At 49.2% G+C, this 230,686-nt stretch carries 192 protein-coding genes, 4 pseudogenes, 2 riboswitches and 1 other annotated feature (1 of these 199 cut by a window edge); of the genes and pseudogenes, 38 read left to right on the forward strand and 158 right to left on the reverse strand.

Going from position 1 to position 230,686, the window contains the following annotated elements:
* Positions 1-29 precede the first annotated feature (29 nt).
* The 49 genes and pseudogenes from DW826_RS00005 to DW826_RS00255 all read right to left on the reverse strand — a co-directional run.
* Positions 30-143: pseudogene (locus DW826_RS00005) on the reverse strand (Maff2 family protein); the annotation flags it as partial.
* A gap of 220 nt (positions 144-363) precedes the next feature.
* Positions 364-1,441, reverse strand: a pseudogene (locus DW826_RS00010) (TraM recognition domain-containing protein); the annotation flags it as partial.
* Positions 1,442-1,530: 89 nt separating this feature from the next.
* Positions 1,531-3,441, reverse strand: a complete 1,911-nt coding sequence (ltrA, locus tag DW826_RS00015) for a group II intron reverse transcriptase/maturase (protein WP_009005801.1) — start codon at positions 3,439-3,441, stop codon at positions 1,531-1,533.
* Positions 3,442-4,138: 697 nt separating this feature from the next.
* Positions 4,139-4,936, reverse strand: a pseudogene (locus DW826_RS00025) (type IV secretory system conjugative DNA transfer family protein); the annotation flags it as partial.
* Positions 4,933-5,433 carry a PcfB family protein gene (locus DW826_RS00030; RefSeq protein WP_002570687.1) on the reverse strand — a complete coding sequence of 167 codons (501 nt, stop codon included), beginning with the start codon at positions 5,431-5,433 and terminating at the stop codon, positions 4,933-4,935. The gene DW826_RS00030 and the pseudogene DW826_RS00025, both read right to left, overlap by 4 nt.
* 86 nt (positions 5,434-5,519) lie before the next feature.
* Positions 5,520-5,939, reverse strand: coding sequence for a DUF4313 domain-containing protein (locus tag DW826_RS00035; RefSeq protein ID WP_097785444.1), 420 nt, complete (start codon positions 5,937-5,939; stop codon positions 5,520-5,522).
* Positions 5,940-5,951: 12 nt separating this feature from the next.
* Positions 5,952-6,263 (reverse strand): DUF5720 family protein, encoded by a 312-nt coding sequence (locus DW826_RS00040; protein ID WP_007045765.1) that lies wholly within the window; start codon positions 6,261-6,263, stop codon positions 5,952-5,954.
* A gap of 22 nt (positions 6,264-6,285) precedes the next feature.
* Entirely contained in the window at positions 6,286-7,032 is a 747-nt protein-coding gene (locus DW826_RS00045) for a phage antirepressor KilAC domain-containing protein (RefSeq protein WP_097785443.1), read from the reverse strand.
* A 34-nt stretch (positions 7,033-7,066) separates the two neighbouring features.
* Positions 7,067-7,936 carry a DUF6017 domain-containing protein gene (locus DW826_RS00050; protein WP_007045763.1) on the reverse strand — a complete coding sequence of 290 codons (870 nt, stop codon included), beginning with the start codon at positions 7,934-7,936 and terminating at the stop codon, positions 7,067-7,069.
* Between the two features lie 67 nt (positions 7,937-8,003).
* Positions 8,004-8,189: a hypothetical protein gene (locus DW826_RS00055; protein WP_040917401.1), complete on the reverse strand. Its 186-nt coding sequence runs from the start codon at positions 8,187-8,189 to the stop codon at positions 8,004-8,006.
* Positions 8,190-8,218: 29 nt separating this feature from the next.
* On the reverse strand, positions 8,219-8,494 hold the full coding sequence (locus tag DW826_RS00060; RefSeq protein WP_007045761.1) for a DUF5720 family protein: 276 nt from the start codon (positions 8,492-8,494) through the stop codon (positions 8,219-8,221).
* Between the two features lie 12 nt (positions 8,495-8,506).
* Complete coding sequence (locus tag DW826_RS00065; RefSeq protein WP_062807364.1) at positions 8,507-9,433, reverse strand: ParB/RepB/Spo0J family partition protein; 927 nt, start codon at positions 9,431-9,433, stop codon at positions 8,507-8,509.
* On the reverse strand, positions 9,390-10,211 hold the full coding sequence (locus DW826_RS00070; RefSeq protein WP_024738648.1) for a ParA family protein: 822 nt from the start codon (positions 10,209-10,211) through the stop codon (positions 9,390-9,392). The genes DW826_RS00065 and DW826_RS00070 overlap by 44 nt, the downstream gene beginning before the upstream one ends.
* 478 nt (positions 10,212-10,689) lie before the next feature.
* The gene (gene rpsI, locus DW826_RS00080; protein ID WP_015553391.1) at positions 10,690-11,082 is read right to left on the reverse strand and encodes a 30S ribosomal protein S9; all 393 of its coding nucleotides are present in this window, start codon (positions 11,080-11,082) and stop codon (positions 10,690-10,692) included.
* A gap of 28 nt (positions 11,083-11,110) precedes the next feature.
* Positions 11,111-11,545: a 50S ribosomal protein L13 gene (rplM, locus tag DW826_RS00085; protein WP_015553390.1), complete on the reverse strand. Its 435-nt coding sequence runs from the start codon at positions 11,543-11,545 to the stop codon at positions 11,111-11,113.
* 181 nt (positions 11,546-11,726) lie between these two features.
* The gene (locus DW826_RS00090; RefSeq protein ID WP_181967940.1) at positions 11,727-12,095 is read right to left on the reverse strand and encodes a hypothetical protein; all 369 of its coding nucleotides are present in this window, start codon (positions 12,093-12,095) and stop codon (positions 11,727-11,729) included.
* A 419-nt stretch (positions 12,096-12,514) separates the two neighbouring features.
* Complete coding sequence (locus tag DW826_RS00095; protein ID WP_117551696.1) at positions 12,515-13,336, reverse strand: putative hydro-lyase; 822 nt, start codon at positions 13,334-13,336, stop codon at positions 12,515-12,517.
* 132 nt (positions 13,337-13,468) lie between these two features.
* Positions 13,469-14,566, reverse strand: a complete 1,098-nt coding sequence (locus DW826_RS00100) for a biotin-dependent carboxyltransferase family protein (protein WP_117551697.1) — start codon at positions 14,564-14,566, stop codon at positions 13,469-13,471.
* The gene (gene pxpB / locus DW826_RS00105; RefSeq protein WP_117551698.1) at positions 14,566-15,297 is read right to left on the reverse strand and encodes a 5-oxoprolinase subunit PxpB; all 732 of its coding nucleotides are present in this window, start codon (positions 15,295-15,297) and stop codon (positions 14,566-14,568) included. Before pxpB ends, DW826_RS00100 begins: the two co-directional genes overlap by 1 nt.
* A gap of 71 nt (positions 15,298-15,368) precedes the next feature.
* Positions 15,369-16,130, reverse strand: coding sequence for a 5-oxoprolinase subunit PxpA (locus DW826_RS00110; protein ID WP_015553386.1), 762 nt, complete (start codon positions 16,128-16,130; stop codon positions 15,369-15,371).
* Positions 16,131-16,224: 94 nt separating this feature from the next.
* Positions 16,225-17,436: an NRAMP family divalent metal transporter gene (locus tag DW826_RS00115; RefSeq protein WP_117471720.1), complete on the reverse strand. Its 1,212-nt coding sequence runs from the start codon at positions 17,434-17,436 to the stop codon at positions 16,225-16,227.
* A gap of 225 nt (positions 17,437-17,661) precedes the next feature.
* Positions 17,662-19,017 (reverse strand): sigma-54 dependent transcriptional regulator, encoded by a 1,356-nt coding sequence (locus DW826_RS00120; RefSeq protein WP_117551699.1) that lies wholly within the window; start codon positions 19,015-19,017, stop codon positions 17,662-17,664.
* Entirely contained in the window at positions 18,995-20,335 is a 1,341-nt protein-coding gene (locus DW826_RS00125; RefSeq protein WP_117551700.1) for a HAMP domain-containing sensor histidine kinase, read from the reverse strand. Before DW826_RS00125 ends, DW826_RS00120 begins: the two co-directional genes overlap by 23 nt.
* Positions 20,332-21,747, reverse strand: coding sequence for a sodium:solute symporter family protein (locus DW826_RS00130; RefSeq protein WP_117551701.1), 1,416 nt, complete (start codon positions 21,745-21,747; stop codon positions 20,332-20,334). Before DW826_RS00130 ends, DW826_RS00125 begins: the two co-directional genes overlap by 4 nt.
* Entirely contained in the window at positions 21,744-22,778 is a 1,035-nt protein-coding gene (gene truA, locus DW826_RS00135) for a tRNA pseudouridine(38-40) synthase TruA (protein ID WP_117551987.1), read from the reverse strand. The genes DW826_RS00130 and truA overlap by 4 nt, the downstream gene beginning before the upstream one ends.
* 156 nt (positions 22,779-22,934) lie before the next feature.
* Entirely contained in the window at positions 22,935-23,735 is an 801-nt protein-coding gene (locus tag DW826_RS00140) for an energy-coupling factor transporter transmembrane component T (protein ID WP_117551702.1), read from the reverse strand.
* Entirely contained in the window at positions 23,729-24,721 is a 993-nt protein-coding gene (locus tag DW826_RS00145) for an energy-coupling factor transporter ATPase (RefSeq protein ID WP_117504207.1), read from the reverse strand. The genes DW826_RS00140 and DW826_RS00145 overlap by 7 nt, the downstream gene beginning before the upstream one ends.
* Before the next feature lie 18 nt (positions 24,722-24,739).
* Positions 24,740-25,594 (reverse strand): energy-coupling factor transporter ATPase, encoded by an 855-nt coding sequence (locus DW826_RS00150; RefSeq protein ID WP_015553378.1) that lies wholly within the window; start codon positions 25,592-25,594, stop codon positions 24,740-24,742.
* Positions 25,595-25,809: 215 nt separating this feature from the next.
* A complete protein-coding gene (locus DW826_RS00155) occupies positions 25,810-26,862 on the reverse strand; it encodes an N-acetylmuramoyl-L-alanine amidase family protein (RefSeq protein ID WP_165859940.1) in 1,053 nt (350 codons plus the stop codon).
* 88 nt (positions 26,863-26,950) lie between these two features.
* Positions 26,951-28,222 carry an N-acetylmuramoyl-L-alanine amidase family protein gene (locus DW826_RS00160; protein ID WP_117551703.1) on the reverse strand — a complete coding sequence of 424 codons (1,272 nt, stop codon included), beginning with the start codon at positions 28,220-28,222 and terminating at the stop codon, positions 26,951-26,953.
* Between the two features lie 186 nt (positions 28,223-28,408).
* Positions 28,409-29,593 carry an ABC transporter permease gene (locus DW826_RS00165; RefSeq protein ID WP_117551704.1) on the reverse strand — a complete coding sequence of 395 codons (1,185 nt, stop codon included), beginning with the start codon at positions 29,591-29,593 and terminating at the stop codon, positions 28,409-28,411.
* The gene (locus tag DW826_RS00170; protein ID WP_117551988.1) at positions 29,577-30,329 is read right to left on the reverse strand and encodes an ABC transporter ATP-binding protein; all 753 of its coding nucleotides are present in this window, start codon (positions 30,327-30,329) and stop codon (positions 29,577-29,579) included. Before DW826_RS00170 ends, DW826_RS00165 begins: the two co-directional genes overlap by 17 nt.
* Positions 30,330-30,396: 67 nt before the next feature.
* Positions 30,397-32,160 (reverse strand): efflux RND transporter periplasmic adaptor subunit, encoded by a 1,764-nt coding sequence (locus DW826_RS00175; RefSeq protein ID WP_117551705.1) that lies wholly within the window; start codon positions 32,158-32,160, stop codon positions 30,397-30,399.
* A gap of 141 nt (positions 32,161-32,301) precedes the next feature.
* On the reverse strand, positions 32,302-33,396 hold the full coding sequence (locus DW826_RS00180) for an S-layer homology domain-containing protein (RefSeq protein WP_117551706.1): 1,095 nt from the start codon (positions 33,394-33,396) through the stop codon (positions 32,302-32,304).
* Positions 33,397-33,747: 351 nt separating this feature from the next.
* A complete protein-coding gene (locus DW826_RS00185) occupies positions 33,748-34,089 on the reverse strand; it encodes a DUF2752 domain-containing protein (protein WP_117471657.1) in 342 nt (113 codons plus the stop codon).
* Positions 34,086-35,297: a homoserine dehydrogenase gene (locus DW826_RS00190; RefSeq protein WP_117504193.1), complete on the reverse strand. Its 1,212-nt coding sequence runs from the start codon at positions 35,295-35,297 to the stop codon at positions 34,086-34,088. Before DW826_RS00190 ends, DW826_RS00185 begins: the two co-directional genes overlap by 4 nt.
* Before the next feature lie 4 nt (positions 35,298-35,301).
* Positions 35,302-35,748 carry an ACT domain-containing protein gene (locus DW826_RS00195; RefSeq protein WP_021905563.1) on the reverse strand — a complete coding sequence of 149 codons (447 nt, stop codon included), beginning with the start codon at positions 35,746-35,748 and terminating at the stop codon, positions 35,302-35,304.
* Positions 35,749-36,183: 435 nt separating this feature from the next.
* The gene (gene phoU, locus DW826_RS00200) at positions 36,184-36,846 is read right to left on the reverse strand and encodes a phosphate signaling complex protein PhoU (RefSeq protein ID WP_117469215.1); all 663 of its coding nucleotides are present in this window, start codon (positions 36,844-36,846) and stop codon (positions 36,184-36,186) included.
* A 2-nt stretch (positions 36,847-36,848) separates the two neighbouring features.
* On the reverse strand, positions 36,849-37,610 hold the full coding sequence (gene pstB / locus DW826_RS00205; RefSeq protein WP_117469214.1) for a phosphate ABC transporter ATP-binding protein PstB: 762 nt from the start codon (positions 37,608-37,610) through the stop codon (positions 36,849-36,851).
* 95 nt (positions 37,611-37,705) lie between these two features.
* Positions 37,706-38,584, reverse strand: a complete 879-nt coding sequence (gene pstA / locus DW826_RS00210) for a phosphate ABC transporter permease PstA (RefSeq protein ID WP_117485481.1) — start codon at positions 38,582-38,584, stop codon at positions 37,706-37,708.
* 3 nt (positions 38,585-38,587) lie between these two features.
* Complete coding sequence (pstC, locus tag DW826_RS00215) at positions 38,588-39,571, reverse strand: phosphate ABC transporter permease subunit PstC (protein WP_117485479.1); 984 nt, start codon at positions 39,569-39,571, stop codon at positions 38,588-38,590.
* Between the two features lie 167 nt (positions 39,572-39,738).
* Positions 39,739-40,695, reverse strand: a complete 957-nt coding sequence (locus tag DW826_RS00220; RefSeq protein ID WP_242994012.1) for a phosphate ABC transporter substrate-binding protein — start codon at positions 40,693-40,695, stop codon at positions 39,739-39,741.
* Positions 40,696-41,228: 533 nt separating this feature from the next.
* Positions 41,229-42,989: an LCP family protein gene (locus DW826_RS00225; protein WP_242994013.1), complete on the reverse strand. Its 1,761-nt coding sequence runs from the start codon at positions 42,987-42,989 to the stop codon at positions 41,229-41,231.
* A gap of 16 nt (positions 42,990-43,005) precedes the next feature.
* On the reverse strand, positions 43,006-44,424 hold the full coding sequence (locus DW826_RS00230) for an undecaprenyl-phosphate glucose phosphotransferase (protein ID WP_117469303.1): 1,419 nt from the start codon (positions 44,422-44,424) through the stop codon (positions 43,006-43,008).
* Between the two features lie 329 nt (positions 44,425-44,753).
* A complete protein-coding gene (locus DW826_RS00235) occupies positions 44,754-45,740 on the reverse strand; it encodes a glycosyltransferase family 2 protein (protein ID WP_117551707.1) in 987 nt (328 codons plus the stop codon).
* Positions 45,737-47,935, reverse strand: a complete 2,199-nt coding sequence (locus tag DW826_RS00240; RefSeq protein WP_117551708.1) for a glycosyltransferase family 2 protein — start codon at positions 47,933-47,935, stop codon at positions 45,737-45,739. Before DW826_RS00240 ends, DW826_RS00235 begins: the two co-directional genes overlap by 4 nt.
* The gene (locus tag DW826_RS00245) at positions 47,932-48,894 is read right to left on the reverse strand and encodes a glycosyltransferase family 2 protein (protein ID WP_117551709.1); all 963 of its coding nucleotides are present in this window, start codon (positions 48,892-48,894) and stop codon (positions 47,932-47,934) included. The genes DW826_RS00240 and DW826_RS00245 overlap by 4 nt, the downstream gene beginning before the upstream one ends.
* 265 nt (positions 48,895-49,159) lie before the next feature.
* Complete coding sequence (locus DW826_RS00250) at positions 49,160-50,113, reverse strand: NAD(P)-dependent oxidoreductase (protein WP_117551710.1); 954 nt, start codon at positions 50,111-50,113, stop codon at positions 49,160-49,162.
* 157 nt (positions 50,114-50,270) lie between these two features.
* Positions 50,271-52,247 (reverse strand): thiamine pyrophosphate-binding protein, encoded by a 1,977-nt coding sequence (locus DW826_RS00255; RefSeq protein WP_021905575.1) that lies wholly within the window; start codon positions 52,245-52,247, stop codon positions 50,271-50,273.
* Positions 52,248-52,746: 499 nt separating this feature from the next.
* Here DW826_RS00255 and DW826_RS00260 point away from each other — a divergent pair, with 499 nt between their 5' ends.
* Entirely contained in the window at positions 52,747-54,069 is a 1,323-nt protein-coding gene (locus DW826_RS00260; RefSeq protein WP_117551711.1) for a cell wall-binding protein, read from the forward strand.
* Positions 54,070-54,197: 128 nt separating this feature from the next.
* Here the strand turns inward: DW826_RS00260 and DW826_RS00265 are convergent, their stop codons facing one another.
* The 8 genes from DW826_RS00265 to DW826_RS00295 all read right to left on the reverse strand — a co-directional run bounded on the left by DW826_RS00265 (position 54,198) and on the right by DW826_RS00295 (position 61,017).
* Positions 54,198-54,389 carry a hypothetical protein gene (locus tag DW826_RS00265; protein ID WP_117551712.1) on the reverse strand — a complete coding sequence of 64 codons (192 nt, stop codon included), beginning with the start codon at positions 54,387-54,389 and terminating at the stop codon, positions 54,198-54,200.
* Positions 54,389-54,535, reverse strand: coding sequence for a hypothetical protein (locus DW826_RS18130; protein ID WP_015553355.1), 147 nt, complete (start codon positions 54,533-54,535; stop codon positions 54,389-54,391). Before DW826_RS18130 ends, DW826_RS00265 begins: the two co-directional genes overlap by 1 nt.
* Positions 54,536-54,942: 407 nt before the next feature.
* Entirely contained in the window at positions 54,943-55,800 is an 858-nt protein-coding gene (locus tag DW826_RS00270) for an HAD family hydrolase (RefSeq protein WP_242994014.1), read from the reverse strand.
* Complete coding sequence (gene tig, locus DW826_RS00275; RefSeq protein ID WP_181967941.1) at positions 55,745-56,932, reverse strand: trigger factor; 1,188 nt, start codon at positions 56,930-56,932, stop codon at positions 55,745-55,747. Before tig ends, DW826_RS00270 begins: the two co-directional genes overlap by 56 nt.
* A gap of 302 nt (positions 56,933-57,234) precedes the next feature.
* On the reverse strand, positions 57,235-58,626 hold the full coding sequence (locus DW826_RS00280; RefSeq protein ID WP_015553352.1) for an aminopeptidase: 1,392 nt from the start codon (positions 58,624-58,626) through the stop codon (positions 57,235-57,237).
* 141 nt (positions 58,627-58,767) lie between these two features.
* Complete coding sequence (gene dtd, locus DW826_RS00285; protein ID WP_015553351.1) at positions 58,768-59,223, reverse strand: D-aminoacyl-tRNA deacylase; 456 nt, start codon at positions 59,221-59,223, stop codon at positions 58,768-58,770.
* Positions 59,224-59,332: 109 nt separating this feature from the next.
* Positions 59,333-60,052, reverse strand: coding sequence for a GTP pyrophosphokinase family protein (locus DW826_RS00290; protein ID WP_021905580.1), 720 nt, complete (start codon positions 60,050-60,052; stop codon positions 59,333-59,335).
* A gap of 68 nt (positions 60,053-60,120) precedes the next feature.
* Positions 60,121-61,017, reverse strand: a complete 897-nt coding sequence (locus DW826_RS00295) for a S1 RNA-binding domain-containing protein (protein WP_015553349.1) — start codon at positions 61,015-61,017, stop codon at positions 60,121-60,123.
* A gap of 306 nt (positions 61,018-61,323) precedes the next feature.
* Between DW826_RS00295 and DW826_RS00300 the strand changes: the two genes are divergently transcribed.
* Positions 61,324-62,052, forward strand: coding sequence for a phosphatase (locus DW826_RS00300; RefSeq protein ID WP_117551714.1), 729 nt, complete (start codon positions 61,324-61,326; stop codon positions 62,050-62,052).
* A 130-nt stretch (positions 62,053-62,182) separates the two neighbouring features.
* Here the strand turns inward: DW826_RS00300 and DW826_RS00305 are convergent, their stop codons facing one another.
* The 3 genes from DW826_RS00305 to DW826_RS00315 all read right to left on the reverse strand — a co-directional run bounded on the left by DW826_RS00305 (position 62,183) and on the right by DW826_RS00315 (position 64,974).
* On the reverse strand, positions 62,183-62,626 hold the full coding sequence (locus DW826_RS00305; protein WP_117551715.1) for a hypothetical protein: 444 nt from the start codon (positions 62,624-62,626) through the stop codon (positions 62,183-62,185).
* 201 nt (positions 62,627-62,827) lie between these two features.
* Entirely contained in the window at positions 62,828-64,273 is a 1,446-nt protein-coding gene (locus DW826_RS00310) for a HAMP domain-containing sensor histidine kinase (protein WP_181967942.1), read from the reverse strand.
* Positions 64,270-64,974: a response regulator transcription factor gene (locus tag DW826_RS00315; protein ID WP_015553345.1), complete on the reverse strand. Its 705-nt coding sequence runs from the start codon at positions 64,972-64,974 to the stop codon at positions 64,270-64,272. The genes DW826_RS00310 and DW826_RS00315 overlap by 4 nt, the downstream gene beginning before the upstream one ends.
* A 380-nt stretch (positions 64,975-65,354) precedes the next feature.
* Between DW826_RS00315 and DW826_RS00320 the strand changes: the two genes are divergently transcribed.
* The 4 genes and pseudogenes from DW826_RS00320 to DW826_RS00335 form a co-directional block, all read left to right on the forward strand.
* Positions 65,355-66,800, forward strand: coding sequence for an amidohydrolase (locus DW826_RS00320; RefSeq protein WP_117551717.1), 1,446 nt, complete (start codon positions 65,355-65,357; stop codon positions 66,798-66,800).
* Positions 66,801-67,251: 451 nt separating this feature from the next.
* The gene (locus DW826_RS00325) at positions 67,252-68,397 is read left to right on the forward strand and encodes a glycerate kinase (protein WP_117551718.1); all 1,146 of its coding nucleotides are present in this window, start codon (positions 67,252-67,254) and stop codon (positions 68,395-68,397) included.
* Positions 68,398-68,465: 68 nt separating this feature from the next.
* Positions 68,466-69,434 (forward strand): D-2-hydroxyacid dehydrogenase, encoded by a 969-nt coding sequence (locus tag DW826_RS00330; RefSeq protein ID WP_117469199.1) that lies wholly within the window; start codon positions 68,466-68,468, stop codon positions 69,432-69,434.
* A gap of 217 nt (positions 69,435-69,651) precedes the next feature.
* Positions 69,652-69,816: pseudogene (locus DW826_RS00335) on the forward strand (sugar phosphate isomerase/epimerase); the annotation flags it as partial.
* Positions 69,817-69,989: 173 nt separating this feature from the next.
* Here DW826_RS00335 and DW826_RS00340 read toward each other — a convergent pair.
* The 15 genes from DW826_RS00340 to ftsH all read right to left on the reverse strand — a co-directional run bounded on the left by DW826_RS00340 (position 69,990) and on the right by ftsH (position 93,718).
* Positions 69,990-71,192, reverse strand: coding sequence for a pyruvate kinase (locus DW826_RS00340; protein ID WP_117551719.1), 1,203 nt, complete (start codon positions 71,190-71,192; stop codon positions 69,990-69,992).
* Between the two features lie 230 nt (positions 71,193-71,422).
* The gene (locus tag DW826_RS00345; protein WP_015553338.1) at positions 71,423-71,635 is read right to left on the reverse strand and encodes a FeoA family protein; all 213 of its coding nucleotides are present in this window, start codon (positions 71,633-71,635) and stop codon (positions 71,423-71,425) included.
* Positions 71,636-71,963: 328 nt separating this feature from the next.
* Complete coding sequence (tuf, locus tag DW826_RS00350; RefSeq protein WP_117471647.1) at positions 71,964-73,157, reverse strand: elongation factor Tu; 1,194 nt, start codon at positions 73,155-73,157, stop codon at positions 71,964-71,966.
* Positions 73,158-73,297: 140 nt separating this feature from the next.
* Positions 73,298-75,424: an elongation factor G gene (gene fusA / locus DW826_RS00355; protein ID WP_117551720.1), complete on the reverse strand. Its 2,127-nt coding sequence runs from the start codon at positions 75,422-75,424 to the stop codon at positions 73,298-73,300.
* Positions 75,425-75,439: 15 nt separating this feature from the next.
* Complete coding sequence (rpsG, locus tag DW826_RS00360) at positions 75,440-75,910, reverse strand: 30S ribosomal protein S7 (RefSeq protein ID WP_021905592.1); 471 nt, start codon at positions 75,908-75,910, stop codon at positions 75,440-75,442.
* A gap of 256 nt (positions 75,911-76,166) precedes the next feature.
* A complete protein-coding gene (gene rpsL / locus DW826_RS00365; protein WP_015553336.1) occupies positions 76,167-76,586 on the reverse strand; it encodes a 30S ribosomal protein S12 in 420 nt (139 codons plus the stop codon).
* A gap of 244 nt (positions 76,587-76,830) precedes the next feature.
* Positions 76,831-77,235, reverse strand: coding sequence for a PaaI family thioesterase (locus tag DW826_RS00370; protein ID WP_021905593.1), 405 nt, complete (start codon positions 77,233-77,235; stop codon positions 76,831-76,833).
* Positions 77,236-77,523: 288 nt separating this feature from the next.
* Positions 77,524-78,327, reverse strand: a complete 804-nt coding sequence (locus DW826_RS18920) for a hypothetical protein (protein WP_347472262.1) — start codon at positions 78,325-78,327, stop codon at positions 77,524-77,526.
* A 59-nt stretch (positions 78,328-78,386) separates the two neighbouring features.
* Positions 78,387-79,553, reverse strand: a complete 1,167-nt coding sequence (locus DW826_RS00385; protein WP_242994015.1) for a glycosyltransferase — start codon at positions 79,551-79,553, stop codon at positions 78,387-78,389.
* A gap of 262 nt (positions 79,554-79,815) precedes the next feature.
* Entirely contained in the window at positions 79,816-80,886 is a 1,071-nt protein-coding gene (locus DW826_RS00390; protein ID WP_117551722.1) for a hypothetical protein, read from the reverse strand.
* 238 nt (positions 80,887-81,124) lie between these two features.
* Positions 81,125-82,294, reverse strand: a complete 1,170-nt coding sequence (locus DW826_RS00395) for a cation diffusion facilitator family transporter (RefSeq protein ID WP_015553331.1) — start codon at positions 82,292-82,294, stop codon at positions 81,125-81,127.
* A 265-nt stretch (positions 82,295-82,559) separates the two neighbouring features.
* Positions 82,560-86,231, reverse strand: coding sequence for a DNA-directed RNA polymerase subunit beta' (gene rpoC, locus DW826_RS00400; RefSeq protein ID WP_117469196.1), 3,672 nt, complete (start codon positions 86,229-86,231; stop codon positions 82,560-82,562).
* A 19-nt stretch (positions 86,232-86,250) separates the two neighbouring features.
* On the reverse strand, positions 86,251-90,114 hold the full coding sequence (locus tag DW826_RS00405) for a DNA-directed RNA polymerase subunit beta (RefSeq protein ID WP_117469195.1): 3,864 nt from the start codon (positions 90,112-90,114) through the stop codon (positions 86,251-86,253).
* Between the two features lie 240 nt (positions 90,115-90,354).
* Entirely contained in the window at positions 90,355-91,566 is a 1,212-nt protein-coding gene (locus DW826_RS00410) for a hypothetical protein (protein WP_117469194.1), read from the reverse strand.
* A gap of 373 nt (positions 91,567-91,939) precedes the next feature.
* A complete protein-coding gene (ftsH, locus tag DW826_RS00415) occupies positions 91,940-93,718 on the reverse strand; it encodes an ATP-dependent zinc metalloprotease FtsH (protein ID WP_347472268.1) in 1,779 nt (592 codons plus the stop codon).
* Positions 93,719-94,110: 392 nt separating this feature from the next.
* Positions 94,111-94,347: a binding site (T-box leader), on the forward strand.
* Positions 94,348-94,545: 198 nt separating this feature from the next.
* On the opposite strand from ftsH, the gene DW826_RS00420 reads away from it, so the two are divergent.
* From DW826_RS00420 to DW826_RS00430, 3 genes are all read left to right on the forward strand, one after another.
* The gene (locus tag DW826_RS00420; RefSeq protein ID WP_015553325.1) at positions 94,546-95,643 is read left to right on the forward strand and encodes an ABC transporter substrate-binding protein; all 1,098 of its coding nucleotides are present in this window, start codon (positions 94,546-94,548) and stop codon (positions 95,641-95,643) included.
* Between the two features lie 293 nt (positions 95,644-95,936).
* Positions 95,937-96,827 (forward strand): ABC transporter permease, encoded by an 891-nt coding sequence (locus tag DW826_RS00425; RefSeq protein ID WP_015553324.1) that lies wholly within the window; start codon positions 95,937-95,939, stop codon positions 96,825-96,827.
* Positions 96,820-97,593 carry an ATP-binding cassette domain-containing protein gene (locus tag DW826_RS00430; protein WP_015553323.1) on the forward strand — a complete coding sequence of 258 codons (774 nt, stop codon included), beginning with the start codon at positions 96,820-96,822 and terminating at the stop codon, positions 97,591-97,593. Before DW826_RS00425 ends, DW826_RS00430 begins: the two co-directional genes overlap by 8 nt.
* A gap of 325 nt (positions 97,594-97,918) precedes the next feature.
* Here DW826_RS00430 and DW826_RS00435 read toward each other — a convergent pair whose 3' ends face one another.
* The 5 genes from DW826_RS00435 to DW826_RS00455 form a co-directional block, all read right to left on the reverse strand.
* On the reverse strand, positions 97,919-99,298 hold the full coding sequence (locus tag DW826_RS00435) for an MATE family efflux transporter (protein WP_117551723.1): 1,380 nt from the start codon (positions 99,296-99,298) through the stop codon (positions 97,919-97,921).
* Positions 99,299-100,817: 1,519 nt separating this feature from the next.
* Complete coding sequence (locus DW826_RS00440) at positions 100,818-101,594, reverse strand: IclR family transcriptional regulator (RefSeq protein WP_117551724.1); 777 nt, start codon at positions 101,592-101,594, stop codon at positions 100,818-100,820.
* A gap of 141 nt (positions 101,595-101,735) precedes the next feature.
* The gene (gene rho, locus DW826_RS00445) at positions 101,736-103,559 is read right to left on the reverse strand and encodes a transcription termination factor Rho (protein WP_015553319.1); all 1,824 of its coding nucleotides are present in this window, start codon (positions 103,557-103,559) and stop codon (positions 101,736-101,738) included.
* 334 nt (positions 103,560-103,893) lie between these two features.
* The gene (locus DW826_RS00450; protein WP_117551991.1) at positions 103,894-105,228 is read right to left on the reverse strand and encodes a replication-associated recombination protein A; all 1,335 of its coding nucleotides are present in this window, start codon (positions 105,226-105,228) and stop codon (positions 103,894-103,896) included.
* Between the two features lie 92 nt (positions 105,229-105,320).
* A complete protein-coding gene (locus DW826_RS00455) occupies positions 105,321-106,130 on the reverse strand; it encodes a polysaccharide deacetylase family protein (RefSeq protein ID WP_117471640.1) in 810 nt (269 codons plus the stop codon).
* An 871-nt stretch (positions 106,131-107,001) separates the two neighbouring features.
* On the opposite strand from DW826_RS00455, the gene DW826_RS00460 reads away from it, so the two are divergent.
* On the forward strand, positions 107,002-107,685 hold the full coding sequence (locus DW826_RS00460) for a helix-turn-helix transcriptional regulator (RefSeq protein WP_015553315.1): 684 nt from the start codon (positions 107,002-107,004) through the stop codon (positions 107,683-107,685).
* 112 nt (positions 107,686-107,797) lie between these two features.
* Here the strand turns inward: DW826_RS00460 and DW826_RS18925 are convergent, their stop codons facing one another.
* The 14 genes from DW826_RS18925 to DW826_RS00525 all read right to left on the reverse strand — a co-directional run bounded on the left by DW826_RS18925 (position 107,798) and on the right by DW826_RS00525 (position 120,381).
* Positions 107,798-108,058: a PD-(D/E)XK nuclease domain-containing protein gene (locus DW826_RS18925; RefSeq protein ID WP_347465592.1), complete on the reverse strand. Its 261-nt coding sequence runs from the start codon at positions 108,056-108,058 to the stop codon at positions 107,798-107,800.
* A 64-nt stretch (positions 108,059-108,122) separates the two neighbouring features.
* The gene (locus DW826_RS00465) at positions 108,123-109,280 is read right to left on the reverse strand and encodes an AAA family ATPase (protein WP_347472263.1); all 1,158 of its coding nucleotides are present in this window, start codon (positions 109,278-109,280) and stop codon (positions 108,123-108,125) included.
* 178 nt (positions 109,281-109,458) lie between these two features.
* Positions 109,459-110,418 (reverse strand): threonine/serine dehydratase, encoded by a 960-nt coding sequence (locus DW826_RS00470; RefSeq protein ID WP_015553313.1) that lies wholly within the window; start codon positions 110,416-110,418, stop codon positions 109,459-109,461.
* Positions 110,419-110,539: 121 nt separating this feature from the next.
* Positions 110,540-111,349, reverse strand: a complete 810-nt coding sequence (locus DW826_RS00475) for a carbon-nitrogen hydrolase family protein (protein WP_117551725.1) — start codon at positions 111,347-111,349, stop codon at positions 110,540-110,542.
* 229 nt (positions 111,350-111,578) lie between these two features.
* Positions 111,579-111,947 (reverse strand): hypothetical protein, encoded by a 369-nt coding sequence (locus DW826_RS00480; protein WP_117471638.1) that lies wholly within the window; start codon positions 111,945-111,947, stop codon positions 111,579-111,581.
* Between the two features lie 188 nt (positions 111,948-112,135).
* Positions 112,136-112,552, reverse strand: a complete 417-nt coding sequence (locus tag DW826_RS00485) for a PaaI family thioesterase (protein WP_015553277.1) — start codon at positions 112,550-112,552, stop codon at positions 112,136-112,138.
* A 68-nt stretch (positions 112,553-112,620) separates the two neighbouring features.
* Positions 112,621-113,091, reverse strand: coding sequence for a hypothetical protein (locus tag DW826_RS00490; RefSeq protein ID WP_117469300.1), 471 nt, complete (start codon positions 113,089-113,091; stop codon positions 112,621-112,623).
* Between the two features lie 14 nt (positions 113,092-113,105).
* Positions 113,106-114,167, reverse strand: a complete 1,062-nt coding sequence (locus DW826_RS00495) for a tRNA-dihydrouridine synthase family protein (RefSeq protein ID WP_242994016.1) — start codon at positions 114,165-114,167, stop codon at positions 113,106-113,108.
* A 300-nt stretch (positions 114,168-114,467) separates the two neighbouring features.
* Positions 114,468-116,045, reverse strand: coding sequence for a citrate lyase subunit alpha (gene citF, locus DW826_RS00500; protein ID WP_117551727.1), 1,578 nt, complete (start codon positions 116,043-116,045; stop codon positions 114,468-114,470).
* Between the two features lies 1 nt (position 116,046).
* Positions 116,047-116,952: an aldolase/citrate lyase family protein gene (locus DW826_RS00505; RefSeq protein ID WP_015553273.1), complete on the reverse strand. Its 906-nt coding sequence runs from the start codon at positions 116,950-116,952 to the stop codon at positions 116,047-116,049.
* A complete protein-coding gene (gene citD, locus DW826_RS00510) occupies positions 116,952-117,251 on the reverse strand; it encodes a citrate lyase acyl carrier protein (protein ID WP_015553272.1) in 300 nt (99 codons plus the stop codon). Before citD ends, DW826_RS00505 begins: the two co-directional genes overlap by 1 nt.
* 174 nt (positions 117,252-117,425) lie before the next feature.
* Positions 117,426-117,656, reverse strand: coding sequence for a hypothetical protein (locus DW826_RS00515; protein ID WP_117469187.1), 231 nt, complete (start codon positions 117,654-117,656; stop codon positions 117,426-117,428).
* A 13-nt stretch (positions 117,657-117,669) separates the two neighbouring features.
* Positions 117,670-119,052 carry a TRAP transporter large permease subunit gene (locus DW826_RS00520; protein WP_165859943.1) on the reverse strand — a complete coding sequence of 461 codons (1,383 nt, stop codon included), beginning with the start codon at positions 119,050-119,052 and terminating at the stop codon, positions 117,670-117,672.
* 414 nt (positions 119,053-119,466) lie between these two features.
* A complete protein-coding gene (locus DW826_RS00525; protein WP_015553269.1) occupies positions 119,467-120,381 on the reverse strand; it encodes a LysR family transcriptional regulator in 915 nt (304 codons plus the stop codon).
* Positions 120,382-120,787: 406 nt separating this feature from the next.
* On the opposite strand from DW826_RS00525, the gene citC reads away from it, so the two are divergent.
* Entirely contained in the window at positions 120,788-121,804 is a 1,017-nt protein-coding gene (gene citC / locus DW826_RS00530) for a [citrate (pro-3S)-lyase] ligase (RefSeq protein WP_117551728.1), read from the forward strand.
* A gap of 296 nt (positions 121,805-122,100) precedes the next feature.
* On the forward strand, positions 122,101-123,606 hold the full coding sequence (citX, locus tag DW826_RS00535; RefSeq protein ID WP_117551729.1) for a citrate lyase holo-[acyl-carrier protein] synthase: 1,506 nt from the start codon (positions 122,101-122,103) through the stop codon (positions 123,604-123,606).
* Positions 123,607-123,779: 173 nt separating this feature from the next.
* Here citX and DW826_RS00540 read toward each other — a convergent pair whose 3' ends face one another.
* From DW826_RS00540 to DW826_RS00555, 4 genes are all read right to left on the reverse strand, one after another.
* Positions 123,780-124,235, reverse strand: a complete 456-nt coding sequence (locus tag DW826_RS00540) for a prepilin-type N-terminal cleavage/methylation domain-containing protein (RefSeq protein WP_199537909.1) — start codon at positions 124,233-124,235, stop codon at positions 123,780-123,782.
* Positions 124,236-124,416: 181 nt separating this feature from the next.
* Entirely contained in the window at positions 124,417-126,717 is a 2,301-nt protein-coding gene (locus DW826_RS00545) for a molybdopterin cofactor-binding domain-containing protein (protein ID WP_117471635.1), read from the reverse strand.
* A complete protein-coding gene (locus tag DW826_RS00550) occupies positions 126,714-127,196 on the reverse strand; it encodes a (2Fe-2S)-binding protein (RefSeq protein ID WP_117471634.1) in 483 nt (160 codons plus the stop codon). Before DW826_RS00550 ends, DW826_RS00545 begins: the two co-directional genes overlap by 4 nt.
* A gap of 61 nt (positions 127,197-127,257) precedes the next feature.
* Positions 127,258-128,046, reverse strand: coding sequence for an FAD binding domain-containing protein (locus DW826_RS00555; RefSeq protein ID WP_117483752.1), 789 nt, complete (start codon positions 128,044-128,046; stop codon positions 127,258-127,260).
* A 194-nt stretch (positions 128,047-128,240) separates the two neighbouring features.
* Between DW826_RS00555 and DW826_RS00560 the strand changes: the two genes are divergently transcribed.
* The 5 genes from DW826_RS00560 to DW826_RS00580 all read left to right on the forward strand — a co-directional run bounded on the left by DW826_RS00560 (position 128,241) and on the right by DW826_RS00580 (position 132,839).
* On the forward strand, positions 128,241-129,347 hold the full coding sequence (locus tag DW826_RS00560) for an ABC transporter substrate-binding protein (protein ID WP_117551730.1): 1,107 nt from the start codon (positions 128,241-128,243) through the stop codon (positions 129,345-129,347).
* Positions 129,307-130,317, forward strand: a complete 1,011-nt coding sequence (locus DW826_RS00565; protein WP_117513713.1) for an iron ABC transporter permease — start codon at positions 129,307-129,309, stop codon at positions 130,315-130,317. The genes DW826_RS00560 and DW826_RS00565 overlap by 41 nt, the downstream gene beginning before the upstream one ends.
* Before the next feature lie 6 nt (positions 130,318-130,323).
* Entirely contained in the window at positions 130,324-131,127 is an 804-nt protein-coding gene (locus DW826_RS00570) for an ABC transporter ATP-binding protein (protein WP_015553260.1), read from the forward strand.
* A gap of 142 nt (positions 131,128-131,269) precedes the next feature.
* Positions 131,270-131,632, forward strand: a complete 363-nt coding sequence (locus DW826_RS00575; RefSeq protein WP_117551731.1) for a LysR family transcriptional regulator — start codon at positions 131,270-131,272, stop codon at positions 131,630-131,632.
* 334 nt (positions 131,633-131,966) lie between these two features.
* The gene (locus DW826_RS00580) at positions 131,967-132,839 is read left to right on the forward strand and encodes an NTP transferase domain-containing protein (protein ID WP_181967944.1); all 873 of its coding nucleotides are present in this window, start codon (positions 131,967-131,969) and stop codon (positions 132,837-132,839) included.
* Between the two features lie 141 nt (positions 132,840-132,980).
* On the opposite strand, the gene DW826_RS00585 is transcribed toward DW826_RS00580, so the two are convergent.
* From DW826_RS00585 to DW826_RS00615, 7 genes are all read right to left on the reverse strand, one after another.
* Positions 132,981-134,378, reverse strand: coding sequence for a nucleobase:cation symporter-2 family protein (locus DW826_RS00585; protein ID WP_117469178.1), 1,398 nt, complete (start codon positions 134,376-134,378; stop codon positions 132,981-132,983).
* Positions 134,379-134,661: 283 nt separating this feature from the next.
* Complete coding sequence (locus DW826_RS00590) at positions 134,662-135,690, reverse strand: transglutaminase domain-containing protein (RefSeq protein WP_117483748.1); 1,029 nt, start codon at positions 135,688-135,690, stop codon at positions 134,662-134,664.
* Positions 135,691-135,921: 231 nt separating this feature from the next.
* Positions 135,922-136,548, reverse strand: a complete 627-nt coding sequence (gene udk / locus DW826_RS00595; protein ID WP_015553255.1) for a uridine kinase — start codon at positions 136,546-136,548, stop codon at positions 135,922-135,924.
* 5 nt (positions 136,549-136,553) lie between these two features.
* Positions 136,554-137,474: a PfkB family carbohydrate kinase gene (locus DW826_RS00600; protein WP_117469175.1), complete on the reverse strand. Its 921-nt coding sequence runs from the start codon at positions 137,472-137,474 to the stop codon at positions 136,554-136,556.
* A 255-nt stretch (positions 137,475-137,729) separates the two neighbouring features.
* Positions 137,730-138,170, reverse strand: a complete 441-nt coding sequence (gene rpiB, locus DW826_RS00605; protein ID WP_015553253.1) for a ribose 5-phosphate isomerase B — start codon at positions 138,168-138,170, stop codon at positions 137,730-137,732.
* A gap of 314 nt (positions 138,171-138,484) precedes the next feature.
* Positions 138,485-139,612, reverse strand: a complete 1,128-nt coding sequence (gene aroC, locus DW826_RS00610; protein WP_117471626.1) for a chorismate synthase — start codon at positions 139,610-139,612, stop codon at positions 138,485-138,487.
* Between the two features lie 6 nt (positions 139,613-139,618).
* Positions 139,619-140,671 carry a beta-propeller fold lactonase family protein gene (locus DW826_RS00615; protein ID WP_117469173.1) on the reverse strand — a complete coding sequence of 351 codons (1,053 nt, stop codon included), beginning with the start codon at positions 140,669-140,671 and terminating at the stop codon, positions 139,619-139,621.
* Between the two features lie 315 nt (positions 140,672-140,986).
* Here DW826_RS00615 and DW826_RS00620 point away from each other — a divergent pair, with 315 nt between their 5' ends.
* Genes DW826_RS00620 through DW826_RS00630 form a run of 3 tightly spaced genes read left to right on the forward strand, consistent with a single transcriptional unit; the run spans position 140,987 to position 144,817 of the window.
* Positions 140,987-142,063, forward strand: coding sequence for an ABC transporter ATP-binding protein (locus tag DW826_RS00620; RefSeq protein WP_117469143.1), 1,077 nt, complete (start codon positions 140,987-140,989; stop codon positions 142,061-142,063).
* On the forward strand, positions 142,056-142,877 hold the full coding sequence (locus DW826_RS00625; RefSeq protein ID WP_117503628.1) for an ABC transporter permease: 822 nt from the start codon (positions 142,056-142,058) through the stop codon (positions 142,875-142,877). The genes DW826_RS00620 and DW826_RS00625 overlap by 8 nt, the downstream gene beginning before the upstream one ends.
* On the forward strand, positions 142,877-144,817 hold the full coding sequence (locus tag DW826_RS00630; RefSeq protein WP_117551733.1) for an extracellular solute-binding protein: 1,941 nt from the start codon (positions 142,877-142,879) through the stop codon (positions 144,815-144,817). Before DW826_RS00625 ends, DW826_RS00630 begins: the two co-directional genes overlap by 1 nt.
* 304 nt (positions 144,818-145,121) lie before the next feature.
* Here the strand turns inward: DW826_RS00630 and DW826_RS00635 are convergent, their stop codons facing one another.
* The 13 genes from DW826_RS00635 to DW826_RS00695 form a co-directional block, all read right to left on the reverse strand.
* Positions 145,122-146,804 carry a DEAD/DEAH box helicase gene (locus tag DW826_RS00635; protein WP_015553246.1) on the reverse strand — a complete coding sequence of 561 codons (1,683 nt, stop codon included), beginning with the start codon at positions 146,802-146,804 and terminating at the stop codon, positions 145,122-145,124.
* A 273-nt stretch (positions 146,805-147,077) separates the two neighbouring features.
* Entirely contained in the window at positions 147,078-148,271 is a 1,194-nt protein-coding gene (locus tag DW826_RS00640) for an MFS transporter (protein WP_015553245.1), read from the reverse strand.
* Positions 148,272-148,530: 259 nt separating this feature from the next.
* Entirely contained in the window at positions 148,531-149,337 is an 807-nt protein-coding gene (locus tag DW826_RS00645) for an HAD-IIA family hydrolase (protein WP_117513704.1), read from the reverse strand.
* 18 nt (positions 149,338-149,355) lie between these two features.
* A complete protein-coding gene (locus DW826_RS00650; protein ID WP_015553243.1) occupies positions 149,356-150,045 on the reverse strand; it encodes a response regulator transcription factor in 690 nt (229 codons plus the stop codon).
* A 30-nt stretch (positions 150,046-150,075) separates the two neighbouring features.
* Positions 150,076-151,563: a HAMP domain-containing sensor histidine kinase gene (locus DW826_RS00655; protein WP_117469139.1), complete on the reverse strand. Its 1,488-nt coding sequence runs from the start codon at positions 151,561-151,563 to the stop codon at positions 150,076-150,078.
* Between the two features lie 450 nt (positions 151,564-152,013).
* The gene (metK, locus tag DW826_RS00660) at positions 152,014-153,201 is read right to left on the reverse strand and encodes a methionine adenosyltransferase (protein ID WP_015553232.1); all 1,188 of its coding nucleotides are present in this window, start codon (positions 153,199-153,201) and stop codon (positions 152,014-152,016) included.
* 108 nt (positions 153,202-153,309) lie between these two features.
* A riboswitch (SAM riboswitch) is annotated at positions 153,310-153,427 on the reverse strand.
* Between the two features lie 193 nt (positions 153,428-153,620).
* Complete coding sequence (locus DW826_RS00665; RefSeq protein ID WP_117503629.1) at positions 153,621-154,913, reverse strand: UDP-N-acetylglucosamine 1-carboxyvinyltransferase; 1,293 nt, start codon at positions 154,911-154,913, stop codon at positions 153,621-153,623.
* Between the two features lie 121 nt (positions 154,914-155,034).
* Positions 155,035-157,512, reverse strand: a complete 2,478-nt coding sequence (locus DW826_RS00670; protein ID WP_117551734.1) for a cadherin-like beta sandwich domain-containing protein — start codon at positions 157,510-157,512, stop codon at positions 155,035-155,037.
* Positions 157,513-157,532: 20 nt separating this feature from the next.
* The gene (locus DW826_RS00675) at positions 157,533-157,877 is read right to left on the reverse strand and encodes a hypothetical protein (RefSeq protein WP_147327116.1); all 345 of its coding nucleotides are present in this window, start codon (positions 157,875-157,877) and stop codon (positions 157,533-157,535) included.
* 274 nt (positions 157,878-158,151) lie between these two features.
* Positions 158,152-159,072, reverse strand: a complete 921-nt coding sequence (locus DW826_RS00680; RefSeq protein WP_117469135.1) for a sugar phosphate nucleotidyltransferase — start codon at positions 159,070-159,072, stop codon at positions 158,152-158,154.
* A 236-nt stretch (positions 159,073-159,308) separates the two neighbouring features.
* The gene (locus DW826_RS00685) at positions 159,309-159,953 is read right to left on the reverse strand and encodes a chloramphenicol acetyltransferase (protein WP_015553227.1); all 645 of its coding nucleotides are present in this window, start codon (positions 159,951-159,953) and stop codon (positions 159,309-159,311) included.
* 152 nt (positions 159,954-160,105) lie between these two features.
* Positions 160,106-161,800, reverse strand: coding sequence for an AAA family ATPase (locus DW826_RS00690; RefSeq protein ID WP_117551736.1), 1,695 nt, complete (start codon positions 161,798-161,800; stop codon positions 160,106-160,108).
* 184 nt (positions 161,801-161,984) lie between these two features.
* Positions 161,985-162,641: an HD domain-containing protein gene (locus DW826_RS00695; RefSeq protein WP_015553226.1), complete on the reverse strand. Its 657-nt coding sequence runs from the start codon at positions 162,639-162,641 to the stop codon at positions 161,985-161,987.
* A 414-nt stretch (positions 162,642-163,055) separates the two neighbouring features.
* Here DW826_RS00695 and DW826_RS00700 point away from each other — a divergent pair, with 414 nt between their 5' ends.
* Positions 163,056-164,387: an MATE family efflux transporter gene (locus DW826_RS00700; protein WP_117551992.1), complete on the forward strand. Its 1,332-nt coding sequence runs from the start codon at positions 163,056-163,058 to the stop codon at positions 164,385-164,387.
* Positions 164,388-164,459: 72 nt separating this feature from the next.
* Positions 164,460-164,885, forward strand: coding sequence for a MarR family transcriptional regulator (locus DW826_RS00705; protein ID WP_181967945.1), 426 nt, complete (start codon positions 164,460-164,462; stop codon positions 164,883-164,885).
* Between the two features lie 125 nt (positions 164,886-165,010).
* Here DW826_RS00705 and ribE (DW826_RS00710) read toward each other — a convergent pair whose 3' ends face one another.
* The 4 genes from ribE (DW826_RS00710) to ribD all read right to left on the reverse strand — a co-directional run bounded on the left by ribE (DW826_RS00710) (position 165,011) and on the right by ribD (position 168,867).
* On the reverse strand, positions 165,011-165,484 hold the full coding sequence (ribE, locus tag DW826_RS00710; RefSeq protein WP_015553223.1) for a 6,7-dimethyl-8-ribityllumazine synthase: 474 nt from the start codon (positions 165,482-165,484) through the stop codon (positions 165,011-165,013).
* Between the two features lie 213 nt (positions 165,485-165,697).
* Positions 165,698-166,909: a bifunctional 3,4-dihydroxy-2-butanone-4-phosphate synthase/GTP cyclohydrolase II gene (locus tag DW826_RS00715; protein ID WP_117551738.1), complete on the reverse strand. Its 1,212-nt coding sequence runs from the start codon at positions 166,907-166,909 to the stop codon at positions 165,698-165,700.
* A gap of 127 nt (positions 166,910-167,036) precedes the next feature.
* Positions 167,037-167,735, reverse strand: a complete 699-nt coding sequence (gene ribE, locus DW826_RS00720) for a riboflavin synthase (RefSeq protein WP_117469129.1) — start codon at positions 167,733-167,735, stop codon at positions 167,037-167,039.
* 22 nt (positions 167,736-167,757) lie between these two features.
* Complete coding sequence (gene ribD, locus DW826_RS00725; RefSeq protein WP_117551739.1) at positions 167,758-168,867, reverse strand: bifunctional diaminohydroxyphosphoribosylaminopyrimidine deaminase/5-amino-6-(5-phosphoribosylamino)uracil reductase RibD; 1,110 nt, start codon at positions 168,865-168,867, stop codon at positions 167,758-167,760.
* 310 nt (positions 168,868-169,177) lie between these two features.
* A riboswitch (FMN riboswitch) is annotated at positions 169,178-169,292 on the reverse strand.
* Between the two features lie 202 nt (positions 169,293-169,494).
* Between ribD and DW826_RS00735 the strand changes: the two genes are divergently transcribed.
* Positions 169,495-170,679, forward strand: a complete 1,185-nt coding sequence (locus DW826_RS00735) for an iron-containing alcohol dehydrogenase (RefSeq protein WP_117551741.1) — start codon at positions 169,495-169,497, stop codon at positions 170,677-170,679.
* Between the two features lie 259 nt (positions 170,680-170,938).
* Here the strand turns inward: DW826_RS00735 and DW826_RS00740 are convergent, their stop codons facing one another.
* The 6 genes from DW826_RS00740 to DW826_RS00765 all read right to left on the reverse strand — a co-directional run bounded on the left by DW826_RS00740 (position 170,939) and on the right by DW826_RS00765 (position 179,905).
* Positions 170,939-171,949 carry an ATPase P gene (locus tag DW826_RS00740; protein WP_117551742.1) on the reverse strand — a complete coding sequence of 337 codons (1,011 nt, stop codon included), beginning with the start codon at positions 171,947-171,949 and terminating at the stop codon, positions 170,939-170,941.
* 139 nt (positions 171,950-172,088) lie between these two features.
* The gene (locus tag DW826_RS00745) at positions 172,089-173,525 is read right to left on the reverse strand and encodes a carbon starvation CstA family protein (protein ID WP_015553217.1); all 1,437 of its coding nucleotides are present in this window, start codon (positions 173,523-173,525) and stop codon (positions 172,089-172,091) included.
* 166 nt (positions 173,526-173,691) lie between these two features.
* A complete protein-coding gene (locus DW826_RS00750) occupies positions 173,692-174,507 on the reverse strand; it encodes a LytTR family DNA-binding domain-containing protein (protein ID WP_117551743.1) in 816 nt (271 codons plus the stop codon).
* A gap of 207 nt (positions 174,508-174,714) precedes the next feature.
* The gene (locus tag DW826_RS00755; protein WP_117551744.1) at positions 174,715-176,412 is read right to left on the reverse strand and encodes a LytS/YhcK type 5TM receptor domain-containing protein; all 1,698 of its coding nucleotides are present in this window, start codon (positions 176,410-176,412) and stop codon (positions 174,715-174,717) included.
* A gap of 259 nt (positions 176,413-176,671) precedes the next feature.
* The gene (locus DW826_RS00760; protein WP_117469123.1) at positions 176,672-178,009 is read right to left on the reverse strand and encodes a dicarboxylate/amino acid:cation symporter; all 1,338 of its coding nucleotides are present in this window, start codon (positions 178,007-178,009) and stop codon (positions 176,672-176,674) included.
* 234 nt (positions 178,010-178,243) lie between these two features.
* Positions 178,244-179,905 (reverse strand): hypothetical protein, encoded by a 1,662-nt coding sequence (locus DW826_RS00765; protein ID WP_117503644.1) that lies wholly within the window; start codon positions 179,903-179,905, stop codon positions 178,244-178,246.
* 309 nt (positions 179,906-180,214) lie between these two features.
* Here DW826_RS00765 and DW826_RS00770 point away from each other — a divergent pair, with 309 nt between their 5' ends.
* Positions 180,215-181,336 (forward strand): DUF362 domain-containing protein, encoded by a 1,122-nt coding sequence (locus DW826_RS00770; RefSeq protein WP_021904522.1) that lies wholly within the window; start codon positions 180,215-180,217, stop codon positions 181,334-181,336.
* A gap of 143 nt (positions 181,337-181,479) precedes the next feature.
* On the opposite strand, the gene DW826_RS00775 is transcribed toward DW826_RS00770, so the two are convergent.
* On the reverse strand, positions 181,480-182,928 hold the full coding sequence (locus DW826_RS00775) for a M20 family metallopeptidase (protein WP_117503681.1): 1,449 nt from the start codon (positions 182,926-182,928) through the stop codon (positions 181,480-181,482).
* A 398-nt stretch (positions 182,929-183,326) separates the two neighbouring features.
* Here DW826_RS00775 and DW826_RS00780 point away from each other — a divergent pair, with 398 nt between their 5' ends.
* Complete coding sequence (locus tag DW826_RS00780) at positions 183,327-183,788, forward strand: hypothetical protein (protein WP_015553212.1); 462 nt, start codon at positions 183,327-183,329, stop codon at positions 183,786-183,788.
* An 85-nt stretch (positions 183,789-183,873) separates the two neighbouring features.
* On the opposite strand, the gene DW826_RS00785 is transcribed toward DW826_RS00780, so the two are convergent.
* The 3 genes from DW826_RS00785 to DW826_RS00795 all read right to left on the reverse strand — a co-directional run bounded on the left by DW826_RS00785 (position 183,874) and on the right by DW826_RS00795 (position 186,549).
* The gene (locus DW826_RS00785) at positions 183,874-184,815 is read right to left on the reverse strand and encodes an AEC family transporter (protein ID WP_117551745.1); all 942 of its coding nucleotides are present in this window, start codon (positions 184,813-184,815) and stop codon (positions 183,874-183,876) included.
* A 156-nt stretch (positions 184,816-184,971) separates the two neighbouring features.
* The gene (locus DW826_RS00790; protein WP_015553210.1) at positions 184,972-185,418 is read right to left on the reverse strand and encodes a DUF1934 domain-containing protein; all 447 of its coding nucleotides are present in this window, start codon (positions 185,416-185,418) and stop codon (positions 184,972-184,974) included.
* 69 nt (positions 185,419-185,487) lie between these two features.
* Positions 185,488-186,549: a D-alanine--D-alanine ligase family protein gene (locus DW826_RS00795; protein ID WP_117551746.1), complete on the reverse strand. Its 1,062-nt coding sequence runs from the start codon at positions 186,547-186,549 to the stop codon at positions 185,488-185,490.
* Between the two features lie 257 nt (positions 186,550-186,806).
* On the opposite strand from DW826_RS00795, the gene spoIIR reads away from it, so the two are divergent.
* A complete protein-coding gene (gene spoIIR, locus DW826_RS00800) occupies positions 186,807-187,589 on the forward strand; it encodes a stage II sporulation protein R (protein ID WP_117551747.1) in 783 nt (260 codons plus the stop codon).
* Here spoIIR and DW826_RS00805 read toward each other — a convergent pair.
* The 5 genes from DW826_RS00805 to DW826_RS00825 all read right to left on the reverse strand — a co-directional run bounded on the left by DW826_RS00805 (position 187,579) and on the right by DW826_RS00825 (position 195,333).
* Positions 187,579-188,856, reverse strand: a complete 1,278-nt coding sequence (locus DW826_RS00805) for a TolC family protein (protein WP_117551748.1) — start codon at positions 188,854-188,856, stop codon at positions 187,579-187,581. The genes spoIIR and DW826_RS00805 overlap by 11 nt on opposite strands.
* A 12-nt stretch (positions 188,857-188,868) precedes the next feature.
* On the reverse strand, positions 188,869-190,101 hold the full coding sequence (locus tag DW826_RS00810) for a TolC family protein (RefSeq protein ID WP_181967946.1): 1,233 nt from the start codon (positions 190,099-190,101) through the stop codon (positions 188,869-188,871).
* Between the two features lie 231 nt (positions 190,102-190,332).
* Positions 190,333-193,389: an efflux RND transporter permease subunit gene (locus DW826_RS00815; RefSeq protein WP_117551750.1), complete on the reverse strand. Its 3,057-nt coding sequence runs from the start codon at positions 193,387-193,389 to the stop codon at positions 190,333-190,335.
* Positions 193,390-193,404: 15 nt separating this feature from the next.
* Positions 193,405-194,577: an efflux RND transporter periplasmic adaptor subunit gene (locus DW826_RS00820; RefSeq protein ID WP_117483722.1), complete on the reverse strand. Its 1,173-nt coding sequence runs from the start codon at positions 194,575-194,577 to the stop codon at positions 193,405-193,407.
* 105 nt (positions 194,578-194,682) lie between these two features.
* Positions 194,683-195,333, reverse strand: coding sequence for a TetR family transcriptional regulator (locus DW826_RS00825; RefSeq protein ID WP_117515126.1), 651 nt, complete (start codon positions 195,331-195,333; stop codon positions 194,683-194,685).
* Between the two features lie 529 nt (positions 195,334-195,862).
* Between DW826_RS00825 and sufC the strand changes: the two genes are divergently transcribed.
* The 5 genes from sufC to sufU are packed head-to-tail and all read left to right on the forward strand — an operon-like array spanning position 195,863 to position 200,842.
* The gene (gene sufC / locus DW826_RS00830; RefSeq protein ID WP_117551751.1) at positions 195,863-196,633 is read left to right on the forward strand and encodes a Fe-S cluster assembly ATPase SufC; all 771 of its coding nucleotides are present in this window, start codon (positions 195,863-195,865) and stop codon (positions 196,631-196,633) included.
* Positions 196,633-198,039, forward strand: coding sequence for a Fe-S cluster assembly protein SufB (sufB, locus tag DW826_RS00835; RefSeq protein ID WP_117551752.1), 1,407 nt, complete (start codon positions 196,633-196,635; stop codon positions 198,037-198,039). The genes sufC and sufB overlap by 1 nt, the downstream gene beginning before the upstream one ends.
* On the forward strand, positions 198,036-199,178 hold the full coding sequence (locus tag DW826_RS00840; RefSeq protein WP_117551753.1) for a SufD family Fe-S cluster assembly protein: 1,143 nt from the start codon (positions 198,036-198,038) through the stop codon (positions 199,176-199,178). The genes sufB and DW826_RS00840 overlap by 4 nt, the downstream gene beginning before the upstream one ends.
* Positions 199,165-200,379, forward strand: a complete 1,215-nt coding sequence (locus DW826_RS00845) for a cysteine desulfurase (RefSeq protein ID WP_117551754.1) — start codon at positions 199,165-199,167, stop codon at positions 200,377-200,379. The genes DW826_RS00840 and DW826_RS00845 overlap by 14 nt, the downstream gene beginning before the upstream one ends.
* Positions 200,372-200,842, forward strand: a complete 471-nt coding sequence (sufU, locus tag DW826_RS00850; RefSeq protein WP_015553198.1) for a Fe-S cluster assembly sulfur transfer protein SufU — start codon at positions 200,372-200,374, stop codon at positions 200,840-200,842. The genes DW826_RS00845 and sufU overlap by 8 nt, the downstream gene beginning before the upstream one ends.
* 344 nt (positions 200,843-201,186) lie before the next feature.
* Here sufU and DW826_RS00855 read toward each other — a convergent pair whose 3' ends face one another.
* The 8 genes from DW826_RS00855 to DW826_RS00885 all read right to left on the reverse strand — a co-directional run bounded on the left by DW826_RS00855 (position 201,187) and on the right by DW826_RS00885 (position 206,016).
* Positions 201,187-201,636, reverse strand: coding sequence for a threonine/serine exporter family protein (locus DW826_RS00855; protein WP_117551755.1), 450 nt, complete (start codon positions 201,634-201,636; stop codon positions 201,187-201,189).
* A complete protein-coding gene (locus DW826_RS00860; protein ID WP_242994017.1) occupies positions 201,633-202,415 on the reverse strand; it encodes a threonine/serine exporter family protein in 783 nt (260 codons plus the stop codon). The genes DW826_RS00855 and DW826_RS00860 overlap by 4 nt, the downstream gene beginning before the upstream one ends.
* Positions 202,405-202,764: a DUF3870 domain-containing protein gene (locus DW826_RS00865; RefSeq protein ID WP_015553196.1), complete on the reverse strand. Its 360-nt coding sequence runs from the start codon at positions 202,762-202,764 to the stop codon at positions 202,405-202,407. The genes DW826_RS00860 and DW826_RS00865 overlap by 11 nt, the downstream gene beginning before the upstream one ends.
* Before the next feature lie 768 nt (positions 202,765-203,532).
* Positions 203,533-203,898 (reverse strand): threonine/serine exporter family protein, encoded by a 366-nt coding sequence (locus DW826_RS00870; protein ID WP_117515137.1) that lies wholly within the window; start codon positions 203,896-203,898, stop codon positions 203,533-203,535.
* A complete protein-coding gene (locus DW826_RS18140) occupies positions 203,834-203,980 on the reverse strand; it encodes a hypothetical protein (protein WP_015553194.1) in 147 nt (48 codons plus the stop codon). The genes DW826_RS00870 and DW826_RS18140 overlap by 65 nt, the downstream gene beginning before the upstream one ends.
* Positions 203,981-204,024: 44 nt before the next feature.
* A complete protein-coding gene (locus DW826_RS00875) occupies positions 204,025-204,987 on the reverse strand; it encodes a TlpA disulfide reductase family protein (RefSeq protein WP_117551756.1) in 963 nt (320 codons plus the stop codon).
* Positions 204,984-205,877, reverse strand: a complete 894-nt coding sequence (locus DW826_RS00880) for a 4Fe-4S binding protein (protein WP_117551757.1) — start codon at positions 205,875-205,877, stop codon at positions 204,984-204,986. The genes DW826_RS00875 and DW826_RS00880 overlap by 4 nt, the downstream gene beginning before the upstream one ends.
* Positions 205,870-206,016, reverse strand: coding sequence for a CD1871A family CXXC motif-containing protein (locus tag DW826_RS00885; RefSeq protein WP_117503664.1), 147 nt, complete (start codon positions 206,014-206,016; stop codon positions 205,870-205,872). Before DW826_RS00885 ends, DW826_RS00880 begins: the two co-directional genes overlap by 8 nt.
* Positions 206,017-206,335: 319 nt before the next feature.
* Here DW826_RS00885 and DW826_RS00890 point away from each other — a divergent pair, with 319 nt between their 5' ends.
* Positions 206,336-207,355: a M42 family metallopeptidase gene (locus DW826_RS00890; RefSeq protein WP_117515143.1), complete on the forward strand. Its 1,020-nt coding sequence runs from the start codon at positions 206,336-206,338 to the stop codon at positions 207,353-207,355.
* A gap of 521 nt (positions 207,356-207,876) precedes the next feature.
* Here the strand turns inward: DW826_RS00890 and DW826_RS00900 are convergent.
* From DW826_RS00900 to DW826_RS00910, 3 genes are all read right to left on the reverse strand, one after another.
* On the reverse strand, positions 207,877-209,199 hold the full coding sequence (locus tag DW826_RS00900) for an AAA family ATPase (RefSeq protein WP_117551993.1): 1,323 nt from the start codon (positions 209,197-209,199) through the stop codon (positions 207,877-207,879).
* 125 nt (positions 209,200-209,324) lie between these two features.
* Positions 209,325-210,545, reverse strand: coding sequence for a Coenzyme F420 hydrogenase/dehydrogenase, beta subunit C-terminal domain (locus tag DW826_RS00905; protein ID WP_117551758.1), 1,221 nt, complete (start codon positions 210,543-210,545; stop codon positions 209,325-209,327).
* Positions 210,546-210,559: 14 nt separating this feature from the next.
* The gene (locus DW826_RS00910) at positions 210,560-211,693 is read right to left on the reverse strand and encodes a polysaccharide pyruvyl transferase family protein (RefSeq protein WP_117551759.1); all 1,134 of its coding nucleotides are present in this window, start codon (positions 211,691-211,693) and stop codon (positions 210,560-210,562) included.
* Positions 211,694-211,995: 302 nt separating this feature from the next.
* On the opposite strand from DW826_RS00910, the gene DW826_RS00915 reads away from it, so the two are divergent.
* Positions 211,996-212,277 carry a Mu transposase C-terminal domain-containing protein gene (locus DW826_RS00915; protein WP_242992133.1) on the forward strand — a complete coding sequence of 94 codons (282 nt, stop codon included), beginning with the start codon at positions 211,996-211,998 and terminating at the stop codon, positions 212,275-212,277.
* A 17-nt stretch (positions 212,278-212,294) separates the two neighbouring features.
* On the opposite strand, the gene aepY is transcribed toward DW826_RS00915, so the two are convergent.
* From aepY to DW826_RS00960, 9 genes are all read right to left on the reverse strand, one after another.
* Positions 212,295-213,452 carry a phosphonopyruvate decarboxylase gene (gene aepY, locus DW826_RS00920; protein WP_117503673.1) on the reverse strand — a complete coding sequence of 386 codons (1,158 nt, stop codon included), beginning with the start codon at positions 213,450-213,452 and terminating at the stop codon, positions 212,295-212,297.
* Positions 213,453-213,488: 36 nt separating this feature from the next.
* Entirely contained in the window at positions 213,489-214,784 is a 1,296-nt protein-coding gene (aepX, locus tag DW826_RS00925) for a phosphoenolpyruvate mutase (protein ID WP_117551761.1), read from the reverse strand.
* A 27-nt stretch (positions 214,785-214,811) separates the two neighbouring features.
* The gene (locus DW826_RS00930) at positions 214,812-215,987 is read right to left on the reverse strand and encodes a hypothetical protein (protein ID WP_117551762.1); all 1,176 of its coding nucleotides are present in this window, start codon (positions 215,985-215,987) and stop codon (positions 214,812-214,814) included.
* Between the two features lie 3 nt (positions 215,988-215,990).
* A complete protein-coding gene (locus DW826_RS00935; protein WP_117551763.1) occupies positions 215,991-216,734 on the reverse strand; it encodes a DUF6564 domain-containing protein in 744 nt (247 codons plus the stop codon).
* On the reverse strand, positions 216,731-217,720 hold the full coding sequence (locus DW826_RS00940) for an NAD(P)-dependent oxidoreductase (protein ID WP_117503685.1): 990 nt from the start codon (positions 217,718-217,720) through the stop codon (positions 216,731-216,733). The genes DW826_RS00935 and DW826_RS00940 overlap by 4 nt, the downstream gene beginning before the upstream one ends.
* A 5-nt stretch (positions 217,721-217,725) precedes the next feature.
* Positions 217,726-218,463 carry a metallophosphoesterase family protein gene (locus DW826_RS00945; RefSeq protein ID WP_117503677.1) on the reverse strand — a complete coding sequence of 246 codons (738 nt, stop codon included), beginning with the start codon at positions 218,461-218,463 and terminating at the stop codon, positions 217,726-217,728.
* A 482-nt stretch (positions 218,464-218,945) separates the two neighbouring features.
* Positions 218,946-220,739: a methyl-accepting chemotaxis protein gene (locus tag DW826_RS00950; RefSeq protein WP_117551764.1), complete on the reverse strand. Its 1,794-nt coding sequence runs from the start codon at positions 220,737-220,739 to the stop codon at positions 218,946-218,948.
* A 105-nt stretch (positions 220,740-220,844) separates the two neighbouring features.
* On the reverse strand, positions 220,845-221,675 hold the full coding sequence (locus tag DW826_RS00955) for an EAL domain-containing protein (RefSeq protein ID WP_117503679.1): 831 nt from the start codon (positions 221,673-221,675) through the stop codon (positions 220,845-220,847).
* Positions 221,668-224,103, reverse strand: coding sequence for a hypothetical protein (locus DW826_RS00960; protein WP_117551765.1), 2,436 nt, complete (start codon positions 224,101-224,103; stop codon positions 221,668-221,670). The genes DW826_RS00955 and DW826_RS00960 overlap by 8 nt, the downstream gene beginning before the upstream one ends.
* A gap of 190 nt (positions 224,104-224,293) precedes the next feature.
* Between DW826_RS00960 and DW826_RS00965 the strand changes: the two genes are divergently transcribed.
* From DW826_RS00965 to DW826_RS00985, 5 genes are all read left to right on the forward strand, one after another.
* Entirely contained in the window at positions 224,294-226,516 is a 2,223-nt protein-coding gene (locus DW826_RS00965) for a chemotaxis protein CheA (RefSeq protein ID WP_117551766.1), read from the forward strand.
* 15 nt (positions 226,517-226,531) lie between these two features.
* The gene (locus DW826_RS00970) at positions 226,532-226,999 is read left to right on the forward strand and encodes a chemotaxis protein CheW (RefSeq protein WP_117505533.1); all 468 of its coding nucleotides are present in this window, start codon (positions 226,532-226,534) and stop codon (positions 226,997-226,999) included.
* Positions 227,000-227,112: 113 nt separating this feature from the next.
* On the forward strand, positions 227,113-227,925 hold the full coding sequence (locus DW826_RS00975) for a protein-glutamate O-methyltransferase CheR (RefSeq protein ID WP_015553176.1): 813 nt from the start codon (positions 227,113-227,115) through the stop codon (positions 227,923-227,925).
* Positions 227,926-227,976: 51 nt separating this feature from the next.
* Positions 227,977-229,065: a chemotaxis response regulator protein-glutamate methylesterase gene (locus tag DW826_RS00980; RefSeq protein WP_347472264.1), complete on the forward strand. Its 1,089-nt coding sequence runs from the start codon at positions 227,977-227,979 to the stop codon at positions 229,063-229,065.
* A 72-nt stretch (positions 229,066-229,137) separates the two neighbouring features.
* Entirely contained in the window at positions 229,138-230,079 is a 942-nt protein-coding gene (locus tag DW826_RS00985; protein WP_242994018.1) for a C39 family peptidase, read from the forward strand.
* On the opposite strand, the gene DW826_RS00990 is transcribed toward DW826_RS00985, so the two are convergent.
* Positions 230,016-230,686 carry the 3' portion of a glycosyltransferase gene (locus DW826_RS00990; protein ID WP_117551768.1) on the reverse strand. The gene runs 658 nt beyond the window's last position, so only the last 671 of its 1,329 coding nucleotides appear in the window; the start codon falls outside the window, past its right edge — the gene reads right to left on this strand; its stop codon occupies positions 230,016-230,018. The genes DW826_RS00985 and DW826_RS00990 overlap by 64 nt on opposite strands.

The raw sequence follows: 230,686 nt of genomic DNA on the forward strand, positions 1-230,686 counted from the left end.
AAGCTTTTCACTTACGAACGTGTCGCACGGTTGTCGTTGCCGTAACCTTCCAGCAGGTTGATAACGCCCCAGATACCGAGACCGGCACCGAGCGCGATAACGAGGGTCTGAAGAACGGTGATTGCCTGTTCAAAAAATGCCATATAGTTTGTTAGCCGGAATCTGATTAAAAAATAGGTTTGTCATGTTTCATAGGCATACAAAAGCCGGAACAATCTGCCGCCCGGTTTCCGGGGGGCATGATTCCGGCTGTCCTCCTTTTTCATTATTTTTTCTTGCGATTGTCCGCTTTGTACGCCAATGGCCCATAGAGGGCAGGTGCGGCGAATAGATAAGATCACTCCCTTCTAAAGCGGAACGAAATTAAGCGCCCTTTGTGTCTACTTCATATACATCGCAGACCTCATTGGGCTTGAGTTTCAGCCTTGCGGACAAGAATGCTTCAATATCAAAAGCGTTCTTGTCATCCGCGTCGGCAGTGTACTTGAAATTGGGGTGCTTGGTGATGTCGTACTTATCCGAAAGGAAAGGACGCACACCGCGCAGCTGGAGGATACACTTGCCTCCATCCATAACAGCAAGCTCATCCTGGCTCATCAGCTCTTTCCCCAATTTTTGATAGTTGAGTGAATGGGAGGTTTCCCGTCCACGGCTCTCTCCGGTATTGTAGGTGTCGATGGTTTCCTTGCCCAGCACGGCAGCCAGCTCTTTGAGGGTAGTCGGCTCTTTACCGCCCAGGAAGATGGATGTATCCATGTTACCGATGATGGTATCTGCGTTATCCTTATAGATCGCCTTGAGCTGACTCTGTGCCTGCAACACCAGACAGGCAGAGATTTCACGGCTTCGGATGGTGGCCACCAGCTTTTCCAGTTTCGGAATCTGCCCGATGTTAGCACACTCATCAATCAAACAGCGCACATGAACCGGAAGCCTGCCGCCATACACATCATCGGCCTTTTCACAAAGCAGGTTGAATAACTGGGTGTAGCACATGGAAATGAGAAAGTTAAAACTGTCATCCGTATCACTCATAATGAGGAACAGGGCCGTTTTTCTGTCTCCCAGCGTATCCAGTTCCAACTCATCGTAGGATGTAACCTCGCGTAGCTCCGCAATATCAAATACGGCCAGACGCGCACCGCAGGAAATCAAAATCGACTTAGCGGTTTTGCCGGCTGCCAGCTTATATTTCTTATACTGCCGCACTGCGAAGTGGTTTGGCTTTTCCGATTCCAGTGCATCAAACATCAGGTCTACCGGGTTTTTGAACTCCTCGTCATCCTCCCGAACCTCCATGGCGTTGATGAACTCGATGAGGGTAGAGAAATTCTGCTCCTCTACCGGAGCCTCATAGTGGATATACCCAATCAGCGCGCAATACAGCAAGGTCTCTGCTTATAGTGATAGGTAATCCTTTGAAGTTATCGCCGGATTTTCCCCCACTCCACACCGGACGTGCGACTTTCACCGCATCCGGCGTTCCATCGGTTGTTTTCACAAGCATTTAATCAATCACCAAATGAAATGTTAGTTTTCTATTGCGGACAAACCAGCCTGCTGGCGCAGACTGTTCACTTTTAACATCAGTTCCTTTGTTGCCTTGAGCGTGTCGGCTATCTCTTTTAGCTCATTCTTAGGACACTCTTGCAGGAGTGGAAGAAATCTATTATGGAACAAAATCATATTTCGATAGCGTTCCTTGCCGCCCAATTCTGCCGGTGTTTTCAGCCAGCATACTATGTCAGCCGCATTTTCAAAGAGTTCCCCACTTAGCGCACATTTTCCACGTTGAGCCGAGAATAGTGAAATCCTGCTGTCAGTGAGTTCTGTGCTTCGCCCCATAGACGGTTGATTCCTCAAACCTGATAGAACAGATGAGTTCATACTTAGGTTCGTGTGTATCAATGCCCGTCCCTCTACCGTGTAACTGCAAACCGCCGCTTTCTTTGCCATCGGTATCTTGTTCTTGATGTATGCGATAGGGTAGATAGGTTGATCGATTCCAGATACATACCGTATCATTGCCGACTTTCCAAACCGTTCTTTTTCGCTCTCGGTCATTGCGCCGCCCTCTCGAACAAGTCTGCACCCGGTTTCTGTATTGAGCCGATTTGTTAAAACTGTCATGACCTGTCTGTGGATTTTCCTGCAATCAATGCTGATGCAGGTGGCAAGTTGAAAATAATTCTGTATTCCCAGAACCATTGAATTGTACAGCCGTATTTCGTCCAAAGGTCTTTTTCCCTCTGAAGGTCGGGCAATTCGTTTCGCCTGTTCCACCAGTTTTTGCCTTTCCAGTTCCAACTTTTTGTCACAGATATGAGATTGCACGATGTACTTCCTGCTTTTCGGTCTGACTCGTATCTTAAACCCAAGAAACTCTGAATAGCGTTTTCTAACATTGACTATCCTTGTTTTCTCTGGCGATACCTCCAACCTCAGCCTCTCGGTTATCCATGCCGTTACAGCCTCTTTCGTTCTCAAAGCGTCCTCTTTATTCCGGCAGAAAATTCTGAAATCATCTGCATATCTCACGATATACATTTCTTTCAACCCTGTTTTCCTCATTTTGAGGAATGCCTTGCTCCGGTCAAAAGTAATCGAGTTTCTGATTTTCCTCTCATACCCGTATTCCTTTACAAGAGGGTGGTTCTGCCATTGGCTCTCAACCCATTTGTCCAGTTCATTCAGCACGATATTGGCAAGCAACGGTGAAATGATACCGCCTTGCGGAGTGCCTTTGTCTGGAATGAGTGTAGTGCCGTCTGGCATTCTAATCGGTGCTTTCAGAATCCGCTTGATAATAAAAATCAACTGCTTGTCGTGTATTCCCATTGCCCATATTTGCCGCATTAGCTTGCTGTGATTTACGTTGTCGAAAAATCCTTTTATATCAAACTCAATCACATAATGCAGGTTCATGCGTTGAAGCATGGTGTAAGTTTTCTGCACGGCGTGTTCCACGGAACGGTTCGGGCGAAAGCCGTAACTGTTGTCGCTGAATTTCGCTTCGCAGATTGGCTCTATGACCTGTTTGATACATTGCTGTACCAGCCTGTCCCAGATACAGGGAATACCTAACGGTCTGGTTTTTCCGTTTGGTTTCGGAATGTCTTTGCGTCTTACCGGCTTTGGGCGGTATCCGTGCTGACTTCCTGTGACAATAAACCTCACTTTCTCTGCAACTGTTTCGGGCGGTAAACACCCGATGTCACTGATGTTTTTGTTGTCTGTTCCTGCTGTGTAGCTTCCTCCGTTTGCTTTGATGTTCCGATATGCCAGAAGAATGTTGTCCCGGCTCAGAATTAAATCCATAAGGTCGGTAAAATTTTCTCCCTCCAAACTTCGATGATAGAGTTCATCAAAAACTGGCTGCATACCGTAATACTCGGCATGACGTAAGTCATCTACACATAGAGTTTTGTTTTTCTTTGGCATAAGGCATCACCTCCTTTTTGCGAAAGTGACCCTTTTGGTCTTACTCGAATCCTTATGTTGGATTGAATAATGCCTGCTTATCTCAACCGACTTGTGACCATTCCTCCGTAGCTCACATAACGCAAGCACATCATAGGTTCGACCACTACTTTTCAGCAGCAGTTCGTCTGCTTATTGTTTTTCGTCAGACTATTCCTTGCGGAATCTGCTGCCTTTCCTCGTTCCGATAGTTCTATCTGTTCATACATACCCGTAGGTTCCTGCTATAGACCTGTCGGCTTGCCTGTGCCTGTAACACAGCATGGTCGTTCGTAGGATCAATTTCTACTAAACCACACCGACTGCGCATTAACGCACCCACACATTTCTGCGTGGTCTTCTTTTAGACCTGTACATTCGCAGGTTCGTCAGTCCGCCCGCCAAAGCGAACATTCTAACCATAGGTATCTTATAGACTCTCGGCTTATAGGTAACACAGTCTGCCTCCAGACCGCTTTCGACCACTTTAGGCAGTGGTTACGGTTACTCTCAGCCTTTGTCATGGGGCTTCGTACACCAGCCATTACAGCTAATGCACGCCCATCAAGGGTAGGCGTTTCAGGGCGTTACCCCGTCATTCCACCTATCAAACTACCAGTTCTCCGAACAACGGAAAACCGTTGCTCGTGCGCAGACTTTTTACCGTCTGCGAACGAGTCGCACTGACCCAAAAATCGTCCCCGGCCTTGCCTTCGCCTTTGGTATTGGCGATCAGCGTTGTGACCAGCTTCAAGATGTCCTTTTCGCTATGGATATAGGCGAAAGGGTTATAGTGCATTGATTTTCGGAAGTTGATGGTATTTAGAACCTTGATGCGGTACGGCTCATAAATGACCTTGCCGTGCTTATCCTTCATGGGCTTTCCGTCCTTTCCCAGTTTGGGTGCGCCCCTTTGGAGCATTTTCCCGCACTCCACCAAAATGGTTCCCTTCGGGTCTGTGACCACATAAGAACTGTGCATCTGCATCAGATTTGGTTTGAGCCAGAAACGGGTCTTACCGGAACCGGAGCCGCCGATCACCAGCACATTTTTGTTTCTGGCGGTCTTTGGGTCCTTGGGGCGGCTGTTCATGGTCAGGCTTTCGGTTTTTGTGAGAATGACATTGTTCTGGAACACCGGGTCGATGTAGGGAGCAATATCCTCACTGGTTCCCCAACGGGCAGAACCATACTCCATGCCATGACGGTACTTCTTGGCGTTTTTACTTTTGAGATACACCGCCAGACGCAGGCCAGCACCGCAGCACAGCCCCACCAGCAGATCCAACGGGTGCAGGCTGGGCCAGAAACTTTGCAGCGCCCCAGGCAGGACAGCAAACAGGGAAAGGAATTTCTCTGAAGCATTTGCCCCCTGTGCCAGCCGCCATGCCTCCCCGAAGTTGGTAGCAAACAGCCCCATCAGGAGATAGGGCAGGTTCAGCAAAACGAGCTTTTTGATGTCAAGCTGCTTTTTCATCGTTCCAGCTCCTTTCGCTTGGTGCGGTCCACCACGGCATTTTTGACCATCTCTTTGAACTGACTGAGTTTTGCCAGCACAGACGGGCGTTCCGTTTTCTCGGCCTTCTTGACCTTTTTGCTGGTGTACTCGGTAAATGCAGCGGTCAGCGCATCGGCGTCACGGCCTTTGAAAAAGATCAGGTACTTGGGCGGGGAGCTACTGCGGTCTTTCTTCACCGCATAGTCCACACCATATTTCCGGGCGATCTTCTCAAATTCCTTGATGGAAGGGTCTGTGATCTCGATATTGGAGATCCCCTGATTCTGACCAATGAGCTGCTTGACGGTCTGTTTGCCGTGAGGTGTCACAGGAGCGTCACGGCTTCTCTGCTTTTGCAGCTTCTTTTCCTTGCAGTGGGCCATGTACTTGCTGATGGCGGCTTTGAGCAGCCTGCCGGTGAACTTTGTTCCACTGACAACCAGCGTTAAAGTCCTGTTTTCCACTTCTTCCTGCATTTTCATCGCCTCCTTTCCACAAAATGTGCAGGGGTGGTGCATTTCTTTCTAAGGCGGGACCACCAGCCGCCGAAGAAAATATTTCTTCATCGCTCCATCCCGCGGCTCTTTTTCTTTACCGGCTTCTTATCCGGCAGATTCCACACTTCCCGAAACTCTGCCACACCTTTGGGATCAAATGCCTTCAACTTCTCCAGATCAAAGGCAACAGCAGAATATTTCCCATAACCGGACTGCACCTGATAGGGAAGCACCTTCCCCAATTTGTTCTCTTTGATGAATCGCAGCAAGTCCTTGCTGATGTCACCGGAAATAAACGCCTCTCCGGGGTCCAGGGAATACCCCGGAAGGTTCACCGTCATATCTGCAAACGGTTCTGCTCCATCTTCTGTATGGGTAATCATACCGATATAAAGCCGCTGATTATTCGCATACATCCCAAGTTGCAGCGATATGGTTTCTTCCCCATATTCCCACTTAAAGGGTACTTTCTTTTCCTCATTCATATCGGATTCCTCCTATCGTATCTGTTCTTTGTGGTCATAAAACAAATCTCCATTTCTGACCTTTGCATGGCTGAGAATCTTGATCTGCCCCTTTGCCTGACTGTCCAGAGCTTTTTCATAGCCTATCTCTGACAAAAACAGGCGGGTGCGTTCTCCTTTCCAGCCCACCGGGGAATCATGCGTCAGCACATCAAAAATAATCATGTGCCGGGTGTTCTCCGCAAACCGCTGGAGATCCATGTAGTCATGGCCGTGATAGTTCTGCGCCCCGGCTTTCTGGCGCATTTCCTCCATCAGCTGACCGATTGTTTTGCCTTCCTGCATAAAACCCACTTCCTTTCCGTTCTTATGAGACCAGCAAGATCATCTCCCGCAGCTGGGCAAAGTAGAGCTTCCCCTGGGGCGTGACCAGCGTGTAGGAACCGGTATGACCGTGATTGCAGTAGTCTTTGACGCAAAACAGCCCTGTATTTTTCACATTGGCATAAGGCAGCACATTGCCGGATGCTGTGCGGTACACAAACCGCCGTTCTATCAGAAACCGGACAAACCGGCGCTCCGGGACATCCAACTCTTTGGCGGTAGTCCTGAGATTGGTGCTGTGCTTTAAGTCGATGAACAGGTCATAGAAAGCGGCTTTGCCCTCCAGCTGTGCATTTTCCTTACGCAGAGAAATATTCGCTTCACGCTCAGCCAACAAGTCTGAGCAGAGCTTCATCAGAGCTTCCGGGGAAGTGGCAACCTCCCACAGCTTCTCTTTTGTGAGATAGGCCCCGTGCTTACGAATGGTAGGCAGGACCTCATCGAACACCCACCGTTCAAATCGTTCTGCCGATGGCAATTTGCTGTGAACGATTAGGCGGTACAAATCGCCTTCTGGGATAAAAGTCATACTGATTTTGCGGTCGAGGCTTTGTGGGTGAGGTGCGTCGCGTTTCACGACATACCTACAATGGCGGATAATTGCATCGCGGGGATTACTGTACCCCAGCGCAGCAGCCACATCCGTTCCGCTGAACAAGTATTTGCCGTTTTCCTCAATGACACGGATACTGCCAAACTCCGGGTTTTTGAAAATTTCCATCTGGTTCATGTCGTGCCTCCTTTGGCATGATAAAAGGCGGCCTTTACCAGCCGCCTGCGTGCATATCGTGATTGACCAGTGAAGTGTAGTGGTTATTCATGGTGGTAGGCGCATTGAACAGCACCGCAAGCAGGTACTGCTTCATGTTGCGTACCTGGGTGGTATTCTTTTGCAGACAGTCCATGACAAACTCGATGTGGGAGCTGTCCAGTTTCAAAAAACGGGAACGCACGATCTCGTGAGGGAAGTCTGCCCCAGAGATCCGGGTGGTCTTTCGTTTGGCACAGACCGTTTCGACCAACAGCTCTACGATCTCATTCAGGTCATCCAGGTAGAGAGGATAACGCTGCTTCATGCAGTCATACTCGATATTCTCCAAAATCAACTCCCGATAATTTTCTATCTCTGTGACAGACATCGCATCCCTTCCTTTCCGTTCCGGCGGTCTTTCCGCCGCTGTTTCCCGGAAGGGAATGGAATCGGTACTTGATCCATAAGTAATTGATTTTTCTGTATTTGATTTCTCTATATTTAATTCTGCGGGCTTTTCCGTATCCGGTTTTACCATATCCGGGTTTTCCGTATCTGGTGAAGCCGTATCCGGCTGGGACATATCTGGCTGGGGCTGTTCATAGATGACATACTCGGTATCTGTGATCCGCCCACTTTTATCGCGTCTCTGATGGCGCACGATATATCCGGCTCCTTCCAGTTCACGCAGGGCAGCACCGATGGCATCCACGCCCTCCTTACAGATCTTTGCAAGGCCACGGGTGGTGTAGTTCCAGTCCTCTGGCAAAGACAGCATCATGGAAAGCAGCCCCTTGGCTTTTAACGACAGGTTTGCATTTCGTAAATGATGATTGCTCATCACGGTATAATCACGGGTCCGTTCAATGCGAAAAACGGCCATCGACCTCACTCCTTCCGAATTTTGGGTACAAAAAAACCGCAATCCTCATTTCAAAGAATTGCGGTGTTCAGCGCTTTTCAAATTTTCTTGCATAGAACCAAAACAGCGGCTTTTGGGGACGCACCTCTGTAAATGGCTCCTCCTGGGCGAAAGGAAGTGTTTGCATCACGCGGTCAATATCTGTTGAATCCATGTCATGCTGAGATCTGCAATCTTCCCGGATTGCTTCTTGAATTTCCTTTACCGTACACATAGTCATTCCTTTCCTTTCGTTGTATGGGTTTATGAGCGGCGGCGTTTTCCCGGTTTGAAATCGAGGATATGTCCCTCAATCACACGAGCGTAACGCTTGATCTTGATCTCCCGGCGCTGCTGGCTTTGCAGGGCGGTCTGATACCCGTCCTCAGTCAAAAACAACCGCATTTCATCTCCGGGGCTTCCGTAAGCAGTGCTGGGACGCAGGACGGAAAACTCAATCATCCAGCGCGTGTTATCCCAAAACCTCTCTACGGCGAGAATGTTGTGTCCTTTCAGCTCACGGGCTGAAATATCCCTCATAGGCGGCTCCTTTCATCGTTCCTGGTCTCTCTGACGCTTTTTCTGCCATGCCTCCAGCAGCTTGATGATGGTTTCCTGCATCCGCTGGGGCGTGTAGCTTTTGGGGAAATACTTCCGCAAAGTGTCAGAGGTAAATGTCACTCGGTCCAGATCACTTTTCTTTTCCTCACCCATGATGACACGCATCATATCGAGGGTCAGATGCCCCTCTTGGCTGTATTTCTTGAGCCGCTGGGCTTGGGAAAGAGAAGGGGTAGCCTGTTCACTGTCCATCGCGTCCAGCAGGTCTACCTGTTCCTCCTTTTTGAGAAAGGACAACTCATAGGCAGGGTTCAGGGCAATCTTCTTTTCATCCACCATATCCATCAATTCAGGAATCAGCTCTGTCAGACGGATAAATCTCTTAATCTGTGATTTGCTATCTGGACTGTTCTCCGCGATTTTTTCTGCCGCAGTCAACTTCGGCCCAACTTGGGCCGAAGTTAAATCCGTCCTGGCTCCTTGGTGCTTAATGGCATCCAGCTTCATTTTATAAGCAAATGCTCTTTCACTGGGGAGCAGGCTTTCTCGTTGTAAATTGCTGTCAACCATAATGATTGTAGCGGCATCATCATCCAAATCCCGAACAATGACCGGCATGGTCTCCTTTTCTGCCAGTTCACTGGCTCTGTGCCGCCTGTGTCCGGCTACCAGCTCATAACCGCCCTCCGGGTCCGGTCGGGCAATGGCCGGAACCAGAACGCCATACTGCTTGATACTGTCAGCGGTCTCCATCATGGCTTCGTCATCCTTGACTTTGAATGGGTGGTTCTTGAACGGATGCAGTTCAGACAACGGAATTTCCTGAATCTTTTCCAGCTTTGCATCCTGGCGGCCTTCTTCGGTGGAGAACAGATCATCTACCGATGCCAGCTCTATTTTTTTCGCGCTGCTTTTCAAGTTTCAACACCTCCTTCGTCAGATTTTTGTAGCCCTCTGCCACCTTGCCGCCGGGATCATGGGCAAAAATGCTTTTTCCCTCGGCGCTGATTTCCTTTGCCCGGACAGAATGGGGAATCTCTGTGCCGAATACTTTGATCTTGCTGCCATAGGTCTCTCGCAAAAGTGCGGAAATCTCTTTGGCAAAGTTGGTTCGGCTGTCAACCATCGTCAGCAGGATACCGTCTATCTGGAGCTTGGGGTTGATCTGCCGCTTTACCTTGTTTACCGTGGAGAGCAGCTGTTCCAGCCCTTTGGCGGGCAGATACTCCGCCTGAACGGGAATTATGATCCTGTTTGCAGCGGCCAGCGCATTGACTGTGAGCATCCCCAGGGAGGGCTGGCAGTCGATGAGGATATGGGAGTATTGCCCCTTCAGCGTGTCCAGATATTGCCGCAAGATAGTCTCACGGCTCATGGCATTTACCAGGGATACTTCCATACCGGATAACTGGATGTCCGCAGGCATCAGGTCTACACCCTCTGGGTGGTGCAGGATACCCTCGCCGGGACGAAGCGGCTCATCCATCAGGATACGCCCCATAGCGTCCGACAGCGTAAAGGGCAACTTGTCCGGTTGTGGATTGCCCAGGCTGATCGTCAGGCTTCCTTGCGGGTCTCCGTCGATCAGCAGGACTTTCTTTCCGGCCTGCGCCAAACCGATTCCAAGATTGGCACAGGTGGTGGTTTTGCCAACGCCGCCCTTCTGGTTGGCAATGGCAATGATTTGCGTGTTCATTGACTTCACCTCATTTCTAATTGTTTCTGTTGCTTCTGGAAATAGAAAAAGCCGCCACTCCAAAATAAAAGGTGAAGTGACGGCTCTTTCTATCGCCGGAATACGAGTTCCTGAAATGAAAAAAGCACCCAGTCATTTTATACTGAGTGCTGAATCAAATTCATATTCAATTATTCAAATTAGGTCAAACTATGCCAAACTGCCACAGCCCAAAACGAGGGGAAGGCAGGCTGAAAAGCACCTCCAAAAACACCCCCAAAATCGGCTCTCGGTTAACCACTTTGGGCACCACTTGACCCTCTTTTTGCCCTCTTTTTGGCCGGTTAACCACTTGCGGACCACTAAAAATTGGGTGAAAACGGCTCTAGTTTTTCCAAATTTGGTCAAACTATATCAGCCCGTTTAGATACAGTAAAACCCCGGAAAACCTTGATTTTCCGGGGTTTTTGAACCATTTTGATACGGTCTGAACAGCAGATTATCTCTTGCTGAACTGAGGTGCACGACGTGCAGCCTTGAGACCGTACTTCTTTCTTTCTTTCATACGCGGATCTCTTGTTAAGAAACCAGCTTTCTTTAATACCGGACGGTACTCGATGTCTGCGTGAAGCAGAGCTCTGGAGATGCCGTGACGGATAGCGCCTGCCTGTCCGGAAACTCCGCCGCCGTGAACGTTAACGATAACGTCGAACTTATCAGCTGTCTCTGTTGCTGCTAACGGCTGACGAACGATGAGCTTTAATGTCTCAAGACCAAGATACTCATCGATATCTCTCTTATTGATTGTGATCTTACCTGTTCCCGGTACAAGATATACTCTTGCGATAGATTTTTTTCTTCTGCCTGTTCCGTAATATTTTGTGCTAGCCATTATGAATTTCCTCCTTTCAGACCTCTAATTAAAATTTGATTTCTAAAACTTCCGGCTTCTGTGCTGCCTGCTCGTGATCCGGGCCAGCGTAAACGTGAAGTTTTGTGATCATGCTTCTTCCTAAAGGTCCCTTCGGGAGCATTCCCTTAACTGCTAACTCGATAACCTTCTCCGGCTTCTTCTCGAGCATTTCTCTTAAAGTTGTCTCTTTCATTCCGCCTACATAGTCGGAGTGGCTGTAGTAGATCTTCTGGTCTAACTTCTTACCTGTAACTTTGATCTTGGAAGCGTTTGTTACGATCACGTAATCACCGCAGTCGATGTGCGGAGTGTAGATCGGTTTGTTCTTTCCTCTTAAGATCTTTGCTACTTCTGATGTCAGACGACCTAATGTATATCCTGTAGCGTCAACTACGTACCATTTTCTCTCAATTGTTGCTGGACTAGCCATAAAGCTCTTCATGGGTTGACCTCCTGTTTGTACTAAATCAATCAATGTTCCTTTATCGTAAAATACTGTTTCCGGGGCTTTGGCTACAGCATTTTCAACCGATGTCACAGTTATACATTATATTATACATGGCCGGGTGTGTCAACCGTTTTTCTTCAAAATTTCGATTAAATTTTTCCGAAAAACCTATATTTTATCGTGGTTTTGGCATGGTCCTCTTTATCGTTCCCCGATATACGATCTCAGCCACAACTGCTGCCGAAAACTCCGTGATCCAGAACGCATTCCAGACTGCTCCGCCGCCAAACAAATGACATAAAATAAAAGCGGATGGAAGGATGATCACAATGTAGCGGAGCAATGAGATCACCAGAGATTGGACGCCCATGCCGATTCCCTCGAGGGCGCCTGATGCTGTGACAGACACCGTGGAGACGATAAATCCGGTGCTGATGATCTGGAGAGCAGTGCCGCCCGCTATGATAGTCTCCGCATTGTCTGTGAAGGCTCCGATCAGCGTGCTGGCGATTGTAAGACAGAGATAAGTGTGACTAAGGAGCACGTAATCTTATCTTTATATAAACATTCATATAAAAAAGAATGTGCCTTGGCACATTCTCGCGCCTCGCGCGGTCGCTTGCGACAGTCTACATCTTCGCGCGAGTGCGCATCTTTGGCACGTCAGTGCCTTTTTATGTAACAGGGAATTCCTTGGAATTTCCTGTTACATAAAAAAACCACACAACCACCCATAAAGCTTTTGGGTGATTGTGTGGCGAAAAAAGTTCTTCTCTAAAAATCCACACGAGTTTTAACGTCTGGTAGAATAACATAGATTTTGGATCCTGTCAACTCGCGGAGGTCCCGACTATCTCACTCGCGAGGGCCCGAACATCTCACTTCCGCATCTGTCCGGCAAAATCTGCCATGTCCAATGCTGACAGCTGATCACGCATCTGCGATGCTGCGATTCCTTCTGTTTCACAGCGATTTCGTATCTTGTTTCTTTTTCTCCAGATAGTCATTCAACTCCGCGTTCTTCACATTCGTGATAAACATATGACCCGGAGCGTGGGTGATGACGATCGGCGGCTTCGCCCGCTCAACGGCGGCCTGTGGAGTCACGCCGCAGGCCCAGAATACCGGTATCTCGCCCTCGCGGATCTCCACTGGATCTCCATAGTCCGGATGGTCGATATCCTTGATGCCAATCTTTTCCGGATCGCCCATATGGACAGGACCACCGTGGACATTCGGGAATTTTTCTGTGATCTCTGCTGCCTTCTTTGCGTCCTCCGGCGTCATCGGACGCATGCTGCATACAAGTGGGCCTTCAAACACACCGGCTTTCTCGCACTCGATATTCGTCTTGTACATCGGCACGTTTCTTCCCATCGAGATATGACGCACGTCGATTCCTGCCTGTAAGAGCGCCTCCTCGAAGGAGAAGCTGCAGCCGATAAGAAAACCAACGAAATCATCCTGCCAGTATTCGGAAGCATCTGTCACTTCATCGACCTTCACGCCGTTTTTATAGATAAAGTACCGCGGAATATCGGTAACGATATTCGCTCCCTCGCCCATATCATGGACCAGCGGGGAGCCGTCCATGATCTCGAGGATCGGGCATGGCTTCGGATTCCTCTCCGCGAATTTTTTAAAGTCCTCCGCATATTTTTTTGGCAGGATCACAAGGTTTGCCTGTGCGTATCCCCCGCACATTCCGGCCGTCGGTTCTGTGATCTCGCCGTCACGGATCTTTTTCCAGATCTCTTCCGGTTTTGCCGTTCTGTAATCTCCCATTTTTCACTACCCCTTTCTCCTATGCCGTTCATTTCGTTTCCGGCATCTTAAGATTCCTGTTCCCCACGGCCCATTCTGCTGAAACGCTTCGTCGATCAGTTCTTTTCCCGATCTGCATCTCCATGTTTCTTCTTACCGGAATCTTACAACCTCTTTTTCAAGCTCCACAAGAAACTCTTTTCCATTTACCGAGATCTTATAGGTTCCCGCCTTTACCCATGCGGTCTTGTTCGCCTCAGATGCCGCCGCGATCGCCACCGCCTGCTCATCATCCGCCGGTTCCACCGGGGTATTCAGTCTCTTCGCAAGCGCGCTGAACTCTTCTTTTTCCTTACAGTAGAGCTCCTGCGCCTCATCCACCGTGACTTTCTCAAAATGGATCTTCATTCCCGGCATGCACTGGGCAAGCACCGGAAGATCCACAGAGATCACATTGGCGATCTTCGTGTAGCCGCCCGTTGTCTGGTGATCTGCCATCATGACAATGGGATTTCCGTGGGATGGAACCTGTACAGCGCCAAAGCTAATTCCGTCGGTGATGATGTCGCCGCCGTTTTTATGCTCGATCACATCGCCTTCCATGCGGCAGCCCATGCGGTCATACTCGTTGGAGATCGTGTAGGTGCTGTTTAAGAAGGTGTTGATTCCCTTATCTGTAAAACAGTCGTCCTGCGGCCCCATAACGACTCTGAGAGTCCATTCCTTTGCTCCGTAGGACGGGAGTTCATATACACGCCCGGACATATTCGGAAGCCAGGAGGCGGGAGCGCGAAAACCTATCTCATCGCCGGTTCCTAATTTTCTTCCCTCAAAGCCCCCGACCTTTGATTTAAGGTTCGTGGATCTGCTTCCCATGACTACCGGAATATCGAGCCCGCCCGCAAAGGCGATATATGCGCGGCTTCCGCCAAACATTCCCATAAAGCTTAAGGTCTGTCCGGCTTTTACTAAAACTGCGCGGTATCTCTCCACCGGCTTTCCGTCGATCTTTGCCCCGAGGTCGCCGCCTGTCACCGCGATGATCTCATCTTCTGTAAATTTCATGGTCGGTCCCATCATCGTGATCTCGATGACTGCCTCGTTCGCATCATTTCCGACAAGAATATTGGCGAGTGACGCTGCCCTGGTATCCATGACGCCGGACACGGACATCCCAGTCTCCTGATATCCGTAACGTCCCATATCCTGAATCGTTGTCAGGAATCCGCCGTTTATGATCTGAATGCCCATCACTCCGCCTCCTTATCATATACTACATACTGATATGTATTGTTCTCCACCTGTTTTTCGATGGCTTTGTACTCTTCTTCCGTCACCGGGCGGAATTTAATGTACTGTCCGGACTCCAGGAGCACCGGTTTTTCCCGCTCGGAATCATAGAGCTTTAACGGAGTTCTTCCGATGAGCTGCCAGCCGCCCGGGGATGCCACCGGATAAATTCCAGTCTGCTCTCCGGCAATTCCCACGGAGCCGCCCTCGATCTTTACGCGCGGACTCTTTAAACGCGGAGTCGCAATGCGCTTGTCCATGCCGCCAAGATATGGGAAGCCAGCAATGAAGCCTAACATATAGATCAGATATTCTTCAGAGGAATGGATCTTTACGACTTCTTCCTCCGTAAGACCGTTATGCTCTGCCACATTCGCAAGATCCGGTCCCATCTCCCCACCGTAAAGCACCGGGATCTCGATCACGGTTGGCGGCGGGATCTGGATGCTGCCCATGGAGGACAGAACCTGCTCAAATTTTTCTGTCAGTGCTGAGAACCGGATCACTTCCGGCTTGTATACAACAAGAAGGGAACGGTAGGTCGGCACCGTCTCTACGATTCCTTCGATCTGTTCTTTCTCTAACGCGATCTTGAACGCGCGGATCTTCCGGTTGATCTCCGGACTGATCTCATTTCCAAATTCCACGGTGACTGCACAGTCGCCGGAAACCAGATATCTTACATTTCCCACAGCGAGTCTCCTCTCTATACATTTGCGGCTGTTTGACATTTGTAAGATGTCAAACAGCTGCACTCTTTTCCCTATAAACTTAAATTTTTGATCTCGACGCCTTCCGCGATCAGTGTCTCACGGATATTCTTTACGAACTCCAATGCCTTTGGGTTATCTCCGTGAACGCAGATAGAGTCTGCCTTGATCGCGATATCGTTTCCGTTGATGGACTCGACTTTTCCTTCTTTTACCATACGGATCACACGTTTGATCGCGAGGTCTTTGTCCTTGATCACTGCACCCGGAAGCTTTCTTGATACGAGAGTTCCGTCATCGTTGTAAGCGCGGTCAGCGAAGACCTCACTTGCAGCGCGGAGACCGACTTTTTCTGCTGCCGTGATCATCTTGGAACCTGCAAGGCCCATGAAGATGATGTCCTTATCCACCTCATAAACTGCCTCACACATCGCGATGGCTAACTTCTCGTCAACAGCTGCCATATTGTAAAGAGCGCCGTGCGGTTTTACATGCTGGATCTTTACTCCGTGGGCGGTACAGAACGCCATGAGAGCGCCGAGCTGGTAGCGGACATACGCTTTCGCCTCGTCCGGCGTCACTGCCATATTGCGGCGGCCGAAGCCCACAAGATCCGGGAATCCCGGGTGTGCGCCGACGGCTGTTCCGAACTCTTTCGCCAGAGCAACTGTCTTTTCCATCACCATCGCGTCGCCTGCGTGCCAGCCACATGCCACGTTTGCGGAGGAGACGTATTTTAAGATCTCCTCGTCCATTCCGATCGTATAATTTCCAAAGCTTTCTCCAAGGTCACTGTTTAAATCTACACGGTACATAATATTTCCTCCTTGCTTTCGTTGCCGGTATTTTTCAATCTTTCTACCTACTATTTTAAACGACTTGCATCACAATCTCAATACCTAATTAGCCTTAGCCGAACATCTTTAAGATTCCCGGAAGAGCTTTGATTCCGGAGAATCCTGTGAGCAGTACCACGCACACGCCTAAAACGATGAGGATCGTCGGATGCTTGTAATCCTCGCCGACGATCTTCTTGTTTCTGCTCGCGAGAAGGATCGTTAAGAGGGTCAGCGGAAGGATCAGTCCGTTCAACGCGCCTGCAAGTACAAGGAGCGCTGCCGGCTTTCCGAGGATCGCCATGATCAGTGTGGAGGCTGTGATAAATCCGATCACGAACCACTTTTCGTTCTTCATGATAAACGGATGAAGAGTCTTTAAAAATGAAACCGATGTATAAGCCGCGCCGATGACGGATGTTGTAGCGGCGAAGAAAAGGACAAGACCAAAGATCTTATATCCGATCACGCCCGCTCCGAGACGGAACGCGTCTGCTGCTGGGTTTGAAGCGTCAAGTGTCACATCTGGATTTGCTGTCACGACACCGAGAACCGCAAGGAACAGCAGGATCCTCATGATTCCAGAAACGCTGACACCCATTAAAACAGACTGGCGTACATGCGGAAGATCTTTCTTTCCGGAATATCCGGCGTCAAGAAGACGGTGCGCACCGGAGAATGTGATATATCCGCCGCAGCTTCCTCCAAGAAGCGTGATGAGCGGAAGGACAAGAGCCCCCACATCGCCCGGATGGAAAATACTGCTCACAGCGTCCCCTACCGGAGGTTTGGATTTGATTGCCACATAGAGAACAACGATGATCATGATGCTTCCAAGATATTTTGTCAGCTTATCCATGCTGGTCTTCGCGTCCTTGGAGAGGAAGATCAGGATTCCGATGATTCCCGCGATAAAGGTTCCAACCGTCGTCGGAATTCCGAACAATACGTTAAGTCCCAGGGCGCCGCCTCCGACATTTCCGATGTTGAATGCCAGACCGCCAAGCGCAACCATGAATGCGATAAAATACCCGAGTCCCGGAAGGACTTTATTTGCAATATCCTGTCCGCGCATGCCGGACACACCGATCACCGACCAGATATTTAACTGTGTCGTCACATCCAACAGGATCGTACAGACGATCACAAGCGCGAAAACGCTTTTATACTGAGCCGTAAATGTGGAAGTCTGTGTCAGGAATCCCGGTCCGATCGCGGATGTCGCCATCAGGAACGCAGCTCCCATCAAGGTCGTCATGTTGCTGTGTTTTTTCTTTTCCCCCATAAATGAGTACCCCTTTCGTATCTTTTCTACAACTGATGCCTTGATTTTATCTGACTTTTTAGCGATATTCAACTGTATTTTTCAGTTTCGAAAAATCTTTTTGAAATTTTCAAAAAAATCGTGCGAATCCGCTCAGTTTTAGCGAGCGATTTCGCACGATGTGAATTTTTGCACGTTTTCAATTGTTCAGCAGGTCTGCCACCTTGCCGTGCGGGCCGTAAGATTTCAGTCTTCCTTATCAAGTCTTCTCTTCATGGAGAATCTCGTGATCCCCAAAAGGGCCGCCGCTTTTGTCACGTTGTTTCCGCAGAGCTTCAGGGCCTGGTCCATGTAGATCTGTTCCAGCATGGAGACCTCCTGATCGAGACTGATCGGTCCTTTCCGAAGATCCTTTAACGCAAACGGCTCTCCTGTCCGGGTATCATCTTTCCAGTCTACCCGCTTTAATTCCACATGTTTTTCAAGCACGTCCCCCTGACAGAATAAGAAGCAGCGCTCGAAAATATTTTTCAGTTCCCGAACATTCCCTTTCCAGTCATACAAAAGCAGCTCCCGCATAAAATCAGGATCCACATGGGTGATATTCTTTCCAAACATGCCATTATAATATTTCAGGTAATAATCGCATAGCGCCGGAATATCCTCTCTCCGATCCCTCAACGGCGGGATCACAAGCTCCATGACATTGATCCGGTAGAAAAGATCTTCCCGGAATTCCCCCTGCTTTACGGCATGTTCCAGATTCCGGTTTGTCGCCGCGATCACCCGGGCATCCACTTCGATGTCCTCCAGACCACCCACACGCTTGAACTTCTTATGGTCCAGGAACGTGAGGATCTTTGTCTGCATGGAGAGGGGAAGTTCCCCGATCTCATCCAAGAACACGGTTCCGCCTGCTGCCAGCTCGATCAGACCCTTCTTCGTCTTCATCGCGCCCGCAAAGGCCCCCCGCTCATAGCCAAAGAGCTCGCTCTCCATCAGATGTTCCGGAATTGCGCCGCAGTTGATGCGGACCATCAGGTGGTCCCGCCGGTCGCTGCAGGCATGGATCAGGGACGCTGCAACCTCTTTTCCGGTTCCGGTCTCGCCCCGGATCAGAACATTCACCGTGGAATTCTTTCCGAGAAGTCCGATGTGGCGCCGGATCCGCATCGCGGCATCGCTGACTCCGATAAATTCCTGCGTTTTTCCCTTTAGGAACTCCAGGGATTCCCGATCCTGCATCTGGCCAATGCAGCGGCTGGCGATCCGGTCGATCTCGTCAATATCAAAGGGCTTTAAAATATAGTCGTAAGCGCCGCGCTTCGTCGCCTCCACCGCCTGGGCAACAGAGCCGTACGCCGTCATCAGGATCACCTGGACCTCCTCATCGGCGGAACGGAACGTGGAGATCTCGTCGATCCCGAGGCTGTCCTGCAGGCGGTTATCCAGGAGGATCACCTGCGGATGGAACGTTTTCATCTTCTCGAGAGCGTCCTTCACCGTTTCCGCCGACTGGGTCTCGTATCCCCGGTCCTTCAGGCCTTCCTCCAGTGTAAACCGGATCAGAAATTCATCATCAACGATCAGTACCTTTTTCATGTTCATCCCTGCTTTCAAAAATCAGGCGCACCGTTGTTCCGCAGCCCGGAGCGCTTTCCATTTCCATTTTGCCGTGGTTCTGCTCGATCAGCCGGTTTACGATCGCCAGACCAAGCCCGACGCCGTTAATGCTCTTCGTGTAGAACGGTTCTCTTGCACGTTTCAGTTCCTCTTCATTCATTCCTTTTCCGTTGTCGGAGACGCAGAATGTAGTCATACCTCCGTCGGAAGACACTGAGAGACAGATCTTCCCCGTTCCGTCCCGGCTGACCGCCCGCATGCTGTTTGTCAGAAGATTGTACAGCATCTGGCGCATTTCATTCTCATCGGCAAACACCTCACATGCCGTGCAGTCTGTCTCGAACGCGACATTCTGCTGCTCGCACTCCTTCGCGTAGATGGATGCCACCTCCCGCAGCACCGCATCCGCCGGAAAGACATGTCTGTTGTTTTCCTTCTTCACCGACAGCGTAAACAGGTCATTGATCAGCCCGGTCACCCGGTCGATCTCATGGAGCATGCTGTCGCAGAGAAGCTTTTCATTCTCCTTCACTGCCCGCCCGCCAAGGACCTGGATCCCGGACCGGATCCCGGCCAGCGGATTTTTGATCTCATGGGCCAGTGCCGATGACATCCGGCTCGTATACTCCATTTTCGTGTAGTTATCAAGGTTTTTCAGAAGATTCTCAAAGGTTCTCGCCAGCTGGCCGATCTCGTCCTTTCTCGCTGTTTCCAGGAAACGGTACTCCCGGAACCCGTCCTTGTTCTCATCGAGCCTTTTACACGCCGCGCTCATGCTGCGGATCGGTTTTGTGATACTCCAGGCGAGGAACACGCTGACCTGTACGATGATCAGGAGACTCGCCACAGCGCCCACAATGACGTAATTCTGTTCTTCCAGGATCGCGCTCTCAAATGACTTTTTATCCATCCAGTATTCCAGACGCCACCCCAGGGAATTTCCACTGTCCGTGTACAGGAGTTCCATATTTCCGTCCGAAATCTCCTCGTTCCCCGTGATGATCGTGCCGTCGGCAGCCAGGATCCGCACCGCCGGATCATGATAGAACTTATACTTCTGCCGGATCTCCTCTTCACTCAGTTTTCCATGCAGATAGTAGATATCCGCCTCCATGCTGCGGATCGTGGTCCTCGCGTACTCTTTTCTGTCCTTAAGCTTTTCTGTATATCCATTACACACCGAAATAGCACAGAATGCACAGACCACCAGGATCCCTACCATGATGAACGGCAGCATGACCTCATGCTCGATCCTGCAGAACCATGATCGAAACAGCTGTTTTTTCTTTCCGCTCATTCTTCTGCCCCTCTTTTCTTCTCAAACATCGGGATCACAACATAGACTGCCGCCGCGCACAGTGTTGCCGGAAATGCCCAGTATATCCGGAGATCCATTTTCCAGAACAGGACAGAGCAGATAAGTCCCGTAAAGAACGCTCCCACCGCCCCGGCTTTCGTTCTCTGTTTCCAGTACAGTCCCCCGTAGATCAGAGGGGCAAGCGCTGCCGAGAATAATCCCCAGATATCCGCCCCGAAGGACAGCATGTCCTTCGGCGGATTTACGGATAAGATCAGTGCAGCCGTGCCTCCCATGAAGATACATACCCGCGCCAGGGTGAGAATCTGCTCCTCCGACATCTTCTTTTTTGTGAGCTGGGCAGCCACATCGTAGGACAGCATGCAGCCGATCAGGTGAAGCTGGGAGTTCGCCGTTGAGACACAGGCGCCGATCACGCTGATCAGGAAGAAACCGCTGAACGGTGTGTTCATGAGATTGACCACTGCATAGATAAATACGTCATCCGCGGAGCAGTAATTTTTCAGCTGTGGAAAGAGGATCCGCAGTCCGAGACCGATCTGGGTCAGTGCAAAGTACAGCACGCACAGGAATATCAGTGCATGCAGGATCATATGTTTTGCGGTTTTTTTATCCTTCGCCGCCAGGATCCTGACCATATACTGGGGATTCGACGCCAGTCCCATTCCCCAGCCGAAGAACATGGAGATATATACGAAGATTCCAATCTCCGCTGTCTGATTTTCAAAAACGCCCTTGCTCTTTATGAGTTCATGCACAGTCTGATCCGTCAAAAACCAGTGTCCCGGAACATTTTTTACGATAACCAGATACAGAACCCCGATGCTCACAGAGAGCATAATCAGATTGAGGCAGTCCGACTTCGTGACGGAGTTAAAGCCGCCGAAGCTCGAATAGAGGATAAAAAGATAGACAAGAAAGACAGCTACCTTGTAATTGATATTCAGCAGGCTGGATACCGCGATGCCAAATCCCTTGATCTGGATCATCAGATAGAAAATATAGCCGCAGATCATAAAAATGGCCGATGCTGTTTGCAGAAATTTAGAATCATGCTTTTTTCCAATCAGCTGTGGGATCGACAGGACATCATTCTCATATAGCCGGTCCGTCATCAGATACAGGAGACCCGCGCCGATAAACCACGGGATGACCGACGACGCAATGACAGAGAGTCCGCTGTGGTATACGTTTCCCGTAAATCCCAGAATCGTCGCCGCGGAGACCCAGGTTCCGACAAATGTGAAAAACAGGCGTTTTTCGTCATTTTTTCTCTCACCGACGAAAAACTTGGAGAGAGAATCGCTTTCCGAAAAGGAGAGCTTTCCGATGACCAGGAACACAACGGAATAGATAACAAAATAGATCAGCTGGATCAGTACCTGGTTCATAGCGCCCTCCCCGTATATTCCGTTCCGTAGCTGCCGTCATCCAGCCTGCGGAGTCGGTAATATCCATAACTTTCCGTCTCCGACACCTCATATCCATCCGGAATCGTCACAAACACCTCCTCCGCCCCATTCCGGTATGCCTGATGCACCATGCGGCGGATCAGGCGGGGGAGTTCTTCGGGTTCGGAGAACCTGATCCGCACGCGGGAAACTCCGTCGGATTCCAAGCTGGTCTGGTCCAGAACAGCGTCCCAATGTTCATTTCTCGAGGTGATATCCTTTGGGATCTCCCTCTCATACTCGATTCCCACAAGTGTCAGCCCCTTCGCCGGAGCAGTCTGTCCCGCCTCTTTGCGGTTTCTTGCCTCCAGTACCTCTTTCACATGTTCCGGCTCCCACTCACCGGTTCCGACTTTTAACAGGGTTCCCGCGATGATCCGCACCATGTTGTAGAGGAATCCGCTGCCGCAAAGGCGAATCGTTACGATGTCCTCATCATTCTTTTTCACCTCGGCCCCGTAGATCGTCCGGACCGTCTCCTCCGCCTGGTGGTTTGCGGCGCAGAAGCTGATGAAATCATGTTCCCCGATGAGATATTTTGCCGCCTCATTCATCTTTTCCACGTTTAACGGGTAATAGCAGAAATGGGCGTAGAGGCGTCTTGTCGGGATCTCGATCTTACAGTTTAAGATCTGATACTCGTAGGTCTTTACGCAGTTCTGCTTTCTCGGATGCCAGTCCAGGGGAACTTCCTCGGATTCCACCACACGGATATCCTCCGGAAGTCCGCGGTTTACCGCGTAACAGAATTTATCTCCCGGGATCCGGCTCTCCGTGTCGAAGACCGCCACGTTTCCGCGCGCATGGACGCCGGAGTCCGTCCGGCTTGCCCCAATGACGCAGACAGGCTCTTTCAGAAGATCCGAAAGAGCCTTATTTAACATCTCCTCTATGGTAACGCCATTGGGCTGGAGCTGCCAGCCCTTGTATGCGGTGCCGTCGTAGGCCACCGTCAGTTTGATTCGTCTCATAGCTTTATTGTTTTCCTTCTGCTGTCCGGAAAATCCGGGCAATTCTATTTCTCTGAATATCAAGTTCCCGATTTCGACCATTTTCCACGCGGTGCTGTTCCCCGTCATATCCGGGCTTTAGCGCTGCTTTTCATCGAAACCGGAGTTAATCATCTTCTACAGCAAAACCTTCAGCACGATCGCCGCCGCAAAATACACCAGATACGCCCCATAAACCATACGGTCCCTCTTCGCGTACTTAAGCGGTTTCATCTTTGTTCTGCCCTCGCCGCCGCGGTAGCATCTCGCCTCCATGGCCATCGCGAGGTCCGTGGCACGGCGGAATGCGGATACGAAAAGTGGTACAAGAAGCGGTACCATGGATTTCGCCTTCTGGATCAGGTTTCCGCTCTCGAAATCAGCGCCTCTCGCCATCTGCGCTTTCATGATCTTATCTGTCTCCTCGATCAGGATCGGGATAAACCGGAGCGCAATGGACATCATCATGGACACCTCGTGGACCGGAACGCCGACCTTCTTTAAAAAGCCAAGGCTCTTTTCCAGACCGTCTGTCAGCTGGTTCGGCGTCGTTGTGAGCGTCAGGATCGTGGATCCCATAACGAGGTAAACAAGACGGATCGCCATAAATGCCGCAAACCGGAGACCTTCCCAGGTCATCTGCAGGAAACCGATCTTAAAGATCGGGGTACCCGGCGTCAGGAACAGGTTGAAGCTGACGCTGATGAGAAGCAGGAACACGATGGATTTTAAGCCGCGCACCATGAATTTTACCGGGACATTGGAGAGCTTGATCGCCGCGATCAGAAAGATCGTCGCCGCAAGGTATGCCCAGATATTGTCCGCAATAAATAGTGTTACAATGTATACAAGCGTTCCAAAGAGTTTTGTTCGTGGATCCAGCCTGTGAAGAAGGGAATCTACCGGGTAGTACTGTCCAAGCGTGATATCTCTTAACATGTCGTTTCCTCCCCGGCTGTCTTTTCTGTGCTGTCTGCCTTCTCAGAGGCTGTTCCAGTGGCGTTCCCATGATCTGCGTTCTCGGAATCCGCTCCGGCTGCGCTTACCTGCGCTGCATTTCCGGAACTTTTTCCATACTTTTCGCGCCAGATCTTAAGGATTGCATTCTTCGCCTCTTCCACCGTCGTGATATCCGGATCCAGCGGGATCCCCTTGTCGATCAGCTTGTGCACCACATAGGTGATCTGCGGTGCCGCAAGGCCGATGGCTTCCAGCTCTTTATAATGGCGGAATACCTCCTTCGGAGTTCCGTCGAAGACCTTCTCGCCGTGGTTCATGACCACAAGACGGGACACATATCGCGCCACATCCTCCATGCTGTGGGAGACGAGAATGATCGTCAACCCCTGCTCGTTATGGAGCTTTTGTACGAGTCCTAAAATGTCGTCGCGTCCTTTCGGGTCGAGACCGGCTGTCGGCTCATCTAAGATCAGGACCTCCGGTTTCATCGCCAGAACGCCTGCGATGGCCACTCGGCGTTTCTGACCTCCGGAAAGGTCGAAGGGAGACTGCTTATAAAAGCTCTCATCGAGTCCCACCATGTCCAGCGCCTCTTTCGCGCGCTTCTCGATCTCCTCCTTCGGGAGTCCCAGATTCTTCGGTCCAAAGCAGACATCTGAGAATACGTCCACCTCAAACAGCTGGTGCTCCGGATACTGGAAAACCAGCCCCACATGGCTGCGGAGCTCTTTCATGGAATATCCCTCTTTATAAATACTTTCTCCGTTATAAAGGATATCTCCGCTCGTTGCCTTTAAAAGTCCGTTTAAATGCTGGGTCAGGGTTGATTTTCCGGATCCGGTATGACCGATGAGGCCGATAAACTCGCCATCATGGATCGTAAGATTTACATCCTTTAAGGCATACTGCTCAAAGATCGTTCCCTGCCCGTATATATGATTCAAGTGTTTAATTTCGATTGCCATATTTCCACCATTTCTCCACTATTTTAAGAGCGGAACAAGTTCATCCACAAGCTCGTCGATGGAAAGAATTCCATAAGGAAGATCCATTCCGGCTTCCTTTAATTCATCTGCCAGTTCCGTTACCTGCGGCACATCGAGGCTGTATTTTTTCAGTTCCTTGACTCTGGAAAAGACCTCTTTCGGGGTTCCGTCCATCACGACATGTCCACCGTCGATAACGACCACGCGGTCTGCGTCAATGACCTCTTCCATATAGTGGGTGATCAGAACTACCGTGATCCCTTCCTGACGGTTCAGTTCATGAACCGTTTTAATGACCTCGCGGCGTCCGTTCGGGTCTAACATCGCTGTCGGCTCGTCCAGAACGATACACCGGGGCTTCATCGCCATAACGCCAGCGATGGCCACGCGCTGTTTCTGTCCACCGGAAAGCTTATTCGGAGACTGAAGTCTGTATGCTGTCATCCCCACCGCCTCAAGGCTCTTGTCGACCCGCGCCCAGATTTCCTCCGTCGGAACTCCCATGTTCTCCGGTCCGAATCCAACGTCCTCTTCCACCACGTTTCCGATGATCTGGTTATCCGGGTTCTGGAATACCATTCCCGCCGTCTTTCGTACATCCCAAAGATGCTCCTCGTCGTCCGTCCTCATTTTAGAAATATAGACGGTTCCATCCGTTGGAAGCAGGATTCCGTTCATCAGCTTCGCGAATGTGGATTTTCCGGATCCGTTGTGTCCTAAAATCGCTACGAAATCGCCTTCCTTGATGTCCAGAGAGACGCCCTTTAACGCATGGCTGACCTCATCCTTGTCTTCCTCTTCATCGTGCCTGATATAGTCAAAGATCAGGTTCACTGCTTTAATGATTCCCATAGAAATCCTTTCTCGTTTTTCATAAACTTCAAGTGACTGCGGCGCCGCATACACCTTCAGGCTGCCGCGACAAATGTTTACACGTTTCTAAATTTTAGTTGATATCTCATAGTAAGTCAAGTGTTTTCGCATGGTTCCAGGAGCTTACCTTTTCAGATATGTGAAAACGGCATGCCACAGGATTTCTCCCATGACATGCCGCCCATCATTCCTTTCTAACTTACCCAGAGCCCCGATGCATCCAACGTATATCCGTCGATCACAGTGGACGCTGCCATCACTCCGTTCGCGTTCAGGTAATACCACTGTCCCGGTGCAGTCTGACGCCAGCCTGTTGCCATCGCTCCGTCGGCATCCATGTAGTACCAGACACCGCCAACCTGCTTCCAGCCGGTCACCATCTTTCCGTCACTTTCGAGGTAATACCACTTATTATTGACCAGTCTCCATCCCGTCACCATGTATCCGTTCTCGTCGAAATAATACCAGGTTCCAAGGATCCGGTACCACTGGGAGGTCACGATCTGACCATTCTCGTCCACATATTTCTTTCCATCCGCGTAATTCTTCCAGCTGCCCTCCGTGTCACCCAGGTCATCCAGGTAGCGGTCGGAGGAGACGATATACTCGCTGCTCTTGCGGTACTTCGCATCGTTCGTTGTCTTTCCCACCGCGCGGATCTCGTAATAGTAGTTTCCCTCTCTTCCCATATACTCGGAGAGGTCCTTGCTGGTTCCCGTCGCATCGATGGTCCGGAGATAATAGTCATCCCGGTACAGGCGGATCTGATATCCCGTCGCGTAATCGACTTTCTTCCAGACCGCTTTCATATGATTCGAAGCGCTCCATCCGGCTTCATCCGGAGTTTCCAGCCAGACTACCGGGTAGTAAGTGACTGTGACCTTCAGGTCATCATCCACTTTCACTGCCTTACTCAACGTCGCACCGGAGATCTGGCAGGACTTTGAACCGTAGCTGGAGGAGAACTCTCTTCCGCTGGAGGAAAGAATCAGCGTTGCCGTCACTTTCGTTCCAGGATTCCATTTTTCTACATCCTTGCTCCACTCCACGGATGTGATCTCGATCCCGTAGCTGCCGCAGCTGATCTCCGGCTCCTCGATCACGCCGGGATCTTCATACTTGTCTTTAAAGGTGATCCTTATAGAATTCACCGTCGGCGCAGCCAGTGCAGGAAGAACCATCCATATCGTCATCGCCATCAGAATTCCTGCTGCCGCAAGCCATTTTCCAAAAGTTTTCTGTCTCATAAGGTGCTCCTTTCCTGTATTTTCAGTCTGCTGGAAAATATTCCGACGATTTTCACCGCATAACCGCATGCCCTGCAGGTTCAGATCTTTACTGCGGTTTTCTCCAGATACCGTCCTGATCTACATAGAAGGTATCGATCACTTCATTGACCGCCTTATGTCCATCCGGATACAGGTAGTAGATCTGTCCGTCGATGTTCTGCCATCCTGTGAGCATTCCGCCGTCGCCGCCGAGGTAATAAGCCTTATCACCCAGCGTTATCCAGCCGGTCACCATAGCTCCGCTCTCGGAGAGATAATACCAGGTATTGTTGTAGAGAAGCCAGCCCGTCTGCATCTTTCCGTCACCGTTCATGTAGTAATAAACGCCGTTCTTCATCTGCCAGCCGGTGAGCATCATTCCGTTTGCGTCAAATAAGTACCAGATATTTCCGATAAATCCCCAGCCGTTCTTTAAATAAGTTCCGTCCGGGTAACGATAATACCAGCGGTTTCCGTCGAGGATCCAGCCGACCACATTCACATTTGACGGGGCCTGCTGGGAATTTCCGGAATTATTTGTGCTGCTGTTGTTGCCGCTTGACGGCTTTTTCTTTGCCGCTCTCGCCGCGTCATTCTCATCGATATAGACCTCATCGGATATGGTCCAGTCGCTCTTTGACGCGTACTTGGATACCTCATCGTTTGACGGGAGCGCGCGCACCTTAAAGGTGTAGGTTCCCTTGGAGCTCATATACGAAAAGAGATCACAGCTGCTGGTGTGGATCTCGCCGCTCTTGTAGACGTTCTTGCTGCCGCGGTAGAGGTACACCTCGTAGGACGCGTCCTCAACGGCCTCCCACTTCGCGAGTCCGAGATCGGAGCTTCCGGACTTTGTGGTCTGCCAGTATGCCTCGCCCGGCGCGTCAAGATCGCCCTTTGCCGGTTTTGTCTTTACGGTAACCACCAGACGGTCGGAAGATGTTCTCGAAGCGCTGACAAAAGTTCCGTTCTTTACCTTTACCTTTGAGGAAGTGTAGGAGCTGCTGCTGAACCTATAGTCATTTAAAGTCTTTAAAGTAACTTTCATGGTGTAGGTTCCGCCGATCTTCACGTCGTTCTTTGTGGAAGACCACTTTGCGGATACGATATCATATTTATCGTTGTTCGGGATCGATACCTCGCAGTTATCAGAATTGTATCCCACATCAAGATCCGGCAGGGATTCCCCCACCGTCGGTGTCACATCCAGCGTGATGCTGACACTATTCACATAACTGGTCGCCGCAAACGCTGTCTGCGCCCCGGATACCGCAAACACGACCGCCATGACCCATGCGGCCATCCATGTACTTATTTTTTTCCATTTTCTTTCTGCCATAGGATTGCCTCCCCTCAAGTATCTTTCTTTAACTATATTATAAGGTTGGACAATATCTCCCGTCAACTTACGATATTCTGTCTTTTATCGGCAAATCCGTGGCAGTTTGAGGCTTAGAATCTGCATTTTCCTATTATTCTTCCATTTTCCATATTTACCGTTGATCCTGTCATTTTCTGCGTAGTTTTAGTCTGTCCTCAGTGCGTCGATCGGATTCAGCTTCGCCGCCCGGCTCGCCGGCATGTAACCAAAGATCAGTCCGATGGCAACAGAAACGCTAAACGAGATCACAACTGCTGTCATGGTTGGCGGCGCGTCGATTCCCATGATGGCGCCGATTCCTGTACTTGCTAAGGCACCGATCATGATCCCGATAATTCCGCCGATGGAGCTTGTGACCAGCGCCTCAATGACGAACTGCTGCATGATCACGCTTTTCTTTGCGCCGAGGGCCTTTCTGATACCGATCTCCCTGGTTCTCTCTGTCACGGAGACCAGCATGATGTTCATGACACCGACCCCTGCAACTAAAAGAGAGATCCCGGCGATACCACCTAACATCATGCTCATCATGGCAATCTGCTCGTTCAGGGAATCGAGAAGGGAGCTCATAGCTGTCACCGTGTAGAGGTTTTCGCTCTTCATCTTTTCATAGAGAAAATTTTCAAGCTCTGTCGTGCATGTTTCCGTGTCGTTGATGTCCCGCGATGTGAAGATATAGTTGTTGATCACAGCATTTCTCGCCATCTTCACAGCTCTGGAATACGGGATCCACACAAAGTCATCCATACATCCGTCATCGAACTCAGAGCTGCTCTCCGTCTGCCGTTCCACAACGCCTACAATGGTGTAGCTGTCACCGTTTAACTTGACCATCTCGCCCACGGCGTTCTGGGAGCCGCCGTAGAGCTCCTCCGCCACGTAGGCGCCGATGACCGCGACTTTTCTCCTTGCCTCCATGTCAGAGTACTGGAGATTTCTGCCATACTCGATCTCGTAGTCCTTGATTGCGAGATAATCCTCACTGTAGCCGCCGACACTGGTGGAATCCATGGTGTCAGAGTCATGTTTTACCGTGACGCTGACGGACACGTTCGGGGACATGTTCTCGTAGAGGTCTGAATGTTCCTCGTAGAACTCATAAAATTCGTTCACATCAATACTTCTGGATGCCACCGCCTTGTACTGGACCGTGATCTGATTGACGCCCATGGAAGAAAAGCTCTCCACCATGTAGGACATATAGCCGTTGACGATGCTGACCAGGATGATCACCGACGCGACTCCAATGATGATGCCGAGCATCGTCAGAAAGGACCTCAACTTGTTGCCCCAGATACTTTTTAACGCCATTTTAAATGATTGCAGCATACTCTTTCACATCCCCGTCGAAATTGATCTTTCCGTCATGGATCCGCACCACCCGCTTCGCCTCCAGGGCGATGGAGCTGTCGTGGGTGATCATGACGATCGTGTTTCCTTCTTCATTGAGTTTCTTTAAAAAATCAAGCACCTCCCGGCCTGTCCTGGAGTCCAGGGCACCCGTGGGCTCATCCGCCAGGATCAGGGACGGGTCCCCTGCGAGAGCCCGCGCGATGGAGACTCGCTGCTGCTGGCCGCCGGAAAGCTGGTTCGGAAGATTCTTCCATTTTTCGTCGAGACCGACCTTTTTTAAGGAATTCATGGCCCGCTCCCGCCGTTCTTTCTTGTCGTAACCGGCGTAAAGGAGCGGGAGTTCCACGTTCTCTAAGAGATTTAACTTTGGAAGCAGGTTATACTGCTGGAAGATAAAGCCGATCATGCGGTTTCTGATCTCCGCCAGCTCGTTGTCGGACATATACGCCACGTCCTCGCCGCCGAGGAAATATTCGCCCTTCGTCGGGACATCCAGGGCTCCGATGATGTTCATCAGGGTTGATTTTCCGCTTCCGGATTTGCCGACGATGGCGACGAACTCGCCTTTGTTGATGGAAAGGCTGATGCCGTCGTTGGCGTGGACTTCCTCGTCGCCCATGTAGTAGATCTTGTAGATATTGCGCAGCTCTATCAGAGGTTCCTGCTTTTCCAACTTCTCATGAACTTTTGAAACTGCCTCTTCCTGTTTCATCGGCTCTTCTGCGGTATCTATTTGTATTGAGAATTCAGTCTTTTCCATACAATTTATCTCCTATGCACTACTGGGATCTTCGTCCGCTGCCGTTGCCGCCGCCATTTCCGCCGTTTCCGCCAGGACCGCCCGGTGCGCCTCCGCCCATATCACCGCCAGGACCGCCCATGCCGCCCATCTGCATCTGATTGGTCTGCGTCGAGCTTCCGGAATCGGAGGAAATGTAGACCTCGTCCCCCTCAGAGAGACCGGAAAGGATCTCCACATAATCGTCGTTGATGATTCCAGTTGTCACCTGGACCGCCTCGAAGCCGTCCGGGACGTTGCTGCTGCCGGATTTTCCGGAGCCGGAACTCTTCTTCACATACACTCTGTTTCCACGCATCAGCGCACTGGCCGGGATCACCAGCGCATTCTCAGAACTGTCGAGAATGATCTTCGCATCCACGTTCATGCCCGGAAGAAGACTTCCCGTATCATCCAGAGTCACTGTCACCGGATAGTTTGTGACACCGTTGGAGTAGCTGCTCTGCAGACTCACATTTGTGACGGTTCCTGTGAATGTCTCACCTTCCACCGCATCCGCCGTGATCTCCACAGACTGGCCGACCTTGATGCTTGAGACATCGAGTTCATCCACGGACATCTCCAGTGTCATGGTTGACAAGTCATAGATCACCGCCATGGTGCTCGTTCCGCTGGAGCTCTTGGAGATCTTATCCCCAACCTTCGCGTTTTTCGTGATCACTGTCCCCGAGATCGGCGCTGTGATCGTGTAGTCATCCACGCTGTCCTGGGTATTGCTCAGTTTGTTCTCCGCGTTTTCCAGGTTGTCATCTGCGCTCTCCACTGCATCCTTGAATTCCTTTAAATACTCTTCCGCCGTCTTTGTGGTCACCTGGAACAGCTCGGAGTTTTTCTCCACATAAGAACCTTCATGAATCAGAAGGTTCTCGATCTCAAGGCTCTTGTTTCCGGAGATTTCCACGCTCAGGGTCGTCTCCGTCTTCGCGGCGAATGTTCCCTCGGCGCTGCAGACAAATCCGTCAACGGTCACGGATGCCGCGGTGTCTGTCGTGAGTCCGCCTGGGTTTGATACCTCGACCGTCACGTTCTTCACGAGACGTCCTCCGGAGAGTGTCTCCTCCATGCTGCTGACAACCGTGACGGTTCCGGAGATCTGCTCGCCGGTGTCCTCCAAAGTCACTGCCGCCTCGTCACCTACGTTGATCTCCGCCGCCTCGCCTGAGAGGAACGGGACTGTGATCTTCATAACGGAGTCATCATAGAGATCCGCGATCTTCGTTCCATTATTTACCTTATCGCCCTCTTTGATATAGAGAGTCTTGATATATCCGGACGCTGTGGAGCGGTATGTATTTCCGGCGATCCGCGCTATCTCCTCGGCGTAATCGGACTGTGCCGTCTGGGCACTTTCCTTCGCGCGCTGGAGACTTGTCTCTGCGGAGCTCAGGTCAGAGTCCATGGAAGACGCGTCGATCCGGTAGAGGACCTGACCTTTTTCTACAACATCGCCTTCCTCAAAGTTCGCCTCGATGACCTCTCCTTCCACCAGGGATGTCACCTCGTAGGTGTCCTTCGGTGACAGGGAGCTGGACGCCGTGAGCTCTGAACTGATGTCCGTCCGCTTCACTGTCGCCGTTGACACAGACTGGTCACCCTGACTTTTCTGGCTCGAGGTCTTTTTCTTATAGAGGAAAAATCCTCCAAGCAGCGCTGCCAGAACCACTATAAGCACGATCACGATCCTTCCGCTTTTTCCTTTCCGTTTTTTCCGTTTCTTCTCTACGTCCACCTTTTCGTTCTCCATACTCGTTCCTTTCCTGTCTATTGAAATCTTCCGCTTCTCTTAACTATGTTCCAGATCTGAATTTCCTTGCCTTAATTTTCTCTACCCGCATTCCTTCTGCGGTATTTCTATTTCATGTATTATATGTATATTCGTAACTAATCAATAATCTCCAACAACATCTACAACCGTATAAGTCGCATTTTCGTCGCTTCCGCTCTTCTCCCACACGATGGCAACCTTGTCATCCACCTCAAACTCTCCGTAGACGGAGAACAGATACTGGAGCTCCGACCCGCTGATCTGGAACTCATCGCCCTCACCGCCGTTGTCCTGGTAATCGGTGTTTAAGACCACCTTCACCGGTGTGAACGGATCACTGGAATCGTAGTAGATCGCCTTGATCCGGCCCTCCGTGGCGCCTTTGTTCTCGCCGCCGTTGGAATAGGCGAAGATCATCTTTGTCTCCTCGTGGTAATAGATCACGGTGGCGTAATCGTTGATCTCGCTCTCATCGGACACCTCGCCGTTTAAAAACATGGTAGCGTCTTTCAGGGAAAACGGAACAAGACTCTTTAAGTTCCGGCTGTCATTGTCTAAGATCTTCGGTCCCTTTAAACTGTTATCCAGGATCGAGGATGTATTGATCTCGCCGTCGGAATTGTAGGTCAGGTCAAATATCTTGCTGCCGTACTGGTTTCCTTCTTTTGTCTTCGCCTTCATCAGGTTATAGAACAGGTTGATGCAGTCTTCCCTCGTGAGGACCTCGTCGAGATCACGATAGATCCCAGAATCCAGGGACAGGGACTTGAACTTCGCAAGGCGGCTCTCCTGAAGACTTCCGGAGAAATCCTCGTTTGTGTATCCTAAGACTCCCAGGACTGCCTTGATGGCATCCCGCATCGTAACTCCCTCGTCCGGCTTAAAGTTTCCGCCGAGATAACCGGACATCCAGGAGTTCGTCGCCGCCGTGCGGATCGCCGCAGAATACTGGGATTTTGAGGAGACATCCGCGAATACAGATACGGTTCCCGCCGCGTTTGCCGCCTCCTTGTAGTCCGATGCCTTTACGAGGAGTTCCGCAAATTCACCTCTCGTCACATTCGCCTGGTAATTACTCGTCGTTATAATTCCAAGCAGGCTCACCGCTTTCTTCCTCATTTCAAATGTGGTGCTGGCCGCGTAAGCGTTCACCGTCATTCCGGCCCCCACCGCACAGACCGTCAGACTGACCGCTATTATCTTTCCTCTTCTCATTTCCGTTCTCCTTTCATCCGCCTTGACCGCCAGATCATCAGCCCCTGCAGGTCATCTCTTTCCAGATCCATTGCCTGATTTCCATTGACTGCTGCGTACACTCGTCATCACGGGATCTTTGTACTTTTAAAGTACATATACTCCTGGTTCCTTGCATTTTTCTTACTGTTTATTACGTTTCTGCAATAAACTCTATCAGAAACTTGTGATTCCTCTGTGTTCGACCTGTGTTCAAACTGTGAAGGATGTCACACAAAACAGGGCATATCTGCGGCAAAATTGTGGCATGAAACAAAAAAGACCCAGAACAGATACCACTTTCGGTACCCGCTCCAGGTCTTCTCCCTATTCTCACACCCCCGGCAGCCGCCCGATCACATCGATCCCGGCGAACACCAGAAGTCCGTTTTTTATGATAAAATTTAAGATCACGATCCCCGCCGCTGCGTAAGCGATCCGGTCATCCAACTCCGGTCGGAATCTCCTGTTTCCCGTGGCAAAATACAGGATCCAGGAAGCCGCAGCCCACACAGCTACCGATGCCATATACGGCACCACCGGATGGTACAGAAAGCTTAGTACCGGATGCCCTGAAAGGAGTGCCCGGACGGCTCTCGTTCCCCCGCATCCCGGACAGTAAAGCCCGGTCATCATCTGAAACAGGCATGGCATCCGGAACCATGTCGGGATCATAATCTGGCTGCGATCTTCTGGCGCAGTCCACCGACCTTTGCTGCTGCCGAGTCGAACTCTCCCCCTGTCATCTCACCGGTCAGAACCGCGAACTCATCTGTTCCTTCCAGTGTCACAAATTTCACGTCACCGAAAGCTGCCGCAACGGCCTCTTTCTTTGCTCTCTCAGAACCCTCAAACCGTGCAAAGTACTTTCTGGAAAGCTCAGCCGCCGGATGTACCTCAAGCTTCTCGCTGCTCCAGCCGATCTTCTCCGGCTCATCGCCGAAACGGACTGCGGAGATCATATCCCCGACAACGGCGCTGGCTGTCGGCAGTTTCCCTGCTCCGCTTCCATAGAACATGGACGCGCCCAGCATATTCCCCACAACGAGGATTCCGTTGAACACATCTGTCACCGCATACAGCGGGTCCTTCGCGTCCACGAGGACCGGCGCGACCTCCAGATAGATCTTTCCATCTTTATTCACGCTGGTTCCGAAGAGCTTGATCGCCGCACCCATATGTGCCGCGTAGCTGGAATCCATGGAAGTGATTTTTGTGATTCCCTGGGTCGGGATCTCCTCGTAGTTTACTTCTTTTCCCGTTGCGACCGCAGTCAGGATCGCGATCTTTCTGCAGGTGTCATATCCTTCAATATCCGTCTCCGGGTTGCGCTCCGCGTAGCCCAATTCCTGAGCGCGCTTTAACGCCTCCTCGAAGCTCCATCCCTCCTCATTCATCTTTGTGAGGATGTAGTTTGTGGTTCCGTTTAAGATACCGGAGATTTCTAAAATCTCCTCACCGCCGAGACACTCCACAAGCGGGCGGATGATCGGAATACCGCCGCCGACACTCGCCTCAAACAAGAAGCTGATGTTCTTTTCCGCGGCGATCCGGATCAGTTCTGTCCCATTGGCCGCAACCAGTGCCTTATTGGAAGTCACCACATGCTTTCCCGCGAGCAGGCAGCGCCTTACAAACTCGTAGGCCGGTTTTGTTCCGCCCATGGTCTCCACAACGATCCCGATCTCCGGGTCATTTACGATCTGTTCCACATCATGGATCACAAGCTTCTCCACAGGACTTCCCGGAAACTCCCTGAGATCCAGGATATATTTTACTTCTATCGGCTCTCCAGCCTTTTTTTCTACGCTTTTGCAGTTCTTATCAAGAACCTCATACACGCCGGAGCCGATGGTTCCGTATCCCATAATTGCCGCTTTCATCCGTCTATTTCTCCACTCCTAAAATTTTCACATTCTGTACGCCTTTTAAGTGCTCGATCTCCTCAACCATACCGGCAACATTTCCCGTGTCGGAGAGGACTTCCACACTGAGCGTTACCGTCGCGGATCCGTTTACCGGGATCGTCTGGTGGATCGTAAGGATGTTCGCTCGGTAATCCGCAACGATGTGGAGCAGGTCAGACAGAAGCCCCGGCTCGTCCATCATCTGGGTCACAAGAGTCACGGTCTTTCCTCTCGTGTTGTCGGAAAACGGAAGAATATCATCCTTATATTTATAGAAGGAACTGCGGCTTAATCCCACCTGCTCCGCCGCCTCCTGCACCGTCATGTTCTTGTCCGCCTCAAGCAGACGTTTCACCTCAACGACTTTTTGAAGGACTTCCGGCAGCGCTTTGTCACGTACCACATAATATTTGTTTTTTTTCTCCATATATCAGACCTCGCAAGCTAAAAATTTCTTTTTTATTACCGAAATCATACGTTTCATCGATTGCTCTGGCACGTTACCATATGTGCGTCCCAGAAAAACATGTGTACGCAAGAATCTTAGCATATTTTGGATACTTATGCAAGCAGATGTTCGCTGTCTGGCAAAATCCACAGTTATTGCGTTACTGTACGCGCATGCGTGTACAGTAACGTGATTTTGCCGATGCTTCGCATTCCAAATCGGCAAAATCTGCTACCAGAAGTGTATCGTACGGAATTTTCAGTTCAGAAAATTCCTACCCGTGTACAGTAACGTTATTGCTCTTAAAACAAGAAGGGAGAACCTGCAGATCAGGTTCTCCACTTTTTTATTCAACTTTCAGATCATTTTTAGCAATTTTTCAGTTTTAATTCCGGTTTCGGAATTTTTCTCTTTTTACAGATGCTCTTCCAGCTCACTGTTCCTATGTACCCCAGTGATCGCATACTCTGCCCACTCCGCGATATTTGTGGCGTGGTCGCCGATGCGCTCGTAGTATTTGGCGATCATGAGGATGTCCAGGATCTGTTCCTGGGTGGCCTCGCCGTTTAAGATACCGTTTGCCAGTTCTTTCTTCACCTGGGAGAACATATCGTCGATCACGTCATCGTAGGCGATAACTTCCTTTGTCTTCTTGAGGTCCTCGTTTGCGAAGCTCTCAATGCTCTCGCGGACCATGGACGCAACGGCTTTTGCCATCTCGCCAAGTCTTGTCGCCTTTACCGGCTCTAAGAGGTCTGTGGTCTTGATGATCTCCGCGATATCGCCCGCCTGGTCACCGATACGCTCCAGGTCTGTGATCATTTTTAATGCGGAAGAGATCTTTCTTAAGTCACTAGCCACCGGCTGCTGCTCTAAGAGAAGCTTCAAGCACTTGCTCTCGATATCTCTCTCCTTTAAGTCCACGTTCGCATCGTCTTGCAGGATCTTCGCCGCCTGCTCCCGGTCCATGTGCATCAGTGCCTCGTAAGTCCCGTCGATCATTTTCTCGCAGAGCAGTCCCATCTCCGCCAGCATCTTATGCAGCTCTTCCAATTGCTTTAAAAACGCGTCTCTCATAATCAGCCAAACCTCCCTGTGATGTAGCTTTCTGTCCGTTCGTCCCTCGGGTTCGCAAACAGATCACTTGTATTATTGTACTCGACGACCTCACCTAACAGGAAGAACGCTGTCTTGTCAGAGATACGCGCCGCCTGCTGCATGTTGTGGGTGACGATCACGATGGTGTATTTATCCTTTAATTCCATCGCCAGGTCCTCGATCTTCGATGTGGAGATCGGGTCCAGGGCGGAAGTCGGCTCATCCATCAAGATCACCTCCGGCTCCACCGCCAGGGTTCTCGCGATGCAGAGTCTCTGCTGCTGTCCGCCGGAAAGTCCCAGGGCGCTTTTATTTAAGCGGTCTTTAAGCTCATCCCAGATCGCTGCCTGACGCAGGCTTCTCTCAACGATCTCGTCGAGATCCGTCTTTCTCGTGATCCCGAAGATCCTCGGGCCATAGGCGATGTTGTCGTAAATACTCTTCGGGAACGGGTTTGGCTGCTGGAATACCATGCCGACCTTGTGGCGCAGCGTGATGGCGTCCATATCCTTAAAGATGTTCTGTCCGTCAAGCTCCACTTTTCCGTCGATCTTTACATTCTCCACAAGATCGTTCATTCTGTTCAATGTCTTTAAAAATGTCGATTTTCCGCAGCCGGACGGTCCGATGAACGCGGTGATCTCATGGGCGCTGATCTGCATGTTGATGTCCTTAAGCGCATGGAACGAGCCGTAATGCAGATTCAGCTTTTCGATATCAAATTTCGGTTTCATATCAGTCATATATGTTTTCCTCTCTAAAACTCTCATATGCCATCCTCAGAGTTTCATTACTTCTTCCTCAAGAATCGTCATTGAGGTCCTTTTCCGAATATTTCTTACGCTGCCTCGCCAGAGCTCTTTTTCTTCAGATGATGGCTCCAAACATTCGCACCGATGCTGAATGCCAGAACCAGGATCATAAGGACCGCGGAGGCGGTGTTCGCCAGTGCCTTATCCTGACCGTTTACCTGAAGGTTCCAGATCTGGATCGACAATGTCTCTGCCGGGCGGAAAGGGTTGAAGGGGCAGGTCGGGGCTGCCAGGTTCCAGTTGCCCCAGCGCAGGTCGCTTCCGGATCCTGTGGTGTAGAGGAGCGCCGCCGCCTCACCGAATCCACGTCCCGCCGCCAGGATGACGCCTGTCATGATGCGTGGGAGACATGCCGGGAGAAGTACATAGAAGATGGACTGCCATTTTGTCGCTCCAAGTCCTAAACTCGCCTGAAAATATCCCGCCGGGAGTCCCTTGATGGCATCCTCGGTGGTCGTCGTGATAAGCGGAAGTGTCAGGATCGATACGGAGAGTGCCCCCGCCATCAGACTCTTTCCCATTCCGAAGAATACAAGGAATACCAGGTATCCGAACAGACCCACAACGATGGACGGAAGGGAAGAAAGTGTCTCGATACACATTCTCAAAAACTTTGTCATTTTTCCCTGTTTCGCATACATGGCCAGATAAATTCCGGCGCAGACACCGAGGGGGATGGATACCAGCAGGGAGATAAATACGAGATAGATCGTGTTGAACAACTGGTTTCCGATGCTTCCTTTTCTCGCGAAGCGGAACATCTCCGGTTTTGCCCCCATGAGACCGCCGATGATGACCTTACCCGCAAAGCCGATCAGAAGAGCGAAGAAGAAGATCGCAACCAGGTAGAAAATGACTGTCATAACACGGTCCACATCGCGTGAACGTCTGATCTTACTTTCCATGGTCTAATTTTCCCCCTTTGCTGCGAACTGCTTTACCGGCACCGCGGTCGTGCTTATTTTCACAGAAGTGCTTGTTTTTTCTTCTTTCTCCGGCTTCACCGCTGTCACATGATGGATCAGGAAGATGAAGAACAGGGAGATTGCGAATAACAGCAGTGCCATGGTCCAGAGTGCGGATTTCATCTCGCCGCCCTCCATGGCGTTGCCCATCTGGGCCGCGATCTCGGTGGTCAGAGTCTTTGTCGTTGAAAAAATGCTTGTGGGAAGCGCTGTTGTCTGACCGATGACCATGGCAACCGCCAGGGCCTCACCGAAGGCTCTCGCGAGACCTAAGATCACGCCGGAAATGATTCCAGGCGCTGCCGCCGGAACTACGATCCGGTATATGGTCTGCCAGCGGGTGGAGCCAAGTCCGTACGCTGCCATTCTGCATTCCTTCGGTACGGAGTGAAGGGCATCCGCCGCAACACTTGTGATCGTCGGGAAGATCATGACCGCGAGGACCAGCCCCGCTGCCAGGATAGAATGTCCCACCTGACGGTCAAACACGGTCTTGATCGCCGGTACAAGCACTGTGAGTCCCACCCATCCGTAGACAACCGATGGGATTCCGGCAAAGATCTCGACTACCGGGCGGTAGAATTTCTCTCCGAACTTCGGGGAGATCTCCGTGATGAAGATCGCTGATCCCAGGGAAAACGGAGTCGCGATAAGAAGTGCCAGGCCGCAGGTGCAGAGCGACCCAGCGATGAAGATCAGCGCACCGATGCTGCCGCCGCCTGCCATATTATCTTCCGGTGCCCAGTCTGCAGATCCTAAGAATTCCAGGAAGGAATGTCTGTAAACCAGGAATGTGGATGATCCCTTGTATACAAGGAACGCGCCGATCACGATCGTCAGAAGAATTACGAACAGTCCACAGACGGTCATCAGATCCCGCCACAGATATTCTCTGACGAACATGCTTTTTTCTTTACCATTCTTCATAAGTCCTCCTGCTTCCTATATTCGAAGCAAATTCTATCATAAATCATATCGGGGCGGGCCAGATTCGTCTGCCCCGCCCCTGTTTCGCAGCTCTCTTGTCCATGTCCTCTTTTTTCTTTCATCCGGTCGGATCATGGCTCACTGCCCGGTCTTAAGTTTTGTCTCAATTAATGCTCAGTATTTGTCATCTTGGAAGATACGCCGTATCCTAAGGATTCCATCTTTGCGCCGTACTCATCGGACATGATGTAGTCAAGGAATGCGCTTACAACTTCGTCCGGCTCACCCTTTGTATACATATGCTCAAATGTCCATACCGGATATTTTCCAGCGTATGTATTTTCAAGTGTCGGCTCTGCGCCATCGATCGCTACAGTTGCAACTCCCGCATCACCTGTCAGATAGGAAAGTGCTACATATCCGATCGCACCCTTTGTATCTTTTACATTCTGAAGAAGAACACCGGAATCATCTGTTTCCATGGAAGTATTGGAAGCTTCCTCGTTTCCGTCGAGAGCGTATTTCTGGAAGGTTGCTCTTGTACCGGAAGATGTCGGTCTTGTTACAAGGACAATGCTCTCATCCGGTCCGCCAACCTCTTTCCAGTTTGTTGTCTTTCCTGTGAAGATGTCGATGAGCTGCTGTTTTGTAAGATCCTCAACACCGCCTTCTTTTACATCGTTGTTTACGATCGGAGCCATTGTGACTACGCATACCTGATGATCAACAAGCTCTTTTGCCTGTGTCTCGTCAAGCTTTGCGGAGGCCTCAACATCGGAGTTACCGATATTTACGGTTCCCTCGGAAACCTGCTTTAAGCCCTCTCCGGATCCTCCTGCGTCGATCGTGATGGAAACGTCCGGGTATTTCTCGATAAACATGTCTGCTGCATCGTCAACCAGCGGTTTTAATGCGGAAGAACCTGCCGCTGTGATCGATCCTGTAAGATCTGCTTTTTTCTCTGCTGCTGTTGTCGCTGCTTCTTTTGCTGTCTCTGCTGCTGCCGCAGTTGTTGTCGTTGCTGCTGTCGTGGATGCTGTACTACTGCTGCTTCCGCATCCTGTCATCATGCTGACTGCTAATACTCCTGCACCTGCAAGTGCCATTACTTTTCTTGTTTTCATAATTCTTTTCTCCTCCTCAAAGGTCTTTGTTTTTGTTTTTTCGTAACTGTTCAGTAGGTCTGCGCACTTGCTGCGCTGACCGTAAGAAAACATAGGCTGGAAGGCAAAAATCCCATCAGCGAAGCTGATCTGGAATGGATTTTTGCACGTAACTATGAAGGTACTGAATAGTTACGTTTTTTCTTTCTCTGTACAGTATTATTTTTATCACGAATCCCCGAAACCAAAAACCATGGTTCGGTAACTACTTTGTATAATCTATGTAAATTGTAAATTCAGATTTTCGTTTGAAAATATAGCCGGGTAAAACCTTTCCACTGTGCCGGACTACCGCGAATTCAAAAAAATCAGCCATTTGTCGAGATTTTTCACAGTAGTACCGTTATCGCACAGGTATGGATATGGCCCGCTGCACGCAAAAAAAGACGCACCATCTGGTAGTCTGGAATATTTCTTCCAAATCAATCAGACGATGCGTCTTGATCCTTAAGATCCTATATTTCCTTTATAACCTTTTTGCCTGGCCCTTGTTCCTAAACTCCAGCAGCCGGACCTTCCGGTACAACTGTTCCGCCTGGAACAGTCACAGAACTCGGTCCTTCTGTCTGGGCTGCCGGGCCGGCGCTTGTGGTCGCCTCCGGAACAGCGGTGGACTTTTCATATCCCGGTCCCACCGGATTCTCCGCTGTGGTCTCCTGCGGATTTGACGGACGGAACTCCTCCGTGGAAGTCTCCGCCTCATCTGTCGGGCTCACTGCGTGACTCTCTGTCGGCTTCACATAGATATTTCCATGCTCATCCGTCTCATAAGCGGCGCTGGTCTCATGGCTTCCGGAAGAAGTTTCGATCGGCTTGCCGTCCGGTCCTGTCTCAGTTTCACCCGTGCTCTCAGATTCCTTCTTGGATTCTTCGAGCATGGACTCCATCTGGGATTCTTCCTGACTCTCCTTCTTACTCTCCTCTTCAGCGGAAAGTGTCGTGGCCTCCGTCTCGCCCTTCGGGATATATCCCTGATCCGTCGCTACATGATCGATTTCCTTGCCAGCCTTATTCAGTCCAGTAAGTTCAGCGATCTTATTGCTGATCGTCTGGACCGTGCTGGATGGCTTGTAGTCCTCTTCACCATAGAGGAACTTGTGAAGGCTTGTAACATTGCTCACGAGTGTCTGCGGGATAACACAGGACAATTTCAGCTTGCCGATCTTCATCTTCTGCTCTCCGCGGGCTGCCGGGAATCCGGTCGTCTCACCGAGATGGTATTTCGTGACATTCTTCGCCATCGGAAGGATATCATTCATATTGATATTTGTCGCGCACATCGCGGACATATTGCCGATCAGGCTGTTTAATGTCGCAAAGTCTGCCTTTTTCGCCTTCTCGAATGCCTTCTGGATTACAAGTCTCTGGCGCTCTGTACGCGCATAGTCACTGTCCATCAGACGAAGACGTCCATAGGCAACGGCCTGTACGCCATCCAGATGGTTCACACCTGCTTTCTTCAACTGTACAGAACCAATTCCGGTACCTTTTACCGTCTCTGTGATGAACGCGTTGATGTAGTAGAACTCGGACTTACTGATATCGATGTCGACACCGCCGAGGATGTTGATCGCTGTTGCGACTGCCTTCCAGTTGAACGCTACATAGTGGGTGATGTTGAGATCCAGATTCTTATTCAGGGCTTTTACGGCCTGTTCCGGACCACCCATCGCATATGCCGCGTTGATCTTATTGTATGTGTTCTTGTCGCTCACATTCAGGTAAGTGTCGCGGAATACGGATGCCAGCTTGATCTCTCCGGTCTCACGATTTAAGTTCACGATCATGATAACATCGGACTGGTTGCCTTTTCCTGTGGAATTGTCACGGGAGTCCAGGCCAAATACCGCAATGGTCCAGTAGCCTTTTTCCATCTTATCTCTCATTTCCAGAGAGATGTTCTCATTCCGAACGTCCGCAATATCAAAATTATTCTGTCCGTTCATCTTTCCGAAGTTGTGCTGGATATAGCCGTATACCGCTGCGGCAAACCCCAGGACCAGAACGATCAGGGCGATCAGAACACCGATGATGATCTTTTTCTTCTTGTTTCCGTTTTTCCGTCTTCTGTGATTGTGGGAAGCTGCCCCATGGCTCTTTGCTGCGGCACGGCCTGCACGGCTTCCCGGGTCAGCACTCATGGAATACAGATCTTCCGTCCTGTGAGTGCGGCGTTTTGCGGACGTCTCACTCTCGCTCTCACGCCGTCTGCTCTTTCTGGCGCGGGAACGGTCTAATTCGTCTTCATAATTCATGTCATTTGTCCTCGTCTTAGTAAGCGTTTTTATTGATGAATCCCTTGAAAACCGTTAAGAACATGATCTTGAAATCAAGACCAAGTGTCCAGTTCTCGATATAATAGAGATCGTGCTCGATCCGTTTAATGATCGAAGTGTCTCCACGGTAACCATTCACCTGCGCCCAGCCGGTAAGGCCCGGACGGACCTGATGCTTGATCATATATCGCGGGATTTCTTCCTTAAATTTTTCAACGAAAAATGGCCGTTCCGGTCTCGGACCCACAAGACTCATATCACCAATCAGGATATTAAAGAACTGCGGCACCTCGTCGATGCTTGTACGGCGGATAATTTTTCCGATGAGAGTTACACGGGCATCTCCCTTTGTTGTCCAGCGGCTCTTCTCCTTGCCCGGATCCTGAACCGTCATGGAACGGAATTTATACATTTTAAACGGCCGGTTGTGAAGGCCGACTCGTTCCTGACAAAAAATGATCGGTCCCGGAGATGTCAGCTTGATGAGCACTGCCACGATCAGCATGATCGGGGAGAAAAGTACGATCCCCACGATCGCACCCACGATATCGACGGCTCTCTTTACCATCGCATTCATCGGATCATTCAACGGAACGCGGCGGATATGGATCACCGGCAGGCCCTGGAGATCTTCCATATACGGGATCGTCGGGATAATGTTCCCGTAATCCGGGATAAACTTCGTGTGCACGCCGGATTTTTCACAGAGAGCAACGATATGGCGGAGTTTTTCATACTCGCTCAGGCTCAGTGTGACGGCGATCTCATCGAGACTGTTCTGCTCTAAAATATAGTCGAGGTCCTCGATGCAACCGATGACCTTTACTCCCTTATACTCACTTCCGCGTTCCTTCGTATCATCAATGATCCCGCGGATCGTGTACCCCCATTCCGGATTCTTGTTTACCCGGTCGATAAACCCTTCCGCTGCGGAAGAGTAACCAACTAACAGGATATGTTTCTGATTGTATCCTTTTGAGCGCATGGAACGAAGCACGATCCGGATTCCATTCCGCTCAATGGTCATAAACGCCACGTTCAGCACATAGAAATATACGACCAGTCTCTGGGAGAAGTTGTAGAGATGCGGCTCTTTTCTTCCAAAGTACAGGATCAGACCAAAAATAAGGAGTCCGATCGTGTTTGCCTTGAATATCTTTCCGAATTCATTTCTGCGTCCGAGTACACGCTTCGGCGTGTACAGTCCAAAAAAGGAGTACAAAAGCAGATACGCCGGAATAATGACAAGGAGCGCGCCAAAATAAAAACCGACCTCAAGTGTCCGTTTTCCGAGCAGGTTCGCCCATCCGCTTCCGATTACGATAAACCATGCAAGCAGATAAGAGAATGCGGTCACGAAGGCGTCAAGCACAACGTGAAAACGGTTGAGGCTCTTCTGATTATCTTTGATCATATAATTTTCACCCTGTTTTCCAAGGAACATGCCGGTCAGAATTCTTTCCGTGATCAGCGCATGCACAGCCGCGCCAGCCAATTCCCCCGGCAGGTATTTTCAACTATACCATGCCCCGTCAGACTGCCTTTCTCAAGTCACTCCCCCCGGACATAGTACCGCCATCATAAAAAATATGCATACATAGTATACATAAAATTTACCCATTTGCATATAAACGATTTCTTAAGAAAATCTGAGATTTCCGTAAATTATTCGTTTATTTTGCATAAAAGCAGCCGTTCAGCCTATCCGCACTGAGCCGGCCGCACAGCGTCCGGCGAAGAATCTCAGGCTTTCGCTCCAAGCTTCGCCGCCTGTCTCCTGGAAAACTCATAAACATAGACTGCGGTTCCGGCGATCAGCTCAAGCTGGATCCCGATCTCCCGCTGTATTCTTCCTTTAAAGGAAGGGACGCGTTTACAGTTCTTTAATGTTCTGATCCCCTCAAGGAATCCGGACACATAGTCTTTTCCGAATCCCATCTTTTTAAAAAACAGGAACTTTACAAATGTTCCCGCGAGAAGACACGGAGAATTTAAAAGTAACTGCCAGGTGCGCATATTTTTGTAATTCAGATACACATTATTCCTCGCGGCAAGCTTCACCTTAAAGGAATTATACTTCGATCCGCTTGTCCCGCTGCCTACATGGTACACCACAGCTTCCGGGCAGAATACGTTGTCATATCCGTAAAGCTTCGCCCGGTATCCCACATCGATATCCTCGAGGTAGGCGAAATGCATCTCATCGAAGTATCCGATGGTCTCAAACACTTCCCGGCGGTAGATTGCCGCACCGGCACACGCCGTAAAGACGCGGCAGCTCTTTTTATAAAGCTTTTCCGGACGCCCGACGCCCCGCTGGAACGCCCAGCCGAGGACGCTGTACATGTCTCCGGCATCGTCCATGAGGTCCGGATGGTACATCTGGATCATCTTGCTGCTGACGGAAAAGATCTTCTCCGACCGGTCCATGGCCCTCTCCAACGCTTCGACGTAGTGGGGAGCCACTTTTGTATCATTATTTAATAAGATCACATAAGGCGTATCTGCCGCCCTGATCCCCACGTTTACCGCACCGGAAAAGCCAGTGTTTTCCGGAAGAAAGATCGACGGGATCTCCCGCTCCTTCAGCCACTCCACGCTGCCGTCCGTGGAACCGTTGTCCACCACCAGGATCTTGAAATCCTTTGTCGTCTGCTTTTCCAGTGCCTCAAAGCACAGTTCCATAAACGAAAGTCCGTTGTAATTCGGAATTATGATCGTTGTCTTCATTCGTCTAACGGTACCTCCAGTTTATATGGTTCCCCGATTTTTTCCTTTTTCAGGTCACGCAGCGCAAAATTTGATTTTCTCAGTGTCAGGTTCGGATTGTAGTACGGATCTCCGTCTCTCAGGATCTCCGGCCAGCGCTTCGCGAAGGTGGCGATCTCACGGTTAAATCGCTCCACCTTCTCCGGTGTGTCCTCAAGTCCGCGGGACTTGGATTCATAGTGGTGAAGCACCGCATAAGGCGCGTATACTACAAGTTTTCCGAGCTTTCTCACCTTCATGCAGTAATCAATATCATTGAAAGCCACCGCGAGCTCTTCTGTAAATCCCCCCACAGCGTCAAATACGGAACGCTTGCTCATCATGCAGGCCGCTGTGACCGCGCTGTAATCCTGGGCACACATCGCGCGGTTGAAATAGCTGTTCTCGGATTTATGAAGTCCGATAAACGTATGACCGGCGATACCGCCGAAACCGATAACAACACCGGCGTGCTGGATCGTGTCATCCTCATAGAGCAGTCTCGCTCCGGCGATCCCCACGTCCTCCCTCTGGACAAAGCCAAGCATCTCTTCCACAAAATTCTTTGCGATCAGTTCGATATCGTTGTTCATAAACAGAAGGTACTCGCCCTTTGCGTGCTGTACGCCGAAGTTGTTGATCGCGGAATAGTTGAACTCTCTTTCCCAGCGGACAACATGCACATTCGGGAATTCCTTCTGGATCTTTTCATAGTAATCCCAGGTCACCTGCTCTGTACTGTTGTTCTCCACGATGACGAACTCCAGATTCTTATAGGTTCCCTCCGTCAGCATCGGACGAATACAGTTGTCAAGATCCACGGTGTGGTCCTTGTTTGGGATAATTACAGATACCAGCGGAGCATCCTTGATCTTAAACGTCGTGTGATAGATCCCGTAATCCACACCCTTTTCTACCTTTTCTGCCTCAATTCCCACTCTTTTATAGTGGTCCATAATGGCACGGGAACCGGCTGTGAAGGCATAAAGCTTGCTCTCCGGGTTGCTTGCCGTGGAATTTGGGTGGCAGCGCCAGTGATAGAGCACCTTCGGGATATGGCAGATCTGCTTTGCATTCTCTGTACAGCGGAAAATAAAGTCGTAATCCTGGGCTCCGTCATATTCCGGCCGGAAACCGCCGACTTTATCGAGCAGTTCTTTTTTCACCACAAACAGATGGCAGATATAGTTGACGCTCGTCAACAGGTCCGGATTGAAATCCGGCTTGAAATGCGGGTCGAACAGTTCATCCCCATCCATGTCAAGCTTGTCCTCATCGGAATAGAGGACATCGCAGTTTTCATTCTCATTCAGTTTTTTCGCGCACTCAAAGAGCGCGTTCGGTGTCAGACGGTCATCATGATCCGCAAGAACAATGAAATCACCTTCTGCCATCTCAAGGGCGGCATTCGTATTTCCGGAGATACCGCGGTTTTCCCCCAGTACCTGATAGCGGATTCTTGCATCTTTCTCCGCATATTTCTTTAAAACATTCCCGACACTCTCACCCGCCGGGCTGCCGTCCGCGATGCAGAGTTCCCAGTTCGCGTAAGTCTGCTCCACGATGGAGTCCAGCATTTCCTTCAGGAATTTCTCCGGAGTCTTATAGACCGGGATCACGATCGAAAATTTCGGCATATAATCGAACTTCTTTTTCTTCTGCTCTTCCAGTTCTTCCTCCGACGGTTTCGTGAGATTCCACCACTCTGCGTAGTCGTAATCGTCGTCAATTCCCTGGATCTTGTGCTTGGATTTTAAGATCAGGGCCTTCAGGCCATTTTCCTTTAAGAAGTCCCAGGCAACATGGACTGTCTCCATGTTCATAAGGTTCATGAGCTTCTGTACCTTGCGATTTGCCGCTCCGGTCTTCCTGCGGATCGCCATATCGCTGTATTTCACACGGGTCGTCTTCTTCCCGCCGCAGATCACAAGATAATAATTCTTTCCATGTTCATACGGAAAACGGATATCAAAGCCGAGATCACGGTCGATGATCTTCTTATAATAGATCTGGCTCACGTCATCTCTTCTCGTCGGAACGATCTTTGCCTTCACCGGCTGTCCCGCTTCATCCTCGACCCGGTAGGTGATCACGGAATCCGGGTTGCTCTCAACAGCCCAGCCATTTAACTGGATCGTCTGCTCCCGGACTCTCATCACTTCAACACTGTACTTCATACTTCCTCCTGTGCACCGGCCGGTGTATCAAAATTGATGCGCTCCTCCTCCACAACGAGCGGGCGGTGCATCACACGGGTATTGATGCTCATGATATACTCGCCAAGCAGACCGATAAAAAAGATCTGGACAGAACCAAGAAAGCACATTCCGATGAGAAGCGGTGCCATACCTGCCATAAAGCGGTCCCAATATAAGAGTTTCATGATCAGATATATGACTGCTACGATAAAGCTCACGCCGCCGCAGAAGGCGCCGAAAAAGGTTGCCAGGCGCAGGCCCGCTTTTGTGTAGGACGTAAAGCTGAGCATCGCCGCGTCATATAATTTATAGAAGTTATTGTGGGTCTTTCCCGCGCGGCGCTTCGGCTGCTCGTACGGGATCTCTTTTCTCTTAAAGCCTAACTCCGCAACGATCCCGCGAAGGAACGGGGTCGGATCGTTTAAGTTTCTTAAGACCTCGATAAACTGTCTGTCGTAGAGTCCGGAGCCTGTAAAGTGCTCGATCTGCTCCACATCAGATAATTTCCGGATCAGTTTGTAGTAGCAGCTTCTGAGCCAGTACATAATCGGGTTCTCTTTGCTGCTCGTCTTGATTCCGATGACGATCTTATAGCCATTCTCCCACTCGTGGACATACTTCGGAATCAGTTCCACCGGATCCTGGAAATCCGCCACCATGGAGATCACGCAGTCACCGGTTACCTGAAGGATTCCATAATACGGAGAATTGAACTGTCCAAAGTTTCTCGCGTTGAAGATCGCCTTGATCTTCGGATTCTTCGCGCAGAGCATGCGGAGCAGTTCTCTTGTCTTATCGGTGGAGTCGTTGTCGATGAAGACCAGCTCATAGTCGTACTGAGGCAGTTCTTTTGTGATAATGCCGATGACCGCTTCGCTGATCGGAACGACATTCTCCTCCTCGTTATAGCATGGAATCAAAACGCTGATTTTTTTCATGTTATATTTTCTTCTTCCTTAAATTTTACCTGACCGGTACCTTCGGGCACCTTTTTCAGTTTCTTTCAGCAGTGCGGCGGACGCCGATCTGCTGAACTTTTTTTCTAAATTGTTGCCTAGTCTTTAACTTTTATCATTGTAACCATTTTTTCTGTTTTGTCAATACTCGACGTATTTCGCGGCATTTTTTCCCAATCTGTGATCGGTCTGCATTTTCAACTGATTGCTGCCCTCTCTGCCACCCCAGAATTGCTTTCTTGTTCAGTTAAATGGTTCTCTTTCTGAGCGCGATCATCCTTGTAATTCCGGTCTTGAAATCGACCTCTGGCTTCCATCCCGTCACCGTCTCCAGCTTTTCGATGGACGGCATCAGATTGATCAGACCTTCGGCGTTCTCCCCGCGGGTGTTGTATTGGCTCTCGCCCTGTCCGCCGCAGAGTTCGTGGATCTCCTCCACGAATTCCTTTAATACCTTTGTCTCAGCACCGCCGAAGTTAAATACAGGATTTTCAAGTCCCTCAAACGCACTTTCCGAAGCTTCGCAGAGCGCCGCCATCCCTCTAGCCAGATCGTCGATATAGAGGAAATTCCACTTCTGGGTACATGCCCCCAGGGACATTTCCTTATTGTTCAGGAATGCGTCCAGGCATGACTCCACGAGAGTCCACGGGTGGTCCCCGGGGCCGTAGGCGCTGAAAATCCTGGCGTGAATGTACCGCAGTCCCAGTTCATCACAGAGTTTTTCTCCCTTTTCCCGCATGGCAAGCTTCGCCTCTCCATACAGGGATTTCGGCTCGCAGACCGTGTCCTCCGTGATCAGATCCTGGTGCATTCCGTACTCCGCCTGGGAGCCGGAGAACAGGAACTTTTTACAGCCTAGGGCTTTCGCCGTCCGAATCGTCTCCAGAGAGATCTCCATATTCTTCTCCTGAAGCGCCTTGTCCGTTCTTGACGCGCTCCCGGATCCTCCCCAGCCGAAATGGCAGAACACGTCCTGCGGTTTTGTCACTTTTTCTAAAAGCTTTTCCGGCTCGGAAAGATCATTTTCCGTCACGAGAAGACGCCCGGATAAAAGTGCCTCCTCATTTCCCTCAAGGATCGTATCAAGTTTTGAGGATTTGGGGCGCACAATGGCGGTCACCGTGTGCCCTCTCCGTAAGAGTTCCCGCACCGTTGCCGCGCCGACAAAGCTCGTCGAACCTGTCATGATGATATTCATATTCTGCTGCCCCTTTCCTCATTTAACACTGATCAATCATCCATCTTATTCCCGATTGCCAGTATATTGTACATGATGTTACTGTATACGGGTAGGAATTTTCTGAACCATCTTGCATTTTCTTCTAAGTTCCATGTCCCAGGCACACTGAACCTTCTTATTTATTCTCTACTAACGGAATAATCATATTTTCCTTCAGCTCTTCCTCCGGAAGGAACGGAGCCAGATCCTCCAGCGGTACGGATACCATGGTTCCGTCCGGCAGCATCTTTGCGGCTGCCTTCGGCTCGAAGCCCTGTTTCATATCCACGAAGATCTCACAGATCACCGGACCGTCCATGGCAAGTGTCTTCTCCACCGCCTCGCCGAGCTCGCTGTTGTGGTGGGCTGCCACATACGGATAACCGTATGCCCACGCAAGCTTCTCCATGCTCGGGAAGCTTAAGTCGTGGCTGTCCACGCCGATTCCCACTAACGGCTCATGGAAGTGGGTCTTCTGGGTCTGGCGGATGGAGTGGTAACCACCGTTGTTGATCAGGAAGATCTTGATTCCCATATGATGGTGAACGATGGTCTGGAGCTCCTGAAGATTCATCTGGATACTTCCGTCACCTGTCACAAGGATGATGTCCTTTGTATGGTCTGCGACCCAGGCACCGATGGCTGCCGGAAGATCGTAGCCCATGGACGCGATGGCAGAGTTGCTGATGAACCGCTGTCCTTTCTTCATCTCGTAGGCATGTCCGCCTACTACGCACGCGGAGCCATTTCCCACAACGGTGATCTGATCTTCCTCTCCGCGCCTGCTGATCTCCTTGATCGCCGCGTAAACATTTGCAGGCTCGTCATCTCCGGCCTCATAGTGTTTCGGAAGAACGACCGGGTATTTTTCTTTCCATTCCTGGCAGCGTCTGATCCACCAGTCCACGGCTTCTTTGTCCTTTGCTCCACCGTTCGGATCGAACTCTTCCTCGTCGAGGACGAGCTCCAGCTTTTCGAGGAGGTCCCTGACGTCCGCATGGACCGGCATGTCAACATGGACCGTCGGTTTCTTTAACTCCTCGGCGTCGATATCATTGTAGATCACATAGGCCTCTCTCGCCCAGGTCGGGTAGTTATAGCCCACCTGACGGATCGAGAGACGGCTTCCCAATGACAATAAGAGATCGCTGTTCTGTACCGCAAAGTTTCCGGCACGGTCACCCATATGTCCGGCACGTCCCACATAGAGCGGGTCTGTGTCATACATGCAGTCGATGCTGTTCCAGCCGGTGACAACCGGGATTCCAAGCTTCTTTACGACTCTCGCGAATACATCGAATGCCTTTCCGATTCGGATTCCGTTTCCGGCGTTGATCACCGGGCGCTTCGCCTCGCGGACCTTCTTTAAGATTTCTCTCGCCTGCTCTACCGTCACAGGATCCGGCAGTTTCACACGTTTTTCGCCCTGTCCGCTCACATCGGACGGGATCATTGCCGGTTTCCCTTCAACTTTATTCATCATGCAGATCGTACATCCGGAACATCCGGTTCCGTGACCGGACCAGCCGGTTCCGCCTGCTTCGTAATCGTCCTTATCAAATCCGAGAAGCGCTTCCGTCTCAATGTAAGCCCCCTGAACATTCAACGGAATATCGAGCCAGCACGGTCCCGGTCTTCCTGTCTGCGCCAGATAAAGCGATTTCTCCAGACAGAAACGGATCCGCATCGGGTCCAGCACCATCTCGCTGTACTTTGTCATGCAGTCGATCGCCTTTGTGATCTCGAATTCCTGATCCCCCATCGCACGGATCCCCAGTCCTGTGCTGTGGGCGGTCGTGTCATAGCGGACCTGTCCGGATAAAACGAGCATCGGGATCGAGTCGAGCCATCCGCCGACAACGCCTGTGATCGCGTTTGTTCCGCCGGGACCTGTTGTCACGCAGAGAGCCGCAATCTTGTTATGGATCCTCGCGTAGGCCTCAGCCGCGATGGCACAGGCCTGCTCGTGATGGTTAAAATAGCAATGCAGTCCCGGCTGATGTCCAAGTCCGTCATCCAGGTGCATCGCGCCGCCGCCCGTTACCATAAACGCGTCGGTGATGCCCTCGTCTACCAGCTTCTGGGCAATATAATCAGAAACCTTCATTCTCATAAGTGAAACCTTCTCCTCTCTCAAATCGACAAATTCAACCCTACAACTCTTCTCGTTTTCATTTACCTGGGTGCATGGCTGAATTTGTACCAAATATACCTTTCTAGATTATACCATGCGGACCGCATACCGTCCAGTAGATCATATTTTTGTAAGGTTTTCAGTAACTGTTCAGTAGGTCTGCGCACTTGCTGCGCTGACCGTAAGAAAACCTAGGCTAAAAGGCAAAAATCCCATCGGCGTAGCCGATTTGGAATGGATTTTTGCATGTAACTGTGAAGGTACTGAACAGTTACGGTTTTCGCAGGTCTTCCCCGGCGGCACTCTTCGCCTTAATTTTCCGCATTTTCCATCCCATGAAATGCTTTCCACGGCGTTCCAGATATGCCAGGAACCTACACTGGAATTCGGCCTCCACAGCCTGTTATAATCAGCCCGTAAACGAAAACACCACGGCAAAACATTTCAATTTTCATATCAAAAAGGAGAGAAAACGATTATGAAAAAACAGACAAAGATCGCTGCGGCCTTATCCGCGGCAGCATTTATGATGATGGTCTCCGGCCTGCCGGTCTATGCGGCATCCTACGGCTGGGTGACAGAAGGCGACGCAAAGGTCTACTACGATGAGGACGGGTACCTCACCACCGATGCCTGGAGAAAGCGTGGAGAAGACTGGTTCTATCTCGGTGAAGATGGACAGATCGTAAAAAGCAAGAAGATCGACGAGTACTATGTGGATGACGAAGGAAAGATGGTCACAAACGCATGGGTGGAGTTAAAGAATGAGGAAGATCCGGACTCCCCGGAGACACCGGATACCTTCTGGTACTACTTTGAGAAGGACGGGAAGTCCGCTGTCTCCAAGTGGGTGAAATTCGACTCCAAATGGTACTATTTCGATGAATCCGGCCATATGGCAACAGGAAAGACGGAGATTGACGGGGCGACCTACTACCTCGGAACAGAAAAAGACGGTTTCATGCGGACCGGCTGGATCCGTTTAGAGGAAAACAGCCACGCACCGGGCGCTTCCGAGAGCTGGTACTACTTCAATTCCGACGGCAAAATGGTGACCACCCAGTACGATAAGAAGATCGACGGAAGCTACTACACCTTCATCGACGGAAAGATGCAGACGGGCTGGGTCCTGATGCCGTCCAAGTCTGACGTAACAGACAGCAACGCCGCATCCCCGAGGATCACCGACTACCAGTACTACGGAGCAGCCGGGGACGGAAAGCGCGCCGAAGGTTTCCGCTCCATCGAGGGCATTTCCGGGATCCACGCTGCAGATGAGGTCTACACCTTCTACTTTAAGGCCGGAAAGCCGTATGTTTCCGATAAAAAGGGAAATTCCCTGTTCACCATCAACGCGAAAAAGTATGCGTTCAGTGACCTGGGAATCATGCAGACAGGCAGACAGATCGCGAACGTGGCGAACGATGAAATCGCAAACTTTTACTTCGGTGAGGACGGTATCGTAAAGACCGGAAAACAGGCGATCTACAACGAGGAGACCGGTGAGACCGAGAACTGGTTCTTCCACACCGACGGTGACAAGAAAGGGCAGGGCTACCACGGTCTCCGCGACGGCATCCTCTACGTCTACGGAAAAAGACAGGACGCCACCGCCGACCAGAGATATGCACCGGCTGATTTAAACGGCGTGACCTACCTCGTAGGGACCGCCGGAAACATGCAGAAAGCATCCGCTTCCTCCACTTCCTCCGCGAAGCCGGAACTGGGACGCGGATATAAGGACATCAAAGACGCGAACGGCAAGATCTGGACCGTGGATACGGCCGGAATCGTGCAGTAACGCTGACCATCCACACCATAGATAAAGTTTGAGTCCTCTGGGACTCTTACAAAATGCATAATTGCAAAGGTGCCGGACTCTCTCGCTCAGAGTCCGGCACCTTTTATCTCTATACTGTAATTATCCTTTTATCTTCCTGCTTCTTCATCCCAACTGCCGTCCTCTTTTACAAGCCAGCCGTCCGGAGTTCTCTTCCTTGCGCACATAATTCCTCTGGTTCCGTCGGAGACAGGATTCAGATAATACCACCTTCCATCGATGAACTGCCATCTTCCGCTGATCTTCTCCCAGTGATACCCGCCTGCGCTGCCTTTCCTCACTATTTACTTTCCGTAATATACTCTTTCACCAGGCGGTTCAGTGTGCATTTCATCTGTACCACAATGTCCATCAGCCTGTCGTTCTCTTCGCGAAGCCTTTGGTTTTCTTCTTCCAGAGCATTTTTGCAATGTCTCTCCATGCTCATTGTTTTCGTCCCCCTTACGCCTCGTCAGCAGCCGCCCTTTCCTGCGTCCACTTCCTTTTACTTAAATATATAATACATTTTCCGGCAATTGAAAAGTGGTTTTTGAACGCAAGTTTCGACACGGTTCGAAGGACACACGGTATGCATGGACAAGAGCCCATGCCGCAAGACTCCTGCTGCCCCAAGCAACAGACCTCGTGCAACAGCGAAATCAATATAAAAAAGAATGTGCCTTGGCACATTCTCGCGCCTCGCGCGGTCGCTTGCGACAATCTACATCTTCGCGCGAGTGCGCATCTTTGGCACGTTAGTGCCTTTTTATGTAACAGGGAATTCCTCGGAATTTCCTGTTACATAAAAAAGCGGCAGTCCCGCCAAAAAAAGCAAGACTGCCGCCAGATTTTCTCTTATATGATATGAAGCTGCTCAAACGCCCAGGCGATCCCGTCGTCTTCGACATCTTTGGTGATGAAAGTTGCGTAGGGCTCAAGCCCCTTCGCATGTTTCTCCATAATAATGCTGTTTCCGGCATACCGGATCATCGCCAGATCGTTCATGCTGTCCCCAAAGGCATAGGAATCTTCCCTCGCGATCCCATATCTCTTTAAGATCACTTCCATCGCCGTCGCCTTATCGTACCCCGTCGGCACGCACTCGTAGAGTCCGTGTCCCCGGTCGATGGCGGTCACGTCCGGCGCCAGGATCTTTAAAAAACCTTCCTCGTCACTGTTCTCGTCCGCAAGAACACAGAACTTATCAAAATCCACCAGCTCCGTATTCCAGTCCGCGCTGGCCAAGCCCTGGTTCTTGTAGACCACATTTTTCACATGCTCGATCTCATCCATGTGGGAGACACCGGTCTGCACCGTACATGCCTTCGGTCCCTCTAAGATTCCGTCAAGTTTACACTCGAGGATCGCCTTTTGGAGCTCCCAACGGCGTTTTGCGGAGATTTTTCTGTGGAGCAGGGCTTTTCCCTCCGCCTCTATGTAGGTTCCACAGCCGCAGAGGTAACCGTCCACCGGTACTTTCCCCTCAACATCCTTCATCAGACATCTCGTCCTCCCGGAGTTGATGAAAACCAGGTGTCCGGCGCGGCGCGCCTCTGTTAAAGCAAGCGCCGCACTCTTCGGGAGCTCCTTCGACGCATCCACCAGGAGCGTCCCATCGATATCAAAAAATAATGCTTTTCTCTTCATGATCTCCGTATTAGTTTGCTGCGGAACTGCTCTCGCTCTCCTCCGCAGCAGTCTCTTTCTCTTCAAGAATATTCTCAGCCTCTGTTGTCCCGGCTTCTGTCTCCGGTGCCTCTACATATGTGGAGTTGTCGATCAGGTAGTAGTAAACAGCGCCCATGTCGAAAATCTGCTTTGCGGAATCCTCGCCGTAGGTCGTGATCATCTGCGCCGCGTTCTTGAAGTAGTTCATAACAGCGAGCTTATCTTTCTGTTCATCTGTCGCAGAAAGGTTCTCCTCTGCCTGGATCGCGTTTAAAATGATCTGCTGTTTTACAAGGTTCTCTGCTGTGTCGCGGAGTCCGTCCTCGTCCGTTCCCAGGAACATGCTGAGGAACTGATCGAACTCAAGTCCATAGCTGCTTGCATAGCTGGAATATGTGTTCTTTAACTGGTTGAACATATCATCAACGGCATCCGGGTCAGCTGTAACCTCGGAGTTGTTGATGACCTCGTTTAAGAGCTCACTTCCTGCCGCGTTGAAGAACTGGCTGTCAGCCTCTGCCTGAAGCTCCGCACGTACTTCCTCTTTTAACTGGTCAAGAGTCGCTGTATCGTCGTTGTAGTAACGTTTTGCGAGATCATCATCCACCTTGCTGTCGGCCTCAGATTTTAACTGGTTTAATTTTACATGGAAGACGACTTCCTGGCCTGCGAGGTCAGCGCTGCCGTAGTTGTCCGGGAATTTTAAGTTTAAGTCTTTCTCATCTCCGACATTCATGCCGATGACGCCGTCCTCAAAGCCGTCGATAAATGTGCCGCTGCCAAGCTTCAGGTCATAGCCCTCTGCGGTTCCGCGTGCAAATGCCTCGCCATCCTTTGTGCCGGAATAGTCGATATTTGCGGTGTCACCTTCCTGAGCCGGGCGTCCCTCGATGGTTACCGGGTACTCCGCGCAGAGTTCTTTTAATCTTGTCTCGATCTTGGCGTCAGTAACTTCCTCTTCCTTTGCGGAGAAGGTCAGGTTCTTGTAATCTCCGAGAGTGACGCTCTCCTCGTCGTGAAGTTCTTCCTCAGATTTTGTCTCAGTCTCAGTTGGCGCGGATGCTGTCTCCTCTACAGCCGCGGAGCTGCTCTCAGCATTCTGATTCTTATTTCCGCATCCTGTCATGATCATTGCAGCTGCAGCAACACAGATGCCTGCTTTTATAATTTTTTTCATGTTCTCGTTTCCTTCCATTCTGTCTCTATTTCCCCGCGCACCGCCCATTTTCCGGGTCACCCGCGCGTGATATTTATTCTAACATACCGCCACGCGAAAAAAAAGGGTGTTCACAGAATTTTAAGATATTAGTGTCCAAAGGTCTGAAGTCCGCCGCAAGCTTGCTTGCAGGAGGATTTTGGATCTTGGTATCAGAGAGGTCAAAAGACTTTTTGACCTCAACATCATTTTAAGAGAAAATCAAAAAGCATCCTGTAAGGATCATATCATCATGATCCCGCCAGGATGCTTTTTACTATCTCTTATTTGTAGAACGCACAAAACGCCTTATATGTATTGTACACATCAAGCTTCGAAGCCAGCTCAAACGGCGCATGCATGGAAAGGATCGGAACACCGAGATCCACGACATCCACATCCATCATCGCCACAAACTGGGCGATGGTTCCGCCGCCACCCGCGTCAACGGCGCCGAGTTCGCCAGTCTGCCAGTAAACGCCATTCTCTTCCATGATACCGATGACCTTCGCCATGGTCTCCGCGCTGGCATCACTGCTGCCGGATTTTCCTCTCGCGCCTGTGTACTTTGTGAGCACACAGCCTTTGTTTACATAGCTGGAGTTTCTGTTCTCGTAAACGCTTGCGAATGTCGGATCATATGCCGCGTTTACATCGGAGGAGAGGCAGATGGAATGGCGCAGAACGGTCTTTGTGTCCGCCCCAAAGCTCTCCGCAAGATCCTCAACCGCATGGTGGACGTAGTCAGAGTGAAGTCCCGTATTTCCGACGGAGCCGATCTCTTCCTTATCTGTAAGGATCGTGAATGTGGTGTGTTCCGGGTTCTCCGCAGCAATCTCCGCCATCAGCGCTGTATACGCGCACACACGGTCATCCTGTCCATAGGAACCGATGAGGCCGCGGTCCAGTCCGATATCAACGGCCTTGTATGCCGGAACCATCTCGATCTCCGCACGGGTGAAATCCTTCTCCGTGATTCCGTAGCGGTCATTCAATAACTTCATCGCAAGGAGCTTCGCCGGATTCTTGATCTTCTCGTTCTCCTCGTCATGGTACGGGATGGAGCCGATGATGATGTTCAGCTCCTCGCCCTTTAAGCCCTCGCCGAGCTTTCTTCCGTTCTGCTCTGCCGCAAGGTGCGGGAGAAGGTCTGTCACGCAGAACTGCGGGTCGCCTTCTTTCTCGCCGATGGAGACCTCAACAGTCTCTCCGTCCGCCTTCATAACAACGCCGTGCATGGATAACGGCACAGTGCCCCACTGATATTTGCGGATTCCGCCGTAGTAGTGCGGCTTTAAGTAGGCGATCTCGTCCTTTTCAAATAATGGGTTCGGCTTTAAGTCCAGGCGCGGGGAATCGATATGGGCGCCGTTCATGCGCAATCCCTCGTTCAGATCCTTTGTTCCGATGGTGGAAGCGATGATCGCTTTCTTTCGGTTTACCCAGTAGATCTTGTCGCCCGGCTTGTAGGACGCCTTCGGGTCAAATTCCTTGTATCCGGCGTTCGTTAAGAGCGATACCGCTTTTTTCACACATTCTCTCTCGGTCTTTCCCTCATTTAAGAATGTCTTGTATCCCTCGCAGAAATTCTGCGCCTCCGGAATCTGTTCCGGCGCTTTTTCTCCGATGTGCGGAGCTTCCCAGAGAAGTGCTTTTTCCAGATCTTTGCCGTTCATGCTAAAAACCTCCGTATGTGTATTTTATGAATTATAACAACTCACTCACGCTGCCTGGTCCGAATCAGTCTGTTTTATGGAAACCATTTTCGACCTGGACACATGTTCCAATTCCTGCATGCAGCTGTCGTGTCTTATCTCTTACTTTGTAAGCAGATCTTTACTGTCGAGCATCAGTGTAAATGGACCATCATTTAGCAGGTCCACCTTCATATCTGCCCCGAACTCCCCATGTGCCACCTTCTCCACATGCATCCTGCACCGCTCCATAAAATATTCATAGAGGCGGTTCGCATGATCCGGCGCTCCAGCGTCAGTAAAGCTTGGGCGGTTGCCCTTTCTGCAGTCCGCGTACAGCGTAAACTGGCTCACAACAAGGATCTCGCCGTCCACATCCTGGAGCGAGCGGTTCGTCTTTCCGTTCTCATCCTCAAAAATGCGGAGCTTGCAGATCTTGTCCGCCATCTTGTCCGCAATGCTCTCGTCATCCGTGTCGGAGACGCCGAGAAGGATCAGGAATCCCTGTCCGATGGATCCCGTCTCCTGTCCGTCCACATGGACCGACGCGTGTTTTACTCTCTGTAATACGACTCTCATGTTTCCTCCGGCGCTCTGCCTGCACTCCATTTTCCGTACCGGCAGATCCGCCCACAAATTTTATATTTTCGCTGCTGGAATTCCCTGTCTTAACAAGAGCGGAAACGGCCTACGTTGGACCGTTTCCTGCAAGTTCTTCCTGTCTTTTTTCTGCCTTTTCCCGCTCGCGGCGCTTTTCTTCCTCAACACGCCGCTCTTCCTCCTCGACCGCCATGATCGCCTGGTTTAAGGAGAACATCTTCATGTCCAGCATATCCACCATATCGGCACAGGACTTCAACTCCCGCTCCAGATAATCCGGCGCTTTTCCTTCAAATTTATAAGCGATCTTGTGCTCTAAGGATGCCCAGAAGTCCATGGCGATAGTCCGGATCTGGATCTCGACCTTCGTGTCCCGCTTTCCTTCCGACAGATAGACCGGGATCGTCACTACCATATGATAGCTCTTGTATCCGTTCGTCTTCGGGTATTTAATGTAGTCCTTGACGTGCAGGACCGTGATATCCGCCTGTCTTGCGATCATATCCGCGATCGGATAAATGTCGGACATAAAGGAACAGATGATCCTGATTCCCGCGATATCATTTAAGTGCTCCACCATATTGTCGATCGAGACTTCACATCCATCATTCTTCAGCTTTTTCACAATACTCTCCGGTGTCTTCAAGCGGGAAGTGATATGCTCGATCGGATTGTAATTGTACAACTGGATAAATTCATTGTTTAAGATCTCGATCTTCGTGTTGATGGATTTTAACGCGGAGCTGTATAAAAACATTGTTGATTTCCACTGATCGATCTGATCAAAGCCTCCAGACTCTTTCGTCATGCTGACGCCCCCTTTCTTTGCAGCCGGGAACGTTCCGTCCATGCGACCATGTCTTCACGCGTTCTCTGCTACAGCTTCAGACCCTTTAAGAGATCCGCAAGACCTGTGCTTGCCTGACCTTCTTCCTTATATCCGTAGGTGTCCTCAGCTTCTCTCTCCTCTTCCTCCTCGATCAGCTCCTTCATAGACAGACTGATCTTGTTGTTTGCGGTGGAGATAATTTTTACACGTACTTCCTGTCCCTCTTTCAGAACAGCGCCCGGATGTTTGATCCTCTTTGTGCTGATCTGGGAGATATGGAGGAGACCGGTAAGTCCGTTCTCAAGCTCTACAAATGCGCCGTAGTCCTTTAAGGTCTCGACGGTACCCTTCATGACAGCGCCGACTTCGCATTTTGCTATTTTTTTGTTTGTCTCTTCCTGTTTCTTCTCTCTGGCTGCCTCGCGGCCGGATAATACGAGGCGGTGTGTCTCCTCGTCGGCGGTGATAACGGTTACCTCGATGGTCTTTCCGTCGAATTCCTTTAAGTCTTCCACATACTCGTCGCTCAGACGGGAAGCCGGAATAAATCCGCGGATCCCTTCCAGGTACGCAACAGCGCCGGCGTTTACGATCTCAGCGATCTTTACCGGGACAACAGTGCGCTCTTCCATCATATTTTTCAGCTTATCCCACGCGAGGACCTGATTTGCTTCCTTCTTTGAGAGGACCATATTTCCCTCGCCGTCGTTTGTCGCCATCACGGTGGCTGTGATCTCGTCGCCCGGATGGATCATCTCTGCCATGTTGAAATCAGGATCTTCGCTCAGGTCGTCCTTGCGGATCACGCCGTCCGCGTAAGCCTTCAAGTCCACGATCACCGCGTCATCTGTCACATCGATCACGGTACCTGTCACAACATCGCCAACTCTAATTTTTTTAAGGGAGGCTTCCAGCTCCTCTTTGTAATCGTCCATGGATTCCATATGTCATCTCTCCTTTTCTCACCATCTGCCCTTACGCCGTTGGACGGCATAATTATGAATAGTAATTCCTTTCTCTATTTAACCATATTCTGTGAATATTTGCCATAGTTTTCACAAAAAAATCATGATAAAATGTGCATAGTAATTACTGTACACGGGTAGGGATTTTCTGAGCTGAAAATTCCGTACAATACAGTGGCGGTAGTGGATTTTGCTGATCTGGAATGCGAAGCATCGGCAAAATCAGTTACTGTTTGCGCAAAGCGTGAGCAGTAACGCATAGTATATATTTTGGAGGCACTCACCATGAAAGATTATGCTGACCTGCATACCCATACCATCGCCAGCGGACATGCCTATGGAACCATCACGGAGATGGTCCATGCCGCTGCTTTAAAGGACCTGCCGATCCTCGGCATCACCGAACACGCCCCGTCCATGCCTGGAAGCTGTGGGGAGATGCAGTTTTGTAACTTCAAAGTGATCCCGCCGGTCTTAGAGGGCGTCCGCCTTTTATTCGGCTGTGAGTTAAATATCGTAGACTATAAAGGAAGCATCGACCTGTCGGAGAAGATGTTAAAGCGGTTATCCTACACCGTTGCCAGTCTCCATGATCTCTGTTTAAAGCCGGGAACAAGGGAAGAAAACACCTTCGCTGTCGTCACAGCATTAAAAAATCCATATGTCACGATCCTTGGACACCCGGATGACGGAAAATTCCCGCTGGACTACGAGGCGGTGGTGAAAGCCGCAAAGGAACACCACCGGATGATCGAGCTCAACAACACATCCCTGACCCCGGGCGGATCCCGCATCCACGCATACGAAAATGACCGGATCATTCTTCCGCTCTGTGCAAAATACAAGGTTCCGGTTATCATGAACAGCGATGCCCACTTTACGACGGCTGTCGGGGAACATGGACGGGCGGAGGCCCTCTTAAAGGAGTTAAACTTTCCGGAGGAACTGATCGCAAACTATCATCCGGAGATCCTGAAGGAATATATTCCGGATTTAGCTGACTTCCGGGGTTGAAACATCTGATAAAAGGGGGCTTGCCTTTACTGCTGGCAGCATATTTCAGCTGTCTGACAGCACAAAAAACGGCTGCGAAGTTTTATTTCACTTCACAGCCGTTTCCTCTTTCGTAAAAATCATTCCAGAATTACTTCAGCAGTTTGTCGACCTTCGCCCACAGTGCCTGCAGTTCCTTCTGATCGCTCAGACGGTCTTTCTGGATCCGGATAATATTCTCCAGCGCCGCATTCGCGCCGTCCGCATTTAACTTCTCGTCACAGGTCTTCTTCGCCTTTGTGTACGGGTCCATGCTCTCCTGATCCTCTTCCTGCTCTGCCTGGAGCTTCCGGATCTTCTCCACAAGCTTTACCACCTCGTCCGACGGGTTCTTTACATCCTGCCAGTTTAAAAGGTGGGTATTGTTCTCCGCGTTGATCGTATCCAGTGCAATACTGTTCTTTAACATCGTTTTCCAGTTGTCCGAGATCGCCGTCTCATACGTCTGCTTCGCAGTCTTATTATCCGCAAAAGCTGTCAACGGCATTCCCGCAAGACATACCAGAAGACCGAATAAAAATAAAATCCTCTTCATCTTCGTGTCCTCCTCATTGCAAGCTGATAATCAATCTCTTGACACTTTCGTGCTCCCGAGATACTAAAACATCTGAAACCCGCCCGATTTTACTTTTTATTCAATCGGTGGATATTTTCCATGTTCCGTTCATTCAAAGAATATCTGCAAATGTCTGCTTATCACACTTACAAGTCCACTCTCTGAACTGTTATCATCTTATCACACTTCTGTCCATTCTTCTACGGCAAAGCTGCGGCAATCCTGCGGCAGTATGATCGTAAATATGGCACCTTCCGGCGAGGCTTTTGCCGCAATATCGCCTCCCATGTACTCCATGGAGCGTTTTGCGATGGAAAGCCCCAGCCCGTGATTTCCGTTCTTCCCTTTATAAAAGCGATCGAACAGATGAGGAAGATCGTCTTCTAGGATTCCCGGCCCGTCGTCCCGGATCGTGATCTTTAGCTGCTCCCCGTTCTCCTCCACTGAGATCCAGACCATCTCCTTAGCGTAGCGGATACAGTTTGATGTCACATTCGAGAACGCCCGGCCTAAAAGCATCACATCCGAGATAATCTTATGCTCATCCCCCGGCAAAAATTCCAATTTTATTTTTTTCTGGTACGCAAGTCCCTCGAGGCGCTCGATCTGGTCCTCGATGTACTCCCGGATCCCCAACTCCACCGGCACGACCTGGTACCGCATCTGGTCCATTCTCGTCAACGTCAGGATCCCGTCAACAACTTCCGTCAGGCGGCTGCTCTCGTCCAGGATCACGCCTGCTGCCTGGGAGACATCCTCAAAGACGCCTCTCTGGATTCCCTGGGCATAACCGCTGATGGACATAAGCGGCGTTCTGAGCTCATGGGACGCGTTCTGGAAAAACACACGCTCCGCCTCGTCCGCCTTTAAGAGATTGTCCTGCATCTGGTTGATCTCGTTCTCCAGCTCGTAGAGCTCCTTTACGTTAGTCCCAGTCTCGACTTTCTTAAACTTCTTCTCACCGATTCCCCGGGCTGCTTCGCAGAGACGGCTCACCGGAGTCGAAATACTTCCCGCAACGAACCAGAACAGCACAATGGACACGCCCGCCATCGCTCCCATGATCATGAGCACCAGTCTCGACACCTCATTTAAGATCACGCTGGTATCGTGGATCGGACAGTATAAGAGCACATTCTGGACATGACCGGGCCGGTTCTGACCCACATCCAGAAAATAGAGCATATATTTTGTGTCACCGATGGTCTCCTCCGTGATCTCCCCGCTCTCGAACGCCGGATCATTTCCGGTCATTCTCGTCAGGAACTCCGAGTACATCTGGGTCATCTCCGGCTGGTCATCATAGTTTTTCGGATACAGCACCCGGTACTTGTTTCCGATCACCAGCATCTTCGACTCCCCGGACTCCGTCTGGGCCGCGTTCCGCAGGGCATTTAGGAGACTTCTCCTGTCATCCTGCGCATTTGTCTCGTCCGGCACGTCCAGGTTCCTGTACTCGTCCGCCAATTCCTCCACCGTCTTCACCATCTGCCCCAGGTCACGCTTCGCGTTGTAGTTCATATGTCCGTCCAGCGCATAGCTGAACACGAACCACGCCGCAACCGGGAACGCGATCAGAAGAAGCATCACCGGAAGGAATATCTTCATCCGGATACTTAATTTCATGCCTCTCCTCCACTCGTCAGGCGGAATCCGTAGCCCCATACGGTCTCGATCTTCACGGTGCTCTTCTGGTCCTTCAGTTTCTTCCTGAGACGCTTCACCATGTCATCCACGGCGCGGGTGTCAACTTCCCTGCTGTCCACCTTCCAGAGAGATTTTAACAGGTCATCACGGCTCGCCGCATGTTCCTGGCGCTCCAGCATATGGCACAGGAAGTCGAATTCCAGCGGTGTCAGGGCAAAATCTTCGTCCTTTAACTTCGCGGCACGGCGCTTCGGGTAGAGCTTGATATCCCCGATCTCATAGGAATCCTTCGCCTCTTCCTCCTGTCCGGAGAATGTGTCCACGCGGCGGAATAACGCCTTGACTCTCGTCACAAGTTCCAGCGGCAGGAACGGTTTTACCATGTAATCGTCGCTTCCGAGAGTGATTCCGGTGATCCGGTCTAACGGGGAATCCTTTGCAGAGACAATGATGATCGGAACATGGCTCGTCTTCCGGATCTGGGTGCAGACCGTAAGGCCATCCATCCCCGGCATCATGATATCGAGGATGCAGAGATCCGGCGCTTTTTTCTGGAACGCGTCAAGAAGGGACTCGCCATCCCCGAAGCACTCCACCTCATATCCCTCTTTTTCCAGGAAATTTTCTATCAGAAAACAAATGTTTTTTTCATCATCCGCCACATAGATCAGCTTTGGCATAATTTTCCCTCCTGTATTTCTATTATCTGCCAGAATGCGCAGCCCATTCCGCCGCCTTTCGGCAGTCTGCGTTCCCGAGTTTTAACTTCTTTGTTAACGCCCATTATACCATGCCTTTCCTTGCATGGTAAATACCTGCCGCAGAATTGCCGCACGACCGCCCGGACCCGCGTCTCATTCTAATCATCTGAATATTTTCGATTTCTGCTCCTTCAGCCCGGAACAGAGGACAAAACTTCGCAGAAAATTTTCCGCAAAACTCCTTTTTCCATTGTACTTTTCAGCAAACTGTTGTAAACTAACTCTATATCACAGCGCAGTGCGAAAGAAATGATTTTCCCACTCGCCATCCTAAATTTTCAGAAAGGAAGGAATCTCACATGAATAAAGACCTGGAATTTCTCACCCGCGTGATCGACGAAAAATCCGCGAAGATCCTGGATGCCAACGATAAGATCTGGGAGTATGCCGAGCTGGCGTTCCATGAGACAAAATCGGCTGCCCTGTTAAAATCAATCTTAAAAGAAGAGGGCTTTACCTTGACGGAAGGTGATGCCGGAATCCCGACCTGCTTTACCGGAACCTTCTCCTACGGAACCGGAAAACCTGTGATGGGAATCCTCGGCGAGTACGATGCCCTGTCTTCCCTGAGCCAGAAGGCCGCTGACCCGCACAAGGAACCGTTAAAGGAAGGCGCTCCGGGACATGGCTGCGGTCACTGCGCACTGGGTACCGGCGCTCTCGCAGCTGCCCTGGCTGTCAAGGAATACCTGATCGCCAACAAGAAGGACGGAACCATCATCTACTTCGGCTGCCCGGCTGAAGAAGGCGCAGGTTCCAAGCAGTTCATGGCCCGCGCAGGCATGTTCGACGATGTCGATTTCGTATACTCCTGGCACCCGGCAACAAAGAACGCCGTCGAGTGCAATCACAGCAACGCCATCATGGGCGCAAACTTCTATTTTAAGGGTGTTGCCTCCCATGCAGGCGCAACCCCATACCTCGGAAGAAGTGCCCTGGACGCCGTTGAACTCATGAACGTGGGCTGCAACTACCTGAGAGAGCACATGATCCCGGAAGCGAGGATCCACTACGCTTACATCGATGCCGGCGGAACCGCCCCGAACGTCGTACAGGATCACGCGACGATCCGCTACGAGGTCCGCTCTCCGTGGGTCTACCAGGTAAAAGAGCTCTTCGAGCGCGTAAAAAATGTTGCCCGCGGCGCATCCATCATGACCGATACCACCTTTGAGTGCGAGCTTTCCATGGCGTTCACCGAATATCTTCCAAACAACGCCCTGGCGGCGGTTGCGGACGAGTGTTTACAGGAAGTCGGCGCTCCGAAATGGGATGACGCGGATTACAGGATGGCAAAGGAATTCTTAAATACCTACCCGGCGACCACCCTGGAAAACATCAAATCCCAGATCATTGAGACTTACGGGGAAGACCGCTTAGAGGAGATTCTTGAAAGGCCGCTGGATTCCGAGATCCACCCGTTCAACCCGGATAAGATCAAGCTGACCGCCGGCTCTACAGATGTGGGTGATGTCGGATACGCCGCCCCTACCTTAAATATCAATATTGCCACCGCATGTGTCGGAAATGTCGGACACTCCTGGCAGATGGTTGCCCAGTCCTGCAGCCCGTTAGCCCACAAGGGACTCCTGACCGCAGCAAAAGTCCTGGCTCTCTCCTGCATCCGCACCATGGACCGCCCGGATGTGATCGAAGCCGCAAAGAAAGAACTCCACAAGAGAAACGGTGGACACTATACCTGCCCGCTGCCGGATTCTGTTGAGCCGCCGTTAGATACATACTAAACCGTCGATTCACGGTTCTCCGCAGACTCCATCTTTCACAATTTGAAACTGCTTTATCTGTAAAATCTTGTCTGCGTGAGTTCAGTCTTTCATACAAAAAACGGATATTTTGTTACAGTTCAGCCATGCGCTGGTTTGAATGAGAAAGTGTGTTGCAAGCTTGCTTGCATAAGCACTTTTTCATCCAAATCAGCATATGGTGGAACCACCAAGCTTCTTGTTTTCATGAATATGAAAACAAGAAGATGTAATGGCTGAACTGTAACGATATTTTTCAGTAAGTTGATCAGGGTACATGTTCGTACCCTGATTTTCTGTTATAATGATAATATTTCAATAGCCTGTTCCTATACGGAACTAACCGGAAAGTATAAGCTCTCGACTTAAAATCCATGCTTTATCAGCCACTCAATACAGTGGTTCTACTGTGTATACAAGGGAGGAATGGAACATGAACATACTGATCGCCGCAGATTCCTTTAAGGGAAGCTGCTCTGCCAGACAAGTGACCGATACCATTGAACGTGCCGCAAAAAATGTAATCCCGGATGTGACCATCACAAAGATTCCTGTCGCTGACGGCGGAGAGGGAACCGTTGATGCCTTGGTTGCTGCCATGAAAGGAACAAAAGTCAGCGTTCCTGCCCATGATCCTTTGGGGCGCCCAATAACCGCCGAGTATGGACTTCTCCCGGACGGCAGCGCCGTGATCGAGACCGCTGCGGCGTCCGGACTTACCTTATTAAAACCTGAGGAGCGGGATGCCCTGCACGCGTCCACCTTTGGAACGGGCGAGCTGATCCGTCACGCCCTGGAACATAGAGTTAAAAAGATCATCTTAGGTCTCGGCGGAAGCGCCACCACCGACGGCGGCGCCGGGCTGGCAGGCGCCCTTGGAATCTCGTTTCTCGATAAGGATGGGAAGGAACTGGAACCAGGCGGTGTCCACTTAAGGGAACTTGCCTCGATCTCCACGGATGGGCTTTTGAGGGAAGCCGCCGGATGCGAGTTTTTGGTTGCCTGCGATGTAAAAAATCACCTTTGCGGAGCCCTCGGAGCAGCTACCGTGTTCGGACCTCAGAAAGGGGCTGATGAGGAGCAGGTGAAGATTCTTGACGCGGCGCTCGCTCACTATGCCGCAGTTTTGAAGGATAAACTCCACTGCGCTGCCGCCGACACCGACGGGAGCGGAGCGGCAGGCGGCCTGCTCTGCGGAATTCTCCCGTATTTCCCGGTGACGATCTGCTCGGGAATCGACCTGGTTCTGGATCTCACGGATTTCGATGAGCATGTGAAGCAGGCGGACCTTGTAATTACGGGCGAAGGACGGATTGACTTCCAGTCCGCGCTGGGAAAAGTTCCTGTCGGTGTCGCGGAACGCGCAAAAAAAGTCAGGAATGTTCCGGTGGTTGCCATCGCCGGGGCGAAAGGCGACGGATGCGAAACGCTTTATAATTTCGGGATCGATGCGATCTTCGACACGGTTCCGGGCGTCATGTCGTTGGAGGATGTGATGAGTCATGCGGAGGAGAATCTGCTGAATACTGCAGAGAATGTGCTTAGACTGTTTCAGATTGGAAATATTTTCACTTTCTGAGCCTTTTGGCGGATACTCTTCTGTGTTTTATCTGCCCACAATTTTTTCAAAAAAGGAGACGATTATATATGAAGCTTGTAGTTTTAGATGGATATACAGAAAACCCGGGCGATTTAAGCTGGGACGCGTTAAAAGAATTCGGTGACCTCACCGTCTATGACAGAACTTCCTTCACAGAATCACCTCTGATCACTGAACGTATCGGTGATGCCGAGATTATCATCACAAATAAGACCCCGATCTCCCGTGAGACCATCGACAAGTGTCCGCGTATCAAGCTGATCGCGGCTCTCGCCACCGGCTACAATGTCATCGACTATAACTACGCCGCTGAAAAGGGAATTCCTGTCGTAAATGTTCCGACATACGGAACCGCATCTGTCAGCCAGTTCTCCATCGCTCTTCTCCTTGAGATCTGCCATCACATCGGCCACCATGACAAGACTGTCCATGAAGGAAAATGGGCTGAAAACATTGACTGGTGCTACTGGGACTATCCGCTGATCGAGCTGGAGGGAAAGACCATGGGCATCATCGGCTTCGGGCGCATCGGTCAGGCTGAGGGACGCATCGCGAAAGCTCTCGGCATGAACGTCATCGCCTATGACCTCTACCCGAATGAATCCGGCCGCGCGATCGCGGATTACGTTACCCAGGATGAGCTTTTCGCGAAGGCTGACGTGATCTCCCTGCACTGCAATCTGACACCGGAAAACGCAGGACTCATCAACCGGGAAAATATCGCGAAAATGAAGGACGGCGTGATTCTTCTGAACAATGCCCGCGGGCAGCTTGTCAACGAGGTGGACCTCGTAGAAGCGCTTGCTTCCGGCAAAGTCGCTGCCGCCGGTCTCGATGTCGTTTCCACTGAGCCGATCAAGGCTGACAACCCGCTCTTAAAAGCTCCAAACTGCATCATCACCCCGCATATTTCATGGGCTCCGAAGGAAAGCCGCAGGCGGATCATGGACTGCACTGTGGAGAATATCCGGGCGTTCTTAAACGGAAAACCGGTTCATGTAGTGAACATGAAATAATTTTGACTGGGCATATCAGGCTTTTTAGCGCCACTGTGTCACAGGAAATTATCTGGAATTTCCTGTGACATTTCATTTCAAAAATTCCTGTCGTCATTTGCTATCCAGGAGAAAGGAAATGTTCCGTTCCTTACGATACTGAACTACATTTAAAATTATGAATGAATCGATCCACAAATATTTCCGCGTCGGTGCGCTCCAATGGATGAGTTTTCCCGACAAAGCCTCCCTCGTGGAACCGGCTCCATACGCGGCAAAATTCGGCGCCGAGATGCGGATGACCCACAACAATTTCGGTCTTCTCGTAGATCTCTCCCACATCCCGGTCACCCATGAGACCAGCCAGTTCGTCTTCCGCACGCTCCGCCCTTACATCACCCATTTAAAAATACGTTCCATCCCGGTGTGCCAGCGGTTCTTTCTAAGCTCTGGATGAAAGAATCGTACCTGCCGTAGATGGAACGTATTTTTTCGCTTTCTAGTCGTTCTACTTATTTTTTCTTTCTGGATTTTTCGCACGTCAAGTGCATAAATTTGTTAAACAATTGCAATTGTTTATCTATTTTCTTCCTTCTCCGCGCTTCTCACCGTATTCACCATATACCGGATGACTTCCACCGGGTAATCTCCGACCGCAGTCTCCCCTGTCACCATGATTGAAGCAGCGCCATCCATCACAGCATGGAAGATATCATTTACCTCCGCACGGGTCGGGACAGGGCTGCGCTCCATGGAGGCCAGCATCTGGGTCACTACCATGAACGGCTTTCCCGCCGCCCGGCACTTCTCGGAGATCTGGCGCTGGACACCCGGAAGGTCCCAGAGATGAACGGCATTTCCAAGGTCACCCCTGGCGATCACGATCTCATCCGCCGCCGGAAGAAGTTTCTCCAGTTTCCGGACGCCATCCATGTTTTCGATCTTCGCGAAGAGCCTGATATCCTCCGCTCCCGCCTCCCGAAGCACCTCTTTTACGCGCTCCAAATCACTGTGATCTCTCACAAATGGCTGCATGACACCGGTCACGCCCATCTCGTTTGCGATCTTAATGTTTGCAAGGTCAGAATTTGTCAGCGTCGGCGGATAGATCTTCGCGCCCGGAAGAGCCGCACTCTTTCTGCTCTTTAGGAGACCGCCCCAGAGGACCTTTGCGAAATAACGCTTTTCCTGAGTGTTTTCTCCACCATTCTCGGTCACATTTTCCGCTTTTTCCACAATTTTTAAATGGATCTTCCCATCGTCCAGAAGAACTTCCTGACCCGGAATCAGGTATGGGAAGGTGAGTTCCGGCAGCATGATCTTCGCATACTCTCCAGGTGCTTTCACATGGTCACGTTTATTTTGGGACCGATCAGCGTTTCCAGAACCTTTTCCAAATGTATTTTTCTCAGCTGGTATTTTCTCGATATCTTTATTTTCAGATTTCTGTGCGATTTCTTTTCTATCTGCCCCACTTACTGAGGAATCCTTCACTTTTTCTGGGATTCCGCATATCTCTACAATGTCCCCATTCTTCAACGAAACAGGCTCAGAGATGGTTCCAGTTCGCAGTTCCGGTCCCTGAAGGTCCACGAGAAGCTGCGGTTTTACCCCGCATTTTTCTGCTGCGCGCTTCATCTTTCCAATCAGATCCCCTGACTCTGCGAGCGTAACATGGGACAGGTTCAGCCGCATTCCTGTCATTCCCAGTGAAAACATCTCCGCCAGCACCTTCTCGCTTGCGCACGCCGGTCCCAGCGTTCCGTATATATTCACCATCTAAACGTCCTCCTGATCCTTATTCTTCCTCAAGCATATCATAAGGCGGCGGGATTGTCATCCAGTTTCCCGGCGGGAAGAACTTTTCCCGACTTTCCTGGCTACAGAACCTGCCACCGGCAGCTTTTTCCAGATGCATGGCAATATAAAAGGTGCGCCAGACCTTTTTTCTCTGTCCGCCACACCTTCTTTTATCGAAGATCCCATTCTTTATTTATCTTTCAAAAACCTTAAACCTGGATTCTATCCGCAACTTCACATCCGATCGCGACTCTGCACATGTCATTTCCAATGATCATCCAGTCATTGTTCCGTAGGATCACATCGATCGGGTTTCCCTCGCAGAAATCGTGGCGATGAAGAAAATCCATCACCTTCTGGTTTCCGAGCATCCACTTAATTGTATAACGTTCCCCTGATTTTGCCGTTGATAAAGCCTGCATAATAACGCCCCCTGATCCTATGCTTTACAATTGTTTTATCGGATATTATCTGTAAATTTATATGAATTTATTCATTTTGTATCTTCTTTTTATAGAATACTCCTCAAACTATTGGTTAGTCAAGCGTAAAATCAGTTAGGTGCATGTAATCTTTTCGTCTACGGCAAAATCACAAATTCGGTACTGCTAACATAGCATATATTATTTTTGTAACAGAAAAACCCGCAGAACAAAGTTCTGCGGGCATCTTGCGCTTGGACACAAATATCTCACGGAGATACTATATTTATTTTTTCGGTGCAAAGCACCTCGGTATTAGATTCGTTGATTACTCGATGATTGTAGCAACTCTACCGGAACCAACAGTTCTGCCGCCCTCACGGATAGCGAAACGAAGACCCTGCTCCATAGCTACCGGATGGATAAGCTCGATTGTCATCTCAACGTTGTCGCCCGGCATGCACATCTCTGTACCTTCCGGAAGCTCGCAAACGCCTGTAACGTCTGTTGTTCTGAAGTAGAACTGCGGACGATAGTTGTTGAAGAACGGTGTATGACGGCCGCCCTCGTCTTTAGTAAGAACGTAAACCTGAGCTGTGAATTTCTTGTGGCACTTTACAGAACCCGGTTTAACAAGGCACTGTCCTCTCTGGATTTCAGTTCTCTGAACACCACGAAGAAGAGCACCGATGTTATCACCAGCCTGAGCCTGATCAAGAAGTTTACGGAACATCTCGATACCAGTTACAACTGTCTTACGAGTCTCCTCGTGGATACCAACGATCTCAACCTCATCGTTGAGTTTAAGAGTACCACGCTCTACACGGCCTGTAGCAACTGTACCACGACCTGTGATTGTGAATACATCCTCGATCGGCATAAGGAACGGCTTATCTGTGTCACGAACCGGGTCCGGAATGTAGCTGTCAACAGCGTCCATAAGCTCCATAACCTTGTCGCCCCACTCGCCCATCGGATCCTCAAGAGCCTTAAGAGCAGAACCCTGGATGATCGGAGTGTCGTCGCCCGGGAACTCATACTCGTTAAGAAGATCTCTGATCTCCATCTCTACGAGCTCAAGAAGCTCCGGATCGTCAACCATATCGCACTTGTTCATGAATACTACGATGTACGGTACGCCTACCTGACGGGAAAGCAGGATGTGCTCTCTTGTCTGAGCCATAACACCATCAGTAGCAGCTACAACGAGGATAGCACCATCCATCTGAGCAGCACCAGTGATCATGTTCTTTACATAGTCAGCATGGCCTGGGCAGTCAACGTGTGCATAGTGTCTCTTCTCTGTCTCGTACTCAACGTGTGCAGTAGAGATAGTGATTCCACGCTCTCTCTCTTCCGGAGCTTTATCGATGTTCTCGAAATCTGTAGCTGTATTACCTGCAACTCTTGCTGCAAGAACTTTTGTGATTGCTGCTGTTAATGTTGTTTTACCATGGTCAACGTGTCCAATGGTACCAATGTTACAATGCGGTTTGGTTCTGTCAAACTTAGCTTTTGCCATTTTAAAACGTCCTCCTTAATTTTGCGCCCATTGGGCTATCATATTTAACTTAGGCTGAATACTATTATATTCTATTCGAAAAATTTTTTCAAGCCTATTCTTGCTATATGCAAGAGGAAACCGGAAATAATCCCGTGGGATTATTTCGCAGCGCCCTTTCTCTCAGCGATGATCTTCTCCTGAACGCTCTTCGGTACCTGCTCGTATTTCTCGAAGAACATGGAGTAGTTACCACGACCCTGTGTTCTGGAACGAAGGTCTGTGGAGTAGCCGAACATCTCAGCAAGCGGAACATATGCTTTAACCATCTTGCCGCCGCCGATATCTTCCATACCCTCGATACGTCCACGACGTGCGTTAACGTCACCGATAACGTCGCCCATGTACTCCTCAGGCATTGTAACCTCTACCTTCATGATCGGCTCAAGAAGTACCGGGTTACCTTTCGCCATAGCATCCTTGAATGCCATGGAACCAGCGATGTGGAATGCCATCTCGGAAGAGTCGACCTCATGGTAAGATCCATCATATACATCTGCAGCTACGCCGAGTACCGGGAATCCGCCAAGGATACCGGCCTTTGTAGCCTCTTCGATACCTTCGCCGACAGCCGGAATGTATTCCTTCGGAATAGCACCGCCGACAACGGAAGAAGTGAACTTGAATGTTTCTTCGCCGTTCGGATCCATCGGTGTGAAGTGTACTTTACAGTGACCGTACTGTCCACGACCACCAGACTGCTTCGCGTACTTGCTGTCTACGTCAACAGCCTTAGTCATTGTCTCTTTATAAGCAACCTGCGGAGCACCAACGTTAGCCTCTACCTTGAATTCACGAAGGAGACGGTCAACGATGATTTCCAGATGCAGCTCACCCATACCGGAGATGATGGTCTGGCCTGTTTCTGTATCAGTATGAACACGGAATGTCGGGTCCTCTTCAGCAAGCTTTGCAAGAGCCTCGCCCATCTTATCCTGTCCGGCTTTTGTCTTCGGCTCGATTGCGATATCGATAACCGGCTCCGGGAATACCATGGACTCAAGGATTACCGGATGCTGCTCGTCACAAATTGTATCACCAGTTGTTGTGGACTTGAATCCAACTGCAGCGGCGATATCACCGGAGTAAACCTTGTCAAGCTCGTGTCTCTTGTTCGCATGCATCTGAAGGATACGGCCAACACGCTCTTTTTTATCTTTTGTTGCGTTTAATACGTAGGAACCGGAGTTCATTGTTCCGGAGTAAACACGGAAGAATGCAAGTTTACCTACGAACGGGTCTGTCATGATCTTGAATGCAAGTGCGGAGAACGGCTCATCATCGGAAGAATGACGAACTACTTCGTTGCCCTCAAGGTCAACGCCCTTGATCGGCGGGATGTCAAGCGGAGACGGCATGTACTCGATGATCGCATCAAGGAGCTTCTGTACGCCTTTGTTTCTGTATGCTGTACCGCAGCATACCGGAATTGCCTGACACTCGCAGGTTGCTTTACGAAGAACCTTCTTCATCGCATCAACGGTCGGCTCCTCACCCTCAAGATACTGCATCATGAGGTCATCATCGAGCTCGCAGATCTTCTCAACGAGTTCGCTGTGGTAAAGCTCTGCATCATCTGCCATATCTTCCGGAATGTCTGTTACGGAGATATCATCGCCCTTATCATCATTGTAGATGTAAGCCTTCATCTCGAAGAGGTCGATGATTCCCTTGAACTCGTCTTCCTTACCGATCGGGAGCTGGATGCAGATCGCGTTCTTGCCAAGTCTTGTACGGATCTGATCTACACAGCCGTAGAAGTTTGCACCAAGGATATCCATCTTGTTGATGAATGCCATTCTCGGTACGTTGTAGGTATCAGCCTGACGCCATACGTTCTCGGACTGCGGCTCTACACCACCCTTTGCACAGAAAACGCCAACAGCGCCATCAAGTACACGGAGGGAACGCTCAACCTCAACAGTGAAGTCTACGTGGCCTGGTGTATCGATGATGTTGATACGGTGCTCAAGTGCGCCAGCCTTCGGCTTTGTCTTTTCCTGAAGTGTCCAGTGACAAGTCGTAGCTGCGGATGTGATCGTGATACCTCTCTCCTGCTCCTGCTCCATCCAGTCCATGGTAGCTGTACCTTCGTGAGTATCACCGATCTTATAGTTAATACCAGTATAATAAAGGATACGCTCTGTCGTTGTTGTCTTACCAGCATCGATATGAGCCATGATTCCGATATTTCTGGTTCTCTCTAACGGATATTCTCTTCCAGCCAAGGATTTTTCCTCCTATTAGAATCTGTAGTGAGCAAATGCCTTGTTAGCCTCAGCCATCTTATGCATTTCCTCTTTCTTCTTTACAGATGCGCCAGTGTTGTTAGCTGCATCCATAATCTCGTTTGCAAGTCTCTCTACCTGGGTCTTCTCGCTTCTCTTACGGGAATAGAGAGTGATCCAGCGAAGGCCTAATGCCTGTCTTCTCTCCGGCTTAACCTCGATCGGTACCTGGTATGTTGCACCACCGATACGTTTTGCCTTAACTTCGAGAACCGGCATGATGTTGTTCATAGCCTCTTCAAATACTTCTACAGCGTCCTTACCGGTCTTTTCAGCGACCTCTTCGAAAGCGCCGTAAACAATTTTCTGAGCAACGCCCCTCTTACCATCAAGCATGATGTTGTTGATCAGCTTGGTTACAACTTTGTTGCTGTAAAGCGGGTCTGCTAATACGTCTCTTTTCTGAGTATGTCCTTTACGTGGCACGTTACTTCCCTCCTTAATTATAAAAATTATATCATCGGTACTCACATGTTTCCATAAAATGTGTTCGCGCGCGGTTTTCTATCTATCTCCTGCAACCACAGGTCAAATACCACCGGCACTAATATGCGTTGTACGCATTCACTTTATTCCTGTTAGTGATCCCTATGCGGTTGTTCAAGTTTCTATCGACCGCCACTTAAGACGGGAAACTCGAACTCCGCTTCGCTACGTTTGAGTAGCAATAATTGCTTCGCAATTATTTTTTATCTTTCGGTCTCTTTGCGCCGTACTTGGAGCGAGCCTGTCTTCTGTTGGCAACGCCTGCAGTATCAAGAGTACCTCTGATGATGTGGTATCTGGTACCCGGAAGGTCCTTAACACGACCACCACGGATCAGAACAACGGAGTGCTCCTGAAGGTTATGTCCCTCACCCGGGATATAGCTTGTTACTTCAATACCGTTGGAAAGACGTACTCTGGCAATCTTTCTAAGAGCGGAGTTCGGCTTCTTAGGAGTTGCAGTCTTAACAGCTGTGCACACACCTCTCTTCTGCGGAGCAGATGTATCTGTGGCTTTCTTATGAAGGGAATTGTATCCTTTCTGGAGTGCCGGAGCTGTAGATTTCTTTACAGATGTCTCTCTACCTTTTCTTACTAACTGGTTAAATGTTGGCATTCTTTTCACCTCCTGTGATATTGACTGTTGGTTGCTGCTTATCAGCCTTTATGCGCACAAAAAACGGGACGTACCCGATGCACGCCCCATTATTATATACAGAGTTTTTCTGCATGTCAAGGAGAAACCTTAAATTTTCTTTGAAAATACGGCGTTTTTCGACTATGACACGCCTGGGTGAGTTGTCTCAAATTCTTCTCTTGTGATTTTGACAGGTTTGGCCTGTTTTTCTCCTTCCGGGAGACTACTCTCCAAGACAGAACATGTCCACGGTCACATCGGCGAGAAGATTTCCCTTTTCATCCGTCACTTCGCTGCGTACGATGGTGATGGATCTGCCGCGGCGGATCAGGATGCCTTTTGCATAGACCGTTCCTTCCGATACGTTCCGGATAAAGTTTATATGGGCGCTCTGGGTCACATATTTTCTTCCGTCGGCTCTGGCCGTGAGGCCTGTTACCACATCTGCCAGAGCATAGAGCATTCCGCCATGGACCATGCCCATCAGGTTTGTCACGCCGTGAGTGATCTTCATACTGATCTCACTGCATTCCGGGGAGATCTTTTCAATCTTCATATTGGTATATCCCATAAATGGATTGTGTTTTACATACTCGTCCGGGTCGAGGACGTTCCATGTTTCTTTCATGACTTTTTCCTCCTTCTGCGTTCCGGCAGTGTCAATAATCCCATCGCACAGCCGGTCCGGAATAGATTTTTGCCCGCAACTGCAAAGGTACTGAACTGTTACAAGCACTGTATATTTTCAGACAGGATTTTACCATACCGGAAATTTTCATGCAAGACCCCCGATGCGATTTAGTCCACATCCGATACACATTCTGGAACGATACCGCTCCCGGGCTGAACCGTTACAAATCTCTTTCGATCCTGAGGGAGACCGCATCTGCGGTCTCCTCTTTTAATCTATCCTTCGTTAGGGATTGGGTGCCAGAAGTCCAGCCGTTCTCAGATTTGCAAGTAATTCATTAAACTGATTCACCACGTTCTCCGAGTCTGTGGCATTTGCCACCGGAGCGGCCGCTGTCACTGTCCCTGCGGGACCTGTCGGACCGGTTGGCCCCTGTGGACCCATCGCACCTGTCGCTCCCACTGCTCCTGCCGGACCCATCGGGCCCATCGGACCTGTCGCTCCCACTGCTCCTGCCGGACCTATCGGACCCATCGGACCTGTCGCTCCCACTGCTCCTGCCGGACCCATCGGGCCCATCGGACCTGTCGCTCCCACTGCTCCTGCCGGACCCATCGGGCCTATCGGGCCTGTCGCTCCCACTGCTCCTGCCGGACCCATCGGGCCCATCGGACCTGTCGCTCCCGGCGCTCCTGCCGGACCCATCGGGCCCATCGGGCCTGTCGCTCCCGGCGCTCCGTCAAATCCCGGAAACCCCTGTGGACCTCTCGGCCCTTCAGGCCCCGGGCATCCCTGAGGGCCTCTCGGACCCTGCGGTCCCCGGCAGCAGCAGGTTCCGTGTCTCCAGCCATATCCCCAGCCGCTTCCGCAATTTCCGCCACAGCCGCCTCTTCTGTTTCCTCCGCAGCCACAATTTCCACCGCAGCCACCTCTTCCATCTCCGCCACAGCCCTGCGTTCCGTCCCAGCGGTCTCTTCCATCTCCGCCACAGCAACAGTTCCCATCCCAGTGTCCTCTCTCGTCTCCGCCCCGGCAGCTCTCTGCTCTGCAGTCCTCGTTCTCCCAGAAATCATATCCACAATTACGCATGATCAATTCCCCTTTCAGCATATTTTCCTGGCGGACATCCCATACAGGTTGTTCGCTTACTATAATCTATGCTGCCCGTCCGAAACTGCTACTTCTGCGATTTTTTGTCCAAAACTCCGGCTGTCACCTCTCTGTCTCCGTTCAATTTGCTGCGCTTTTCTTTTCTCAAAATATTTCCTGTTTAACTGGCATGTCTCCGTCCCCGGCCGGCACCTCTCCGCCAGTTCATTATACCGTTCCGCCGTTTTCCATTCCCCCAGCCTGTCATAGCAGACACATATCTGCAGATATGGAACATATCCCCGGCACTCCGGCATCACAAAACCGTCCTCCCCGGTCCACCTTCCGGTCTGAACTGCCTGCCCGTACCAGAAAATTGCGTCGCGATAGCGCCCGGCCGAAAAGAACCACCATCCGAGATCACAGCAAAGCTCCGGCTTCGGGATCCCCTCAGAAAGTCCGGAAAGCAGAAACTTTAGTGCCCGGTCCCGGTCCCCGATCCGGTACATACAGTACGCCCCATGCCTGCAGGCATCCACCCGGTCTTCCCGCCAGCCATCCGGCAGTTCCAGATATTCCGAAAATACAGAAACAGCATCCCGATACCTTCTGTGGTAATATAATTCCTTTCCGTAATAATACTGATCCCGCGGAGATAGTTTCCCCTTCTCCCGGAGCATCTGCTCAAATATCCGAAGATTCCTGTCCGGATCCCCTATCCCCACTTTCCGGTGCTCGATCATGATATCTTCCCGCACTACTTTCCCAAAGGGTTCCACCGCCTCATGGATGCGCCCTTTCCACACTGCTTTTCCGCACCGTCTTAAAAGGCGTTCTCTATAAAAGAAAAATGACGGTGCGCCATCCCCGTCATATCCAACCGCGTATTTCATCATCACTACATCCGGCCGTTCCATATCCAGCCGTCTTTTCAGATCCATCAGTTTTCTCCACTCTTCCTGCCTTATCACATCATCTGCATCCAGCCAGAACAGGTAATCCCCCGTTCCCCTGGAAAAAGCAAAATTTCTCGCCGCTGCAAAGTCATCCTTCCATTTAAAATCATAAACCTTGTCCGTAAAAGAAAATGCGATCTCCTTCGTCCGGTCCGTAGATCCCGTGTCCACAATTATGATCTCATCCGCAAATCCCTGCACGCAGGCCAGGCATCTTCCGAGGACCTTTTCCTCATTGCGCACGATCATGCATAGGCTGATGGATACCATAATCTCTCCCTCTTTGTCCTGTTTCTTCTATCTTAATATATGAGAGATGCTCCAATCTGCTATTCTCCCAGACGCAGTAACGGGCAGATCTCATTACAGTTGAAACTCCATTTCTGCAAAGCCTGCCGCTTCCATCTGTGAACAGGGATTTCCTGTGGCACAAAAAGGCGCTGATCTGCCATGACCTCTCAGCCATACGCAAACCAGCGCCCATTTACACTTCACTTTTTAACGAGCCAGACCGGTTCCGATTCTACTGCCCCTATTCCGCATCTGCCACATAAGCCACAGCAATATCTTCGTAGCCATCTGTAGATGGGATCTCAAAATAAACTTCCTTGCCCGGATTCTTATATGTCATATTGATATCCATCTTATAGTTCATCTCATCAGCTTCGGATGTTGTATGATCTGTGACACTCATTCCGTAGTCCATAAACATCTTCATAGCCTCGCAATAGCCATCTTTGTTGACCGTCATCTCGCCGTTCGACTCATTGATCTTCATGTCCAGAGTGACCCCAAGCTCCTCGTAGGTCTCTGCGGTCGCGCTGGTAACTGCGGTCAGGATCTCGTTGATCTTCTGGTCATCAATAGTAAATGCAAGTTTCCTTGTGTCACCGCTTGTATACATTCTCAAGCCTTTGACAACATCCGTATCCAGATCCATGTTGATCTGTGTGGCCTGAGCTTTCGCAGCTTCCAGATCCATGGCCTGCCTGTACTTGATGCCCATAGTGTTCACATACATGTATCCGTCTGTGTAGAACATATCGATCGGCACTGCGGTTCCAAGCGTATCCGCGGTACCCTTGCATACAAACTGCATGTCTCCGTTCGCGTCCTCTTTCATCATCAGCTTCATATTCATGGACATATCAATATTCTGTCCGAGATAAGACATGGTGATCGTATAGTCCACATCGATATTCGCGCTCGGGAGAGACTCGCTAAGCTGCTGTGCTTCCTCATAGACCTTCAGCGCCTCCGGATCGTTCTCCGCGACAGCGGTCGGAACTGCCTTTACCTGGGTAACACCATTTACGCTCCAGGCACCATTTTTGTCGATCTCATATCCGTCCGCATGACCCGTATTTGTCTGCGCATATCCGGCATTCATCTGCAGATAACCGGAATTTCCAAAATAATAGCACTGTGCCCAGCCATCATGATCACCATCGATCCAGTCCCAGCCGTTCCGGCAGTAGGAACCGTCATCGTTCTCATACCACCTGCCGTTCATATCCTCGTGCCATTCTCCCGCGAATGCTGGGAAGGACAGTGCCATTGCTAACGGCATCGCTGCAGTAAGGATCATTTTCCACTTTTTCATAAGAGAGACCTCCTTAAAATTCAACAACCGCGTCGGTCATCTGCACAAGTTTCCAGATGCCGGAGCGCCTGTTCTGTCACCCATCTGCCCACATACTTCCGTGAGTTCCATATCTCAAGTATAGCAGTTCAACCATGCAATCGCAAACCCTTTTTCCTGTAGACTTCTTACGTTTTCTTTAACTGCAAAAATCCGGCAAAGCGCTTCTGCACACTCTGCCGGATTCAATCTTTTTTCTTTATTCCAGATATGACTGCTCTGCCTGTATGACTGCGTAATAATCATCCCATTTCTCTGAGATCAGTTTCTCGATCCCCTGTTTTACCTCTTCGTTCGTTTTCCCATACTGGAATGGGACCACCGCATCGAAGATCAGGTTCGTATGGGTTGGACCCTGGATCATGCGGAAATCATGGATGGTGACGCCCGGAAAATGTTCGTTGATCATGTCAACAACTTCCTTTTTTGTCTCATTGATCGCCTCGTTATTCACCACGATCGGATCCATGTGGATCACGGCCTCACAGCCAAGTTTTTCCTTCAATTCTTTCTCGATCCGATCGATCACATCGTGGATCTCGAAGATATCGCAATCCCCGGACACTTCCCCGTGAAGGGAGATCATGCGTCTCCCCGGGCCGTAATCGTGGACCACTAGATCATGGATCCCAAGGATCTCAGGATGAGCCATAACGATCGTCCTGATCTCATTTACAAATTCTCTGGAAGGCGGTTCTCCGAGAAGCGGATTCAGGGTATCCTTCGCCGCGCCAAATCCTGCATACAATACAAAGCATGCCACAAGGCAGCCACACCATCCATCGATACTAATGCCTGTCACATGGGCCACAGCCATGGAGATCAGAACCGCCGTTGTCGCGATGGAATCGCTCATACTGTCCATAGCCGTCGCTTTCATTGTCTCCGACTGGATCTTTTTGCCGACTGTCCGATTGTAAAAGCACATGTATCCCTTTACACAGATGGAGACCACAAGGATCCCCACCGCCAGAGCACCAGTCTCCACCGGCTCCGGATGAAAGATCTTCTCTATGGAAGTTTTGAAAAGCTCGATTCCCATGAGAATGATGACCATGGAAACTCCAAATCCGGAGACATACTCGATGCGCCCGTGTCCAAAGGGGTGATCCGCGTCAGCCTTCATGCCGGAAAATTTAAATCCCACAAGAGATATAAAGGATGATCCTGCATCTGACAGGTTATTGAATGCATCCGCCGTAATAGCGATGGATCCACTGATCACACCCGCCAGATATTTTCCGGCAAACAGAAATACATTGAGCGCGATGCCCACAATACTGCAGAGCATGCCGTAGGCACGGCGCACATCGCTGTTCCCGAATTGATCTCTGTTTTTAATAAATAAGCCGGACAGTATCGTAATCATGTAAAACACCTCCATCGGTCCGCACACTTGCCGCGCCAAGCCAAAAATCAAGAAATTGTAATTCAGGTCTTCTCACATTCAGCACAGAAAGCCCATCGGCCCGCCGAATCGTTACAAGTTGCTTTCTTCTAACCATCTGTATACTCAAACAGCGAGGAAAAACATGATCTTTCATGTTCTCCTCGCTGTTCTTATATGCCTCAGCATACGGAAAAGTTCCTGTTTCCAGAAAGCTTTCCGATATATTTATTTGTCAAAATACCGATCACTCATCGACATCCTGTGTATCATCCTCGTTGAGAATGATTTTATCTGCTTCCTCAAGCGGAGCATCCGTCTCCTCCTGCGGCTCTTCAGCAACCGGTGCTTCCTGCTCCTGGATCTTATCCTCGATCTCGCCTGTGCTGAGCTTGATATTGCGGTAACGCTTCATTCCGGTACCAGCCGGGATCAGCTTACCGATAATAACATTCTCTTTCAGACCGATCAGGTGATCGACCTTACCGTTGATCGCAGCCTCAGTAAGAACCTTTGTGGTCTCCTGGAAGGATGCGGCGGATAAGAAGGAATCGGTTGCAAGGGATGCCTTTGTGATACCGAGCATGACCTGTTTGCCCTCTGCCGGCTGTTTGCCTGCAGCGATGAGCTCCTCGTTCATCTCGTTGAAATCAAGAACATCCATGGATACGCCCGGAAGAACGTCGGAATCGCCGCTCTCCTCGACACGGATCTTCTTTAACATCTGACGCACGATCATCTCGATATGCTTATCGTTGATCTCTACACCCTGTAAGCGGTAAACACGCTGTACCTCACGGATCATGTAATCCTGTACGGCACGAACGCCCTTAACCTTTAACAGGTCGTGCGGGTTGATGCTACCCTCTGTAAGAACGTCGCCGGCCTCGAGAACCTGTCCGTCCGCAACTTTGATTCTGGAACCATAGGGGATCAGATAAGTCTTGGAGTTTCCTGTCTCCTGGTCCGTAACGATGATCTCACGTTTTTTCTTTGTATCTTTAATTGTAACAACACCACCGAATTCAGCGATGATCGCAAGTCCCTTCGGGCGTCTGGCCTCGAAAAGCTCCTCGACACGGGGAAGACCCTGTGTGATATCGCCGCCGGCAACACCGCCGGAGTGGAATGTACGCATGGTCAGCTGTGTACCAGGCTCACCGATGGACTGTGCGGCAATGATACCAACAGCCTCTCCGACCTGTACCGGTTGGCCTGTCGCCATGTTTGCGCCGTAGCACTTGGAGCAGACACCGATATGGCACTTACATGTCAGGACTGTACGGATCTTAACAGTATTTCTGCCGAGCTTCTCAAGAACCTTGATAACGGCTGCGGCACGTTTCGGTGTACACATATGGTTAGCCTTAACAACAACTTCTCCGGTATCCGGATCTGTGATCGTCTCAGCGATATATCTGCCTGTCAATCTCTCCTGCAGCGTCTCGATGGTCTCTTTACCGTCCGTAAAGCCCTCGATCTCCATGTACGGGATCGTTCCCTTGCTTTCACAGCAGTCTGTCTCACGGATGATAAGGTCCTGGGATACGTCAACAAGACGTCTTGTCAGGTAACCGGAGTCGGCTGTACGAAGAGCGGTATCGGACATACCTTTTCTCGCACCATGTGCGGAGATGAAGTACTCAAGTACGTCAAGACCTTCACGGAAGTTGGACTTGATCGGGAGTTCGATCGTGTGACCGGTCGTATCCGCCATGAGTCCTCGCATACCGGCAAGCTGCTTGATCTGCTTATCGGAACCACGGGCTCCGGAGTCCGCCATCATGAAGATGTTGTTGTATTTATCAAGACCTGTCAGAAGGTCATGTGTCAGCTGGTCATCGGTTGCTTTCCATACATCGATAACTTCTTTGTAACGCTCTTCCTCTGTGATAAGACCACGGCGGAAGTTCTTAGCGATACGGTCAACGGTAGCTTCTGCGTCTGCGAGGAGCTGCTTCTTTGTTGCCGGGACAGTCATATCGGAAATAGATACGGTCATAGCTGCTCTTGTGGAGTACTTGTAACCGATCGCCTTGATATCGTCCAGGGTGATCGCTGTCTGGATCGCTCCGTGTGTATTGATGACTTTCTCGAGGATCTGCTTTAACTGTTTCTTCTTTACGAGGAAATCGATCTCCGGCTTTAACTCGTTGCCCGGGATCGTTCTGTCTACAAATCCAAGATCCTGCGGGATGATCTCGTTGAAGAGGATACGTCCGACAGTTGTATCAACGATACCAGTCATGGTTCTTCCATCCGGAAGAGTCTTTGTCACACGGACTTTGATTCTTGCGTGAAGAGTAACGGCACCGTTCTCATATGCAAGAAGTGCTTCGTTCGGGCTCTTAAAGAACATTCCCTCGCCCTTTGCGCCCGGTCTCTCCTGTGTCAGATAATAGATACCGAGGACCATATCCTGGGAAGGAACGGCTACCGGACCACCATCGGACGGTTTTAACAGGTTGTTCGGGGAGAGGAGAAGGAAACGGCACTCTGCCTGAGCTTCCATGGTAAGCGGAAGGTGGACCGCCATCTGGTCTCCATCGAAGTCCGCGTTGAATGCGGTACAAACAAGCGGATGAAGCTTGATCGCCTTACCTTCTACAAGGATCGGCTCGAACGCCTGAATACCAAGACGGTGAAGAGTAGGAGCACGGTTTAACATAACCGGATGCTCTTTGATCACATCCTCAAGCACATCCCAGACCTCTGTCTGGAGACGCTCAACCATCTTCTTCGCGTTCTTGATGTTGTGCGCGGTTCCGTTAGCAACGAGTTCCTTCATAACAAACGGTTTGAAGAGCTCGATCGCCATCTCCTTCGGAAGACCGCACTGATAGATCTTAAGTTCCGGTCCAACGACGATAACAGAACGTCCGGAATAGTCAACTCGTTTACCGAGAAGGTTCTGACGGAAACGTCCCTGTTTACCCTTTAACATATCGGAAAGGGACTTTAACGCACGGTTTCCAGGGCCTGTAACCGGTCTTCCGCGTCTGCCGTTATCGATCAGGGCATCAACGGCCTCCTGAAGCATTCTCTTCTCGTTGCGGACGATAATATCCGGAGCACCGAGCTCAAGAAGTCTTGCAAGACGGTTGTTACGGTTGATGATTCTTCTGTATAAGTCGTTTAAGTCGGATGTCGCGAAACGTCCGCCGTCAAGCTGAACCATCGGACGGATATCCGGCGGGATAACCGGAATCACATTCATGATCATCCACTCCGGTCTGTTTCCGGAGCTGCGGAATGCATCTACGACCTCAAGGCGTTTGATGATTCTCGCTCTCTTCTGGCCGGATGCCTCCTGAAGAGCTTTTCTAAGCTCTTCGGAGTCCTTATCCAGATCGATATTCTTTAAAAGTTCCTGAACAGCCTCAGCACCCATTCCCACACGGAATGTGCCGTAGCCATACTTTTCAACAGCATCGCGGTACTCTTTCTCAGAAAGGACCTGCTTTAACTGAAGACCGGTGTTTCCGGCATCCAGAACGATATAGGAAGCGAAGTACAGGACTTTCTCGAGGACTCTCGGAGAGATATCCAGGATCAGGCCCATACGGCTCGGAATACCTTTAAAATACCAGATATGGGATACCGGAGCGGCAAGCGCGATGTGTCCGATACGTTCACGGCGGACGCTGGATTTTGTTACCTCAACGCCGCAGCGGTCACAGATAACACCTTTATATCTGATTTTCTTGTATTTACCACAATGACACTCCCAGTCCTTGGTCGGTCCAAAGATTCTCTCACAGTACAGACCGTCTTTCTCCGGCTTTAAGGTTCTGTAGTTGATGGTCTCCGGTTTCTTAACCTCACCATGGGACCATTCCAGAATCTTTTCCGAAGAGGCAAGTCCGATACGGATCGCGTCAAATGTCATCGGCTGATAAGTTTCATTTGTCTCAGGCATGAACGGTACTCCCTTCTAATTATTTGTCGTCATCCTCGGTATAATCGTCATCGACATAGTCGTCTTTGGCACCGTCGTTTGTATAGTCATCTTCTTCCACATTAACGAGCTCGTCGCCCTTGAATTCCTGTTTCTGGAATCCATAGTCGGATAAGTCTTCCTTATCGTTGTAACGGCGGTCTCCCTCGATGATGGAACGAAGGTCATAGTTGGTATCGGAGTAGTCGATATTCTCAGACATATCGACCTCTTCACCGTTGTCACGCAACACTCTTACGTCCAGTCCGAGAGACTGTAACTCTTTTAAGAGTACCTTGAAGGACTCCGGAATACCCGGCTCCGGAATGTTCTCGCCCTTGATGATCGCCTCGTAGGTCTTTACACGTCCTACAACGTCATCGGACTTCACAGTCAGGATCTCCTGAAGGGTGTAAGCCGCACCGTAAGCCTCAAGAGCCCAAACCTCCATCTCACCGAAACGCTGTCCGCCGAACTGTGCTTTACCACCTAACGGCTGCTGTGTTACCAGTGCGTATGGACCTGTGGAACGGGCATGGATCTTATCATCAACCAGGTGATGCAGCTTCAGGTAGTGCATGTGTCCGATCGTAGTCGGACCATCGAAGTATTCACCTGTACGTCCGTCGCGGAGCTGTACTTTACCGGTACGGCTGATCGGAACGCCTTTCCAGAGAGCACGATGGTCAAGGTGCTCGCCGAGGTATTCCATCGCATCCGGACGAAGGATATCCTTATACTTCTCCTGGAATGCATCCCATTCCATATTTACATAATCATTTGCAAGCTCCAGTGTATCCTGGATATCATTCTCGTCCGCGCCATCGAATACCGGTGTGGAAACGTTAAAGCCGAGTGCCTTTGCAGCAAGGCTTAAGTGGATCTCGAGGACCTGTCCGATGTTCATTCGGGACGGCACGCCTAACGGGTTTAATACGATATCGAGCGGACGGCCATTCGGAAGGAACGGCATATCCTCTACCGGAAGTACACGGGAGACAACACCCTTGTTACCATGACGGCCGGCCATCTTATCACCGACAGAGATCTTACGTTTCTGTGCGATGTAGATGCGGACTGTCTCGTTTACGCCAGGAGCAAGCTCGTCGCCGTTCTCTCTTGTGAAGAGTTTTGCGTCGATGATGGTTCCGTAAGCGCCGTGCGGTACTTTTAAGGATGTATCGCGGACTTCTCTTGCCTTCTCACCGAAGATTGCGCGGAGAAGTCTTTCTTCTGCAGTCAGCTCGGTCTCTCCCTTCGGAGTTACCTTTCCGACTAAGATATCACCGGCACGTACCTCAGCGCCGATGCGGATGATTCCTCTCTCATCCAGATCTTTTAATGCGTCCTCACCAACGCCCGGAACGTCTCTTGTGATCTCTTCCGGTCCTAACTTGGTGTCACGGGATTCGCATTCATATTCTTCAATATGAACCGATGTGTAGACATCGTTCATAACAAGCTTTTCACTTAAGAGAACCGCATCCTCGTAGTTGTAACCTTCCCAGGTCATGAATCCGATCAGCGGGTTCTTACCAAGTGCGATCTCTCCGTCCTTCGTGGACGGTCCGTCTGCGATAACCTCGCCCTTCTCTACATGGTCTCCCTTGTAAACGATCGGCTTCTGGTTATAGCTGTTGGACTGGTTGCTTCTTGAGAACTTGATCAGACAGTAAACATCGCGGTTTCCGTCAGAATCGCGTTTGATCACGATCTCATTGGATGCGGAGCGCTCAACAACGCCGGCATTCTTTGCAACAACGCAGACACCGGAGTCAACGGCAGCCTTGCCCTCGATACCGGTACCAACGACCGGAGCTTCTGTGGAAAGAAGCGGTACAGCCTGACGCTGCATGTTGGATCCCATCAGGGCACGGTTCGCGTCATCGTTCTGTAAGAACGGGATCATGGATGTAGCGACAGAGAATACCATTCTCGGGGATACGTCCATTAAGTCGATCTGTCTCTTCTGGAAGGAGGAAGTCTCCTCACGGAAACGACCGGATACATTGTTGTGGATAAAGTAACCGTTCTCATCGAGCGGCTCGTTCGCCTGTGCTACGATGTAGTTATCCTCTTCGTCCGCGGTCATATAAACAACTTCATCGGTAACACGCGGGTTTGCCGGATCAGTCTTATCTACGACACGGTACGGAGCCTCAACGAAACCGTACTGGTTTACCTTTGCATAGCTCGCAAGGGAGTTGATCAGACCGATGTTCGGTCCCTCAGGAGTCTCGACCGGACACATACGGCCATAGTGGGTGTAGTGTACATCTCGAACCTCGAATCCTGCACGTTCTCTGGACAGACCGCCCGGTCCTAACGCGGAGAGACGTCTCTTATGCGTAAGCTCGGATAACGGGTTGTTCTGGTCCATGAACTGGGATAACTGGGAGCTTCCGAAGAACTCCTTCACTGCTGCGGTTACCGGTTTGATATTGATCAGGGACTGCGGAGTGATTCCGTCGATGTCCTGTGTTGTCATTCTTTCGCGTACCACACGCTCCATTCTGGAGAGACCGATGCGGTACTGGTTCTGAAGCAGCTCGCCGACTGCACGGATACGACGGTTTCCAAGATGATCGATATCGTCTTTTACGCCGATGCCGTACTCAAGGTGCATATTGTAGTTGATGGAAGCAAGGATATCTTCCTTCGTGATGCACTTCGGAACGAGCTCGTGGATGTTGCGGTGGAGTTCTGCTTTTAACGCTTCCTCGTCATCCCCTGCTTTTTCCAGAATCTCTTTTAATACCGGGTAGTATACTAATTCCGTAATACCTACTTCTGCCGGATCAAATGTCACATATGCGGAAAGGTCTACCATGAGGTTGGAGAGGACCTTCTCTACGCGCTCCTCAGTCTGGATCCATACGTACGGGATCGCTGCATTCTGGATCGCGATCGCCTGGTCCTTTGTGATTGCCTTTCCTGCTTCAGCAAGGATCTCACCTGTAGATGTATCGACGATGTCCTCAGACGGAATCTGTCCTACGATACGGTTCTTCATGTGGAGCTTCTTGTTGAATTTATATCTTCCGACCTTCGCGAGATCATATCTTCTCGGATCGAAGAACATACCATTTAACAGGCTCTCAGCGCTGTCAACAGACAGCGGCTCGCCCGGACGGATCTTCTTATATAATTCAAGGAGACCATCCTGATAGTTGTCGGATGTATCCTTTCCAAAGCTTGCGAGAAGCTTCGGCTCCTCACCGAAGAGATCGATGATCTCGGCGTTTGTTCCATATCCGAGCGCACGAATCAGGACTGTAACCGGGACCTTTCTCGTACGGTCTACACGGACATAGAACACGTCGTTGGAATCGGTCTCATACTCTAACCATGCTCCACGGTTCGGGATCACGGTACAGGAGTATAATTCCTTACCGATCTTATCATGATCGATTCCATAATATATACCTGGGGAACGTACCAACTGGCTGACGATAACACGCTCGGCACCGTTAATAACGAAGGAGCCGGTATCTGTCATTAACGGCAGATCGCCCATGAAAATCTCATGTTCATTGATTTCATCTTTATCTTTGTTGCAGAGTCTCACCTTAACCTTTAAAGGTGCCGCGTAAGTCGCATCACGCTCTTTGCACTCTTCGATCGTATATTTGATGTCATCTTTGCACAGCGTGAAGTCTACAAACTCCAGGCTCAGATGGCCAGCAAAGTCAGCGATCGGAGAGATATCGTCAAAGACCTCTTTCAGGCCCTCGTCGAGGAACCACTGATAAGAATCCTTCTGGATCTCGATCAGGTTCGGCATCTCAAGAACTTCTTTCTGTCTTGAGAAGCTCATTCTTACGCTCTTGCCGGCCGGCACCGGACGCATTCTGCTTTTCTCCATTTGACGTTTCACCCCTGTTTTCTTTCTCTATAATCAATAGCCAATTTTGGGCATACTGGTACCATATGCACATGATACCACAATAGTGCACATTTCATACTACCATGGGGTTGTCAATCTGTCAAGCACTTTTTTACAAGGTTTTCCTGGACGTTGTTCACGTAAATAAAAGATGTGCTGCAGAATCTTTTAGATGATCCTGCAGCACATCTTTTATCAGTCTATATAATTTTTACCATTCTACTCTACGCTTGTGTAATACCCCGGCGCATACATCTGGATCGAATAAAAATCATCCCCTGACGGGCTTTCTTTACTTGCAAAAATCTCCGGTCCATAAGCTGTGGTAAATCCGTTGACACTGTCATCTGTCTTACTAACGATCATATCCTCGGTATTGATCAGTTCCTGATATACCTCCTGTCCGCTTAGATCCGTATCCAGATAGCCGAATTCCTGGAATGTGGCTTCCAGCACGTCCACGATCTGGTAAAAGGCCTCCTCGTCGCTGCTGTAGGCACCGATCCCATGGAGATCATCTGTTGCCGTGTCGGCGTAGATGGTAATGCTTCCCACATACTCCCCGTCACGACTCAGATAACAGGCCTGATCTGTGTTGTACCAGCTCATATCGTCCGAAGCATAGTTGTAGCTGTATGTGTCCTCCATCGACCACTCAGAAAATCCGTACTGCGGCAGGAGCCGGTCCAGGGCGGCCGTCACATCCGCAAGCTGGGCGTCATAGTGACCGTAGTTTGTACAGTTTGTTCCGATGGCCCGCACCTCCTCGTCGGAGAGCTCGCCCTCTCCAAGGACCTCCACGGCATTGGAATCTGCAGAGGACCAGAGATCGCCGCTGGACGAGTCGAATATGTTCTCGATCCCGTAGATCGATTCCCTGATCGCATGGGTGATAAGAAACAGCAGGTTTCCGCCGACGGAAAATACCAGCCAGATGATCACGACGATCAGAATGCCGGTAAACGGCTTCTTCCGTCCACGTTCGGAGTTTACGCGGTCCATGATGCTCTTCGCGGACTGGCTGCTGTAAGTTCCACTCTGGCAGGTGTCTGCCTGACCGCGGTACTGTTCAAGCTGGCTCTTCATATGTTCGAACGCATTTCGCTGTCCCGCCATCCGGTTTCCCATATTCTGGAATGGATCCGCTGCTTTCTTCTCCCGATTTGTCTTTTTCTTTCCGCCCTGTGTGCTGGTCGATGTCCCATTTCCTTTAAATACGCCCGCGTACGAATCTGTACCGGACGCGCTGCTTCCCGGGTATTCGCTTCCGCCATCATGGTACAGGCAGTCTGACTCATGCTGTGGATGTCTCTCATTTAAATAGTAATCCACATCCTGTACATATGGATGCCACACGATCCTTTTGCATCCGCTGCAGTATAGACCCGATGTCATTTTCTGGTCGCAGTATGGACAATATCTCTGTTTCATCCGTAGTTCCTCCTGTCGGTATTCCTCTTTTCAGGTCATTTTAATTTTGTATTTTAAGCCCAACATCTAAATTTCTACTCTCATTTTAACATAGGTTTCCAGTGCACACAATCGAGATTTCACATCGTCAGCCCAATACCTGATTCTTGTTACAGTACACGGGCACTCCTTGCCCGCGCACTGTAACAGGATTTTGCCGATGCTTCGCATTCCGAATCGGCAAAATCCACTACCACCACTGTATTGTACGGAATTTTCAGTTCAGAAAATTCCTACCCATGAAAAGTAACTGATTCTTTTCCCAAAACGAAAAAAAGACTCAGAGCAGCCACTTTGCATGGTCTCTGAGTCTTCTCACATTGATATACTGCTTTTACCGGTTCAGGATCTCCATAAATTCTTCCCCTGTGATTGTCTCCTTCTCGAGAAGATATCCGGCAAGTTCGTTTAATTTTGCTGCATGGTCTCTTAAGATTCCCATTGCCTTCTCGTACTGTGCCTTCACGGTAGCGATCACCTCGTCATCGATGGCTTTCGCTGTCTCCGGTGAGCATGCGAGGGAGGTGTCTCCGCCAAGGTACTGATTCGTCACGGTCTCAAGGGCAACCATACCGAACTGGTCGCTCATACCGTAGCGGGTCACCATAGCGCGGGCAAGCTTTGTGGCCTGTTCGATATCGTTGGAGGCACCGGTCGTGATAGAGTGGAACATAAATTCTTCCGCCGCACGGCCGCCGGTCAGGGTTGCGATCTTGTTAAGTGCCTCCTCCTTGCTCATAAGAAGGCGCTCGCCGTCCTCCACCTGCATCGTATAGCCGAGAGCACCCGATGTTCTCGGAATAATTGTGATCTTGTGGACCGGAGCGGAATTGCTCTGGCACGCAGCCACCAGGGCGTGGCCGATCTCGTGGTAAGCGACGATCCGGCGTTCATTCTCAGATACGGACGCATTTTTCTTCTGGTAACCGGCAATAACGGTCTCAACGCTCTCCTCCAGATCAGCCTGGGATACAACGCGGCGTCCCATGCGGACGGCACGGAGCGCGCCCTCGTTGATAATGTTCGCAAGCTCGGCACCGCTGGCTCCGACAGTTGCTCTCGCGATGGCGTTAAAGTCAACGGACTCATCCATCTTGACATCTTTTCCATGTACCCGAAGGATCGCCTCACGGCCTTTGAGGTCCGGGAGCTCCACCGGGATCCTCCTGTCGAAACGGCCCGGTCTCAAGAGGGCCTTATCGAGGGTCTCCGGACGGTTTGTGGCCGCCAGGATCACAACACCCTTTCGTCCGTCGAATCCGTCCATCTCTGTAAGAAGCTGGTTTAAGGTCTGCTCACGCTCATCGTTTCCACCCATGCCGCTTCCGTCACGCTTTTTACCGATGGTATCGATCTCATCGATAAAGACGATACACGGAGCTTTCTCATTTGCCTGCTTGAAGAGGTCCCGGACCTTTGCGGCACCCATGCCGACGAACATCTCAACGAACTCAGAGCCGGAGATCGAGAAGAACGGAACGTGCGCCTCACCGGCAACAGCCTTTGCAAGTAATGTTTTACCTGTTCCTGGAGGGCCTACGAGGAGCGCGCCCTTCGGAAGTGTGGCACCGATATCGGAATATTTCTTCGGGTCATGAAGGAAATCAACGATCTCCTTTAAGGCGTCTTTCGCCTCCTCCTCACCTGCGACATCCGCAAATGTCACGCCGGTCTCGCTCTCCGCGTAGATCTTTGCATTCGATTTTCCAAATGTCATCGCGTTTCCGCCCATGCGCTTCGCCATGCTGCGGCTTAAGAGCTGTCCGATCGCGATCATGATCATGAACGGAAGGATCCAGTTCACGAAAATATTCATGATCGCTGACTCTTTTCTCGGAATCACTTTATCGAATGTGACGCCCTTGCTGTACAGGCGATCTGTCAGATCCGGGTCATCCCAGAGTCCTGTCTTGTAGACCTGCTCTTTTCCATTGCTGTCTTTCGCGATAAACATGTACTCGCCGTTCGTGTCATCTTTCTCTACCTGTGTGACCTGGTTATTGTCTACCATAGCCAGAAATTCGTTGTAGCCGACTTCCTTTACCTGGCTTTTCAGTGCGGACGGGAATACGAGTCCATTCAACAGGACCGTGATGACCAGAATCATGATCATATAATAGAAAAATCCCTTAAATGAATTGAGATCATTCGGGTTCGGCTTTTTTCCGCCGTCTTTTGTACCCATACGTCTGCCTCCTTGATTTTCATTTTTCTGCAGAGCTTTTCATCGCATCCGAGCCTCTGCTGTTACTTTTTCTGCCTTTTACATGCTTTGTTTTCTGAAGATCTGCGTGAGATGACACCCTGTCATTTCATGTGATATTTATCCTATATCAGGAAACATTGAAAGTCAATGGAATTTATGGAAGTTTCTGAAATGTTATATTTTTTTTAGAAATTACCATTTTTCTTTCTGTCCGGCAGAGTTTGCAGGTTTCCAAACTTTTTTTATTGTTCTTCTTGACAAACAATCCTTTTCGTACTATGATACCCATAACCAAACAAGAAAAACCGTTGAGAAAGAGGAGTACATTTTCGATCGTGTTTTCACAGAGAGCTGCAGGCGGTGGGATTGCAGTATTGCACTGGAAATGGAATGGACTTTCGAGGGCAGTCCTGAATTTTAGTATGGACTGACGGCTACCGCAGTCGTTAAGAGAGCGGCGTATATGTTGGTATACGAAAAAAGCGGACCGAAAGGTCAAATTGAGTGGCACCGCGGATATGAAATTCGTCTCAAGCATCAGATTTTAAATCGATATCTGATACTTGGGATTTTTTTTTTACAAAAATAAGTACTCTGCACCGTACAACATCCCGATCCCCAAAAACCTTCGCTCCACACCTCCAACAACTACTCGGCAAAACGGCGGTCACCGCAACAGGACCTGCCGCAGCTGCAAAACATCTTTATCAAAAGTAGAAGAGGAGAACAAAATTATGAAAAAATCAATCAAAGCAATCATCGCAGCAACCTTCACCGCAGCACTCCTTGCAGGCTGCTCTTCTAACACAGCTTCCACCACAACAGCTGCTGAGACAACGACAGCCACAGCAACAGAAGCTGCCGCAGAGACAACAACGGCTGAATCCGCAGACGCAGCAGATACAGCTCTTGCAGACGGTTCCTACACCATCGGCATCAACCAGTTCGCAGTCCACGGCTCTCTCGACAACTGCCGCGAAGGCTTCCTCGAGGGGCTTGCAGAGAACGGTATCGTTGAAGGAAAGAACCTTACCGTATTAGAGGAGAACGCGCAGGCTGACCCAGGGTTAGCAGCACAGATCAGCACAAACTTCGCCGGACAGAAGGTGGACCTCATCTGCGCGATCGCAACACCGAGCGCCCAGAGCGCATACAGCGTCGGCAGAAAGAACGACATCCCGGTCATCTATACAGCCGTTACGGATCCGGTTGCAGCTGAGCTTGCAAACGCTGACGGAACTCCGGTTGGCGAAGTGACAGGTACCAGCGACAAGCTTCCGGTCGAGCAGCAGCTCGAAATGATCCGCGCGATCCTTCCGGATGCGAAAAAGATTGGAATCATGTATACAACAAGCGAAGTAAACTCCGCTTCCACTCTGGCTGAGTACAAGGAAAAAGCCGCTGACTACGGTTTCGAGATCGTTGAGTCCGGCGTTTCCTCCACAGCAGACATTCCACTCGCTGCTGACAGCCTCTTAGAGCAGGTCGACTGCTTAAACAACTTAACAGATAACACCGTCGTTGCCTCCCTTCCGCTGATCCTTTCCAAGGCAAATGCGAAAAACATCCCGGTATTCGGAAGTGAGATCGAGCAGGTCAAGATCGGCTGCCTCGCTGCTATGGGACTTGACTATGTAGATCTTGGAAAGCAGACAGGACGCATGGCTGCAGAAGTTTTAAAGGGCGAGAAGAAAGCAAGTGAACTGAACTTCGAGGTGATCGAGACTGCTGCTTTCTACGGAAACTCCAAAGTCGCTGAGGATCTTGGAATCACTTTCCCGGAGAATCTTGCTTCCAACGCAAAAGAGTTATTCACTGAGATCACACAGTAATCCAACAAATTTCGTAACTGTTCAGCAACTCACGGTTACGCGCAAAAATCCATTCCAAATCGGCTGTGCCGATAGGATTTTTGCCTTATAGTCTGAGTTTTCTTACGGTCAGTGCAGTAAATGCGCAGACCCACCTGAACAGTTACCAACTTTCATCCACTTTTAATAAGGAAGTCGGATGATCGGCAACATAAACCATCATGGTCCGGCAAAGCGATTTTCCGCTTCTGCCGGACTTTGCAGCAACATGTAACTGCGGGATTTTCCCCAGTTACTGATTTTCGGAGGATATCATGGCAATCTTATTAGGAATCTTTGAGGAAGGGCTGATCTACGCGATCATGGCCCTGGGCGTTTACATCACCTACAAGATCCTGGACTTCCCGGATCTGTCGGTTGACGGAACTTTCCCTCTGGGCGCAGCGCTGACCGCGGGACTGATCGTAAAAGGAGTTTCCCCTGTATGGGCACTTCCGCTCTCCTTCTTTGCGGGTGTTCTCGCCGGATGCGTGACCGGTGTCATTCATGTAAAATGTAAGGTCCGCGACCTGTTTTCCGGTATCATTGTCATGACAGCTCTCTACTCCGTAAACTTAAGGATCGCCGGAATGAAGGCAAACCTTCCCTTCCTGTCCCAGGATACGATCTTTGACAATGAGTGGACCAGGAACAGTCTTCCGGCATCCGTAAGACCGTACATTGTTGTGATCATTCTGGCTGTGATCGCTCTGATCTGCAAGTTCGTTCTCGACTGGTACTTAAATACGAGATCCGGCTATCTTCTCCGGGCAGCCGGTGACAATGATGCTCTTGTTACATCTCTGGCAGAAGACAAAGGCCGGGTGAAGATCATCGGCCTTGCGATCGCCAACGGATTCGCCGCTCTCGCAGGCGGAGTGCTCGCCCAGAAGCAGGCGTTCTTCGACATCTCCATCGGAACCGGAACCATGGTCTTCGGTCTCGCAAGCGTGATTCTCGGAACACAGCTGTTCCACCGCTTCGGAAAGCTGAAGGCAACCACCGCTGTTATCGCAGGCGCAATTCTCTATAAAGCGTGTGTCGCTTTCGTTATTTCCATGCGGATCGTAAAGGCGACCGACCTGAAACTTATCACTGCGGCAATTCTTCTTCTGATCCTGATCGTCAGTGATTCCATGAAGAGAAAGGGGGCACACCATGCTTGAGTTAAAAAACATCAGTAAATATTACAACGCAGGCACTGTAAATGAAATGTGCCTCTTTAACGATTTCAACCTCAGCATTGATGACGGCGAGTTTGTTTCCGTTGTCGGCAGCAACGGATCCGGCAAAACATCCATGTTGAATCTGATCTGCGGCAGCATTCCGGTGGATTCCGGCACCATCGTCATGGGCGGAACCGATATCACAAAAATGCCGGAGTACAAGCGCCAGCGCCGCATCGGCCGCGTCTACCAGCACCCGGCGATGGGAACCTGTCCGAATATGACGATCCTCGAGAATATGGCTCTCGCGGACAATAAGGGAAAGCCGTTCAATCTTCTCCCCGGAACAAATAAGGCCCGCATTGACTTCTACCGCGACCAGTTGAAAATCCTCGGTCTCGGTCTTGAAGATAAGATGGGTGTAAAAGTCGGTGTTCTCTCCGGTGGACAGCGTCAGGCGATGGCTCTTTTAATGTCAACCATGACTCCCATCGAATTTCTGATTCTTGATGAGCACACGGCCGCCCTCGACCCGAAGACGGCAGATATCATTATGGAACTGACCGGAAAGATCGTTGCGGAAAAGCACCTGACGACCATTATGGTCACACATAACCTCCGGTTCGCTGTAGAGTACGGAAACCGTCTTCTGATGATGCATCAAGGGCATGCGGTCATGGATAAAAAAGGCGAGGAAAAGGCGAACACGAAGGTGGATGATATCCTTGACATGTTTAACGCGATCAGTATTGAGTGCGGCAACTAATGCGCACCTCGCGCGGACGCTTGTGACAGTCTACATCTTCGCGCGAGTGCGCATCATTGGCACGTTAGTGCCTTTTGTGTAATAGGGAATTCCTCAGAATTTCCTGTTACACAAAAAAGAGCTGTATGCGGCTGGAACTGGGATGACCAGTTTTCGAGGCATATGGCTCTTTTAGTTTTTTGGGGTGTTGACTCATTGAGTCGAATCGCTCACTCGCAAACACGCGCTTCGCGCTCGTTTGTCTGCTTCGCAGACAGTTTGCTCGTTAGCGGCGCAGGAAAAACAAATGTCGCCGGAGGCGCCGCTTGTTTTTCCTCTGCGCTCGCTATATCTTTATTTTCGTCCACTTTCCACTCTTAAATCTCCAGTTCGTCAGGCACACTCTCACGATCTGGTCGCACACGATTCCGAGCCAGATACCGACAACTCCAATCTCCAGTACATAGCAGAACAGGTACGCACAGGACGGGCGGACGATGGTGATGCTGAGGGTCGAAGCACAGGTGGTGAACACCACATCTCCCGCACCCCTGAGGCAACCCATGTAAATGACCTGGGAGATCTGCAGGAGTACGATCACAGTCATGACCTGCATGATCCGGACACCCATGGCGATAATATCTTCCTCAACAAAGTACAGGTGAAAATACCAGTTTCCTAACGTCAGGTACAGGATCGACAATACGATGGAGATCATGTTTCCGATCCTCTGGCAGATTGTTCCATACATGACCGCCAGATCCGGGCGCTTCTCCCCGAGACTCCGCCCGCAGAGCGCAACGGCAGCCACCTGCATGCCGTCGCCGAAGGAGAATGACAGGTTCATGACATTCATGGCCACCTGGTGCGCCGCGTAGGCCGAGGTTCCTAGTCTCGCCGCCATGATCGATACAAGAAGGAAACCGGTCCGCATGAACACCTGCTCGATGAAAACGCTGGAGGCGATCTTTGCCATATTCTTTGCCGGTTCCAGGGTGATGCGGACGCGCTCTTTTATAATGTAGGGAATGCTGACAAAATTGTCTTTCGGGATCAGGGAGCAGATGCTCATAATGCAGGCAACCACGGTTCCAAATACAGTCGCCAGAGCCGCGCCCGCGATTCCCATCGCCGGAAAGCCAAGATGACCCTGAATCAGGAGATAATTTCCGATCATATTGACCACGTTAGAAGTCACGTTGGTTCGCATGGCGATCTTCGTGTTTCCGGCACCGCGCTGGGAGGCGTTGATGGCCATGGAGATGATATTGAAGATCATGCCGCCCATGATGATCCGGAAATACAGGACCGCGCTCTCCTGAGTGTCCTCGTTGGCACCGCAGAAGCGGATGATCGGTTCCGCAAAAACCACCGCCGCTATGCTGATCAAAATTCCGACAACGACTGTGAAGATCAGCGCCATCAGGAGAACCTGGTTCGCGCCGATCCGGTCTTTCTCACCGCGACGTCTCGCCACCAGGGCAGATACGGATACATTCATGGCGATAAAGATACACAAGCCGATGAATTTCGGCTGCGTTGTCAGACCTACTGCCGCCACCGCGTATGCGCCGATGGAGCTCACCATCAGCGAGTCCACCATGCCCGCCAGGGCAATAAAAAAGGACTCCATCACCGCAGGCCAAGCCATCTGGAATGCGATCTGGTATCCTTGTTTTCCTCCACCCATAAATTTCTGAAGTCTCGTCTTTTCGTTTTCCGGCATTCTCATCACTCCTGTATGTCTGCTTTTGGCATCTTTAAAATATTTTTCGGTGTGTTGCTCTGATTCTTATTAGATTTATTATACAATACGGTGAATGTAAAATCAAAGTAAAAATTAGTAACTGTGAAGGTACCGAATTTCTAACATTGAGGGCGTAAACAGTAACGGTACCGAACAGTTACAATAAATATAGTTTTATGGTAACTATTCAGTACCTTCATAGTTACGTGCAAAAATCCATTCCAGATCAGCTTCGCTGATGGGATTTTTGCCTTCCAGCCTATGTTTTCTTACGGTCAGCGCAGCAAGTGCGCAGACCTACTGAACAGTTACGTTTTATGTAATCTTGCTTCATCAGCACTTTTATCGTACAATTATTATGTTGTCCAACCGATACCCGGCAACGGGAGGAGGTGGGTCTTTTGAATTTGATACTTTCGTTTCTTGTCTCCTGTGCGGCTGGTGTAGCCTGCCACTACATCATCAAATGGTTAGATGGAGACAAGTAGGGCAACACTAGCCTGGTGGTTTCTTATCCACCATAAAAAATAAGAAGAACCCCTCAGTATTCGCGGTACTGAGGGGTTCATTCTTTTTTGTCCTTTGAATCTGATACTTTCTTTGCCTAACGGCATTATATCATATGTGTTTTTTATTTGCAATATTCCAACACACGTTTAAAGCTGTATTTTTATATGCAGTGTTACTGTACACGCATGCGTGTACAGTAACGTGATTTTGCCGATGCTTCGCATTCCAAATCGGCAAAATCTGCTACCAGAAGTGTATCGTACGGAATTTTCAGTTCAGAAAATTCCTACCCGTGTACAGTAACTATGCAGTTACTGTTCCTCCTTGCGCAAACAGTAACTGATTTTGCCGATGCTTTCCAGATTGGCATAATCCACTGCCACCGCTGTATTGTATGGAATTTTCAGTTCAGAAAATTCCTGCCCGTGCACATTGACCGGTACCAAACAGTTACAATAAATATAGTTTTATGTAATCTTGTTTCATTTGTGGTTCTACCGTATAATATTTATGTTGTCCAACCGATACCCGGTAGCGGGAGGAGGTGAGCTTTATGCAGTTTTTATTTTCATTTCTTGTCTCCTGTGCGGCTGGTGTAACCTGCCATTACATCATCAAATGGTTAGATGGAGACAAGTAGGGCAACACTAGCCTGGTGGTTTCTTGTCCACCATAAAAAAATAAGAAGAACCCCTCAGTATTCGCAGTACTGAGGGGTTCATTCTTTTTTGCTATATGCAGTTTTTATTTTCTTTGCCTAACGGCATTATATCATATGTATTTTTTATTTGCAATATCCCAACACACGTTTAAAGCTGTATTTTTATATGCAGTTACTGTTCCTCCTTGCGCAAACAGTAACTGATTTTGCCGATGCTTCGCATTCCAGATCGGCAAAATCCACTGCCACCATTGTATTGTACGGAATTTTCAGTTCAGAAAATTCCTGCCTGTGTCCAGTAACTATCTGCTGCCTGCACCATTATTCTCAACTTCTGGAAAATCCCAGTGTCTTCTCCAGATCCTTCTTAAACGTCAGCACATCTGTGGAAAGCTCCGCGATCCGGGCATCAGTCATGCGGCTTACAGGGGCGGAGATGCTGAGGGCATAGACCGGTTCCTTGTGGTAGTCCGGGATGCTGACCGCAATACAGCGTACACCTTCCTCGTTCTCCTCATCGTCCATCGCGAATCCGGCTTCCCGAACCCCGCGGATCCGATCCATGAGATCTGACAGACTCGTCACTGTATACGGTGTCAGGGAGGTGATCTCAGAACTGTTCCAGATATCTTCGATCTCAGGATCCGGCAATTCCGCAAGCAGCGCTTTGCCGACACCGGAGCAGTATAACGGGATCCGGCTCCCAACTCTCGACACCATGCGGATCGAGCTGACTGTGGACTCCACTTTATCGATATACACGGCCTCCGTTCCCTCTCTGCGGACCAGATGCACCGTCTCTCCCGTCTGCTCCGAGAGCTTCTTCAGAGACGGATGGATCAGGGACGCCATATTCGTCTGTTCCAGGATCTTACTTCCGATCTCCAGAAATTTTAAGGACAGCGCATATTTTAAGGATTCCTCGTCCTGACGGATATAGCCCATGTACTGGAGTGATGTCACGAGGCGGTGCGTCGTGCTCTTATGAAATCCAAGCTCAGCGCTCAGATCCATGATCCCCATAGGGCCATTTTCCGCCAGACGCTCGATCACCTGGAACAGGCGCTCTGCGACATGGATCGGATTTTTTCCTGTTTCTTCCATTCTGCTTGTTCTCCTATCTAACCCGGCAGATCATTCCTGCCAGCCGGGTATTCGCGCAGATATAACTGCAGCTTCCTGCACAATTTCTTAATTTGTGCCTGTTTGGCAAATCTGCAGGATTGCCGCGCAGTCCACTGCCGATCATATAAACCGTGTCTTCTTCGTCATTTCCACGAACTCTCTGTTCGTCCTTGTGCGGGCAAACATATCCAGGATCTTCTCCACAGATTCTTCTGCCTTCATGGAGTTTGTCGCCTTGCGAACGATATCCACAGCTTCCGCTTCCTCGCTCGTAAGCAGGAGGTCGTCGCGTCTTGTGCCGGACTTTAAGATATCGATGGCCGGGAAGATCCTCTTCTCGGAAAGTTTTCTGTCGAGTACAAGTTCCATGTTGCCGGTACCCTTAAATTCCTCGTAGATCACGTCATCCATACGGCTTCCGGTATCGACGAGGGCTGTCGCGAGGATCGTTAAGCTTCCGCCCTCTCTCATGTTTCTCGCTGCACCGAAGAATCGCTTCGGCATGTGGAGAGCCGCAGGATCAAGACCGCCGGAAAGTGTGCGTCCGCTAGGCGGAACAACGAGGTTGTAGGCTCTCGCCAGTCTCGTAATACTATCCAGAAGGATCATCACGTCGCGTCCATGCTCTACAAGACGTCGCGCGCGCTCGATCACCATCTCAGAAACGCGTTTGTGGCGCTCCGGGAGCTCGTCGAAGGTGGAATAGATGACTTCCACGTTCGGTCCCACAACGGATTCCTTGATATCTGTGACTTCCTCCGGACGCTCGTCAATCAGGAGGATGATCATATGCATGTCCGGATAGTTTGTCGTCACGGCTTTTGCCACCTGTTTTAACAGGGTCGTCTTACCTGCCTTCGGCGGGGACACGATAAGACCACGCTGTCCTTTACCGATGGGGGCGAGAAGATCCATGACTCTCATGGCCGTCGTATTTTTTCCGCCTCTGACTTCCAGATTCAATCTCTGGTTCGGGAAGATCGGGGTCAGGTCCTCAAAGTTCGGGCGGCGTTCCACGACACTTGTCGGGTAGCCGTTGATCGTCTTCACATAGAGGAGTGCCGCAAATTTCTCTGTTGCGGATTTCACTCTGCGGCTTCCGCGGATGATATCACCGGTCTTCATATTGAAGCGGCGGATCTGGGACGGAGCTACATAGACGTCGTTGTCGCCCGGGAGGAAGTTCTCGCAGCGGATAAATCCGAAGCCATCCGGCATAACTTCCAGGATTCCGTTTGCCTCGATGCCGCTGTCAAGGTCCTGGAGGTCGTTCTTCGGGTCCGCAGTGTAGCTCTGGGTTCCCTGGTTTCTTGTCTGGTAACCTGCCTGGTAGGTTCTTGTGCTCTCCTGGATGCCCTGGGCGTCCTGGACACTGTTCTGGCTCTGGCGGTCCTGATAGGAAGTGCCCTGTGTCTGTGCATCCTGGCCTGCGGACTGGCTGTTCTGTCTGTCCTGATAACTGCCGCTCTGACGGTCCTGATAGCTGCCCTGACGGTCCTGGTAATTATTCTGGCGTTCTCTGTAGTTATTCTGGCGGCTCTGGTATCCGCCCTGGCGGTCATTTCTCATCTGGCGCTCGCCGCGGTCCTGACGATCAGATCTCTCATAGCGTTCGGTTCTCTCCTGACGTCCTGTATGTTCCTGACGGTCTGCACGCTCTGATGCCGCAGACGCCCTCTCCGGTGCCGCGCTTTCCGTTCTCGCGCTTCCAAAACCGTTTCCAGAAGCTGCTGCCTCTACAGCTGTCCCCTGTGCCGGCACTGCTGTACTTTCTCTATTTTCACTGTTTCCCGCCGCTGCCTTTTGGCTGTCGGCGCTCTCCGCTGTCTCGCAGAGACGGTCAATTAATTCTGCTTTTCGTAAGCCGCTGATATTCTTGATTCCCTGGCTCTTTGCCAGCTCTTTTAACTGAGTCAGCGGTAATGTCGCTAATTTTTCACGCATAATGGATACTCCTTCATTCTTATTCCGGTTTTATCGTCTCGTTGGGAATCATAAAAGATTGTAACAGCCTCTCCGTCCCCGGACCGGCTGCCTTTGAACCATTAGATTTGAAACTCTTCTCCGATGGGATCACCGCAATTACGCAGTATCGGAGGATCAGTATATCTCATTATAACGCACACATTATAAAAAAGAAAGAGGGAATTTTACAGATTTGGAATACGAAGCATCTGCACAGTTCCCTCTTTCTTTATTGTCTGCAGCATCTACAGCTTAATTGTCTTACCGCGTATACAGCGCTCAGGCAGCTCAGCGAATTATTTCACAAAATTCCTTATTCTGTCTCCCCGGCTTCTCTCTTGATAAACTCCATATGCTCCCGGATCTTCTTCTCATACCCGTTCTCCGACGGCTCATAAAACCGCATTCCCTCCATTCCGTCCGGCAGGTACTGCTGGGTGACATAGTGGTTCGGGTAGTCGTGGGCATACTTGTAGCCGAGACCATGTCCAAGCTTTTCAGCGCCCTTGTAGTGCCTGTCCTGAAGATGGGCAGGTACCGGCATGGTCCGCGTATCCGCCACGGTCTTCATCGCTTTTGCGATCCCCATGTATGCCGCGTTGCTCTTCGGCGCGGTGGCGACATAGGAAGCGGCCTGTGAGAGGATGATCTGGCTTTCCGGCATGCCGATCCGCTCAACGGCCTGGGCCGCGCTCACCGCCACCACCAGGGCGTTCGGGTCCGCGTTCCCCACGTCCTCCGACGCACAGATCATGATCCGTCGGGCAATAAATTTCACGTCCTCGCCGGCATACAGCATCCGCGCCAGGTAGTAGACCGCAGCGTCCGGGTCAGAACCACGCATGCTCTTAATGAACGCGGAGATCGTATCGTAGTGGTTGTCCCCGTCATGGTCATAGCGCACCACCCGTTTCTGGATACATTCCGCCGCCACATCGATCGTGATATGGATCTTTCCGTCATCGGATTTATCTGTCGTCAGGATTCCCAGCTCCACTGCGTTCAACGCCGCTCTCGCGTCGCCGTTCGCCACATCCGCCAGGAAATCCGCCGCCTCGTCGGTAATATCGGCGCTGTAGGTTCCCATTCCTTTTTCCGTATCATAAACCGCCCGCATCACAAGTTCCCGGATATCCTGCTTTTCCAGCGGTTTTAACTCAAAGATCCTGGATCTTGACAGCAGGGCGTTGTTCACCTCAAAGTACGGATTCTCCGTTGTCGCGCCGATCAGGGTGATCGTTCCATCCTCAACAAACGGAAGCAGATAGTCCTGCTGGGACTTATTAAAGCGATGGATCTCGTCCACGAAGAGGATCGTCTTCTGCCCGTACATACCGATGGAATCCTTGGCGTTCTTTACGATCTCTTCCATATCTTTTTTCCCGGCTACAGTCGCATTGATCTGCTCGAACCGGGCACTTGTCGTGTTTGCGATCACTTTCGCCAGAGTCGTCTTTCCCGTTCCCGGCGGACCGTAAAAGATCACGGATCCAAGCTTATCCGCCTTGATCGCGCGGTAGAGGAGCTTGTCCTTCCCGATAATATGTTTCTGCCCGACCACCTCGTCCAGAGTCGTCGGACGCATCCTGGATGCTAACGGCGACTCCTTTTCCATCGTGTTCGCTCTCATATAGTCAAATAAATCCATGGCTGCTGCCTTTCTGCGTTTTGCAGCGCTCCGTTTCCTCATGAAATATCACCATCTGCGCGCTGCATCCATTACCGCTCTTTTTGCAGGTCTTAATCGACCATCAGTTCGTCTACTGTAACAAAAGTATACCCTTTCGCTGTCAGGTTGTCAATGATCCGGAACGCCGCTTCCACAGAGGTTTTGAACTCGTCATGCATCAGGATAATGTCCCCGTCCTCCGTATCTTTCACCACTTTTGCGGTGACTTTCTCCGTATTTTTCAACCGCCAGTCGATGGAGTCCACATCCCAGAATACGGGAATCATGTCCACAGCCTCCTCCAGCTTCGCATTCCAGCTCCCATATGGCGGACGGACATACTCCGGCCAGTCCCCGGTTACTGCCCGGATCTTCTCCCGTGTGTCACAGAGTTCTTTCGCTGCGTCGGAAAGCTTCTCTTTTGTGAGGTCTTTGTGGGTCAGGCAGTGAACACCGATGAGATGTCCGTCCTTTGCCATCTGCTTTACGAGATCTTCATTTCCGTCGATGCATTCGCCCACGAGGAAAAAGGTCACGCGGATTCCGCGTTCCCTGAGGCCGTCTAAGAGCGGCTTTGTGTATTTGGGATTCGGGCCGTCATCAAAGGTGAGTGCCGTATACTTTTTTGCGATGTCTTCCTGCTGGCCGTACAGATCTGATACAGCCTTTTCCGATCGTCCGGCTCCGCTGTGATCATGTCCCGAAACCTCAGTGGTCATCCCTTCGCCCGGCACAGGGATTCTTCCCGTATCGACCGGTTTTCCCTCGTGCGTATCAAATATTTCCCCTCTTCCCTTCCACATCCGCACTGCCCCCCAAGCCAGGATCATATCCACGATCAGGATCACAATAAAAATAAAAACTTTCTGTTTGAATTTCATACGCTCCTCCAGCTGCATGTATTACCGATACGTAACTGTTCGGTACTCACAGTTACGCGCAAAAATCCATTCCAAATCGGCTGTGCCGATAGGATTTTTGCCTTCTATTCTAAGTTTTCTTACGGTCAGCGCAGTAAATGCGCAGACCTACTGAACAGTTACATCGATACAATATATGCGGCCGTCCTACACTTTACCGCTCTGTTTTCTCCCTCAAAAAAGACAAAGCCCCTGAAACAGCTGTATTGGGGATAAGCTGCTTCAGGGGCTCTGCCTGCTCAATATGTACCATAATATTTCCCTTTTCAGGGAAATCCACACCGGGAACATGGATTTTTTCGCCGTGGCGAGACAGCGGGCCTCCCGGCCTTCCATTTTCCTGGCAGGCATCCAATCTGCCAGAAAACCGGTCTCTATCGCATCCACCACAATGTGATTCTGCAACGATCCGGCGTCTTCATAGCTGCATGATCTCGTAACTGTTCAGTACCGCTATCATTGCATGTTTTCTATAACAAGGAGTGAAATACATCTGTCTCAAGTGGGTGGACTCGGGATCCCTGTGAGTGGATCCCTGGTCCGGAAAAGGATGGGTATTTATAACTGAAAGTTTGTTTTCCTTCCTTTTTGTTTGCTGTCTTCATTATATGCCATACTATATGGAATGTCAATAGTTATTTCAAACTTTTTGTTTGCATTAATGTTATTTTGTTGACAAACAGTTTGTCATATGCTATTCTGAACTTACATCGAAGCCTGCAGAGGCATTTCTTTATACCTCTGTTTTGTTATTTTTTTCACATAGCGTATATACGGCGAACACCCCGGGGGAGATGTCCGTTTTTGACGCTTATCTTATGGGGGTACATTTATGGAAATTTCCCAGTATCTTGACTTTGACTTTCTGATCCGTTTTCTCGAGGGACTCCAGAAATTTTTAGGCGAAAACAGTGAGATCCTGATCCACGATTATCGGAAAGGATACGATCACACCATCGTTTACGCCTTAAACCCGGCAGTCAGTGGCCGTGCGGTTGGCGGTTCACCGAAGGGCGGAATGATCACGCAGCTCGGAAAAGATATCGAGCCGATGAAAGACAGCATTCAGACCTTCTCCAATGGACCGAAAGACCGTTTCTATAAATCTTTCACCACGCTGATCCCGGACGAAAACGGAAAGATCGTTGGCTCTGTCTGTGTGAATCTGGACGTCTCGGATCTCCTGAATGCGCAGCGTGCGCTGGGTGCTTTTGTTCAGTACCCGATGACCCATCACGCGCCGACAAATGATATCGATGCCCTGGCCACAAAAAATGTGGATGACATTCTTAAGTACTACATGAAACAGGCGGAGCTTCTGGTCGGAAAACCGATGGGACTGATGAACAAGGAGGAAAAGATCCGCGCATTGGACTACCTCGACCAGAAGGGTGTCTTCAAAATTTCCAAGACCAGCGTTCTTCTCTGCGAGACGCTTCAGGTATCAAAATATACGCTCTACAACTACCTTGAGGAAGCACGGAGCGGACGTGGGGATAACAGCAGCGAAGAATAGCTCGCTTCTCATAAAAAACCGGAGTACAGGCATCTTGATATACTTGTACTCCGGTTTACATTTCTCGCAACTGTTCAGTACCTGCATAGCTGCAAACAAAAAGCCCATTCTATTAGAGCTGTTTCTGTGCCACCTCAATAACACATTCATGTTTCTTAGTCACTCTGTCATAATTAATTCCAACCAATAGCAGATTTCCCTGATAATCTTTTAAAGCACTTCCATAATTCTTTTCTTTGATCTGGTTCAGCGCACCGGCTGCGCTTTTATCCCACTTCAGTTCAATCACCACCGCCGGTTTATCCAGATGCGTCTTGCGCGGAATCATACATATATCAGCAAAACCTTTTCCTGAAGGTAATTCGCGGATCATCGTATAGTATTCCCGTGCAAAATAGAATGCAAGATTGACCGTGCAACTGAGCGAATTCTCGTCATTATATTGAAGAGTTCATTGTACTGATCGCATTTACATACTCCTGTGAAACCTCTTTGTTTGGTATCGCTGCAGTTTCTCTGATACTGTCATAGGTTAAATATCCAAGATGAACCAGTAATGTCAGAATATCATCTTTTGTCGCAAATGTGGTCATATCATTGCTGAATGTTCCAATATTGATTGATACCGACTCACCTGCAAGCATTCTCACCACTGAATCCTGCAGACCATCCATATCCATTTGGATATAAATCTTCAGAGCTTCATATGTTTCTGTCTGATTCCAATAAGTACCGAATTTGTGCCGCAGCATGGCTTCAACAACAGACTTTGGACTGTACATGGAGTAATATCTGTCACCCGATTGATGATGAGCAATCAGATCATATCCATCATACCACTGTTTTGCCTCATCGAAACTCATTTGATACTTTTTACACAGGTCCGATACTTCCTGCTCTGTAAATCCAAAATATTCTGCCATATCACCAGGATCTGTCATGGAATACTCAGTAAACATGTTAAGTGCCGAATGGGATCCATATTTTTTTATAGGCAGAATTCCTGTCATATAAGCCAGAGCAACATAATCCTTGTCCTTAAGCCACGCGCGAAGAAAATCCAGATATTTTTTCTGCGCATTCTGATCCTGCTGATACTCCCGGAAAAGGCAGTCCCACTCATCGATCAGAATCACAAAAGAACGCTTTGTTTTCGCATAGATATCTTTCATCACCTGAATCAGATTATTTTCATCCCGGAACCGAATATCTCCAAAATGTTCCACAAGATCAAACACCAGGTATTTCTGCAGCATGGCCAGCATATCATCCATGTCGTGGGTCATGCTGAGAAACTCCTGCATATTGACTTTGATGACATCATATTGGTTCAGATGAACATGGTAAGAAGCTGCCCCGCTGATTTTTAGAGACGCAAACAAGCTGGAGGAATCCTCTCCCCGGTCATAATACGCAGCCAGCATATCTGCTGCCATTGACTTTCCAAAACGCCTTGGCCGACTAACACACAGGAACTTCTGCCGGGTATTCAGAACCGCATTTGTCTTCTCGATCAGTCCTGTTTTATCCATATAAATTTCCGAGTTTAAACTTTCCTGAAATCCTTTGCTTCCCGGATTCAGATAGCTTCCCATGTGACTCCCTCCCTGCGAAATATATTTATATTACTCTTATTATACCTGATTCTGATTGAGATCACAAGAACCGTCCGTCTTTATGCCTTATGAAACCCCTTCCGATAACAGAGTGTCCTGATCACGAGCTACCGATGATCAGCCGAACGTCTGCCAGACCGGCAGGTTCAATTTTCTGTCAGATCGTCACATCCTCCAGCACCTTCAGCTGATCCAGCCCCGCGCTTCCACCTGAGATCAGGAAGCAGACCTTCTCATCCTTTTTCACCTTCGCAAGTCCCTGTAAGACCGCACCGACGGTGATGGCGGAGGACGGCTCGCAGAAGATCTTTCCCTCTGTCAGGAGCAGCTTCCATGCTTTTAACAGATACTCATCCTCCACATCAAAAAATCCGTCCACGTTCGCCGCCACATACGGATAGCACTGGTCTCCCGGCATCTGGGACACAAGAGCGTCCGCGATAGACTTCTTCTGTTCAACCTTCACCGGCTTTCCGGCCGCCAGACTTGCGCTGTATCTCGGAAGCGCTGCCGGCTCTGCCCCGTAGACCTTAACACTGTTATCCATACCCTTTACCGCCGTTGAGACACCGCCGATGAGTCCGCCGCCGCTGACCGGAACGATGATCGTATCGATCTCCGGACACTGTTCCAGAATCTCGATTCCCGCGGTTCCCTGTCCGGCCATAATCTCCTCGTCGTTGTACGGCGGAACCATGGTCGCATTTTTCTCCCTGCAGATCCGCTCCGCAACGTCAAACCGCTCAGATGTCTCACACTGAACGACCTCCGCTCCCAGCTCTTTGATCGCATTTACTTTAATAGCCGGTGCCGTATACGGCATCACGATCGTCGCCTTTGCACCAAGCTTCTTTGCAGTATACGCCACTGCCTTTCCGTGGTTTCCCGAAGATGCCGCGACGATCCCGCAGCTTAACTGCTCCGGTGTCAGCATCCTGATCTTGTTGACCGCTCCGCGGAGCTTAAATGCGCCGGTGATCTGCATGCACTCCGCCTTCAGATACACCTGACAGCCAAGGTACTCGTCCAGCTTTTCCAGACGGATGAGCGGTGTTCTCGTCGTGTACGGGGCGATCCTGTTTTTCGCTTCAAAAATCTTTTCCAAGGTAAGAGACATATATTTTTCCTCCTCTGCGTTGATGCTTTGATTGTACCATCCGAAACCCCAGATGTAAAACAAAAGAGGAGCCAGATTTCTCTGGCTCCCAAAAAGGGGTATTTAAACATATGCGATTGAACTAAATATAAAGGGCAGGTCTTCTGTCTTTAAAGGATGGAAGTTTGCTCTCCACTTCCTTGATCCGATCCGTATCCACATATACCGGAATCAGTTCTTCTCTTTCATTTCCAGCTGCAAAGGCAACTCCCATCGGATCGACTGCTACACTCTCACCCATCGCTGTGCCTCCGCACTGATCGCACGCAAATACGAAAAATGTGTTTTCCAGTGCTCTGGAGGTAATCAGTGTACGGAACTGATGACTCTTTAAATCGCCTTTGAACCATGCAGTCGGCATGATGACGATCTCAGCTCCTTTGGCCTTCTGGTAACGTGCTACTTCCGGGAAACGAACTTCGTAGCAGACAAATAAACCGAGTTTTCCAAACGGAGTATCTACTGGCTCAAAGAACTTGTCTCCAGCTTTATACTCATTGGATTCCTTGTATCCGAACGCATCATATAAATGCGTTTTTCTGTAAGTCTGTACGATTTCTCCCTTGTTATTCACCATAACAACTGTATTGTAACAGCGATGATCAGCCGGATCCTCAATGGTCTCCTTCATTCCGAATATGAGCCATACATCATGATCTGCGGCTAATTTTTTCATTCCCTGCACAAATTCTCCGTCCAGCGGTTCCGCAACCGCATTTGCTGTTGCAATGTCTGTACCAGCCGGAAAACGGCTCATAAAAGTTTCTGGAAAAATAATCATACCCGGATGATATTTTTCTGCTGCTTCCTTTACTAAGCTGTCAGCTTTCTCGAGATTATCTTTTGGATATTCAGTTGGTGCGACCTGTGCCATAACAAATAAGCTTTCCATGTCTTTCTCCCACAGAATTTATTTCCCTTATCATACTACATATCACACACTTTTTCTATATACAGATTCAGTGTTTTATTTGGCCCTAAAAAGCCATTTTTTAGATTCCGACAGAATACAGAAAGAGACAGGCATCCCCGTCTCTTTCTTATCGTCCACAATTCTTTCCCCCATTATCAGCTCTTTACGATCAACCGATTATCTTTATCCCCACACCATCTTTCTTTTCCTACTTAACCCACTTTTCAACCTTTTCCACATGGAATCCAACAGCATGGGCTATCTGCTCCAGCGGCAATCCTAGTTTTCGAAGATTTATGGCCGTCAATTCAGCCTGCGTCTCTCGTCCTTCCTCATAACACTCTTTTTCCACCTCATCCATTGTCCGGTACATCTCGTTCACTCCCTTCGAATTTTCCTTGAGATACCTTGTTCTTTCTGCCAGCAATCCGTAATGCATGTCATCTGCATCTGCGCAGTTGAAATCATGCATCAGCTTTCCAATGGCGGAATCGTCACGGTACTCTCCGTTCACATATAGAATATGTGCCCCATCACCAAACGGTTGGTTTAATGTCTGATTCATATTCTGGATCATATACACCGCCTTTCCCGCCTGATAATAATCCTTTTCTGTGATAAAAATCCCCCCCTCAAATTGTATTTTTTCAACAATCCTAAAAAAGCGGATCTGATATGAACTGTTGATTGTGTGACTTTTCCCCGTAGGGCTCGCCGAGATAGGTTTCGAAAACACGTGTTATTGCCGGATTTTTGTTTTTATCCCTACTCACCCATACAATAAAACGTAAATTCTCCTTCTGCCAGGAGCTTCCCCGTATCGGTCTCCACGACCTCGGCTTTTGTAAAGCAGACGGTCTTCCCGCGCTTTGTGATCTTCGCCAGCCCCTGAATGTTTTTTGCGCTGCTGCCGCGAAGGAAACGGAAAGAGCTGTCCAGAGTCACATATTTTCTTCCGTCATTCCTCGTTACAAGTCCCGCGGCAACCTCCGCCATCACGAACATCAGGCCGCCGTGGACGGTCTGCATGGCATTCAGGGAATCCTCTGTGATCTCAGCCCGGACCTCGGCCCGGTCTTCCGATAATGCGACCGCACGGATCCTGTTGTGAAGCATAAATGGGTTTGTTTGATTCACACGCTCCATCTGTTCTACATACGTTTCTTTTCCGGGATTCTCCATATCATTTCCTCCATATTTCTACTTCTGTTCTTCTGCTTTTTCACATGATCTTCTGTCTGTGACGATGATCATTTATTCGTGCAGTTTGCAGCATCGATGGCGATCGCCAGCATCAGTGCCATAATTTCGTCCTTCGGATCCAGAATGTCAATCACATAGGTATCGCCCCAATGGAACGGCTTCTTTGAAATATGAACCACCGCACAGCACTCCTCATACACATCGTAGTCCCAGGCCAGAAAATCGCCCTCACACCGCCATCCGTTGTAATCCAGTTCATACCGCGGCTTAAAGAAGGTAAACTCTTTCTGCACACTTCCGAATTCTTTTCCATCGATCTCGATATCGAATGCCGGAAGCAGGGTAAGGAGGCGTTGTTTCACCATGCCGACTTCCCGTCCGCTCTTGTCGTATACGTGGATCTGATGCCCCAGTGCAAAAAATTCCGCTTTTACAAAATATTTCGGTTCTTCCTTCTCATCATACACGTCATATGTATCGGTCCATGAAAAAACTCTTTGTTTGATCAGCAGCTGCATCGTTTTCTCCTTTCTTAAAACGTCCGCTCCCATCCCGCAAACGCCTCATCCACCGCCGCCAGATATTCCGGCACATGCTGGGATTTGCGGATCTTTTTGGCTAATTTTTCACTGTCCGGAACCTCCTCTAACATATAGCTCCAGAGGTCTTTCATACGGAAAAGAAGATTTCTGTCGCCGGACATGGTCTCGCGGTAATATTCAAAGATCTCATCGTGGAAGGCACGGATCCGGGGCATGAGATTGTCTCCCGTGTTTCTGGACTCCGGTACTGTCTTTTCCGCCTGCTCCGGTGATGTCTCTTTGTTTCCGTTTTCTGTTCCTGCACAGACCTGGGCATTTTCCACACCGGCTTCTTCTATTTTTATCAACTCTGCCAGGGCCGGATTTCTGATGAGTCCCCTCCCGATCATCACGTTTTCCACCGTCGGGAATTTCTCCCGAAACTTTTTCATATGCTCTGCCGTGAACAGATCTCCGTTGTACACGATAGGATTCCGGCTTTCCTTTAAAATATCCGCAAATACATCAAGATGCGGAACACCTTTATAAAACTCCTTCTGAATCCGTGGATGCACTGTCAGCTCGCTGATCGGGTACCGGTTGTAGACCTCCATGATCTCCGGCCACTCTTCCACTTCATTCTTTCCGATCCTGGTTTTAACAGAGATCTGGAACTCCGCATTTCTCGCCGACGCATCCGAGAACACTTCATCAAAAAAACGATCCAGATCATCCGGGTAAAGTAAAAAACCGGAACCTTTTTTCTTCGCTGTGACCGTCCCTGAGGGACATCCAAGATTCAGGTTGATCTCCCGGTATCCCATCTCTGCCAATTTCTTTGATGCCAGAAGGAAATCTCCCGCCCGGTTCGTCAAAATCTGCGGCACCACCGGTACCCCCGCATTATTCTCCGGCAGCACATCCCGCATCTCCTTCACGCTCATCCCCTGCTCCGGTCCCGGTGCCAGAAACGGTGTAAAATATTTGTCCACACCACCGAAATACTTGTGGTGCAGATTCCTGTATGGATATGTTGTGATTCCCTCCAATGGGGCGAAATATAGATGCAGCATGTCATGTTCCTCGTATCTTTTCCATAAAATCTTCGATTTTTCCAGACTGCCATTCCGGCATTCCCTGAAAAACGCTTTTTTATTATCGTACCACATTTAAACTTCGAGAGCAAATTTAAAATATCCACAGAACTGCCACCGACTGTTTCTTTCTGCTGTATGGCAGAAAAAAACACCCGCCAGCATCGATCTCCATTCTCTGGATGGCTGTGCCAGCGGGTGTTTTTATGGGGTATAAAGATATAATGAGGGTAACAAATATTGTCGACAGAACTGTCTGGGATATACAGCCCTGTTTTTTTACTTTTTGATCTCCTTGATCACATCGATCACGGTACCATCACGGTACTCGACGATGCAGACTACGCGGTCTGTCGTCTCAATCGGCTTCGGAACGCCCGTTAAGGACTCTGCGAGCTGCTGCAGGTACTCAATGTTCACAAGCTTTAAGTTTGCGTTCTCTAAGTCTTCCTTCAGATCTGCATAGTATTTATGCTTCGGGTTCAGCGCAATGCCGGCCTCTGTGACAACAGCAGCTACGGTCTCACCAGGAGTACAGCAGGTGAAGACTTTTTTTGTGATGGAAGGAGTTCTTCCGCGGACTACCGGCAGGCAGACGATGGAAATGTCGGATCCGGCTGCCACATCAGGTCCGCCGCCGAGGCCGCCCATCATCTCACCGGAAGATCCGGTCAGAATGTTGACGTTGAAGTCTGTATCGACCTCCAGCGCTCCGAGAACGCCGAAGTTTAACTTATCCAGCATGGACCCCTTCGTGAACGGGTTGGAATAGACCGCGTTGTCGATCTCCACAATTCCCGGCTCCTCAGCGATAGCTCTCGCCGCCACCGCGTCGAAGGACTGGCTGCACTCTAAGACTCTTACGAGTCCCTTCTTATACATGTCGACGATGGCCGCGGTCATGCCGCCGAGAGCGAAGCTTGCCTTCACGCCTTTCTCCTCCATGCGGTCTGCCAGATAATTCGTGCAGGCGATACTGATGGCACCGGCACCTGTCTGGAAGGAGAAATTCTCCTTGAACATTCTGGAAGCTGCCATAACGTCTGCCGCCCGCTCCGCAATCAGAAGATCCCTCGGGTTCTTTGTCATTCTGGCCGCACCTTTTCCGATCTTATCCGGATCGCCGATACGGTCAACCTTTACGACATAATCTACATACTGCTGGGAGATACTTGCCGGGCAGCATGGATAATCCACAAGATAATCGGTAATAACAACAACTCTCCGCGCATTCATGGCATCCACAAAGGAATATCCAAGGGAACCGCAGGCATTCGGTCCGATCTGACCAGTGGCGTTGCCGTACTCGTCCGCCGCGGAAGCGCCGATGAAAGCCACATCAATCTGAAGCTCTCCTGCCTCGATGGCTCTCGGTCTGGAACCGTGGGTTCTTAAAATAACCGGCTTTTCCGTCAGTCCGTCAAGAACTGCGTCACCTAATTCGCCTCGAATACCGCTGGCCTCGATGCGGTCGATGGTTCCGTCTTTTACAAAGTCCACGATGGACGGATTCTTGATATTGACAACGGCACTCGGTGCGAAACGGAGTCTCTTGATCCCAAGCTCGCGGATCGCGGTCAGAACCTGTCCGATGATCTCATCGCCCTCACGGAAGCTGTGATGGAAGGAGATCGTCATCCCGTCTTTTAAGCCGGTCTTTACGATCGCATCCTTTAAATTCTCCGCCATCTTGCAGTCTCCGGAAACGTGCTTTCCTGCTGTGCGGAGTGTGTGTACCGGCGCATCGGAGGGAACGGTCGTGTAAGCGCCCGTGTACGGTTTTACGACATAATTTCCGATCTGCTTCGGGATCTCGCGTCCCACTGCGTTGATATAAGTCTCTCTGCTCTGTTCCATCCTATATCACCATCCCTTCTGTGCGGATACCGGCTGCCTTCGCCTGGGCTAATGTCGTGAGAGCCCGAAGCTCCATCGGCTTATCGATCATGCCGCCGTCAAGAGTCACAGCACCTTTATGCTGCTTCTTTCCTTCCTCCACTGCCTGTAAAACGCGGAGCGCATACTTGATTTCCTTCATACTCGGCGTGAAGAAGGAATTGACCGTGTCGATCTGTCTTGGGTGGATGCAGGTCTTTCCGTCGAAGCCAAGGTTCTTTGCGAGAGCCGTGTCCTCCTCAAGACCCTCTTTGTCATTGATATCAGAGAATACGATATCAAGGGCATCGATTCCCGCGGAACGGCATGCCATGAGGACCGCATTTCTCGCATAGAATACTTCCAGACCTTTCTTCGTTCTCTGGGCCTTCAGGCTTGCAGTCAGGTCCTCTGCACTGACGGCCATCGCAACCACACGGGGATCAGAGTGGGCGATCTCCATGGCGTTGATGACACCCATGTAGGACTCAATGTTGCAGATCAGCTCGATCTTTCCGACTTCAAGACCGATCTTCTCCTCGATGGCTGCGATTCTTCTTGAGATATCCTGTACCTCTCTCGCGTACTCCACCTTCGGAATACGGATGCAATCCGGGTTGGCTCTGACTGCCGCCTGTAAGTCTTCCTCCAGGTATTCGGAATAGATACCATTTACACGGATGCAGACATATTTATCCTTCGGTCTGTGGTTTTTTACCATGTTGTATACAAGGAATCTCGCCGCGTCCTTCTCGACCGCCGGAACGGAGTCTTCAAGGTCGTAGATCAGCATGTCCTCATTGTAGAAAATCGCCTGGATCATGTTTACCGGGCTCGCACCACTGGCATACAGGCTGGTGCGTTTTAAGTGGATCGTCTTCTCAGCCATTATCTCGCATCCTCCTTTGTCCAGTCGTATTTCTCCTCTGCGCCGCGGCAAATCACGCATTCCATTCTCGCCTTGATGACGCAGTCGAGAGCGCCCTTGTCGCGGATCTCCACGTAGGCGTCCTTGACACCGAATTCTTCCAGTGTATTATTGACAGTTTCCCTGATGGAATCGCCGAACATGACTGCAACATCGCTCTCTAACTCGATCTCGATGCCCTCACCGCCGTTCGGACGGATCACGATCTGGCAGTCGCTCGATTCTAAGGTTCCGGCCACTGCCGGTTTCTTGATCTCCATAGATCATACCTCCTGTTTTCTAATTACTTAGCATAACTGTTCCATACCTTCACAGTTATACGCAAAAATCCGCCCCAGATCGGGGGACCGATGGGATTTTTGCTTTCTCAACAACATTGTGGCGGACATACAGACGGAACATCTGCACGACCGCCACTCTGGATGATCACTTACTTATTTCTTTTTTTCTCTCACATAGCTCATGATGAAACCGGAGAATGCGCATACACTTGCTACCCATACGGAGTAAGTTTTGATCGCGTTGTTCAGTCCGAGAACGATAGCACCGTTTCCCATCAGCGCTCCGATCAGCTGTCCGAATACAAGAACCGCACCCATGAGCAGGAATAACGGAAGTGTGATCTCAAATACTACCATACAAATGTTGTAAATCGTCTTTTTCATGATCTTTCCCTCCTTAAGCGCCTACTACCGGGAAGATACCCAGCATGATAAGAATTGCGATGAGGACAACCGGAAGCGCGTAGTGGAACAGCAGGTTCTTAAAGATCCTGGACGGTTCATTCAGTCCGGAAATACCGCTTGCGATATAGATCGGCGCGGAGTTCGGCGGGATGCATCCCTCGTTGGAAACAAGAAGCAGGAATGCTACGCAGCATGCCACCGGTGCAAGCCCGAGGGAGCGCAGTGCTGCATAGGCAAGAGCACCAAGGGCAGTTGTGGAAGCAGTTCCTGTGAACGGGCCAACCATCAGTGTGGTGATCACCGCGATCATGATAACTACAAGGACCGGAGATTTGCTTCCGAGTGTATCAAATACTGCAGTAAACTCATCCTGAAGACCAAGCTTTGTCAGTACGCTTGCGGCTGCGAAAGCGAAGAATAACAGACAGCCAACCTCGCTGTACTTCGGCGCGGACGCTTTGATCATGTCCTTCCAGCCTTTCAGATCGTGGGGCAGATATTTCCAGCCCTCAACGATTGTAAAGAAGGTCATCATGATCGGGATCCACATTACTAAAGAAATTGCCTTAAAGGATTTTTCTGTGTGGGCGTTTAATGTCGCTTTGATCGCGTTTCCGGTCGGTCCCATCTGGAACAGAAGCGGAATGATGATTCCGAGGAAAATGATCAGGGAGGAGGCATTCTTTGAGAATGCTGCTCCGAGACTTTCACCTGTTCCTGCGGATGCCTTTAAGCCGTCCTTCTTTGCATAGCAGAATACAACAAAGAGACGATATACAAGGATCACAAGGCCGGTACACATAAGACCTACATATAAGGTGTTGCTTTCAAGCTCAGCAGCGATCGCTTCCATACCGAGTAAAAGGAGCATGGAAGAGGATGGCGGGAAGATCATTCCCAGACCGGCATTACCGGCTACGATCGTTGTAGCGCGTTCAGTGCTCCATCCACTCTGTTTCATCCACGGGATCGTGATAGAACCAACCGCAGACGCGTTACCGGAACCAGATCCGGAAACCATGCCGAACAGGGCGCTTGCGATGGTGGATACATATCCGGAACCGCCCGGAAGGCGTCCGAGTACACTGTTTAAGATTTCAACGAGTCGTCCGATAACGCCCGTTTTATCCATCATAAATGCCATAAATACGAATGCCATGGAAGCATACACAACTTCCTGTTTTGCCGCTGCCTTGATACCTGTCTGGGCTAATGTGAACACGTTCTGTCCAGCAAAGATTCCACCCATCGCGAGGATGATCAAGAATGACCACATCATGGCCTCTGCCATTTTTCTCTTGAGGACCATATTGATCACAAGAATGGCGGCAATGTAAACAAGTAAGGAAATAATTCCAATTCCAATACCGTTCATGTCCGTTCCCCCTTCATGTTTTCGTTGACCGCTTCCCATGGATGTTGGGGAATAGCGGCCGGTTTTCTTTATCATTCTGCGCGCAGTCAGGTTTTTCCTGATGGCTTCATTATAGTAAAGCGGGGGATATTTGTTAAATATGGAAACTATGTTGAGGTCATAAGTAAAAAATATGGTAACTATTCAGTACCTTCATAGTTACGTGCAAAAATCCATTCCAGATCAGCTTCGCTGATGGGATTTTTGCCTTCCAGCCTATGTTTTCTTACGGTCAGCGCAGCAAGTGCGCAGACCTACTGAACAGTTACAAAATATGTCTGTTAAAAAATCAGCAGACTGCTGCGGGCGGATCTTCCAATTATGCCTGTATGCACTTTTGTCTGATATCCAATAATAAAAAGGACCTTCTTGTACTTAGAAGGTCCCGCGAATCTCTTTTAAAAACTCCACCAGCTTCTCCGCCGGAGAGGAAAGATATGCATTTTTTAAAACTGCTACATTAAATGTGTAGGGCACGCTGTAAGCCGGGTCGATCTTATAGACACCGCGCCGTCTCAGAGCATCCGACAGCTGTTTCGACGGAAGAAGCACGGTTCCATAGTCCACCTGCGCCAGTGCATCCAGAGTACTCAGATTTCTGGACACCTGTTTGATCGGTGGGTGAAAGCCCATCTTATCAAAGATCTGCTCGCAGACCATCCGGCTTCTCTGCCAGGACTGAGTCACGATAAGCGGCTCATTTCTTAAAAATTCCGCGTCCAGATACGGCATCGGATCGTCATCCCGGTAGTAGATCATCTTGTGATACCGGCTGTTGCTTCTCGGCACGATCACCATCTCATCATGGTTGATCTCAAAATACTCCAGTTCTTCCCTTAAAAGCGGCGGGTGAACAATTCCGACCTCCACCTCACCTTTGATGAGCTTCTCCTCGATATCCTCGCTGGTTGCTTCTGTCAGGACCATGTCAATAGAAGGATACTTTTCCTTAAATTGCGGCAGAAAATATGGAAGAACATACATGGCCTGCATTCCCGTAAAACCGAGCTGAACAACACCCCGGTCAGAATTCTGAAGATCAAGCAGTTTTTTCTCCATTGTCTTCTGCTCCGTCAACGTTTTCTTTGCAAATTCCAGAAAGCATTCGCCTTCCGCCGTCAGCTTCACTCCGTTAGGCTGGCGGTGAAAGATCGTCACGCCAAGCTCCTTCTCCACCTTCTGGACGCACTGGCTCAAAGCCGGCTGTGCCATATACATCTTCGCAGCGGCGCGCGTAATGCTCTGTTCCTCCGCAATACTCACAATATATGCCATATCACGCGTTGTCATATCATCACTCCCTTATCACTGTTCCCATACACGATACTCATGTACGTTTTGCCCATCGATTTTTCTTATCAGTAATTTCTCCTGAAAAGCAATTCAAATTCAAACGTAAAACTCTACGAAATGCTTATAATTATACTATCCTTTTATTTGCATGTCAATTTCTTAACAATCAGAAGGTCATGTATACATGATCCTCTGGTCTTCCCCTTTTCCTGTCATGTATTTTCACCCTTATTTTCATCTCTTCCCATATATTTTTCTTATGTCCCGCATCGTATTTTCCTTTTACAATTTTCCCTTTTTTTCTCTGCCTTTTCTCTGGAAAACTATCCTTTTTTCATCTATACTATATTCATAGTCCCATTACGACATCATTGCTGTTTATCTCATTTGGAGGTGCTTTTATATGACAGAACTCAGTATTCATGAATTATCCCTTGGTTTTTCCCATGACAGACAGATGCTTGTGGAGTTTCTCGCAAAGCATCATTTAAATTATGAGGACGATATCGAAGCGGCGTTCGGCGTGTTTGATTCCGATGACAATCTCACCGGATGCGGATGCTGCGCAGGAAATCTTTTAAAATGCTTTGCGGTGGATGAGAGTCTCAGAGGTCAGAATGCTCTCGGAAGTCTCGTGTCCAGACTTGTCGAAAACCGGTTTGAGGCAGGGCATTACGATCTTTTTGTGATCACCAGACCGAAGAACAAAGTGCTTTTCACATCCTGCGGATTTTATCCTCTGGCAGAGACAGAAGCTGTCCTGATGCTGGAGAATAAGAAATCCGGACTGGACAACTATTATAAGAAATTTCTCGCTGGGACAGATACCGATGAGAACGTGGGCTGTATCGTCATGAACTGCAATCCCTTCACGAAAGGTCATCTCGCCCTGATCACTTACGCCGCTAAGGCATGTTCCCTGCTCCATATCTTCGTGGTTGAGGAGAACCGGTCCAGGTTCCCGTTTGCGGACCGTCTGAAGCTTGTCCGGGAAGGTACGGATCATCTTCCGAACGTCATTGTACATCCATCAGGACCATATATGATCTCCAACGCTACATTCCCGACCTACTTCTTAAAGGACTGCGAGGACGCGGCGAAGATCCAGAGTGAGCTCGACATCACACTGTTCGCGTCGAGGATCGCTCCGATCCTTCATATTACAAAACGTTTCGCCGGAGAAGAGCCTTTTGATCCGGTAACAAGACGCTACAACGAGGCAATGATCCGCATTCTCCCAAAATACGGCATCTCCTTCATCAAGATCGACCGGATCACCACAGAGGGACCGGATGGAAAGCCGGAGGTCATCAGTGCTTCCAGAGTTCGGAAATTGTTGGATGAGCAGGGCGTGACCGACGAAGTTCTGTCGCTGGTGCCGGAGTGTACGGCGAAGTATTTAAAGGAAAGCTTTAAGTAACTGCGAATTCTCCTGCAGATCCTGTTCTCTGACGTTTTTTCAGATGCATGATAGCTGAAATGCTGTGCAAAAGTAAAGCGGACATTCGCAATCCGCTTCGCTACTTGCTCATGAACGCAGTCGCTTCGCGCTCTGTCAGTGGGAGCTTTCAACACCCACTGACATAAGCATCCCACTCACCGCTTAGTGCTCCGCGCACTTGAAGCGGGGGAATGCTTATCTGCGTTCAAAAAGTCTTTGCACAGCATTTTCTGCATTTAGGAAGTTCGAACTAAATTCCAAATGGAGTGTTTTTTATGAACCTAAATAATGTAATTACCGGCTCACCGGTGACTTCCGGGGAACTTCGCGCCGTCAGAGACCAGCGTGTCCTGAAAAAATGGGAACTTCTTACCCCCGGCGGGGAGATCTGTCTTGTGGAGTTTTCCTTAAATATTGCCGGGACAGTCAAGACGTTTCCCTTCGCCCGGGCGGCATTCCGGGAGGAAGTACGGGAACTGTCTGACCGCCTCTCCCGTTTCTCTGTTCTGAAAACGGAGGTTTATGAGAAAAATACCGGTGACTGCGCGTTCTTTCTTTTAAAGTCCCAGGCCATACAGGTCAAAAAATTTCTCGTCTCCGTCGAGGAAAGCCACCCTTTGGGCCGTCTCTTCAACCTTGACGTCTGCGGTCCCGATGGAATTTCCGTAAAGCGGCATGATCTCGGACTTCTCCCCAGAACCTGTCTTGTCTGCGGGGAAGATGCCCATGTCTGCGCACAAAAAAAGTCCCATTCCATGGAGCTGATCCAATGGCAGACGGCAAAGCTCTTCCATGAATTCTTCCGGGACCGGGCGGCTGATCAGGCGGCTTCCGCGGCGGTACGGGGACTGCTCTACGAGGTTTCAACCACCCCGAAGCCGGGACTGGTGGACCGGAACAACTCCGGCTCCCACAAAGATATGGACTTTTTTACATTCCTTGACAGCAGCGCCTCCCTGATCCCGTGGTTCCGGGAATTCTTCTGCCTGGGATGGGATCACAGCAGTGAGTCGGACAGGCAGCTTTTTGAGCGGCTGCGCTACGCCGGACAACGGGCCGAAGCCGCTATGTTCTCCGCCACGGGCGGGATCAACACCCACAAGGGGCTTGTCTTTGCCTCGGCGATCCTCTGCGGGGCGCTTGGAAAAGTTCACGCGGGTCAGGAGCTTCCGCCGCCGTTGGAGAATGTGCTTCAGGAATGCAGGAAGTTAGGGGAGTGCTCTCTCGCAGATCTGCATCGACTTCCGAACGTGCAGACTCCGCTTCCCGGTTCCGAAATCCAACATATTTCCGGACATACACCTGACAAGATGCAGTCCGATCCGCAAAGCGCTTCTGCCCCCGACGTCAGAACACATTTCGTATCACTTTCTACGAACGGGGAACGCATCTTTACCGCCTACGGTATCCAGGGTGCCCGCGGTGAGGCGGCTGCCGGTTTCCCATCCGCAGTCCAGATCGGTCTGCCATCCCTGAAAAAATGGCTTTTCTCCGGTTTCTCTTTAAATGACGCCGCCGCCATGGCTCTTCTCACCCTGATCTCTGAAGTTGACGACACCAATATGGTTCACAGGGGGGGGCCGGAGCTTGCGAAAAAAAGCAAAGAGCAGGCAAAGCGCCTGCTCTCCACTGTCACAAAAGAAAATTTTAAAGAGACCCTGAACTCCCTGGACCATCAGTACATCACAGACAACTTAAGTCCCGGCGGCTGCGCAGACCTTCTCGCCGTCAGCCTGATGTTCTATTTTCTGGAATCTGCCGGTATGATTGCGGATATTTAAGATGGTCCAAAGGCGCTGCTCATGCCGCGTGGGGACCGCTTCTTTCCACCCTGCCAGTAATTTCTTCTGAGTATGTGAGACCGGCAGCTTCCACCGTTGGCAGCTTCTTCTAAATACCTGACTGCCGAAAAGGCCAGCAGCTCTGCTTATCTAAAGAGCTGCTGACCTTTTTCTTACTCCATCGTTACCTTCACGCCGTCGTCCTCAGTCCATCTGATCTCATACGTATCTGCAGTGTAGGTAAATCCATTGATCTCCATTTTTCCATCTCCGGTATTCTTGAAGGAAAGGGTGAAATCAGTACAGTCATCCGTGTCTTCTCCCACATACAGATAGAGCGGGCTGTCCGGATCATTCGGCTTTTTCATTATATTTCCGATTTCTTCTGCCATCTCACGCTTATCGAATTCTCCGGAAAGACCATGTTCTGCTTCACAAATTTTAAACGCTTCCGCGATCCGATGTCCCTTTTCATAGAACACTGCGCTCCTCGCGCGATTTACGTAACCATTATAAACTCCAATGCTCACAGAAGCCAGGATCACCATGATGACAATTACCACCATCAGCTCTACTAACGAGTATCCTCCATGATCCAGTCTCTTCATTTTCTGCTTTCTTTTCGCCATACACATCCCCAGCTTTCTTCGTTGAACCGGGGTACCCGATGACATTTTCCGTTATTCTGTTATTCCCCGGCTGGTTATTTGTTACATTGGGTACTTGTAACTGTAAAGTTACAGACAATTGTACTCTTTGTTTATAACATATGGTCACATGGCGTTCTATTGTCCAAATTATGTCACCAGATCAGGCCTGTTCTTTCTCCCGTTCTGCCACTGCCATGGCGATCTTTTCCGGTGTGATCGGGAGTTCGTAGAACCTGGTTCCTGTGGCGTTAAAGATCGCATCCGACACAGCCGGAAGCGGTGTATTGATCACGACTTCACCGATGGATTTCGCGCCAAACGGTCCCGCATCCTCGTAGCTGCTCTCAAACTCTACACAGATATGTCCGATATCGATACGGGTCGGGATCTTATACTGCATCAGGGAGTTCTCCGCAAGTTTTCCCTTCTTATTATAGGTAATATTTTCTGTCAGTGTCATGCCGATTCCCTGGAGAATACCGCCTTCCGCCTGGACTCTCGCAAGGTTCGGATTTACGGGTGTTCCACAGTCTACCGCAGCCGCGTAATCGATGACCTTCGCCTCTCCGGTCTCAAGATCCACCTCAACCTCCGCAGCGCCGACCATAAACGGCGGCGGAGAAAGCGGGGAGCTGTTCGTCACGGTGGCTTCCAGGGCGATATTGTTGCCGCACTGGGAGGCGGTGGCGATATCTGTGAGGGAGACCTGTATCTCCTTTGAATTCTCGTGCTTCACAAATTTTCCATCAAACACGACTTCACTTTCCGGACACTTTAACAGTTCCGCGCCTAGCTTGCAGATCTGCTCCCGCACCTTCAGCGCACACTGTTCTACTGCCTTACCGGTAACATACGTTGTGCTGGACGCATAGGATCCGGAATCGTAAGGCGATGTATCCGTGTCTGCGCCGAATACCGTGATCTCATCGATGGAACAGTCCAGGACCTCCGCCGCGATCTGAGCCAGGATCGTATCGCAGCCTGTTCCCATGTCCGCCGCCCCGATGGCTAATGTATAAAATCCGTCGTCATTCACCTTGATCGTCGCACTTCCCACGTCAACCGATGTGATACCTGAGCCCTGCATCGCCATTCCCATGCCGACGGCCCGGACCTTTCCGTTTCCCATATCGCGGACCGGGTACTTATTATCCCAGTCGATCATCTTCTTCACGCGCTCCAGACACCGGTCCAGGGCACAGCTGGTGTTTACCTGCCCGTAGTACGCCGGCATCACATCGCCCTCTTTGACGATGTTCTTCATCCGCAGTTCAAACGGATCCATATGCAGCTTCGCCGCCAGCTCATTCACGGCAGACTCCACAGCGAAAAGACCCTGGGTGGCACCGTATCCGCGGTAGGCGCCGGCGGACATCACGTTTGTATACACGACATCGCTGACGAATCGGAATGCCTTCGCCTTTCCATAAAGCGGGATGGATTTATGTCCGGAAAGTCCCACGGTCGTCGGTCCATGTTCACCGTAGGCACCGGTGTTGGACAGCGTGTACATGTCGATTCCGTTGACGATTCCGTCCTTGCTGGCGCCGAGGCGCACATGGACTTCCATCTCGTGCCGCGGAGTGGAGGCGGTCATGCTCTCCTCCCGGGTGAAGATGATCTTCGACGGCTTCTTCGTCATCCATGTCACATATGCCGGGTAGACTTCACTGATGGAAGTCTGCTTCGCCCCGAATCCGCCGCCGATCCTCGGTTTGCTGACACGGATCATGGATTTTGGAATATGCAGGGCGTTCGCGAGGATCCTTCTGCAGTGGAACACGATCTGGGTGGAGCTCACCACGTTCAGACGCCCGTAGGTGTCGATGGTACAGAAGGTCCTGAACGTCTCCATCATAGTCTGCTGACATGCCTTTGTGTGGTAGACGTGGTCGATGATCACATCGCTGTTCTTTAAGACTTCCTCGATATCCCCGGATCCAGTCTCGTCGTGGGCACAAAGATTTCTCTTATTGTCCGCCCCAACCGGAACAAGGCTCTCCCAGTTGTCTTCCGGGTGTACTAAGATCTTATTGTCCTTCGCCTTGTGGAAATCCAGAATCGGCTCAAGAACTTCATACTGGACCTTGATGAGCTTCAGCGCCTTGTCCACGCACTTCTCATCCCGTCCTGCCACGATGGCGACCACATCGCCCACATACCGGACATGGCGGTCCATGATCAGGCGGTCATAGGGACTCATCTCCGGGTAGGTCTGGCCTGCCTGTGTGTAACGTCTTCCGTCCTGCGGGATATCCTCCCAGGTGTAGATCGCCTCGATGCCGTCCACCTTCATCGCCGCGATTTTGTTGATAGAAGTCACGATCGCATTTGCGTGGGGCGAGCGGAGAAGCTTTACGATCAGGCAGTCCTTCGGCGCGATATCATCCATGTAGACCGGCTTTCCGGTCACGAGCTGCATAGCGTCTTTTTTGCGCACCGGCTTGTTTACATATTTCATGCCTCCGCCGCCTCCTTTCCGTTCTTTTCCTTCTTCCATTCCAGGAACGCCTGGATGCCGCGGAGCTGTCCCTCGTAGCCGGAACAGCGGCATAAGTTGCCCGCCAGATATTCCTTGATTTCGTCCTCATTCGGATATTCTATTTCCCGGAACAGCGCCAGGGCGTTCATGATAAATCCCGGGTTGCAGAATCCGCATTGTTCCGCTCCCTGGTCGGCGATAAACGCACCGAATTCTGCCGCCTCTTCCTGGAGGCCTTCCAGTGTTGTAACCGTTCTTCCATCCGCTCTCGCCGCCAGCACAGAGCAGGAGAGAACAGGTTTTTCGTCTAAAAATACGGTGCAGAGACCACAGTTTGATGTCTCACAGCCGCGCTTCACGCTGTAGCATCCGTGATCCCGCACAAAATCGATCAAAAGCATGTCCGCGTCGATGTCGGCGGAGATCTTCTTTCCGTTTAATGTCATGGTAATGTTCATGATATAATTCCTCTATAAATTTTTTTCACTTTCATCTGATTGATCCGGCTGGAATTCTTTCTTATTTTCCCGCCAGCTTACAGACAGCTCTCCTTACCAGAACTCCCGCCAGGTGTTTCCGGTACTCCGCGCTTCCTCTCGTGTTGGAGCCGGTCTCGACCTGTTCTTTTACACATTTCGCCGCATTTTCTGCCATGTTTTCCACATCTGCGGCTTGAATATCCGCGTCTGCAAGTTCAAAAAGTACTGCCTTTCCAGGTCTCGCCCCGATGGAAAACCGGTATCCTGCCTCCGTCTTTGCCGCCGCGCAGGTCAGTACCGGAAAGTCTGTCTGGCTGTTGCGGACAGACTGGTAATCGAACGCTGCCTTTTCTTTCTTCACGATGAGCCGCACCAGGATGTCCCTGTCATACGGCATCTTCGCATACTCCTTTAACGGAATGATCCCGCCTTTATAAAGCTCCACATAGCTGTCCATGGTCAAAAACATCGTCAGCACATCGGAAAATCCGTATCTTCCATAAATACTTCCACCCACTGTCGCGAGATTCCGGAACTGGACCCCGACGATATGGCGCACGGACTCCCTCGCCGCGCCGTCCGTGTATGAATTGAGTCCCGGATCAAGCTCCAGGTCTCTCAGTGTCACCATGCAGCCGATCCGGAATTCCTCCCCCGTCTCCTCGATGGTGTCAAGTCCGAGACTGGAGAGGTCGATCGCCGTACCGATCTGCATCTTTCCCATTTTCAGCCAGACCATACCGCCGAGCACGCGGTTGCTCTTCTTCTGATTTAACTGCCATGCCTCTTCCAGGCTTTCCGCACGTTTATATTCCCTGATAACTCTCATTCTTTGCTCCTTGTCGCTACAAAAACTTCATATCTGTCCAGCATTTTCACAGCCTGCGCAGACAAGCGTGTAATCCCTATCGAACAGTTGTAAAATATACTTTAATTTTAACATACTTTCTGTTATAATTCCGTTGTAGTTAAAAAAACATAACGAAATTTCAACACAAAAATATTGAAAGAGGACAAAAGATCATGAAAAAAAATCTCAAGAAGCTTTCCGCCCTGCTCTTAGCTCTCGCATTATCCGTGAGCACAACTGCATGTGGAAACAGCACTGCATCCACGACGACCGCGGCTGAGACAGCTGCTGAAGTTACCACAGAAGCCGCATCCGAATCCGCAGCTGAGACATCCGCGGCGGCCGGCGACGAAATGACTGTCACCTATCCAGTCACCATCACTGACCATCTTGGCCGTAAGGTTACGATCGAGAAACATCCGGAATCCTTCGTCAGCGGCTACTATATCTCCACAAGCCTGATGATCGCCCTTGGTCTCGATGACCAGTTAGTCGGCGTTGAGGCAAAGGCCGACAAGAGAAACATCTACAAATTAAGCGCTCCGGAACTCACAGAACTCCCGTCTGTCGGAACAGCGAAAGAGTTTGACCTTGAGGGCTGTGCCGCATTAAAGCCGGACCTTGTGATCGTTCCGACAAAGTTAAAAGATTCCATCCCGGCTATGGAAGAGCTTGGTCTCACCGTAATCGCTGTAAATCCGGAAGACCAGACAAAGTTATTCGAGACCATCGACATGATCTCCACAGCCGCAGACGTAGTTGAGAAAGGCCAGGAGCTGGAGTACTGGATCTCCGACGCTCTTGAGAGCTTAAAGAAATCCCTCGACGGCGTTGAGACTCCGTCCGTATACCTTGCAGGCAACAGCGCTCTGTTACAGACCGCTGGTCCGGAGATGTATCAGTCCACCCTGATCGAAAACGCCGGCGGCGTGAACGCGGCTTCCGACATCACTGATACATACTGGGCAGATACTTCCTACGAGCAGATTCTCTCCTGGAACCCAGACTACATCGTACTCGCTGCTGACGCTGACTACGATGTTGACTCTGTTCTGAACGATTCCGCTCTCGCTGACTGCACAACTGTAAAAGAAGGACACATTGCCCAGATCCCGAGCGACATCGAAGCTCTCGATTCCCCGGTACCGGCAAGCTTTTTAGGCAGCTACTATGTCGCTTCCATTCTTCACCCGGACGTTGTAACTGAAGACGATTTCAAGACTACAGAAAAGAATTTCTATGAAACATTCTATGGCTTCACTCCGGAAAGCGCAAACTGATTCCAACCGGACAATGGCAATTTTAACTCTGGCGATGACATTTCTTGTCATCGCCTTTGTTTCAGCACTGACTACCGGAAAGTACCCGATCTCCCTGGCGGATCTTTGCGCAGGGGAACCAATGGCGGTCCGCACTTTTACCATACTCCGCCTGCCCCGCGCCCTCATGGGACTCGTCGGCGGCTTTGGCCTCGGTGTGGCCGGGTTCGTCTACCAGACGGTCTTCCGGAACCCGCTGGCGTCCCCCGATATCATCGGCGTCTCTTCCGGTGCCAGCGCAGGTGCCGCCTTCGCAATCCTTTTTACCTCCGCTGCATCGCCGTCCACCACGGTCTTCGCGTTTGTCGGCGGACTTCTCGCAGTTTGTCTGTCCCTTGGACTCACCGCCCTTTCCCCAGTAAAGGAACACTCTTCCATTGTTCTCGCGGGGATCGCGGTCCACTCCCTGGCGCAGACATTTCTCATGGTGCTGAAGCTCATGGCTGACCCGGAAAAACAGCTGGCTTCCATCGAATACTGGATCATGGGAAGTCTTGCGGGCGTCACTGCCTCGAAGATCCCGTTCCCTGTTGTGATCATTCTGTTTAGCTCCGCCGTTATTTTCCTGCTCCACCGCCATATACTGGCGCTGTCGGTGCAAGAGGACGAGGCACGAATGCTGGGTGTCTCTGTCCAGAAGACCAGGTTTTTCGTGCTTTTCCTCGCGACACTCACGGTGGCTGCCGCAGTCAGCGTCACGGGGCTTATCAGTTTTATCGGTCTTCTCGCCCCGCACACGGCGAGACTTCTCACCGGGCACAACAGGCGGTCATCCTGTCTTTTGAGCGGGATCATCGGAAGTGTCCTGCTGCTCACTGCGGACGTATTGGCGAAGTCCCTGACTGCGGTGGAATTGCCTGTGAGTATCTTCACATCGCTTCTCGGTGCACCGTTTTTGATCTATCTGATTCTCTCGGAAAGGAGGAGCTGAGTCAAAATGGCTGATTTTTTTTCTGTTCAGGATATCTCCCTCTGTCTCGGCGGACGGCAGATCCTGGATCATGTCTCCTTTTCTGTTGACACACCAGGGCGTGTGATCGGACTTCTGGGGCCAAACGGAGGTGGAAAGACCACACTTCTCCGGGCCATCTGCGGGGAATTGCCCCATGACGGGCATGTTTTTCTTGAAGGTGCTGAGCTCGCCGGACTGCGTTCAAAGGAACTGGCACGGCGAGTCAGCTATATTCCGCAGCAGAGCGGGATCTCGATCTCCATGAGTGCCATAGATGTGGTGCTGATGGGATTTTATCCAAAATTAAAGCTGCTCAGCCAGCCGTCCGCGGATATGAGAGCGGCGGCACTCCGGGCTCTGGAACAGGTCGGGATGGCTGGTCTCGCAGACCGGGATTATCTGACACTCAGCGGTGGAGAAAAGCAGCTTGTGATCCTGGCCCGGACGCTGGTGGAAGACACGAAGCTACTGCTCTTCGACGAGCCGGACAGCTCGCTGGATCTCGGAAATAAGTACCGGATGGTGCGGATGATCATGGAATTAGTGCATGGGCGTCCTGGAAAAGCTGGTCTGATCTGCCTTCATGACCCGGTTCTGGCGCTTGCCTGCTGTGACACGCTGATGCTTTTAAAAGATGGCCGCCTGATCTGCACGCTGCAGCCAAAAACTGACTCTGTCCATGATATGGAAAAGGCGTTTTCTGAAATTTATGGGGCGGTAAGACTTGTTGCTGTTGCGGATCCGGAAATCTCGAACCATAAGCGGCTCATCCTGCTTCCCCTTCTGTAATTATTCTGCTGCGGATCTTTCTCCCGCAGTGCTGAATAATTTTACTGTTTCCAGATTGGCATTTATGATATTATGGTAACTGTTCAGTATCCTCACAGTCACATATTATGATCATAATAATTCTTGAAAGAAGGTGTTCTCCATGATATCCGACATCCGAGTTTTTCTCTGCGACGATGACCACTTCCGATTCTTTGGTGAAGGTCCCTGCCGTCTGCTCCATCTGATCGAGGAGACCGGTTCGCTGCGGGCGGCGGCGATGTCTATGGGGATGGCGTATACGAAGGCACTTGCCATCATGAGGCGAGCCGAAAAGAATCTCGGTTTTCCGCTCACGGCCCGCCGGATCGGCGGAAAAGGCGGCGGAGGAAGTGTCCTGACGCCGAAAGCAAAGGAGTTTTTACATGACTATGAAACCTACCGTGACGCCTGTATTCAGAGCAGCCGCGAACTCTATACTCAGATCTTTTCTAAATATGCAGATGGGGGAGAAGACGGGGAATAAATTTGTGTCTGAAACAGCGGCAGCTGCAGGTATTCATAAAAAACGGCATTTGGTCATAACTGGCAGCCGGGGAATCGGGAAGAGCACGCTGTTGAGAGAAATTCTGGCACTGCCGTACTTTTCTGATTTAGGACCATTTCCAGGATTTACAACGCAGGCGTTTCCGCGCGACCGTGTGGAATTGACAGATAATCTTACTGGTGAAACTGCGAGAATCGGATCCTGCCATCCACCTAAGTCCTTCGCTGTTCCAAATTTCCCTGCAAATAGTTTTGTACAAAAAGCTTGTGCTGCTGATTCTGCGCATCCTGATGCTCAACGATCCGGCAACCAAATGACACCGGCTATGGATGGCTTCCTTGGGCTCGGCATCACTTCTATAACCCGCGCCATTGAGTCCGCTTCCCAATGGGCGGTAATCGACGAACTCGGCTATCTGGAAAGCTCCTGCCCGGAATTCTGCGATGCTGTTTTCCGTCTTTTTGACCAGAAACAGGTCATCGCTGTTCTCCGCAGCCAATCCACACCGTTTCTCGATGCACTGCGGGCACGGAACGACGTGTTCCTTTACGACCTGGAGCATCCGCTTCTGCCCATCGGATGCGTGATCATGGCGTCCGGGCTTGGAAAAAGATTTGGTTCCAATAAACTTATGGCAGATTTCAATGGAAAGCCAATGATCTACCGGATCTTATCCGCCACCGACGGTGCACTTTTTGCTGCCCGGATCGTTGTGACGAGATCCAGGGAAGTTGAAGCATTTTGTCGAGAGCGAAAGATTCCGGTCCTTCTGCATGCAATGCCCTACAGAAATCACACGGTCCTTCTTGGACTGTCTGCCTTATTGAAGGAATATCCGGAACTTGCGGGGTGTATGTTTGCGCTGGGGGATCAGCCGCTGTTAACAAAAGAGACACTTGAAGCTATGGTAATAACATTTTCGCAGTATTATCAAACTGCCTCTCCGATTTTCCGCCTGGCAGCTATCGCTGAGGATGATTCTATAATTCCTGGAAACCCAATTCTTTTCGGGAACCGATATTTTGAGGAGCTTCTCACACTCCCGGACAATCACGGCGGCAATGTTCTGCTGAAAAAATATCCCGACGTTGTCCGGTATTTCCCCGCAGGTGATCCTCTGGAACTCGCTGACGCGGACACCCCGGCAGAACTGGAGCAACTAAAAAAAGCGGAATTTAACCGGTAAGCGACACCTCGGTATCGCCCGGATAAATTCCGCTTTTTTATTAACCCTGCGCACAGATTTCTTATCAAAAAATTTTCAACGTACTTGATCGGGTCATTTTAACGATTTCAAGTATTTTATAATCGTTCAGCGCAAATCCCATCATTTTTTATCATTTGGAAGCACAATATTCAACAAAATCGCAACCATAGCCGCCGGAACAATTCCGGAACCGCCGAAGATCAGCTGGATCGCCTGCGGGGTCTGTGCTAAGATTGCCGTGTTCGCTCCCATTCCATAACCAACTCCAAGCGCTACAGAAACGATAGTCAGGTTCTTCGCTGTCATCTTCTCCTTTGTGACCAGCTGGATTCCGCTGATCACGATGGATGAGAACATCATAACGGCTGCGCCGCCGAGAACAGCCTGCGGCATAATAGAAACGATGGCGCCCAGCTTCGGAACAAGACCGCAGAGGATCAGGAATACTGCGCCTGTCGCGAGAGCGGTACGGTTCACTACTTTTGTCATCGTAACCAGTCCGACGTTCTGGCTGAAGGAGGTATTCGGAAGAATTCCAAACAGTGCCGCGAAAGAAGATCCGATACCGTCGCAGATCACGCCGCCGGAAAGCTCCTTGTCTGTCGCCTCACGGTTCATTCCGCCTTCAATAACACCGGAGATATCTCCGACCGTCTCAACAGCTGTTACGATAAACATGATGAGGATCGGCGCGATGGCACGGGCATCAAACACCGGCTTCACCGGAAGAAATTCCGGAATGCTGATCCAGCTTGCCTGGGCGACTTTATCCCAGTTCAGTACCCATGCTTTCGTGTACTCGGCTCCGTCTGCCGTGATTCCCGTTGTCGGAAGAACCAGGCTCATAACAAATGCCGCAATATATCCCGCAATGATTCCGATGAGAATTGCGGAGTTGCTTGCCATTCCGTTGGTCCAGTGTTTCACAGTAAGGATCACCACAAGGACAAAGATCGCCAGGAGAAGGTTCTCCATAGAGCCAAAGTCCTTCGCGCCGCTTCCGCCGCCGAAAGAATTGATCCCGACGGAGATCAGGGACAGTCCGATGGACAATACAACCGTTCCCGTTACAACCGCCGGGAAAAATTTACGCAGCGGCTTGATAAAGAATCCGAGAACACTCTCAAAAAGACCGCCGAGAATTGACGCTCCCATGATCGCGCCATAGGTGGCGAGTCCGCCGCCCATAGTGTCCGCCACACTCTTGAAAACTCCGATGAAACCGGAGCTGGTTCCCATGATGATTGGAACTTTACCTCCGATCGGACCGATCGCATAGAGCTGGACCAGAGTCACAACTCCCGCTACAAACATCGCGTTCTGTAAAAGACAGACCTGAAGATGGGCGAACTCCTCGCTTCCACTGATTCCGCATGCGCCGCAGATAATAAGAAGCGGGGTCAGGTTTCCGACAAACATCGCCAACACATGCTGGAGTCCAAGTGGAATCGCACGTTTCAACGGCATTTTTCCATAGAAATCATACATCGCCTGATCCGTTATCTTTTCTTTTCCCATACGTTTTTCTCCCCTGATGTAAATTTTTTCAGCTGCCTGTGTATGTACAGCCGTAATTTTCCACTGTCCCATCTGAATTCCGGCACGATTGCCATCGACAGGTTCACTTATTAACAGTGATTATTTTTTGTACCGTCATTATAAGCAAAAAAAGACAGCATGTAAATATGCTGTCGAAAATTTATATGTTCTTTTTTCGTTCTGGATCGTCAGTGCCGGATGCCTCCGCTGCAGCATGCAGGCTTTTCAGTTCGGAAATCCTTATCTATGTGGAGTAACGAGATCAGGACTCTTCCCCCTCATTGGCTTCTTCCATGGTGACGACAGCCTGGGATCTTTCATCCGTATAATGGATCCGCAGAACTGCCTGAGGCCAGTTGAGCTGGATATGAGCGGTCTTGTTCTGCTCGGCTCCGGCTTTTTCGATAAGTTCAATGAGTTCTTTCAGAACCTCACGGGTCAGGTAGCCGCCGCGCCAGTGGAATGTAAGTGTTTTATTCTTCTTTGCAGTCTGCAGGGAGCGCTTGTAAACTTCCTCCGTCTTTGTGAAGGAAAGTTTTTTCTCTTTATAGTAAAAGTGATCACCGTCCGTACAGGCCGGGGCGGGGGCGATCAACGGCTCATGGTCGCGGAAGACCGCCTTATCGTCCAGATTGAAGTAGTCGTAGCGGATCTCACCGCCGGTCTCAACGCATTTTCCAAGGCTGTTGTCGAAGGTGGCATCCAGGTGATAGCAAGTCTTACCGATCTTCACGATATTCCATGTATGGCGGTACTTGATCCCTTTTTCCGGATTGTTTCCGCATAAGGCGATCATACACCAGATTCCAAGCGCGTCGCAGAGGATCTTGACCGACTTTGCGATCCCCTCGCAGACGCCGACACCATGACCCAACGGTCCGATAATTTCATGGGAATAGGGCTTTTTCAGTTTATCGTAGTGGATATTCTCACAGATAAAATCGTGGATATACTTTTCCTTTTCCAGCTCCGGGAGCTTTGCCGCCGGTCTTGCGAGCTTTTCCACCCGGGCATTCATGGCTTTCTGGTGGTCTTTGATTTTGCTCTTCTCAAAAAGGTATTCCGGGATGAAGATCAGATTCGGGGAATCCGCGAAATACCGGTATTTAAAGCTGGACACCCAGAAAATCTCCGGGTGGTCAAGGCGGAGCTCAAAAAAAATATCGCTTAAGGCGTGACCGTCGATCCGGGGGATCTGGAAAGAGTCAGCAAGGCTTAACAGTCCCTGCTGCATGGCACGGTAAACAGCCTGTCGCTCTTTGTCCATGTGATTATAATAAAATGGTTCCATGATAGTTGTGATCCTTTCAAATCTCTAAAAATTTACCCGACTCAGTATAACGTATTTGTAAATGCTTTTCCAGTTAAATTCTGCGGAAAAACATTAACTGTACAATCGTTGTAAGGTTTAATATTTTTGTGCGCCAGTGCGTCAACGCAGAATTGGCTCGTGCGTCCGCGCAAAGCGAAAGAAGACCGCCCATCACCAGCACAACACTGACAACAGGCGGTCTTCACATATTTATATTTTATTCCCCGCACTCTCCAGCAGCTGCCCGATCTTCGAAACAAACAGATCGAACGCAACATCGTTCTTTCCGCTGTTGATAACGATATCGGCGAGAGCCCTCGTGGGCTCTACATACATGTAGTGCATGGGTTTTACGGTTGTTAAGTACTGAGTGATGATTCCTTTCAGGTCGCGGCCGCGCTCCTCTACGTCGCGGACGATGCGGCGGAGGATCCGCTCGTCAGCGTCGGCTTCCACATAGACTTTGATGTCCAGGAGGCTGCGGATCCGCTCGTCGGCGAGAAGCAGGATGCCCTCAACGAGGATGATCGGTCTCGGCTCGATCTTGATGATCTCGCTGGATCGGTTGTGCTGGCTGTAGTCGTAGACCGGACACTCGATGGTCTTTCCGGCTTTCAGCTCCTTTAGGTGCTCCACCAAAAGATCTGTCTCCAGGGAATCCGGATGGTCATAGTTGACCTTCACACGCTGCTCAAACGGGATCCCGTCCTGTCTGCGGTAATAGTTGTCGTGGTAGATCACGACAACATCATCCCCGAAGTACTGCCTGAGCCTGTTCGTAAATGTCGATTTTCCTGAGCCAGACCCCCCGGCAATTCCGATAATAATAGGTTCCATATCGATTACCTCGTAAGTCCAAATTCTTCCGGCATGAATCTCGGACAGATATTCTCTGTCGTGCAGATCACCGTTGCCGCAAGTCTTGTGCCGATTCTGCATGCCTCCTGCAGCGTCTTGCCGTAGGTAAGTCCGATGCAGACGCCGGAAAAGAACGCATCCCCGGCTCCCGTCGTGTCCACGATATCTACCTTACGTCCCGGATAAATTCCGGTGTGCCCGTCCGAATCAACAAAGACAGATCCGTCTCCTCCCATGGTGACCACCATGCGGGAGATCTTGGCGGAACGGATCCGGTCCGGAAGAATTGCCGCTAACTCTGCCGGAGTCATATGGTCATAGTCTTCCGAGAACAGGATTCCCGCCTCCTGCTGATTGCACACAAAACATGCAGTTCTGCGGATAAAATCTCTTCTCTCCACAGCGATCGTCATATTGGATACAAGCGCATAGACCTCTTTGTGATACTTTTCCGCATACATGAAGGTCTTTTTCACGATCTCCTTGTCTGTATCGATCTCGATCGCAATGCTGTCCGCATCCTTAAAGATCTCGTCCCCATGCTCATCTAAGATCTGCTCGATGGGCTTGTGGTCCGGTCTCTTTGAGATGGATGCCACCACGTCTCCCTCATGATCAAAGACGGCCAGCCAGGTTCCCATGCCGTCCTTGACCTTCTTCATATACTTCGTTTCGACTTTATGGCGTTTCAGCTTCTGGATCACATCGTCTCCCATGGCGTTGTCATCCACCGCACTGATAAATGTCGGTTTCAGCTCGATATTTGCGATGTTCTCCGCCACGTTTCTCGCAACGCCGCCGTGGATCTGGATCACAGTTCCGGCATTTCTTCCCTGCGGAATATAAGGGGACAGGGAATACCCCTTAATATCTATAAACACATCTCCGATTACTACAATTCCCATCGTAATTCTCCTTTATCTATGTCCTTTATCTCTGACCTTTATCCTGTTGGGTCATTTGGGATATGATCCTTTGTGGTGTAATCTTAACACATGTTAAAATGCGTGGCAAGAGTCAGTTCTGTCATGGTCTTCTCTCTTGAGGTCATATCCAAAAAAGATCCTGACCGGAGGCATTGCTGCTTCCAGGCAGGATCTTTCTTCTATATAAAATAAGATTCCGTGTAACTGTTCAGTACCCTCACAGTTACGATTCAGTTACTTGTTCTCAATATCCATGATCATATCAACACGTCTCTGATGACGTCCGCCCTCGAAGCTTGCGCCAAGCCACTCGTCGACGATCATCTTTGCCAGTTCGCTTCCAACGACGCGTGCCCCAAACGCGAGGATGTTGGAGTTGTTGTGCATTCTGGAAAGCTTTGCTGTGTACGGCTCGCTGCAGACGCATGCGCGGATGCCTTTTACCTTGTTTGCTGCCAGGGAGATACCAACGCCTGTTCCGCAGATAGCGATTCCGAGGTCTGCCTCGCCGTCAGCGACAGCACGGCCGACTTTCTCACCGTATACCGGATAGTCACAGCTCTCCGTGGAGTCGGTTCCGAGGTTTAATACTTCGTAGCCTTTGCTCTCAAGATGCTCTTTGATGATGTTCTTCAGCTCTACTGCAGAATGGTCATTTGCGATTGCGATTTTCATTTCTTTCTTCTCCTATGATTGTGATAGTGTAACCGGAAATTATTTTGCCAGTTTTATAATATGATGTTGGGGTCAAAAGGTATTTTGACCCCTATGATACCGGATTGCTCCGTACTTCGTACTCCCGCAATCATCAAAAACATTCATAATTCGCTCATTTTTCTGCGAAAAATGGCTACTTATTCATGTTTTTGGCGGGTCCCAAGGTCAAAAATTCTCCTGCAAGCAAGCTTGCGTCGAACTTCTGACCTTTTGACCCTGGTATCATAATATTTTGAATCCGTCCAGAAAACTGTCCGGCTTCATGCAAATATTTAATTATCGCCGTCATCCGCATTCTCAACCTGAAAGAATATCTGGATCAGGTCGAGTCTGGATGTCATGGACACTAAGAGCATGTCCATAGCGGTGATAGCGGCCATGGATTCCACCACAACGACAGCTCTCGGAACAACCACCGGGTCGTGGCGCCCGTGGATCACGAGATCGATATTCGCGCCGTCCTTTGTGACGGTCTCCTGGGACTTTGCGATAGACGGGGTCGGTTTGAAGGCCGCCCGGAATACCACATCGCTCCCGTCGCTGATTCCTCCGAGAACGCCGCCAGCATGGTTCGTCTCCTTTACGATCTTGTCCCCGTCCATTCGGAACTCATCGTTATTCTCAGATCCGCATGCCTTTGTTGCGGCAAAACCGTCACCGATCTCAAAGCCCTTGACGGCACCGATGGAGAGGATTGCCTTTGCGAGGTTCGCGTCCAGCTTCTCAAATACCGGCTCGCCGAGGCCTACCGGAAGACCGGAGATCACGCACTCGACGACACCGCCGACGGAGTCGCATTCCGCGATCTTCTGGTCAAGATAATCCTCTGCTGCCTTTGCTGCCTCCGCATCCGGAAGACAGAAGCGGTTATTCTGGATCTCAGCGAGATCCATCCGCTCCGGGGAGACTTCCACCGGTCCGATGGACTTCGCGTATGCGGTCACGGAGATATTCAACTGTTTTAAGAACTTCTCTGCGATGGCACCTGCTGCGACGCGGCCGATGGTCTCCCGGGCGGAGGAACGTCCGCCGCCGCGGTAGTCGCGGAACCCGTATTTTTCCTCAAAGGTATAATCCGCATGACCCGGGCGGAAACAGGAAGCGATATTGGAGTAATCCCTGGATCTCTGGTCCGTGTTCCGGACGATCATGGAGATCGGTGTTCCTGTAGTCTTTCCCTCGAAGACACCGGAGAGGATCTCGACCTCATCGCCCTCTTTTCTCTGGGTCGTAAAGCGGCTCTGGCCAGGTTTTCTGCGGTCTAAGAGCTTCTGGATATCGGATTCGTCCAGTGGAAGACCCGCCGGGCAGCCGTCGACGACAACTCCGATGGCCTTCCCGTGGGATTCTCCCCAGGTCGTTACTTTAAATATTGTGCCGATGGTAGAACCTGCTGCCATGTTATGTTAATCTCCAATCTTTACAATTTCACAGCAGTTTGGCTCATTGACCGTAATGCTGCGGTCGCTCATGACGAGAAGACCTTTTTCATAGTCGATCTTAAAGAAGGAAATACTTCCCTCGTGGTTGATGGATGCCAGATGCTTTCCGTCCGGGAAGATCGCGATGTCCTTCGGGTAATCACCGCTGATCGGGAGACAGAAGCGCATTGTCAGCATGCCGGTCTCATCATCGCGGTCGTACATGGATACCGTATTGTCTCCGGCGTTGCTGCAGAATAAGTGCTTCTCATCCGGGGAGAGGTGCATCGCGCAGGCTGCGGTCAGCTGGTTCGGCTTGCTTCCTGTGGAAGGAATCGTCTGGATCTTCTCCACGATCGGAACGCGCTCACCCTCCTTATAAGAATAAACCTCGATCATATTTTTCAGCTCATAGAGAACATAGAAGAAACGTCCGTCGGAGCTGAACATAAAGTATTTCGGAGCGGATTCCAGCTCGCAGCGGATCGTGTCCACGAGAGTGATCTTTCCGTCCTTGTGGTCAAAACGGTAGACCTTGATCTGGTCGATTCCAAGGTCCGCCACCATTAAGAAACGCTCGTCCGGAGTCAGGCGGCTGCAGCTCACATGCGGGCGGAAGCTGCGCTCCGCAACGGATCCGAGGCCCTTGTGGAAAACGCCGTCGGCGATCTGGCCCACGGCGCCGTCCTTATTCAGGTTGAGGACCGTGATCTTTCCGTCATGGAAACCGGAGATAAAGATATAGTCGTCGGCTTTGCTTGTTGAGAGATGGCATCCGCGCATGCCCCTGATATTTGCGCTGTTTAAGCGGGCAAGGCTTCCGTTCGAAAGAACGCGGAACGCCACAACACCCTCATCGGCGATGGAGTAGAGGATCTGTCCGTTCTGGGACGCTTTCAGATAGGAAGAATTATCGACCTCCACTTCGCAGCGGTAGATGAATTTTCCAGCCTCAACATCCACATCATATACAGTGATTCCCTTTGCCTTTCCCGTGTAGGAATAAGAACCCACATAGGCCATGTATTTTCCAGTCATAGGTAATTTCCCCTTTACTTTCAATTCTCCGAAAATGCCTCGTCCGGCAGCGTTTCGGAATTTCATAGATATGCTCATTTTATCATAATCTGCCACGTTTGTTAATCGAAATCTGAAAAACTCCGGGAATCGTATGAAAGAAAAAACATACCTCAGATTTTATTTCGAAACGGGGTCGGAAATCTATTGACAGAACATGGAAATCATGAGTAAATATACAAGATGAAATTCTTGTCGCACAGTCATTTTTTGTGCTGCTCTGCGTCGAAAGGCAGCAGGACGTTTGAATATTTTTACATTCAGGAGGAAAAAAGAATGGAGCATCCGCTCATTGATTTGTCCCATATTTGGAAGAGCTATGACGGCGATCTGATCCTTGATGATCTGAGCCTTTCTGTAAAGGAAAATTCCTTTGTGACACTGCTCGGTCCGAGCGGCTGTGGAAAGACCACAACTTTAAGGATCATCGGTGGATTCGAAAAACCTGACAAAGGCCAGGTGATCTTTGACGGCGAAGATATCACAAACACACCGCCGAATAAACGCCAGTTAAATACAGTTTTCCAGAAGTACGCCCTATTCACCCACATGAGCATTGCGGAGAACATCGCGTTCGGTCTGAAGATCAAAGGCAAATCAAAGAGCTATATTGACGATAAGATCAAGTATGCGCTGAAGCTCGTAAACCTGGACGGTTTCGAGAACCGCAGCGTGGATTCCCTGAGCGGCGGCCAGCAGCAGCGGATCGCCATTGCCCGCGCCATCGTAAACGAACCGAAGCTTCTTCTTCTCGATGAGCCGCTCGGAGCCCTCGACTTAAAGCTCCGCCAGGACATGCAGTACGAGCTGATCCGGCTGAAGAATGAGCTGGGAATCACCTTTATATACGTCACCCATGACCAGGAAGAGGCACTGACCATGTCTGACACCATCATCGTCATGAATCAGGGCTATATCCAGCAGATGGGAACCCCGGAGCAGATCTACAACGAGCCGGAGAACGCCTTCGTCGCGGACTTTATCGGCGAGAGCAATATCGTGGGCGGTACGATGATCCACGACGAGCTTGTTGAAATCTTCGGCGCGAAGTTTGCCTGCGTGGATAAGGGATTCGGAAACAATAAACCCGTGGACGTTGTGATCCGACCGGAGGACATCGACCTTGTGAAGCCGGAGGACGGCACGCTTCAAGGCGTTGTCACGCACCTGATCTTCAAGGGCGTCCACTACGAGATGGAGGTTACGACCCCGGACGGCTACGAGTGGCTGGTCCACAGCACGGACATGTTCCCGGTCGGACAGAAGGTCGGCATTCATGTGGATCCCTTCGATATCCAAATCATGAACAAGCCGGAGTCCGAGGACGAGGAGGCCGTTGGAGTCAATGAATAGAAAAGCATCCAGATTTCTGGCTTATCCTTATATGATATGGATGACAGGATTTACGGTGATCCCTCTGCTCATGGTATTCTGCTATGGATTGACGGACCGCAGCGGGGCATTCACCCTGGCAAACATCCTGGCCATCAGTTCCTCTGAGCATCTGAAGGCTCTCTGGCTCTCCCTGGCGCTCGCGGGAGTCAGCACCGTGATCTGCCTCCTTCTGGCGTATCCGCTGGCGCTGATCTTAAGAAAACGCCATATCGGAAAAGGCAGCTTCGTGGTATTCATCTTCATTCTCCCGATGTGGATGAACTTTCTCTTAAGAACCATGGCATGGCAGACACTCCTCGAGAAGAACGGCGTGATCAACACCTTCCTCACGATCCTGCATCTGCCGAACATTGCGATCATCAACACACCGGCGGCCATCATCCTCGGCATGGTCTACAACTTCCTGCCGTTTATGGTACTGCCGATCTACAATACCCTTGCGAAGATCGATGACAACGTGATCAACGCGGCCAGGGACCTGGGCGCGGACAACTACCAGACGCTCACAAAGATCCTGCTTCCACTAAGCGTTCCTGGAATCGTCAGCGGGATCACGATGGTATTCGTACCGGCACTCACCACCTTCGTGATCTCGAACCTCCTGGGCGGCAGCAAGATCCTGCTTATTGGAAACGTCATCGAGCAGGAATTCACAAAGGGAAGCAACTGGAACCTCGGTGCCGGACTTTCCATCGTGCTCATGGTATTCATCCTTCTCAGCATGACCATGATCGCAAAATACGATAAGGATGGGGAGGGATCTGCATTCTGATGAAAACCGCAAGAGAAAGATTTAAGAAATTTATTGAGGATTTCTATCTGGTGCTGGTACTGGTCTTTCTGTACGCGCCGATCCTCGTCATGATGGTCCTGTCCTTCAACAGCTCGAAATCGAGATCCCAGTGGGGCGGATTCACCTTAAAATGGTACACACAGATGTTTGAGAGCGCCACGATCATGGATGCCCTCTATAATACGTTACTGATCGCGTTCCTGTCGGCGCTTATCGCAACGATCCTCGGAACAGCGGCGGCCATCGGTCTCTCCGCGATGAAGAAGCTTCCGCGGACGATCTGCATGGGACTCAACAATATCCCGATGCTAAACTCCGATATCGTGACAGGGATCTCCCTGATGCTGATGTTCATCGCCTTCGGGATCTCCCTGGGCTTTAAGACGATCCTGTTCGCCCATATCACCTTCAACGTGCCCTATGTGATGCTGAGCGTCATGCCGAAGCTTAAGCAGACGAGCCGGAACACCTACGAGGCGGCCATGGACCTGGGCGCCGGTCCGTTACAGGCATTTTTCAAGGTAGTATTCCCGGATATTATGCCTGGTGTGTTATCGGGCTTTTTGATGGCGTTTACGATGTCTCTCGACGACTTTATCATCACCCACTTTACGAGGGGCGCCGGGATCAATACACTTTCCACCCTGATCTACAGTGAGGTGCGCCGCGGCATCAAGCCGTCCATGTACGCCCTGTCCACCGTGATCTTCGTGACGATCCTCGCGCTGCTTCTCATCACGAACTTTGCCCCGGCAAAACCACAGACGAAAGCAGGAGCCGGAAACTTCGGACCGAACACGGTGCCGGATAAAGGAAAGAAGCCGTTGTGGAACGGAAAGACAGCCATCGTGCTGGCGTCCTTCCTGATCGTGGGAAGCGTCTGCTATACAAGCTATCTTCACTTTGCGTCATCCCACTCCAACGAACTCTACGTTTACAACTGGGGGGAGTATATTGATGAGAGTGTTATCGATGAATTTGAGGCGGAGACCGGAATTCATGTGACGTATGACCTCTTTGAGACAAACGAGGAGATGTATCCGGTCATCGAGGCAGGAGCAGTCAGCTACGACGCGGTATGTCCGTCGGACTACATGATCCAGAAGATGGTGGAGAACGGACTTCTCGCCGAAATCAACTTTGAGAATGTGCCGAATATTGCGAATATCGATCCGGTCTACCTTGAAAAATCAAAGGCGTTTGATCCGGAGAACCGCTATTCTGTCCCGTATACATGGGGAACGGTCGGAATTATCTACAATGTCCAGAAGCTGGAAGAGCTTGGAGTCCCGGCGCCGACAAAGTGGTCGGATCTCTGGGATGAAAGATTAAAGGGCGAGATCCTGATGCAGGACAGTGTCCGCGACGCGTTTATGGTTGCATTAAAGGAACTTGGATATTCCATGAACACCACAGACGTGGGAGAGCTGGAGGAGTCGAAGAAGCTTCTCCTGGCGCAGAAGCCGTTAGTACAGGCATATGTTGTGGACCAGGTCCGCGATAAGATGTTAAACGGCGAGGCGGCGGTAGGTGTTATCTACTCCGGTGAGCTGTTATACCTTCAGGAAGAGGCGGAGACACTGGATCTCGATTATGATCTTGAGTACGTTCTTCCTAAAGAGGGAACAAACCTGTGGATCGATTCCTGGGTCATCCCGGACAACGCGAAGAATAAGGAGAACGCGGAGAAGTGGATCAACTTCCTCTGCCGCCCGGATATCGCGGTGAAGAACTTCGAGTACATCACCTACGCAACCCCGAACAAGGCAGCGTTCGAGATCCTGGATCCGGAATATCAGGAAAATAAATCTGTATTCCCGGATACAGATGAGCTGGAGAATTCTGAGGTCTACAGTTATCTTGGAACCGAGGCGGATGATCTCTATAATGCACTCTGGAAGGAAGTTAAATCACAGTAATATATGAAAGGAAACGGGAATCCGGCAGAAACAAACTCTGCCGGGTTCCCGTTTTTGATTTCTATAGTTCCGTATTTTATGATACCAGGGTCAAAAGGTCAGAAGTTCGACGCAAGCTTGCTTGCAGGAGAATTTTTGACCTTGGGACCCGCCAAAAACATGAGTAAGTAGCCATTTTTCATAGAAAAATGAGCGAATTACGAATGTTTTTGAGAATTGCGGGAGCACGCAGTGCAGAGCAATTCGGTATCAGAGGGGTCAAAAGCTTTTGACCCCAACATCATATTTTACATCAATACTGCCCTTATCTCCGGTTCGCCTTCTCCACATGCACGCTCTTACCTTTGATCTTCACATGGTTCATTGCGTCCATAACGATATCGGCCTGCTCCTTCGGAACTTCCACGAAGGTATATTTGTCATACATATCGATACTTCCAACGAGACGGCCCGGAATTCCGGATTCACCGGCGATGGCTCCTAAGATATCGCCCGGCTTCACGTTCTGATTCTTTCCGAGGTTGATGAACAGTCTTGTCATGCCGCCTCTGGCGTTCTTTCTGTCCATGTACTCCTCGTCATCGCCTCTCTGGCGTCTGCGTCCGTTTCTTCCGCGGTCATTTCTTCCGCCGCGTCGGTCGAGATCGTCAAGGTCACGGAGCGGTCTTCCCTCATCCGCGATGTCCTCGTAATCGTCGCCCATGGCCATCTTCAGGAACGCTGCCGCAAGCTCTAAGGAAGTGTAATCCTCAGCAAGAAGACGCTTCTCGATAATATCTGTCATGCGCTCTAAATTGCTGTCGTCACCGATATGCTGCTGAACATCATCTAAGATCTTCTCTGCCTTGATCGCAGTCACATCATCTAAGGACGGGATCGGCTGCGGAACGATTTTTGTCTTGCAGAATCTCTGGATGTCGCGGAGCTTGTAGACCTCGCTTCCCACCGCAAGGCTGAATGCGCGTCCTTCTCTTCCGGCACGTCCGGTACGTCCGATACGGTGTACATAGTACTCGTCATCCTGCGGAATATCGTAGTTAAATACGGCTTCCACATCGTCAACGTCGATACCTCTCGCCGCAACGTCCGTCGCAACAAGGATCTCAGTAGCGCCATTTCGGAAGCTTCCCATTACACGGTCACGCTGCTCCTGCTTTAAGTCTCCGTGAAGACCTTCCGCAAAGTATCCGCGGCCCTGGAGTGCCTGCACCAGCTCATCCACCTGCTTTTTCGTGTTACAGAACGCAACGGAGAGCTTCGGGGAATAGAGATCCAGCAGACGGCACATAACTTCCACTTTATTTCTCGGTTTTACTTCATAATAATACTGGGTCACCTTCGGAACCGTCAGTTCCTTCTTTACGACCTGAACCATCTTCGGGTCCTTCTGGAACTTCTGGGCAATCTGGGCGATCGCGTGAGGCATTGTCGCGGAGAACATTACGGTCTGGCGCTCCTCAGGAAGCTCACCTAGGATCGTCTCCATGTCCTCGAGGAATCCCATGTTCAGCATCTCGTCCGCCTCATCGAGAACCACCGTGTGGATCGCGTCGGTGCGGATCGTCTTTCTTCTCATATGATCCATCACACGTCCCGGGGTTCCAACGATGATCTGGACACCGCCCTTTAAGGAGCGGATCTGTTTTACGATCTCCTGTCCGCCGTAGACCGGGAGGATCTTGATCCCGGACATGTATTTCGCAAGGCGGCGAAGCTCTTCCGCTACCTGGATCGCAAGTTCTCTCGTCGGGCAGAGGATCATTGCCTGTGTCTTTCTGTTTTCCGGGTCCATCTTCATGAGAAGCGGAATTCCAAAAGCTGCGGTCTTACCGGTTCCGGTCTGCGCCTGGCCGATCATGTCATGGCCTTCCATCTCAACCGGGATCGCCTGGGCCTGGATCGGGGACGCCGCCTCAAATCCCATATCTGTAACTGCGCGGAGGATCCGCGGGTCTAAATTAAGTTCGTCAAATCTGATTGTTTCCATTCAATATCCTTTCTATGTTGTCTGCATAACAATTCCATGCCAGGATACATTCATTCGACGACTCCTACGGACTCCCAGATCTCTATACCGGTCACAGAATTCTATATACAATACTGACGGCTCGTTAATATTTCAAGCCATACAGGGTGCAAATGTAAAATATCTTATAACATAGGGAGGAAAAAGTCAAGCGACGATGTCTAAAAAAACGGAAGGGCAGGTACTTTTTTAAGTACCACGCCCTTCCGGGGTGTATGTTAATTTAAACCAGTATCAAGCCTCTTTTTTGTGGTAGCACAGATATCCAAACGCCGCCGCAACGCCCACCGAGTAGATCACGAAGGTGCAGGCAAACGGAAGCTTCGCATTCACAGAGTAGATAAATCCCGCTGTCAGGGAACCCGCAATACTTCCCAATGACTGGGTCGCGTTGAAGAATCCCATGACGAGGTTCTTCTGCTCCGGCGATGCCTGGTCTGCCACCATGTTCTGGAGAACCGGGACGCTGACGGAATAGCCAGCGTAAACAAGGATACTGAACAGGATGAAGATTCCGATCTTCACGGATATCAATGTTCCGATGGAAGCCAGCGCACAGAACGCTGTGAGAACCACCATAGACTTTTTGACGTTCGTCTTCTTGATGATCCAGATACAGAGGCTCATGTTCGCGATAAAGGATACGAAACCGACGCCCGCCTTGATGATTCCGTTGTAGGAGGAAGTCAGGCCCAGCTGTGCCTTTAAGTAGTAGTTAAAAGCCTGGTCGAAACCGGTATTTCCGAAGTTGATAAAGATGTTGATCGCAAACAGGAACACGAAAGCCATGCACATGAAATTCCTGCTGTCGATGAACGCCTGGAATGGGTTCGCTTCCTTCATGAGCTGCTTTGCCGGAATATCCTTTAAATTCGCCGTGCTGTCCGGTTCACAGATAAGGAAGAAAGCAATTGCCACCGCGATCAGGGTTCCCGCCTGGACTAAGAACGCCAGACGCACGGAAAACTCGCCTAAAAATCCGCCTATCATGTAGCCGAAAGCGCTGGCCACGCTCTTGATCGTTGCACTGTATGTCAGGTATTTCCCCTGGTCTTCCGGGTCTGACTTGTTTACGATATAGGTCAGAAAGCTTACAAAGATACCGCCGGTGAAGAGTCCCGCGAACATTCTCGCGAGAATGATCATGAGTTCCGTCGTAGCGTAGGCAAACCATACCTGGGCCACACCGTATCCCAGACAACAGATCAATAAGGAAAGCCTTGAGGAAATATAGTTATTGATCTTACCCCAGAACGGAGATAACAGGAAGTTTGTGATCAGCATAACTGCTAACGCCACTCCAAACATGTAGTCGTGGAGCTGCAGCTCCTGAATTACCGTCGGTGTGACCGGGTGGGCAAAGTTGGCTGCCAGGTTAAATACGATCATGGCAGTGAAAAAGGCAGCAAATCTCAATTTGTACTTCATAAGCGTTGTCTTCCTTTGTCTTAATTTTCAGTTCCAGACTTCTGTCATTCTTCACGTCCCGCTGAAACTGTTTCGTTTTTTTCGCATTTTGCTTTATTTTTGCAGAAAATTCACATAATTCAAGTTTAAACTTATATCCGCTGAATGTCAAGCGCAAACAACCGTATGTTCTCTGTAACACTTTATCAGGATTTTTCTCCCCGCAGCAAAGGCACACCCCAAACATCAGGATGTGCCTATTACTCTTAGCTTTCGGTTTCTATTTTCCCGGCATCTCTGCCATAATTTCCGCCATCTCTTTTAATCCTGTAAACACAGCATCCGGCACCGTGTCAGCGTTCTCCAGATCACCGGCCTTCGTCTCCCCGGAGAGCACCAGAATCCCGTGGGCTCCATTTGCCACGCCGGTCTTCACATCGGTATAGAGACGGTCTCCCACAAAGGATATCTTCTCCCGCTCGCTTCCCGTGAGTGTCAGCACCATATCCACAGTTTCCTTAAATGGTTTTCCCACATACTTCGGCTGCCTTCCCGTAGACAGTGAGATTGCCGCGCACATAGCACCACAATCCGGGATAAATCCAGCCCGCGTCGGACAGTTGATATCCAGATGTGTTGCCAGGAATACTGCCCCACTCCGGATGTAGGTACAGGCCCTCTCTAACTTCTCGTAGGTCAGAGTCATATCAAATCCGATGACCACAACATCCGGCATATTCTTTGTGAGGAGAATGCCGTTCTCCCGGAAATTTTCCTCCAGGTCCGGGGTTCCAACTAAGTAAACCCTTTTTCCCGGATAATACATTTTCAGATATTCGATCATCACATCGCCGGATGTAATGATCTGATCCCGGCGGATATGGCAGTCCATTTTCGCCAGCTTATCAATATAGGTCCTCGGAGATTTCGAGGAATTATTTGTAAAAAATACATACCGCTTTCCGAGACGTTCCACCTGTCTTAAAAATTCCAGGGATCCGTCCAGGATCTGCGTGTCCAGATAGAAGGTTCCGTCCATGTCCAGGACGAAAAGCTCTGTCTCCTCCAAAAGTTTTTTTCTGTCCATCTTCCCTTTCTCCCTGCCTTATACCTTGAACCGGTATCCGACACCCCAGATCGTCTCGATATACTGGGGTTTCGCGGTATTCATCTCGATCTTCTCGCGGATCTTCTTGATGTGGACTGTAACGGTCGCAATATCACCGATGGATTCCATGTCCCAGATCTTGGAAAACAGCTCTTCCTTCGTGAAGACGTGGTTCGGGTTCTGGGCTAAGAACGCCAAAAGGTCAAATTCTTTTGTCGTAAAGTTCTTCTCCTCGCCGTTTACATAGACGCGGCGGGCTGTCTTATCGATTTTTAAACCGCGGATCTCGATGATATCGTTCACCGGGGTTCCGCTTCCGATGAGTCTCTCGTAGCGGGACAGGTGGGCCTTGACTCTCGCCACCATCTCGCTCGGGCTGAACGGCTTTGTAATATAGTCGTCAGCACCGAGACCAAGGCCGCGGATCTTATCGATATCGTCTTTCTTTGCGGAGATCATGATCACCGGTGTGTTTTTCGTCTCTCGGATCTTCTTACAGATCTCAAATCCGTCCACTCCCGGCAGCATAAGATCCAGGATAAAGAGGTCGAACTCCTCCGAAATCGCCCGCTTTAAACCGGCTTCTCCGTCATTTTCTATCTCAACCTCGAAACCGGACAGTTCCAGATAATCCTTTTCGAGTTCTGCAATACTCTCCTCATCTTCTACGATCAGAATTTTGCTCATATAAGTTCCTCCTGTTATGGGTATTATATTTTACTGCTGCGCGTCCCCCGCGATCTTTCTGAGTACAAAGTGGATCTCTGTTCCGATTCCCAGCTTGCTGGTGGCCCAGATCTTTCCTCCATGGTCCTCAATGATCTTCTTTACGATGGAAAGGCCGATGCCGCTTCCGCCCTTGCTGGAATTTCTCGAGGAATCCGTCCGGTAGAAACGGTCGAAAATATACGGAAGCTCTTTCTGTCCGATGCCTTTTCCGTTGTCCTCGATCTCCACCTGGACAAAGTCACCCACATCCAGGATCCGGATATTGATGATCCCATTCTTTTTATCCATGTATTTTAAGGAATTTCCGATGATGTTGTTGATGACGCGCTTCATCTGCTCCGCGTCGGCGATCACCATCACGTCCTCATCTACAAAGTTAAAATAGCCAAGCTCGATTCCTCTCGCCTCGAGTTCCAGTCCTACTTCCTCCACACAGTCGCGGAAGTAGTTTGCCACATTGATCTTCGAGAAGGTATACGGGATCTTATTTGTGTCGATCTTTGAGTAGAATGTCAGCTCGTTGATCAGACGGTCCATATCGTTCGCCTTGTTGTAGATCGTCCGGATATATTTATCCCGCTTCTCCGGCGAGGACGCAACACCTTCCATAAGACCTTCCGCGTAGCCCTTGATGGCTGTGATCGGGGTCTTTAAATCGTGGGAGATGTTGCTGATCAGCTCCTTGCTCTCCTTATCATACTGGATCTTTTCTTCCGTCGATTCTTTCAGACGGATCCTCATTTCCTCGAAGTTCTGGCAGAGCTGCCCGATTTCATCATCGTCCTCCACATCGAGAGTGAAGTCCAGATTTCCGTCGCGGATCTGTTTCGTTGCCTCCTGAAGCTTTCCGATCGGCCATAAGATCGACCGGTAGACCCAGGCTGTCAACATACCGCCAGTGATAAAAAGGATCAGCACACTGCTGAAGAACATCTCTGTGATCATGGATTTTACCTCCGGGATCACATCCACAACGTTTGTCACAAGGTAGACCGCGATCCGGCTCCCATCTGCCAGTTCAAATTCTCTCTGTTTGATCAGATGTTCCGTATTTTTATCCAGATAATTGCCCCAGGAATCAGAGTCATTGATCTCCGCATAGTCCGATATCTCTCTCTCCAGGCTCGATGCTGTCTCGTCGTTTCCTATATAGATCAGTTTTCCATCCTTCGTCACCATCAGAAAGGAGTGTTTTTCAGTCATCCGGGCGTTCAAGTCGCCCAGATACGACTGGTCCGTGAAAATCTCCGGATCCTTCGCGATCTTTTCTTCGATCTCCTTCTGAATGCTCTCAGTCAGGTGGCTGAATACCCGGATCGACGCGCCGGCAGAGAGATCCACCTGGCCAACGTCGTAGGTCTCCCGGAACACCCGGTTCTGATAGGAACTGAGTCCTAAAATCGAGATATAGATCAAAAAGATCGGTACCACCGTGATCGTCAGAAATGTGATAAGTAATTTTGTACGTATTTTCATGAGCGGCTGCGCGCTCCCTTCTTATTTTTGTCCGCCAGTCTGAGAGAACATACCGGCTTTCTGATCGCTCCGCACTACGTGCTCCTACGTCTGTGCCCCGCACCGGCCAGTGCAAAGCGATCCGGTATCCGATGGGGCAAAGGATCCTTTGACCCCAACAGCATATGATAAGTATAACACAACTCTTGTGGGTAATTTATAAAAGTATTCTAAAAAAGAATGTGCCTTGGCACATTCTCGCGCCTCGCGCGGTCGCTTGCGACAGTCTACATCTTCGCGCGAGTGCGCATTTTTGGCACGTCAGTGCCTTTTTATGTAACAGGGAATTCCTCGGAATTTCCTGTTACATAAAAAAGCGGCGCAGTTTCCTGACCTTTCCGGAAACTGCGCCGCAGCTTTTCGATCATTTCTGTCCCTGAACATTCATGATCGTTCTATTCTTTTTCTCTATTACAGATACTTCTTTAAATCCTCAACCTTGTCAAGCTTCTCCCACGGAAGATCGATATCTGTTCTTCCGAAGTGACCGTATGCTGCGGTCTGCTTGTAGATCGGACGGCGGAGATCAAGCATCTTGATGATCCCTGCCGGGCGGAGATCGAAGTTCTCACGGATGATCTCGACTAACTTCTCGTCGGATACCTTTCCGGTTCCCTCTGTCTCAACCATGATGGAGGTCGGATGGGCCACACCAATCGCGTAGGAGAGCTGGATCTCGCACTGGTCAGCAAGGCCTGCCGCTACGATGTTCTTTGCAACGTAACGCGCTGCGTATGCTGCGGAACGGTCTACCTTTGTGCAGTCCTTTCCCGAGAAAGCTCCGCCGCCGTGACGGGCATACCCGCCGTAGGTGTCAACGATGATCTTTCTTCCGGTCAGTCCGCTGTCTCCATGCGGTCCACCGATCACGAAGCGTCCGGTCGGGTTGATGAAGAACTTTGTATCTGCGTCTACCATCTCCTGCGGAAGGATCTCATCAAATACATATTTCTTGATGTCCTCATGGATCTGCTCCTGAGTCACATTCTCATCATGCTGTGTGGAGAGAACGACTGCGTCAAGGCGGAACGGCTTTCCGTTCTCATCGTACTCAACTGTAACCTGAGTCTTTCCGTCCGGTCTCAGGTACGGAAGAGTTCCGTTCTTTCTGACCTCGGTGAGACGTCTTGCAAGCTTATGCGCAAGAGCGATCGGATACGGCATGTACTCCGGGGTCTCGTTTGTAGCGAAACCGAACATCATACCCTGATCACCAGCACCGATCGCATCCAGCTCATCGTCTGTCATGTTGTTCTCTTTCGCTTCAAGCGCCTTGTCAACACCCATAGCGATATCGCTGGACTGCTCGTCGATTGCAGTGAGAACACCGCAGGTATCACAGTCGAAACCATATTTTGCACGGTCATAGCCGATCTCACGGACGGTCTCGCGGACGATCTTCTGGATATCCACATATGCCTTTGTTGTGATCTCGCCCATTACCATAACAAGACCTGTTGTTGTGCATGTCTCACATGCAACACGGCTCATCGGATCCTGTTCCATTAACGCGTCGAGGATCGCGTCGGAGATCGCGTCGCACATTTTGTCCGGATGTCCTTCAGTTACGGACTCGGAAGTAAATAATCTCTTTTCCATTGTAACTCCTTTCAAGTTATAGGCAGGCCGCACCTGCACCCGCAGTTACGGCAAAACAAAAGTCCGCTCAATGCTAAGCGGACTTGACGACTTTACACTGGTCAAATCCTCTTATTGCTCGATTTACTCGCTCAGGTTGGCACCTTCCTGCCCTCTCGCAAACGCGATTAACAGGGGTTGCCGTGACTTCACCGGTCCTATGTACCTCCATCACTCTGAATAAGGGATATTGCGAACTTTTTAAATTTATTGTTCCGTAAGCCACCTGAAAAATGACCTACGGATGGTATCTTATACGATTCATACGGGAATGTCAAGCGGCAATCACAAAAAAACTCGAAAATCCGTTACAGTTCAGCCATTACATCTTCTTGTTTTCATATTCATGAAAACAAGAAGCTTGGTGGTTCGAATTCTTATCAGCCGACTCTCAGTCTGAATTTCTGTGCTTCCTTCTCGGAATCCACACGCTCGATCACTGCGCCGAGGGAGCGGAGTTTTTCCTCGAAGTTCTCGTATCCGCGCTCTACATAGCCAATCTCATCGACAGTGGTGTAGCCGTCAGCGGCCAGTCCCGCAAGGACAAGGGCTGCGCCTGCGCGGAGGTCCGGTGCTACGACCTGGGCACCTGTGAAGTTTCCGACACCGTCGACGATGGCAACGCTGCCTTCCACTTTGATGTTTGCTCCCATGCGGGAAAGCTCATCCACATATTTGAAGCGATTCTCGAAGATGCTCTCCGTCACCACGCTTGTTCCATCTGCCAGGGCAAGTGCCACCGTCATCTGAGGCTGCATATCGGTCGGGAAGCCCGGATACGGGAGTGTCTTAAAGTTCATGTGACGCTGTCTCGGTTTTCCGACTACGCGGATCTCCTCGTCGAACTCAACGACCTCACAGCCCATCTCGGTGAGCTTTGCGGAGATCGCCTCCAGATGCTTCGGGATCACATTTTTTACGGTAATATCACCGCGGGTGATCGCTGCGGCACACATAAATGTTCCGGCCTCGATCTGATCCGGGATGATCGAATAGTTTGTTCCGTGAAGACGTCTTACACCTTTGATACGGATCACATCCGTACCTGCGCCTTTAATGTTTGCGCCCATACTGTTTAAGAAGTTTGCGACATCAACAACATGCGGCTCTTTTGCCACGTTCTCAAGGATCGTCTCGCCTTCCGCCATCGTTGCGGCCATCATGATATTGATGGTAGCGCCGACAGAAACCACATCCAGATAGATATGACTTGCCACAAGATCGATCGCGTGGGCCACAACAGCACCGCGGACGATCTTCACATCAGATCCCAGTGCACGGAATCCCTTTAAGTGCTGGTCGATCGGACGGCTTCCGATCGTACATCCGCCGGGAAGCGGAACCTCCGCACTCTTATATTTTCCAAGAAGCGCGCCGATAAAATAATATGACGCGCGGATTTTTCTCATATGCTCATCTTCCACGGTCACCGCGTGAATATTTTCCGCATTGATCTTTACAGTATGGCGGTCAATACGCTCAACCTTCGCTCCAAGATGGCTGATTGCCTCTAAAAGAGCATTGATATCGCTGACATCCGGGAGATTATCGATCACAACGTCATCATCGGTCATGATCGCCGCCGCTAAAATTCCCAGAGCCGCATTTTTTGCGCCGCTTATAGTTACTTCTCCTACAAGCGGATTTCCGCCCTTCATGATGTACTGTTCCATTACGCACCTCTATCTATATATCTAAAAAGGGACAGAGCTATCCCGCATTCGTCCCAGCTTGTTTTCGTTATGATTATAACATATCTGGGAAAAATGTAAAGTTTTTCTTAAGGAACGAAACCTATAGGGTTGGCACGCAGCATATGAAATCATACCCCGCTGCCCCAAGCATCTGGTTCGCCGTCTCCATGGATAGCACTTCTGTTGCCCCGCTCTCTGGATGATACACACGGACATGTGTCTGGTCATAGCCGGTCAGGTACATGGACGTTCCCTCTCCAGTGTAGGCTAACACCGGAATGTTCTGTCCCACAAAGTATAACACCTGGATGATCGTGCTGCCGGAGGCGTCCAGAAGGAAGGTTCCATCCTCCATCGTCTGGTTTATCTCAAAGGAATCGAGGTAGCGCTCCATCAGCCTTGACGCCGATGTGATATCCCTGATATAGGAAGCGCTCGCCCTGTTTCCGCGCACCCAGATGATCCGGTCACGTCCCGCTGTCACGAATCCCATACTGTTGTACGCCGTCTCCGCCGCGTCCGAGAACTCCACAAACCGTCCGAGGAATCTGCCCCGTCCGTAGGCGTAAAACTCTGTTTCCCTGCAGGCTGCTGTCGCGATCGGCTTTACAGTCTCTCTGCTCTCCGCAAGCTTCGGGGATGCCTGGCGGATCTTCTTTGCCGTCTCGATATCCCTGTCGAGCTGGACAAACAGGACCTGTCCTTTCTGATCCGACGCGTACCAGCCGATATCGTCGGCCTTTCCCGGAAGGATCTCCGCGTTGCAGACCAGCGTGTCCGCGGAATATGTCCCGAAGAATCCGTCCTTGCTTGTCACAGTCTTCATATGGATCCGGCTGTCATTCACAGACACCTCGCGGATCCAGGAACCTGGCTTCTCATAGTGCATCACGGACTTCATCTCCCTGTCCACGATATCGATGCTCTTTAAATAGACTCCCATTACACGGCCGTTGGACATCAGGTAATCCCCGCTGTCTCCGGTTCCGTAGATGCAGTCATTTCCGACAAAGCCGAAAATTCTTGATACGGACCCCGCCTGTCCGCCGAGCTGGGTCTTGTCCCCGGTGTCGAGATCCATGATCTGGATCGTCTGGGAATCCCAGATTCCTGTATTTTCCTGCCATGCCGCCCGGGAGTGATCCGCGCTGACCGCAAACTGGGCCTTTGTGAGACCGGAAGCAAGCGCCACATACTCCAGGCTCTTCAGATCGATCCCGTAGATTCCATGGTCCATATAGAAATAGAAGATTCCGTTCGTTCCGCGGTGTGCGAGGACGGAGAGATCGTCCTTCAGCTCCTCAAAAGGTTCCGTGGATGGAATAAAAAATTTCTCCTCCAGGGCATTCTGGTCCATCGCATAGTGATAGTAGGCGATTCCCGTGCTGCCCTCATGGGTTCCGCGGTTCATTCTTCCGTAGACGATAAAATCGATTCCGCCGTCCTCATCCACAGAAAGGATCTCGACGCCATGTTCCGGCACGTTGTCACGGATATCGTCGGATGCCGCGCCGCCGAAGGCGAACACTCTGGCTCCAACATTCTCGCCACTGTCGTATGCCCACAGCTCCCGGCCTGTCACAAACGCTGTGTACTGGCCCCCAGCACTCTTTACGGCATGGACTCCGTCACCGTTTCCGATTCCCAGAATGATCCGTTTTCCAGAGAACAGATCGGAATCTCCTGTGAAGAGCTCCGTCATGGTCCTCTCGTAATCCATCATGTAGATCCGCTGGGATGCCCACTTCATTGTAAAGTTTTCTGTCACCTCGTAGGTTTCCGTCTTCTCGCCATCCTTCGCCGTCACATGAGTCGTGATCTCCACATTGGCGAGATTTCCGGACAGTTCCTTTAATTTCGTGTACGCCTCACCGGTCCGCTCCACGCCCAGAGAACCCCATGTGAGCTGGGTGAAAGTGTCTTTTAACGTCACAGTTCCCAGTGCCGAACTGTTTGCGCTGGGGGATGTCTCCATATACATGGCCAGGCTCTGGGCATCGCTGTACTTGTATGTCTTTGAGGAAAACTCCTCCGCCAGTGCCAGCATCTCGTTCACATGGCCCTGGTCCTGCTCCACGATCCGCATGTAATACCAGGCCTCGGATCCGTCGGGAAGACTCGCGCAGACGCCGAGAAGATACTCTTTTCCTGTCTCAAGAAGATTCTGGATCAGAAGCTCTGCACTTACGGCATTTTCGCTGTCTCCATTTATGGCTGCATCAAGAGATGTGACCTGGGTGCGCTCGATCAGATCTTCTGTGTCGAGGCTGCGGATCTCATAGCGCAGTCCCTGGATCTTTGTCGTACCGGCAAACCGTACCTTGAGTTTCCGGTCTTCCGGAAGTACGATCAGGCTGCCGCGGTCTGCGGTCACACCGCGCTCCTCCGTCTGGCCGAACACCGGCGCCATCTCCCGCTCTCCCATCGTCGCATAGAGTACCGGAAATTTCGCTTTCTCCATCGCCGTGTACTCCGTGATTCCATGCTCTTCTTTCTTCCCAACTGGGTGTATAAAATAAACGATCACTGCCGCCACAAAAATAAGCAGCAGGATCATGACTTTCTTACCGGTCTTCATCTTACTGTTCCTCGCTCTGTCTATCTGTCACTGCTCTGATTTTCCATTCTGTTTAAGATCCGTCTCCTATAGATCTCATTTATAAACAGTACCTGTAAAAGATCCTGTCCTCCTTTACCACCTGCGGTCTCCTCCGGATGGCGCTGTCTCACTTTTGAAAGCTCCCGGTATAAGAATTCCCGGTCCGGGTATTCGTCATACATGGGACTTCCAGGGTATTCCAGAAGATCGCATGCCTCCTCCGCCAGGATCTGGTTCTGCTTTGCCGATGCCGGATAGAGACCTCGAAGATAATCTATCTCTGACCGGGATTCATTTCCGGTCAGCTCCGTTTTTCCGCTCTGCTCCTCTCTACGGTAAAGCATCCAGGGGACTTTCTTTGGCCCTTCGGACGAACAGGTCCTTTCTGGGTTAAAAATTCCGTAACCCTTTTTTACTTCCAGGGGATATCCCCGGTAAATCTTCTCCATAAAAACGTTCCCGCTCCTTTGCTGATCCCTATACAGGATTATCATATGCAAAAAGAGCGGGAAAGCTACCATTTCACTTTACTATGATCGTACCATGATCGGCTGATCAGGCTGTTCTTATCTGTTTGCAGACAATATTGTAAACGTACATCCTCTCAGCGCAATGCTCTTAGAACAGTTTCTTCGGGTAAACGCCTGCATCTACCAGCTTCTGGATTGATGCGACAACTGCCGGTTTGTCTTCCTTATAAGTAACTCCAAACCATTTATCCTTTGTCTCAAGCACACGGACAGTTCCTTTTCCACTGTGGATGCACTCGTCGATCACTGCCGGAAGAAGATACTCCGCCTTCAGATCTCCCTCTTTCACATTAGAAAGGAACTCCGGGAATCCCTTTTCCAGTTCCTTTACGAAGGATGCCGGGAGACCGAACATGTTCATGGAGACATGCTGATCTTCTGACACGATAACCGGATTCCCGTCGTGGTCTGCCGCGTGCATGCCGTCCTCGGCCTTATATACATCATATGTCTCTGTGACCTTGGAGAGGTATCCATTATTGTCCACAGTGCACACGCCGCGGGTTACAGGACCGTTTTCGCTTAAGGTGTTGGAGAGGATAAATCCTGCCATACACATATCGAAGGTGTCCTTCGTATCATCCATCTCATTTACCATGTAATCATGGACGATCCTGAAACCTTCTTTTCCGTAATAGTCATCTGCATTGATGACAAGGAACGGCTCCTTAATTAAATTTCTCGCCGCAAGGATCGCCTGACCGGTTCCCCACGGCTTCTTTCTTCCTTCCGGAACAGAAAATCCCTCTGGGAGATCGTCCATCTCCTGGTACGCATACTCTACCGGAGCGATCCTCGCGATACGGTTTCCGATGATCTCCTTGAAATCCTTTTCCAAATCTTTTCTTATAATAAAGATAATTTTATCAAATCCTGCTTCCAGGGCGTCATGGATCGAATAGTCCATAATGATCTCACCGCTCGGTCCAACCGGGGCAAGCTGCTTGATCCCGCCGCCAAAACGGCTTCCAATTCCTGCTGCCATGATGACAAGAGATGTCTTTTTCATGTAACAGTCCTCCTTTATCTGATGATTCTTCTCACACTCACTTGAAGACATCATAACACAAACCCCGTGGGTTTTCAATCAGACAAGTGCTTCCCCGCGTTTTTTAAGAAAATCGTAACTGTTATTTTACTTATATATTCTCGAATTTTTATTCATAATCTGCGAACTTCTTCTTTGTAATACCGGATTCCGTAAAACAGCTTTTTCTGTGTGGCAGGAAGCTTGAAAGCTGCGCTTTAAAGTTCGATCATGTCGATCAGTTTCTGAAGTTCGTTGATAAACATGGATGTGTGATATCCGTCAGCGGCTGCGTGGGCGATGTTGACGCAGAATGGCATTGTAAGTATCCCGTCATGCTCTGTGAACTTACCGCAGGTAATAATTGGAAACAGCATCGGGGTTCCGCTCTCTGTGTAGGCGGAATAACCAGTAAAGTTTAACCACGGCACCATGGAGATACAGTAAAAGTTCTGTGGCTGTCCCGGTTTTGCCTTTACGGCTTTTACGTCTTTGTAGGTCTCCATGTCATCTCTCATATTTTTATAGAAGGTTTTAAAGTCTTCCGTGTATCCGGTCCAGACATCGGAGAAGGTATGGTCATCCTCATGGAAGATCGTATAATTCGGATGAAGGATATCGTAGTATCCCGGATTTCCTTCCTTGTCCCGTCCCATGCGGAATTCTTTTGTCACTGCGATCTGTTTTGAGACACAGTAGACAAAGGCAGGATAAAACTTCAGTCCTTTTTCTTTTACCTGCTGGTGCAGCTTCGTGATATCTAAGGACACAGTCACACTGTAGCCGCATTTTAACAGGTTTGTATAATAATCATAATGGGAGTTTCTCTCCCAGGTGGTTCGGTCGATCGGTGTAAATTTCATATGAATCTCCTTTAAAAGTACCCGGATTTTCTTTTCTATAAAACTGGTAATTAACTTATATAAAAACAGAATCTTGCGTTTACAACGAATATTTAACTCCTAATACCAAACATTCTGCTGCCTGCAAGATCCTTTTACATTTTATACAATTCTTACCTTTCCAGTACTTCTGCCATGCATGTTTTTTTATTGCATACGACTCCATAATACAGGATTCTTTTCATCCCTTCCTGTCGAAACTCATATCCATAGTCTTTATCCTGTATCTGCTTTAACGCTTTTTGAACCATTTCTTTCTCATGGCCTGCTTCCGCATATTTCACTTCAATAACAATTCCTGTGCCAGAATTTGAGATCCGGATCGTAATATCACTGAATCCGTCCCCTGACTCCCGGTTGGATCTGACGATCCAGTCACTCTTATAACTCAGAATTCCAAGCAGGATTCCCTGATAAAAGTTTTCTTTCCGCGAGTGCTGTACAAAAGTGTCTCTGATACTGATCGTCTGTCTCATATATTCTGTAAATAGAGCTTCTACCTGTTCTGCATTTCCCGCTTCCAATGCGCTGCAGAATGAATCGGCCATCGTTCCATCGTTCTTTACATTTTTCTGGAACATTTGCAAAATATGTTCTGTGATGATGTTGCGGATCTCCTGATTTGGAATTGCCAGATCATATCGGTTTCCAACCGGTTCCCCTCTCTGCGTTAAATACCCTGTCATAAACAAAGTACTCCAGAGATTGTCCATAGATGAATACAATTCCTTATAGGTAAGTTCCTGATTAATATTTTTTTGAACCGAACCACCATTGACAAGAAGTTCCAGTTCTTCTTTCGTTACTCCCGTCTGATCTTCCAGTCCATCAATAAAGTGGTAGATCATTTCATTTCCGCTTGTATTCAGCCAATAATTCTGAGGCGGAAGATATGGATCTTCAATATGGTCACTGCAATAATTGATCACATCCCACGGACAATAAACATCCGCTTTTCCGAATCGGTATCCATCATACCAGTTCTTTACTGTTTCATAATCCGAATCCAATTCGTAATAGTGAAGCATATCTCTCACTTCATCGTCTGTAAAACCGAAATATTCATCAAATGCAACTTTTGTGATTGGAAATATCTTAAAATTATTAAGTCCTGTAAATATACTCTCCTTGGCGACACGCAGACACCCAGTCAGGACCGCAAATTTCAAACTATCATTTGTTTTCAGAACATTCTCAAATAAGTTCCGAATCAGCAATGCCATCTCGTCATAATATCCATTCTCATTTGCCTTTGCCAACGGAACATCATACTCATCAATAAGGACAATGACTTTTCTGCCATAGCTTCGTTCGAGCAATTCCGAAAGTTCCTTTAAACTGTATACAAGTGTATCCTGCGTCATACCGCGGTCCATTAATTCTTCAAACAGCTTTTTGTCAACATCACTGAGTTTCTGACTATCCAGGGAAATAAATGCCCGCCTCGTCTCTGCATTCATGATTTTTACAAGGCTGCTGCAGGCACCTGAAAAATCACTGGCATTTACACCTTTCAGGCTGATGGAGATCACAGGAAACTGACCCATATATTTTTCACATAGTGCTGACTTCTGCGAAATATACAATCCCCGGAAAAGTTCAGGGTCCGCCCCAATTTCAAAGAAGCTGCGGAGCATACTCATATTCAGTGACTTTCCGAAACGCCGCGGGCGTGTAAATAGGTTAGCCTTTCCCCACTGGCTCAAAAGCTGTTCGATCAATTTTGTTTTATCTACATAATAGAAATTATCTCTTCTTATTTCTTCGAAATTTTCGATTCCTACCGGAAGTTTCAAAAGCTCTGTCATATGTATCTCCTCCTTTCCCTGTGCTGTTTTCTTCATTTTACCATCTGGCATTTGCACATGCAAGTTGAATCATTTCACTCCACTCGTATTCTGCCGGAATTTCCTGTTACAAAAAAGCACTCTCAGTACAGGCCGATTACGGTCTGTTCCAAGAGTGTCTCTGATGCATATTCCATATTTTATTTTATACGATCTTACTTCCGTTCGCTGTCATCTTGAATTTCGCTCCGAGCATTTCACACGCGCGGCGGCACATGAGCATCCTCTGTAAGAAGATCTCGAAGTACTCCAGCATGGAGCAGATGTTTTCGTCGATCTTCAGGTTCAGGGTGATCACTTTCTTTTCCTCGTTTACCTTTAATTTTGCCTCTGTAACCGCATAGTTTACACGGTCGTGGATATCAAAGGAGGCCATCTCCTTCTGGCGGACGCGATTTCTGCGTACATCCGTCTTGTCGGCGATGATAAGCGCCGCGGAGATCGGATCTACGGCTCCGCCCGTTGACTCATCATGGTTTCCGATCGCGGAGACGATGATCGCGCGGTCTGTGATCGGAAGATCCGTCTTTTCCAGGATCTGGGATGCCAGAAGGGCACCATACTCCGCATGGGCATGCCGGTTGATCGCATTTCCCATATCATGCATGAAACCGGCGATCTTCACCAGCTCGATATCGTGATCTGAGTAACCGAATTTCTTTAAGATCATTGCTGCCCGCTCCGCAACCATCGCGCAGTGCGCGTCCGAATGATCTGTAAATCCCATAGTCCCCAGATTGTCGTTTCCTTTTTTCAGGTAAGCTAAAACTTCCGCGTTTTTCTTGATTTCCTTATATGTCATATTCTTTTTCCTCTGCCGCAGTCGACCCAGCTCGTGACTGCTCTTTCTTTTTTCTCTCATTTTCACTTCTATATCATATAGCAGAAAAAAGAAACGAACAATCACGCTCCGGTAAAAGAATGTAAAATCTGTGTAAAGTGTTGCTGTACACGAGTAGGAATTTTCTAAACTGAAAATCCCGTACAATACAGTGGTAGTAGTGGATTTTGCCGATTTGGAATGCGAAGCATCGGCAAAATCAGTTACTGTTTGTGCAAGGCGCGAACAGCAACTGCAAAGTTCTTCTTGACATATGTACGAAATCGTACTATGATTCTACGTACGATTTCGTACATCAACAGCTGCAAAACTGTCGATAGGAAACACATGAATTTTCCCTCGGGCAGACACAGTAAAAAACTGAAAGGGTACACAATGAATATTTCACTTTCCGACCACTTTACCTATAAAAAACTCCTGCGGTTCACGTTTCCGTCTATCGTCATGATGATTTTAACGTCCATCTACGGTGTTGTGGACGGTGTTTTCGTCTCGAACTTTGTGGGTTCCGAGGCCTTCGCCTCCATCAATATCATTATGCCGTTTCTCATGATCCTCGGTGCCATCGGCTTTATGACCGGCAGCGGCGGCAGTGCCCTGGTGGCTCTGACCTTTGGAACCGGGAATGAAAAAAAGGCAAAGGAGATCTTTTCCCTCCTCGTCTACGTTCTGATCGCGGTGGGCTTCCTCTTTACGGTAGGCGGCGAGATCCTTTTAGCCCCGATGGCAAAACTCTTAGGCGCTGATGAGATACTCCTCCCCTACTGCGTCCGTTACGGCCGGATCATCCTGCTGGCTCTGATCCCCTTTATGCTGCAGAATGTATTCCAGAGCTTTTTAGTTGTTGCGGAACGCCCGCAGCTCGGACTCCTGATCACCATCGCGTCAGGACTTACAAATATGATCCTCGATGCTTATTTTATCGCTGTTCTGCGTCTCGGCGTTGTGGGAGCTGCCGCCGCAACAGCGATCAGTCAGTCCATCGGCGGACTGATCCCCCTGCTCTACTTTATCTTTCCAAACAGGAGCCGACTCCGCCTCGGAAGGACCCATATGGACTTTAGTGCCCTGTTGAAGTCCTGTACAAACGGCGCTTCCGAGTTTATGACGAACATCTCCATGTCCATCGTAAACATGCTCTACAACTGGCAGCTCATGCGCCTTTCCGGTTCCGACGGTGTTGCCGTATACGGCGTCATCATGTATGTGAGCTTTATCTTCGCGGCGCTCTTTATCGGCTACTCTATGGGAAGTGCCCCGATCGTGGGCTATCACTGCGGTGCAGGAAATAAGAGCGAGTTAAAGAATCTGCTCGGAAAAAGCTTCCGGCTGATCCTGACCTTCCAGATCATCCTGACGATCGTGGCAGAAGCGGGTGCCCCGTTTCTTGCGGGAATTTTCGTCCGCTATAACACGAACCTCTTAGACATGACGGTCCATGCATTCCGATCATACTCGATCTCTTTCCTGTTCATGGGCTTCAGCATCTACGCATCGTCCTTCTTTACGGCACTCAACGACGGCTTCGTCTCCGCTGTGATCTCCTTCTGCCGTACCATGATCTTTGAAACAGGGGCTGTGATCATCCTGCCGTTTTTCCTCGGTGTCTCCGGGATCTGGTATTCCATCATCGCGGCGGAATTTATGGCGGTATGCCTGTCGCTCTTCTTCCTGATCCGGAAGGCAAAGAAGTACGGATACACATAGACTGACAGTCCGGGCCGGCGGATGCAAAGCCCTGCACTGCCCCCATACGCTTATATTTTCAGGAGATCTGCCATGTACTCTGCATTTAAAGAATTCTACAACCTGCTCAGTCAGGTCGACAGTGCCTACCATGACGCTGCATTAAAGCTCGGTCTCACGGACAGCGAGCTTGATATTCTCTACTCCCTCAACGGACACGGCTCCGGCTGCAATCAAAGTATTTTTTACAAAGAGACCGGCACCACAAAATCCACGATCAACTCCGCGGTACGCAGGATGGAACAGGCCGGTTATCTGTACCTGAAACCCGGAACCGGGAGGAACACCCGCGTTTTTCTCACGGAAAAAGGAGAGGAACTCATGAAAAATACCGCCCATCGCCTGATCGCCATCGAAAATGCGATTTTTGAGAGCTGGTCTCCCGAGGAGCAGCAGCTCTTCATGAAACTGAACCGGGATTTCGCGGCTAAATTCATGGAGGAGACGAAAACCTTATAAGCTCTGCTAAAGCAGAATGTGCCTTTTGTGTAATAGGAAATTCCGAGGAATCCCTATTACGCAAAAATCAGCGCCTCTGAAAAATGTTTTCAGGCGCTGATCTTTTACGTCTATATGATCTGAAATTAGAACTGTCTCATAAGATTTACCATCTCGATCGCGGAAAGTGCACAGTCATATCCTTTATTTCCGCCTTTGCTTCCGGCACGGGCGATGGCCTGCTCGATGTTCTCTGTTGTCAGGACGCCGAAGAGTACCGGCATCTTCTCTGCCAGTCCCACCTGAGCGATTCCCTTGGAAACTTCACTGCACACATAATCATAGTGTGTGGTATCACCGCGGATCACAGCGCCGACACAGATGATCGCGTCATACTTGCCGGACTTTGCCATGGCAGATGCCGCAACCGGGATCTCGAACGCTCCCGGAACCCAGGCTGCCGTGATATTTTCTTCCTCTACACCGTGGCGGACAAGTCCGTCAACCGCTCCGCCTAAGAGCTTATTTACAATGATCTCGTTGAAACGGGAAGCTACGATCCCCACTTTCATGCCTTCCGGTGCTACAACTTTTCCTTCTAATACTTTAATCTCTTTCATGATGTTTCTCCTTTTCTTATGCTTACTGCTATTCAGAAGTCTTCATAATTACATGCAAAATTCTATTTCCAATTGCCCATCACTTCCATCCGTGCGGGATGCATGCCCGTAGATCTGTGCCGCCTGCGCGGCTGTAATCATCTCAGCACTTCCGTCCGTGCGGGATGCATGCCGCCGGTGTACAGGCCTTTCATCAATGGACGTTCCATCCTATCACACTTTAATTTTTGTAAAGATATGTCCCATCTTGTCCTGCTTCGTCTTCAGGTAGAAGCTGTCGTACTGCTGCGGATCGATCTCGATCGGCACGCGCTCATGGATCTCAAGTCCGAAGCCGGAAAGTCCGTAGATCTTCTCCGGATTGTTCGTGAGAAGTCTTAAGGACTTCACGCCGAGATCCCTTAAGATCTGTGCCCCGATCCAGTATTCCCTGAGATCCGGAGCAAAACCAAGCTTGATATTGGCCTCCACCGTGTCAAAGCCCTGCTCCTGAAGCATATACGTCTTCAGTTTATTGATCAGACCGATGCCGCGGCCTTCCTGGCGCATGTAGAGGATGATGCCACGGCCTTCCGCCTCCACCTGGCGCATCGCGGTCTGGAGCTGTTTTCCGCAGTCACAGCGCATGGAACCGAACACATCTCCGGTCAGACACTCGGAATGCACGCGGCAGAGCACATCCTCGCCGTCCCCGATATCACCTTTCACAAGAGCCACATGGTGCTCGCCGGTAATATCATTCACATAGCCGTAGATCTTAAAGTGTCCGTACTGGGTCGGCATGTCCGCGCAGGCCTCCTGCACCACATGTTTTTCATGGACACGGCAGTAATCCTGCAGCTCCTTGATCGTGATGAATTTCAGTCCGTACTCTTTCGCCAGCTTCCACAGGTTCGTGGTCCGCATCATGGTTCCGTCTTCCTCCATGATCTCACAGCACACGCCGCACTCGGAAAGTCCCGCCAGACGCATGAGGTCCACAGTTGCCTCGGTATGGCCGTTTCTCACGAGCACTCCGCCCCGTCTTGCTACAAGCGGGAATACGTGTCCCGGTCTTCTGAGATCCTGGGGCTTTGTCGCCGGGTCCACGCATTTCATCATCGTGTAAGAGCGCTCCGCCGCGGAAATTCCTGTTGTCGTGTCCACATGGTCAATGGAGACCGTGAATGCCGTGCAGTGGTTATCCGTGTTCTCGGATACCATCTGCGGAAGTCCCAGCCGCTCTGCCACTGCCGCGCTCATCGGCGTACAGATCAGTCCCTTTGCGTGGCTTGCCATGAAATTGATATTTGCCTGTGTCGCGAACTCTGCCGCGCAGATCATATCTCCCTCATTCTCCCGGTCCGGGTCATCTGTCACGAGAATGATCTTTCCCGCCCGCAGATCTTCGATCGCTTCTTCGATTGTGTTGTATTGCTCGTTCATATTTTCCTGCCTTTCCAGAGTCCTTTATTAAAAGTTTTTTGTAACTATTCAGTGCCTTCATAGTTACACGCAGAAATCCATTCCAGATCAGCTTCGCTGATGGGATTTTTGCCTTCCAGCCTATGTTTTAAAATCCATATTTCTGAAGAAACTCCATGCTGAGCCCCGAGTTTCCCTTCACATTTCCTGCGGCATTTTCACCGTCAGGCATTTTTCCCCTGTCCGCACCGGAATTTCTTCCGATATCCACAAATTTCTGAATATATTTCCCCACAATGTCGTTTTCCAGATTGACCGGATCTCCTGCTTTTTTCTTCAAAAGCGTTGTCTCCTCGCCGGTATGCGGGATTACCGACACCGAAAAGTTCCTCTTTGTCACCGCCGCCACCGTGAGGCTGATCCCGTCGATGCAGATCGACCCTTTTTCCACGATCAGATCCAGGATCTTATCCGCACATGCGATTGTGACCCAAACTGCATTCTCTTCCCGTCTCATCGATTCGATCTGCCCGGTTCCGTCAATGTGACCGGAAACGATATGACCGCCGAACCGGCCGTCCGCCGCCATGGCCCGCTCAAGATTTACATAACTTCCGTCCTGCAGTGCTCCGAGGCTGCTTCTCCTCACAGTTTCCGCCATCACGTCGGCGGAAAACTCGTTATTTTTCATATTTGTGACCGTAAGGCAGACACCATTGACTGCGATGCTGTCACCGATCTTTGTTCCTTCCAGGACTTTTTTCGCTTTTACCGTCAGCGTACCGGAATTTCCGCGCAGGGAAAGTGCCTTCACCTGTCCGAGTTCTTCTACGATCCCTGTAAACATGCCCTTACTTCCTTTCCCATTTTCAATCTACTGAATATCTGAGCATCAGATCATCCCCGATCGTCTCCATCTGTCTCAACGTCAGCTTCACAGCTTCCGCCGGATGCGCCACACCGATCCCGGAAACCGGAGTCTTCGCACCGGCACCGCCGAAGATCTTCGGGGCGATAAACGCGCAGATCTCGTTTACGATCCCGGCTGACAGCGCCGCGTCATTTAAGGTACCGCCGCCCTCTAAAAGCACGCTGTCGATGCCCTGTTTTCCAAGATATTCCATGAGCTTTCTAAGATCCACACGCCCGTCTGCGTCCGGGACCGACACGGTCTCCACGCCGGCCGTGTGAAGCTGTTCCTCTTTCTCTTCCGCTTCTTTACAGCCTTCCCAGGAATGCTCCCCCGCATACGCTACGATGGTCCGGTACTCCTTTGCCGTCTTCACGATCTGTGAATCCATTGGGATCCTGAGCCCACTGTCGCAGATGATCCGCACCGGACTCTTCAGCCCGGGGATCCGGACGTTTAACATCGGATCGTCTGCCAGGACCGTGCCGATCCCAGCCATGATCCCCATATACTGGTGGCGCAGCTCCTGCACCTTTTTCCTTGCGCTTTCTCCTGTGATCCACTTGGAGTCGCCGGTCCGCGCAGCGATCTTTCCGTCCGCCGTCATGGCGTATTTCATGACCACATAGGGGGTTTTCTTTGTGATATAATGAAAGAATACCGGATTTAACGCATCGCATTCCTCCCGCATAAAGTCCTCTTCCACCCGGACTCCCGCTGCTCTTAAGATCGCCGCTCCTTTTCCTGATACCAGGGGATTCGGATCTCTTGAACCGATCACAACTCTTGCAATCTTCTGCTCGAGGATCGCCTCCGTGCAGGGCGGTGTCTTTCCGTAATGGCAGCACGGCTCCAACGTCACATAAAGTGTCGCGCCTTCCGCACTTTCCGTGAGCGATGCAATGGCGTTTCGCTCCGCGTGGAGTTCTCCGCACCGCTCATGATAACCTTCCCCTATGATCCTTCCGTCTTTCACGATCACAGCTCCCACAAGGGGATTCGGGCTCGTCCAGCCAAGTCCCCCCTTTGCAAGCTCAATGGCCCGCAGCATATAATCCCGGTCCGTCATCTTTTTCACTCCTCTTTCCGCAAACCTGCCTTACAGGCGCAATCAGAAAATTCCATAGGAATTTTCTGTTAAAAAAATCCCTGTAAAGCAGATGCCTACAGGTTTTTTCATATTCGGTCCGTTGTTTCATTCGGAAATATAACTTTTCTGCAATTCACAGCTTTCCCGGATCAATCTCCTGTTACACAAAAAAGCCCTGAAACAGTTTCCTATTCCAGAGCTACTGATCCGATCTTCCGTGATCCGGAATTTCTCAATCCCGTCCTCTTTTTCGAGCACCGGATCGCTTCCGCATATCACAAACAAACCTGAAATTCTTCTTTCATCCAGACTATACTGTCGGCCCCGGAATCTCACCGGATCATACCTCTCGGCTCGCGGGCTTTACCGCCGGTAGGGACTTGCACCCTGCCCTGAAGACTTATTATTGAATTGTCCCTTTCGCTGACCGTCATTTCCATCAGCGGTTGTTTACAATATACTCCCGTTCTCCGTATTTGTAAAGTATTTTCGATAGGAATTTTCACAGAGGATCCCTTTGCTCAAAATTCTTGCATGGTACCTGATTTCCTGGTATACTTGATATATTAAGCACTGTCTATTTTCGCAGCATAAGGAGGAAATTCGATGTTCAACTTTAATTTCTATACCCCGACCCGCGTCGTATTCGGAAAAGAAACCGAATACCGGATCGGAAAGCTTGTAAAAAATGTAAACTGTAAAAAAGTCCTGCTCCACTACGGAAGCGGCAGCGTGATCCGCTCCGGTCTTCTCGGACGGATCAAAGAGTCCCTGGACGCGTCCGGAGTCACCTATGTGGAGCTTGGCGGTGTTGTCCCAAACCCACGTCTTTCCTTAGTCCGTGAGGGGATCGGGCTCTGCAGAAAGGAGGGCGTTGATTTTCTTCTCGCTGTCGGCGGCGGCAGTGTCATCGACTCCGCGAAAGCCATCGGTTACGGTCTCGCGAACGACGGTGATGTCTGGGATTTCTATGAGCACACCCGTCAGGCATCCGCATGCCTTCCGATCGGCGTTGTTCTGACCATCGCGGCTTCCGGAAGTGAGATGAGCAACAGCTCTGTTATCACAAACGATGAAACACTGGAAAAACGCGGCTACAACAATGATATCTCCCGCCCTGTATTCGCTGTCATGAATCCGGAGATCACAATGACTCTCCCGCCATACCAGACAGCCTGCGGCTGCACCGATATTCTGATGCATACCATGGAGCGCTATTTCACAAACGGCGGAAATATGGAGATCACCGATGCCATTGCGGAAGGTCTTATGCGCACCGTGATCACGAACGCGAAGATCCTTGTGGACGATCCAGACAACTATGACGCGAGAGCCGAGGTGATGTGGTCCGGAAGTCTCTCCCACAACGGCCTCACCGGCTGCGGAAACGACGGCGGAGACTTCGCCTCCCACCTCTTAGAGCATGAGATCGGCGGAATGTTCGACGTTGCCCACGGTGCGGGCCTTGCGGCGATCTGGGGCAGCTGGGCGAGATATGTGATCGATAACTGCACTCCGCGTTTTGCGAAATTCGCAGTGAATGTCATGGGTGTTGAGCCTGGAAAAGATGATATGGCGACGGGTTTAAAGGGGATCGAGGCCATGGAAGACTTCTACCGTGCCATCAGTATGCCGACAAACTTAAAGGAACTCGGCATCGATCCGACGGAAGAACAGCTTGAGACTATGGCGAAAAACGCGAGAATCGCTGCAGGCGGCCCGAAGGGATCCGCGAAGAAGCTGGAAGCGGAAGATATGCTTAAGATCTATCAGATGGCTGCAGGAAAATAGCAGAAATCTATCAAAATCGCATGAAGAAAACCGGGATGCCGCCTATCTGCGCAGCATCCCGGTTTTCATATAATACCATGAATCCTTGTTTTTTATAAAAAAACGTGCCTTGGCACATTCTCGCGCCTCGCGCGGTCGCTTGCGACAATCTACATCTTCGCGTGAGTGCACATCTTTGGAATTCCTCGGAATTTCCTGTTACATAAAATAAGACTGCCGTCCAGCATAAGCCTACTGATACGGCAGTCAATTTTTTCATCTACACGTAATCTCTGACCAGAAAGACCGGCTTGATCGCCATGATCTCATCGAATTCCTCCTGGGTAACGGATACATCTGCGTTGATCTTTTTCAAATCATTTTTTACAACGTCAAACGCGTCCTCCACAGACTCGGCACGCCCCTCACGGACAGCACGCTGCATCCGCTCTACAGTCACCGGATGAAGGTAACAGGCCGGAACCGGAAGTCCGAGATGGAGGCTGTCCACATACCCCGTAACGGCTTTTTCCGCCGCTGCAAGACGTTTTTCGATGGCTTTCCGATTATTCGTACTCGTCGGCATGACATTCGCTCCAGAGAACAGAAAGATCGCCGCCATTCCAAAGAGGACAAAGTATACGGCAAACGCATCATGGTTCATAAAGGAGAATACGCCGTATGCAAGCGCCGCCGCCCCCATGACTACCATGAATAAGGCAAGCCATTTGTAAAACGGCTTTGTCTTCTCATACGTTCTCTTTTTCTTTGCCGCATTGGTGAGCTCTGTGAACAGGGACAGACGCTTCGTGAGGGCTGCTTTTGCCTGCTCCAGAACATTTACCGTCTCCTTCGCCTGCTCTGAGAGAGGAATGAGACGTTTCTCCGCCTGCTTTTTTTCAGCTTCCGCAAGGCGCTTTTCCGCCGCTTCACTCACGGTCTTTATCTGCGGGAACCGTTCCTTCACGGATGCCACGAAAGCGTCCACCTGATCCTCATATTTAAAGTTGCACTGTTTTTCCTTACCGTCCTCATAGACAACCACCAGGTACGGCATGGTGGCAAACAGGCCTTTTCCGGTAAATCCGCCTTTGCTCATCGCCACGCGCTTAAAGACACGGGAGACGGAAGATACCGGGATGTAGAAGCGCCGCTCCAGATAAAAGCTGTTGAGGTACAGAGCCTCTTTTCCGATTCCGCAGGGACCGATCTTCTTACAGTGCTTTTTGTCCTCTGAAAGAATACTCTCCGGAATCTCTTTTTCTCCAAGTTTTGCCGGTTTTAAGAACATAACTCTCGCCTCCCAAATACTGAATAACCAGTATAAGCTGCCCTCAGCCTTTCACCGGGGCAGCTTATACTTTCTGCATCATCTGCAGTCAGACACTCCCAGCTTTGCAGCCTGTCTTTCGTGTCATTATAATCTTACATTATGCTGTCTGTTTCTTCGTTGCGCGGATGAAGATTCCAAGGAATACGACCGCAAGTACGATACCTACCGGGTACGCAACTGCAGTACCGAGGTTTAAGCACTCTTTTGCACAGAAGAAATATGTCATAGAAACAGCGCTCATGAAGGTTGCCGGAACTGCTGTGAGCCAGTAGTTCTTCTTTGCCTTGTAGAGGTACATGCTTGCTGTCCAGAGAACGATCATAGCCAATGTCTGGTTTGTCCAGCTGAAGTATCTCCATACGATGCTGTAATCCATATGTCCAACGATAGCGCCGATTCCAAGTAACGGTACGCAGAGAAGCAGACGGTTCTTCCAGTTCTTCTGGTCAACCTTGAACCAGTCAGCAAGTGTTAAACGTGCGCTTCTGAATGCTGTATCACCGGAAGTGATCGGGCAGGCGATAACACCTAACATAGCAAGAGCAATGCCAACACCGCCCATGGTCTTCTGGCAGACATCATAGATGGCTGCGGACTGACCGTTCTTCATGATCTCTGCGAGACCTGTGTTTAAACCACCTGTCACTTCGTAGAGAGAGCATCCTGCTGCTGCCCAGATCAGGGCGATAATACCTTCGCATACCATTGCGCCGTAGAATACGAAATGACCCTGTTTCTCAGATTTCATACAACGCGCCATAAGAGGTGACTGTGTTGCGTGGAAACCGGAGATCGCGCCGCAGGCAACGGTGATGAACATGAAGCTCCATACCGGTGTTCCGCTCGGATGCATGTTTCTGAAATTGCTCCAGATCTCCGGGATCACATATTCCGGTTTTGTGAAGATACCAAAAGCAACACCGAGTGCCATGATAATCAGGCAGATACCAAAGATCGGATAGATCTTACCGATGATCTTGTCGATAGATATAAAGGTTGCGATAAAGTAGTAAGCCAGAATGATCCAGAGCCACATCTCTTTGTTTACGACAAGGCCCTGTGCTCCGCCGTTGCTGAACAGGGTTACGATCAGACCGGCCGGACCAACTGCGAAAACAGTACCGACCATGACAAGAAGTACAACACTGAATACACGCATCACGTTCTGCATCAGGCCGCCGAGGTAGATTCCGCATACCTCTGAGATCGAAGCACCATCATTTCTCTCGGACATCATGCCGGAGAAGAAGTCATGAACACCGCCGGCAAAGATCGTACCGAAGGTGATCCACAGAAATACGATCGGTCCCCACAATGCACCCTGCATGGCTCCGAAGATCGGGCCCAGACCAGCGATATTCAGAAGCTGGATCAGAAAGAGTTTCCATTGGGGCATGACTACGTAGTCGACACCATCGTTGATTCTGACTGCCGGTGTCTCTCTGTCATCCGGACTGAAAATGTTATTTACGAGGTTGCCGTAGACAAAGTAACCTCCGATTAAAAGTGCCAGACAGACGAGAAAACTAATCATACAAATCCCTCCTTGAATATACATTATGCTTAGTTCTTTTTCTTTAAGCAAATATATTATAGTATATTTTGCACAATATTTAAAGATGGCCTGCATGAACAGCATGGTTATCTGCACAAACGGCACTCCTTTCGCCATGAACGGAGTGCCGCAGCTTCTCTTTCTGTCAGCTGATCTTCAGCAGCTGTTTTAATGTTTTCAGTTTTTCTCTTCCCACCGGGAGTTCCCGGCTCTCATACCCCTTCATATGTACGGAAAGTCCGTTTCCGCTGCCTGCAAAAAGTTCCGAAATAAATGACAGATTTATGAGATAACTCTTATGGATCCGGAAGAATCCGAAGTCCGCCAGCTTTTTCTCAAGTTCTCCCAAAAGCTGGTTGACCTCATAGGATCTCGATGTGGTGTGGACCACACATCCGTGTCCGTCGGTCTCCGCATACACGATCTGGGCGATCTCCAGAAACAGGATTCCGCGGCTGGCCGTCACAGGGATCTTGCCGAATACCGCTGCTTCGCGCCTCTCTTCCATACCTGTGTTTTCCTGCTCTGCTCCCTGTTTTTCTGCTGCTGCCGGTTCCGTTTTTCCCTCCTGCTCCTCCATTTGCCACGCAGGATCAAGTTTTCCTTCCCCAATGCATTTTTTCACAACATGGTGGACCCGCTCCGGATCGAACGGTTTTAAAATATAATCATCGATCTCCATCTCGTACGCTTTCGCGGCATACTGGGAATAGGCAGTAGCGAAGACGATCTTCGCCCCGGGAAATAGTCTTTTTGCCGTGGCTGCCAGCGTCGTCCCCTCCATGTCCCCGAGTTCCATATCCACAAAGATCAGATCAAACGAATCCGCCTCATTAAACATCTTTAAGGCATCCGCTCCACTCTCCGCTTCCGTGATCTCACAGGCCGGAAGCACTTCCTTTACCCTGCGGATCAGCATTTTTCTTGCCGGTCTCTCATCATCGATCACTGCGATCTTCAAAACATCTCCCCCTGTCTCTCATAGTTTCCCCAATGTATAAAATAGTCCGGTCGTAACTGTTCAGTAGGTCTGCGCACTTGCTGCGCTGACCGTAAGAAAACATAGGCTGGAAGGCAAAAATCCCATCAGCGAAGCTGATCTGGAATGGATTTTTGCACGTAACTATGAAGGTACTGAATAGTTACGTCCGGTCACAGTATTTTCCTGTCAGCTCTCTGCCTGATACGGAATACAGAACGAAACCTCCGCCCCGTCATCCGTATTCCGGATCTCCAGCCCATAACGCTTTCCGTATGTACTCTTCAAACGTTCATTCACATTTTTTAATCCCACACTGCCGGTCTTGTTTCCGGTCAGGATCCTCTCTGCCTCTTCCGGTTCAAAACCTTTTCCATGGTCCCTGACCCCGATCCGCACCAGCTCCTCCCCGGTCCCGCTCTGCATCCGTTTTGCCGAGATCTCTACTCTGCGCACCCCGTCCGCGCTGTTTCCATACCGGACAGCGTTCTCCACGATGGGCTGCAGGATAAAGGACGGAACCTGACAGGAGAGACCGTCTTCCACGTTGATCTCCACCCGGAGCTTTTCCTCAAATCTCGCCTCCTCGATCTCCAGATACGTCCGGACATGATTGATCTCCGTATCGATATCCAGCATGTACTGGTCATTCTCCAGAGTCTGACGGTAGTAGGACGCTAATGTTAAGATCAGGTCACTGGCCTTTCCCGCGTCCTCATCACAGATACAGGAGATCGTATTCAGCGCGTTGTAGAGAAAATGCGGGTTTACCTGGGACTGCAGCGCCTTAAACTCCGCTTTTTTCCGCAATTTCTTCTGATATTCCACATTGTAGACTCCTAACTGTGTGGAAAACATCTTCGCAAGTTCCTCCAGAAAATCCCCGATGCTCCGTTCCACACGGCGTCTCTTTTTCACGACAATGGACAGACTTCCGATCTTCTCATCTCCGGTCATGACCGGAACTGTCACCGTCACGAGGGAGTGAAACAGCGGCCGTATCTCCTCATCGAGATCTTCCTCCCAGATACATTCTGCTTTCATTCCTTTTGCCGGTCCTGTCAGATGTTCCAGAAACTTTTCCCGGCGGAAACGGCTGTCATCGATCAGGGAGCTCACCGCCAGAACTTCCTTTTCATCCGTTATGATCACCGCCTGACATGGGATCTCACCAAAAATGATATCGGTCACAGCTTCCATATTTTCCCGCTTTCCGAAACCTTTTCTCAGATAGACGAGACTCTTGTCCGCGATTCCCATGGAAAGACGCATCCGCTCCGCAAACAGACTGTCCTCGCGCATATACACCATATCAAAGGTCTTGAAAAAGAGCACCATTCCCACAGAATTCATGACAATCATCGGGACGGCAATCTTTCCCACAAGCTCCATGGCCGCGCCGAGAGGCTTCGAGATCATCAGAATGATCACCATCTGCAGGATCTCCGCCTCTGCAGTCAGGAAAAACAGATCGACGCTGTCCATCTCTCCTGTCTTGTACTTTTTATAGACCAGACTTCCCAGCACGCCTTCCACCAGCGTTGAGACCGCGCAGGAGGCTGCTGTAAAGCCGCCGATATCAAACAGGAACCGGTGGGCTCCGGCGATGAGTGCCGTCATCATTCCGACAAACGGTCCTCCCATGATCCCCGCGGTCAGGACGCCGATGACGCGGGTATTGACGATGGCCCCGCCGGTCTTTGTCCCTGTGTAGGTCGACACGATGCTGATGGCGCCGAAGATCACTGCCAGCGCCATCTTCTGGGCGATCGTGCTATTCTCTCCCCGGAACAGCTTCCGCACCGATGCCATATTGGTGAGCAGCGTTGCCAGAAGCACCAGCAGTCCGATATTTAAAAGCATGTTGAAAAACATGGTTCCTGTCATAAAGCTCCCCCTGTCCCCGCAGACTGGATGTTCTTGTCTGCCTCTTTCACATGTTTTTATCATATCATATTTTTCTGTTTATTTGTTCAGAAAATGTGAAGCGCGGTCGCTTGCGACAATCTACATCTTCGCGTGAGTGCACATCTTTGGAATTCCCCGGGATTTCCTGTTACATAAAAAAACTCCGGAAGACCTGGGCTTCTTCCCTCAGGTCTTCCGGAGCTTTGCACACCGACCGTAAACCAGGCCGGTATTTTCCTTATGAATTGTAGATATCCTCGTTTAACATTCCCTCGGATTTCGCAACGTAGATCGCGGTTGCGGAGTCACCGACAACGTTAAGCGCCGTTACTAACATCTCGATCGGGCGGTTGATCGCAAGGATCAGGCTGTATGCTAAGAGTGCACCGTCGTTGATGTAGCCAAGGCCAGAAAGGATTGTGAACAGGATGATCGCGCCTGCGCCCGGAGCTGCCGGTGTACCGGCGGATGCGATCAGGGCTAAGAGAGCGATCACGATGAGCTGGGACAGGGTTACATCGTATCCTGCGCAGCCTGCGATGAACAGAGTCGCAACGACCTGCATGATCGCGGTACCATTCATGTTGATGGTCATGCCGAGCGGAAGTACGAAGGAAGCGATCTTCTCATCAACACCGAGCTCCTCTGTAGTTGTCTTCACGTTAAGCGGAAGAGCAGCCGCACTGGAGGAAGTGGAGAATCCGAATACTGCTACACGGAAGATCTTCTTTGCAAACTTCACCGGATTCTGCTTTGTTGTAACTGCTACAAAGATCGGGTATCCTACGAAGAGGAATAAGAGAAGCAGGATAACGGTTACGACAACGTATGCCAGAGCCGGTTTTAAGTGGTTGATTCCGTATGTCGCGAATGTTCTTGCAAGGAGAACGAAGATCGCGAACGGACCGAACTTTGTAACAACGTAGTTTAAGAATACAACAACGATATCGTTTACTTCTGTGATGAGCTTCTTTAATGTTGCGCTCTTCTCGTCGCCGACTGCCTTCATGCAGAGACCGAGGGAAACCGCTAAGAACACGATCGCGAGAACGGAAGTGTTTGTACTGAATACCGCTGTGATATTGGACGGAACAATGTTAAGGATCACATTTAACGGGTTGGAACCGGTAGATCCGGCAGAACCTTCAAGACCCTCCACCTGAATATTGAACACACCGGCATTGTAGATCATGATTCCGACTACGCACGCCATAAGTAATGCGAAGAAAGAGCAGATCAGGAAACCTGCGATCGTTTTTACGGAAATTCTGCCGAGAGTTCTTGTATCGGAAATCTGTCCGATCGCAAGTGTGATGGATGTGAATACCATCGGTACGATGACAAGCTGTAAAGAACGGATAAATAACTGACCGATAATATAGAAGATACCGAGTGCCTTTTCAGCGCCTGCAGCTGTGATGTCCTGGAACAGGATGCTGTTGATCGTTGCCCATACGGCTTCCTTGCCTGTGCTGTTGAGGTTTTCTCTTAAGAACATTAACAGAAGACCTGCTACCAGACCGCAGACGAGGGAAATACTCATTCTGACAGCGAGTGAACTTTTCTTTTTCTCCATGTAATCCTCCTTTTTTAACCGCGCAACACACCCGGAAACATAAGCTTTGGGGCGGCTCTCCAAAACATTCCCGATATGCAGACACAGGCTTAGACTCATTGCCCGCATAAAAATCTCCGGAACACTGACAGGTTTTTCTCGATCCCTGTCAAACTATCCCGGAGATTATATCGTAGTCTGAGCAATTCCGCAAGTAGGAATTTCAAATTTCTTTATGTTTTTTTTACAGAAATTTTATTTACTGGAATCGGCTGCCGGAACAGGCTCCAAAGTCTGTGTCTGATCCAGTGCCGCATTTAACTCCCGGAACGCCGCCGCAAGATCCTGCTCGTTGCCGTCTGTGTCATAGATCCTGCCGTACTGCTCGTGAGAATACATTTTAATATTGTCCAGTGTCACGCTGCGGTCTGTCGTGATCGAGAGATTGTAGTTTTCCTGCCACGGGATGGAACACTCATAATTTCCCGCTTCCGTCACCTGGACCGACTTTTTAGCGTCACCGATCTGGAAGGTGACCTTCGCTGCACCGTTCTTCGGTGCCGCCCAGAATTTTACATAGATCTTGTCCCTTTTTCCAAGACGCCCATGGACATTCTGGCTGAGCACACTGTCTTTTGACAGGGTGACTGCCTTCGACCCGTCATGTTCCGTTTTCTCAACATTTCCGGTAGTATCCCACCCCGTGAGTCCCAGAGCGAACTGGCCATTGTATACACAATCATTTACATAATTCCGGTATACCCAGAGACCGTAGCCGCAGGTAGTATCCTTTAAGATCGGAGCGGTATTCTTCACAAAGTCCGCCACCTGGGACTCCTCGATCTGGGTATTGTAGGAGAATGCCTCTGTGGAATCCGCATAGAGGAACTGCTCCATAAAATACTTCTTTCCGCTCTTTTCCACCAGACCGTTCATGCTGTTCTGCATGGATGCCAGCGCTGTTTCCGCGGAAATATGGTCTCCTACGTTCTGCTGTCCGAGGGACACGCTGTACATAAGAGCGGAGTACTCTGCATCGGCACACGGATACGTGGCGGAGTGGGAATAGTAGGTATGGCTTCCGTCCAGCTGGTAGATCGGGTCGCCGTCGGACCGGATTTCCATGGATAGTCCCGGGAACACTTCCTGACTCTCGGAGAGGAGCTTATTTAAAAAGCTGTCATAGAACTCAAAAAACAGCTTCGCCTCCGGGCGCTTTCTCTCCGGGATCCAGATCTCGGAATAATCCTGGAATGTCTTTCCGTAGACCGCGCCGACCTCCGCAAGGGAGTAGTGGGCCTTCAGGTAATCCTGATATCCGCATCTGGATGCCAGACGGATACTGAGGGCTCTAGTGAGATCCCGGTCCATGTTTGACGTATAGTCCCAGAAGTCCTCCCAGGTAATAAATCCACCCTGAAAGTTCCCGTAGTCGGATACCCGGTCATAGATCGTCTTACAGTAATCTATCCACATCTTCCTGTCATTGCTTCCGTCCTGCACCACACCGGCATATCGCTCCGGAAGGGACGCTTCACCGCTGTAATCCCAGCAGTAACCGATCCGCAGCGTCACCATAAGTCCGTGATCATCCGCGCACTTCATGACCTGATCGAGCTTGGCGAAAGCAGCCTCATTGTACATATTTCCCATATCCCCAGGCTGAAACTCTCTCCACGGGATCACGAGAATGATGCTGTTGAAGCCGTCCGCCTTGATGCGGGCAAAATTTGCCCCCATGTTATCATCTTCAGTTCCCCAGTAGTTGATCGGCCAGGCATCGCCGAAGTAGGTCACGGATTTTAAGTATTCCGGAAATGCCGCCTGCGCTTCCATCCGAAGTTCAGGGATCCCCGCCATCAGGGCTGCGGCGGCCAAAAGCGCTGCCGCTGGTCTTGCCAGTTTTCTTATGTTCATACAATCACCTTTTATAACTGTTCTTCACAGCTTCCTTTTTTGTTTCTGGTATGCATCGGCACACACCGATTCCCGTTTACTATACCACAATATAAAAATTTCTGCAAAATTTATCCTAAAAAAATTCCGCAAAATTTATCCTTGACTAATTTAAGACTTACGGTGATACTTTTATTAGAAAGATCGTAACGGTTCAGCAGGCTGCGCGCTGACCGCACTGGTCGCGCCGGCCGTACTCGCCGCAGTAAAACGCAGACTTTACGGTAATGGAGCGTTGCGAATCATTTATTAAAGGAGGACTTTATAAGCATGGAAAAATCAACGGTTTATTTTACCGATTTCCGGTGTTCGGTTGGAACCAGCCAGTTGGACAAGCTGAAAAAGCTCTGCGTTGCTGCAGGAATCAAAAACATTGACATGGACGGAAAATTCGTCGCGATCAAAATGCATTTCGGTGAGCTCGGAAACCTCGCTTTCCTTCGTCCGAACTACGCGAAAGCCGTTGCGGATCTCTGTAAGGAACAGGGCGGCATGCCGTTTCTGACCGACTGCAACACCCTGTATCCGGGCAGCAGAAAAAATGCCCTGGATCACTTAGACTGTGCAAACCTCAACGGCTTCAACCCGATCTCCACCGGCTGCCAGATCATCATCGGTGACGGTCTTCGCGGAACTGACGAGGTGGAGGTTCCGGTCGTAAACGGAGAATACTGCAAGACGGCCTTCATCGGCCACGCGGTTATGGACGCCGACGTCTTTATCAGCCTGACCCATTTCAAAGGTCATGAATCCACCGGTTTCGGTGGTGCCATCAAAAACATCGGTATGGGCTGCGGAAGCCGTGCCGGAAAAATGCAGCAGCATGCAAGCGGAAAGCCGTCCGTCCGTGAGAAGCTCTGCCGCGGCTGCAGACGCTGTGCGAAGGAGTGCGGAAGCGATGCTATTACATATGTAAATAAGAAAGCCGTCATCGATTATGACAAGTGCAAAGGTTGCGGCCGCTGTATCGGTGCCTGCAGCTTTGATGCTATCTACAACCCGAACTACAATGCCAACGAGCTTTTAGACCGCAAGATGGCAGAGTACGCGCAGGCTGTCTGTTATGACCGCCCGTGCTTCCATATTTCCCTTGTGCAGGATATCAGCCCGAACTGTGACTGCCACGGCGAAAATGATGCCCCGATCCTTCCGGATATCGGAATGTTCGCGAGCTTCGATCCGGTCGCTCTGGACCAGGCCTGCGCGGATGCCTGTCTGAAGGCAGCTCCAATCGCCAATAGCCAGCTTGGAGAACATCTCTCCCAGCCGGGATGGCACTGCCACCATGATCACTTCAAGGATTCCAACCCAAATATCGAATGGCAGGCGACTCTCGATCAGGCGGAAAAGATCGGTCTCGGCACAAGACAGTATGAGCTGAAACGGATCTGATCAGGATCTTCCTTGAAATAAAAAACGGGGAGAAGTTCCATTTTACGGAACTTCTCCCCACTTTTTATGTACGATTACAATGCGTCATTCCTTTCACGTTCGCCGGAAAGATCTATTCACGCTCAATCGCATCCATCAATTTTTTACATCTTCATTCCAATCGCTCTCGGCTTGCATCCGTCCGGGATCGGGCAGTGATAGGTGTCGCCATCCAGCTCTTCCTCCATCTCCGCTTTCGCCTTTGCGATGATCTCCGGATCCTCATACATATCGATCGCTGCGCCTGCCATTGCCTTCGCCGCGTAGATCAGTCCCTTGTGTGCCAGTCCGCTCTTGCCCTGGGAAACAACCTGCCAGGAGTGGCCCGGTGTTCCAGCCGCCCATGTAGCAACGTAGGCCTGAGCAGTCGGACAGTTCCAGCTCACATCACCGACGTCCGTGGAACCGAAGGACATGATTCCGTCCGGGTTGAACGGAGCGACAAAGCGGTACATGCTCTCGCCCTTATGGGAAAGGACTTCCGCCTTAGCTGCTTTGTCCTTGCAGTTCTTTGCGATCTTCTCTAAGGACTCAAAACGGCTGTCGCCAACGCCCTCACTGATGGCTTTGGCAAACTTCATCTCCTCTTCCGTGTACTCCGGAGCGCCAAGCTCCACAAGGTTGTCCCAGAGTTCCTTCGCGATCACCTTGTTGCTCATAAGGTTCGAGCAGCCCTTTACGAAATCGATCTCCACGCGGGTCTCTGTCATATGGGCAGCACCCTCAGCGATCTTGTTGACACGCTGATAGATCTCCTCCACCTGACTGTTCTTCGGGGCACGGATCAGATACAGAACTTCCGCGTACGGCTGTACAACGTTCGGGGAGTATCCGCCGGTGTTTGTGATCGCATAGTGGATTCTCGCTTCCGGAACCACATGCTCTCTTAAGAACTGGACACCCATGTTCATAAGTTCCAGCGCGTCAAGGGCGCTTCGTCCAAGATGCGGTGCGCCGCCTGCGTGGGCGCTCTTTCCATAGAATTTATACGCTACCTGATAGTTTGCGAGGGAGCTTCCCGTGTCGGCCTGCGTTAAATCTCCCGGATGCCATGTGATCGCGGCATCAAGGTTTGCGAACACTCCGCCTTTCGCCATAAATGCCTTTCCGGATCCGCCTTCCTCACCCGGGCAGCCAAAATAGATCACGGTTCCCGGTTTTCCGCTTTCTTCCAGATATTTTTTGATTCCGATCGCCGCGGAGAGGGACGCTGTGCCGAGCATGTTATGTCCGCAGCCGTGTCCGCTGGCGCCATCATGCACAACGATCTTCTCGGTAGCTCCCGCTTCCTGATCCAGTCCGGACAGGGCATCGAACTCGCCTAAGATACCGATCACAGGTTTTCCGGAACCAAACGTGCCCTTAAATGCCGTCTTTACATCCGCAAGACCTGTCTCAACTGTAAAACCTTCTGCTTTCAGAACATCGCAGAGGATCTTCATCGACTTGTCTTCCGTGAAGGCAGTCTCCGCGCAGCCCCAGATCTCGTCGCTGGCGGTAAAGATCTCGCTGGATTTCTTATCAATTTCTTCCCAAGCTGTCTGTTTTCCCATCTCCATATCACCTTTCCTGTACATGATTTCCGGCTGTTGTCCGCACTGCTTTTTTCATTTTTTCTAAAAGCGGCCCTCGAACTTGCATATTCGAGTTATTCTGATTTTTTGCACAATACGCAACCAGTTATCTATAATTATACTATTTTATTCCATAATGCGCAACCTTTTTATTCTTTTGTGTGTAAAGTAAATTTTCCGTTTTAATTATATCAAATTTTCTCCTCTATTTATGTTGCTCTTCACAGCCGCTTCCGGCTTCGGAGTTTTTTGGACATGGCTTTTTGCTGGCTTTCTGCTGAATCAAATTAAGCTTGCGCTTTTATACCTGCGATGGTATAATTTACAGGTAATGCCCTGTGATACAGGGCGAACGTGAACACACTGGAGGTATCCACATGAACTGGAGTATCGTAGCAAATGTCATTCTTGTCATTCTCCTGATCCTTGTCGTTGTCCTCGCTGTGCTTTACTTCCTCGGACGTAAGATGGAAAAGCGCCAGGTAGAACAGCAGAGCGCGATCGATGCCGCTAAGCAGACTGTGAGTCTGATGGCGATCGACAAGAAAAAGTTGAAAATAAAGGAAGCCGGACTCCCGCCGATCGTTTATGAGCAGACTCCATGGTATGCAAAGTGGATGAAGGTTCCGGTAGTTAAAGCAAAAATCGGTACAAAGATCATGACCATGATTGCCGATGAAAAGGTTTTCCTTCAGCTCCCGTTAAAGACTGAGGTCAAGGTTGAGATCAGCGGTCTTTACATCACAGCGATCAAGTCCGTTCCGCGTGGAGGACTGATCCCGCTTCCGAAGAAGAAAACGATCGGTCAGCGTATCAAAGGAATTTTCAAAAAAGACTGAATCGACAAGAAAAAGACAAAATAAAAAAGCCCCCTCTTCTGATGAATTTAGTTTCATCCAGAAGACAGGGCTTTTTTATTTGATTTTAAATCAATCCTACAGACTTCATAAAGAAGATCCATAAGAACAGTGTAAACATGGACACCGCCGTACTGATCACGACAAACTGTCCGGCAAGCTCTCCGTCACCGCCCATATTCTGCGCCATCGGGTAGGATGCGGCTGCAACCGGTGTCGCGTAGACAGCGATCAGAAGGAACAGCTCAAGTCTACGAAGTCCAAAGGCGTAAGCGATCGCGATAATGATCGCCGGAAGGATAAACAGCTTGCAGGTAAGCGTTGGAACCAGATATTTGAGGTTTTTCCGGATTGCCTTAAACTGTAAGGTTCCACCGAGCACATAGATCGCTAACGGAGAAGTCATATTGGAGAACGCTGCGATCGGGGTCACAAGACTTCCCGGAAGCTTGATCCCGAGGAAGAAGAAGATCAGACCCACAATGGCACCCTGCAGGAGCGGATTTGCTACTACTGCCTTCAGTGTCTTCTTAATATCCGATTTTCCCTCTCCGTTGAACATCTCAAGAATAAATACCGACGTGGTATTGTAGATCGACACAACGACCGTAACCATCATAGCCGCGATCGATGCCGCTGAATCTCCGAATACCGCGATCGTGAGCGGCAGTCCGAACAGAACAAAGTTGCTTCGGAAAATCGCCTGGATGATAACGCCTCTTCTGGGGTTTTCCTTTACGATCTTCGGAATGATCACGATCAGGAGCGCTTCCACGATCAGGATACTTGCACCCGTGAAGATCAAAAGCAATGGTCTCGGAAGCGACTCGGCATCGGCTTTATAAATATTGTAGAAGGTCATAAACGGATAAAATACCCGGAAGACCATCTGGTTCAGCTTCTGTAAAAATTCCTCTTTCACAACTCCTCTGATCTTCATCGTATATCCGAGCGCCAGATAACAGAAGAACGGGATGACCGCATTAACCGCGACTAAAAAACTCTCCATACATCGTTTGTCCTCTCACAGCTGTTCTTTCGACCGCTATTTCTCCGAATACGATCTACAGGCCAGCTGCGTCCTTTCTTTTTTGTCATCTCCCTGAGCTGTCAGGAAATGCGTATTTGTGTAACCCTTTCAACATCCCCATATCAAGACTTTTCTCTATATTGAAATTCCCAGCACTTCATCCTTTTTCGACGATGCCAGAATTTCTGTACTGCAGTCAAATGCGTATTCCCCGTTCATCTCCATGGAATATTTGATTCTTAGAAGAATGGACTCTTCGTCCTCCTCAACTTCAAGCAGGGAAGTCGTGATCCCCATCAGGAACAGTCCCATCGGCGTCCGGTAGTTTGCTGTCGTCCGTCTTCCGGGTTCAAAGATCATGTGGCTCTCCACAAGTCCGCGTTTCATGACCTCGATCCGGTTCTCCATCACTTTCACCGTATTGTGGGTCGGTGTGCCCGTCTCGTCAAGCGACTCATCATAGATCAGATACTGCTTGCCGTTTTTCACATAATACGTCCCCGGGGTGATCATCTCGACCGTGTCCTCTTCCTCACCGATCGTCTGTACCCCCCGGACACGGACTAAAATATCCTTTGTCATGTAAATCTCCCCTGATATATCATTTTGAACGGTCCGCACGGCTTCAGGCACGGACCGCTGTGAACATTTTTATCTCTCATATCTCCGAAACGCGTGATCGATCAGATCGTCGATCAGCTGTCTCTTGTCTACACCTCTTGCCTCCCACAACATCGGATACATGCTGATGGCGGTGAAGCCCGGAAGTGTGTTGATCTCATTGAATACGACCGTTCCGTCGGCCTTTACAAAGAAATCCACGCGGGATAAGCCGTAGCCGTCCACCGCGTTGAAGATCTTAACGGCATCCTCACGGACACGCTCTGTGGCTCCGTCAGGAAGCTCCGGGTCAACGACGGTCTTGGACTCCGCATTGTAGTATTTCGCGTCGAAATCATAGAACTCAGCCGCAGCAAGGATCTCACCCACGCCGGAGGCTTTCGTGGAATCACCGTCACCGAATACGCCGCACTCAATCTCACGGCCCACGATCATCTCCTCTACGAGGATACGGCGGTCATTGTCAGCTGCTTCCCTTAAACCGGTAATCAGCTCTTCTCGGTTGTCTGCTCTTGTAACACCTCTGGAGGAACCGGCGTTAGACGGCTTTACAAATACCGGATATGGGATCTCTTTTTCGATTTTCGCGATAACCGCATCCATATCCTTTAATTCCGCTTTCATAACGGAAACGTAAGCTGCCTGACAGATGCCGAGTCCGCTTACCATGCGCTTTGTGGAAAGCTTATCCATCGATACCGCGGAAGCGAGAACGCCGCAGCCGACGTACGGGACCTTCGCAAGCTCAAGGATTCCCTGTACGGTTCCGTCCTCACCGTAGAGACCGTGAAGGACCGGGAATACCACATCCACCGGAATCTTCTCAAAAGATCCGTTCTCTGTGACGATCAGGCATTTCTCCTTTGCGTCCGGAGACAGCACCGCCCCAGTTTTTGACTCTCTCCAGGTATCATCTTTGACCTGGCTTAAGGAGTCCACCTTTACCCAGTGTCCGTCCTCCGTGATCCCGACGAGGATCACATTATATTTCTCCTCATTGATATTTGCTGCCACATTCTGTACAGACATACAGGATACTACATGCTCAGATGACTGTCCGCCAAACAGGACAACGATATTTTTCTTTTCCATGATGTTTTTTTTGATTCCTCTCTGATTTTCTATTCAAGTCGAACGTCCGTGAGATTTGGCGCGTGATCCCGGTCAGCAAAGCCGGCAGATTCCTTACAGGACCACTGTGCACCCGAATCATTTCCCCCGATGCACTGGCACTGGACGGGCTGTTTTGACATGTTATCGTTTAGATTATAGCACAACTGGTAATAATTACAAACAGGAAATAACATTTGCCTCTGACATAAAAAGTAAAAAGCAAAGAAGGTGTATCTATGAAACGAACCTGTAAGCTCAGTCTCTCTTTCCTGTGTTTTTTGATCTGTTTTCTTCTTTCCATGTCCGGCATCCGGGCGCGGGACGAGGCTCTGGCGGCGGATATTGCCCCAAAGATCCTGCGGTTCCATGTTCTCGCGAACAGTGATTCCGCCAAAGACCAGGCGTTAAAGCTTCGGGTGAAGGATCTTCTTCTGGAAAAGATCCGGGACGGGGCCGCCGCGGGTCAGATCGCCGGAAAAGAGGAGCTGAAAGCATATATCCTGTCTGAATCTTCCACACTGGAAGCCGCAGCAGAAGACTTTATCCACAGCTTCGGGTATGATTACGCTGTACATGTGGGGATCGAGACCTGCAGGTTTCCGGTGCGCACCTACGGGGACATGACATTTCCCGCCGGGATGTATGAAGCCGTCCGGGTGACCATCGGGAACGGTGCCGGGCACAATTTCTGGTGTGTTCTGTACCCATCCCTATGCTACACGGACAGCATTCATGCATCGATGTCGGAAAAATCAAAGGAAACGCTGAAAGATCTGATTCCGGAGGAAGATTTTCAGGCGCTTTTAAAGGCGAGACCTGCCTGTTTTCTGAAAAGCACCAGCCCAGCGGTCACAGGCGAGGACACATCTCATACAGCTATCCCCCCTGCAGCCAGCCCTGACAATACAGACAAAACCGCAAGTAAAAAAAGTGAGCAGGGAACATCTTCCCTGCCCACTGTGAAAGTCCGTTTTCGGATTGCTGAACTATTTTCAGCGCATCCGCAGCTTACTGACTAAGACTTAAGTTTCCCTTGACAGCCCAGTCATAGGTCTCCATTGCCTGGAACAATGAGAGGTCTCCGGTCTTCACCGCGATCTCCTTTGTCTTTAAGGAGTTCTGCTGCTGCATATACTCAAGGCGTCCGATGGTTCCTAACTGCCATTTTCTCTCGGCAGTCTCCATCTTCGTCTTTTCCAGCTCGTAAGCTGCCTTTGCTGTCTGGAGCTCGTTTCTCTTCTGGAGAACGTCGTTGTAAAGGTTTACGAGGGAGGACGCGACTTCTTCCTTCTCCTGCTTGATCGTGCGCTGTAAGTTCTGGTACTCGACGGAGCCTGCGTCCTTGTTGTCGAGGTCCAGCACGTTGTATCGGATCGTAAAGTTGTTGTCCTGCGCCGCCTGTTTGTCCTTCTCCGGGTTCATTCCGTCGATCCTTGTAAGATCAGCTGCCGGGACATCCTTGATCTCCGGCTTTGCGTCATACTTCCATCCGAGCATCGTGCAGAGAGTCTGACGGAGCTTCTGCTCACTGGATGTCAGTGTCAGTTTCGTTGCCTGGGTGGACTCCAGCTGCTGTCTCGCGGAAAGGACCTGGCTCTGGGTCGCAAGACCGTTGGCTGCCTGGTTCTGGGTGGACTGGTAGACTGCCTCTAAGAGTGTGAGTCCGCTCTCTAAGCTCTCCTCGTTGAGCTTTAACTGCTTGTAGCCGATCATGGCGCTCTGGGCGCCGGCGGTCAGCGCCGCGCGGGTGCTGTCCACAAGCTTGATATGCATCTGCTCCGGGGATACCTGTTCCAGGCTGTCGCCCTGCAGCGCAATTGCGTCTGCCTGGTAGTCCATGAGTTCTGAACTGTAATAGAGCTGTGCGTAGTTTGTCGGAGTCATTGCCGGAACTTTACCGATCATCTCTTTGGCTGCGTCAAGAGAGCCTTTCAGTGTACTTGCCGTATCCGCAAGCTCTCCCGAACTATCCAGTAATTTTGATTTCAGCTTCACGACATCCTTTGCTGCGTCCTTCTTATCGGAATATGTCTCTTTCACTGTCTTAAACGTCTGGCTGTAGACCTCAACAAGCTTCCCGATCTCGTCATATTCCAGCATGTTATCCGCGAGCTTCTTCATCGTCGCGTCATCGTACTCATTTCCCGGCTGGGATATAAATCCGTTCTCATCCGCAACACCGGTCGCCTGAACCGCCTTCGTCGCTGCGAAAGCGTTCACAGGCGCTGCCGCAAGCGCAAGCGCAAGTGCTGCCGGAATCACACGTCCTGTCAAATTTCTTTTCATTCTGATTCTCCTTTAGCTCTGCGATGAGGAACCGATATCGAGAAGTCCCTCAAGCGCCCACTGATAGTTTTCGATTGCTCCTGTAAGGTCGAGCTTTGCCGCTGTGTGGGATGCCTCACTGGAAAGCCATGCGGACTCCGCCTGGAGGTATTCCTGGCGGCTCATCATTCCGAGGGCATTTTTCCTGTCAGCAGCTGCCTTGTCGGCCTTTGCGGCTCCGTAAAGCGTCTCAGATGCCTCGTAGGCTTTCTGTTTCTGCTTTACGTCCTGGTACATAAGATCCAGGGAAGAACGGATAGAATCTTCCTGGTCCTTGATATTTCTGGCTTTCTTTACTGCTCCGCCGGAGGAACTGGCCTTTGCCATTCTTGTATCATACAGCGTATAGTTCATCTCGATGGCCTTCGCCTCGTCCTTCTTCGGATCGAAGGAATCGATCACCGTAAGATCCGGTTCCGGAACCTTTGTAATCTCAGGGTCCGCGTTGTACTCCCAGCCTAACATCGTGATCAGCGTCTGCTTCTGGCTGTTTAGACTGGATGCCGCCTGAAGCGCACTTCCGTTTGCGGAATTTAAGGCATCTTCTACGGTCAGAACATCTTCCGTTGACATCATTCCGAGATCTTTTTTCTTCAGTGCCGCCTCATAATTCTGCTTTGCGATCTCCTGATTTAAGACAGCAATATCATACTGATCCTTTAATGTCTCATAAGTGCGCATCGCTTCCCTTGCGGTTTTTGTCTTCTCATTTCTCGCGATACGAAGTCCGCGGAGTGCTGAGCCGCCGTTCTTTTTTCCATTTGCGGTATCTTCCAGCTGCTGCGCATAAGCGCGCAGGGCATGCATGTTTGTCCTATATTCTTTATATTCGCTGCGGGTTGAGCTGTCATTTTTCAGATCATCCGCGTCATTCTCCAGCTCATCCGCCTCCGCGCGGAGATCCGCCGCCAGCGCTGACATCTGGTCCTTTGTAAGGCCCGTGGATCCGCCCGGATTGTAATAATACTTCTGCAGCTGGTTCTGATAATCCGTATTATACCTCTCGATCAGTCCCGGGAGCTCCCAGTATTCCAGGGTATTGTCCTTAAACTTTTCAAGCGCTGCTTCGTCATATTCTGTGACCGCGACATCCTTCGTCGCAGCTAACGCAGGAATTCCGGTACCCGCTGCCGCCAGGGAAAGACTTCCCATAAAAACGGCTGAGAGCACGGTCAGACCTGCCTTTTTCCATTGATTCTGTCTCATAGGTTTCCCTCCATCTATGAGCATAACGATTTCATCGCAGAAACGCAATAACATTTCTCTTACATTTTCTTTCCAAATACGGCAATCCGGTGGCAATTTTATTCACCCCGGCTTCCGCCTCCAAAAGCAGGAAGCCCCGCAGAGCGTTCCGCATTCCGGCTGACCGCCTCCCGACCGGGCAGCGGCCGTCTCTTGCAGACTCTGCAGGGATCCGCTTTCAATGTTCAAAGCTTAATCTACGTCAACGATTTCTTCCTTATCCGTATTCTTTCCGCTCATGATCACATAGAAGACCGGAAGAACAAGAAGTGCCATCGCTGTAGAGACGATCAGTCCACCGACATCCACGAGTGCGAGTCCCTGCATCGTCTTACCGGCATTTCCGTAAGCCGCCGCCATCGGGATCATTGCCACGATCGTCGTGAGTGTTGTCATGAACATCGGGCGCATACGGGTCGCGCCGGCTTCAATGACCGCCTCCTTAAAGTTCATCGTTGCCCGGTACTGGTTCGCCGTATCGACGTACAAAATACCGTTGTTTACTACCGTTCCGACTAACATTAAGAAGCCTAACAGGGAGGTCATGCTGATCGGGCAGTCCACTAACCATAAGAACAGGAAGGAACCGATCAGGGCGAACGGGATCGTCGTCATCACCATGATGGAGAACTTCGGTGACTCGAACTGTGCAGCCATTACAACAAATACAAGGAATACGGCTGTGGCGATCGCCTGTCCCAGGGACGCAAACTCTTCGTTCATCATCTTTGTGGATGTGTTTTCCTGCATGGAGATCGTGCCGGATAAGTACTTATCGATGACCTCCTTCTGGATCTTATCCTTCGTGGTGCTGTCCGCTCCCTCTGTCAGCGTACCGGTGATCGTCACCTGATACTGCTTATCACTCTTTGTGATACTCTGCGGGCTGTCCTTGAAGCCGATATCCGCGATATCCATAAGGGCTACGGATCCGCCGGTCGCTGTCGGAAGAACGATTCCCTGGAGCTTATCGATCGTATCGTACTCATCATCCGCGTACTCAACCTTTACATCGATATCATTTCCGTCAACATTCAGGGTCGTTGCCGTCGTTCCGCTGACCATCATGTATACCTGGGAAGCAACGGCGGTCGGGGAAAGTCCCTCCGCTGCCGCCTTGACCGGATCCACATTGATCTTTACAAGGGGAGCACTGTTTTCAAGGGAAGAGTGGATGTTTGTCGCATCCGGGCGTTTCTGGAGCTCGGAAACGATCTCATCCGATGCTTTCTTTAAGTCATCGTACTGTGTGCTGACAAGAATATATTCGAGATCCTCCGCATTTCCCATGGACATCCCACTACCCAGAGAGCTCTGGCTTTCCAGACTGACCGAACAATCCGACCATTTCTGCATATCGCGTTTCCATTCCTTGAGCACCTGATCCGTCTTTCTGCCTCTGTCATCCTTTAAATATGCCGTCAGGGTCGCTCCGCTTCCGCCCATATTCATGGAAAGTCCGGAACTTCCGTAGGAGAGCATGTAGGAATCAAGATCCGGATCCTGAGTCACATAGTTCTCTGCTCTCTGGAGGATCTTATCGACCTCCTCGATCTTAAGACCCGGCTGGGTCTCAATCGTCACTGCGATCGTTCCCTGATCATCTGCCGGCATAAGCTCTGTCTTTAACTTTGTCGCAAGGAACAGGGAGAAGATCACAAGCACAACGGCGGTTCCCATGACCATCGCTTTTTTCTTTAAAAGCTTCTCCATCAGGGAACGGTATCCATTCTGCAGAGCTCTCATGATGCCGGAGGCCGGGGTATTTTCCTTCTCCTTCGGACGGTAGTACACGTAACAGAGCGGTACAAGCGTCATCGCGGAAATCAGGGACGCAATCATACAGAATACGATTGTGAAGCCTAACGGCTTGAACATCTGTCCGCTCATTCCGGAGATCAGAGCTAACGGGATAAATACGACACAGGTCGTAACGGTACCGCCGATAATGGATTCCAGCACAGCTGCAGTACCATCGATTGCGGCTTTTCTCGTTTCAACAAAGCCACCGCCCTTATCCGTAAAGCGGAAGCAGCTTTCCAGAACTACGATTGAGTTATCAACCATCATTCCGACGCCGAGAACCAGACTCGACAGGGTGATGACGTTTAACGTAAAGCCCATGGTCTTCATGAGGATGAGGGCCGCTAAAATTGATACCGGGATGGAGGTTCCGACGATCAGGGATGCCTTGATATCCCCGAAGAACAGCCAGATGATGAACATCGCAATAATGACTGCCATGATCATGGTCTGGAATACGCTCTTTAAGGAATTGCTGATCTGATCACTGTAATCATTGACAACGACGTACTCCAGAGACGGATCCTGTGCTTTTAACGTTTGCATTGTCTCCTGGACTGCCTTGGAAACGGTAATGTGGTCGCTGTCCTGATTTTTCTTGACACCGATCGTCATCGTGTCTTTGCCGTCGTAACGTCCGATACTGTCCTTTGCCTCAACGGTATTGTAGATATTGGCAACATCTTCCATATAGATGATATTTCCGTTGCCCAGTGTGATCGGGATCTTCTTTAAAAGCTCCATCGTGTCAAAGGATGTTCCGGATGTCACGGAAAGATCCTTGTTTCCGACGGAGGTACTTCCGATCGGCATGGAAAAGTCCGCAGACTTTAAAGCCGCAATGATGGTATTCATGTTCACATGATACTGGCTTAATTTTTCCGGGATCAGCTCCGCCTTGATATAGGCCTCCTGACCACCGGATACGTCGACACTGGCTACGGAAGTCAGTTTTTCGATCTCTGGAACGATATCGTCATTTACATAGTTATAGAGGTTATCCACGCTGTCATTGTTGACCGCGAGGGTGATGGACGGCGTACTGTTGATATCCATCTCGATGATCGTCGGGGTATCGACATCATCCGGGAGATCCGACTTGATCCCATCCAGCTTTTTCTTTAAGTCATCGTAAGCTTTATCGATATCCTGGTCATAGTCATACTGGACCAGGACCATTCCGAAGTTTTCCGAAGACATGCTGGTGACGGAATCGACACCGGAAAGCGTTCCGATCTCATCCTCTATCTTACTGATCACAAGCTGATCCACGTCATCCGGGCTTGCTCCCGGGTAGACCGCGCTGACGATCAGCATCGGCATCTCCATTTCCGGGATCAGCTCAAGCTGGGATGAAAAGATCGAGCTGAGACCGAATACGATCAGGCAGAGCACAACAAGAACAGTTGTGACCGGCCGTTTTAAGACCTTTTTGGTAAGTCCCATGTTCCTTGTGCCTCCTTATTTTGCTGCCGTTTCCGCGGCTTCTGTAGTCTCTTCTGCTGTTGTCTCACTACTGTCTGTATCTCCTTCAGAGCTCTCCTCGCTGTCGGCTTCCGTTTCCTCGCCATCATCACTGCCCTGAATATTCACAGCGGCGCCGTCATAAAGCTCCTTGGACCAGCTTGTGATGACCTCGTCGTCGTAGGAAAGTCCGGAAACGATCTGAATCTTGTCAGAATCGATGAGTCCGTCTTCCACCGGAGTCTTTTTCGCCGTTGATGTCGCGGCATCATATGTATACACGTAAGCGTCTCCATTGCTGTAGTTCACACAGTCTGCCGGAACGACCATGACGTTGTCCGCCTTCTCCGCTGTCACATAAACCTTTACCATCGTTCCGCTGGCAAGTCCGTCCGCGTCCCCCAAGGTCGCTTTCACCTTGAAAAGTCCTGTGGACGCGTCCACCATGCTGCCGATCTCGGAGATCGCGCCGCTGTAATCCGTTCCGTTCTTCTCCACCGTCACAGGATCACCGATATTTAATCCCTTCATGACACGCTCCGACACGTTGAAGGTCAGTGTTTTTCCGCCTGCACCGGATACAACACCTGCGACAGAACCGCCCGCAGACATATCATGCACCTGCACGCCAAACTGCTCTAAGACACCGGCGATCGGCGCGGTAACGACCGTGTTCTCGCTCTGGGTATCATAGTTTAATTTTGCGGAATCATACTGGAGCTTCGCCATGGACAGACCGCTTACCGCCTGCTCGTAGGCCTGAGCGGAAATATCCCCGCTCTCGTAGAGCGCCTTCATCCTGTTTACAGATGTCTGGGCATCATTTAAGGATACCTGAGTCGTATTTAACGTGATCCTTGCCGCGTCTAACTGCTTGTTGTCGATGCGGAACAGCTTCTGTCCCTTCTGTACGGTATCGCCCTGATTTACATAAACCTCCAGTACTTCTCCGCTTCCCTTCGGGATAATGTATACCTGATCTGCCGGTTCCACGGTACCTGTCAGTCCTGTGGAAAGTTCAATATTTCCTGTCTCCGGTGTCTGGACGACGACGGTCGGGTTCGGAACGGCCTCGATCGGCTCTTCTTTTTTCGTAAATCTTGTGAACATCAGGACTCCAAATGCGCCGACGCATACAAGTCCGATTACGATCTTACCTGCTTTCTTCATGGTTCCTCCTCATTTTCTGCAACCTGTTGCTTTTTGATCTCTCCTGCGGATTCTTTTCTTTCTTCCGGTCCGCATGTTCTGTTTCGCGGGCAGCTTTTCTATTCCTTACCGCTGCTCCTCTTCCCTGCTGTCTGATCTATATGCACATATGCCATAGTGGAGCATACGGATATGGCGTTTGTAATACTCAGAAGCTTCCTCTTTCTTCTCCCCGTCACGGAAAAAGCGCTTGAGCGACATCATAAATACAACCATATGCATTTCGATCAGCTCATTTAAAGCCTCCCTGCTGATCGGCTCTTTGTCCTGATCGATATTTTCATATAATAGCTTCATAAAGCTCTGATTCTCCCGGCATACCTGCGGGTCATACTCCGGATCACCCCTGAAAATATCCATGAACTTTGCGCTCTTGATCAGATTCTGAAAAATATTGATCAGACCTGCCCGCTCCATAAGATCCAGTCCGCGGTCGAACACATTCTCAAGCATATCCCAAAGGTCGCCTCCGTTTTCCCGGAGCCGCTCGATATAGTTGTTAAAATGCTGTTCTGCCTGGGCGTAGATCAGCCACTTCAACAGATCCTGCTTATCTTCAAAATATGTATAAAAACTTCCTCTTGATATATTCGCGTCGTGAACGATCCGGTTGATCGACGCCTCCTCCAGAGGCACTCTTATAAACTCCTTTGCCGCTGCGATTCGAATTGCTTCAATTTTCTCTTTCGGAAGCCGCAGAAACCGCTCGGTCGGCATAATTCCATCTCCCTTCTGTCGAAATCACAAAACGTATTTCTGACATTTCCCTTCTTTTGTAAAAGTGACAACCTGTCAACATTATAGTGACACCCTGTCATTCTGTCAATATCTGTTTTTCCAGTTTATAATGATTTTATATTTTCGTAAGGTTTGCAAAATTTCTGTATAGAAACTCCTGCCTCCGGTCCGATCCCGTCTGTGATTTCCGCTGTTTTGCTCAGCCTACCATGCCCATGTTTCAGAATTGTTTTCCGATTGTTGCAGTTTCATGAATCCTGCAGATTTTCCCGGAAATATCGGATTGTACAGGAATAAATACCAATTCATAGCATGTTTGTAGGAATTGCTTCTTGCATATTTTTCTCAATACAGGTATAATATCATTGCATCACCTAGTAAGCGACTAGGTTTAGTCCCGGCAGACGGAACGTATCCCGGAGATCAGCTCCGGTGCCGGTTCATATCTGTCCGGAAATTGCTGAAACCTACATTTTTACCTTATATAAAATACATGGAGGAATCCGATATGTCAGAACCATTATTAAATGTAAAAAATCTCTCCGTGGATGTGGAAGACAAATCCATTCTTCACGGGATCAACTTAACGATCAACAAAGGCGAGACCCATGTTCTCATGGGACCGAACGGTGCCGGAAAATCCACACTCGGCTGCACCCTGATGGGGAACCCGAACTATCATGTGACAGACGGTGAGATCTTCTTCGGAGGCGAGAACATCACGAAAGAAGCCGCTGACAAGCGTGCAAAGCTCGGCATGTTCCTCTCCTTCCAGAATCCGCTTGAAGTTCCGGGAATCTCCCTCTCCAACTTCATCCGCAGCGCTCTCTCCGCGAGAACCGGAAAGAATGTCCGCATCTGGGATTTCAATAAAGAACTCCAGAAAGCGATGGGGGTTCTCGATATGGATCCGTCCTATGGTTTCCGTGATCTGAACGTCGGCTTCTCCGGCGGTGAGAAAAAGAAAGCGGAGATCTTACAGCTTCTCCTCTTAAATCCGTCCTTAGCGATCCTCGATGAGACAGACTCCGGTCTCGATGTCGACGCGGTCCGCACCGTTTCCAAGGGAATCGAGGAGTACCAGAAGAGCAAGGACGGCGCCCTTCTCATCATCACCCACAGCACCAGAATTCTCGAATCTCTCCATGTGGACAAGACCCATGTTCTCGTAGACGGCCGCCTGGTTGCCGAGGGCGATGGTTCTCTCGTCGATGAGATCAATGAGAACGGCTTCGAGCAGTTTATCGCTTCCGCAAATGAGAAGGGAGAGAACGATTAATGAAGGAAAAGACGTATGTTGAGGACGTTGACCGCAACATGTACGACTTCCGCAATGACGAGAAGGACGCTTACCGTATTAAAAACGGTCTCACCGAGGACATTGTGGAAAAGATCTCCGAGGAGAAACATGACCCGGAGTGGATGCATGATTTCCGGTTAAATTCCTTAAAAGTATATCATGAAATGAAGGTTCCGGACTGGGGCCCGTCCATCGAAGGCTTAAACATGGACAACATCGCGACCTACGTCCGTGCCAACACAAAGATGAAAGGGGACTGGTCCGAGGTCCCGGAGGAGATCAAGGATACCTTTGAAAAGCTCGGGATCCCGCAGGCGGAGCGCACCTCCCTCGCAGGCGTGGGCGCCCAGTACGACTCCGAGCTCGTCTACCACAATGTCCGCAAGGAGGTCGCGGAGCAGGGCGTTATCTACACCGATATGGAGAGTGCCCTGACCGGCGAGTATGCCGATATGGTAAAGGACCACTTTATGAAGCTCGTGACACCCCACGACCATAAGTTCGCAGCCCTGCACGGCGCTGTCTGGTCCGGCGGTTCCTTCGTCTATGTTCCGAAGGGAGTTTCCGTTGAGATCCCGCTGCAGTCCTACTTCCGTTTAAATGCCGCAGGTGCCGGACAATTTGAGCACACCCTGATCATCGTCGATGAGGGCGCGTCCTTACATTTCATCGAAGGATGTTCCGCTCCGAAGTACAACGTGGCAAATCTCCATGCCGGCTGTGTCGAGCTTTTCATTGGAAAGAATGCGAAGCTCCGCTACTCTACGATAGAGAACTGGTCGAAAAATATGTACAATTTAAACACAAAGCGTGCGAAGGTCGAGGAAGGCGGAGTCATCGAGTGGGTATCCGGTTCCTTCGGTTCCCATGTTTCTTACCTCTACCCGATGAGCGTGTTAAACGGTGAGGGCGCAAGATCCGAATTCACCGGGATCACATTCGCCGGTAAGGGACAGAACCTCGATACCGGATGTAAGGTGGTCCACAACGCTCCGAAGACTTCTTCCTATGTAAATACGAGATCGATCTCCAAGGACGGCGGGATCAGCACTTTCCGAAGCTCCGTTGTCGTATCCGCAAAGGCAAAGGGCAGCAAATCCGCTGTCTCCTGTCAGTCCCTGATGCTCGACGATATCTCCCGTTCCGACACGATCCCGGCGATGGATATCCGCACAAAGGACGCCGATGTCGGACATGAGGCAAAGATCGGCCGCATCAGTGATGACGCCGTCTTCTATCTGATGTCCCGCGGAATCTCCGAGGAGGACGCGAGAGCCCTGATCGTCAGCGGCTTCGCCGACAATGTCTCGAAGGAGCTTCCGCTTGAATACGCGGTGGAAATGAACAATCTGATCCATCTGGAAATGAAAGGAAGTATTGGATGATGGAGAACATGAAGATCAACCAGCTCCCTTCTAAGACATGGAACTGGCTGAAAATGAATGAGACTGCGGTCTCCGGGATTTCTGTCTCCGGAGCGCATGAAGGAAACCTTGAGATCCCGGAAGGGATCAAAAAAACTGTCTGCCCGGCCGGGCTTCCGGACCGTTTTAAGGATGTCGCTGGCGGCATGGGATCCGATATGGATGTGCTGGTAAAGGAAAGTTCCGCGGGTGCAGTACTGCTCTCTGCTGACAGCGATGTCTACGGGGAACCGGCGCGGATCAGATTTGCCTACGGTGCTTTTGAGCACAGCCTGAACACCTTTGGAATTCTGGCAAAAGAAGGAAGCAATATGACCGTTATCATGGATATGGCGGCTGAACGAAACGGCGCTCCTGATGGAACCGGCACCACAGCCGGAGAAAATCCTGCTGCCGTCTCCCAGTCTGAACACACCGGGCTTTCCGCCGTGCAGACGAAATTGATTCTGGAAAAAGACGCGAAGGTGACTCTCGTCCAGATCATCCGCAACAAAAACGCGAAGACCGTTTTGAACGATATCGGGGCGAAGGTTGCTGACGGTGCGAAACTCTCCGTGATCCACTTATTCCTTGGCGGTGACCGGGTCTACAACGGCTGTAAGGCTGAACTTATCGGCAAAAAGAGTAATTTTACAGCAGATATTGCCTACACAGTTGCCGATGGCTGCGTGCTCGATATGAACTACGTGGCACTCCACGAGGGAAAGAAATCCGTCAGTGAGATCAGGACCGACGGCGTACTCCATGAAAACGCGAGAAAGCTGTTCCGCGGGACCATCGACTTTAAGAAGGGCGCTGCGGGGGCTGTCGGGAACGAGAAAGAGGACGTTCTTCTTCTCGACGATGATGTGGTCAACCAGACGATCCCGCTGATCCTCTGCGCCGAGGAGGATGTGGAAGGAAACCATGGTGCCACCATCGGAAAGCTGGATGAGGACCTTGTATTCTATCTGGAAAGCCGCGGCATGGCTCTCGCCGAGATCTACAAAATGATGGCGAAAGCAAGGATCGACGCGGTTCTCCGTTTCGTACCTGATGAGAAGACGAAGGCAGACGTTGCCTCCTACTTAGAAAGCGAGGGTTCCAATGGATGTAAATAAGATCCGGGAAGATTTCCCGCTGTTAAAAAACCGTGATATCATCTATCTGGACAATGCGGCGACTTCCCAGAAGCCCGCATGTGTTCTGGATGCGGAAAAGCGGTTTTATGAGAAATATAACGCAAACCCGTTCCGCGGTCTCTACGAGTTAAGTGAAGAGGCAACGGAATGTTATGAGGACGCGAGAAAGACGGTCGCTGACTTCCTTCACGCGTCATGTCCGGAGGAGATCGTGTTTACGAGAAACGCCACAGAGAGCCTGAATCTTGCGGCCTGCACCCTCTCTGAGTACCTGTTAAAGCCGGGCGATGAGATCATTGTCAGCATCATGGAGCATCACAGCAACATTCTTCCGTGGCAGCAGGCCGCAAAGCGTTACGGCGTGACGGTAAAATATTTAGAATGCGACATGGACGGAACGATCCCGGCTGAGCGTCTGGAGAGCATGATCAACGACCGCACGAAGATCGCCGCGATCACGCAGATCTCCAATGTTCTCGGATGCAGGAATGATTTAAAGACATTCGCTGAGATCTGCCACCGCCACGGTGTGATCCTGGTCGGTGATGGTGCCCAGAGTGTTCCGCATATCGCTGTTGACGTGCAGGATCTGGGTGTGGATTTCCTTTCTTTCTCCGGTCACAAAATGCTGGCTCCAATGGGAATCGGCGCTCTTTACGGAAAGAAAGAGCTTCTTGAGAAGCTTCCACCCTTCCTCACCGGCGGCGAGATGATCGAATCTGTCACAAGAGAGGGCGCTGTCTGGGCAGAGGTTCCGCATAAGTTCGAGGCGGGAACCGTCAATGCCGGAGGCGCTTACGCGCTGGCTGAGGCAGTCCGCTACATGAAAAATATCGGTTTCGACGCAATCGAGGCACAGGAGAACAGGCTCACGAGAATCGCCTACGAGGGCATGATGAATATTCCCGGAATCCGTGTTCTCGGGAGCAGCGATCCGGACAACCATCACGGAATCCTGTCCTTCGCTGTGGATGGCGTCCACCCCCATGATGTGGCAGAGATCTTAAACGCTGACAATATCTGTGTCCGCGCCGGTCACCACTGCGCACAGCCGCTGTTACAGTACCTTGGAACCACCTCCACGACGCGTGTGAGCCTCGCGTTCTACAATACAGAGGAGGAGATCCGTGCGTTCCTTGAGAGTCTTGGCGGATTAAGGAGAAAAATGGGATATGAGTAATACATTTTATAATGAAATTTTAATTGAACACAATCTTCATCCGACTCACAAGCATGAGCTTCCGGACGCAAACCTCGTCTTAGAGGGCGTAAACCCGAGCTGCGGTGATGATATCTGGCTGAAATTAAAGGTCGAGAACGATGAGATCGTCGACGGAGCTTTCGTCGGAGACGGCTGCGCGATCTCCCAGGCCTCCGCGGATATGATGTTAGATTTGATCATTGGTAAGAAAAAGGATGAGGCGCTGCGCCTCGCAAACCTGTTTCTTGAGATGATCAAAGGAACTGCAAAGGGCGATGAACTGGAACCTCTGGAGGAAGCTTCCATCTTACAGGATGTGTCCCATATGCCGGCGCGGGTCAAGTGCGCGGTGCTGGGCTGGCATACGATGGAGGAGATGTTTAAGAAGGCTGCTGAAGGGAAGATTATACCTGGAATGTCGGTGACGACGGAAAATAAATAAAGACTTGAATTCAATTTCCGAATATGCTACACTATAAATACAAAAGGGAAAGTCAGATACATGTGGCCTACCCTTCATAGTTTAGTTTGTTACATTGTAACAGCCGTCACTATTGCAGTAGTGGCGGCTATTTTCTTTTCCCGAAGATTGTGTAACACAATCCAACGAGAGCGACAATGAAGATACCTATCTGGATCAAGTCCAAATATGTAACGTACATTGGCATCGCCCTCCTTTCTTTCGTCTGGAGGGTTAGTCCCTCCGAAACCGGAGGGCAGGCCGCCTTTCATGTATTCTGCTTTCCCACATCACTATTATATATTACGAACATTTGTTCGTCAATATTATTTCTTAGCTACTATGTGCACCAGCGCCTCGATCGGCCTCCTCAACGACGTCACGACCATGATCCCCGCCGCAAGCGCGATCGCAAGTCCGATCGCCGCCTGCCCCTTTACGATAAACTGCGGCATGTCACGCCGGAGAGCCGCGTCCATCGCATAGTACAGGGAACCTCCCGGGATCAGCGGGATGACCGTCGGCATCAGGACCGTCGTTGCCGGTGTCTTTAAGATCCTCGCCCAGATCTCCGAGTAGATCGTGATCAGGATCGCCACAACGAAAAATCCCAGATATTCATTATTCACAAAATGTAAAAATACAAGATACACTGCCCAGAAAACTGCCCCGCCGATCGCCGGGATCAAGACTCTGCGCCCGCGGATGTTGTAAATGATCGCAAATCCAAACGACCCGAAAAACGATGCGATGATTGAAAGAACATCCTGACTCATAACATCCCTCCAAGAAGTATTTTAGAAAGAATAAACCCGGCTGCCACACAGATGGCTGTGATCATCGCCTCCGAAAAATGCAGAAGTCCGCTGATCATGTCCCCGCTGATGAAATCCCGGAATGAGTTCGTCATCAGGACTCCCGGGATCAGGAGCATGATATTCCCGATCATGATCATCTCGACATGCTGTCCGATCCCGAGATAGCAGACAAGAATACATGCCATACCGGAGATCAGAGAGCAGAGGATATTGGAGAAGATCGCCTTCAGCTTGATCGCGGAGAGCGCATATAAGGTCACGCGGATTAGCGCCCCGACAAACAGGGACGCAAATCCATCCCACAGATTTCCTCCAAAGAAAATGGCAAACGCCCCGGCTGTCATTGCATAGATCCCGCACTGCACCGCCGGGGAATAGGTCGGCCCCTTCAATATTTTTTCGTACTCCCGGTCGATCACCTCAAAGGACGGCTGCGTCGCGCAGATCCGCCTCGAAAGGTCATTCAGCCGGTCCAGCTTCCACATATCCGTCCCGTAACTTAAAATTCTTCGCGTCTGCGTGATCCACTTCCGCTCCTTCGTCTCCAGCGTCACGATGATACACGACGCGATCGAGAAAATATGGCTCTGCCGGATCCCGTAGGCATTGCAGATCCTCCGGATCGTATCCTCCACACGGCTGATCTCCGCCCCGCTCACGAGGAGCTGCTCCCCGATATTGATCGCGCAGGTCAGGACTTCTTCGCTTGTCATCTCTTCATTCTTTTCAGTTGTCACCTTTTTTCCCCTTTTCCTCTGCTTCGGCGGCCATCGCGCGCTGATAATGCTTTAACGCGTCCCGATAGGCAACGATCAGCGCTTTCCAGGAAGAACCATGATATCGGCGCCGGATCGCCTCCTCGATCACCTTCGCATCCGTTTCCAGGTGCTTATGCAGAAAAAGCTTTCGTATAAAATCATTTGTCAGCTCCAGCGTTCTCGAACAGTCTGTCTGTATGATCTCTCCTGTTGATGGGATCACCTCAAACGCGATAAAAAAGCTTCCATACACCTTTGTGATCGCGTTATCCACATTCGTTCTTGATTCTCCTACAATATAATATGTCTCCTCACCGGTTTCAGCCATTCTGCTCTCCTCTTTTCATCAGCTCGCGCGCGGCTGGGTTCAGTCACGCTCTCATTTCCAATACTTGTCCCACCATATTTCAGCATCATAATATAGGAAATCCATTCTGTCAATCCCTGTACGAATTCCAGTACATCTGCGGCCACTACTATATTGTACGGGGTTTTCAGTTCAGAAAATTCCTGCCCATAAAAAGTAATCACATCTGCTCTCTCGTCCGGACCGGCGGCATTAAAATGTCGCCATATTCATGAAAATATGCAACCGCTATTCCAAGTAGGTATTTTCGGCACCGAAAATACCATAATATAATGTCCTGGATGCGGATTTTGCCGATTTAGGATGCGAAGCATCGGCAAAATCCCGTTACTGTTTACGCAAAGCGTAAGCAGTAACGCCGGGGTTGTCGGTGACAACTGAAGGGAAATAGTACTTGAATTCACTTTTCGAATATGATAGACTATAGATACAAAAAGGGAAAGTCAGATACACACGGCCTACCCTTTATAACTAGCTTGTTACAATGTAACAGCCGTCACTATTGGGGTAGTGGCGGCTATTTTCTTTTCCCGAAAATTGTGTAACACAATCCTACGAGAGCTACAATGAAGATACCTATCTGGATCAAGTCCGAATATGTAACATACATTGGCATCGCCCTCCTTTCTTTCGTCCGGAGGGGGAAGCCCCTCCTTTTATGGAGGGCAGGCCGCCTTTTATGTATTCTGCTTTCCCATAAATTCATTATATATTGCAAACATTTGTTCGTCAATATTTTTTCTTAGCTACTATGTGCACCAGCGCCTCGATCGGCCGCCTCAATGACGTAACGATCATGATTCCGGCCACAAGCGCGACCGCAAGCCCGATGGCTTTCTGGGCCTTCAGGATGAACTCCGGAGCATCATGGCGGAGCGCCGCGTCCATCGCATAGTACAGGGATCCTCCCGGAATCAGTGGGATGACCGTCGGCATCAAAATCGTCGTCGCCGGTGTCTTCAGAACTCTCGCCCAGATCTCCGAGTAGATCGTGATCAAAATCGCAACCACGAAAAATCCCAGATATTCATTATCCACAAAATGCAGAAACGCCAGATAAACTGCCCAGAAGACAGCGCCGCCGATAGACGGGATCCAGAGCCTCTGCCCCCGTCATCGGGTCCGCCGCCTGTGCGCCTGTTTTCTGGTCTGTCTGCACCTTTTTCACCTTTTCCATTCAAATGTTTTCCTGGAAATCATGGTTCCATTCCCTGACTTTTATTATACGGGGCGGGGATTTCTTTTACAAGTGGCAAGCGCCTGCTCGATCAGGGCATTAAGCGCCTTCGTCTGCTCCGGGGATGTGACCGCGCCTACGATCGGCTGTCCCACGATGTTCCCGTTCTGATCAACAACATAGGTCGTTGGGAATGCATACAGTCCGGCGGTAAAACGGCCGGCATCGCTGTCGGAGTCAAACCAGAGATTCTGATAGGATGCTCCCTTTTTTGACAGGATCTCCTTCGCCTCGGCAATCGCACCCTCATCGCCGTCCAGCGTAAATGCATTGATTCCTACGACCGCACCGCCCTTTTGCGCCAGCTCCTGATTCAGCGCATCCAGATCCGCAAGCTCTCCGACACAGGGCTTGCAGGTCGTAAACCAGAAATTCACGACGGTTACGGTATTGCCGGAAAAGAGTTCACTGCTGTTTACCTCCTTGCCATCGAGATCCTTTCCCTGAAAGTCCGGGAACTTTTCCTGACCGCTCTCAGCATTTCCTGCCGCAGCACTCTCACCTTCCCCCGGCATCTTGACGCAATCCGGATATTTCTCCTCCAGAGCCATCAGTTTTTCCTCGATCTCCCGGATCTGTCCGGCTCCGTCATTCAGAATTTTCAACTCATCTGCTGTAAATTGATCCTTTGCAGCTTCGATCGCCTTCCGAAGAAAATCGCCGTAATTATTATTGTCTCCGCTTACCACCTGGTCCTTATCGATCGTCAGGAACAGCTTTTCCCAGAGCTCTGCATTGGCTGACTGGATGTCCTCCTCCTTCTGCATCAGCTTTTGATACAGGTCTGCTGCTTCTTTGTCATCTCCCGGCTCCGCGGACAGTGACGTTCCGCTCTCTGACGTCTGCCCGGAGGCAGTTTCCTTGTTATTCTTTGCTCCCCCGCACGCTGTGAGGCCAAATGCCAACACAACGATGAGCAGGATCGCTGTCATATTTGATCGTTTCATTTCTTTTCTCCATTTCTATTTGAGTCGGACGCAAAGCCGTAGCAAAAGCTGACGGCATCCGTGGGACAGGCATTGATACACTTCCCGCACCGGATACATTCCGTGTGATTGGGTGAGCTTGTGACATCGACATCCATCTGACAGACTCTTCTGCATGCTCCGCAGGAGATGCATCTGTGTTCATCCACTTTGATCCCAAGCAGGGATACCTTGTTCATCAGCGCATAAAACGCACCGAGGGGACAGAGCCATTTGCAGAACGGCCGATAAAACAGCACACTTAGAACGAAAACTCCGATCAGGATCATAAGCTTTCCGGTAAACAGCTGTCCCAATGCCGACCGGATCCCCGGATTAACGGCTGACAAAGGAATTGCCCCCTCTAAAACTCCCTGCGGGCAGAGATACTTGCAAAAGAATGGGTCACCCATTCCCACATCATTTACAACAAGCGCCGGCAGTGCGATCACGGTAAAAAACAGCACGGCATATTTAAGATAAGTCAGAGGCTTAAGCCTTTCCGTGGACAGCTTTTTTCCCGGAATTTTGTGAAGAAGATCCTGCAGCCAGCCAAAGGGGCACAAAAATCCGCATATAAAGCGCCCTAAAAGGACACCAACCAGGATCAGAAATCCTGTTATATAATAGGAAAAGCTGAATTTCGATGAGCCGACCACCGCCTGAAAGGAACCGATCGGACATGCCCCGGCTGCCGCCGGACAGGAATAGCAGTTCAGCCCCGGCACGCAGACTGCCTTTTCCTTTCCCTGATAGATCCCGCCTTTGAAAAAATTCGGCAGGTGAGGGTTCGTAAGAAGCGCCGCCGCTGCCTGGATCCAGCCGCGAAACCGGCTCAGTATCTTTGATATGATATGTTTTCTGTTATCCAATTCCTACACACTCCAAACACAGCCTGATCGCCTTACTTAACACGGTATCCGCCTCTCCTCGCATCACGCCGACGCACAGCATGACTATACCGGCAATCAGCAGAGCGCCCTGAAATAATGCCTTTTTTGTTCGCAACAACCTAGTCTCTCCTTCTTGTTTGATATCCTATTACAGGTAAATTCACTCATATTGTTTCCTTAAACTATCCATTCCTCTTATCCCTCGATTTCTCAATGCAATTATATCGGAGAACCCGGTAGTTTGTAAAGCGATACGAAACTTTTCATATGCAAAATTTCCTGTAAAGAAACTTTCCCGATTTGCAGACCTCATTTTCTGATCGTCATCGGTTGTCGGTGAGCTGGAGCGTCCTTCTTTTCGTCAGATCCTTTGTTGACCTTTCTTCTCCGGTTCGCTACAATAGTAATCAGAAATATCCTTCAGGAGGAATGTAAACATGAACTCTCATATGAATTTTATCAAAGAGCAGTTATACACCTTAACTTCTATCCCGAGTCCGTCCAGCTTTACAGCAAAAGTGACTGATTACCTGTTGTCCGAATTATCTTCTCTGGGGTATTCCCCGGAGCGCAGCAATAAGGGGAACGTATTCGTTACCCTGGGTGGTTCCGGCTCTCCTCTGGTACTGGCAGCCCATGTTGATACATTGGGGGCTATGGTTCGCTCCATCAAGGAAAACGGACGTCTGCGGCCCACAACCATCGGAGGTCATCAGTGGTCCACAGCGGACGGCGAGAACTGCACCATTCACACTCGTGATGGCAGAGTTTACACCGGTGTAGTACTGAACAAGGAGCCTTCTTCCCACGTGGCTGATCAGAAAACCGAGCTGATCGAAGAAAATATGGAGATCCTGCTGGATGAAAATGTCACTTCCGATCAGGATACTCTGGCACTTGGGATCCAGACCGGTGACATCATCGCCATGGACCCACGCACGGTTGTGACAGAAAGCGGATACATCAAGAGCCGTTTTCTGGATGACAAGCTTTCTGCCGCTATCCTGCTGGGTCTCGCCAGAGCCGTACGTGAAGATGCCTGGAAGCTGAACCGCAAGGTTTCTTTATTATTTACAGTATATGAAGAAGTAGGGCACGGCGGAAGTGTCGTACCGGATGATACAGAGGAGATGATTTCTGTCGATATGGGCTGTGTCGGCAGCGACCTTGGCTGCACCGAACGGATGGTTTCGATCTGTGCCAAAGATTCCGGTGGTCCTTATAACTATGATCTGATCACGGCTCTTTCCAACCTTGCAAAGGAGAAGAAGCTGGATTATGCCATTGATGTTTATCCGCATTATGGCTCCGATGTGGAGACTACCCTGCGCGCCGGATATGATATCCGCCACGGTCTCATCGGTCCTGGAGTCTATGCTTCCCATAATTACGAACGCTCCCATATGGACGGAGTTCACAATACCTTTGAGCTGTTGAAGGCTTATATCACAAGATAGCTTCTTTGTAACTGTGAACAGATCTGTACACTTGCAATCGTAAACAATTACTCAAAGGTTCTATCGCTGATGATGTTAAACAAAAGATTTTCGATATTGCTAATACTTATGGCTACGAAATTATTGCTATAGAAACCGACAAAGACCATATACATTTCTTATTAAGTTACGATACAACAGATAGGGTTTGCGATATTGTCAAAATTGTAAATCAAGAAACAACGTATTATTTATGGCACAAATATGGTTCGCTTCTGTCTAAACAGTATTGGAAGAAAAAGATATTTTGGTCAGACGGATATTTTGCTTGTAGCATCGGAGAAGTATCGTCAGCTACCATACAAAAATATATTGAGAGTCAGGGGTAATAACTAAAGATTTACAAGGCTCCTCCCACCACCTGAAAGTAGTGGGAGGAGCCTATGGCAAACGGCTGGCAGTGGTAGTTAGACCGGAAATGTGCTCAGATATAGCCGGAAGGTGTGATCAGCTCCAAGCAGAATCAATCCTTCTCGTATTTCTCAATCCTGCATTGCTCCCAGATAAGCAATAGTGATTATGCTGCTCAACGAATTTTCATCGTTATACTGGATCATTGATGCATACTGTGAATGAAACTTATCGATTTCAGCAGCAACCTGTTTTTCATCCATTGACAGTGTAGCTGTAAGAAGTTTTCTCGATTCTTGCTGAAATGCAATCAGTTCATCCCAATTACTGCTTCTCACAGCTGTGATTAGTTCCTGTCTGATCTCCTCATTCGGAACAAATGCTGATTCACTATCCTCATTGTATCCTAGATAACCAAGGTGAATCAAGTAGGTGATCACATCGTCACGATTTTGTATCTCAGCCGGATCATTTTTGAAAGTTGCTGTATCAACTTTAACTTCTGAACCTGAAAGCATCTCGATAATCGCATTCTTCAGCCCATCATAATTCATGCAGATGAGTGGTACAACTACCTCATACGAACCGGTCTCAGACCAATAGCTTCTAAATCGTCCTTTTGTCATTACACTTACAACAGCTTTGGGATTATACACTTGATATCCATCAAGCAGATACCCATCATACCATTTTTTGACTTTATCAAAATCCCTGTTGTATTTTTCACAGAGTCCTTTTACCTCGTTTTCGGTAAAACCGATGTATGGAGCCAATTCATCTGCCTGCAGCATTGTAAACTCATCCAGGTTATTTACTGCGGACTGGGCCCTTTCTTTCTTAATCGGCAGAATTCCCGTAAGATATGCCAGCTGGATGTACTTCGTTGGTTCTACACCTTTAAACATTCCCCTTAAAAAATTAAGGTATTCATCCTGAATGTTTTCTATAATTGCTCCATCTCGGATAATAACATCCCATTCATCTATGATAACAACAAATTTCTGTCCAGTACGTTCCTTTACCCGTGAAAGCGCATCCGGAAGAGTCACTACCTCTTGTGGCAGCGCATCTGGATAAATGCCACGAAGTTCATCCAGAACACTTTTTGTTATAAAAGAGACCACTTTATCCGCATCATCACAGTTTGCTAAAAACCACTGAATATCAATATGGATCACATCGTATTTATTAAGATGCTTCTTGAAATCGGCATCTTTGCTTATCCTCAATCCTGAAAACATCTGCTCGGAATCCGTACCCTTGCTGTAATATGCCGCCAGCATGTTTGCTGCATAAGACTTTCCGAACCGACGCGGCCGGCTATTGCAGATATAGGCATTCGTTGTATCGAGAACGCTATTTGTATACTCGATCAAGCCAGTCTTATCCACATATATTCTGGAGTTAAGAGCAACCTGAAACGCACTGCTGTCTGGGTTTACAAATCTTCCCATGCTTCCGGCCATCTTTCTTTGTAAATGCTTTAAAGATAGCTCTTCCGTTCATTCTGGTCAAAAATTCTAACCAGATTTTCTATCTTTTGGTTTAGATAATACATTGTACTGATCTCCTTTATATGTTACTTTCTATTCCTTATAGACCACACAAAAGCTTTCTGACGATTACCCCAAACGTATTTCTGCCATAATAGTTTTAGCGATGGCTTATCTGCCCATTTTCTGTTAATATCTTCAATATCCATTTCACTTTTCAGATCCTGCATAAATTGTTCTCGCTTAGGGTTCATTTCAATATGTTTACGCATTGGACCTTGATACCTTAAAGCATCTTCAAATCTCAACTCATGCCCATACATCGAACCTTCAGCTTTTTTCAATACAGATTTTCCCTTTTCAGTATTTGCAATTGCCAGAGAAGAACCACCATTTTTACCATATAATTCCATACAATAAATATGTACTCCCCATAGGTCGCCGAGAGATATATCGGCTGTCCGTTCCGTTGTCGCAAAGAGGCATTCATAGCATGAAGGTCGGCTCATAAGATGCTTCAACCAAATATACCAAAATGGGTTAAACCAACGGTCTTTTTCAATTACTTTTTTCTTATTATCGTTCATCATAACTGTGGTCCTCATTATCTCGAAGTCCCATTTGTGATGTCCGAGAAAAGAGTGGCCCTTATACCTGTAGTCAATGCTTTCGATTAAAGCACCGAATTTCTTTTTTAGTGATTGCTCATATTTCCGAATATAAAGGGGACTCGGGACGCCTTCGCAAATAACCTCCACGGTTAATAAGTTATCCTGATTCGTATTACGCAAAAACGCCTTTAATCCAGAAATTTGACATGGCGTTCCAGAAAAAAGCACTTTCTTTCCGGAATTCAAAAAATCTTTAGCCTGCTGATATGATTTACCCATTTTGCTTTGGGAATATTTTGATTTTCTAAACTTAGCCAAATTTTTCTTGTCGGTAATATAACTGTGCCAAACTAAAAGCCCCTTACTTTCTGCACCAAAAATCACATAATTGTCATCGCAAAAAGTATCGACAATAGCTGAAAATGCACCGCCGCTAGTGCTTTCAAAACGTACTTCTTCATCTTTGATATATCCACCAAAAACATACTTGTCCTTGCCATATCGCACTGGCATATTCTCATAAAGACAGACTTGGTGGCACAAATTACATTTTACACACAAGTCTTTATTAAGAATCGGATAACGAAATCCTTCATCGTCCTCTTCCATCTTCAATGCACTTTTAGGGCAAATCTGAACACAGGCTTCACAGCCGTAACACTTTCCCTTATCTTTGTCTGTCAAGTATCCCGCCATATCTCACACCACCATTAAAAGCAGGAAGTCAATTCCATGTGCAAGAACTCAAGAGATTTTTTTCTAGCTTCTGCTATGCGACTATGAACTACTTCATAATTTATATCGTTCAAATTACCCTTATCTTCCGCTCCACTTACCAGCAAATGGTCAGTCAAGCCAAACAGGGCAAGAAGCTCTTTTATTTTAGTATCACACAGTTCTCTGGAGAATACGTAGAACGGCTTACTGTATTGAACAGCAAATATCGCTCCATGGAACGAATTTGTCACAACACATTCTGCATATTTCGTAAGGGACAAAAACTCTTCAACCCCTGCCTCATAGAACATTCGGCGATTAGTTTTTTCAGCATTTTTTGCGCGCAAACTAATTTCAACGATCTTCCAGCCATTTTCTGCTGCAAGCTTCTCTGCATAAGCCTCCATATGAGGATTATATCTACGCGAGTAAAGTAACAGATACTTCTCATTTTCCAGCCGTTCGTCCGCTATTTTGTCGTACTCATTACTTGTCAGCAATAATGTTGGATCAATTACCCTTTGAACTGGAACATCTACATGAGAAGTGACATATGGTATCATTTGATTTTCTCTTAAGCCAATCGCATTAAAATTTTTCAGCCTTTCGTTCAACTTTTGATAATCGTCCTGCTCAAAATGTGAATCTGCAAAACTTGCGGCATACGCAACGCTATTCTTTTTCATACAATCATAATTTGCGAAATATCCATCATCGAAGCCTCCAAACTCATCAATGCAAAAGATCGTATCACTTCCACATACGAAGCCTGTAATGTTTTCATCCATAGAAATATCATTAAAATTTTGAGCCGTGTATTTCTTACACGTGCGTTCAAAACGCTTATGATAGAATTTATCAAACTTATAATAATTTTCCTGAATAGCGGGCAGTGTAAGCTCACACATCTTACGAGATTCCTCATCTTTATCCCACATATTGGCAACTGGATTCAATGGGTCTTTATCAGCTAAAACCTCAGGGCAATAATCAACAAGGACAGGCTCAACTATATTCCCAGCAATCTTTTTTATAGACTGACAAAGTGCCCATGATTGAAGTGCAGAGCCATAATTTGTGAAGTTACAATAGATGTTATAACTAACTATTCCAATTCTTTTTTTCATGTTTTATTTGTCTCCTTTTAAATTTTAAAATCACACACAAAGTGGTGAGGAACTTGTTCTTTTTTTGGGGGGGAGTTCCATGTAATTACCATACTGCTGTTCCAACAGCTCTTTGCATTTTCTTATTGCCATAAAGTTCTTTCCGGCAAATTCCAATATGTACTCTATGATGATAAGAAAAAACTCACTACTTTGCAAGCTAATCCGTATAAAAACTTCATCTAAATTTCTCTTTGACACCTTTATGGCTCAGTTCCGCCCGGAATGGAGACCTGTCCTGCGTATCCCTTGGAATCCTTTTGTTGCATACCCATGTCCGTGATGGGGCTAGCAAAGGCAAGCCAGAGTCCAGACAATGGCTAGATGGCTGTTTTTATAACCGGATTACCAGAAAAGTCCGTAAGGACTCCACAGTTACGATTGATGGCGTCTGCTATGATGTTCCCATGCAATTCATCTCCGCAAAGGTCGATATCCGTTTCCAGCCAGATGACATATCTTCTGCATTTATTCTGTTTGATGATCAGAAGTTCCCGATTCGCCAGACCAATCGCAACGAAAATTATCCCCGCTCAAAAAAATAAAATATCCGCTTCACAAATTAATCTCTTTTCAAAGAGGTGGTTATTAATTGATATTCATTTAATGTTTTCAGATACTCCATGAACTTTTCCTTATTTTCAATAGCTGTTGTTGTTGGTCTACCCAGATTTTGTCTTGATCCAATAGCACACTTCACCTCTATTAAACTCAACTTTTTTCGTTTTCTTGCTTTCTTAAGTTCTCTTTCCAAATCATCAAATGTATCAACACAAACTGCATGTGGATAACCACAGGCTTTCGCAACTTTTGTAAAATTAACAGAAGCCGCTGTTGGCATGCCTCCAACTGTTTCATGCGCTTCATTGTTAATGATTACATGGATCATATTTGCGGGGGCAGTAGAACCTATTATCGCCATAGCTCCCATATGCATAAGAGCTGAACCATCACCATCAATACACCATATCTTTGTATCTGGCTCATTTAGTGCTATACCCAGGGCAATAGAAGACGTATGCCCCATTGATCCTACTGTCAGAAAATCATACTGGTGCCCCTGTTCATTTGCTGTCCTTATTTCAAAAAGTTCTCTGGATGCCTTCCCGGTAGTTGAAATAATTGGATCTTTTTTAGAATTTTTTACAATAAGCCGAATAACATCTTCTCGCAGCATTTTGTTATGATTTTTGTATGAAATCTTTGTATCCGTAGAAATAGCTCCTTTACTGACTACAAAAGCTACATCTTTTCCAACTGCCAATTTTTTCCTAAAGCATTCCATCTGCTGCTCTACTTCTTTATCCGTTGTTTCTTTGCGGATTACAAAAGCTTCTATCCCCATATCTTCGAGAAGTTTTAAAGTAATCTCTCCCTGATAAATATGTTGAGGTTCATCATGTATTCCCGGTTCACCTCTCCAGCCTATAATAAATATCATGGGTATCGCATAGACCTTATCATTTAACAACGATGCAACAGGATTAATAATATTTCCTTCTCCTGAATTCTGCATGTATACTACAGGTATCTTACCTGTGGACAGATAGTAACCAGCTGCTAAAGCTGTACAATTTCCTTCATTTGCCGCTATTATATGATGGTTCTCATTGATTCCATATGTTGCCATCAGGTAATCACAAAGTGCTTTTAATTGTGAATCCGGCACGCCTGTATAAAAATCTGATCCTATAATCTGTACTAGCTTTTCTGCTTTCATAAGCTCTTTGCACTCCTTACTCTCTTTCCACACTTGTTATAGTGTATCGATTAATGTAATAATATCCTTAATCGGAAGTAGTCGGTCATCCACTTCTTTCGCTCTATGATATTTCAATATTTCTCTTGCTGTATCCTGCATGGCAGGAAATGCACTGCGAGTCAACTGATTCGCATAAATCACAAGGTTCACCCCATGAACTGCCAGTTCCTCTTCCGTAATCGTATTGAAAGAGGAGGGAACCACTACTAAAGGTGTTTCCGTATTTACCATCCTGAACTTATCACAAAATTCCAGTATCTCCGCTGGATCTTTTTTTCTGCTATGAATCATAATTCCATCTGCACCTGCTTTAACAAAAGCAGTTGCACGCTTTAAAGCATCTTCCATTCCGCGTTCCAGAATAAGACTTTCAATTCTTGCAATGATCATGAAATCATCTGTAAGCTGGGCATTTTTTCCTGCGCGTATCTTCTGGCTGAAATGTTCTATACTATCCTGGGTCTGTGCCACATCTGTCCCAAACAGCGAATTTTTCTTAAGCCCCGTTTTATCTTCAATGATCACAGCTGAAACTCCCATTTTCTCAAGAGACCTCACTGTATATACAAAATGTTCTGTCAGCCCACCTGTATCTCCATCAAAAATGATAGGTTTTGTTGTTACCTCTGTAACATCATCAATTGTTCTAAACCGGCTTGTCATATCAACAAGCTCAATATCAGGTTTCCCTTTAGCTGTGGAATCACAAAGAGAAGAAATCCACATGGCATCAAATTGATCCAATCTTCCCTCATGCTCAACCACTGTTTTCTCTGCAATAAGACCTGTAATTCCATTATGAACTTCCAGTGCCTTTACAATCGGTCTAATGCCAAGTAACTGCTTTAATCGCTTCCGTCTGTACTCTGGCATAGCAAGTCTTGCCCTCATTTTCCTACTGAGTTCTTTAATCTGTGGATCATATGTATATGGAATATCAATGATCTTACCACCGTAAGCTTCCACTGCTTTTTTTGCATTTTCGCGGATTGCTTTCATAGGTCCTTTACACCAATTATCTCCATGTATAACATAATCCGGCTTTATTTTCCTAATGACCGTATCATACATAATTGAATCCTGTTCGACTACTTCTGACACACCAGCAATTTCTTGCACCATTTTTTTTCTTTCATAAAAAGAAATTGTGGGAAAACGGTCAAACTGTACTAATGCCTTATCTGTCATAACACCAACCACTACGTCTCCATATTTTTGTGCCTCATGGATGATATTTAAATGCCCTGCATGGATCACATCTGTTGTAAAGCATGTATATACAATGCCCATATTTGAATCTCCTCTAATTTGTTCGTTTTATTTGTTTTTTTCTATTATTTCCCTGATAATAAACTCTGCTGTATTATCTATTTCATCAAAAGAAACCTGTTTTGTAAGATTCACGTCAAAAACTTTTTTTACTTTTTGTAACAATTCATTTGTATAAACAAGAACACCATCCTGGACATTCTCTATTCCGTCTAAATAAATAGATTCTTTGTTTTTTTTCCTCATTTCTTCCAAAGAAAAAACAGTTTCATCTATATACGCTCGTGGAGATTCACCACTTCCATCAATAATAACCGGGTATCCACCTATCTCACCAAATACCCCAGGACAATGAAGTTTTGTCTTTTTTCCAGTTCTTACCGCCCCAAGGATTGCCTGAATAATTTCAAAATTACTGGAAGCATTCATCATATTTCTTTTAGCATCAACTGGCATAGGGATATTGCAATTGGATATGATTTTATCAATCCCCAAAGGTAGTGGACTGTCATGGTATCTCATGTCGATCAGCATTGGTACTCCCTCTGTATGACCTTCTTTACTAATACATACATCATGAAAATGGGCAACTGCAAATGTAATATCTATATTCCAAAAGTCTCTAATCGAGAGAATATTGCCTGCCGCAAGCTTAAATCGGTATACCAGATGATTGATGTTACCACTTCCAAAGTCCGGATATGCCTTACCTGCCGATTTCAACCATGGTATCACCACATCTGAATAAGATGTATTAATAACAATCGCATCTGAACCAGTTCTTTCATAAGCCTCCATGATATTTTTTGTATATCGTATAGATAAAGGAGACCAGATTCCATAAGCCCGCACTGTTTTCCACGAAATGCTTCCATATTTCAACCCTGAGTAAGCACGGCTGCTATTGACAATGATATCCGGTACAAAACACTCTATAGCATGCTCAATCGTTTTTATATCGTTTAAATCAACAGTAGCATTTATTTTTACCTGACATTTGTTTTGTCCTCTGATCAACGACGCAACCTTAACGATATTTACATCCGAGTTCATTTTTTCTTCATTTCTTCCAACCACGCAGATTTCCATATTCTCATCCGCCATAGAAACCAGATAATCCAGCAAATAATTTCCTACACTTCCCAGGCCAATGATCATAATTCTGACTTTCCTGTTTTTCAATTCATTTTTCAATTTTTCCAGCTTTTCATTGATTGTTTTCATCTTTTAATACTCCTGAATTTGGTTGAAGTCATCTAATGTATTGCAGTTAACCCAATTTCCCAAGGTAATCAGTTCATACTTGTCTCTCCCAATAGTACGAAAATATTTTTCAACAAAAATCAGATTAGTTCCTTTCCATTCTTCTTTATCTATTTTGCTAAATACTTTTTTTGCTATTTCTTTATCTGAAAATTTCCAGACCTGTCCAGAATTATAAATCGCAAAAAAGGGCTCTTTTATGAGTAATTCATTGTGTCCTGTATCATATATGTATCGGATTTCACCATCAATATCAAAATACAGCGCAACTGATTTGTCTGCCAGGATTGGATTTCTATTAACAGTAACCACACTTTTATCGGCACTACACACCCTTTGGTAATCGTCTTCATTAAAATATAAATCTCCTTCTGCAAAAACGATCTCATCTGCCCCTGTTTCAAAGGCTTTTTGCAGTCCTAAATAAAGACTATATCCTGAACCATAGGTTGAATAATATGGATTTTCAATCAAAAGAATCCTATCTGAAAACTTTTTAAATGATGCCCTGATTGTTTCGCATAACTCTTTATATCTGTATCCACCCACTATAATAAAATAGTCAAATTCTCTGCTGCGTTCTAACAAAATATACAACAAGCTGTCTTTTAATGACTTATTATGATATAAACACTTAATGACCGGCTTACCTACTGACCGGCTGAATCGTGTAGACATGCCCGCCACCGTTATGATTAAAACTTTCATTTGTTTAATTCCTTTACACACTCTTCAATACCTTGTTCAAGTGTTACTTTCGGCATCCATCCGGTTCTTTCCCGGATTTTATCTGTATTTAACAGTCTCCTTTCCGGATCTGACTTTCTAAATCCTTTAAATACAATCTGTGGATCTTTCTTCCCCATTTTATCCCCACACATTTTTACCAGATTTACAATGGATATTTCCTCATCCGTTGCCACATTATAAATAGAACCATCCAAAGCCTCCGGTGAATCAATCAATGCAATCACAGCCCTGCAAGAATCTTCATTGTAAAGAAATGTTCTCATATTTTTCTTACTATTTTCTAAAAGCTGCACCTTTCCTGTATCCTTTAACTGGTGAAGAATATAAGGGATAATATGTTTTGGATACAATTCATTTTTGCTGTAAACATTAGCAAAGCGAATCGAACATCCTTTAATCTTACCTTCATCCACAGCATCTTTTATAAAAAATTCTGTCATAAGTTTTCCAGTAGCATAGCTCGTTCTCTGACTGTGTTCTGCATCAGACATAGTAATAAAATCCGACTCTTTCACTCCATCCGGTGTCCATGACTGCATAGAATATACTTCAGACGTTGAACAATTTATATAAATATCTGCACCATTCTCTATCGCCTGGTCAAGAAACATCTTCATTCCCAGTACATTGGTTGTAAACGTGCGATTTACATGATAAAAATGTTCCGTATGTACCACTGCAGCACAGTTTATGTATACAAGTAAACCATATTGACCCTTTTCTTTTTGTATTTCTTGTTTCAGGCTGTCCATCTGGGCATTATCATTAATATCGTATTGATAAAACGTAAAAAGTGAATTATTGACTATGTCTTCTACTGTATGAAGAGAAGACGCAAAAAAATTATCAAAACCTATCACCTTATGTCCCATTCTGACAAGCTGTCTTGCCAATTCATTTCCTGTCATTCCAGTTACTCCACTGATCACATACAAGTTTTTCATTATCATCATACTCCTGTTAATAACCTTTTTTTATAAAAAGAATCTATTTTATCAGAAAATGCTTTCTGCTCTCTTTCTATATCATAATCAACTGCACACATCTTAAATTCATCTGTTTCTGTATCCCATAGTACAAATTGTGCTCTGGGATTATGATTCCTTGGCTGTCCGACAGACCCTGGATTAATAAACATTGTACGTTTCTTATTTCTGTATTCTATATTATCTACATAATAATATTCACCAAATATATGCGGTAAATGGGAATGTCCAGAAAAAACATAGTCATATTTTTTATATTCTCTTAAATCCTGCCCAGGTCTGATAGCTGTCCACAAATGATCTTTAAGGCTTCCATGAACTGCTAAGCATTTTTTTCCTTCTATAACTACCTCTGTTAATGCTGTTGAATCCATTATGGTATTCAAATAATGCCAACTTTGTGCATTCAGCAATTTTCGCGTATTCTCTGCACATCTTTTCCCTCTTTCAGAAGAAAACATGTCATATTTTTGTTCTATGATTGCTTCCTCATGATTTCCACGAATATTACCGATTATTTCCCATGGAAGATCCATTAAGCAGGTAATCACCTCATTTGAGTGAGGACCATAATCAATAATATCTCCAAGAATGAGCACTTTTTTTATCTGTTCTTTTTCCAGATATTTTACAACTTCGCGAAAAGCTTCCATATTACCATGTATATCTGATAAAACTGCTATTTTCATTAATTTAAACATGCCGTCGCGACATGTCCTCCTTGTATCGCTCCTGCCTTCGGCACAAACAATGCATGAATCTTTGTTGACAGGTTACTTTTTATTTCAGTTCGTTTTAAAATCCAATTGGCGATATCAGAATAGTATGACCATTTCCCGTTTCCGTATTGGCTGTGTTCTCACAGATTCATTTATTATTTTGCTTTTTTTCTTTTACATTTTTGCTTTTTACATTAAAGTCAAAACTTGATACAGGAGCATGTGGCTGCCGTTTTTCTACTGGAATAGGTAATACAGTATTTAATATCATATTTTCTACATACCCGGTCCAATTCCTCCAGCATATCCAGCTCTAACAGATGCATCGTCCTGAATTCTTTCGGTGATAATTTTCTTGGCTCTGCTATTTTTCAGTTTCCTTTCCAACTTTAATCAAGCCCACAACAGAAAATAAAATCTGCTGTGGGCTCATACACACTATCTATTCTTTTTTAACCACAGCCTTAGTATTTGTCATTATCCTCATAAGAGATAGGGGATGACGGTTCTTTTTCTCCTGTTTCTCCTGTTGTCTTGCCTGACTGTGCTGTATGTGATACAGGATCCGCAGAACCATCCTTCAATGTGAATTTACCTACCAAATCCTTTAAGATCTGTGCCTGGCTGGAAAGTTCCTCACTGGCTGCAGCGCTTTCTTCTGCAGTTGCAGAATTGCTCTGTACAACGCTGGAGATCTGGCTGATGCCTTCATTTACCTGTTTTACTGAAACTGCCTGTGACTCGCTGGCAGAAGAGATCTCCTCAATGGTCTGTGCTACTCCCTGAACGCCTTCGGTCAGCTGCTGCAATGCCTTGGCTGTTTCATTTGCGATCTTAGTACCACGGTCAACTGCGTGAAGAGAACCTTCAATGAGAGCAGAAGTATTCTTTGAAGCTTCTGCTGATTTTCCTGCAAGATTACGAACCTCGTCTGCTACTACTGCAAATCCTTTTCCTGCTGCTCCTGCACGGGCTGCTTCTACGGCTGCGTTCAAAGCAAGAATATTAGTCTGGAATGCAATATCCTCAATCGTCTTGATGATCTTTCCAATCTCACTGGAGCTGTTGCTGATGTCCGTCATGGCAGAAAGCATCTCCTGCATACGCTGTCTGCTTTCTCCTGCCTGTTCTCTTACATTATCAGCCATGTCGCTGGCTGCCTTTGCATTTTCAGCATTTTTTTCAACATTATTGGAAATCTCATTAATGGTCGCTGCCAGTTCTTCCACGGAAGAAGCCTGCTCGGTAGCACCCTGGGATAATGCCTGTGCTCCGGAGGATACCTGATCGGAGCCTGCTGCCACCTGATCAGCTGACTGGGTAACACTCGAAAGCGTACTGCTTAAATTATCTCTCAGAAGAACCATAGAGTTATAGATCGCAACAAAGCTTCCTACATAATCCTTTGACATAGAAGAATAAACATTAAAGTTTCCGCGGCTCATCTCTGTAAGGATATTTGTCTCATCTGCCACTACCGCGTTCAGGAACGCTGCTACAGACCGCAAATCATCGGAAAGCCTTCCAAGCTCATCTTCTGCCTTGTACTCGATATCAATATCCATATTACCGCGTCTCATTTTTTCCATAGCTTCCTGCAACTGTTTTACCGGCTCTACTACGGAACGTATCAGGATCGTTGCCATAATAACGGTAAGGATCAGTGCAACGATAACAATTATGATCCCTACAATAAACAGGATGGTTCTGGTCTTCATGGAAGAATTGTAATCATTACCAACAAGGTCTGTCACCTGATCGCTAAACTGATCCAGAATTCCTTCCAGCTTGGACACTTCCGGGTCAAACTCATCGATAAACGTGAGCCTTGCCTGCTCTTTCGCACGGTCAGAACCAGTGGACAGATACTCTAAGATCTTGTTTGTGACCTCAGAAGTTACCTGAAGCTGTGTATGAAACTGGTTTACCAGTGTCATATCTCCATTATAACGCTCCATGAACCAGCCTGCGTTCTCCGCAAGGCCGTCTCTATACGAATCAACGTTTGAAAGATATGTTTTTGTGGCGGTGGGGTCATCATCAATCATAGCCTGCGTCAGATTCTGGATTGTTGCCAGCATATAGATTTTTACCTTGTCTACACGTACGATCGCTTCGTGGTTATTTTTATAGAACTGGTTATACTGTGTGCTGATGTTGATCATTCCATAAAACAGCGCGCCAACTGTTACAAAAAAACAGATGACTACTGCTCCAAAAGCAATCGTGATTTTTTGCTTCATATTACGGTTCTTCATGTTCCTTCCCTCTCTTTGTTATTTCTTTCGTGGAATATTGTGGAATTTAATCCCTACTTTTATTATTCGGCAAGTAGCGAAAAATCATAAGGGATATTTGGTTTTTCATTTTTCTTTTCTATGGTTCTTTTTTCCTGCTTCTTCCAGTGTTTCTTTCCATCCTGCAGACTCTTTTTTATTATGAGCATCTATAAATGCACAAAAATCTTCAAACGATACTGGCTTCGAGATCAGATAACCCTGAAGGAAATCACAGCCCATATCCGAAAGTTCTTTCGCCTGGAGCTGGTTTTCTATCCCCTCAGCCGTGATCTGGATCCCATATTTGTGCAAAAAATATATGATCTCCGAAATAAGGTCTTTTGAAAAACTTGTTGTATCTATAGTCCATGTAACTGCCTTGTCTATTTTCAACACAGAAAACGGTATCTGCATAAGCCGCAGGAGATTTGACTCTTCTTTTCCAAAATCATCAATAGCTATGAGGCATCCTCTTTTTATCAAATTTTCTGCCAGCTTAATGACTTGCTGCATATTCTGTAATTGATTACTTTCTGTGATTTCAAAACATATAGCAGATATATCTGATGTACATTGATCTAGCATGGCAAAGATTTTCTTTTCTGATTCCACGCTGGAGCATGTGACCGGGGACAGATTTACATTTATTCTTTCAATGTTTCTTTTTTTCAGCTCTGGCAGCTGTTCTAACACTTTATTTAAAACCCACAGATCAAAACAGCTGACATAGCCCATTTCCTCTGCTTTGCGGATCACCTGTTCAATATTCTGATGGTGGCCATCATCATATCGTAAAAGTGCTTCTGCAACATTCAGTTTCTTTTCATTTAAATTGTAGATCGGCTGATAAAAAACCTCAAGATAGGGCAATGCACTTTCAAAATAACTTTGCATGATTTTTCTCTTTTCATCCATTTGCAAGCTTGCTTTTTACATAGTCCTTGATCATTTCTCCGCTGTGTCTATCATCTGGTACTGGCATCTGGATCCGGTCACAGAGAGAAAGCCATTTGTCCAGCGTGAGGACTTCATTTTCCTCCTCTACATAATACAGATCTGTGGGAAGGATATCCTTATAAATTGCTGCTGACGGAGAATTCCATTCCTGATATTCCTGCTCTGTAAAACGGATATCACAGTTTTTTTCTCCTTCTGTAACTTTCCTAAATCTGCTGCCTAATACGGTCTTTTCTTCTTTCCGTTCCTTTCTCCAAACCACTGTTCCATCCAGACAAAACTTTAAATAGGTTCCTGATCCCAGATCATCTGCGATCACTTCATTTTCGGATACTGCATATAGCTGTATTTCGTTGCTGTCAATATATAAAAGCTCTTCTATTTTTCCCTCTTCTCTGGTTTCTTTCAGGATGCATCCTGTTCTGGCATCGAAAAATACCAGAGTATCACCACAAACTGTAACCGAAGTGATTTCCCTTTCCGGATCTGCAAAACTGCACCAGGATACTTTTCCTGTATCCGTGTTCAGGATCAGCCATCGTTTTTTATAAGTCTGCGGACATAAAATGTTTCTGCCTATAGAAACAGCCCCGCCAAATACCCCCGGAATACCACGTACTTTATTCTTGTCCACCATTGTATAGGTTATATGTCCGGAAGTAAGATCTATGCAAAGGATGCTGTTGTACCATGCAGGCATACAATATAGTACATTACCTCTCTGAAAGCCTTTCAGGAATAACGGCTGTTCTATAAAATGCTCTGCATCACGGATCTGTACGGACTCAAACTGATCCTTATCTATATGGTAAATGGCCAGGTTTCTGGCAAAATATGGGACAAGATACAGTCTGTCTTCTACCCGTACAACAGAACGGAACAGGTCTCCCTTAAATGCCAATTCTCCCGGAATCTTTCCTATGCAGGAAAGTCTGTCCATTTGTTTATCATAATGAAACAGCAGGTTTACTTTTCCGTGAACAAACCACACTTCTTTTTCATCTTCCCAAAAAGCTCCCGGCCAGCATGGTATCTTACATTCCTTTTCTCTTACCAGGGAATCCTGATATAAAACCGGTTTTCCTGTTTCCCAGAACAACTGGGCTACAGAGCTGTAATCTCCGTAATAGCAGTCACAGGAAGCAATGGCAAGATCAAGATCGTATCCGCTGTCCAGGATTCCCCAGCCTTCTTCTTCATAAGAAGCCAGAAGTTCTCTATATTTCCGTAAAAACTGGGGCCGCATCACCTCCAGTGTCTGTTCATACAGTGGATGAGGACGAAGCCATAAAGCGAGATCTTTTCTGTTTCTAAAATATTGAAGTACCGCTTCTATCTTCTGCATCATATCTGGCTGGGTCAGAAGTGCCTCTACAGACAGACTATAAAATACAGTCTTTTTCCTAGCTCCGTCAGGTCTGTAAAGACATTCCCTCCATTTTTCTGGAAGAGAACTGTCCTGTCTTTTCGTACTTCGGGCTCGTTCAATCTTTGGTGATCCAAAGTTCTGTACCTTCTCTTCCCATTGCTCTGTTGGAACTCCTTTGAGTCCGGAACACAAAATATTGATAAACAGTTCTCTTTCCTGCTCTGTTGCTGTAACAAAGCAGTCTGCATTAATAGTTCCCGGCTCAATGACAAACCCGGTGCTTCTCGCCTGGCGTTTCGCAGATTCTACGTTTCCAGTACTTGGTGTGGTATAATAAGGCAGATATACAAGCTGATCTGCATATTTCTTCAATCTGCTGCTATAAAAATCAGGATGGACGCTGGTCAATCTATTGTTCTGGTCATAGGGATTGTGGATAAACACCGCATCCGGTTTCTTATCTTCCAGGCGGAATGTGCGGTAATCTGTAATAGGAACATCTGATGGATACTGATCTCCCTCGTAGTGTTCTACTGCCAGATTCCCGTCCTGGTCTTTATCAAAATAGGGGATCGGTACAACATAGGCATCGCAATCCGGATCCTTATCTGCCGCTTTCCAGACGGTTTCCATAGAATCCCACATAGACACTTTATATGGAAGAAAGACAAAACAGAGACGGTCTGTTTCCATATCATTCTCCATACGTTCATATAAAAGTTTCAATTCTTTCTTTATTTTTTTATACCGCCTTGCAATCTGTTTTTTACTGTGAAGATTCTGACTCATCTCATAAAGATCTTCACAATATACTTCCAGAAGGGGGACCAGATCTGCTTTTCCCACATTTTCCAGCTCTGTTCCCAACAAAAGTGCTGTTTCCTGAGATTGTGAAAGAGCATCAATCATCACTTCTTCTGTATTCTGGCCGAATCCCATGAACACTCTTTCATTTGCCCGCATTAAGAGGGCCGCTGTCTGCAAAAGCCTTCTTTTTTCTTTTCTTTTGATCGCCATTTTTACGGTTTCCTCCAAAAATGATCAGATATCCTATCTCTGATAATTTTATCGGCGTTTTCTTTTTTTTTATAACTGTTGTATCAACTTACTGTTTCTTTTTTGAAATCCCCTTATCCATTTTCAACCACCGCCGATAAAGTTAAAAGAAATACTATTCTGATTATTATGAAAAAAGGCGGTGTACAATATGAGCAGTGGTATGGACAGCAGTATTCTGGATACATACCTTTATGAAGAAAACAATCTTTTAGACCAGTTAGACGAAATGCTGGTTGCTGATGAGAAAAACGGTGATTTTTCCACCGATGACGTAAATGAGATCTTCCGTATCATGCATACGATCAAAGGCTCTTCTGCAATGATGGAATTTAATTCGATCTCCACGATCGCCCATCATATTGAAGATGTATTTTTTTATATCCGTGATAAAGGAATCGAAACTCTGGATCCTGAACATAAGAAAGAGCTTTTCAACCTGATGTTCCGTTCAGAGGATTATTTAAGAAGCGAAATCGAGAAAGTAGAACAGGGAGTACCTCTTTCTACTGATATTGATGCGTTCTCCAATGAGATCAATTCTTTTTTGAAGAAGATCAGCGGCGCTGCACCTGCACAGCCGGAAGCTTCACAGGCTGCACCTGCAGCTTCTGGTGCAGCAGCTTCTGGTGCTGCAGCTTCTGGTGCAGCAGCTTCTGGTGCTGCAGCTTCTGGTGCAGCAGCTTCTGGTGCTGCAGCTTCTGGTGCTGCAGCTTCTGGTGCTGCAGCTTCTGGTGCTGCAGCTCCTGGTGCTGCAGCTCCTGCTTCTCTCCCTGATGATAAGGATGCAGCCTGCTTTTTCCATGTTTTTCTGGAAGAAGGCGTGGGAATGGAGAATCTGCGGGCTTATATGATCGTAAATGCAGTAAGGGAATGTGAAGTGACTTTTCGTTTCTATCCCAGTGATATGGAAACAGATTCGGATACTTCACAGAAGATCGCAGAAAATGGCTTTTTCCTTGCTTTTGACTCCAGTGAAGACGCTTCTAAGGCTGAAGGGATTTTAAAAACCCAGAACCACATCCGATCTTATGAGCTTGTAAATGTCCCAAAAGCCGCTCCTCCTGCAAAAGCTGAGGAAAAAAAGGCATCTGTTTCCAAACCCACGGCACCAGCACCTGCATCCACAGATACAGCTGCCGGGAAAGCAGCTCCTATGCTTTCCCATGCCCCGGTCAAGCAGAATCTGATCAGCGTCAACCTGATGAAGCTGGACAGCCTGATGGATATTGTTGGTGAGATCGTGATCACTGAATCCATGGTCACATCTTCCCCTGAATTAAACCTGCTGCCAAGGGACAACAGGGATAATTTTATGAAATCTGCACGTCAGCTGCGTAAGCTCACCAATGATCTGCAGGATATTGCCATGTCTTTACGCATGGTCCCGATTTCCGGCGTATTCCAGAAAATGAACCGTATTGTGCGTGATATGAAGCAGAGCCTGGGAAAAGACGTCCGTCTGACCATTGTAGGTGAAGATACAGAGGTAGATAAGACGATCGTAGACAATATACAGGATCCTATCATGCATATCGTGCGTAACAGCATGGATCATGGGATTGAAGAAACAGCCCAGGAACGTATTGCTGCCGGTAAGGATCCCCAGGGCGAGATCGTACTTTCCGCTTCCCATACCAGCAGTGAGGTTGTTATCTCCATTAAAGATGACGGATATGGCATGGATCCCCAGAAGATTCTTGAAAAAGCCCGGTCAAAGAACATGCTGACCAAGCCTGATTCTGAATACAGCCAGAAGGAGATCCTGGGGCTGATCATGCTTCCCGGATTTTCCACCAATACAGAGGTAACTGAATATTCCGGTCGTGGTGTTGGAATGGATGTTGTAAAGAAAAATGTAGAATCCTTAGGCGGTATCGTTTCTGTATCCAGTACCTACGGTGAAGGAACTACGATTTCCATGAAGATCCCGCTGACTCTGGCTATTGTAGATGGAATGAAAGTAACGGTAGGTGATTCTATTTTTACTATACCGATCGCCAATATCCGTCAGTCCTTTAAGGTAAAAGCAGATCAGGTGATCAAAGATGAATATGGCAATGAAATGGTAGAACGTGTTGACCATTTTTATCCTATCGTCCGCCTCCATTCCTTCTATCACCTTCCAACTGAGGTTACCCAGATGGAAGACGGTATCCTTTTATGGGTGGAAGCAAATGACCGTTCTTACTGCCTGTTTGTAGATGATCTGATCGGCGAGCAGCAGGTGGTAGTAAAGCCGCTTCCTGCTTTTCTCAGTGAATTTAACCTGAAAGACCACGGCATCACCGGCTGTACCATTATGGGTGATGGCAATATCAGCATCATTCTGGATATCCTCAGCTTATATTCCATAGCTGTAGAGAATGCGTAAACAGGAGGTTTTAAAATGGCTGAAGTAACAGAAACAAATATCCGGACAGACGTACCGGCTGAAAACCAGTCCGTTGAACGCTGTCTTACCTTTGAGTCGGGAGACATGACTCTGTTTTTAAGTATCAATAACGTAACGGAGATCATCAATGACTGTGCGATCACTCATCTTCCACTGGTACCTGATTATATTAAGGGAATCATCAATCTGCGTGGTCAGATCCTTCCGGTAGTAGATATACGGCTCTATATGGGCAAGCCTGCTTTGGAATATAACAGTAAGACCTGCTTTATCGTTTTAAATGTAGACGATCTTCCTGTATGCATCGTTGTGGATTCTGTGCAGCAGGTGATCGATATTGATCTTCAGGATGTACGTCCGATCCCTATCAAACGCAGACAGAAGCTGTTAGATGGTATGATCACACTTGAAAATGGGACTGTGCTTATGTCTTTTGACTGCAAGTCCCTGGTCAGCTCTTAATGTACTCCCGGAATCTTTTTGTACTTGATTTTGCGAGAAGATTTTTTGTCAGCCGCAAAGGCAGGTGCAGGAAAGACTCCGAGAGTACATCCGATTCCTAAGGAGGTCATACAATGCTTACATTAAGTGACGGGGATTTTAACCGTCTTTACACTTATATCCAACAGCACTATGGTATCAATCTGAGCCACAAAAAACAGCTGATCACCAGCCGTCTTACTAATATGCTGCAGCAGAAAGGGTTTCATAGTTTTACAGAATACATAGATGAGATCATCTCAGGTAAAGATCCTGAGATGGTTTCTGTTATGTTAAACAAGCTGACTACCAACTATACCTATTTTATGCGGGAAAAAGAACATTTTGACTTTCTCCAGAAGCAGATTCTTCCTGAGCTTGCAAACAAGCATTCCCGGGACCGTTCTATTGCGATCTGGAGTGCCGGCTGCTCCTCCGGTGAAGAACCTTATAACATTTCTATGTATCTGAAAGAATATTTTTCCGCTATTCCCGGAAGCTGGGATACCCGTATCCTTGCTACGGACATTTCCCAGCGTGTTCTGGATTCTGCCATGGATCCCAGATATTCCCTTGAAAGCTTAAAAGAGCTTCCGCCTTCCTGGCAGGAACGCTATTTTGTTCCCATAGGAGATAAAACCTATACTGTTTCAGATGCTTTAAGGAAAAATGTGATCTTTCGTTCCTTTAACCTGATGGATCCCATCCATTTCCGCAAAAAGTTTGACCTGATCTTCTGCAGAAACGTGATGATCTATTTTGACCGTCCTACGAAGGCGGCACTGGTAAGGCGCTTTTATGATGCTACCGCTCCGGGAGGCTACTTATTTATCGGACATTCTGAAAGCCTGGATAAGGAAAGCTGCCCGTTTTCCTATATTGAACCGGCTATTTACCGAAAGATCTGATCCCGTAGGTTATCTCATACGTTGTTACAGCTATCTTATTAAGGAGGCATTATGATCATGGATCATAAATTAAAATTAATGGTGGTGGATGATTCACCCTTGTTCCGCACCTGGCTGATCCATTCTCTCTCTGAGGATGACCGCTTCCAGGTTGTAGGATATGCAGTAAATGCCCTTGACGCCCAGGAAAAGATCCCGCTGCTGCAGCCGGATATGCTTACCCTGGATATTGAAATGCCGGGAATGTCAGGCATTGATTTTTTAAAGCAGCTGCTTCCCGTCCACCCTATCCCGGTGATCCTGGTATCTTCCCTGAACCTGAGGGTTTTTGATGCCCTGGAAGCCGGAGCTGTGGATTTTGTACGGAAACCGGATGAAACCAATGGACTGTCTAAAGAGATCTTTCTTTCTATGCTCCGTTCCAAACTCATGGTAGCGGCTGCTTCCCACGTACACCTTCCTTCTGCTCCTGCAGACCCTCAGGCAGGTGGTATCCGCAAGGTTTCTTCTTTACCTCCTGCCAGAAATACTTTCCTGCAGAAACCAAAGATTCCTCTGGGTGCTTCCCCTGAAACCGTGATCGCTATCGGGGCATCTACCGGAGGTACAGAAGCCATTCTCGAGGTAGTAAAGAATTTTCCTGCAGATACTCCCGGAGTTGTGATCACCCAGCACATGCCTGCCGGTTTTACAGCCATGTATGCAGAGCGCTTAAACAGGATCTGCAAAATGGAAGTACGGGAGGCGAAAAACGGGGACCGGATCCGCAAAGGTCTCATGCTTTTAGCTCCCGGAGGTCTGCAGATGCGTGTGGTACCTCTTGGAAACTCCTATGCAGTCAGTGTACAGGAAGGAGAAAAGGTAAACGGACACAGACCTTCCGTGGATGTGCTTTTTGACTCAGTTGCATTACATGTGCGGGAACACGCCATCGGCGTTCTTCTCACAGGAATGGGAGCAGATGGAGCTGCCGGTCTTTTGCGCATGCGCAAAAACGGCGCCTATACCATCGGACAGGACAAGAACAGCTGTGTTGTCTACGGCATGCCTATGGAGGCACATAAGATTGGCGCTGTATGCCAGCAGTGTCCTTTAAATACCATTGGTCAGACTGTCCTGGCCCGTGTATCCCTTCGTTAACGGATAAGAAATAAATGGATAAAAATGAAAGATAGAACTTTAAAGAATCAAAAAAAACAGATAAATAAAACCTTGAAACAGTTCCAACTTGCGAAAACGATGATCCAGCTTTCCATTACCGGTACAGTTTCGGTGATCACTGCCAGCCTGAGCTTTTATTTTTGCCCAGGCTTTTCTTCCCAGATCATAAAAGACGCACGATCCGCTATTTCCTTTGTACAGACTGCCAGTGGCCAGAAATTTCATGAACTGGAAGACTTTCTTAAAAAGCAGACCCAGCCAGAACCAAAAATCCAAAAACAAACAGAGCTTTCAGAGGATACTTCCAGGACACAGGGGATCCCAGATACATCTTCTGTGACTGCAAATACATCTCCTGTGATCCTTGGAAAAGCAGAAAACCTGCATATGGAGGCAAAGCCGGGATCAGATGGCAATTCTTATGATGCTGCCATCCTGGATACCAGTATGGGACCGATGTACTACTATAATCAGGGAGATACCCGCTGGAGCAGTTATCTCTACGGCGGTTCAGATCCCATGCAGCAGTATGGATGTGGTCCTACTGCTGCAGCCATGCTCATCTCCAGCTTCACAAATGACGGAGAAGCCATTACCCCGGTAACGATCGCAGACTGGTCTTCTGCCAATGGCTATTATGCCCCCCAGAGCGGCTCCTATCACAGTCTGATCCCATCTGTCCTTACTGCATATGGCTTTCAGGTAGAATCTGTAACAGACCATTCGCCCCAGAACGCAGCTTCCCTTCTTTCTTCCGGTCATATCCTGGTCGCCCTTATGGGTAAGGGAAGCCTGACGCAAAACGGTCACTTTGTCCTGATCACAAAGCTCCTTCCTGACGGAAATGTTTCTATCGCAGATCCTAACAGCTTTGCTAACAGCACCTGTGAATGGGAGCTTCCTCTTCTCATGGGAGAGTTGAAAAAAGTCTATGACAGCGGTGCCCCGCTCTGGGCCGTTTCCATGGCTGCATCAAACTCTTCCCTCTCCTGAGGAAGGAGGATTCCCCTGAACATCCGCTCCAGATCCTTTCTGCCCATTGCCATAGCCACCCGCAGAAGGATCACCTTGTCTTTTATATCAGAATAATCATAAATCTTCCCTAAAAACTGGACTACCTCTTCTGCGCTGACATTGCTCTCTGCAAAACAGTTGATCAGAGTCAGCAGCGCATTCATATCTTTGTGGTCAGTATTCAGTACGATCACACAATAGCGGACCGCTTTCTGGTAATCTCCCAGCTTTCTGCAGCCTTCTCCCAGACACTCATACATCTGGATCAGCATGGAGGTGGTAATGATCCCCCTGTTCACTGTTCCATAGGTTTCCAGCTTTGCTATAGCCAGTTCATACATCTGTACCGCTTTTTCATATTGCCCCTTTCTCCAGTACCAGTCCCCCATAACACAGTCAAAATCAGGCTCTTTCGGAAGCTTTTCCACTGCTTCTTTGTAAATAGCTTCCACCTCGGCTTCCGGTGCGTTCAGGCACTGGGAGACCCTTAACAGGTTTGTATAGGTATAAGAACTTCGCTGATCATATACCCCCAGTTTTTCCGGCATGGCTGCCACCGCCTTTTTGTATGCATCCCTTGCTTCTT

Source organism: Clostridium sp. AM34-11AC (assembly GCF_003435375.1).
Classification (GTDB): Bacteria; Bacillota; Clostridia; order Lachnospirales; family Lachnospiraceae; genus Pilosibacter; species Pilosibacter fragilis.

Bases quoted from the DNA above. Each gene is read 5' to 3' on its own strand.
- DW826_RS00690 (WP_117551736.1), bottom strand. From the start codon at position 161,800: ATGACAGAGCTTTTGAAACTTCCGGTAGGAATCGAAAATTTCGAAGAA.
- sufB (WP_117551752.1), top strand. From the start codon at position 196,633: ATGAAGGAAAAGACGTATGTTGAGGACGTTGACCGCAACATGTACGAC.
- aepX (WP_117551761.1), bottom strand. From the start codon at position 214,784: ATGGGCATTGTATATACATGCTTTACAACAGATGTGATCCATGCAGGG.
- pstA (WP_117485481.1), bottom strand. From the start codon at position 38,584: ATGGAAAGTAAGATCAGACGTTCACGCGATGTGGACCGTGTTATGACA.
- DW826_RS00840 (WP_117551753.1), top strand. From the start codon at position 198,036: ATGATGGAGAACATGAAGATCAACCAGCTCCCTTCTAAGACATGGAAC.
- ribE (WP_117469129.1), bottom strand. From the start codon at position 167,735: ATGTTTACAGGGATCGTAGAAGAACTCGGACAGGTGAAGGCACTTTCC.
- DW826_RS00125 (WP_117551700.1), bottom strand. From the start codon at position 20,335: ATGAGCGGAAAGAAAAAACAGCTGTTTCGATCATGGTTCTGCAGGATC.
- DW826_RS00790 (WP_015553210.1), bottom strand. From the start codon at position 185,418: ATGACAAAGGATATTTTAGTCCGTGTCCGGGGGGTACAGACGATCGGT.
- DW826_RS00520 (WP_165859943.1), bottom strand. From the start codon at position 119,052: ATGAACGGTATTGGAATTGGAATTATTTCCTTACTTGTTTACATTGCC.
- DW826_RS00175 (WP_117551705.1), bottom strand. From the start codon at position 32,160: ATGGAGAACGAAAAGGTGGACGTAGAGAAGAAACGGAAAAAACGGAAA.
- DW826_RS00645 (WP_117513704.1), bottom strand. From the start codon at position 149,337: ATGGACAGAAAAAAACTTTTGGAGGAGACAGAGCTTTTCGTCCTGGAC.
- DW826_RS00495 (WP_242994016.1), bottom strand. From the start codon at position 114,167: ATGCTGCATCTATATTTCGCCCCATTGGAGGGAATCACAACATATCCA.
- DW826_RS00475 (WP_117551725.1), bottom strand. From the start codon at position 111,349: ATGGAAAGCTTATTTGTTATGGCACAGGTCGCACCAACTGAATATCCA.
- DW826_RS00325 (WP_117551718.1), top strand. From the start codon at position 67,252: ATGAACATACTGATCGCCGCAGATTCCTTTAAGGGAAGCTGCTCTGCC.
- DW826_RS00945 (WP_117503677.1), bottom strand. From the start codon at position 218,463: ATGTTTAAATTAATGAAAATAGCAGTTTTATCAGATATACATGGTAAT.
- truA (WP_117551987.1), bottom strand. From the start codon at position 22,778: ATGAGACGAATCAAACTGACGGTGGCCTACGACGGCACCGCATACAAG.
- DW826_RS00825 (WP_117515126.1), bottom strand. From the start codon at position 195,333: ATGCCGACCGAGCGGTTTCTGCGGCTTCCGAAAGAGAAAATTGAAGCA.
- DW826_RS00435 (WP_117551723.1), bottom strand. From the start codon at position 99,298: ATGCCGGAAAACGAAAAGACGAGACTTCAGAAATTTATGGGTGGAGGA.
- DW826_RS00440 (WP_117551724.1), bottom strand. From the start codon at position 101,594: ATGGAAGAAACAGGAAAAAATCCGATCCATGTCGCAGAGCGCCTGTTC.
- DW826_RS00785 (WP_117551745.1), bottom strand. From the start codon at position 184,815: ATGGAGAGTTTTTTAGTCGCGGTTAATGCGGTCATCCCGTTCTTCTGT.
- DW826_RS00965 (WP_117551766.1), top strand. From the start codon at position 224,294: ATGAGCAGTGGTATGGACAGCAGTATTCTGGATACATACCTTTATGAA.
- DW826_RS00145 (WP_117504207.1), bottom strand. From the start codon at position 24,721: ATGGCAATCGAAATTAAACACTTGAATCATATATACGGGCAGGGAACG.
- ribD (WP_117551739.1), bottom strand. From the start codon at position 168,867: ATGACGGACCGGGATTATATGCTGCGGGCCATTGAGCTTGCAAAGGGG.
- DW826_RS00420 (WP_015553325.1), top strand. From the start codon at position 94,546: ATGAAAAAATCAATCAAAGCAATCATCGCAGCAACCTTCACCGCAGCA.
- DW826_RS00590 (WP_117483748.1), bottom strand. From the start codon at position 135,690: ATGGAACCATTTTATTATAATCACATGGACAAAGAGCGACAGGCTGTT.
- DW826_RS00740 (WP_117551742.1), bottom strand. From the start codon at position 171,949: ATGTTCTTAAAACCGGCAAAACTTGGAGAAAAAGAGATTCCGGAGAGT.
- DW826_RS00180 (WP_117551706.1), bottom strand. From the start codon at position 33,396: ATGAGAAGAGGAAAGATAATAGCGGTCAGTCTGACGGTCTGTGCGGTG.
- aroC (WP_117471626.1), bottom strand. From the start codon at position 139,612: ATGGCAGCAGGTTCTACCATCGGCACAATATTTAAAGTAACGACCTGG.
- DW826_RS00540 (WP_199537909.1), bottom strand. From the start codon at position 124,235: ATGGCGAAAAGAAAGCAGAAAATGAAGAGACTGGATCATGGAGGATAC.
- DW826_RS00155 (WP_165859940.1), bottom strand. From the start codon at position 26,862: ATGAGACAGAAAACTTTTGGAAAATGGCTTGCGGCAGCAGGAATTCTG.
- DW826_RS00095 (WP_117551696.1), bottom strand. From the start codon at position 13,336: ATGGGAGATTACAGAACGGCAAAACCGGAAGAGATCTGGAAAAAGATC.
- DW826_RS00425 (WP_015553324.1), top strand. From the start codon at position 95,937: ATGGCAATCTTATTAGGAATCTTTGAGGAAGGGCTGATCTACGCGATC.
- ribE (WP_015553223.1), bottom strand. From the start codon at position 165,484: ATGAAAGAGATTAAAGTATTAGAAGGAAAAGTTGTAGCACCGGAAGGC.
- DW826_RS00115 (WP_117471720.1), bottom strand. From the start codon at position 17,436: ATGGGGGAAAAGAAAAAACACAGCAACATGACGACCTTGATGGGAGCT.
- DW826_RS00250 (WP_117551710.1), bottom strand. From the start codon at position 50,113: ATGAATATCATCATGACAGGTTCGACGAGCTTTGTCGGCGCGGCAACG.
- DW826_RS00060 (WP_007045761.1), bottom strand. From the start codon at position 8,494: ATGAGGGATATTTCAGCCCGTGAGCTGAAAGGACACAACATTCTCGCC.
- DW826_RS00555 (WP_117483752.1), bottom strand. From the start codon at position 128,046: ATGAGAGTTATCAGGGAATATAAACGTGCGGAAAGCCTGGAAGAGGCA.
- dtd (WP_015553351.1), bottom strand. From the start codon at position 59,223: ATGAGAGTCGTATTACAGAGAGTAAAACACGCGTCGGTCCATGTGGAC.
- sufU (WP_015553198.1), top strand. From the start codon at position 200,372: ATGAGTAATACATTTTATAATGAAATTTTAATTGAACACAATCTTCAT.
- DW826_RS00755 (WP_117551744.1), bottom strand. From the start codon at position 176,412: ATGACAGGAACCATGTTTTTCAACATGCTTTTAAATATCGGACTGCTG.
- DW826_RS00035 (WP_097785444.1), bottom strand. From the start codon at position 5,939: ATGAATGAGGAAAAGAAAGTACCCTTTAAGTGGGAATATGGGGAAGAA.
- DW826_RS00160 (WP_117551703.1), bottom strand. From the start codon at position 28,222: ATGGCAGAAAGAAAATGGAAAAAAATAAGTACATGGATGGCCGCATGG.
- DW826_RS00735 (WP_117551741.1), top strand. From the start codon at position 169,495: ATGTTCAACTTTAATTTCTATACCCCGACCCGCGTCGTATTCGGAAAA.
- DW826_RS00715 (WP_117551738.1), bottom strand. From the start codon at position 166,909: ATGAACGAGCAATACAACACAATCGAAGAAGCGATCGAAGATCTGCGG.
- rpsL (WP_015553336.1), bottom strand. From the start codon at position 76,586: ATGCCAACATTTAACCAGTTAGTAAGAAAAGGTAGAGAGACATCTGTA.
- DW826_RS00940 (WP_117503685.1), bottom strand. From the start codon at position 217,720: ATGAAAAACTTGTATGTGATCAGTGGAGTAACTGGAATGACAGGAAAT.
- DW826_RS00195 (WP_021905563.1), bottom strand. From the start codon at position 35,748: ATGGAGAAAAAAAACAAATATTATGTGGTACGTGACAAAGCGCTGCCG.
- DW826_RS00625 (WP_117503628.1), top strand. From the start codon at position 142,056: ATGAATAGAAAAGCATCCAGATTTCTGGCTTATCCTTATATGATATGG.
- DW826_RS00480 (WP_117471638.1), bottom strand. From the start codon at position 111,947: ATGATCCAGAATATGAATCAGACATTAAACCAACCGTTTGGTGATGGG.
- DW826_RS00700 (WP_117551992.1), top strand. From the start codon at position 163,056: ATGAATATTTCACTTTCCGACCACTTTACCTATAAAAAACTCCTGCGG.
- DW826_RS00100 (WP_117551697.1), bottom strand. From the start codon at position 14,566: ATGGGCATTCAGATCATAAACGGCGGATTCCTGACAACGATTCAGGAT.
- rpiB (WP_015553253.1), bottom strand. From the start codon at position 138,170: ATGAAAATCGCAATCGCAAATGACCATTCTGCAGTAGAGCTGAAGAAC.
- DW826_RS00410 (WP_117469194.1), bottom strand. From the start codon at position 91,566: ATGAAACAGAGATATTGTCCATACTGCGACCAGAAAATGACATCGGGT.
- DW826_RS00960 (WP_117551765.1), bottom strand. From the start codon at position 224,103: ATGGCGATCAAAAGAAAAGAAAAAAGAAGGCTTTTGCAGACAGCGGCC.
- DW826_RS00240 (WP_117551708.1), bottom strand. From the start codon at position 47,935: ATGAAGTACAGTGTTGAAGTGATGAGAGTCCGGGAGCAGACGATCCAG.
- pstC (WP_117485479.1), bottom strand. From the start codon at position 39,571: ATGAAGAATGGTAAAGAAAAAAGCATGTTCGTCAGAGAATATCTGTGG.
- DW826_RS00970 (WP_117505533.1), top strand. From the start codon at position 226,532: ATGGCTGAAGTAACAGAAACAAATATCCGGACAGACGTACCGGCTGAA.
- DW826_RS00320 (WP_117551717.1), top strand. From the start codon at position 65,355: ATGAATAAAGACCTGGAATTTCTCACCCGCGTGATCGACGAAAAATCC.
- citD (WP_015553272.1), bottom strand. From the start codon at position 117,251: ATGGAGATCAAGAAACCGGCAGTGGCCGGAACCTTAGAATCGAGCGAC.
- DW826_RS00765 (WP_117503644.1), bottom strand. From the start codon at position 179,905: ATGAACATAAGAAAACTGGCAAGACCAGCGGCAGCGCTTTTGGCCGCC.
- DW826_RS00760 (WP_117469123.1), bottom strand. From the start codon at position 178,009: ATGGAGAAAAAGAAAAGTTCACTCGCTGTCAGAATGAGTATTTCCCTC.
- DW826_RS00890 (WP_117515143.1), top strand. From the start codon at position 206,336: ATGAACTCTCATATGAATTTTATCAAAGAGCAGTTATACACCTTAACT.
- DW826_RS00685 (WP_015553227.1), bottom strand. From the start codon at position 159,953: ATGAAATTTACACCGATCGACCGAACCACCTGGGAGAGAAACTCCCAT.
- DW826_RS00245 (WP_117551709.1), bottom strand. From the start codon at position 48,894: ATGAAAAAAATCAGCGTTTTGATTCCATGCTATAACGAGGAGGAGAAT.
- citX (WP_117551729.1), top strand. From the start codon at position 122,101: ATGAACCTAAATAATGTAATTACCGGCTCACCGGTGACTTCCGGGGAA.
- DW826_RS00390 (WP_117551722.1), bottom strand. From the start codon at position 80,886: ATGAAAAAGTGGAAAATGATCCTTACTGCAGCGATGCCGTTAGCAATG.
- DW826_RS00070 (WP_024738648.1), bottom strand. From the start codon at position 10,211: ATGAACACGCAAATCATTGCCATTGCCAACCAGAAGGGCGGCGTTGGC.
- DW826_RS00045 (WP_097785443.1), bottom strand. From the start codon at position 7,032: ATGAACCAGATGGAAATTTTCAAAAACCCGGAGTTTGGCAGTATCCGT.
- DW826_RS00455 (WP_117471640.1), bottom strand. From the start codon at position 106,130: ATGAAATTCAAACAGAAAGTTTTTATTTTTATTGTGATCCTGATCGTG.
- DW826_RS00185 (WP_117471657.1), bottom strand. From the start codon at position 34,089: ATGATCCCGACATGGTTCCGGATGCCATGCCTGTTTCAGATGATGACC.
- DW826_RS00980 (WP_347472264.1), top strand. From the start codon at position 227,977: ATGATCATGGATCATAAATTAAAATTAATGGTGGTGGATGATTCACCC.
- DW826_RS18920 (WP_347472262.1), bottom strand. From the start codon at position 78,327: ATGCGTAATTGTGGATATGATTTCTGGGAGAACGAGGACTGCAGAGCA.
- DW826_RS00345 (WP_015553338.1), bottom strand. From the start codon at position 71,635: ATGCAGGCTTTATCAACGGCAAAATCAGGGGAACGTTATACAATTAAG.
- DW826_RS00030 (WP_002570687.1), bottom strand. From the start codon at position 5,433: ATGCAGGAAGAAGTGGAAAACAGGACTTTAACGCTGGTTGTCAGTGGA.
- DW826_RS00620 (WP_117469143.1), top strand. From the start codon at position 140,987: ATGGAGCATCCGCTCATTGATTTGTCCCATATTTGGAAGAGCTATGAC.
- DW826_RS00170 (WP_117551988.1), bottom strand. From the start codon at position 30,329: ATGAAACAGGAAGAGGCAGTTTCAAAAGTTCATGAGAAGTTGGAAAAG.
- DW826_RS00255 (WP_021905575.1), bottom strand. From the start codon at position 52,247: ATGAGAATGAAGGTTTCTGATTATATTGCCCAGAAGCTGGTAGACGAG.
- spoIIR (WP_117551747.1), top strand. From the start codon at position 186,807: ATGAAACGAACCTGTAAGCTCAGTCTCTCTTTCCTGTGTTTTTTGATC.
- DW826_RS00615 (WP_117469173.1), bottom strand. From the start codon at position 140,671: ATGACTGGAAAATACATGGCCTATGTGGGTTCTTATTCCTACACGGGA.
- DW826_RS00855 (WP_117551755.1), bottom strand. From the start codon at position 201,636: ATGAGTCAGGATGTTCTTTCAATCATCGCATCGTTTTTCGGGTCGTTT.
- DW826_RS00315 (WP_015553345.1), bottom strand. From the start codon at position 64,974: ATGCCAAAGCTGATCTATGTGGCGGATGATGAAAAAAACATTTGTTTT.
- rpoC (WP_117469196.1), bottom strand. From the start codon at position 86,231: ATGCCTGAGACAAATGAAACTTATCAGCCGATGACATTTGACGCGATC.
- DW826_RS00670 (WP_117551734.1), bottom strand. From the start codon at position 157,512: ATGAAGACCGGTAAGAAAGTCATGATCCTGCTGCTTATTTTTGTGGCG.
- DW826_RS00975 (WP_015553176.1), top strand. From the start codon at position 227,113: ATGCTTACATTAAGTGACGGGGATTTTAACCGTCTTTACACTTATATC.
- DW826_RS00695 (WP_015553226.1), bottom strand. From the start codon at position 162,641: ATGACATATAAGGAAATCAAGAAAAACGCGGAAGTTTTAGCTTACCTG.
- DW826_RS00050 (WP_007045763.1), bottom strand. From the start codon at position 7,936: ATGGCCGTTTTTCGCATTGAACGGACCCGTGATTATACCGTGATGAGC.
- citC (WP_117551728.1), top strand. From the start codon at position 120,788: ATGACAGAACTCAGTATTCATGAATTATCCCTTGGTTTTTCCCATGAC.
- DW826_RS00040 (WP_007045765.1), bottom strand. From the start codon at position 6,263: ATGCAGGAAGGCAAAACAATCGGTCAGCTGATGGAGGAAATGCGCCAG.
- DW826_RS00580 (WP_181967944.1), top strand. From the start codon at position 131,967: ATGACACCGGCTATGGATGGCTTCCTTGGGCTCGGCATCACTTCTATA.
- DW826_RS00310 (WP_181967942.1), bottom strand. From the start codon at position 64,273: ATGAAATTAAGTATCCGGATGAAGATATTCCTTCCGGTGATGCTTCTT.
- DW826_RS00815 (WP_117551750.1), bottom strand. From the start codon at position 193,389: ATGGGACTTACCAAAAAGGTCTTAAAACGGCCGGTCACAACTGTTCTT.
- DW826_RS00395 (WP_015553331.1), bottom strand. From the start codon at position 82,294: ATGATTACGATACTGTCCGGCTTATTTATTAAAAACAGAGATCAATTC.
- DW826_RS00490 (WP_117469300.1), bottom strand. From the start codon at position 113,091: ATGCAGCTGCTGATCAAACAAAGAGTTTTTTCATGGACCGATACATAT.
- DW826_RS00560 (WP_117551730.1), top strand. From the start codon at position 128,241: ATGAAAAAAAATCTCAAGAAGCTTTCCGCCCTGCTCTTAGCTCTCGCA.
- DW826_RS00630 (WP_117551733.1), top strand. From the start codon at position 142,877: ATGAAAACCGCAAGAGAAAGATTTAAGAAATTTATTGAGGATTTCTAT.
- ftsH (WP_347472268.1), bottom strand. From the start codon at position 93,718: ATGATCATGATTCTGGTCATCACGGTCCTGTTGAATGGACTCGTATTC.
- DW826_RS00875 (WP_117551756.1), bottom strand. From the start codon at position 204,987: ATGAAACGATCAAATATGACAGCGATCCTGCTCATCGTTGTGTTGGCA.
- DW826_RS00120 (WP_117551699.1), bottom strand. From the start codon at position 19,017: ATGAAAAAGGTACTGATCGTTGATGATGAATTTCTGATCCGGTTTACA.
- DW826_RS00330 (WP_117469199.1), top strand. From the start codon at position 68,466: ATGAAGCTTGTAGTTTTAGATGGATATACAGAAAACCCGGGCGATTTA.
- DW826_RS00130 (WP_117551701.1), bottom strand. From the start codon at position 21,747: ATGAACCAGGTACTGATCCAGCTGATCTATTTTGTTATCTATTCCGTT.
- DW826_RS00460 (WP_015553315.1), top strand. From the start codon at position 107,002: ATGGAAATTTCCCAGTATCTTGACTTTGACTTTCTGATCCGTTTTCTC.
- DW826_RS00640 (WP_015553245.1), bottom strand. From the start codon at position 148,271: ATGAAGTACAAATTGAGATTTGCTGCCTTTTTCACTGCCATGATCGTA.
- DW826_RS00810 (WP_181967946.1), bottom strand. From the start codon at position 190,101: ATGAGACAGAATCAATGGAAAAAGGCAGGTCTGACCGTGCTCTCAGCC.
- sufC (WP_117551751.1), top strand. From the start codon at position 195,863: ATGTCAGAACCATTATTAAATGTAAAAAATCTCTCCGTGGATGTGGAA.
- DW826_RS00565 (WP_117513713.1), top strand. From the start codon at position 129,307: ATGAAACATTCTATGGCTTCACTCCGGAAAGCGCAAACTGATTCCAAC.
- aepY (WP_117503673.1), bottom strand. From the start codon at position 213,452: ATGAAAGCAGAAAAGCTAGTACAGATTATAGGATCAGATTTTTATACA.
- DW826_RS00575 (WP_117551731.1), top strand. From the start codon at position 131,270: ATGATATCCGACATCCGAGTTTTTCTCTGCGACGATGACCACTTCCGA.
- DW826_RS00465 (WP_347472263.1), bottom strand. From the start codon at position 109,280: ATGGGAAGCTATCTGAATCCGGGAAGCAAAGGATTTCAGGAAAGTTTA.
- DW826_RS18140 (WP_015553194.1), bottom strand. From the start codon at position 203,980: ATGGAAAAGGTGAAAAAGGTGCAGACAGACCAGAAAACAGGCGCACAG.
- tig (WP_181967941.1), bottom strand. From the start codon at position 56,932: ATGAAAAAAATTATAAAAGCAGGCATCTGTGTTGCTGCAGCTGCAATG.
- phoU (WP_117469215.1), bottom strand. From the start codon at position 36,846: ATGAGAGACGCGTTTTTAAAGCAATTGGAAGAGCTGCATAAGATGCTG.
- DW826_RS00260 (WP_117551711.1), top strand. From the start codon at position 52,747: ATGAAAAAACAGACAAAGATCGCTGCGGCCTTATCCGCGGCAGCATTT.
- DW826_RS00930 (WP_117551762.1), bottom strand. From the start codon at position 215,987: ATGAAAACAATCAATGAAAAGCTGGAAAAATTGAAAAATGAATTGAAA.
- DW826_RS00165 (WP_117551704.1), bottom strand. From the start codon at position 29,593: ATGCTGCAATCATTTAAAATGGCGTTAAAAAGTATCTGGGGCAACAAG.
- DW826_RS00545 (WP_117471635.1), bottom strand. From the start codon at position 126,717: ATGAAATATGTAAACAAGCCGGTGCGCAAAAAAGACGCTATGCAGCTC.
- DW826_RS00370 (WP_021905593.1), bottom strand. From the start codon at position 77,235: ATGAAAGAAACATGGAACGTCCTCGACCCGGACGAGTATGTAAAACAC.
- DW826_RS00220 (WP_242994012.1), bottom strand. From the start codon at position 40,695: ATGAAAACAAGAAAAGTAATGGCACTTGCAGGTGCAGGAGTATTAGCA.
- DW826_RS00110 (WP_015553386.1), bottom strand. From the start codon at position 16,130: ATGTACCGTGTAGATTTAAACAGTGACCTTGGAGAAAGCTTTGGAAAT.
- DW826_RS00550 (WP_117471634.1), bottom strand. From the start codon at position 127,196: ATGAACATTACCATGACATTAAACGGAAAGAAGATCTCCGCCGACATC.
- DW826_RS00505 (WP_015553273.1), bottom strand. From the start codon at position 116,952: ATGGCTGAGAAGACGATCCACTTAAAACGCACCAGCCTGTATGCCAGT.
- tuf (WP_117471647.1), bottom strand. From the start codon at position 73,157: ATGGCAAAAGCTAAGTTTGACAGAACCAAACCGCATTGTAACATTGGT.
- ltrA (WP_009005801.1), bottom strand. From the start codon at position 3,441: ATGCCAAAGAAAAACAAAACTCTATGTGTAGATGACTTACGTCATGCC.
- DW826_RS00470 (WP_015553313.1), bottom strand. From the start codon at position 110,418: ATGTCTCTTACCTTGGAAAAGATTTTTGAAGCGAAAAACAGGATCGCC.
- DW826_RS00515 (WP_117469187.1), bottom strand. From the start codon at position 117,656: ATGAAAAAGACGATTTACAACATTTGTATGGTAGTATTTGAGATCACA.
- DW826_RS00795 (WP_117551746.1), bottom strand. From the start codon at position 186,549: ATGGAAAAGAAAAATATCGTTGTCCTGTTTGGCGGACAGTCATCTGAG.
- DW826_RS00300 (WP_117551714.1), top strand. From the start codon at position 61,324: ATGAAAGATTATGCTGACCTGCATACCCATACCATCGCCAGCGGACAT.
- DW826_RS00865 (WP_015553196.1), bottom strand. From the start codon at position 202,764: ATGGCTGAAACCGGTGAGGAGACATATTATATTGTAGGAGAATCAAGA.
- DW826_RS00570 (WP_015553260.1), top strand. From the start codon at position 130,324: ATGGCTGATTTTTTTTCTGTTCAGGATATCTCCCTCTGTCTCGGCGGA.
- DW826_RS00655 (WP_117469139.1), bottom strand. From the start codon at position 151,563: ATGAAAATACGTACAAAATTACTTATCACATTTCTGACGATCACGGTG.
- DW826_RS00900 (WP_117551993.1), bottom strand. From the start codon at position 209,199: ATGGGAAGATTTGTAAACCCAGACAGCAGTGCGTTTCAGGTTGCTCTT.
- DW826_RS00405 (WP_117469195.1), bottom strand. From the start codon at position 90,114: ATGGAGAAAAGCAGAATGCGTCCGGTGCCGGCCGGCAAGAGCGTAAGA.
- DW826_RS00775 (WP_117503681.1), bottom strand. From the start codon at position 182,928: ATGGGAAAACAGACAGCTTGGGAAGAAATTGATAAGAAATCCAGCGAG.
- DW826_RS00705 (WP_181967945.1), top strand. From the start codon at position 164,460: ATGTACTCTGCATTTAAAGAATTCTACAACCTGCTCAGTCAGGTCGAC.
- DW826_RS00055 (WP_040917401.1), bottom strand. From the start codon at position 8,189: ATGTGTACGGTAAAGGAAATTCAAGAAGCAATCCGGGAAGATTGCAGA.
- pstB (WP_117469214.1), bottom strand. From the start codon at position 37,610: ATGACTGATATGAAACCGAAATTTGATATCGAAAAGCTGAATCTGCAT.
- DW826_RS00190 (WP_117504193.1), bottom strand. From the start codon at position 35,297: ATGAAAGCGGCAATTATGGGATACGGAACCATCGGCTCCGGCGTGTAT.
- rplM (WP_015553390.1), bottom strand. From the start codon at position 11,545: ATGAAGAGCTTTATGGCTAGTCCAGCAACAATTGAGAGAAAATGGTAC.
- DW826_RS00525 (WP_015553269.1), bottom strand. From the start codon at position 120,381: ATGACAACGCGTGATATGGCATATATTGTGAGTATTGCGGAGGAACAG.
- DW826_RS00665 (WP_117503629.1), bottom strand. From the start codon at position 154,913: ATGGAACAGTACATCATGAAGGGCGGAAATCCGCTTGTAGGAGAAGTA.
- DW826_RS00905 (WP_117551758.1), bottom strand. From the start codon at position 210,545: ATGGCGGGATACTTGACAGACAAAGATAAGGGAAAGTGTTACGGCTGT.
- DW826_RS00635 (WP_015553246.1), bottom strand. From the start codon at position 146,804: ATGGAAACAATCAGATTTGACGAACTTAATTTAGACCCGCGGATCCTC.
- DW826_RS00385 (WP_242994015.1), bottom strand. From the start codon at position 79,553: ATGGTATCCATCAGCCTATGCATGATCGTGCGCAATGAGGAAAAGGTC.
- DW826_RS00305 (WP_117551715.1), bottom strand. From the start codon at position 62,626: ATGAAGAGGATTTTATTTTTATTCGGTCTTCTGGTATGTCTTGCGGGA.
- DW826_RS00745 (WP_015553217.1), bottom strand. From the start codon at position 173,525: ATGATTAGTTTTCTCGTCTGTCTGGCACTTTTAATCGGAGGTTACTTT.
- DW826_RS00150 (WP_015553378.1), bottom strand. From the start codon at position 25,594: ATGGGAATCATTAAAGCAGTGAACCTGATCTTTGACTATATCAGGCAC.
- DW826_RS00340 (WP_117551719.1), bottom strand. From the start codon at position 71,192: ATGGTGAATATATACGGAACGCTGGGACCGGCGTGCGCAAGCGAGAAG.
- metK (WP_015553232.1), bottom strand. From the start codon at position 153,201: ATGGAAAAGAGATTATTTACTTCCGAGTCCGTAACTGAAGGACATCCG.
- DW826_RS00140 (WP_117551702.1), bottom strand. From the start codon at position 23,735: ATGTTAAGAGATATCACGCTTGGACAGTACTACCCGGTAGATTCCCTT.
- DW826_RS00485 (WP_015553277.1), bottom strand. From the start codon at position 112,552: ATGGAGAATCCCGGAAAAGAAACGTATGTAGAACAGATGGAGCGTGTG.
- DW826_RS00820 (WP_117483722.1), bottom strand. From the start codon at position 194,577: ATGAAGAAAGCAGGTAAGATCGTAATCGGACTTGTATGCGTCGGCGCA.
- DW826_RS00675 (WP_147327116.1), bottom strand. From the start codon at position 157,877: ATGCTTTACCGTAGAGAGGAGCAGAGCGGAAAAACGGAGCTGACCGGA.
- rpsI (WP_015553391.1), bottom strand. From the start codon at position 11,082: ATGGCTAGCACAAAATATTACGGAACAGGCAGAAGAAAAAAATCTATC.
- DW826_RS00955 (WP_117503679.1), bottom strand. From the start codon at position 221,675: ATGGATGAAAAGAGAAAAATCATGCAAAGTTATTTTGAAAGTGCATTG.
- DW826_RS18130 (WP_015553355.1), bottom strand. From the start codon at position 54,535: ATGAGCATGGAGAGACATTGCAAAAATGCTCTGGAAGAAGAAAACCAA.
- DW826_RS00225 (WP_242994013.1), bottom strand. From the start codon at position 42,989: ATGAATTATGAAGACGAATTAGACCGTTCCCGCGCCAGAAAGAGCAGA.
- DW826_RS18925 (WP_347465592.1), bottom strand. From the start codon at position 108,058: ATGATCCGCGAATTACCTTCAGGAAAAGGTTTTGCTGATATATGTATG.
- DW826_RS00805 (WP_117551748.1), bottom strand. From the start codon at position 188,856: ATGAAAAGAAATTTGACAGGACGTGTGATTCCGGCAGCACTTGCGCTT.
- DW826_RS00680 (WP_117469135.1), bottom strand. From the start codon at position 159,072: ATGAAAAAGACATCTCTTGTCATCATGGCAGCAGGAATTGGAAGCCGT.
- udk (WP_015553255.1), bottom strand. From the start codon at position 136,548: ATGGAACCTATTATTATCGGAATTGCCGGGGGGTCTGGCTCAGGAAAA.
- DW826_RS00770 (WP_021904522.1), top strand. From the start codon at position 180,215: ATGGAAAAATCAACGGTTTATTTTACCGATTTCCGGTGTTCGGTTGGA.
- DW826_RS00935 (WP_117551763.1), bottom strand. From the start codon at position 216,734: ATGAAAGTTTTAATCATAACGGTGGCGGGCATGTCTACACGATTCAGC.
- DW826_RS00230 (WP_117469303.1), bottom strand. From the start codon at position 44,424: ATGATCAAAGATAATCAGAAGAGCCTCAACCGTTTTCACGTTGTGCTT.
- rho (WP_015553319.1), bottom strand. From the start codon at position 103,559: ATGCGTGAAAAATTAGCGACATTACCGCTGACTCAGTTAAAAGAGCTG.
- DW826_RS00290 (WP_021905580.1), bottom strand. From the start codon at position 60,052: ATGACGAAAGAGTCTGGAGGCTTTGATCAGATCGATCAGTGGAAATCA.
- DW826_RS00280 (WP_015553352.1), bottom strand. From the start codon at position 58,626: ATGAACGGCAAAGATCTGGAAAAAGCACTTCTCTGGGAAGCTCCGCAC.
- citF (WP_117551727.1), bottom strand. From the start codon at position 116,045: ATGGAACAGAGCAGAGAGACTTATATCAACGCAGTGGGACGCGAGATC.
- DW826_RS00585 (WP_117469178.1), bottom strand. From the start codon at position 134,378: ATGGGAAAAGAAAAGATAACGGATCAGGCGATGTATGATTTCTATGGA.
- DW826_RS00780 (WP_015553212.1), top strand. From the start codon at position 183,327: ATGAACTGGAGTATCGTAGCAAATGTCATTCTTGTCATTCTCCTGATC.
- DW826_RS00845 (WP_117551754.1), top strand. From the start codon at position 199,165: ATGGATGTAAATAAGATCCGGGAAGATTTCCCGCTGTTAAAAAACCGT.
- DW826_RS00450 (WP_117551991.1), bottom strand. From the start codon at position 105,228: ATGGATTTATTTGACTATATGAGAGCGAACACGATGGAAAAGGAGTCG.
- DW826_RS00430 (WP_015553323.1), top strand. From the start codon at position 96,820: ATGCTTGAGTTAAAAAACATCAGTAAATATTACAACGCAGGCACTGTA.
- DW826_RS00950 (WP_117551764.1), bottom strand. From the start codon at position 220,739: ATGAAGAACCGTAATATGAAGCAAAAAATCACGATTGCTTTTGGAGCA.
- DW826_RS00295 (WP_015553349.1), bottom strand. From the start codon at position 61,017: ATGGAATCCATGGACGATTACAAAGAGGAGCTGGAAGCCTCCCTTAAA.
- DW826_RS00600 (WP_117469175.1), bottom strand. From the start codon at position 137,474: ATGGGAATTGTAGTAATCGGAGATGTGTTTATAGATATTAAGGGGTAT.
- DW826_RS00235 (WP_117551707.1), bottom strand. From the start codon at position 45,740: ATGAAGACAACGATCATAATTCCGAATTACAACGGACTTTCGTTTATG.
- DW826_RS00650 (WP_015553243.1), bottom strand. From the start codon at position 150,045: ATGAGCAAAATTCTGATCGTAGAAGATGAGGAGAGTATTGCAGAACTC.
- DW826_RS00910 (WP_117551759.1), bottom strand. From the start codon at position 211,693: ATGAAAAAAAGAATTGGAATAGTTAGTTATAACATCTATTGTAACTTC.